This is a genomic window from Roseateles sp. DB2 (genome assembly GCF_051857535.1).
Taxonomy (GTDB): domain Bacteria; phylum Pseudomonadota; class Gammaproteobacteria; order Burkholderiales; family Burkholderiaceae_C; genus Roseateles_B.
In genome coordinates this window covers 1-223,895 of record NZ_JBPZGY010000006.1, presented here as the reverse complement: position 1 = coordinate 223,895, position 223,895 = coordinate 1, and the positions used below count along the sequence as shown (strand labels likewise).

The 223,895-nt window shown below is 68.8% G+C and carries 190 protein-coding genes and 3 riboswitches (1 of these 193 running past the window's edge); of the genes, 92 read left to right on the top strand and 98 right to left on the bottom strand.

Annotated elements, in window-relative coordinates:
• A protein-coding gene (locus tag ACS5PK_RS12340) for a S9 family peptidase (RefSeq protein ID WP_439440541.1) crosses the window boundary here: on the bottom strand, positions 1-2,699 show its 5' portion. Its footprint begins 7 nt before the window's first position; 2,699 of the gene's 2,706 nt are visible here — the first part of the coding sequence; its start codon is at positions 2,697-2,699; its stop codon lies beyond the left edge, outside the window.
• Positions 2,700-2,958: 259 nt separating this feature from the next.
• On the opposite strand from ACS5PK_RS12340, the gene ACS5PK_RS12335 reads away from it, so the two are divergent.
• Positions 2,959-3,276, top strand: coding sequence for a hypothetical protein (locus ACS5PK_RS12335; RefSeq protein ID WP_439440540.1), 318 nt, complete (start codon positions 2,959-2,961; stop codon positions 3,274-3,276).
• A gap of 536 nt (positions 3,277-3,812) precedes the next feature.
• Here ACS5PK_RS12335 and ACS5PK_RS12330 read toward each other — a convergent pair.
• Entirely contained in the window at positions 3,813-4,655 is an 843-nt protein-coding gene (locus tag ACS5PK_RS12330) for an SIR2 family NAD-dependent protein deacylase (protein WP_439440539.1), read from the bottom strand.
• A complete protein-coding gene (uvrA, locus tag ACS5PK_RS12325; protein WP_439440538.1) occupies positions 4,648-10,371 on the bottom strand; it encodes an excinuclease ABC subunit UvrA in 5,724 nt (1,907 codons plus the stop codon). The genes ACS5PK_RS12330 and uvrA overlap by 8 nt, the downstream gene beginning before the upstream one ends.
• Positions 10,372-10,781: 410 nt before the next feature.
• Here uvrA and ACS5PK_RS12320 point away from each other — a divergent pair, with 410 nt between their 5' ends.
• Both ACS5PK_RS12320 and ACS5PK_RS12315 read left to right on the top strand, forming a co-directional pair.
• Positions 10,782-11,225: a response regulator gene (locus tag ACS5PK_RS12320; RefSeq protein ID WP_439440537.1), complete on the top strand. Its 444-nt coding sequence runs from the start codon at positions 10,782-10,784 to the stop codon at positions 11,223-11,225.
• Between the two features lie 68 nt (positions 11,226-11,293).
• Positions 11,294-11,947: a hypothetical protein gene (locus tag ACS5PK_RS12315; RefSeq protein ID WP_439440536.1), complete on the top strand. Its 654-nt coding sequence runs from the start codon at positions 11,294-11,296 to the stop codon at positions 11,945-11,947.
• 3 nt (positions 11,948-11,950) lie between these two features.
• On the opposite strand, the gene ACS5PK_RS12310 is transcribed toward ACS5PK_RS12315, so the two are convergent.
• The 6 genes from ACS5PK_RS12310 to ACS5PK_RS12285 all read right to left on the bottom strand — a co-directional run bounded on the left by ACS5PK_RS12310 (position 11,951) and on the right by ACS5PK_RS12285 (position 18,047).
• A complete protein-coding gene (locus ACS5PK_RS12310) occupies positions 11,951-12,805 on the bottom strand; it encodes an alpha/beta fold hydrolase (RefSeq protein ID WP_439440535.1) in 855 nt (284 codons plus the stop codon).
• A complete protein-coding gene (locus tag ACS5PK_RS12305) occupies positions 12,802-13,899 on the bottom strand; it encodes a branched-chain amino acid ABC transporter permease (RefSeq protein WP_439440534.1) in 1,098 nt (365 codons plus the stop codon). The genes ACS5PK_RS12310 and ACS5PK_RS12305 overlap by 4 nt, the downstream gene beginning before the upstream one ends.
• The gene (locus tag ACS5PK_RS12300; protein WP_439440578.1) at positions 13,899-14,918 is read right to left on the bottom strand and encodes a branched-chain amino acid ABC transporter permease; all 1,020 of its coding nucleotides are present in this window, start codon (positions 14,916-14,918) and stop codon (positions 13,899-13,901) included. The genes ACS5PK_RS12305 and ACS5PK_RS12300 overlap by 1 nt, the downstream gene beginning before the upstream one ends.
• Before the next feature lie 22 nt (positions 14,919-14,940).
• On the bottom strand, positions 14,941-15,687 hold the full coding sequence (locus ACS5PK_RS12295; protein ID WP_439440533.1) for an ABC transporter ATP-binding protein: 747 nt from the start codon (positions 15,685-15,687) through the stop codon (positions 14,941-14,943).
• Positions 15,684-16,451 carry an ABC transporter ATP-binding protein gene (locus ACS5PK_RS12290; RefSeq protein WP_439440532.1) on the bottom strand — a complete coding sequence of 256 codons (768 nt, stop codon included), beginning with the start codon at positions 16,449-16,451 and terminating at the stop codon, positions 15,684-15,686. Before ACS5PK_RS12290 ends, ACS5PK_RS12295 begins: the two co-directional genes overlap by 4 nt.
• A 399-nt stretch (positions 16,452-16,850) precedes the next feature.
• Complete coding sequence (locus ACS5PK_RS12285) at positions 16,851-18,047, bottom strand: substrate-binding domain-containing protein (RefSeq protein WP_439440531.1); 1,197 nt, start codon at positions 18,045-18,047, stop codon at positions 16,851-16,853.
• Positions 18,048-18,368: 321 nt separating this feature from the next.
• Between ACS5PK_RS12285 and ACS5PK_RS12280 the strand changes: the two genes are divergently transcribed.
• Positions 18,369-19,514 (top strand): serine hydrolase domain-containing protein, encoded by a 1,146-nt coding sequence (locus ACS5PK_RS12280; protein WP_439440530.1) that lies wholly within the window; start codon positions 18,369-18,371, stop codon positions 19,512-19,514.
• A 50-nt stretch (positions 19,515-19,564) separates the two neighbouring features.
• Positions 19,565-20,107, top strand: coding sequence for a GNAT family N-acetyltransferase (locus tag ACS5PK_RS12275; protein WP_439440529.1), 543 nt, complete (start codon positions 19,565-19,567; stop codon positions 20,105-20,107).
• A 7-nt stretch (positions 20,108-20,114) separates the two neighbouring features.
• Here ACS5PK_RS12275 and ACS5PK_RS12270 read toward each other — a convergent pair whose 3' ends face one another.
• Entirely contained in the window at positions 20,115-21,608 is a 1,494-nt protein-coding gene (locus ACS5PK_RS12270; RefSeq protein ID WP_439440528.1) for a sigma-54 interaction domain-containing protein, read from the bottom strand.
• A gap of 860 nt (positions 21,609-22,468) precedes the next feature.
• On the opposite strand from ACS5PK_RS12270, the gene ACS5PK_RS12265 reads away from it, so the two are divergent.
• The gene (locus ACS5PK_RS12265) at positions 22,469-23,287 is read left to right on the top strand and encodes a hypothetical protein (RefSeq protein WP_439440527.1); all 819 of its coding nucleotides are present in this window, start codon (positions 22,469-22,471) and stop codon (positions 23,285-23,287) included.
• A 51-nt stretch (positions 23,288-23,338) separates the two neighbouring features.
• A complete protein-coding gene (locus ACS5PK_RS12260) occupies positions 23,339-24,880 on the top strand; it encodes a malonate--CoA ligase (RefSeq protein WP_439440526.1) in 1,542 nt (513 codons plus the stop codon).
• 21 nt (positions 24,881-24,901) lie between these two features.
• Here ACS5PK_RS12260 and ACS5PK_RS12255 read toward each other — a convergent pair whose 3' ends face one another.
• From ACS5PK_RS12255 to ACS5PK_RS12245, 3 genes are all read right to left on the bottom strand, one after another.
• Positions 24,902-25,636, bottom strand: coding sequence for a hypothetical protein (locus ACS5PK_RS12255; protein WP_439440525.1), 735 nt, complete (start codon positions 25,634-25,636; stop codon positions 24,902-24,904).
• Between the two features lie 41 nt (positions 25,637-25,677).
• A complete protein-coding gene (locus tag ACS5PK_RS12250; RefSeq protein ID WP_439440524.1) occupies positions 25,678-29,166 on the bottom strand; it encodes an EAL domain-containing protein in 3,489 nt (1,162 codons plus the stop codon).
• A gap of 142 nt (positions 29,167-29,308) precedes the next feature.
• Positions 29,309-29,953: a TetR/AcrR family transcriptional regulator gene (locus ACS5PK_RS12245; RefSeq protein ID WP_439440523.1), complete on the bottom strand. Its 645-nt coding sequence runs from the start codon at positions 29,951-29,953 to the stop codon at positions 29,309-29,311.
• A gap of 142 nt (positions 29,954-30,095) precedes the next feature.
• Between ACS5PK_RS12245 and ACS5PK_RS12240 the strand changes: the two genes are divergently transcribed.
• The 5 genes from ACS5PK_RS12240 (at position 30,096) to ACS5PK_RS12220 (ending at position 36,365) form a co-directional block, all read left to right on the top strand.
• A complete protein-coding gene (locus ACS5PK_RS12240; RefSeq protein ID WP_439440522.1) occupies positions 30,096-32,549 on the top strand; it encodes a TonB-dependent receptor in 2,454 nt (817 codons plus the stop codon).
• Positions 32,549-32,914 (top strand): c-type cytochrome, encoded by a 366-nt coding sequence (locus ACS5PK_RS12235; protein WP_439440521.1) that lies wholly within the window; start codon positions 32,549-32,551, stop codon positions 32,912-32,914. The genes ACS5PK_RS12240 and ACS5PK_RS12235 overlap by 1 nt, the downstream gene beginning before the upstream one ends.
• Positions 32,911-34,398, top strand: coding sequence for a D-arabinono-1,4-lactone oxidase (locus tag ACS5PK_RS12230; RefSeq protein ID WP_439440520.1), 1,488 nt, complete (start codon positions 32,911-32,913; stop codon positions 34,396-34,398). Before ACS5PK_RS12235 ends, ACS5PK_RS12230 begins: the two co-directional genes overlap by 4 nt.
• Positions 34,391-35,686 carry an alanine racemase gene (locus ACS5PK_RS12225; RefSeq protein WP_439440519.1) on the top strand — a complete coding sequence of 432 codons (1,296 nt, stop codon included), beginning with the start codon at positions 34,391-34,393 and terminating at the stop codon, positions 35,684-35,686. The genes ACS5PK_RS12230 and ACS5PK_RS12225 overlap by 8 nt, the downstream gene beginning before the upstream one ends.
• Before the next feature lie 166 nt (positions 35,687-35,852).
• The gene (locus ACS5PK_RS12220; RefSeq protein WP_439440518.1) at positions 35,853-36,365 is read left to right on the top strand and encodes an outer membrane beta-barrel protein; all 513 of its coding nucleotides are present in this window, start codon (positions 35,853-35,855) and stop codon (positions 36,363-36,365) included.
• A 52-nt stretch (positions 36,366-36,417) separates the two neighbouring features.
• Here ACS5PK_RS12220 and ACS5PK_RS12215 read toward each other — a convergent pair whose 3' ends face one another.
• Positions 36,418-36,852, bottom strand: coding sequence for a universal stress protein (locus ACS5PK_RS12215; RefSeq protein WP_439440517.1), 435 nt, complete (start codon positions 36,850-36,852; stop codon positions 36,418-36,420).
• 130 nt (positions 36,853-36,982) lie between these two features.
• Positions 36,983-37,486 (bottom strand): 3'-5' exonuclease, encoded by a 504-nt coding sequence (locus tag ACS5PK_RS12210; protein ID WP_439440516.1) that lies wholly within the window; start codon positions 37,484-37,486, stop codon positions 36,983-36,985.
• 173 nt (positions 37,487-37,659) lie between these two features.
• Here ACS5PK_RS12210 and ACS5PK_RS12205 point away from each other — a divergent pair, with 173 nt between their 5' ends.
• Positions 37,660-38,889 carry a patatin-like phospholipase family protein gene (locus ACS5PK_RS12205; protein WP_439440577.1) on the top strand — a complete coding sequence of 410 codons (1,230 nt, stop codon included), beginning with the start codon at positions 37,660-37,662 and terminating at the stop codon, positions 38,887-38,889.
• A 1-nt stretch (position 38,890) separates the two neighbouring features.
• On the opposite strand, the gene ACS5PK_RS12200 is transcribed toward ACS5PK_RS12205, so the two are convergent.
• On the bottom strand, positions 38,891-39,463 hold the full coding sequence (locus ACS5PK_RS12200) for a hypothetical protein (RefSeq protein WP_439440515.1): 573 nt from the start codon (positions 39,461-39,463) through the stop codon (positions 38,891-38,893).
• A 203-nt stretch (positions 39,464-39,666) separates the two neighbouring features.
• Here ACS5PK_RS12200 and ACS5PK_RS12195 point away from each other — a divergent pair, with 203 nt between their 5' ends.
• The 6 genes from ACS5PK_RS12195 (at position 39,667) to ACS5PK_RS12170 (ending at position 47,848) form a co-directional block, all read left to right on the top strand.
• Positions 39,667-40,191, top strand: coding sequence for a hypothetical protein (locus tag ACS5PK_RS12195; RefSeq protein WP_439440514.1), 525 nt, complete (start codon positions 39,667-39,669; stop codon positions 40,189-40,191).
• Positions 40,192-40,201: 10 nt separating this feature from the next.
• On the top strand, positions 40,202-41,812 hold the full coding sequence (locus tag ACS5PK_RS12190; protein WP_439440513.1) for a GMC family oxidoreductase N-terminal domain-containing protein: 1,611 nt from the start codon (positions 40,202-40,204) through the stop codon (positions 41,810-41,812).
• A gap of 94 nt (positions 41,813-41,906) precedes the next feature.
• Complete coding sequence (locus tag ACS5PK_RS12185; RefSeq protein WP_439440512.1) at positions 41,907-43,538, top strand: FAD-binding oxidoreductase; 1,632 nt, start codon at positions 41,907-41,909, stop codon at positions 43,536-43,538.
• Positions 43,535-45,127 carry a glycerol-3-phosphate dehydrogenase/oxidase gene (locus tag ACS5PK_RS12180; protein WP_439440511.1) on the top strand — a complete coding sequence of 531 codons (1,593 nt, stop codon included), beginning with the start codon at positions 43,535-43,537 and terminating at the stop codon, positions 45,125-45,127. Before ACS5PK_RS12185 ends, ACS5PK_RS12180 begins: the two co-directional genes overlap by 4 nt.
• Entirely contained in the window at positions 45,124-46,704 is a 1,581-nt protein-coding gene (locus tag ACS5PK_RS12175) for an FGGY-family carbohydrate kinase (protein WP_439440510.1), read from the top strand. The genes ACS5PK_RS12180 and ACS5PK_RS12175 overlap by 4 nt, the downstream gene beginning before the upstream one ends.
• 58 nt (positions 46,705-46,762) lie before the next feature.
• On the top strand, positions 46,763-47,848 hold the full coding sequence (locus ACS5PK_RS12170) for an AraC family transcriptional regulator ligand-binding domain-containing protein (protein WP_439440509.1): 1,086 nt from the start codon (positions 46,763-46,765) through the stop codon (positions 47,846-47,848).
• Positions 47,849-47,857: 9 nt separating this feature from the next.
• On the opposite strand, the gene ACS5PK_RS12165 is transcribed toward ACS5PK_RS12170, so the two are convergent.
• The 10 genes from ACS5PK_RS12165 to ACS5PK_RS12120 form a co-directional block, all read right to left on the bottom strand.
• A complete protein-coding gene (locus ACS5PK_RS12165) occupies positions 47,858-48,691 on the bottom strand; it encodes a DUF817 domain-containing protein (protein WP_439440508.1) in 834 nt (277 codons plus the stop codon).
• The gene (locus ACS5PK_RS12160; RefSeq protein ID WP_439440507.1) at positions 48,681-49,160 is read right to left on the bottom strand and encodes a hypothetical protein; all 480 of its coding nucleotides are present in this window, start codon (positions 49,158-49,160) and stop codon (positions 48,681-48,683) included. The genes ACS5PK_RS12165 and ACS5PK_RS12160 overlap by 11 nt, the downstream gene beginning before the upstream one ends.
• A gap of 96 nt (positions 49,161-49,256) precedes the next feature.
• On the bottom strand, positions 49,257-49,487 hold the full coding sequence (locus ACS5PK_RS12155; RefSeq protein WP_439440506.1) for a cysteine-rich CWC family protein: 231 nt from the start codon (positions 49,485-49,487) through the stop codon (positions 49,257-49,259).
• On the bottom strand, positions 49,484-49,891 hold the full coding sequence (locus ACS5PK_RS12150; protein WP_439440505.1) for a GFA family protein: 408 nt from the start codon (positions 49,889-49,891) through the stop codon (positions 49,484-49,486). The genes ACS5PK_RS12155 and ACS5PK_RS12150 overlap by 4 nt, the downstream gene beginning before the upstream one ends.
• A gap of 27 nt (positions 49,892-49,918) precedes the next feature.
• Positions 49,919-50,425: a hypothetical protein gene (locus ACS5PK_RS12145; protein ID WP_439440504.1), complete on the bottom strand. Its 507-nt coding sequence runs from the start codon at positions 50,423-50,425 to the stop codon at positions 49,919-49,921.
• Complete coding sequence (locus tag ACS5PK_RS12140) at positions 50,422-50,919, bottom strand: hypothetical protein (RefSeq protein WP_439440503.1); 498 nt, start codon at positions 50,917-50,919, stop codon at positions 50,422-50,424. The genes ACS5PK_RS12145 and ACS5PK_RS12140 overlap by 4 nt, the downstream gene beginning before the upstream one ends.
• 63 nt (positions 50,920-50,982) lie before the next feature.
• Positions 50,983-51,519 carry a DUF924 family protein gene (locus ACS5PK_RS12135; RefSeq protein ID WP_439440502.1) on the bottom strand — a complete coding sequence of 179 codons (537 nt, stop codon included), beginning with the start codon at positions 51,517-51,519 and terminating at the stop codon, positions 50,983-50,985.
• 40 nt (positions 51,520-51,559) lie between these two features.
• Positions 51,560-52,030, bottom strand: coding sequence for a hypothetical protein (locus tag ACS5PK_RS12130; RefSeq protein ID WP_439440501.1), 471 nt, complete (start codon positions 52,028-52,030; stop codon positions 51,560-51,562).
• Positions 52,031-52,053: 23 nt separating this feature from the next.
• The gene (locus ACS5PK_RS12125) at positions 52,054-52,386 is read right to left on the bottom strand and encodes a hypothetical protein (RefSeq protein WP_439440500.1); all 333 of its coding nucleotides are present in this window, start codon (positions 52,384-52,386) and stop codon (positions 52,054-52,056) included.
• A 94-nt stretch (positions 52,387-52,480) separates the two neighbouring features.
• Positions 52,481-52,840 carry a heavy metal-binding domain-containing protein gene (locus ACS5PK_RS12120; RefSeq protein WP_439440499.1) on the bottom strand — a complete coding sequence of 120 codons (360 nt, stop codon included), beginning with the start codon at positions 52,838-52,840 and terminating at the stop codon, positions 52,481-52,483.
• A gap of 644 nt (positions 52,841-53,484) precedes the next feature.
• On the opposite strand from ACS5PK_RS12120, the gene ACS5PK_RS12115 reads away from it, so the two are divergent.
• The 4 genes from ACS5PK_RS12115 to ACS5PK_RS12100 all read left to right on the top strand — a co-directional run bounded on the left by ACS5PK_RS12115 (position 53,485) and on the right by ACS5PK_RS12100 (position 56,987).
• Positions 53,485-54,447 (top strand): hypothetical protein, encoded by a 963-nt coding sequence (locus ACS5PK_RS12115; protein WP_439440498.1) that lies wholly within the window; start codon positions 53,485-53,487, stop codon positions 54,445-54,447.
• A gap of 303 nt (positions 54,448-54,750) precedes the next feature.
• The gene (locus ACS5PK_RS12110) at positions 54,751-55,545 is read left to right on the top strand and encodes an SDR family NAD(P)-dependent oxidoreductase (RefSeq protein WP_439440497.1); all 795 of its coding nucleotides are present in this window, start codon (positions 54,751-54,753) and stop codon (positions 55,543-55,545) included.
• Between the two features lie 111 nt (positions 55,546-55,656).
• Positions 55,657-56,295, top strand: a complete 639-nt coding sequence (locus ACS5PK_RS12105; RefSeq protein WP_439440496.1) for an NAD-dependent dehydratase — start codon at positions 55,657-55,659, stop codon at positions 56,293-56,295.
• Positions 56,292-56,987: a TetR family transcriptional regulator gene (locus ACS5PK_RS12100; protein WP_439440495.1), complete on the top strand. Its 696-nt coding sequence runs from the start codon at positions 56,292-56,294 to the stop codon at positions 56,985-56,987. Before ACS5PK_RS12105 ends, ACS5PK_RS12100 begins: the two co-directional genes overlap by 4 nt.
• Before the next feature lie 96 nt (positions 56,988-57,083).
• On the opposite strand, the gene ACS5PK_RS12095 is transcribed toward ACS5PK_RS12100, so the two are convergent.
• Positions 57,084-57,383: a hypothetical protein gene (locus ACS5PK_RS12095; protein ID WP_439440494.1), complete on the bottom strand. Its 300-nt coding sequence runs from the start codon at positions 57,381-57,383 to the stop codon at positions 57,084-57,086.
• Positions 57,384-57,811: 428 nt separating this feature from the next.
• On the opposite strand from ACS5PK_RS12095, the gene ACS5PK_RS12090 reads away from it, so the two are divergent.
• A complete protein-coding gene (locus ACS5PK_RS12090; RefSeq protein ID WP_439440493.1) occupies positions 57,812-58,942 on the top strand; it encodes an ABC transporter substrate-binding protein in 1,131 nt (376 codons plus the stop codon).
• Between the two features lie 97 nt (positions 58,943-59,039).
• Here ACS5PK_RS12090 and ACS5PK_RS12085 read toward each other — a convergent pair whose 3' ends face one another.
• The 4 genes from ACS5PK_RS12085 to ACS5PK_RS12070 all read right to left on the bottom strand — a co-directional run bounded on the left by ACS5PK_RS12085 (position 59,040) and on the right by ACS5PK_RS12070 (position 64,189).
• Positions 59,040-59,351: a hypothetical protein gene (locus ACS5PK_RS12085; protein WP_439440492.1), complete on the bottom strand. Its 312-nt coding sequence runs from the start codon at positions 59,349-59,351 to the stop codon at positions 59,040-59,042.
• Positions 59,352-59,387: 36 nt separating this feature from the next.
• Positions 59,388-59,849: a DUF4124 domain-containing protein gene (locus ACS5PK_RS12080; RefSeq protein ID WP_439440491.1), complete on the bottom strand. Its 462-nt coding sequence runs from the start codon at positions 59,847-59,849 to the stop codon at positions 59,388-59,390.
• A gap of 417 nt (positions 59,850-60,266) precedes the next feature.
• Positions 60,267-63,212, bottom strand: coding sequence for an adenosylcobalamin-dependent ribonucleoside-diphosphate reductase (locus ACS5PK_RS12075; RefSeq protein ID WP_439440490.1), 2,946 nt, complete (start codon positions 63,210-63,212; stop codon positions 60,267-60,269).
• A gap of 359 nt (positions 63,213-63,571) precedes the next feature.
• Positions 63,572-64,189: a DUF1134 domain-containing protein gene (locus ACS5PK_RS12070; protein ID WP_439440489.1), complete on the bottom strand. Its 618-nt coding sequence runs from the start codon at positions 64,187-64,189 to the stop codon at positions 63,572-63,574.
• A gap of 245 nt (positions 64,190-64,434) precedes the next feature.
• Between ACS5PK_RS12070 and ACS5PK_RS12065 the strand changes: the two genes are divergently transcribed.
• From ACS5PK_RS12065 to ACS5PK_RS12055, 3 genes are all read left to right on the top strand, one after another.
• Entirely contained in the window at positions 64,435-64,869 is a 435-nt protein-coding gene (locus ACS5PK_RS12065; protein ID WP_439440488.1) for a hypothetical protein, read from the top strand.
• Between the two features lie 73 nt (positions 64,870-64,942).
• Entirely contained in the window at positions 64,943-65,311 is a 369-nt protein-coding gene (locus tag ACS5PK_RS12060; protein ID WP_439440487.1) for a PilZ domain-containing protein, read from the top strand.
• An 11-nt stretch (positions 65,312-65,322) separates the two neighbouring features.
• The gene (locus ACS5PK_RS12055) at positions 65,323-65,763 is read left to right on the top strand and encodes a GFA family protein (protein ID WP_439440486.1); all 441 of its coding nucleotides are present in this window, start codon (positions 65,323-65,325) and stop codon (positions 65,761-65,763) included.
• A gap of 16 nt (positions 65,764-65,779) precedes the next feature.
• Here ACS5PK_RS12055 and ACS5PK_RS12050 read toward each other — a convergent pair whose 3' ends face one another.
• A complete protein-coding gene (locus ACS5PK_RS12050; RefSeq protein WP_439440485.1) occupies positions 65,780-66,628 on the bottom strand; it encodes an alpha/beta fold hydrolase in 849 nt (282 codons plus the stop codon).
• A 166-nt stretch (positions 66,629-66,794) separates the two neighbouring features.
• Between ACS5PK_RS12050 and ACS5PK_RS12045 the strand changes: the two genes are divergently transcribed.
• Positions 66,795-69,095 carry a molybdopterin-dependent oxidoreductase gene (locus ACS5PK_RS12045; protein ID WP_439440484.1) on the top strand — a complete coding sequence of 767 codons (2,301 nt, stop codon included), beginning with the start codon at positions 66,795-66,797 and terminating at the stop codon, positions 69,093-69,095.
• A gap of 141 nt (positions 69,096-69,236) precedes the next feature.
• On the opposite strand, the gene ACS5PK_RS12040 is transcribed toward ACS5PK_RS12045, so the two are convergent.
• A complete protein-coding gene (locus tag ACS5PK_RS12040; protein ID WP_439440483.1) occupies positions 69,237-71,471 on the bottom strand; it encodes a TonB-dependent receptor in 2,235 nt (744 codons plus the stop codon).
• Between the two features lie 271 nt (positions 71,472-71,742).
• A complete protein-coding gene (locus ACS5PK_RS12035) occupies positions 71,743-72,990 on the bottom strand; it encodes an NnrS family protein (protein ID WP_439440482.1) in 1,248 nt (415 codons plus the stop codon).
• A 382-nt stretch (positions 72,991-73,372) separates the two neighbouring features.
• Between ACS5PK_RS12035 and ACS5PK_RS12030 the strand changes: the two genes are divergently transcribed.
• Together ACS5PK_RS12030 and ACS5PK_RS12025 are read left to right on the top strand one after the other, a co-directional pair.
• On the top strand, positions 73,373-73,579 hold the full coding sequence (locus tag ACS5PK_RS12030) for a cold-shock protein (protein WP_269630551.1): 207 nt from the start codon (positions 73,373-73,375) through the stop codon (positions 73,577-73,579).
• A 227-nt stretch (positions 73,580-73,806) separates the two neighbouring features.
• A complete protein-coding gene (locus ACS5PK_RS12025) occupies positions 73,807-74,025 on the top strand; it encodes a hypothetical protein (protein WP_439440481.1) in 219 nt (72 codons plus the stop codon).
• Between the two features lie 678 nt (positions 74,026-74,703).
• Here the strand turns inward: ACS5PK_RS12025 and ACS5PK_RS12020 are convergent.
• The 6 genes from ACS5PK_RS12020 to ACS5PK_RS11995 form a co-directional block, all read right to left on the bottom strand.
• Entirely contained in the window at positions 74,704-75,753 is a 1,050-nt protein-coding gene (locus ACS5PK_RS12020) for an MvdC/MvdD family ATP grasp protein (RefSeq protein WP_439440480.1), read from the bottom strand.
• 4 nt (positions 75,754-75,757) lie between these two features.
• A complete protein-coding gene (locus ACS5PK_RS12015; RefSeq protein WP_439440479.1) occupies positions 75,758-76,753 on the bottom strand; it encodes an MvdC/MvdD family ATP grasp protein in 996 nt (331 codons plus the stop codon).
• A gap of 129 nt (positions 76,754-76,882) precedes the next feature.
• On the bottom strand, positions 76,883-77,134 hold the full coding sequence (locus ACS5PK_RS12010; RefSeq protein ID WP_439440478.1) for a microviridin/marinostatin family tricyclic proteinase inhibitor: 252 nt from the start codon (positions 77,132-77,134) through the stop codon (positions 76,883-76,885).
• A 246-nt stretch (positions 77,135-77,380) separates the two neighbouring features.
• Positions 77,381-78,778 (bottom strand): efflux transporter outer membrane subunit, encoded by a 1,398-nt coding sequence (locus tag ACS5PK_RS12005; protein WP_439440477.1) that lies wholly within the window; start codon positions 78,776-78,778, stop codon positions 77,381-77,383.
• A gap of 133 nt (positions 78,779-78,911) precedes the next feature.
• The gene (locus ACS5PK_RS12000; RefSeq protein ID WP_439440476.1) at positions 78,912-82,070 is read right to left on the bottom strand and encodes an efflux RND transporter permease subunit; all 3,159 of its coding nucleotides are present in this window, start codon (positions 82,068-82,070) and stop codon (positions 78,912-78,914) included.
• Positions 82,071-82,085: 15 nt separating this feature from the next.
• Positions 82,086-83,339, bottom strand: a complete 1,254-nt coding sequence (locus ACS5PK_RS11995; RefSeq protein WP_439440576.1) for an efflux RND transporter periplasmic adaptor subunit — start codon at positions 83,337-83,339, stop codon at positions 82,086-82,088.
• A 260-nt stretch (positions 83,340-83,599) separates the two neighbouring features.
• On the opposite strand from ACS5PK_RS11995, the gene ACS5PK_RS11990 reads away from it, so the two are divergent.
• A complete protein-coding gene (locus ACS5PK_RS11990; protein ID WP_439440475.1) occupies positions 83,600-84,340 on the top strand; it encodes a TetR family transcriptional regulator in 741 nt (246 codons plus the stop codon).
• Positions 84,341-84,463: 123 nt separating this feature from the next.
• Positions 84,464-86,935 (top strand): YgiQ family radical SAM protein, encoded by a 2,472-nt coding sequence (locus tag ACS5PK_RS11985; protein WP_439440474.1) that lies wholly within the window; start codon positions 84,464-84,466, stop codon positions 86,933-86,935.
• Between the two features lie 163 nt (positions 86,936-87,098).
• Here ACS5PK_RS11985 and ACS5PK_RS11980 read toward each other — a convergent pair whose 3' ends face one another.
• Positions 87,099-87,512, bottom strand: coding sequence for a hypothetical protein (locus ACS5PK_RS11980; RefSeq protein ID WP_439440473.1), 414 nt, complete (start codon positions 87,510-87,512; stop codon positions 87,099-87,101).
• Positions 87,505-87,909 carry a phage holin family protein gene (locus tag ACS5PK_RS11975; protein ID WP_439440472.1) on the bottom strand — a complete coding sequence of 135 codons (405 nt, stop codon included), beginning with the start codon at positions 87,907-87,909 and terminating at the stop codon, positions 87,505-87,507. Before ACS5PK_RS11975 ends, ACS5PK_RS11980 begins: the two co-directional genes overlap by 8 nt.
• 406 nt (positions 87,910-88,315) lie before the next feature.
• Here ACS5PK_RS11975 and ACS5PK_RS11970 point away from each other — a divergent pair, with 406 nt between their 5' ends.
• Positions 88,316-90,565 (top strand): putative bifunctional diguanylate cyclase/phosphodiesterase, encoded by a 2,250-nt coding sequence (locus ACS5PK_RS11970; protein WP_439440471.1) that lies wholly within the window; start codon positions 88,316-88,318, stop codon positions 90,563-90,565.
• Between the two features lie 63 nt (positions 90,566-90,628).
• Here the strand turns inward: ACS5PK_RS11970 and ACS5PK_RS11965 are convergent, their stop codons facing one another.
• The 3 genes from ACS5PK_RS11965 to ACS5PK_RS11955 form a co-directional block, all read right to left on the bottom strand.
• Positions 90,629-90,919: a DUF883 family protein gene (locus ACS5PK_RS11965; protein WP_439440470.1), complete on the bottom strand. Its 291-nt coding sequence runs from the start codon at positions 90,917-90,919 to the stop codon at positions 90,629-90,631.
• Positions 90,920-91,041: 122 nt separating this feature from the next.
• The gene (locus ACS5PK_RS11960) at positions 91,042-91,764 is read right to left on the bottom strand and encodes a response regulator (RefSeq protein WP_439440469.1); all 723 of its coding nucleotides are present in this window, start codon (positions 91,762-91,764) and stop codon (positions 91,042-91,044) included.
• Positions 91,761-93,278 (bottom strand): ATP-binding protein, encoded by a 1,518-nt coding sequence (locus ACS5PK_RS11955; RefSeq protein WP_439440468.1) that lies wholly within the window; start codon positions 93,276-93,278, stop codon positions 91,761-91,763. Before ACS5PK_RS11955 ends, ACS5PK_RS11960 begins: the two co-directional genes overlap by 4 nt.
• Positions 93,279-93,396: 118 nt before the next feature.
• Here ACS5PK_RS11955 and ACS5PK_RS11950 point away from each other — a divergent pair, with 118 nt between their 5' ends.
• Together ACS5PK_RS11950 and ACS5PK_RS11945 are read left to right on the top strand one after the other, a co-directional pair.
• A complete protein-coding gene (locus ACS5PK_RS11950; protein WP_439440467.1) occupies positions 93,397-93,888 on the top strand; it encodes a hypothetical protein in 492 nt (163 codons plus the stop codon).
• A gap of 50 nt (positions 93,889-93,938) precedes the next feature.
• Entirely contained in the window at positions 93,939-95,237 is a 1,299-nt protein-coding gene (locus tag ACS5PK_RS11945) for a cytochrome-c peroxidase (protein ID WP_439440466.1), read from the top strand.
• 82 nt (positions 95,238-95,319) lie between these two features.
• Here the strand turns inward: ACS5PK_RS11945 and ACS5PK_RS11940 are convergent, their stop codons facing one another.
• The 4 genes from ACS5PK_RS11940 to ACS5PK_RS11925 form a co-directional block, all read right to left on the bottom strand.
• Positions 95,320-96,594 (bottom strand): GNAT family N-acetyltransferase, encoded by a 1,275-nt coding sequence (locus tag ACS5PK_RS11940; protein WP_439440465.1) that lies wholly within the window; start codon positions 96,592-96,594, stop codon positions 95,320-95,322.
• 373 nt (positions 96,595-96,967) lie between these two features.
• On the bottom strand, positions 96,968-98,083 hold the full coding sequence (ald, locus tag ACS5PK_RS11935; RefSeq protein WP_439440464.1) for an alanine dehydrogenase: 1,116 nt from the start codon (positions 98,081-98,083) through the stop codon (positions 96,968-96,970).
• Positions 98,084-98,265: 182 nt separating this feature from the next.
• A complete protein-coding gene (locus tag ACS5PK_RS11930; protein WP_439440463.1) occupies positions 98,266-98,511 on the bottom strand; it encodes a hypothetical protein in 246 nt (81 codons plus the stop codon).
• 9 nt (positions 98,512-98,520) lie between these two features.
• Positions 98,521-100,032, bottom strand: coding sequence for a hypothetical protein (locus ACS5PK_RS11925; protein WP_439440462.1), 1,512 nt, complete (start codon positions 100,030-100,032; stop codon positions 98,521-98,523).
• 153 nt (positions 100,033-100,185) lie between these two features.
• Between ACS5PK_RS11925 and ACS5PK_RS11920 the strand changes: the two genes are divergently transcribed.
• Together ACS5PK_RS11920 and ACS5PK_RS11915 are read left to right on the top strand one after the other, a co-directional pair.
• Complete coding sequence (locus ACS5PK_RS11920) at positions 100,186-100,635, top strand: VOC family protein (protein ID WP_439440461.1); 450 nt, start codon at positions 100,186-100,188, stop codon at positions 100,633-100,635.
• Positions 100,636-100,900: 265 nt separating this feature from the next.
• Positions 100,901-101,425 (top strand): hypothetical protein, encoded by a 525-nt coding sequence (locus tag ACS5PK_RS11915; RefSeq protein WP_439440460.1) that lies wholly within the window; start codon positions 100,901-100,903, stop codon positions 101,423-101,425.
• Between the two features lie 37 nt (positions 101,426-101,462).
• On the opposite strand, the gene ACS5PK_RS11910 is transcribed toward ACS5PK_RS11915, so the two are convergent.
• The 11 genes from ACS5PK_RS11910 to ACS5PK_RS11860 form a co-directional block, all read right to left on the bottom strand.
• Positions 101,463-102,230, bottom strand: coding sequence for a substrate-binding periplasmic protein (locus tag ACS5PK_RS11910; RefSeq protein ID WP_439440459.1), 768 nt, complete (start codon positions 102,228-102,230; stop codon positions 101,463-101,465).
• Between the two features lie 263 nt (positions 102,231-102,493).
• Complete coding sequence (locus tag ACS5PK_RS11905; RefSeq protein WP_439440458.1) at positions 102,494-103,405, bottom strand: hydroxymethylglutaryl-CoA lyase; 912 nt, start codon at positions 103,403-103,405, stop codon at positions 102,494-102,496.
• Between the two features lie 20 nt (positions 103,406-103,425).
• On the bottom strand, positions 103,426-105,426 hold the full coding sequence (locus tag ACS5PK_RS11900) for an acetyl-CoA carboxylase biotin carboxylase subunit (protein ID WP_439440457.1): 2,001 nt from the start codon (positions 105,424-105,426) through the stop codon (positions 103,426-103,428).
• 297 nt (positions 105,427-105,723) lie between these two features.
• Positions 105,724-106,824 (bottom strand): biotin synthase BioB, encoded by a 1,101-nt coding sequence (gene bioB, locus ACS5PK_RS11895; protein WP_439440456.1) that lies wholly within the window; start codon positions 106,822-106,824, stop codon positions 105,724-105,726.
• Positions 106,825-106,826: 2 nt separating this feature from the next.
• Positions 106,827-107,666: a dethiobiotin synthase gene (gene bioD / locus ACS5PK_RS11890; protein WP_439440455.1), complete on the bottom strand. Its 840-nt coding sequence runs from the start codon at positions 107,664-107,666 to the stop codon at positions 106,827-106,829.
• Positions 107,663-108,892, bottom strand: a complete 1,230-nt coding sequence (locus ACS5PK_RS11885) for an aminotransferase class I/II-fold pyridoxal phosphate-dependent enzyme (protein WP_439440454.1) — start codon at positions 108,890-108,892, stop codon at positions 107,663-107,665. Before ACS5PK_RS11885 ends, bioD begins: the two co-directional genes overlap by 4 nt.
• On the bottom strand, positions 108,882-110,291 hold the full coding sequence (locus tag ACS5PK_RS11880) for an aminotransferase class III-fold pyridoxal phosphate-dependent enzyme (protein ID WP_439440453.1): 1,410 nt from the start codon (positions 110,289-110,291) through the stop codon (positions 108,882-108,884). The genes ACS5PK_RS11885 and ACS5PK_RS11880 overlap by 11 nt, the downstream gene beginning before the upstream one ends.
• A gap of 115 nt (positions 110,292-110,406) precedes the next feature.
• Positions 110,407-111,198, bottom strand: coding sequence for an enoyl-CoA hydratase/isomerase family protein (locus ACS5PK_RS11875; RefSeq protein WP_439440452.1), 792 nt, complete (start codon positions 111,196-111,198; stop codon positions 110,407-110,409).
• Between the two features lie 12 nt (positions 111,199-111,210).
• The gene (vapC, locus tag ACS5PK_RS11870; RefSeq protein WP_439440451.1) at positions 111,211-111,612 is read right to left on the bottom strand and encodes a type II toxin-antitoxin system VapC family toxin; all 402 of its coding nucleotides are present in this window, start codon (positions 111,610-111,612) and stop codon (positions 111,211-111,213) included.
• Positions 111,599-111,853 (bottom strand): type II toxin-antitoxin system VapB family antitoxin, encoded by a 255-nt coding sequence (locus ACS5PK_RS11865; protein ID WP_439440450.1) that lies wholly within the window; start codon positions 111,851-111,853, stop codon positions 111,599-111,601. Before ACS5PK_RS11865 ends, vapC begins: the two co-directional genes overlap by 14 nt.
• A gap of 39 nt (positions 111,854-111,892) precedes the next feature.
• Positions 111,893-113,500 (bottom strand): carboxyl transferase domain-containing protein, encoded by a 1,608-nt coding sequence (locus ACS5PK_RS11860; RefSeq protein ID WP_439440449.1) that lies wholly within the window; start codon positions 113,498-113,500, stop codon positions 111,893-111,895.
• 173 nt (positions 113,501-113,673) lie between these two features.
• Here ACS5PK_RS11860 and ACS5PK_RS11855 point away from each other — a divergent pair, with 173 nt between their 5' ends.
• The gene (locus ACS5PK_RS11855) at positions 113,674-114,429 is read left to right on the top strand and encodes a TetR/AcrR family transcriptional regulator (RefSeq protein ID WP_439440448.1); all 756 of its coding nucleotides are present in this window, start codon (positions 113,674-113,676) and stop codon (positions 114,427-114,429) included.
• A 69-nt stretch (positions 114,430-114,498) separates the two neighbouring features.
• Here the strand turns inward: ACS5PK_RS11855 and ACS5PK_RS11850 are convergent, their stop codons facing one another.
• Positions 114,499-115,092, bottom strand: a complete 594-nt coding sequence (locus ACS5PK_RS11850; RefSeq protein WP_439440447.1) for a chalcone isomerase family protein — start codon at positions 115,090-115,092, stop codon at positions 114,499-114,501.
• Positions 115,093-115,345: 253 nt separating this feature from the next.
• Between ACS5PK_RS11850 and ACS5PK_RS11845 the strand changes: the two genes are divergently transcribed.
• Positions 115,346-116,350, top strand: coding sequence for a SphA family protein (locus tag ACS5PK_RS11845; protein WP_439440446.1), 1,005 nt, complete (start codon positions 115,346-115,348; stop codon positions 116,348-116,350).
• A 322-nt stretch (positions 116,351-116,672) separates the two neighbouring features.
• The gene (locus tag ACS5PK_RS11840) at positions 116,673-119,318 is read left to right on the top strand and encodes a TonB-dependent receptor plug domain-containing protein (protein ID WP_439440445.1); all 2,646 of its coding nucleotides are present in this window, start codon (positions 116,673-116,675) and stop codon (positions 119,316-119,318) included.
• A gap of 100 nt (positions 119,319-119,418) precedes the next feature.
• Here the strand turns inward: ACS5PK_RS11840 and ACS5PK_RS11835 are convergent, their stop codons facing one another.
• The gene (locus ACS5PK_RS11835) at positions 119,419-119,616 is read right to left on the bottom strand and encodes a heavy-metal-associated domain-containing protein (RefSeq protein WP_439440444.1); all 198 of its coding nucleotides are present in this window, start codon (positions 119,614-119,616) and stop codon (positions 119,419-119,421) included.
• Between the two features lie 146 nt (positions 119,617-119,762).
• Between ACS5PK_RS11835 and ACS5PK_RS11830 the strand changes: the two genes are divergently transcribed.
• Together ACS5PK_RS11830 and cueR are read left to right on the top strand one after the other, a co-directional pair.
• Positions 119,763-122,183 carry a heavy metal translocating P-type ATPase gene (locus ACS5PK_RS11830; protein WP_439440443.1) on the top strand — a complete coding sequence of 807 codons (2,421 nt, stop codon included), beginning with the start codon at positions 119,763-119,765 and terminating at the stop codon, positions 122,181-122,183.
• Complete coding sequence (gene cueR / locus ACS5PK_RS11825; protein WP_439440442.1) at positions 122,180-122,581, top strand: Cu(I)-responsive transcriptional regulator; 402 nt, start codon at positions 122,180-122,182, stop codon at positions 122,579-122,581. Before ACS5PK_RS11830 ends, cueR begins: the two co-directional genes overlap by 4 nt.
• Positions 122,582-122,626: 45 nt before the next feature.
• On the opposite strand, the gene ACS5PK_RS11820 is transcribed toward cueR, so the two are convergent.
• The 4 genes from ACS5PK_RS11820 to ACS5PK_RS11805 all read right to left on the bottom strand — a co-directional run bounded on the left by ACS5PK_RS11820 (position 122,627) and on the right by ACS5PK_RS11805 (position 127,443).
• A complete protein-coding gene (locus ACS5PK_RS11820) occupies positions 122,627-123,640 on the bottom strand; it encodes a hypothetical protein (RefSeq protein ID WP_439440441.1) in 1,014 nt (337 codons plus the stop codon).
• 27 nt (positions 123,641-123,667) lie between these two features.
• On the bottom strand, positions 123,668-125,635 hold the full coding sequence (locus ACS5PK_RS11815; RefSeq protein ID WP_439440440.1) for a GspE/PulE family protein: 1,968 nt from the start codon (positions 125,633-125,635) through the stop codon (positions 123,668-123,670).
• Positions 125,636-125,783: 148 nt separating this feature from the next.
• A complete protein-coding gene (locus ACS5PK_RS11810; protein ID WP_439440439.1) occupies positions 125,784-126,650 on the bottom strand; it encodes a pirin family protein in 867 nt (288 codons plus the stop codon).
• Positions 126,651-126,810: 160 nt separating this feature from the next.
• On the bottom strand, positions 126,811-127,443 hold the full coding sequence (locus tag ACS5PK_RS11805) for an FMN-dependent NADH-azoreductase (RefSeq protein WP_439440438.1): 633 nt from the start codon (positions 127,441-127,443) through the stop codon (positions 126,811-126,813).
• Between the two features lie 121 nt (positions 127,444-127,564).
• Here ACS5PK_RS11805 and ACS5PK_RS11800 point away from each other — a divergent pair, with 121 nt between their 5' ends.
• Positions 127,565-128,491 (top strand): LysR substrate-binding domain-containing protein, encoded by a 927-nt coding sequence (locus ACS5PK_RS11800; protein WP_439440437.1) that lies wholly within the window; start codon positions 127,565-127,567, stop codon positions 128,489-128,491.
• Positions 128,492-128,509: 18 nt separating this feature from the next.
• Here the strand turns inward: ACS5PK_RS11800 and ACS5PK_RS11795 are convergent, their stop codons facing one another.
• Complete coding sequence (locus ACS5PK_RS11795; protein WP_439440436.1) at positions 128,510-129,235, bottom strand: energy transducer TonB; 726 nt, start codon at positions 129,233-129,235, stop codon at positions 128,510-128,512.
• A gap of 210 nt (positions 129,236-129,445) precedes the next feature.
• Positions 129,446-129,575, top strand: a riboswitch (TPP riboswitch).
• A 155-nt stretch (positions 129,576-129,730) separates the two neighbouring features.
• Here ACS5PK_RS11795 and thiC point away from each other — a divergent pair.
• From thiC to ACS5PK_RS11770, 5 genes are read left to right on the top strand one after another with little or no spacing between them, the layout of a single operon-like run.
• Positions 129,731-131,620, top strand: coding sequence for a phosphomethylpyrimidine synthase ThiC (gene thiC / locus ACS5PK_RS11790; RefSeq protein ID WP_439440435.1), 1,890 nt, complete (start codon positions 129,731-129,733; stop codon positions 131,618-131,620).
• Positions 131,621-131,638: 18 nt separating this feature from the next.
• The gene (locus ACS5PK_RS11785) at positions 131,639-132,727 is read left to right on the top strand and encodes an FAD-dependent oxidoreductase (protein WP_439440434.1); all 1,089 of its coding nucleotides are present in this window, start codon (positions 131,639-131,641) and stop codon (positions 132,725-132,727) included.
• Positions 132,724-132,969 (top strand): sulfur carrier protein ThiS, encoded by a 246-nt coding sequence (gene thiS / locus ACS5PK_RS11780; protein WP_439440433.1) that lies wholly within the window; start codon positions 132,724-132,726, stop codon positions 132,967-132,969. The genes ACS5PK_RS11785 and thiS overlap by 4 nt, the downstream gene beginning before the upstream one ends.
• Before the next feature lie 10 nt (positions 132,970-132,979).
• Positions 132,980-133,774: a thiazole synthase gene (locus ACS5PK_RS11775; RefSeq protein WP_439440432.1), complete on the top strand. Its 795-nt coding sequence runs from the start codon at positions 132,980-132,982 to the stop codon at positions 133,772-133,774.
• A gap of 5 nt (positions 133,775-133,779) precedes the next feature.
• Positions 133,780-135,474 carry a bifunctional hydroxymethylpyrimidine kinase/phosphomethylpyrimidine kinase gene (locus ACS5PK_RS11770; protein ID WP_439440431.1) on the top strand — a complete coding sequence of 565 codons (1,695 nt, stop codon included), beginning with the start codon at positions 133,780-133,782 and terminating at the stop codon, positions 135,472-135,474.
• On the opposite strand, the gene ACS5PK_RS11765 is transcribed toward ACS5PK_RS11770, so the two are convergent.
• The gene (locus tag ACS5PK_RS11765) at positions 135,464-136,621 is read right to left on the bottom strand and encodes a DSD1 family PLP-dependent enzyme (RefSeq protein ID WP_439440430.1); all 1,158 of its coding nucleotides are present in this window, start codon (positions 136,619-136,621) and stop codon (positions 135,464-135,466) included. The two genes, ACS5PK_RS11770 and ACS5PK_RS11765, sit on opposite strands and share 11 nt — an antisense overlap.
• A 644-nt stretch (positions 136,622-137,265) precedes the next feature.
• On the opposite strand from ACS5PK_RS11765, the gene ACS5PK_RS11760 reads away from it, so the two are divergent.
• Positions 137,266-138,147 (top strand): EamA family transporter, encoded by an 882-nt coding sequence (locus ACS5PK_RS11760; RefSeq protein WP_439440429.1) that lies wholly within the window; start codon positions 137,266-137,268, stop codon positions 138,145-138,147.
• Positions 138,148-138,172: 25 nt separating this feature from the next.
• Here the strand turns inward: ACS5PK_RS11760 and ACS5PK_RS11755 are convergent, their stop codons facing one another.
• On the bottom strand, positions 138,173-138,514 hold the full coding sequence (locus ACS5PK_RS11755; protein ID WP_439440428.1) for a CAP domain-containing protein: 342 nt from the start codon (positions 138,512-138,514) through the stop codon (positions 138,173-138,175).
• Positions 138,514-138,966 (bottom strand): hypothetical protein, encoded by a 453-nt coding sequence (locus ACS5PK_RS11750; protein ID WP_439440427.1) that lies wholly within the window; start codon positions 138,964-138,966, stop codon positions 138,514-138,516. Before ACS5PK_RS11750 ends, ACS5PK_RS11755 begins: the two co-directional genes overlap by 1 nt.
• 293 nt (positions 138,967-139,259) lie before the next feature.
• Here ACS5PK_RS11750 and ACS5PK_RS11745 point away from each other — a divergent pair, with 293 nt between their 5' ends.
• The 3 genes from ACS5PK_RS11745 (at position 139,260) to ACS5PK_RS11735 (ending at position 143,738) form a co-directional block, all read left to right on the top strand.
• Positions 139,260-139,967: a DUF6445 family protein gene (locus ACS5PK_RS11745; RefSeq protein ID WP_439440426.1), complete on the top strand. Its 708-nt coding sequence runs from the start codon at positions 139,260-139,262 to the stop codon at positions 139,965-139,967.
• A gap of 103 nt (positions 139,968-140,070) precedes the next feature.
• Complete coding sequence (locus ACS5PK_RS11740) at positions 140,071-140,454, top strand: response regulator (RefSeq protein WP_439440425.1); 384 nt, start codon at positions 140,071-140,073, stop codon at positions 140,452-140,454.
• Between the two features lie 149 nt (positions 140,455-140,603).
• Positions 140,604-143,738 (top strand): prolyl oligopeptidase family serine peptidase, encoded by a 3,135-nt coding sequence (locus ACS5PK_RS11735; protein WP_439440424.1) that lies wholly within the window; start codon positions 140,604-140,606, stop codon positions 143,736-143,738.
• Positions 143,739-143,814: 76 nt separating this feature from the next.
• Here ACS5PK_RS11735 and ACS5PK_RS11730 read toward each other — a convergent pair whose 3' ends face one another.
• Positions 143,815-144,783, bottom strand: a complete 969-nt coding sequence (locus ACS5PK_RS11730) for a hypothetical protein (protein WP_439440423.1) — start codon at positions 144,781-144,783, stop codon at positions 143,815-143,817.
• A 111-nt stretch (positions 144,784-144,894) separates the two neighbouring features.
• Between ACS5PK_RS11730 and ACS5PK_RS11725 the strand changes: the two genes are divergently transcribed.
• A complete protein-coding gene (locus tag ACS5PK_RS11725; RefSeq protein ID WP_439440422.1) occupies positions 144,895-145,557 on the top strand; it encodes an alpha/beta hydrolase in 663 nt (220 codons plus the stop codon).
• Positions 145,558-145,573: 16 nt separating this feature from the next.
• Here the strand turns inward: ACS5PK_RS11725 and ACS5PK_RS11720 are convergent, their stop codons facing one another.
• Together ACS5PK_RS11720 and ACS5PK_RS11715 are read right to left on the bottom strand one after the other, a co-directional pair.
• Positions 145,574-146,833, bottom strand: coding sequence for a sensor histidine kinase (locus ACS5PK_RS11720; RefSeq protein WP_439440421.1), 1,260 nt, complete (start codon positions 146,831-146,833; stop codon positions 145,574-145,576).
• The gene (locus ACS5PK_RS11715) at positions 146,823-148,157 is read right to left on the bottom strand and encodes a sigma-54-dependent transcriptional regulator (RefSeq protein ID WP_439440420.1); all 1,335 of its coding nucleotides are present in this window, start codon (positions 148,155-148,157) and stop codon (positions 146,823-146,825) included. The genes ACS5PK_RS11720 and ACS5PK_RS11715 overlap by 11 nt, the downstream gene beginning before the upstream one ends.
• 159 nt (positions 148,158-148,316) lie before the next feature.
• Here ACS5PK_RS11715 and ACS5PK_RS11710 point away from each other — a divergent pair, with 159 nt between their 5' ends.
• From ACS5PK_RS11710 to ACS5PK_RS11700, 3 genes are read left to right on the top strand one after another with little or no spacing between them, the layout of a single operon-like run.
• On the top strand, positions 148,317-149,636 hold the full coding sequence (locus tag ACS5PK_RS11710) for an efflux RND transporter periplasmic adaptor subunit (RefSeq protein ID WP_439440419.1): 1,320 nt from the start codon (positions 148,317-148,319) through the stop codon (positions 149,634-149,636).
• A gap of 15 nt (positions 149,637-149,651) precedes the next feature.
• Positions 149,652-150,329, top strand: a complete 678-nt coding sequence (locus ACS5PK_RS11705) for an ABC transporter ATP-binding protein (protein WP_439440418.1) — start codon at positions 149,652-149,654, stop codon at positions 150,327-150,329.
• 10 nt (positions 150,330-150,339) lie between these two features.
• Positions 150,340-152,757, top strand: coding sequence for an FtsX-like permease family protein (locus tag ACS5PK_RS11700; RefSeq protein ID WP_439440417.1), 2,418 nt, complete (start codon positions 150,340-150,342; stop codon positions 152,755-152,757).
• Positions 152,758-152,761: 4 nt separating this feature from the next.
• On the opposite strand, the gene ACS5PK_RS11695 is transcribed toward ACS5PK_RS11700, so the two are convergent.
• Positions 152,762-153,154 carry a MerR family transcriptional regulator gene (locus tag ACS5PK_RS11695; protein WP_439440575.1) on the bottom strand — a complete coding sequence of 131 codons (393 nt, stop codon included), beginning with the start codon at positions 153,152-153,154 and terminating at the stop codon, positions 152,762-152,764.
• Between the two features lie 134 nt (positions 153,155-153,288).
• On the opposite strand from ACS5PK_RS11695, the gene ACS5PK_RS11690 reads away from it, so the two are divergent.
• Positions 153,289-154,362, top strand: coding sequence for an MBL fold metallo-hydrolase (locus tag ACS5PK_RS11690; protein WP_439440416.1), 1,074 nt, complete (start codon positions 153,289-153,291; stop codon positions 154,360-154,362).
• Positions 154,363-154,683: 321 nt separating this feature from the next.
• On the opposite strand, the gene ACS5PK_RS11685 is transcribed toward ACS5PK_RS11690, so the two are convergent.
• The 7 genes from ACS5PK_RS11685 to ACS5PK_RS11655 all read right to left on the bottom strand — a co-directional run bounded on the left by ACS5PK_RS11685 (position 154,684) and on the right by ACS5PK_RS11655 (position 162,794).
• Positions 154,684-155,631 carry a M48 family metallopeptidase gene (locus tag ACS5PK_RS11685; RefSeq protein ID WP_439440415.1) on the bottom strand — a complete coding sequence of 316 codons (948 nt, stop codon included), beginning with the start codon at positions 155,629-155,631 and terminating at the stop codon, positions 154,684-154,686.
• Positions 155,632-155,727: 96 nt separating this feature from the next.
• The gene (locus tag ACS5PK_RS11680; RefSeq protein ID WP_439440414.1) at positions 155,728-156,495 is read right to left on the bottom strand and encodes a lysophospholipid acyltransferase family protein; all 768 of its coding nucleotides are present in this window, start codon (positions 156,493-156,495) and stop codon (positions 155,728-155,730) included.
• The gene (gene gmhB, locus ACS5PK_RS11675; RefSeq protein ID WP_439440413.1) at positions 156,492-157,142 is read right to left on the bottom strand and encodes a D-glycero-beta-D-manno-heptose 1,7-bisphosphate 7-phosphatase; all 651 of its coding nucleotides are present in this window, start codon (positions 157,140-157,142) and stop codon (positions 156,492-156,494) included. The genes ACS5PK_RS11680 and gmhB overlap by 4 nt, the downstream gene beginning before the upstream one ends.
• Before the next feature lie 10 nt (positions 157,143-157,152).
• On the bottom strand, positions 157,153-159,297 hold the full coding sequence (glyS, locus tag ACS5PK_RS11670) for a glycine--tRNA ligase subunit beta (RefSeq protein ID WP_439440412.1): 2,145 nt from the start codon (positions 159,295-159,297) through the stop codon (positions 157,153-157,155).
• A gap of 5 nt (positions 159,298-159,302) precedes the next feature.
• The gene (gene glyQ / locus ACS5PK_RS11665) at positions 159,303-160,259 is read right to left on the bottom strand and encodes a glycine--tRNA ligase subunit alpha (RefSeq protein WP_439440411.1); all 957 of its coding nucleotides are present in this window, start codon (positions 160,257-160,259) and stop codon (positions 159,303-159,305) included.
• 106 nt (positions 160,260-160,365) lie between these two features.
• Positions 160,366-161,886 (bottom strand): apolipoprotein N-acyltransferase, encoded by a 1,521-nt coding sequence (gene lnt, locus ACS5PK_RS11660; protein WP_439440410.1) that lies wholly within the window; start codon positions 161,884-161,886, stop codon positions 160,366-160,368.
• On the bottom strand, positions 161,883-162,794 hold the full coding sequence (locus tag ACS5PK_RS11655; protein WP_439440409.1) for an HlyC/CorC family transporter: 912 nt from the start codon (positions 162,792-162,794) through the stop codon (positions 161,883-161,885). The genes lnt and ACS5PK_RS11655 overlap by 4 nt, the downstream gene beginning before the upstream one ends.
• 138 nt (positions 162,795-162,932) lie before the next feature.
• Here ACS5PK_RS11655 and ACS5PK_RS11650 point away from each other — a divergent pair, with 138 nt between their 5' ends.
• The 8 genes from ACS5PK_RS11650 to ACS5PK_RS11615 all read left to right on the top strand — a co-directional run bounded on the left by ACS5PK_RS11650 (position 162,933) and on the right by ACS5PK_RS11615 (position 172,470).
• Positions 162,933-164,003: a CobW family GTP-binding protein gene (locus ACS5PK_RS11650; protein WP_439440408.1), complete on the top strand. Its 1,071-nt coding sequence runs from the start codon at positions 162,933-162,935 to the stop codon at positions 164,001-164,003.
• Positions 164,004-164,246: 243 nt separating this feature from the next.
• Positions 164,247-164,939, top strand: a complete 693-nt coding sequence (dksA, locus tag ACS5PK_RS11645; RefSeq protein ID WP_439440407.1) for an RNA polymerase-binding protein DksA — start codon at positions 164,247-164,249, stop codon at positions 164,937-164,939.
• A 52-nt stretch (positions 164,940-164,991) separates the two neighbouring features.
• Entirely contained in the window at positions 164,992-166,755 is a 1,764-nt protein-coding gene (locus ACS5PK_RS11640) for a hypothetical protein (protein WP_439440406.1), read from the top strand.
• A gap of 264 nt (positions 166,756-167,019) precedes the next feature.
• Entirely contained in the window at positions 167,020-167,592 is a 573-nt protein-coding gene (gene hslV / locus ACS5PK_RS11635; RefSeq protein ID WP_439440405.1) for an ATP-dependent protease subunit HslV, read from the top strand.
• Positions 167,593-167,628: 36 nt separating this feature from the next.
• Positions 167,629-168,978 (top strand): ATP-dependent protease ATPase subunit HslU, encoded by a 1,350-nt coding sequence (gene hslU, locus ACS5PK_RS11630; RefSeq protein ID WP_439440404.1) that lies wholly within the window; start codon positions 167,629-167,631, stop codon positions 168,976-168,978.
• Between the two features lie 80 nt (positions 168,979-169,058).
• Entirely contained in the window at positions 169,059-169,850 is a 792-nt protein-coding gene (locus ACS5PK_RS11625) for a potassium channel family protein (protein ID WP_439440403.1), read from the top strand.
• Between the two features lie 128 nt (positions 169,851-169,978).
• On the top strand, positions 169,979-170,854 hold the full coding sequence (locus tag ACS5PK_RS11620) for an ABC transporter ATP-binding protein (protein WP_439440402.1): 876 nt from the start codon (positions 169,979-169,981) through the stop codon (positions 170,852-170,854).
• Complete coding sequence (locus ACS5PK_RS11615; protein WP_439440401.1) at positions 170,851-172,470, top strand: hypothetical protein; 1,620 nt, start codon at positions 170,851-170,853, stop codon at positions 172,468-172,470. Before ACS5PK_RS11620 ends, ACS5PK_RS11615 begins: the two co-directional genes overlap by 4 nt.
• 34 nt (positions 172,471-172,504) lie before the next feature.
• Here ACS5PK_RS11615 and ACS5PK_RS11610 read toward each other — a convergent pair whose 3' ends face one another.
• Entirely contained in the window at positions 172,505-173,281 is a 777-nt protein-coding gene (locus ACS5PK_RS11610; RefSeq protein WP_439440400.1) for a type III pantothenate kinase, read from the bottom strand.
• A gap of 177 nt (positions 173,282-173,458) precedes the next feature.
• On the opposite strand from ACS5PK_RS11610, the gene ACS5PK_RS11605 reads away from it, so the two are divergent.
• The 5 genes from ACS5PK_RS11605 (at position 173,459) to ACS5PK_RS11585 (ending at position 182,969) form a co-directional block, all read left to right on the top strand.
• Positions 173,459-175,006: a methyl-accepting chemotaxis protein gene (locus tag ACS5PK_RS11605; protein ID WP_439440399.1), complete on the top strand. Its 1,548-nt coding sequence runs from the start codon at positions 173,459-173,461 to the stop codon at positions 175,004-175,006.
• A gap of 159 nt (positions 175,007-175,165) precedes the next feature.
• Positions 175,166-176,638, top strand: a complete 1,473-nt coding sequence (locus tag ACS5PK_RS11600; RefSeq protein WP_439440398.1) for an EAL domain-containing protein — start codon at positions 175,166-175,168, stop codon at positions 176,636-176,638.
• Between the two features lie 160 nt (positions 176,639-176,798).
• Positions 176,799-180,089, top strand: coding sequence for a fused isobutyryl-CoA mutase/GTPase IcmF (icmF, locus tag ACS5PK_RS11595; RefSeq protein ID WP_439440397.1), 3,291 nt, complete (start codon positions 176,799-176,801; stop codon positions 180,087-180,089).
• Between the two features lie 232 nt (positions 180,090-180,321).
• Positions 180,322-181,176: a hypothetical protein gene (locus tag ACS5PK_RS11590; protein ID WP_439440396.1), complete on the top strand. Its 855-nt coding sequence runs from the start codon at positions 180,322-180,324 to the stop codon at positions 181,174-181,176.
• Between the two features lie 257 nt (positions 181,177-181,433).
• The gene (locus ACS5PK_RS11585) at positions 181,434-182,969 is read left to right on the top strand and encodes a methyl-accepting chemotaxis protein (protein WP_439440395.1); all 1,536 of its coding nucleotides are present in this window, start codon (positions 181,434-181,436) and stop codon (positions 182,967-182,969) included.
• A 59-nt stretch (positions 182,970-183,028) separates the two neighbouring features.
• Here ACS5PK_RS11585 and ACS5PK_RS11580 read toward each other — a convergent pair whose 3' ends face one another.
• The 8 genes from ACS5PK_RS11580 to ACS5PK_RS11545 form a co-directional block, all read right to left on the bottom strand.
• The gene (locus ACS5PK_RS11580; protein ID WP_439440394.1) at positions 183,029-184,549 is read right to left on the bottom strand and encodes a methyl-accepting chemotaxis protein; all 1,521 of its coding nucleotides are present in this window, start codon (positions 184,547-184,549) and stop codon (positions 183,029-183,031) included.
• Between the two features lie 222 nt (positions 184,550-184,771).
• Positions 184,772-186,895: an ATP-binding protein gene (locus ACS5PK_RS11575; protein ID WP_439440393.1), complete on the bottom strand. Its 2,124-nt coding sequence runs from the start codon at positions 186,893-186,895 to the stop codon at positions 184,772-184,774.
• Entirely contained in the window at positions 186,892-187,455 is a 564-nt protein-coding gene (locus ACS5PK_RS11570; RefSeq protein ID WP_439440392.1) for a response regulator, read from the bottom strand. Before ACS5PK_RS11570 ends, ACS5PK_RS11575 begins: the two co-directional genes overlap by 4 nt.
• Before the next feature lie 11 nt (positions 187,456-187,466).
• Complete coding sequence (locus tag ACS5PK_RS11565; RefSeq protein WP_439440391.1) at positions 187,467-188,867, bottom strand: HD domain-containing phosphohydrolase; 1,401 nt, start codon at positions 188,865-188,867, stop codon at positions 187,467-187,469.
• 19 nt (positions 188,868-188,886) lie between these two features.
• The gene (locus tag ACS5PK_RS11560; RefSeq protein ID WP_439440390.1) at positions 188,887-189,828 is read right to left on the bottom strand and encodes an ATP-binding protein; all 942 of its coding nucleotides are present in this window, start codon (positions 189,826-189,828) and stop codon (positions 188,887-188,889) included.
• On the bottom strand, positions 189,825-190,682 hold the full coding sequence (locus ACS5PK_RS11555; protein WP_439440389.1) for an HDOD domain-containing protein: 858 nt from the start codon (positions 190,680-190,682) through the stop codon (positions 189,825-189,827). Before ACS5PK_RS11555 ends, ACS5PK_RS11560 begins: the two co-directional genes overlap by 4 nt.
• A 2-nt stretch (positions 190,683-190,684) precedes the next feature.
• Complete coding sequence (locus ACS5PK_RS11550) at positions 190,685-190,870, bottom strand: hypothetical protein (RefSeq protein ID WP_439440388.1); 186 nt, start codon at positions 190,868-190,870, stop codon at positions 190,685-190,687.
• The gene (locus ACS5PK_RS11545) at positions 190,867-194,373 is read right to left on the bottom strand and encodes an EAL domain-containing protein (protein ID WP_439440387.1); all 3,507 of its coding nucleotides are present in this window, start codon (positions 194,371-194,373) and stop codon (positions 190,867-190,869) included. Before ACS5PK_RS11545 ends, ACS5PK_RS11550 begins: the two co-directional genes overlap by 4 nt.
• A gap of 412 nt (positions 194,374-194,785) precedes the next feature.
• Between ACS5PK_RS11545 and ACS5PK_RS11540 the strand changes: the two genes are divergently transcribed.
• The 3 genes from ACS5PK_RS11540 to ACS5PK_RS11530 are packed head-to-tail and all read left to right on the top strand — an operon-like array spanning position 194,786 to position 196,191.
• Positions 194,786-195,178, top strand: a complete 393-nt coding sequence (locus ACS5PK_RS11540) for a rhodanese-like domain-containing protein (RefSeq protein WP_439440386.1) — start codon at positions 194,786-194,788, stop codon at positions 195,176-195,178.
• Positions 195,179-195,201: 23 nt separating this feature from the next.
• Positions 195,202-195,585 (top strand): rhodanese-like domain-containing protein, encoded by a 384-nt coding sequence (locus ACS5PK_RS11535; protein WP_439440385.1) that lies wholly within the window; start codon positions 195,202-195,204, stop codon positions 195,583-195,585.
• Between the two features lie 9 nt (positions 195,586-195,594).
• Complete coding sequence (locus ACS5PK_RS11530) at positions 195,595-196,191, top strand: YdeI/OmpD-associated family protein (RefSeq protein ID WP_439440384.1); 597 nt, start codon at positions 195,595-195,597, stop codon at positions 196,189-196,191.
• 10 nt (positions 196,192-196,201) lie between these two features.
• Here the strand turns inward: ACS5PK_RS11530 and ACS5PK_RS11525 are convergent, their stop codons facing one another.
• The gene (locus tag ACS5PK_RS11525) at positions 196,202-197,296 is read right to left on the bottom strand and encodes a calcium:proton antiporter (RefSeq protein ID WP_439440383.1); all 1,095 of its coding nucleotides are present in this window, start codon (positions 197,294-197,296) and stop codon (positions 196,202-196,204) included.
• 154 nt (positions 197,297-197,450) lie between these two features.
• On the opposite strand from ACS5PK_RS11525, the gene ACS5PK_RS11520 reads away from it, so the two are divergent.
• Positions 197,451-199,361, top strand: a complete 1,911-nt coding sequence (locus tag ACS5PK_RS11520; protein WP_439440382.1) for a M61 family metallopeptidase — start codon at positions 197,451-197,453, stop codon at positions 199,359-199,361.
• A 70-nt stretch (positions 199,362-199,431) separates the two neighbouring features.
• The gene (locus ACS5PK_RS11515; protein ID WP_439440381.1) at positions 199,432-199,959 is read left to right on the top strand and encodes a CreA family protein; all 528 of its coding nucleotides are present in this window, start codon (positions 199,432-199,434) and stop codon (positions 199,957-199,959) included.
• A gap of 9 nt (positions 199,960-199,968) precedes the next feature.
• On the opposite strand, the gene ACS5PK_RS11510 is transcribed toward ACS5PK_RS11515, so the two are convergent.
• The gene (locus ACS5PK_RS11510; RefSeq protein ID WP_439440380.1) at positions 199,969-201,087 is read right to left on the bottom strand and encodes a lactonase family protein; all 1,119 of its coding nucleotides are present in this window, start codon (positions 201,085-201,087) and stop codon (positions 199,969-199,971) included.
• A 207-nt stretch (positions 201,088-201,294) separates the two neighbouring features.
• Here ACS5PK_RS11510 and ACS5PK_RS11505 point away from each other — a divergent pair, with 207 nt between their 5' ends.
• Together ACS5PK_RS11505 and ACS5PK_RS11500 are read left to right on the top strand one after the other, a co-directional pair.
• Positions 201,295-201,984, top strand: a complete 690-nt coding sequence (locus tag ACS5PK_RS11505; protein ID WP_439440379.1) for a PEP-CTERM sorting domain-containing protein — start codon at positions 201,295-201,297, stop codon at positions 201,982-201,984.
• 75 nt (positions 201,985-202,059) lie between these two features.
• Positions 202,060-202,659 (top strand): phage tail protein, encoded by a 600-nt coding sequence (locus ACS5PK_RS11500; RefSeq protein ID WP_439440378.1) that lies wholly within the window; start codon positions 202,060-202,062, stop codon positions 202,657-202,659.
• Here the strand turns inward: ACS5PK_RS11500 and ACS5PK_RS11495 are convergent.
• Both ACS5PK_RS11495 and ACS5PK_RS11490 read right to left on the bottom strand, forming a co-directional pair.
• Complete coding sequence (locus tag ACS5PK_RS11495; protein WP_439440377.1) at positions 202,622-203,317, bottom strand: hypothetical protein; 696 nt, start codon at positions 203,315-203,317, stop codon at positions 202,622-202,624. The genes ACS5PK_RS11500 and ACS5PK_RS11495 overlap by 38 nt on opposite strands.
• Positions 203,298-203,501: a hypothetical protein gene (locus ACS5PK_RS11490; RefSeq protein WP_439440376.1), complete on the bottom strand. Its 204-nt coding sequence runs from the start codon at positions 203,499-203,501 to the stop codon at positions 203,298-203,300. The genes ACS5PK_RS11495 and ACS5PK_RS11490 overlap by 20 nt, the downstream gene beginning before the upstream one ends.
• 172 nt (positions 203,502-203,673) lie before the next feature.
• Here ACS5PK_RS11490 and ACS5PK_RS11485 point away from each other — a divergent pair, with 172 nt between their 5' ends.
• From ACS5PK_RS11485 to ACS5PK_RS11470, 4 genes are all read left to right on the top strand, one after another.
• Positions 203,674-205,194 carry an AMP nucleosidase gene (locus ACS5PK_RS11485; RefSeq protein ID WP_439440375.1) on the top strand — a complete coding sequence of 507 codons (1,521 nt, stop codon included), beginning with the start codon at positions 203,674-203,676 and terminating at the stop codon, positions 205,192-205,194.
• Between the two features lie 93 nt (positions 205,195-205,287).
• Positions 205,288-206,502, top strand: coding sequence for a GGDEF domain-containing protein (locus ACS5PK_RS11480; protein WP_439440374.1), 1,215 nt, complete (start codon positions 205,288-205,290; stop codon positions 206,500-206,502).
• 101 nt (positions 206,503-206,603) lie between these two features.
• The gene (locus ACS5PK_RS11475) at positions 206,604-207,254 is read left to right on the top strand and encodes a GNAT family N-acetyltransferase (RefSeq protein WP_439440373.1); all 651 of its coding nucleotides are present in this window, start codon (positions 206,604-206,606) and stop codon (positions 207,252-207,254) included.
• Complete coding sequence (locus tag ACS5PK_RS11470) at positions 207,251-207,751, top strand: GNAT family N-acetyltransferase (RefSeq protein WP_439440372.1); 501 nt, start codon at positions 207,251-207,253, stop codon at positions 207,749-207,751. The genes ACS5PK_RS11475 and ACS5PK_RS11470 overlap by 4 nt, the downstream gene beginning before the upstream one ends.
• 12 nt (positions 207,752-207,763) lie before the next feature.
• Here the strand turns inward: ACS5PK_RS11470 and ACS5PK_RS11465 are convergent, their stop codons facing one another.
• Entirely contained in the window at positions 207,764-208,927 is a 1,164-nt protein-coding gene (locus ACS5PK_RS11465) for a PQQ-dependent sugar dehydrogenase (protein ID WP_439440371.1), read from the bottom strand.
• A 95-nt stretch (positions 208,928-209,022) separates the two neighbouring features.
• On the bottom strand, positions 209,023-209,928 hold the full coding sequence (locus tag ACS5PK_RS11460; protein ID WP_439440370.1) for a DUF2785 domain-containing protein: 906 nt from the start codon (positions 209,926-209,928) through the stop codon (positions 209,023-209,025).
• Between the two features lie 136 nt (positions 209,929-210,064).
• Positions 210,065-210,168, top strand: a riboswitch (glycine riboswitch).
• 1 nt (position 210,169) lies between these two features.
• Positions 210,170-210,287, top strand: a riboswitch (glycine riboswitch).
• Positions 210,288-210,374: 87 nt separating this feature from the next.
• On the opposite strand from ACS5PK_RS11460, the gene ACS5PK_RS11455 reads away from it, so the two are divergent.
• The 7 genes from ACS5PK_RS11455 to ACS5PK_RS11425 all read left to right on the top strand — a co-directional run bounded on the left by ACS5PK_RS11455 (position 210,375) and on the right by ACS5PK_RS11425 (position 217,289).
• Entirely contained in the window at positions 210,375-211,673 is a 1,299-nt protein-coding gene (locus ACS5PK_RS11455) for a D-amino acid dehydrogenase (RefSeq protein WP_439440369.1), read from the top strand.
• A gap of 143 nt (positions 211,674-211,816) precedes the next feature.
• Positions 211,817-213,916 carry an elongation factor G gene (gene fusA, locus ACS5PK_RS11450; protein WP_439440368.1) on the top strand — a complete coding sequence of 700 codons (2,100 nt, stop codon included), beginning with the start codon at positions 211,817-211,819 and terminating at the stop codon, positions 213,914-213,916.
• 94 nt (positions 213,917-214,010) lie between these two features.
• Entirely contained in the window at positions 214,011-214,544 is a 534-nt protein-coding gene (locus ACS5PK_RS11445) for a hypothetical protein (protein WP_439440367.1), read from the top strand.
• Between the two features lie 646 nt (positions 214,545-215,190).
• Positions 215,191-215,382 carry a hypothetical protein gene (locus ACS5PK_RS11440; RefSeq protein WP_439440366.1) on the top strand — a complete coding sequence of 64 codons (192 nt, stop codon included), beginning with the start codon at positions 215,191-215,193 and terminating at the stop codon, positions 215,380-215,382.
• Positions 215,383-215,430: 48 nt separating this feature from the next.
• On the top strand, positions 215,431-215,676 hold the full coding sequence (locus ACS5PK_RS11435) for a hypothetical protein (RefSeq protein WP_439440365.1): 246 nt from the start codon (positions 215,431-215,433) through the stop codon (positions 215,674-215,676).
• A 102-nt stretch (positions 215,677-215,778) separates the two neighbouring features.
• Positions 215,779-216,633, top strand: a complete 855-nt coding sequence (locus tag ACS5PK_RS11430) for an HDOD domain-containing protein (protein WP_439440364.1) — start codon at positions 215,779-215,781, stop codon at positions 216,631-216,633.
• A 38-nt stretch (positions 216,634-216,671) separates the two neighbouring features.
• Positions 216,672-217,289, top strand: a complete 618-nt coding sequence (locus tag ACS5PK_RS11425) for a methyltransferase domain-containing protein (RefSeq protein ID WP_439440363.1) — start codon at positions 216,672-216,674, stop codon at positions 217,287-217,289.
• A 64-nt stretch (positions 217,290-217,353) separates the two neighbouring features.
• Here ACS5PK_RS11425 and ACS5PK_RS11420 read toward each other — a convergent pair whose 3' ends face one another.
• Positions 217,354-217,836: an Lrp/AsnC family transcriptional regulator gene (locus tag ACS5PK_RS11420; protein ID WP_439440362.1), complete on the bottom strand. Its 483-nt coding sequence runs from the start codon at positions 217,834-217,836 to the stop codon at positions 217,354-217,356.
• 122 nt (positions 217,837-217,958) lie between these two features.
• Here ACS5PK_RS11420 and hppD point away from each other — a divergent pair, with 122 nt between their 5' ends.
• On the top strand, positions 217,959-219,083 hold the full coding sequence (hppD, locus tag ACS5PK_RS11415; RefSeq protein WP_439440361.1) for a 4-hydroxyphenylpyruvate dioxygenase: 1,125 nt from the start codon (positions 217,959-217,961) through the stop codon (positions 219,081-219,083).
• 135 nt (positions 219,084-219,218) lie between these two features.
• Here hppD and ACS5PK_RS11410 read toward each other — a convergent pair whose 3' ends face one another.
• Positions 219,219-220,124, bottom strand: a complete 906-nt coding sequence (locus tag ACS5PK_RS11410; RefSeq protein WP_439440360.1) for an esterase/lipase family protein — start codon at positions 220,122-220,124, stop codon at positions 219,219-219,221.
• 139 nt (positions 220,125-220,263) lie between these two features.
• Between ACS5PK_RS11410 and ACS5PK_RS11405 the strand changes: the two genes are divergently transcribed.
• Genes ACS5PK_RS11405 through ACS5PK_RS11395 form a run of 3 tightly spaced genes read left to right on the top strand, consistent with a single transcriptional unit; the run spans position 220,264 to position 223,694 of the window.
• Positions 220,264-220,953 (top strand): FFLEELY motif protein, encoded by a 690-nt coding sequence (locus ACS5PK_RS11405; protein WP_439440574.1) that lies wholly within the window; start codon positions 220,264-220,266, stop codon positions 220,951-220,953.
• Positions 220,954-221,012: 59 nt separating this feature from the next.
• Positions 221,013-222,734, top strand: coding sequence for a long-chain-fatty-acid--CoA ligase (locus tag ACS5PK_RS11400; RefSeq protein ID WP_439440359.1), 1,722 nt, complete (start codon positions 221,013-221,015; stop codon positions 222,732-222,734).
• 21 nt (positions 222,735-222,755) lie between these two features.
• Complete coding sequence (locus ACS5PK_RS11395) at positions 222,756-223,694, top strand: MBL fold metallo-hydrolase (protein WP_439440358.1); 939 nt, start codon at positions 222,756-222,758, stop codon at positions 223,692-223,694.
• Positions 223,695-223,895: the final 201 nt, after the last annotated feature.

Here is a 223,895-nt window from a genome sequence, read left to right as displayed (position 1 = left end):
GGGCGCCCCAGGTGCTGAAGCCAGAAGGCCTCGTACTTGCGATGCCAGCCGGCGGTCTTCACCACGCCACCCATGCCGTGCTCACCGTCCGGATCCAGGAAGAGCTCCACCAGCGACTCCTTGCCCGAGTCCAGCAAGGCCCGGTAGACGTTGACCGTGTCCTGATAGAGCACGTTCGGGTCCATCATGCCGTGCACCAGCATCAGCGGCTTGCGCAGGCCTCGGGCCATGGGCAGCAGCGAGTACTTGCGCAGCACAGGCTTGCTGCGGTCCACCTTGCCGATGGTGCGGCCGCTGTACCAGCTGTTGTAGTTCTCCCATTCCGTGGGGCCGGCCCCGGCGATGCCGGCGGCGAACACATCGGGCTGGGTGTACATCGTGTACTGCGTCTGGAAGCCGCCGAAGCTCCAGCCGTTGAGGCCGATGCGCTGGCCGTCCACGCCGAAGTGGGCCTTCATGTGGGCCACCAGGTCCAGCAGGTCCTCGGTCTGGGGCTGGCCCACCTGCTCCCAGTTGGCATCGGCAAAGCGGCGGCCGTAGTTGGAATGGCCGCGGGTGTCGATGGACACGGTCACGTAGCCGTGCCTGGCCGCCATGTACATGCCGAACATGTAGCCGGTGGGCTGGAAGCTGTCGGTCTCGATGGTGTGGCGGTCGTTCAGCGGGCCGCCGTAGACGTAGACCACAGCCGGGCGGCGGTCGCTGGCCTGCCAGCCCTTGGGCTTGAAGACATAGGCATTGAGCACGTCGCCATGGCGGTTCTTGAAGCTGAAGCGCTCGGGGCGCAGCACGTGCACGGCGTCAAAGGCCGGGTCGTTGCTCTGCGTCAGCACCTTAGGCGCCTTGGGCTCACCCAGCCCCGCCATCAGCTTGAGCTCGGGGCGCTGCGACCAATGCCCGGCGTTGGCGGCCAGCCAGCGGCCGTCGTCGGAGACCACGGCATTGCGGTGGTAGTCGGGCGACTGGCCCAGGGCCTGCATGCGACCGCTGGCCAGGTCCACGCGCCAGAGGTTCATGGCGGCGAGGTCGTCCTTGTTGCTGGCAACGAACATCTGCTTGCTGTCCGGCGTGAAGCCCAGCACGCGGTGCGCCTCGAACTCGCCCTGCACGAGGCGCTTGAGCTGCCTGCTGGCGAGCTCATAGGCATAGGGCTGGCGCCAGTCGTGGTCGGCCAGGATCAGGACCAGGGTCTTGCCGTCGGGCGTGAAGTCCGGGGCCATGACGTTGACCAGCTCGTGGTGCACGCCGCCGCGGCGCTCCAGGATCATCTCGGGCTTGGCGTTCTCGTCGGCCTTGCCCAGATAGACGCGCAGCAGCTCCTTCTCACGCTCGAAGGTTACGAAGGCGTAGTGGCTGCCATCACGGGCCCAGGCCACGGGGCTCATCTCGAACCAGACGTCGCCCCCCTTGTTCGTGAATACCGGCTTGGGCTGGGCCGTGGGCGCGGCACCTTCGGCCGCGACCTTGCGGATGTACAGCGCCAGCGGCTGTTCCATGCGCTTGTCGTCCGAGACCTCGCGATCGACCTTCTTGGCGGTGGCGAAGCGGGTGTTGTAGTCCATGATCTCGACCATGCGGCCGGGCTTGGGCGCGGGGCCCTTGCCGTCGGCAGCGCTCAGCGGCGCCTGGGCCAGAAGGGACATCCAGCGGCCGTTCTCACTCAGCCGGGTATCGCTGATGCGGTACTTGCGCTCGGCGTCGTCGTCATGGATCAGCTCGCGGTTGAGCACCTGCACGCCGGCCGTGTTGAAGCGGCTGCGCAGCACGCGGGTCTCGTCCTGGTAGATGAAACCCTGGTCATCAGGGGTGTAGGCCACCATGCGCAGCGAGCGCTGGGTGCCCAGCAGGGGCTGGACCTTGCCGTCCGTGGCTTGCCATCGGAACAGGCTGCCGCGGTACTGGAAGATCAGCTCCTCGCCACGGTTGGCCCAGACCACCTGGCTCACGCCGGGGTAGAGGTCGCCAGGCTTGAGCTTGTTCTTGGCTTCCTTCTTCTTCAGCTCGTCGCGCAGCTCCCAGAGTTCCTTTTCCTTGTCCTTTTCCTTGTCCTTCTCCGCAGACTTGCCGACAGCACTGGCTGCCGAAGCGGCGGGCACGGCAGCCTCAGCGACAGGCTTGCCGCTGCGCTTGGCGAGCAGAGCCTCGGCGGCCTTCTTCTCGGCCTCTGCCTCGGCCTTCTCGGCGGCCTTCTCGGCCTCGTCCCTGGCCTTCTTCTCGGCCAGTTCCTTCTTCAGCCGCTCCAGGGCCTGGGCCTCGAACTGGCCCAGGTCTACGTTCTCGCCGCGCAGATAGGCCTGCTGCAGTTCCTCGCGCTGCTGGCGCTCGTTCCATTCGGTCTGGCGCTGCTGAGCCTTGCGGGCGAAGCGGGCCAGGTCCTCCGGGGCCTCGAAGGCGGCCATGGCGGCCGGCGAGGTCACACGCACGGTCTTGCCAGTCTGGGTGTCGTGGATGTAGAGGTCGGTGCCCGGCTCGCCGAATGGGTTCCACAGATAGGCCAGGTAGCGGCCGCTGTGGCTGAACTGGAGCTCGCGCGCCGATTCACCGCGGTAGGGCTGGGCGCGGAACAGGCGCTCCAGGCTCAGGGAGGGAGCGGCCACGGTCGGGGTGGCGGGGGCGGCCTGCGTCTGCAGGCTGGTCGCAGCGGCACTGAGGGCCAGTGCGATGGCACAGGCGACCGAGGCGGGTTTCCAGGCTTTCAAGGGGATCTCCTCAACGCCTCCGGGTTCTGGAGGCGGCGGGATTCTAGGAAGACCCGCCGGGCTTGCGTGGCAGCAGGTGCCGCCCATGCGCTGGACGGCGGAATCGGGTCCCCCAAGCGCGGTGCGGAAGGTATCCCAAGGCCCGGGCATGCCTGGACATGCCCGGGAATGCGTGGAAATTCGGGTTTTGTTCGAAACCACGATGACAGGGGCTGCGCTACCATCAGCCTACCGATGCGCCCGGGTTCAGCCCTTGCGCATGGCAACCCGGGGGCCCATCGTGGCTGTCACGCTCCAGAAAATCATCGCTGCGTTCGGACTGCTCTGCGTGCTGTGGATGGCAGCGCACATGATGCTCGGCGCCCGCCAGCGGCAGGCCCTGGAACGCTGGCCGCGCGCCAGTTGGCGTTGGCTGCAGCGCTACCTGCTGTGGCGCTTCAACACCCGCGAGCGCCGCCGCATGGCCCGCGAGGAAGCCCTGGGCGCCATCCAGCGCGCCAAGCGGGCGGCCAATGACGACGGTCTCTGGGAAGGCAACGTCTACCGGCCCAAGAAGTTCGAGAAGCCGAAGAAGTAACCCCCCCCTACCGGCTTCGCCGGCCCCCCCAGGGGGGCGGCGCCGGCTGACCGGCGGAGCCGGATCAGCGGCACCCGCTGGGGCGCAATGCGCTGGCGCGCAATCGCGGTCGAATGCACAGTTCATCGAGGCAGGTTCAGCCCTTGGTGACGGAGCCGGATCAGCGGCACCCGCTGGGGCGCAATGCGCTGGCGCGCAATCGCGGTCGAATGCACAGTTCATCGAGGCAGGTTCAGCCCTTGGTGACGGAGCCGGATCAGTGGCACCCGCTGGGGCGCGATGCGCTGGTGCGCAATCGCGGTCGAATGCACAGTTCATCGAGGCAGGTTCAGCCCTTGGTGACGGAGCCGGATCAGCGGCACCCGCTGGGGCGCGATGCGCTGGTGCGCAATCGCGGTCGAATGCACAGTTCATCGAGGCAGGTTCAGCCCTTGGTGACGGAGCCGGATCAGTGGCACCCGCTGTCGTGCGATCGCGGTCCGATACACGCTTCAGCACAAGGTCTCCTGGCCTCGTGGCATCCACGAGCCGAAGGCTCAGGTCAGCAGGGCATCAATGGCCTGCAGGCCCGACAGCGCGCCGCAGGCCAGGCCCACATCCAGGCGGCCCGGCACCTGCCATTCCCGCGGGTTGATACGCAAGAGCCGCCCTTTCAACCGCTGCAGCACATGCTGGCTGAACATCCGCACCGAGGGCACCGCCGTGCCGGCGCCCAGCTCGATCACCAGGGGCCTGCGCGCGGCGGCCAGCCGGGGCGCCACGCGATGCGCCTGCGAGCGCTCACGGGTGTCCACCCAGGCCTCGTCGCCGAACATCAGCACATTGGGCCGCGCCAGCGCGCCGCAATGCGGGCACAGGGGCCAGGTGTTGCGCAGCTCGCAGCGGTCCTCGTCGACCTCCGGCTCGAAGGCATCGGCGGACCAGACCGCCTCCGTGCAGGGCCGGCTGCACTGCAGGTGACGCAGCGAGCCATGGCATTCCCAGACCTGCCCTTCGTCCTGGCCCGACTGCTGGAACTGCCCGTCCACATTGCTTGTGTAGACCACACCGCCCAGGTCGGTCCGCGCCATCCAGCGCTGCAGGAGGGCAAAGCCCTCGTGCGGAACCGTGCGCCGGTACAGCGCCAGGCGGTGGCCATAGAAACCCCAGGCCTGGCGCGGCGCCTCGCTGAAGCGGGTCGGGTTGGCGGCCTGATAGAAGTCGATGCCGGTGCGGGCCAGGGCCGGGTAGGCCTGCCAGAAGCCCTCGCGGCCGCGGAAGTCCGGCAAGCCGGAGTCCACGCCCATGCCGGCGCCGGCCGCGACCACGATCAGGTCCGCCTGCTCGACCAACTCCGCCGCATGCTGCAACAGGGCGGCCGGCAGCGAGGTCTCAGCCACGGCTGAGCACCGGCGCCAGCGCCCGGCCCGTATGACTGCTCGAGGCCACCACCGCTTCCGGCGTGCCCGCCACGACGACACGGCCGCCGCCTGTGCCGCCCTCGGGGCCCAGATCCAGGATCCAGTCGGCCTCGGCGATGACGTCGAGGTCGTGCTCGATCACCACCACCGAATGCCCGCCGGCCACCAGCCGGTGCAGCACGCGGATCAGCTTCTCGACATCGGCCATGTGCAGGCCCACGGTGGGCTCGTCCAGCACATAGAGCGTGTGCGGCGCCTTCTGGCCTCGCCGGGTGACATCGTCGCGTACCTTGACCAGCTCGCTCACAAGTTTGATGCGCTGCGCCTCGCCGCCCGACAGTGTGGGGCTGGGCTGACCCAGCGTGAGATAGCCCAGGCCCACGTCCTGCAGCAGCTTCAGCGGATGAGCGATGGAGGGCATGGCCGCGAAGAACTCGACGGCCTCGTCCACTTCCATGGCCAGCACGTCGCCGATGCTCTTGCCGCGCCAGCTCACGCCCAGGGTCTCCGGATTGAAGCGCTGGCCGTGGCACTGGTCGCACAGCACCTTCACGTCGGGCAGGAAGCTCATCTCTATGGTCTTCATGCCCTGGCCCTCGCAGCCGGGGCAGCGGCCCTCGCCGGTGTTGAAGCTGAAGCGGCCGGCGGCATAGCCGCGCGCCTTGGCCTCCAGCGTCTCGGCGAAGAGCTTGCGGATGGCGTCCCAGAAGCCGATGTAGGTGGCCGGGCAGGAGCGCGGGGTCTTGCCGATGGGGGTCTGGTCCACCTCCAGCACGCGGTCCACCTGCTCATGGCCGGCGACCGACTCGCAGCCTATCCAGCGCGAGGGTGACTTGCGCAGGGGCACGGCCATGGCCATGTTGGCCAGCAGCACGTCGCGCGCCAGCGTGGACTTGCCCGAGCCCGAGACGCCCGTCACCGCGACCAGACGCTGCAGCGGCAGGTCCACGGTCACGCCCTGCAGGTTGTGCAGCGTGGCCCCACGCACGCTCAGCTTGGGGCCTTCGCCCGTCCAGGGCCGGCGCTCCTGCAGCGGGTGGCGCAGGGGATGGGCGAGGAAGCGGCCCGTCAGCGAATCGGCATGCTGTGCCAGCTCGGCCGCCGTGCCCTGGGCGATGACGCGCCCGCCGCGCTTGCCGGCGCCCGGGCCGATGTCGATGATGTGGTCGGCGCGGCGGATGGTGTCCTCGTCATGCTCGACCACCACCAGGGTGTTGCCCTTGTCACCCAAGGTGGCCAGGGCGTCGAGCAGGATCTGGTTGTCCCGCGGATGCAGGCCGATGGTGGGCTCGTCCAGCACGTAGCAGACGCCCTGCAGATGGCTGCCCAGCTGCGCCGCCAGCCGGATGCGCTGGGCCTCACCGCCCGAGAGCGTGGGCGCCGCACGCTCGAGCGTGAGGTAGCCCAGGCCCACCTGCTCCAGGAACTCCAGGCGGCCACGGATCTCGCTGATCACGTCGCGGGCGATCTCGGCGTCCCGGCCGCTGAGGGCAAGACCTGACACCCATTCGCGCGCCTGGCTGACGCTCCAGCTCGCCACCGCGGCGATGCCCTCGCCCTCGAAGGTGACGGCGCGGGCCGTGGGATTCAGGCGGGCGCCATGGCAGTCGGGGCAGGCCTCGTCGGCCAGGCCCTCGACCTCCACCTCGGCGTTGAAGCTCTGCTCGCGGCCGCGCTTGTCCTTGTCCTGCTGGGAGTCGTCCAGCAGCTTGCGCTGCTCCTTGCTGAGCGCCAGGCCCGTGCCCACGCAGCTGCTGCACCAGCCGTGCTTGGAGTTGTAGCTGAACAGGCGCGGGTCCAGCTCGGGGTAGCTCTCGCCGCAGGTGGGGCAGGCGCGCTTGGTGGAGAACACCCGCACCGTGCCCAGCCCGGCGGTGGACGCGCCGCTCTTGAGCGCGCCCCCCAAGCCGTCCAGCGGGCTCAGCACGTGCAGCACGCCCTTGCCGTGGTCCAGGGCCTTGAGCAACAGCTCGCGCAACTCGCTCTCCTTGTCTGGGGAGACGACGAGGTCCCCCACCGGCAGCTCCAGCGTGTGCTCCTTGAAGCGGTCCAGCTTGGGCCAGGGCGCCGTGGGGAGGAACTCGCCGTCCACGCGCAGATGGCTGTGCCCGCGACCCTTGGCCCACTTGGCGAGGTCGGTGTAGAGGCCCTTGCGGTTCATCACCAGGGGCGCCAGCAGGCCGATGTGCTGGCCGCGGTAGTCGCGCATCAGTTGGGCGAGGATGGACTCCAGGCTCTGCGGCTTGACCGGCGTGCCGTCATGGCGGCAGTGCTGCACGCCCAGCTTCACGTAGAGCAGGCGCAGGAAGTGCCAGACCTCGGTGGTCGTGGCCACCGTGCTCTTGCGGCCGCCGCGCGAGAGCCGCTGCTCGATGGCCACCGTGGGCGGGATGCCCCACACCGCGTCCACCTCCGGCCGCCCCGCCGGCTGCACGATGGAGCGCGCATAGGCATTGAGCGATTCGAGGTAGCGGCGCTGGCCCTCGTTGAAGAGGATGTCGAAGGCCAGGGTGGACTTGCCCGAGCCCGAGACGCCAGTGATGACGTTGAACTTGCCGCGCGGGATGGCGACGTCGACCGACTTCAGGTTGTGCTCACGCGCGTTGACGATGCGGATGGACTCCTCGGCCTGCGCACGGCGGGCCCGCACCACGGTCTGCAGCGGGCGGCCCTCCTCCACCTTGGCCGCGGGGCGGTCCATGTGCAGGGCGTACTCGCGCAGGGCCGCGGCGGTGTGCGAGCTCGGGTGCTCGCGCACCTCCTCGGGCGTGCCCTGGCAGACGAGCAGGCCGCCGTCCTCGCCACCCTCGGGGCCGAGGTCGATCAGCCAGTCCGCGGCGCGGATCACGTCCAGGTTGTGCTCGATCAGGATCAGCGAATGCCCCGCGCTCAGCAGCTTGCGCATGGCGCGCATGAGCTTGGCGATGTCGTCGAAGTGCAGGCCGGTGGTGGGCTCGTCGAAGAGGAAGAGCGTGCCCTTCTTCGCGACGGCCTGGCGGCTCTTGCTCGCGCTCGTCGCCGCCTCGGCGAGGAAGCCGGCGAGCTTGAGGCGCTGCGCTTCGCCACCGGACAGCGTGGGCACGGGCTGGCCCAGGCGAACGTATTCCAGGCCCACGTCGAGGATGGGCTGCAGCTTGAGCAGCACCTCGCGGTCGTAGCGGAAAAGATGCACAGCCTCGCTGACGGTCAGCTCCAGGACCTCGGAGACCGAGAGCTCGCGCTCGTCCCGGATGATCTTCACGTCGAGGATCTCGGCGCGGAAGCGGCGGCCGTCGCAGTCAGGGCAGCGCAGGTAGACGTCCGAGAGGAACTGCATCTCCACGTGCTCGAAGCCCGAGCCGCCGCAGGTGGGGCAGCGCCCATCGCCCGCATTGAAGCTGAACATGCCCGGGCCGTAGCTGCGTTCCTGCGCCATGGGCGTGGCGGCGAAGAGCTTGCGGATCTCGTCGAAGGCGCCCACATAGCTGGCCGGATTGGAGCGAGCGGTCTTGCCGATGGGGGACTGGTCCACGAAGACAGCCCCGGCCAGCCAGTCCGCGCCCAGCAGGCGGTCGTGCGCCCCCGGGGCCTCGGTGGCCTGGCCGAAGTGGCGGGCGAGCGCCGGGTAGAGCACGTCCTGCATCAGCGTGCTCTTGCCCGAGCCCGAGACGCCGGTGACCACCACCATGCGCTGCAGCGGGAACTCCACACTGACGTTCTGGAGGTTGTGCTCGCGCGCGCCTTCGAGGATGAGGCGCGGCGTCGAGGCGTCCACCAGGCGCTTCAGGCCCATGCCCACCTGCTTGCGCGCGCCCAGGTAGGCGCCAGTGAGCGTGTCGGCCGAGCGGATGGCCTCCGGCGTACCGTCGAAGACGATGCTGCCGCCCTTCTCGCCGGGGCCGGGGCCCATGTCGATGAGGCGGTCGGCGGCCAGCATGACGGCGGGATCGTGCTCGACCACCACCAGCGTGTTGCCCGCGTCGCGCAGGCGGTGCATGGCCTGCACGATGCGGTTCATGTCCCGCGGATGCAGGCCGATGCTGGGCTCGTCCAGCACGAACAGCGTGTTCACCAGCGAGGTGCCCAGGGCCGTGGTGAGGTTGATGCGCTGCACCTCGCCACCGGAGAGCGTGCGGCTCTGGCGGTCCAGCGTGAGGTAGCCCAGGCCCACGTCGCAGAGGTACTTCAGCCGGTTGCGGATCTCCTCCAGCAGCAGCTTCAGCGCCTCGTCCAGCATGGTGGAGGGCAGCTGCAGCTCGTCCATGAAGCGGCGCAGGCGGTGCATGGGCAGCTGCATCAGGTCGTGCAGATGCAGGCCCGGCAGGGACTCCAGTTGCGCGCGGCTCCAGGCCGTGCCGCTGGGCAGGAAGCGCGCCTCGCGCGGCAGCGCCGCATCGGCCAGAGCGGCCGAGCCCACGCGCCACAGCAGGGCCTCGGTCTTGAGGCGCGCACCGCGGCAGTCCGGGCATTCGGTGTAGCTACGGTACTTGGACAAGAGCACGCGGATGTGCATCTTGTAGGCCTTGCTCTCCAGGTACTCGAAGAAGCGGTGAACCCCGTACCACTGCTGGTTCCACTTGCCCTTCCAGTTGGGCGATCCGTTGATGACCCAGTCCTTCTGGGCTGCGGTCAGGTGGCTCCAGGCGGTGTCCCGCGGGATGCCGGCCTCGCCCGCATGGCGCATGAGGTCGTCCTGGCACTCGGCCCAGGCCGGCGTCTGCAGGGGCTTGATGGCACCGGCGCGCAGCGTCTTCTTGTCGTCGGGGATGACCAGGCCCAGGTCCACGCCGATCACGCGGCCGAAGCCGCGGCAGGTCTCGCAGGCACCCATGGCCGAGTTGAAGGAGAACAGCGCCGGCTGCGGGTCCTGGTAGCGCAGGTCGCTGTCGGGGCAGTGCAGGCCGGTGGAGTAGCGCCAGACGTCGGGCGTCTGCTCATCGCTGCCGCCCGCGTAAACATTGAGGCGGCCGCTGCCGCGCTTCAGGGCCAGCTCGATGGCTTCCATGGCACGCTGGGTGTCCACGCCCTGCATGCGGAAGCGGTCGGCCACCACATCAAGAACCTTTCGAGCCCCCATGCCTGCCGCCACCGCGGCTGCGCTGCCCCCCGAGGGGGCACTCTCGGCTGGGGGCAGCCCTTCGCCGCTCGGGGCGCCCACCATGCGCTCGGCCTGGATGCGCGTGAAGCCGCTCGCCGCCAGCCACTGCTGCACCTGCTCGGCACTCGTGTTGGCGGGCAGTTCGACGGGGAAGGTCAGCACCAGGCGCGGGTCTTCGGCCAGCGTGCGCGCCTTCAGCTCGGCGAAGATGGTCTGGGCCGTGTCATGCCGCACCGGCTGGGCGGTCTGGCGGTCGTGGAGCTGCGCCGCGCGGGCGAAGAGCAGCTTGAGGTGGTCGTTGAGCTCGGTCATCGTGCCGACCGTGGAACGCGAGGTGCGCACCGGGTTGGTCTGGTCGATGGCGATGGCCGGGGGCACGCCCTCGACCTTGTCCACCGCCGGCCGGTCCATGCGGTCCAGGAACTGGCGGGCGTAGGCTGAAAACGTTTCCACATAGCGCCGCTGGCCTTCCGCGTAGAGCGTGTCAAAGACCAGGCTGGACTTGCCCGAACCGCTGGGCCCTGTCACCACCGTCAGCTCATGGGTGGCGATGTCCAGATCGAGGTTCTTGAGGTTGTGCTGGCGGGCACCGCGAATCTTGATATGACCGTCGGACATCGTGGCGGGTCTCTGACTGAAGGAGGCGGTCATTCTAGGGAGCGCGATGACACGAATCTGTCAGCAGGCGGCGATGGCCATGATGCCGCATCCGGCTCACGCCCCCGGGACATGACTTGCGATGCATCAAGACCTGGCCCCGCTTGCGCTGGTTCAAAGACGTAAATGACACCGACAGCCATTGCATCGCCGCAAATCCGGGGGCAACATCACGCCCCGAGCGAGTCCGAAATCAAGAATGCGGGTTAACCCGAGGTTCGCTCACCTGCTGGCGCGGGGATGTCCATCCCGCCCTCAGGGAGGTGCCGACGCGTTGGACGGCACACGACAGGCCTGCGCTCTTGCCGGCCTTTCGCAGGGCACAGCGCGAGGCGAGTGGATCTTGGCCAATGGCAGGCGGGCGGTTCATCATGATGACAGCGGGCAGCAACGGTATTCCCAAGGGCGCCATCGGTGCAGAAGCGGCCCGTGTGCAGGTGCTGCTCGTCGAGGACAACCCCATCAACCAGGTCGTGGCCCTGGAGTTCCTGTCCCTCATGGGCCTGCGCAGCCGCCTGGCCAGCAATGGCCTCGAAGCCGTGGATGCCTGCATGCAGGCCGCCCCGGACCTCGTGCTCATGGACATCCAGATGCCCGGCATGGACGGCCTGGAATGCGCCCGCCGCCTGCGCGAGCTGCAGGCCCGCGCCGAACTGCCGCACTTCCCAATTCTGGCCCTGACCGCCCATGCGCTGGAGAGCGACGTGAAGGCCAGCCTGGCCGCCGGCATGGATGAGCACCTCACCAAGCCCCTGGACTTCACCGCCCTGCGCGGCCGCCTGGACCATTGGCTGGGCCGCCTGCCTGCGCAATAGGCGTTTCGTCGCGATCCCACCGCCAGCCCTCCAGCGGCTCGCCATAATCGCGGCCAAGGAGTGAGGCCGTGATCGAGATTCCCAAGCCGAGCAAGCCCGCGGGCGAGGACAAGGCGCCGCGCTGGTTCCATGTGGCCGTGGCCCTGAGCATGCTGCTGAGTGCCGGTGCCGCGCTGGTGTCGGCGCTCAAGACCAGTGCCACCATGCAGGCCCTGGTCGAGCAGAACGCACGCCTGGTGAAGGCCGGGTCCACGCCCATCCTGCAGTACTACGCCGCCAACATCAACGCGAGCGACAAGTCCGAACTCCAGCTCGCCGTGGAGAACGTCGGCACCGGCCCGGCCCGCGTGGTCTGGCTGGAGATGCGCTACGACGGCAAGCCGCTCAAGAGCAGCCATGCCTTGCCTGCCGAGGTGGCGCGCACTCAGCAGCTGAGCGTACCCAAGGATGCGCACGTCTACACCCGCAGCGGCTCCATCGCCGGCGATGTGCTGACGGCCGGCCGGCGCCAGATGCTGTTCAGCTGGCGCGGGGAAGACGTGCAGGACAAGCAGGTGGAAGCCCTCTACAAGGCGGTGGATCGTGAGCGCAGCAAGCTGAGCGTTGCAGGCTGCTACTGCTCGGTCTTCGATGAGTGCTGGGAGACCAATTTCGGGCCCGATCTCCCCAAGCCCGTGCAGCGCTGCGAGCGCAAGGGCCATGTGAGCGTCAACGGCGGCTGAGCCTCAGGCACCCTCCAGGAATCGCCGCACCAGCTCCAGCTGCGCCGGCACATTGAGCGCGGGCGCATGGCCACAGCCCGGGATGGTGGCCACCGCCGCACAGGGCCCGCGCACGCGCATGGCTTCGGCCGTCTCCGGCAGCAGCAGGTCGGAGTCCTCACCGCGCAGGCACAGCACCGGCAGGCTGAGGCTGTCCCATTCGGCCCAGCGCTCGTAGTCGTCGGGCCGGGTGACGAACTGGCGCACCATGGCCGGATCGTAGTGCGGCGCCACGCGGCCGTCGGGCAGGCGGCGCATCGAGGTCTCGGTCATCAGGCGCCACTGCGCATCGCTGAGCCAGCCATAGGGCTTGTAGACCTGGCGGAAGTACTGTTCCAGCTCCGTCAGGGTGTCAAAGGCCTGCGGGTTGCCAGCATAGGCGCGGATGCGCGCGATGGCCGGCGCCGCCAGCGAGGGGCCGTTGTCGTTGAGGACCAGCCGCTCGATGCGGCCGCGCAGTGTCGTCGCCGCCGCCACCGTGCCAATGGCGCCGCCCATGGAGGTGCCCACCCAGTGCAGGCGTGCCAGCTGCAGTTGGTCCACGAGCGCGGTGGCCAGCTGCACGTAGAAGTCCAGGCAGTATTCGCGGTCGGGGTCGGGACTCCACTGGGAGAGGCCGCGGCCTATCGTGTCGGGGCAGATCACACGGTAGTCGCTGCTGAGGAAGTCCGCCAGGGCATCCATGTCCCGCCCCGTGCGGGCCAGGCCGTGCCAGGCGATCACCACCGGCGCATCGGCCGGGCCCCAGTCGGTGTAGTGGATCTCGCGGCCGGCGCAGCGCAGGTAGTGGGAGGTGAATCCCGGGAAGGTGAGGCTCATGCCTGCTCCTTGCTCAGGGCCGCCAGCGCCCGGCGCGCGGCCCGCAGCCGCAGGCCGCCGACGATGCCGGCCGGGAAGTGATAGACCGCCAGCACGAAGAGCAGGCCCAGCCACAGCAGCCAGCGGTCCGGCGAGATCAGCGCGGCCAGCACGGGCACGCCCTCCACCGCCGAGGCGCCCAGGCGCATCAGGTCCTGCAGATAGGCCTGCGCGCCCATGAAGAGCACGCTGCCCACCACCGCGCCGTAGAGGCTGCCCATGCCGCCGATCACGCAGATCAGCAGCACGTCCAGCATCAGCTCCATCGACAGCGAGGTGTCCGGCCCGTTGTAGCGCAGCCAGACGGCCAGCATGGCGCCGGCCAGGGTGGCGAAGAGCGCTGCCAGCACATTGGCCCAGACGCGGTAGACAACGGTCTGATAACCGATGGCCTCGGCGCGGAAGTCGTTCTCGCGGATGGCCTGCAGCACACGGCCAAAAGGTGAGTTGACGATGCGCAGCATCAGCAGGGTCAGCGAGATCGTGCAGGCGCACAGCAGGTAGTAGGCCGCGAAGCGCCCATCAATGCTGGCCCCCAGGAAGGGCTCCTCCAGGAACTCCGTGCCCGGCTGAAGCAGCTCGGGCACCTGGAAGCTGAGCCCGTCCTCGCCGCCAGTGAACTCGGACAGCTGCGAGGCCAGCCCCAGGAAGGCCGAGGCCACGGCCATGGTGATCATCGCAAAGAAGAGCGCCTTCACCCGCAGCGAGAACAGTCCGATCAGCAGGGACAACAGCAAGCTCAGCCCCAGGGCCGCGCCCACGCCCGTGGCAAGCGCCGGCCAGCCCGGCCCCATCTGGTTGCTGGCAATGGCCACGCCATAGGCCCCGATGCCGAAGAACATGGTGTGGGCGAAGCTCACGATGCCCGTGTAGCCCAGCAGCAGGTCATAGCTGGCCACCAGCACGATGAACACGAGGATCTTGGCCGCCACGTTCAGCGCCTTGATGCCGGGGAAGAGGAAGGGCGTCAGCAGCAGCCCGACCACGCAGGCCAGCAGCAGCGCGGCCAGCAGGCGGCTGCGCGGCAGGTCATGGGAAAGCAGGGCGCGCAGCATCAACGGACTCCCACGGGATAGAGGCCCTGGGGCCGCCACATCAGCACCGCCACCATGAGCCCGATGTTGGAGAACAGCGCCGCCTTGGGGAAGAGGAAGCCGCAGTAGTTGGCCATCAGCCCCACCGCCAGCGCCCCCACGAAGCAGCCGAGCGTCGAGCCCAGGCCGCCGATGATGATGACGATGAAGATCAGCGTGTTGACCTGCGCCCCGATCTGCGGCGTGACGCCCTGCTGGTAGAGCCCCCACATCACCCCGCCCAGCCCGGCCAGGGCCGAGCCCGCGACGAAGACCGCCACGAAGAGCCGGCGGATGCGGTAGCCCAGACTCTCCACCATCTCGCGGTCCTGCACGCCAGCGCGGATCAGCAGGCCGAGCTTGGTGCGGTTGAGCACCCACAGCAGGCCCGCGAAGACCGCCAGCCCCAGCACCACGGCCAGCAGGCGGAACTTCTCGATGGCGACGTCCCCCAGCAGCAGCGAGCCGCGCAGCGCTTCGGGCACCGGCAGCGGCACCAGCTGCGCGCCCCACAGCAGCTTGATGCACTCCTCGCCAATGATCATGCCGCCCATGGTGATCAGGATCTGCTTGAGGTGCATGCCGTAGACCGGCCGCACCAGCACACGCTCGAAGACCAGGCCTACCGCGCCGGCCACCGCCATGCCGGCCAGGCAGGCCAGGCCCACGGCCACGAGGTTGGCGGCCAGGCTGCTGCCCTCGCCCGTCCAGCCGCTCATGCCGCCCATCACCGTGGTGGCCATGAAGGCGCCCAGGGCGATGAAGACGCCGTGGCCGAAATTCAGCACGTCCATGAGGCCGAAGACCAGGGTCAGGCCCGAGGCGATGATGAAGATGATCAGGCCCATGGCCAGGCCGGCCAGGGTCAGCGTGGCCCAGCTGGAGGCGCTGCCCATCAGCGGCAGGGCCAGGGCCATGAGGCCCAGCAGCAAGGCCAGCGGCTGCCAGTCCAGGCTCAGGCGCAGGCCTGCCGCGGGGGCGCTCGCGCCGGGTGTCGACATGGGCATGCTCATGCGCCCCTCCTCATTGATGCGCCGCCAGCGACAAGCCCAGCAGCCGCTGCTGCAGGGTCTCGTCGGCGGCCAGCTCGGCCATGCGGCCGGCGTGCACCACGCGGCCGTCGTCCATCACCGCCACGCTGTCACCCAGTTGGCGGGCCATGTGGAAGTTCTGCTCCACCAGCAGCACCGTCGTGCGGCTGCGCTTGAGTTCCTTGAGAGACTCGATCAGGTTCTGCACGATGGCCGGCGCCAGGCCCTTGGAGGGCTCGTCGATCAGCAGCAGGCGGCGCGGCTCGACCAGGGCGCGGGCGATGGCCAGCATCTGCTTCTGCCCGCCCGAGAGCTTGCCGGCCGGGTAGTGCCAGAACTTCTTCAGCGCCGGGAAGAGCCCGAAGAGCCAGTCCAGCCGCGCGCCGTCCAGCTGTTCGATGCGGCGGGCCTCCCGGGCCGCCAGAAGCAGGTTCTCCGCCACGCTGAGCTGGCCGAAGATGCCCATGTTCTCGGGCACGTAGGCGATGCTGTGGCGGGCGATCTCCGGCGTTCCCAGCTGCGCGCCGGGACCTCCGATGGCCTGGCCGTCCAGCAAGACCTGACCCCCGCTGGGCTGCCACAGACCCATGATGCTGCGCAGCGTGGTGGTCTTGCCGGCGCCGTTGCGGCCCAGCAGGAGGGTCAGCTCGCCCTGGGGCACCACCAGGTCCACGCCGTGGAGGATGTGATACGCGCCAATGTGGGTCTGTACCCCGCGCAGTTCGAGCAGGGGCTTCATGCCGCGAGCTCCTCGCTGCCGCCGGCCGCCACGCCCAGGTAGGCCTCCTGCACCACCGGCAGGGCCATGACCTCTGCCGGCTTTCCGTCAGCCACCAGGGCGCCCTGGTGCAGCACGATGACGCGGTCCGCCAGCTCGCGCACCACGTCCATCTTGTGCTCCACCAGCAGGATGGTGTGCCGCCCTTCCCGCTTGAGCTCGCGGATCAGGTCCAGCACCACGGGCACCTCGTCCACGCTCATGCCTGCCGTGGGCTCGTCGAACATGTAGACCTTAGGCTGCAGCGCCATCAGCACCGCCACCTCCAGCTTGCGCTGGTCACCGTGCGGCAGGCTGGCCGCCAGCGCGCCCGCCTTGGACGCCAGCCGCACCCGTTCCAGCAGCGCCATGGACTCCTCGATCAGCGCCTTGTGCTTCACCCACACCGACAGCATCTTCAGCCCCAGGCCGTGGCGCGCCTGCACCGCCAGCCGCACGTTCTCCAGCACCGGCAGGTGCGGAAAGAGCTGCGTCAGCTGGAAGGCCCGCCCCAGGCCCTTGCGCGTGCGCAGCGGCGCCGACAGGGAGCTCAAGTCCTCCCCATCCAGCAAGACCTGACCCTCACTCGCCGGCAACTGCCCCGAGACCAGGTTGAAGTAGGTCGTCTTCCCCGCCCCGTTCGGCCCCACGATGGCCGTCAGCGAGCCCGGCGCGAACGCGCAGGAGACGTGATCGACAGCCACATGCCCACCGAACCGTATCGTCAGATTCCGAGTTTCAAGCACAACAACTCCAACATCAAAGTACACCACCCCAGCTTCCAGAGCCCGAGGCGTAGCGAGCGGACGCTGGACTAGGCGCGGGGGGGCCCAAAGACCGGAGCGACCTTGCGGGTCGTGAGGATCTTTGGGAGGACCCGCAACGACGGCCAGCGTTCGCGCAGTAGCCGAGCCGCGAGCGGACGCTGGACTAGGCGCGGGGGGCCCAAAGACCGGAGCGACCTTGCAGGTCGTGAGGATCTTTGGGAGGACCCGCAACGACGGCCAGCGTTCGCGCAGTAGCCGAGCCACGAGCGGACGCTGGACTAGGCGCGGGGGCCCAAAGACCGGAGCGACCTTGCGGGTCGTGAGGATCTTTGGGAGGACCCGCAACGACGGCCAGCGTTCGCGCAGTAGCCCAGCGTTTCAGCGCTTGTTGCGGATGGGGACTTGCATCTCCTCCGCCTTGATCTCCCGCACCAACTCCGGCACCCCCCACTCAAACGCCTTGTCCACCTTGATCCTGAAGTGGTACATGGACTGCATCGCCTGGTGGTCCTCCGGCCGGAAGGTCATGCGACCCTTGGGCGTCTCGAAGCTCATGCCTTCCATGGCCTTGATCAGCTTGTTCGTGCCGGTCTCTGCGCCTGTCTTCTTGAGGGCCTCGACGAGGGCGATGCCCGCCGTCATCCCGCCCGCGGTGAAGAAGTCCGGCGGCGACTTGAACTGCTTGTAGTGGTTGGCCACCAGCCATTCGTTGACCGGGTTCTTGGGCATGCCGAAGTAGTAGTAGCTGGCGCCCTCCATGCCCGGGAACTGCTTGTAGGCCACCATGGCCGGCAGGATGTTGCCGCCGGTGGCGATCTCGATGCCGTAGCGCTTGAGGTCCAGGTCGGCGATCTTGAAGGGATTGCCGCCACCGGCCCAGATGATGAAGATCACCTTGCGGCCGGGCTGGTCCTTGAGCTTGTCGATCAGGCGCTGGGCGCCGGCGGTGAAGTCCGTGGTGTTGGTGGGCAGGTACTCCTCGTGCACCAGCTTCGCCTTCTTGATCGCATCCTTGAAGGCCTTCACGCCGTCGCGACCGAAGGCGTAGTCCTGGGCCAGGGTAGCGATCACGGTGCCGGGCTTGTCCAGGGCCACCGCATTGGCGATGGCGTCCTGCGAGCTGTTGCGGCCGGTGCGGAAGATGTACTTGTTCCACTTCTCGCCGGTGATGGCATCGGCCACGGCCGGCTCCACCAGCAGGATCTTCTTGTACTCCTCAGCCACCGGCAGCAGGGCCAGGGCCACGCCGCTGGACGAGGGGCCCACGGCGATGTCGGCCTTGTCATCGCCATAGGCCGCGGCCAACAGGCTCTTGCCCACGTCGGGCTTGCCCTGGTCGTCCTTCTCGATGAGCACCAGCTTCCTGCCGTTGACCATCATGGTGCCGCCGGTGGCGTAGTCCAGGCCCATCATCAGGCCGGTCTGCGTCTGCTTGCCATAGGCCTCCAGCGGGCCGGTCTTGGAGTAGACATGGGCGATGCGGATCTCGTTGCCGGCGGCCTGCGCAGGCAGGGCCAGCAGGGCACAGGCGCCGACGAGGGCCAGGCCCGCCGAGCGGCGGTGGATGAAGGGCATGACAGGTCTCCTGTTGTGATGCGGGCCGGGATCTGCGCCCGGATCTGGCGATCATGGTGCAAGGGTCGTGCCTGCGGCAGCCCTGCCTGTGCCGCAGGCCGCCCAAACTGGCGTAAACCCCGAGCGAAGCCCTCCTGCCTGGCAGGCCCCTGCCCTCGTACCATCGCGCGGCCGGCCCCGGCTGAGCCCCTGGAAGGCAGGCCCGGGCCGCCAGGCCTACCCTGCGATGACCGGATCCTGGACAGGGTTGTTCAAGTTTCAAACACAGCGGCTGTCCTGTCTGCCTTGCAGACAGCTGGCGTCGGACCGGAAGGATGGGTGATGACCAAAGCACTGCAACGACGCCAGCTCCTGCGCCAGGGCCTGGCTGCCGGCCTGGGCTGCGGCCTGGCGCTGGGCAAGGCAGACGCCCGTGCGGCGGCGCGCCGCGAGACAGCCTCGGCCCGGGTGGACCGCTACGCCCGGCAGTGGCAGCAGGACCAGCAGATGCCCGGCCTGGCCCTGGCCGTGCTGCAGGACGGCGAGCCCCTCTACGCCCGCGGCCTGGGCCGGACCAGCGTCGCGCAGCAGCAGCCCGTCACAGCGGACACGCGCTTCGACATCTGCTCCCTCTCCAAGCCCCTGCTGTGCTGCGCCGCGCAGCTGATGGTCGAGGACGGGCAACTGCGCCTGGATCAGCGCCTGGCCGATCTCATCGAGGACCTGCCCGAGAGCTGGCAGGCCATCACGCTTCAGCAGCTGATGCAGCACACCGCCGGCCTGCCCAAGAACGTCGATTTCAGCGATCCCGAGGTCCAGGCCCTGTTTCCCCGCAACTATGGTGAGGCCGAGTGGCTGCCCATCGTCAAGCGCCAGCCCCTGCTGAGTCCGCCAGGTCAGCGCTGCCACTACAGCAACACGGGCTACAACCTGCTGGCCTGCGCCATCGGCCGGCTGGCCGGCCGCCCCTATGAGCAGGTGCTGGCGCAAAGGCTGTTCGAGCCCCTGGGCATGAAAAGCGCCCGGCTGATGCCGCCGGCCCCTGGCTACGCGGGCATGGCCGCCCCCCACCAGCGCCGCCCGGGTGGCGTCGTCGACATCAGTGCAGAGCAGCCGCCGGGTGTACGCAGCTGGATGGCGGCCGGCTGCGGTGGCTTCGAGATGAGCCTGCGGGACATGATCCAGTGGGAGCGTGCCTTGCACGGCTGGGGCGCGTTCAAGCCCTACCGGCGGGTGTTCGAGAAACTCTGGGCCCAGGGCGTACCCACCGACCAGGGCCATGCCTATGGCCTTGGCTGGAACTTCCAGCGCGCCCCGGCCGGCCGGCTGCAGGTCTGGCACGAGGGCCAGAGCGAAGGCTTCTCGGCCCGCTTCGAGCGGGTCCCCGAGCAGGGCCGGGCCCTCATCGTCATGGGCAATCTGGGCGACTTCAAGCCCGACGAACTGGCCCGCGCCCTCCGGGACATGGCGTGGAAGCCCGGCGCATGAGCCGGCCCATGCCCTTTGGCCTCGCCGCCTGGCTTCACTAGAGTCGCCCCATGAGCATCCTCGACACCCCACGACTTCGCCTGGAACCCATGGTCCCCGCCCACCGTCTGGGCCTGAACCGTCTCAACAGCGACCCCGTGGTGCAGCGCTACCTCAACGGCCGACCTGAAACCCAGGAAGAGACGGATGCCGTCATCGAGCGCGTGCAGGCCCGCTGGGCCGAGCACGGTTTCTCGTGGTGGAGCTTCATCGAGCTGGAGAGCGGCGAGCTCATCGGTGCCGGTTGCATCCAGCACCTGGGCCGCATCGTGGGCGAGCCCCTGGAGATAGGCTGGCGGCTGCGCCAGGACCGCTGGGGCCGGGGCCTGGCCAGCGAAGCGGCCCTGGCCATGGGTGATTTCGCCTTCCGCACCCAGCCCATCGAGCTGCTGGTATCGGTCTGCCATCCCGAAAACGAGAACTCCTGGCGGGTGATGGAGCGGCTGGGCATGCGGGACGTGGGCCTGAGCCGCGCCTACGACATGGAGGTGCGTCGCTACGAGATCAGCCGCGCCGAGTGGGAAGCGCGCGCCGCAACGCGACCCACGCGCTGATCGCCGCTCACTCCTGCGCGAGCAGGGGCAGCTTGTCGTAGAGCGAGGCTCGGGACATGCGCAGCAAACGGGCCGCGGCCAGCTTGTTACCGCCCGTCGCGCGCAGAGCCGCGCGCAGGGCCGCGCGCTCCAGCTCGGTGATCTGCTCGGACAAGGGCCGCAGCAGGCGCGGATCGTCCAGGCTGGACTCGGCTGGCAGCAGTGCCGGGCGCTCGCCCCCCGGGGAGTCGACGCCGCGGCCGGCGCCACTGGCCGCGTGCTTCAGGTAGGGCGCCAGCTGCGCGGCCCTCAGCAGCATCTCGTCTCCCATCAGGCAGGCCTGCTCCAACACATTGCGTAGTTCCCGGATATTGCCGGGCCAGTCCTGCCGCATCAGCAGCTCCAGTGCGTCGGGCGCCAGGCTGCGCGAGGCCATGCCGGCGCGCCGGACGATGTCCTCCAGCAGGGCCTCGGCCAGGGCCTCGATGTCATCGAGCCGCTCGCGCAGGGGCGGTACGCGCAGGGGCAGCACATTGAGGCGGTAGAAGAGGTCGGCGCGGAACTCGCCGCGGGCCACCATGGCGGGCAGATCACGGCTGGTGGCAGCGATCACGCGCACATCGACACGGATCACGGTATTGCTGCCCAGGGGCTCCAGCTCCTGCTCCTGCAGCACACGCAGCAGCTTGCTCTGCAGCGGCAGGGGCATGTCGCCGATCTCGTCCAGGAACAGGGTGCCGCCGTCGGCCAGCTTGAACTTGCCCTCGCGGCCCTTGCGGTCCGCCCCCGTGTAGGCACCCGGCGCAACGCCGAAGAACTCGGCCTCCAGCAGGGTCTCGGGCACGGCAGCGATGTTGAGGCTCACCAGCGGCTTGGCAGCGCGCGGCGAGGCCGTGTGGATGGCGTGAGCCAGCAGCTCCTTGCCGGTGCCAGTCTCCCCCAGCAGCAGCACGGTGGCGCCGGACAAGGCCGCGCGACGCGCCTGACGCTTGATCTCCAGCGCGGGCGCGCTGCTGCCCACGAAGCTGGCGATGCTGTACTTCGGCCGGCGGTTCTTCACCTGCTCGGCGGCCAGTTGGCGGCGGGTGTCGTCCAGCTCCTGCTGCAGACGGCTGAACTTGGCGATCAGCGGCTGCATGGTGGTCTCGGGATGGTCCAGCAGGACCATGCCTACCGCGCCGATCACCTCGCCGGCCTCGTTCCGCAGTGGCAGACGGCTGACCAGGAAGGTACCGGCCTTGTTGGTCAGCAGATCCACCAGCATGGGCTGGCCCTGGTCCACCACCTGGGCCATGAGGGTGTTGGGCACCACCTCCTCGACGCGGCGGCCCACGAACTCGGTCTCGTCGCCAAAGCCCAGCGCGGGCAGGAAGCGCTTGTAGCCGTCGGAGATCCAGACGATGCGGTGCTGGCGGTCCACCACCATCATGCCCTCCACCGCCTGGGCAAAGACCTCGAACATGGACTGCGCAGCCAGGCGCAGCACGCCGTCGGCGTCTTGGGGCAGGAGAGGCAGGTTCATCGGGCGCGGTACTGCTGCAGCGGGAACAGCGGGGGACTGTAGCGCGGGCAGGCGCTGCGCTGGCCGACGCACACCCAGGGCAAACCATTACGCCCCCGCAGCGGGTTGCCCGGAGGAAGCCTGTTACGCTTTCGCCCCACAAAAATCACAGCAGGGAGGGTGCCCATGAGCGCCATGACTGGACCGCGCCCCCGCAGCGCCCACATGTGCATGCGACAACGCCGGCAGCCGTTCGAGCTGTCGTACCCGGCATGGGCAGCGCCCTTGGCCTGCCCCCGCAGGGCCTGAGGCCTTCACTGCTTCGCCCCGGCACCGCCTGTCATGCTCATGCGGCAGGTCTCCCGACGCTGCTGCTTCCCTTGCCTCACACGCCGCTCTTGATGAAACCCGTCCCCCTGCGCCCCTGCCCCACGCCCGCCCTCGGCTGGCTGCTTGCCGCGTCCCTGGCCGTGAGCGGCTGCGGCGGCGGCGGCCCCTCGGCTGTGCCAAACGCCCCCCCGACGCCCTCGCCCTCGCCGGTGCCCGCACCTGCACCTGCACCTGCACCTGCACCTGCACCTGCACCTGCACCTGCACCTGCACCTGCACCTGCACCTGCACCTGCACCTGCACCTGCACCTGCACCTGCACCTGCCCCCGCACCCGCACCCGCACCCGCACCCGCACCCGCACCCGCACCCGCACCTGCACCTGCACCCGCACCTGCACCTGCACCTGCACCTGCACCCGCACCCGCACCTGCACCCGCACCCGCACCTGCACCCGCACCTGCACCCGCACCTGCACCCGCACCTGCACCTGCACCCGCACCTGCACCCGCACCTGCACCTGCACCTGCACCGGCCCCTGTCTCTGAGCCCTTGGATCGGACCGCGACGCAGTGGCTCATCGCCTCGACGCGCTCCAGCGTGGATAGCACGGCCACCACCACCTTGACCGCACGCGGCGATAGCGGTGGGGAGTTCACCATTTCCTGCAACAGCAAGGGCGAGCGCAGCTACACCCTCCGGACGCCCTTCGTCACGAGCAATGGCAGTGTGGACCTCCGTGTCGGCTCCAGCTACAGCCGTTCCGACGTCTGGGTGGAGACCCGCGACAGCTCGAGCACCCTGCTGACGCCGCCCTTCATCGACAGCCGCCTGCTCAAGGCGCTCTACACGAACTGGGACCTCATGGCCGAGTTCCGCCCCTTTGCTGCGCTCGGCTTTGGTGCCGATGGCTTCGCAGCCGCCGTCGACAGGACGCGAGCCGCCTGCAACTGGTCGACCTATGACTTCCCGCCCGACAACGGCTGGGGCAGGCCCTACCCTGACCTGGCCCCGGCGGGCGCCAAGGAGGCCAGCTACGACCCCTATGCACGCGAGCAGATAAGCGTGAAGGCCTGGAAGGCGACCAATGCCTACGGGCGGCAGCAGCTCCTGGTTCGCCTCAACGAGAACCCGTCGATCTGCAAGCTGTCCAGGAGTTTTGACGGATCCCGCTTCTACGTGGAGCAGGGAGGCCGGCGCAGTTCGGCGGTGCCGGGCTTCCGGATGAGCTACAGCTGCGGGCACAAGCCGGTCACCCTGGCCTTGCAGGGTGACTTCGATGCCTCGCTCCCGCTGACGCTGAACGTCGCCCATTTCAGCTGGCATACGACGGCCTACCTGGACTACATGTCCAGCGTCTCCCTGCCCTGAATCGGCCGTCTCCTTGAAGGACGGACGGCGCACGCCGCACAATGTCGGCCCATGAACGCCGCCGCCAACGCCAATCTCTTCGCCGCCCTGCGCGCTTCCTTTGCGCCTGACCTCGACGCCTGCGCCATCGAATGCGCCGACGGCGAAGCACTACGCTACAGCTGGCGGGACCTGGAGCGCGGCACGGCCATGATGGCCAATCTGCTGGACTCCCTGGACCTGCCGCCGGCCAGCCGCATCGCCGTGCAGACCGAGAAAAGCGTCGAGTCCCTGATGCTCTACCTGGCCGTGCTGCGCGCCGGCCACGTCTACCTGCCGCTGAACACGGCCTACCAGGCGGCGGAACTCGAGTACTTCATCGGCAATGCCGAGCCGGCCGTGGTGGTCTGTGCCGGGCAGCATTTCGGCTGGGTGTCCAAGCTGGCCTTTCTGGCCGGCACGCAGCGGGTCTTCACCCTCAACGAGGACCGCACCGGCACCCTGCTGGACCGCGCCTCCCAGATGAGCGACGAGCACACGCCCGCCGTGAAGAAGCCCGAGGACCTGGCCGCCATTCTCTACACCAGCGGCACCACCGGCCGCAGCAAGGGCGCCATGCTGAGCCATGGCAACCTGCTCTCCAACGCGCGCGTGCTGCAGCAGGCCTGGGGCTGGCGCCCGGGCGACGTGCTGATCCACGCCCTGCCCATCTTCCATGTGCACGGCCTCTTCGTGGCCTCGCACGGCGCCCTGCTCAACGGCAGCAAGATGATCTGGTTCAGCCGTTTCGAGCCGCGCGCCGTGGTCCAGCGTCTGGCGGACGCCACCGTCTTCATGGGCGTTCCCACGCTCTATGTGCGCATGCTGGCCGAAGCCTCGCTCACCCACGAGTCCTGCGCCCGCATGCGGCTCTTCATCAGCGGCTCGGCGCCCCTGCTCATCGAGACCTTCCGCGACTGGCAGGCCCGCACAGGCCACACCATCCTGGAGCGCTACGGCATGAGCGAGACCATCATGCTCACCTCCAATCCCTACGAGGGCGGCGAGCGCATCGGCGGCACCGTGGGCCCGGCCCTGCCCGGCGTGGGCCTGCGCATCATCAACGATGCCGGCCGCCCTTGCGCCCCGGACCAGATCGGCCACATCCAGGTGCGCGGCCCCAATGTCTTCGCCGGCTACTGGCGCATGCCCGAAAAGACAGCCGAGGAGTTCACCGCCGATGGCTGGTTCAAGACCGGCGACGTAGGCCAGCAGGACGAAGCCGGCTATGTGCGCATCGTGGGTCGCAGCAAGGACCTCATCATCACTGGTGGCTACAACGTCTACCCGGCTGAGGTGGAGGGCTTCCTCAACGAGCTGCCGGGGGTGCTGGAGTCGGCCGTGGTGGGCGTGCCGCACCCGGACTTCGGCGAGGGCGTGATCGCCGCTGTGGTGCCGCGCCCAGGCATGACACCCGAGCCGCAGGCCCTGATCGCGGCGCTGAAGGCCCGCATCGCCAACTTCAAGGTGCCCAAGGCGGTGTTCGTCCAGACCGAACTGCCGCGCAACACCATGGGCAAGGTGCAGAAGAACCTGCTGCGCGCGCAGCACCAGGGCCTGTTCGGCAAGACCTGACCCCGCTGCGCCTGCCGGCGCTCAGTGCTTCTTGAAGAGATTGCCCAGGGCCTCGCCGGCCTGGCGGGCGGTCTCGCCAGTGGACTGCAGGGCACGGTCGAAGAAGAAGGAGGCCTTGAGCCGTTGCTGCAGGGCCTTGGCCACCTGGGCGCCCAGCTCGCCGCCAGTCAGCCCGCCCTCGGCCCGGCCGAGATCTCGCAGGTCCATCTCCGGCAGCTTGAGGCTCACCGTCCTGCCCTGCATGAAGGCCGCGCTGGCCTGGGCCTGCGGCCGCAGCAGCTGGAAGCGCTCCACGATGAACTTCTTCGGCGCCGAGCCCTGCCCTGACGGCGCCTGCTCCGTGCGCTGCAGTTGCCGCGCCAGATGGGTCTGCAGTGCCTCGATATTGGTCTGGGTGGCGCCCTTCTCGTAAATCACGTCCGGAGCCTCGATCTCCACCGCCTGGATCACGACCACTGGCTGCGTGAGTGTGCCGATGTCCAGCTGTACCCGCACCCGCTGGACCTGCAGCAGATGGGGCGTCTTGAAGCCTGGCGGATTGCCAATGACCAGGCCCCGCAGCTCACCCGCCCCGGTGCGGGGGTCGATGTGAACGCCCTGCAGCTGGATGGGCGCCCCGATGAGGGCGCTGCCCTGCTCCACGATGGCGCGCTGGACCAGACGGTCCAGGTTGCCGTGCAGCCACCACAGCCCCGCCGCGACCGCCAGGGCCAACAGCACCAGCAGGGCGAATACACCCTTCCACCATGTCCTCAAGCTCTCACCTCGCACTTTGCACCCGGCTTTATCACCGGCGCTCATGCTACCGGGTCATCAGCCTGCGTGCGGGAAGGCAGGGCCTGCAGTGCCACCCAGGGCGCCTCGCGCTGCCAGTTCAGCCACCAGCCCCGCAGCGCCTCCGGGGTCATGGGCCGCCCAATGCCATAGCCCTGCATCAGCCGGCAGCCCTGCTGCAGCAGGATGCGGCCATGCTCCAGGGTCTCCACGCCCTCGGCCACCACGTCCATGCGGAAGGCCCGCGCCAAGCGGATCACGCCCTCGACGATGCCCATGTCGTCGGCATTGCCCAGCATGCCGCGCACAAAGCTCTGGTCGATCTTGAGTGTCTGCACCGGCAGTTTGCGCAGATAGGTGAGCGAGGAGTAGCCGGTGCCGAAGTCATCCAGCGCGAAGCGCACGCCCAACTCGCCGCAGCGCCTCAGGATGGCGACGGCCGCATCCATGTCTTCGATCTGCGCGGTCTCCAGCACCTCCAGCTCGAACTGCCGAGGCTGCTGGCCCGGGTGGCGACACAGGGCCTGGGCCAGCTTGTCCAGGAAGTCCGGCTGCTGCAGATAAGAGGCGCTGATGTTGACGCTGACCCGCAGGTCCAGGCCCTGCTCGCGCCAGCGCTGCGCCTGGCTCAGGGCTTCCTCGATCACCCAGTCCCCCACGGCAAGTTCCAGGCTCGTGGACTGCAGTTGCGGCAGGAACTCGCCCGGGGGCACGAGCCCGCGTCCGGGGCAGTTCCAGCGGATCAGGGCCTCGACGCCCAGCAGACGGCCATCCACCAGGTCCACCTTGGGCTGGTAATGGAGCACGAACTCACGTGCCTCCAGAGCCTGCTGCAGGCGCTGCAGGAACTCGCGATGCGACTGCGCACGCCGGTCGCTGACCGGGTCAAAAAGCTGGTAGCGGTTCTTGCCGGCCTCCTTGGCCAGGTACATGGCCTGGTCGGCGTGGCGCATGAGGGTGTCGGCATCGGCGTTGTCGTGCGGGAAGAGGCTCACGCCTATGCTCACCGTCACCCGCAGCTCCAGTCCCTCGATGCGCAGGGGCTGCTGGACCGCCTGCAGCAGGCGATCCAGGACCAGGGCGCAGTTGCGCTCGCTGCTGATGTCGGTGAGCAACACCACGAACTCGTCGCCGCCCAGGCGGGCCAGGGTGTCCTCGGCACGCAGCACCTCGGCCATGCGCTGCGTCACCTCGATCAGCAGGCGGTCGCCCACGGCGTGGCCATGGGCGTCGTTGACGACCTTGAAGCCGTCCAGGTCCAGGAAACAGACGGCCAGGCTGCTCTCGGTGCGCGCCGCGCGCGCCAGTGCCTGGTGCAGGCGGTCCACCAGCAGGCGGCGGTTGGGCACGCCCGTGAGCGGGTCGAAGTGGGCGATGCGGTGCAGCTCGGCCTCGTGGCTCTTGATCTGGCTGATGTCGGAGAACACACCGATGTAGTGCTGCACCACGCCCTTGGCATCGCGCACGCAGGAGATGGTCAGCAGCTCGGCGTAGATCTCGCCATTGCGGCGGCGGTTCCAGATCTCGCCGCGCCAGACATCGTGGGCGGCGAGACTGCGCCACATCTCGCGGTAGAAGTCCGGACCTTGGCGGCCGGAGGACAGAATCGCAGGGCTCTTTCCCAGCACGTCATCCGCGTCGTAGCCTGTGATGTGGCAGAAGGCGGCATTGACCTTGGTGATGCGCATCCGGGGGTCCACCACCATGATGCCTTCCAGGCTGCTGTCGAAGACCATGGCGGCCTCGCGCAGCGCCAGCTCCAGCTGCTTGCGCTCGGTGATGTCGGTGTGCGTGCCGGACATCATCAGCGGCCGGCCCTCGGCGTCCCGGCTGACCACGCGGCCCGAGGTCCGGATCCAGCGCCATTCGCCGTCCTTGGTACGGAGGCGCATCTCGACCTCATGCGCCGGCGCCTCGCCGCTGAGGTGCTGCTCGATGGAGGCCAGCGCCAGCGGAAAGTCGTCCGGGTGCACATGCCGGGGCCACTGGTCCGTGCTGACCTGCATCTCGCCCGGCTCGTAGCCCAGCATGGTCTCCCAGCGCGGACTGACCTGGAATTCATTGGCCTGCACATTCCAGTCCCAGTAGCCCAGGTCCGAGCCCTCCAGCACGCGGCTGAGTTGCGCCTCCCGCAGGGCCAGGGCCAGCTCGGCATGCTTGCGCTCGCCAATGTCCTGCACGGTGCCCACGAGACGCGTCACGGCGCCAGCTGCGTCATGCACCGCGCGCCCGCGGACCGTGATCCACGTCCGGCTGCCATCGTCACGCAGAACCTCGGCATCGACCTCGTAAGGCGTGCCGTCAGCGAGGGTCTGCCGGACTGCTCCATCGATGGCGGCCCAGCCCCCCACCGTGAAGTAGCGGCACACCTCCGGCACGACGGCGGGCCCCAGGGCCGGGTCGCGTCCGCAGATGCGATAGATCTCCTGGGACCACTGGTGTTCGTCTCGCCCCAGATCCCAGGACCAGTTGCCCACGTGAGCCAGTGCCTGGGCCTCCTGCATGGCTGCAGCCGCCTCGCTCAGCGCCAGCTCGCGACGTGCCTCGCGGCTCACATCGCGCGAGATGCCGAACAGACCGCGTATGGCCCCGCCTTCATCGCGCCAGGGGCCCTTGGTCACATGGAAAACCAAGGCCTGCCCCGACTGGTTGAGCAGAGACTCCTCGTGGCTGCTGGTAACCCCTTCGGCCATGACGAGTTCGTCCCGGGCGCGGATGAGGCGTGCGGACTCGGCCGGGAAGATGTCCGCATCCCTGCGGCCCAGGATCGCGTCGCGGGGAAGGCCGACAAAGCCCGCTGCCGCCTGGTTGACCATCAGGTAGCGTCCGTCGGCATCCTTCACGAAGACGGCGTCGGTGGTGCCGTCCACCACCGCGGCCAGCAGCTGGCGATTGGCCGCCATGGCCTGCAGGCTGGCCCGCAAGCGCCCGGCCAGAAAGCTCACCGCCAGGCTGTTTCCCAGCAGAAACATCAGCTGCAGCCCGTCCAGCACCTGCAGCTGCGCCCAGCCACCACGCAGCTTCCAAAGGGCCAGCAGGGCCGCCAGCAGGGACATCAGGGTCCCGAAGAGACCTGGCCCCAGACCGCCCAGCATGGCACTGAGCATCACGGGCAGCATGAAGATGCCCACCAGCAGGCGCCCCTCCAGCACCGACCCCAGGGCCAGGTAGAGCCCCATGGCCGACACGCTGAGCACCAAGGCCAGCAGATACCAGGATGCCGCCGACTTTGGGCCGGCCCGGAGCATCCAGGAGGTCTCCCGTTCCTGCGCCCCTATCATCGGCACCGTGCGCAGGGCCAGGTACAGCAGGGTCGCCGTCACGAAGACAAAGAAGAATCCCTTGGCTGTGGCGGCCGAGAGACGCTGCGGCTCCTCGACCAGCAGCTCCAGCGCCCGGTCCGAGAAGAAGATCCATAGCAGGGCAAAGGCAAGGTAGGCCAGGCAGACCAGCCCTGCATAGCGCGCCTGCACCGGCGACGCCCGGAGCGCACGCCTGAACCATCCCGTCATTGCCTGCAGCCTCCCACCGGTCGGGTCATGACTTGAGGGGGCATGGTCTCATGAAGTGGCGACATCCTCCCAATAGCTAGGGCCACGGACTGGGCAAGACAGCACGGCGTCAGCCTCCAGCGGGCCCCCTGGGCGCAGGGGCTCAGCCGCGCAGACGGCAGAGCTGGGCGGCCACCATCTCTGCCATGGTGCTGGCGACGGCCTCGGCGTCCAGGCTGGGGTCGTCGAACAGCAGCTCCTGGGCAGCATAGAGGGCATCGATGGCCAGGCGGATGGTGAGCTTGGCCCGGGCGGTGTCGGCTCCGGGATGGGCGCTCATGAAGGGCAGCAGCAGCAGGTCCGTCACCTGGTCATGCGAAAGATTGCGCACGGACTGCAGGGAGGGCACGGCCCGCAGCGCCCGCGTCACCCACACGCCGGCCGGCATGCGCTCGGTGAGGGCCAAGGTCTTGAGGAAGAGCTCGGCCACGCTGGCCGCGAAATCCGGCTCCGGCAGCTGGAAGGTGGCCGGCACGGCCCAGGGCATCAGCAGCTCGTTCTGCACCTGCATCAGCCGCGTGCCCAGCTCGTGGAGGATGGCGTACTTGTTCGGAAAGTACTGGTATAGGGCCGGCGGCGAGATGCCGGCCCGCTGGCAGACCAGATTGGTCGACAGCCGCTCGATGCCCACCTCGCCCAGCAGCTCCGCACAGGCCGCCAGGATGCGCTCGTAGGTCTCCACCGCCCGGGCCTGGGTAGGGGCTTTCTTCACTTCGAGGTCGGGGGCGGCGGGACGGGTGGCGGGCATGGGAGGGAGTCTATGCGAGCGCTGCTCCAGATCGAAGCAGCCTGGATCGGGTACCCCGGGGATTGTCCGTATCGCGCCCGTTGCCACTACAAATATAGTCATCATTACATTTAAGAGCCACCCCGGCCACCAGGAGACTGCCATGCCCACGACCCACCGGCGCTTGCAGCAGCGCCAGCCCCTGCTTCCCCATGCCCTGTGCCTGGCCATCTGGGCTCTGGCCGCCAGTCCGACGCGGGCACAGAACGCGGAGGGCGGCGAAGGGGCGGAGAAGGCGAAGCTGGAGGCCGTGGTGGTCTCCGGCCAGGGCCGGGTGCAGCAGCTGCAGAGCGTGCCCATCCCCATCCAGGTGCTGGGCGCCGAGCAGTTGAAGAAGAGTGGTGCGGCCAAGCTGGGCGATCTCGCCGCCACGGTGCCAGGTCTTGCCATGGACACGACCCAGGCCACCCAGCCCAGCCTCAGCCTGCGCGGCATCGGCACGCTGGACTTCGGCATCGGCACGGATTCGCCGGTGGGGGTGTATGTGGACGGCGTCTATGCCGGCAAGACCGGCGGCGCACTGCTCAACTTCAACGACGTGAAGCGCATCGAGGTGCTCAAGGGGCCGCAGGGCACGCTCTTCGGCCGCAATAGCGCGGGCGGGGCCATCAGCATCGTGAGCAACGAGCCCGAGTTCGAGCGCAAGGGCAGCGCCCTGCTGCGTCTGGGGGAGCGCGGCCAGCGCGACGTGCAACTGCTGGTGAACGAGCCGCTGAACGCCGACCTCGCCCTGCGCGCCACCCTGGTCAGCCAGCGCAGCGACGGCTTCACGCAGGACGCCGGCACGGGCCAGCGCTTCGGCGGCGACCACAGCTGGGGCCTGCGCGCCAGCCTGCTGTGGCAGGGTGAATCGGCCCGCGCGCTGCTGAGCGTGGAGCAGGAGACGCTGAAGCAGAACGCCCGCCCCGCCATCGGTCTGGTGGCGCTGCAGTCCGGCCTGCCGCCCTTCCCTGCCGATCCGGCCAGCTACGCCAATCCGCTCACCACGCCCTGGCGCAATGACGTCGCCGACCAGGGCGAATCGCGCGACTACCAAGGCGCCACCCTGCGCCTGAGCTGGCCCCTGGGCGGCTGGCTGGCGGGCGCGGAACTGCAGTCCCTCACCGCCTGGCGCCACTTCAACAGCCGCAACCGCCAGGACAACGACGGCACGGCCAACCCCGCGCTCTTCCTGGCCACCACCAACCGCGAGGGCAATACGAGCTGGCAGCAGGAGTTCCGCCTCAGCAGCAAGAACGCCCTGCTGGACTGGATGGCCGGCCTGAGCTTCTACCAGGAGACGGCCCGACAGAGCGCAGACGTGGACAGCACCACCACCGCCCTGGACACGCTCTCCGGCAACGTCCTGGGCCTGCCGCTCTTCAGCACCGTCAACGGCCTGATCGACGCCGTGGGCATCCCCGGCCTGGACCTGCGCGGCCAGGCCTGGCACGAGCAGATGGACAATCGGGGCGCCTTCCGGGCCATGGCGGTCTATGGGGACCTGATCTGGACGCTGAGCCCCGCCACCCGGCTCACCACGGGCCTGCGCCTGACGCAGGACCGCAAGACCTTCCGTTGGTCCAACCCCCTGCGCAGCGCGCCCGGGCTGGATGCGCAGCTCTCGGCGCTGGACGGCGCCGGCTTCTTCCCCGGCCTCGTGGCGGCGGGCGCGATCAGCGAGGAACAGGCTGCGCAGCTGCAGGGCGCCATGGCCGGCAACGTGCTGATCGCCACCAGCGGCGCCACCACGACCCCGGTGGAGCGCCGCCAACGCTGGCATGACGCCAGCCCGCGCCTGGTGCTGGATCACCGGCTGAGCCAGCACCTGATGATCTACGGCTCCTGGAGCAAGGGCTACCAGGCCGGCGGCTTCAACAGCCTGCAGGTCAACTCGGTCTACGAGCCCGAGCATGTGCGCAACCTCGAGCTGGGCGCCAAGGGCCAGTGGGCCGCTGCCGGCCTGAGCTACGCGGCCTCGCTATTCCAGTACCGCTTCGACAACCTCCAGACCCTGCAGCTGGTGCCCAATGCCGGCGGCGGCATTCCCGCCTACCAGGTCACCCTCAGCGACCAGCAGGCCCGCGGCGCCGACCTGGACCTGCGCTGGCAGCCCAGCCGCAGCTGGCAGCTCTTCGCCAATGTGCAATGGCTGGACCAGACCTACCGCCACGGCCAAAGCAGCTTGGGCCATGCCCTGGACGGCCAGCCCGCGGGCGCGCCCCGGCTCCAGGCCAGCGTCGGCGGCGAGCACGGCTGGAGCGCGGCCGGTGGCCTGGCCAGCCTGCGCCTTCAATGGAGCCACCAGAGCGCCACGCGCTGCAGCGAGGAGTCCTACGTCCAGGGCCTGTGCCTGCAGGGCCAGGGCTGGCGCGTGGGCGGCAGCCGGCAGCGCCTGGACGGCCGCCTGGCCTGGGAGTCCGCCGACGGCCGCTGGGGCCTGGCCCTGGTCGGCCGCAATCTGCTGGACCGGCGCGAGATCCAGCGCGTCTGGTATGAGGCCGCGCCCCTGGGCGCCGCCTACGCCACCCTGAGCAAGCCGCGCAGCCTGGCTCTGGAAGCGCGAGTGAGCTATTGATGGGCAAGACCTGGCCCCAAGCCCTGGCGTTGCTGGCGGCAGCACTGCTGGCCGGATGTGGGCAGGCGCCCCAGGCGCCCGGCCCGGCCGATGTCGAGCGCGCCGAACGTGCCCGCCCCGCCGACGCCCGCCTGGCCCAGCGCTATGAGCAGTCCTGCGTGCTGTGCCATGCGCGCCCCGACAGCGGCGCCCCGCTGAGCCACCATGCGCCCAGCTGGGGCACGCGCCTGGCGCGCGGCCTGCCCGCGCTGGTACAAAGCGTCCAGACAGGCAAGGGCGGCATGCCCGCCGGCGGCCTGTGCGCCGACTGCAGCCCGCAGGACTTCGAATCCCTGACCCGTTTCATGAGTGGCCCGACGCCATGACTTCAAGACGCGATTGCCTCAAGACCGCGGCCGCCCTGAGCGGCGGCCTGGCCCTGCCTGCGCTGGCGCAGACGGAGACGGCTTCTGCGCCGCCCGCCTCGGCCCGCCCCCCAGCCCCCGCGCGGCCGACCGCGCGCACGGCCGTGCCGCCAGCCAGCACGGCCGCCTCCGCCGCGCCCGCAGTTTCGCCCCTGCCGGCCCAGCCGCCGCGCGCCTGGCAGAACTGGTCCGGCCTGCAGCGCTGCGAGGCGGCCTGGCTGCTGCCCACTTCCGAGGAACAGCTGGCCGCCAGCCTGCCCGCACTGAAGGGCCCGCTGCGCTGCGTGGGCGCCGGCCACAGCTTCACCGCCCTGGTGCCCACGCCGGGCACCCTGATCTCCCTGGACCGGCTCAGCGGCATCGTCGAGGTGGACAAGACCGCGATGACGGTGCGCGTGAAGGCCGGCACCCGCCTGGGCACGCTGGCCCGCGAGCTGGACGCGCAAGGCCTGGCCCTGCACAACCAACCCGACATCGACGTGCAGACCCTGGCAGGCGCCCTCTCCACCGGCACCCACGGCACCGGCCTCACCCTGCCCGCCCTGCATGCCGAGGTCCAGGCCCTGCGCCTGCTCACGCCCCAGGGCGAGCTGCGCGAAGCCAGCCGGCTGAAGGACCCCGAGCTCTTTGACGCCGCGCGCGTCTCCCTCGGCGCCCTGGGCGTGATCACCGAGTACACCCTGCGCGTGCGGCCCCGCTACATGCTGCGCCGCAAGGTCTGGCTGGAGCGCACTGAGTCCCTGCTGGAGCGCGCCCCCGCCCTGGCCCGGGAGAGCCGCCATTTCGAGCTCTACGTGCTGCCCTTCACCGGCTACGCGGCCGGCATCACCCACATCGAGGTACCGCAGGGACCGCCCGAGCGCCCCCACAGCGCCGACGAGGACGTGCTGGCCGACCTGCAGAAGCTGCGCGACTGGCTGGGCCGCTGGCCCCAGCTGCGGCGCTGGGCCGCAGCCCGGCTGATAGACCCGGCGCAGACCGAGCATGCACTGGACTGGTCGCACAAGCTGCTGTCCACCGCGCGGCCCACCCGCTTCAACGAGACCGAGTACCACCTGCCGCGCGAGCAAGGCCTGCCGTGCCTGCGTGCCGTGGTCGCTGCGCTTGAGAAGCGCAACGAGGTCTTCTTCCCGCTGGAGTTCCGATGGGTGCGGGCCGACCACGCCTGGCTGAGCCCATTCTTCGAGCGCGACAGCTGCTCGGTGGCCGTGCACGCCAAGGCCGGCGAGGCGCATGACTACCTGCTCGGTGAGATCGGCCCCATCTTCCAACGCCACGGCGGCCGGCCGCACTGGGGCAAGCTGCACGGGCTGGGCGCACGCGAGCTTGCCGCGCTCTATCCGCGCTTCAAGGACTTCCAGCAGTTGCGCGAGCAGCTGGACCCGCGCGGTCGCCTGCTCAACAGCCATCTGCAGCAGATTTTCGGAGGGACTTCCCGTGCCTGACGCCCCCAAGGCCCGCCGCTGGAGCCGCCGCCGCTGGCTGGGCACGACCGGCCTGCTGGCCGTCGGCGGCCCCTGGCTGGCCCGGCCCTCCGACCGGGGCGGCCCGGCCGAGCCATATTTCCAGGCCCTGGGCCGGGCGCTGCAGGCCGTAGGCATGGCACAGGCACGGCTGGTGGTGGACCTGCCACGGCTGCGCGCCAACATTGCCCGCATCGGCAGCCATCAGCAGAAGACAGGCATGGCCCTGCGCGCGGTGCTGAAGTCCCTGCCTTGCCTGCCGCTGATGGATGAAGTGGCCCAGGCCTGGGGCAGCCGCAAGGTCATGGCCTTCAATGCCGCCCAGACGGCCGCGCTGCTGCAGGCCCGGCCGGATGCCCAGGTCCTGCTGGGCAAGCCCTTCCCCGTGGCCGCCGCCGCGCAGCTGCTGGAGCAGCTGCCGCGCGAGCGCATCGCTGCCATCGAATGGCTGGTCGACACCGAGGAGCGGCTGGCCCAGTACCGCCAGTTGGCGCAGGCCAAGGGTCAGGTCTTGCGCGTCAACCTGGAGATCGACGTGGGCCTGCACCGCGGCGGCTTCGAGGACGAGGCCGCGCTGGGCCGGGCGCTGTCGAGCTTCCGGTCCTCCCCCGGCCTGCAGTGGCGCGGCTTCATGGGCTACGACGCCCACGTGGCCGCCCTGCCGGACATCGCCGGCATGCGCAGCACGGCCTGGGAGACAGCCCGCCAGCGCTACGAGCGCGCCTGGGCGCTGGCCCAGCAGCTGCTGGGCCCGCAGAAGAAGCAAGACCTGACCCTCAACACCGCCGGCTCGCCCACCTTCCGTCTGCACGATGGCCAGGGCGTGCCCAACGAGGTCTCGGTGGGCTCCGCCGCCCTGCTGCCCTCGGACTTCGACAAGCCCCTGCTGTCAGACCTGCAGCCGGCCGTCTTCATCGCCACGCCGGTGCTCAAGGCCTGGCCGCGCTTCCGACTGCCCGAAGGCGCGACCTGGCTGAGCCGCGCGGCCCAGGCCTGGGACCGCAACCAGACGCGCGGCTACGCCATCCACGGCGGGCATTGGCTGGCCGACCCCGTGTCGCCACCGGGCCTGCAGGCCAGCGGGCTCTACGGCCCCAGCTCCAACCAGCAGGTGATGGTGGCCAGCAATACCGTGGCCCTGCAGCCGGACGAGCTGGTGTTCTGGCGGCCGCGCCAGAGCGAGGCCTTGCTGCTGCAGTTCGGCGAACTGCTGATCTATGACGGCAAAGACATCAGCAGCGAGTGGCCCACCATGGCGGCCTCTGCATAGCCCCCCCCCCAACGGGGTGTGGCATCAAATCCAATGACTTCGGTCATGAGGCCCGCAGACATGCCTAGAATGCGCGCTCTTTCCGGCCCGACCTGGGCCTACTGCGAAAGAAGTGCGTGAGCCATCCGGCCGCACGTACAAGCATTCAATTCACCGAGGGAATCTCATGAAGAAACTGATGGCTCTGGCCATGGCCGCCGCATTCACCGCGCCCGCCTTCGCTGGCGATTTCTACGCTGGCGGTGATGTCGGCCGTAACCGTTTCAGCCAAAACGGCGTCTCCTTCAACAAGACGGGCCTGGCCGTGTTCGGCGGCTACAAGCTGAACGACACCGTCTCCCTGGAAGCCGGCTACCGCTCGCTGCTCAAGGAAACCGCGAGCCAAGGCAGTGTCTCCGCTTCGGTGGACCTGTACGCCCTGCAGTTCTCCGGCGTGTTCAGCGCTCCCGTGAGCAACGAGTTCAGCGTCTACGGTCGCCTGGGCCTGAACAGCCTGCGCGGTGACGTCAAGATCAAGGAAGGCAACGTCACCTACAGCGACAGCAGCAACGAGACCAAGTTCCTGTGGGGCATCGGCGCCAGCTACGCCTTCACCAAGGATGTGGCCCTGCGCGTGGAATTCCAGAAGCCTGTGAAGGAAGTCCAGGTGCTGTCCGTGGGCGTGAAGTTCGCCTTCTGATTCCCGACGCCTTTGCTGGCCTGAAGGCCGGTGGCATTGCCACCGGCCTTTTTCATTTGACGATCAGCACCGGCACCGAGGAGAGCGTCAGCACCTTCTGCGCCACGCTGCCCAGGATCACGGCGTCCAGCCCGCGGCGGCCATGGGAGCCCATGACGATGAGCTCGGCCCCGCTGGCCTTGGCCTGCTCGACCACGGCCACGGCCGGCCCGTGCTCGCGCAGGATCAGGCTCTCGAAGGGCACGCCTGCGGACGCGGCCAGTTGGCGGGCCTGGGCAATGCCCTCGTTCGCCGACTGCTCCGCGGCTTCCAGGTAATAGGCCAGGGCCTCGCCCCCGCCTTCCGGAAAGGCCACGAAGGGCACCGGGTCGATGACGCTGACGGCCTGCAGCGTGGCACCGTAGCGCCGGGCCATGTCCACGGCCACGCCACAGGCCTTGAGGGCGGTAGCCGAACCGTCGGTGGGGAAGAGGATGCGCTGGAACATGGGGGCTCCTGTCTCTGGATGGCGGTACATGGGCGCCGGTCAGGGCCGGGACCTGTCACCCCGAGCTTAGCCCCGTCGCCGAATCATCCCAAGCCGGACGGCCCGGCAAGCCCGCGTCGGTTGACCCAGCTCAAGCCCGCCCAGGCAGCAGGACCGAGCGCACGCGCTGCACGCACAGCTGCAGCATGCGGGCATCGCTGCTGGCGCGGTGGCGTTCGGGTCGCAGTTCCTCGCGCAGGGTCTGCAGGCTGCGGTCCCAGCCGCCCAGCTCCCGCTCGCTGAGCAGGGTGCGCACATCCTCCAGGCGGAAGGCCGGGTTCAGCTCGGCTTCATCGAAGAGGCGGGCGATCCAGGGGTAGTCGTGGGCCCAGCCGTCGCAGTAGACGGTCTGGCCGGCCAGCCGGCGGTTCAGCTCCGCCGCCACCCAGTCCACTGGCCGGCCATGGCGCTGCAGCAGCTCGCGGCTGATGCCATGCAGGGCTTCGGCGGCGGGGTCCCAGTGCTGCCAGTCCGGCGCGGGGCGGACCAGGGAGCAGAACAGGCCGCCCCCGGCCTCCACGAAACCGATCTCGATGGGATAACTGCCCCGGCCAAAGCCGGAGGCCTCCACATCAAGCATGGTGGGCAGTTGCATGGGGTGTCCAGCAAGGGCAGTCGCTGCAGTGTAGGACGCTTGCCCCGGGGCGTGCAGCCCGTGCAAGCACCGTGTCCAGGGGGCGCTCCGTGCAAGCCAGGAGTTCCGGCGGCGCCAAGCCGGTGTCCAATCGCCTTTTCCCAGCAGCGGCTTTGCGCAAGCCCGGCAAGACCATGCACGACTTTCCCCTGACCGGACTGGTCCTCAGCGGTGGCGGCGCACGTGCGGCCTACCAGGTCGGCGTGCTGCAGACCCTGGTGCGGCTGCGGCGCGAAGCCCAGGGCGAGGGCAGCAGCCGCAGCAATCCCTTCGGCGTGATCGTGGGCACCTCGGCCGGTGCCATCAACGGCACGGCCCTGGCCTGCGGCGCCGACCAGTTCGACGGTGCGGTGGAGCGCCTGGCCCATGTCTGGCGGAACTTTCGCGCCGAGCAGGTCTACCGCAGCGACTCCCTCGGCGTGGCGGGCAGCGGCGCACGCTGGCTGACCATGATGTCCTTCGGCTGGGCCCTGGCGCGGCTGCGGCCGCAGTCCCTGCTGAACAACGACCCGCTGCAGGACCTGCTGCGCGAGCTGGTGCCCATGGACCGGCTGCCCGCCATCCTGGGGCGCCGCCACCTGCATGCCCTGGCCGTCACCGCCTCCAGCTACAGCAGCGGCGAGCACGTGACCTTCTATCAAAGCGCCCGGCCCATCGAGCCCTGGGTGCGCTCGCAGCGCCTGGCCGTGCCCACGCAGCTGAACCACCAGCACCTGCTGGCCAGCGCCGCAATCCCCTTCATCTTCCCGGCCAAGCAGCTGGGCGGCGAGACCGACCGCGCCTGGTTCGGCGACGGCTCCATGCGCCAGAGCGCCCCGCTGTCGCCCGCCATCCACCTCGGGGCCAAGCGCCTGCTGGTGATAGGCGCAGGCCGCATGCACGAGCCCCAGGGCCGCAAGACGCCGGACCAGGGCTACCCCAGCCTGGCCCAGATCGCGGGGCATGCGCTGTCCAGCATCTTCCTGGATGCGCTGGCGGTGGACATCGAGCGCATGCAGCGCATCAACCGCACCCTTTCGCTGATGCCAGCAGAGAGCCGCAAGTACAGCCCCCTGCAGCCCATCGAGGCTCTGGTGATCTCGCCCAGCCAGCGTCTGGACGACCTGGCCGCGCGGCATGTGGAAGACCTGCCCAAGCCCATCCGCCTGCTGCTGCGGGCCGTGGGCGTGCAGCAGGGCCAGGGACAGGGCGCGGCCCTGGCCAGCTACCTGCTCTTCGAGGCGCCCTACACCCAGGCCCTGATGGCCCTGGGCGAGCAGGACACCCTGGCCCAGAAGGAGCGCGTGCTGGCCTTCTTCGGCTGGGACCAGGCCCCGCAGCGCAGGGGCGAGGCGCAGCCGGCGGCGCTGCAGGCGGGCCGGTGACTCAATCCGGCAGCGAGGCGAACAGCGCCTGCGCGCTGCGCCCGACCTGGCGGGTGTCCCACCATGCATAGGCGCCGACCCCGGCGGCGCCCGCCAGCGGCACCCAGCGCGCCACGGCGCTGCCCAGGCTGCGCTCGCCCAGCTTGACGCCGATGGCCTGCAGCACGCGCTGCAGCACCGCCTGGCCCGCACGCTCGCCCGCCCGCACGGCGAGGTCGCGCACGGCCTGGGCGGCGGTATGGCGGAAGAGGCAGTAGAGCATCTGGTCCCGCCCCAGCTCGGCGCTGTGGCCGTGCAGCGCGGCCACATCAGCCACCAGCTGCGCCTGGATGCGCCAGACGGCCAGCAGCTCGGGCAGCACCGTCAGCCAGCCCAGCGGCCCCGGCGGCAGGGCCAGGCCGGCCGCGGTGGCGGCGGCCTTGCGCGCGGCGGCCTCGGTCAGGGCGCGGGCCCGGGCCTCGCGCTCGGCGAGCGGGCGTGGCGATTCGCCGGACGCAGGCTTGTGCGCCACCAGGTCCAGCAAGGCGGCGGACCAGGGACGGTCGGCATCTGGCAGGGCAGGCAGGGTGTTCATGGGCCCATTGTGGCGTCCGCTGCCGGGGCGTGGCGCCTGTCATGGCCTGTCAGGGCCTGTCATGGCTTTAGGCGGGAGACTCTATCTACGCGTGCACCCTCTTGGTGAGCCCCGCCTCTTGCGACTAGGCTGCGCCCAGCTTAGAAACATCCGGCCCAGGCCGGTGCGCCAGACCGGTGCGCCGCGGGCCCTCGCTGATCGCCATGCAACGTCGAACCCTCATGAAGCTGGGCCTGGGCAGCGGCCTCCTGCTGGCCCTGGCCGGCCTGGGCCTGCGCGGCGTCGAGCCGGGCCTGCAGGCCTCGGCCGACGGCCCGCTGCGGCAGAGCCCCCGCAGCCGCGCGCTGATGGGCGCCGTCGCCCTGGCCGTGCTGGACGGCGCCTGGCCTGCCGAGGCCGCCGAGCGCCGCCGCGCCCTGCAGGCCCACCTGGACCTGGTCGACGGCGCCATCGCCGGCTTCCCGCCCGCCATGCAGGCCGAGCTGGGCCAGCTGCTGACCGTGCTCAGCAGCGCCGCCGGCCGCCGCGGCCTGGCCGGTCTGGCCAGCGATTGGCCCGAGGCGGAGATCCCCGCCGTGCAGGCCGCGCTGCAGTCCATGCGCAACTCGCGCATCAGCCTGCGCGAACAGGCCTACCAGGCCCTGCGCGACCTGCACTGCGCCGTCTTTTTCAGTGCCCCCGCGCACTGGTCCCTGATGGGCTATCCCGGCCCGCACTCCTTCGAATGAGGCCGCGCGCATGAGCATGTTCCAAGACCCCATCCGCGAGGGCCTGGCCCAGGGCTGGCGTGTGCTGGGCGGCGGCCACGCGCCGCTGCCTGCCGAGCTGGACTGCGACGTCGCCATCGTGGGCAGCGGCGCGGGCGCGGGCATCAGCGCCGAGCTGCTGGTCAAGGCCGGGCTGAAGGTGCTGATCATCGAGGCCGGCCCCCTGCGTTCCAGCAGCGACTTCAAGCAGCGCGAGGCCGAGGCCTACACCAGCCTCTACCAGGAGGCCGCCGCGCGCAAGACCGCCGACAAGGCCTTCAACATCCTGCAGGGCCGCTGCGTGGGCGGCTCCACCACGGTCAACTGGACCAGCAGCTTCCGCACGCCGCCCGACACCCTGGCCTTCTGGGGCCGCGAGTTCGGCCTGACGGAGCTCAACGAGGCCGCCATGGCGCCCTGGTTCGCCCAGGCCGAGGCGCGGCTGAACGTGCACGACTGGGAAGGCACGCCCAACGCCAACAACAGCGCCCTGGAGCGCGGCCTGCAGGTGCTGAAGCTGGAGACCAAGCGCATCCCGCGCAATGTGAAGGGCTGCTGGAACCTGGGCTCCTGCGGCCTGGGCTGCCCCACCAATGCCAAGCAGTCCATGCTGCTGACCACCATCCCCGCCGCCCTGGCCGGTGGGGCCACGCTGCTGGTGCAGACGCGCGCCGAGCGCCTGGAATGGTCCGGTGACACCGTGCAGGCCCTCGTCTGCCGCCCCGTGACCCTCAACGACGCCCCCGCCGGCCCCGAGCTGCGCGTGCGGGCCCGCCACTACCTGGTGGCCGGCGGCGCGATCAACTCGCCCGCCCTGCTGCTGCGCTCCCACGCGCCCGACCCCCACCAGCGCCTGGGCCGCCGCACCTTCCTGCACCCGGTGGTGATCTCGGCGGCGATGTTCGACGAGCGCATCGAGGGCTGGGCCGGCGCACCGCAAAGCGTCTACACCGACCATTTCCTGCACACCGACCCCATCGACGGCCCCCTGGGCTTCAAGCTGGAGGTGCCGCCCCTGCACCCGGCCCTGATGGCCTCGACCCTGGTCGGCCTGGGCGAGGGCTATGTGCAGACCCTGAAGCAGTTCCCCCACGCCCAGGCGGTGCTGGCCCTGCTGCGCGACGGCTTCCACCCCGAGTCGCCCGGCGGCCGGGTGCAGCTGCGCGGCGACGGCAGCCCGGTGCTGGACTACCCGCTCACCGAGGCCGTGCTGGACGGCGCCCGCCGCGCCCTGCTGGCCATGGCCGAGCTGCAGTTCGCGGCCGGCGCCCGCACGGTGATGCCCCTGCACGAGCAGGGCCGCTTCGTGAAGAGCTGGGCCGAGGCGAAGGCCCAGATCCAGGCCCTGCCCCTGGGCGCGCAGCAGCTGCGCCTGGTCAGCGCCCATGTCATGGGCGGCTGCGGCATGGCGGCGGACGCCTCGCGCGGCGTGGTGCGGCCCGATGGCCGGCACTGGCAGCTGCGCAATCTCTCGGTGCACGACGGCTCCCTCTTCCCGACCAGCATCGGCGCCAACCCCCAGCTCTCCATCTACGGCCAGGCCACGCGGCTCACGGTCGGGCTGGCGCGCGAGCTGGGTGGCCGGGACCTCAGCGCGGCCTGACGCCAAATCACAAGCCCCGCGTCGCCAAAGACCAAGCCAGGCGGCGCGCCGCTCCCTAAGCTTCGCTCTCATCAGATCATGAGGGGAAGACGCGATGCGACGCTGGAACGGTTGGGGCGACGAATCCATCCACGCGACCATTGACGAGGGCGCCCGGGGCTTTCTGGAGGAGGCCCTGGGGTCGGGCGCGCCGCCGCAGGACGCGAGTTTCGCGGCGGCGCTGGCACGGCTGCCGGCCTCGCGGCTGAGCGCCGCGCAGCTGCACGGCGCCCCCGTGCCCCTGAACACCGACGCCGAGGACCGCCTGCGCGCCAGTTTCGGCCAGAGCCTGGGCGACTGGCTGCGCCTGCGCTTCGGGCAGATCGGCCCGGTCTGCGATGCCGTGGCCTATCCAGACACCGTGGAGCAGGTCCGCCCGCTGCTGGACTGGGCAGGCCAGCAAGGCCTGATCGTGATCCCCGTGGGCGGGGCCACCAGCGTGGTCGGCCACCTCTCGCCGCCAGCGGGCGATAGTCCGGTGCTGATGCTGTCCATGCAGCGCCTGCGCCGCCTGCTGAGCCTGGATGCCGCCTCGCAGCTGGCGCGCTTCGAGGCCGGCGTGCTGGGCCCGGACCTGGAGGCGCAGCTGCGCGCCGAGGGCTGGATGCTGGGCCACTATCCGCAGAGCTTCGAATACGCCTCCCTGGGCGGCTGGATCGCCACGCGCTCCTCGGGCCAGCAGTCTGCGCGTTATGGGCGCATCGAGGCGCTTTTTGCGGGCGGCCGCGTGGAGCTACCTGCGTCCACCCTGGACATCCCCACCCTGCCTGCCTCGGCGGCCGGACCTGATCTGCGCGAATGGGTGCTGGGCTCGGAAGGCCGCCTGGGCGTGATCACCGAGGCCAGCGTGCGCATCAGCCGCGTGCCCGAGCGCGAGGACTTCGTCGCCTGGTTCCTGCCCAGCTGGGAGCGCGGGCAGGCCGCCGTGCAGGCCCTGGCGCAGGCTCGCCTGGGCCTGTCGATGATGCGTCTGGCCAATGCCACCGAGACCCTCACCACGCTGAAGCTGGCCGGCCACGCTGGCGCCATCGCCTGGCTGGAGCGCTACCTCGCTCTGCGCGGCTGCGGCGAGGGCAAGGTCCTGCTGATGCTGGGCTTCACCGGCGGCGCCGCCCAGGTGCGCGCCATGCAGGCGCTGGCCAGGCCGCTGCTGCGCGCGCAGGGCGGGGTCTCCACCGGCACGCTGCTGGGGCGCAAGTGGGCGGCCAAGCGCTTCCGAGGCGTCTACCTGCGCAATGCGCTGTGGGAGGCCGGCTATGCGGTGGACACCATGGAGACCGCCTGCGACTGGCCGCGCGTCACGCCCATGATGCAGGCCATGGAGCACGCCGGCCGCAGCGCGCTGGCCGGCCATGGCGAACGCTGCCATGCCTACACGCATCTCTCGCACGTCTACCCGCAGGGCTCCAGCGTCTACAGCACCTTCGTATTCCGCATCGGACCGGACTTCGACAGCGCCTGGGCGCGCTGGCAGTCGCTCAAGGGCGCGGTCAGTGAGGCCATCGTGCGCGAGGGCGGCACCATCAGCCACCAGCACGGCGTGGGCAAGGACCATGCGCCCTACCTCGGCGCCGAGAAGGGCGCGACGGGGCTGCGCCTGATCGACGGCCTGATCCGCGAGGCAGACCCCCACGGCCTGCTGGATTCCGGCAATCTGCGGCCCGCGACGGCCCGCCGCCAGCCATGAAGCGCGCCGAGTCCTGGGCCGCGCTGCGGCGGCACGAGACCGAGCCCCTGGACCTGCTGGTCATCGGTGGCGGCATCGCCGGGGCGGGCGTGGCCCTGGAGGCCGCGCGCTGCGGAGCCCGTGTGGCCCTGGTCGAGGCGCGGGACTTCGCGGGCGGCACCTCGTCCAAGTCTTCCAAGCTGGTCCATGGCGGCCTGCGCTACCTGGCCCAGGGGCAGATCGGCCTGACCCGCGAGTCCGTGCGCGAACGCAAGGCCCTGCTGCGCGACATGCCCGGCCTGGTGACGCCGCTTCGCTTCCTGCTGCCCGTGCACCACGGGGACCGCAAGGGCCGGCGCATCCTGGGCCTGGGGCTGGCGATGTACGACTTCTTCGCCGGCCGCCGCACCCGCGCGTGGCATGCACCCGCGGCGGTGCTGGCGCAGGCGCCACACCTGGAGGACCGCGGCCTTGCCGGTGGCTGGTCCTACCTGGACGCGCAGACCGATGACGCCCGCCTCGTCCTGCGCGTGCTGGCCGAGGCCCGCCTGCACGGCGCCCTGACGCTCAACCACGTGGCCGCCGAGAGCCTCATCGAGGCAGAGGGCCGCGTGCAGGGCGCCTGCCTGCGCGATGCGGCCAGCGGCGAGACCCTGGACGTGCAAGCGCGCGTGGTCGTCAACGCGACCGGCGCCTGGGCGGACAGCCTGCGCCAAGGGCTGGGCGAGCAGCCCAAGCTGCGCCCTCTGCGCGGCAGCCACCTCCTCTTCGAGGCCTGGCGCCTGCCCGTGGCCCAGGCCCTGGCCTTCTTCCATCCCAAGGACGGCCGGCCCGTCTTCGCCCTGCCCTGGGAGGGTCGCACCCTGCTGGGCACCACGGACCTGGACCACCGCGACCCGCTGGACCGCGAGCCCGGCATCAGCGCCGCGGAGTTCGACTACCTCATGCAGGCCGCCCGCGCCGCCTTCCCCAGCCTGGACCTGGGCCTGGAGGACGTGGTGTCCACCTTCTCCGGCGTGCGCCCGGTGCTGGACTCGGGTGACCAGCGCGAGCCCTCCAAGGAGGCGCGCGAGCACCTGATCCTCTGCGAGCGCGGCCTGCTGACCGTCAGCGGCGGCAAGCTCACCACCTTCCGTTCCAGCGCCATCCAGGCCCTGCGCCGCGTGCAGGCCGAGGTGCCTGCCCTGCAGCGCCTGCGACCCGATGCGCCTCTGCTGCGCGCCCCCGGCATCGCCAGCCTGCAGGCTGCACGCGCCCTGCCCGAGGCGCTGCGCCAGCGCCTGCTGGCCCGCTACGGCGACGCCACCGCCACCCTGCTGGCCGAGGCCCGGCCGGGCGAGCTGCAGGAGCTCCCGCATGCCCAGTGCTGCATGGCCGAGCTGCGCTACGCTTGCCGCCATGAAGCGGTGCTGCACCTGGACGACCTGCTGCTGCGCCGCAGCCGCACGGGTCTGCTGCTGCGCGACGGCGGCACGACCCTGCTGCACACACTGCGCCCTCTGGTGCAGGACACGCTGGGCTGGAGCGACGAGCGCTGGGACGACGAATGCCACCGCTACCGCGAACAGGTGCTGCGCTGCTACGGCACTCCCACAGAATGGCGCCCATGACTGCTGAGACTTCCTCCCCCGCCCGCCCGGACGAACTCATCCTCAGCCTGGACTGCGGCACGCAGAGCGTGCGCGCCCTGCTCTTCGACCTGCAGGGCCGCCTGCTGGCCAAGTGCCAGCAATCGCTGGACGACTACGTGAGCCTGCATGAGGGCTGGCTGGAGCACGACGCCGAGGCCTTCTGGCAGGCAGCGGCCGGCGTCTGCCGCGGCTTGTGGCAGACGCACCCGCATCTCAAGGCCGCGGTCAAGGGCCTGGTGGTCACCACGCAGCGCGGCAGCCTGGTGCCGGTGGATGCCGGGGGTCAGGCCTTGCGCCGCTTCATCATCTGGCTGGACCAGCGCCGCGCCAGCCGCGCCCGGCCCGTGGCCCCGTGGTGGCGCCTGGCCTTCAAGGCCGCGCGGGTGGACAGCACCATCGACTATTTCAGCCGCGAGGCCGAGATCAACTGGATCGCCGAGCACGAGCCCGATGTCGCGCGCCGCACGCACAAGCTGCTGCTGCTCTCGGGCTGGTTCAACTACAAGCTCACCGGCCGCTTCGCCGATTCCGTGGCCTGCCAGGTGGGCTACCTGCCCTTCGACTTCAAGCGCCAGGCCTGGGCGCCGGGCTGGGACTGGAAATGGCAGGCCCTGGCCACCACCCCGGAGCAGATGCCCGAGCTGCTGCCCGTGGGCAGCACCATCGGCGGCCTGACCCGCGAGGCCGCCGCGGCCTGCGGCCTGCCCGAGGGCCTGCCGGTGATCGCCGGGGCCGCAGACAAAGCCTGCGAGATCGTCGGCGCCGGGGCCATCACGCCGGACATCGGCGCGCTGAGCTACGGCACCACGGCCACCATCGACATCACCACGCCACGTTACGTCGAGGCCCTGCCCTTCATCCCGCCCTACCCGGCCCTGCTGCCCGGCCAGTACAACACCGAGGTGCAGATCTTCCGCGGCTACTGGATGGTCAGCTGGTTCAAGGAACAGTTCGGCCACCCCGAGTGCGTGGCGGCCGGCGAGCAGGGCGTGGTGCCCGAGGTGCTCTTCGACCAGCTGGTGCGTGCCGTGCCCCCCGGCAGCGAGGGCCTGATGCTGCAGCCCTACTGGACGCCGGGCATCCGCCATCCGGGGCCGGATGCGCGGGGGGCGGTGATCGGTTTCTCCGATGTGCACACCCGCGCCCACCTCTACCGCGCCATCCTCGAAGGCCTGGCCTATGCCCTGCGCGAGGGCGCCGAGCGTATCCAGCGCCGCGGCAAGACAGCCATCACCAGCCTGCGGGTCTCGGGCGGGGGTTCGCAGTCCGACGCCGCCCTGCAGCTGACGGCCGACATCTTCAACCTGCCCACCTCGCGCCCGCACACCTACGAGACCTCGGGCCTGGGGGCCGCCATCGCGGGCGCCGTGGGCCTGGGCCTGTACCGGGACCATGCCAGCGCCGTCGCCGCCATGACCCGCCTGGGCCAGACCTTCGAGCCGGTGCCCGCCCACGCCGAGCGCTACGAGGCGCTCTACCAGCGCGTCTACAAGCGCATGTACGAGCCGCTGCGGCCGCTGTACGCGGAGCTGCAGGACATCCTCCACCCGCGCTGACGCCACCGGGAAGCCGGACCAGGCCGAGGGCTGCTGCGCTTGCGGCACACTTCGGCCCATGCTCGAACGCCCGTCCGTCACCCCGGAGCCCCACCCGCTGCAACGCCTGCCCGGCGCCGCCCATGCGCGCGTGGTGGGCGCCTATGCGCGCACGGCGGTGGAGACGGCGCAGTCCCTAGGTCTGGACCTCGCCGCCCTGGCCAGGGCCTGCAACTGGCCCGCCCTGGCCGCCCAGCCCCTGCAGCTGCCCGAGGCCCTGCCGGTGGACCGCTACATCGCCTTCCTGCACGAGGCCGCGCGCCAGCTGGGCCACCGCCGCTTCGGGCTGGAAGTGGGCCGGCGCATGCAGCTCTCCACCTTCGCCAGCTACGGCCTGGTGCTGTGCGCCTGCCCGGACGTGCGCTCAGCCCTGGTCCAGACCCAGCGCTTCGAGGGCCTGGCCCATGACCTGGGCCGCAGCGAGCTGAGCGTGGAGGGCGACACCGCCGTCTACCGCTGGCACAGCCCCTGGCTGGACCGCCCCGGCGCGGACCAGCTGCAGGAGAGCGTGATGATGGGCATCTACAGCTTCGGCCACTGGCTGGTGGGCCGGCAGCTGCCGCTGAGCCATCTGCGATTCGCCCATGTGCCGGCCGAGGCCGAGACGGCCGCGTGGTACAGCCAGCTGCTGGGCGTGCCCGTGGAGTTCGGTGCGGCCGTCACCGAGGCGCGTTTTCCCGCCAGCCTGCTGGACCTGCCCCTGGCCAATGCCGATGCCAGCATGTTCCCGGCCCTGTCCGAGGCGGCCGAGGCCCGGCTCTCGGCGCGCCTGCGCGAGACCCAGGAGCCCGCCCTGGTCCAGGCCCTGCGCCAGGACATCGCCGCCCAGCTGATGCAGGGGCGCGCGACCCTGGCCCTGCTGGCCGAGAGCCGCCAGCTGTCGGCTCGCAGCCTGCAGCGGCGCCTGGCGGAATCGGGCCACAGCTTCAGCCAGCTGTTGGACGAGGTGCGGCAGGAGCTGGCCCGGCGCTACCTGCGCCAGCCCGAGCTTTCGCTGACCGATGTGGCCTTTCTGCTGGGCTTCAGCGAGCAGAGCAGCTTCAATCACGCCTTCAAGCTGTGGTTCGGCGCCTCGCCCGCGGCCTGGCGGGCGCAGCAGCGCTGATCCATTCACTCAGTCGCGCACGCCCTGCAGCCAGCCCGGGGCCGGGTCCGCAGGCACGTGGATCCGGGCCTTGATGTGCTTGAGCTGCACCACCAGGGTGAAACTCATCAGCACCAGCAGGCTCCAGGCGCTCCACTTGCTGACGTGCACCGTCGCCCAGGCGCCCAGTTGGTTCGGGTAGCGCCACAGGCCCAGGAAGGTGCCCAGGTTCTCGGCCAGCCAGATGAAGAAACCGATCAGCACCAGGGCCAGCGGCAGCGGCATGCGCAGGTCCCGCTGCCAGGGGCGGAAAACCACGGTCGAGCGTGCATAGAGCCCCAGGGCCAGGGCGGCCAGATGCCAGCGCCAGTCGCCGATGAAGTGCTGAGTGAAGAAGTTGAGGTACAGCGCCGCTGCCACCAGCGCGGCCATCCAGTAGGGTGGATGGTGCAGGATGCGCAAGTCGAAGAGCCGCCAGGCCTGGATGATGTAGCTGCCCACCGCGGCGTACATGAAGCCGGAGAACAGCGGTACGCCAAAGAGCTTGGTAAAGGCCGGCTCGGGATAGCTCCAGGAACCGATGGCCGATGAGGTCTTGAACAGTTCCAGCGCCAGGCCCAGCAGATGGAAGGCCGCGATGGCCTTGATCTCGTCTGCGCTTTCCAGGCCCAGGCGCCAGAGGATCCACTGCAGGCCCAGGGCGATGATCAGCAGCAGGTCGTAGCGCGGCAGCCCCAGCCCCCCGCCGCGCGGCACCAGGAAGACGGCCAGGAAGAAGAGGCCGGCGAAGACGCAGGCCTGCGCCTCCTTGCGAGTGAAATGCCAGAGCTCCAGGGCTGGCACGCGCCAGCCCTCAGCGCTCATCCGTGCGGGACTCCAGGGCCTTGATCTTCACGCCCAGCAGGGAACGCACCAGCTTGAGCTCATCCTGCGCCTGGATGTGCATGTCGGGCAGATTGGGCGCGGTCATGGTGATGTTGGCGGTGTAGCGCAGCGTGGCCTCCGTCCAGGGAAAGCTGCTGCGCTGGACGGAGAAGTCGGCGAACTCGGTGTGCACCGAGGCGTCCATCAGTACGTAGGCGGCCGAGGCGTGCCGGAAGTAGTCGCAGAGCTCCGCCTTGCCCCCCTCGACCTCCCAGTGGCCCTTGCGCTCCTCGGCCCAGAGGGAGACCTCGACGTCGTCCGTGTAGGCATCGCAGGCTTTGGAATCGCCGGCATAGATCTGCATCTGATGACGCATGACCCAGGGAATCAGGCGAGACTGCGAGAACACCTGCTGGCCGTGCAAGAACCAGGCCGCAAGCAGGAACAGCGGCCAGAACAGTTTCTTCAAGGGGATCCTCCTCAGGCAATCCTTGGGCATTTTTTGTGGATGGCGAGGCCTGCCCATGCCATGACGGCCCCGCTGCGGCCCGCATGGTAGCGGGTCTCAGGCCCCGGGCGGCTCGCTCCCAGGCGTCTGCAGCGGCGCCAGCCCCTGCGCACAGCGCGGGCACAGGCAGGCCTGCATGCGCAGCGCGGGCGGCACGCGGGCCAGGGCCTCGGGGCTCACGGGCGTGGTGCGGCACCAGCAGTCGCCCTCGAAGCTGCCGGTGCGGGCCGGCGTGCATTCATTGCTGCCGCCGCACAGGGGGCAGCGGGTGTTGGGCAGGGGCTTCATAGCGGGATCCATCGCGAGGCCCGGCGGCGCAGGCGATCATCCAGGGCCTCGCCCTCGAAGCTCACCTCGGCACGCTGCAGCAGGGCCGCATCGACGCCGTCGAAGGCATTGACGCTGACCACCGCATAACGGCGGCCGTCGATCTCGCTGCTGACCCAGGGCGCGACGCCGCAGCGTGCGCAGAGGTGGAAGTCGGCCGTGCGAGTCTCGAAGGCATAGCGGATCACGTCCTCGGGGTGTTCGACCTGCAGGCTCAGCTGCGCCCCGGGATGGGCCGTCCACACCCCACCATGCTTGCGGCAGAAGCTGCAGCCGCAGGCGCGCGCGGGGATGGGCAGGGCATCGTCGGGCCACTGCAGGCGAAAGCGCAGATTCTGGCAATGGCAGCTGCCGTGGATCAGCATGGCGAGGGCACTCCTTCAGGCATGGTGTCAGCGCTTGGCCGGGGAGGACACCGGCAGCGGCGCGCGCCGCGGCGGCGACTGCCCCGGGCATGGGTCGAAGCCGACCTCGGCCTCGTACAGCGCCTCCAGCCGGTCGGCCTCGGCGGACTCGGCCTGGTCCAGGGGACGATAGTAGCGCCCGTAGCCCCAGCCATAGGCCCAGCGGAAGGGCGTGGGCCACCAGGCGCTGCCGCCGATGCGCACGCCGCGGAACATGGTCGCGGCCCGGGCCGGGTCGTCCGTGCGCTCCTGCACGCAGGCGCGCAGGGCCTCGTCGGCGCGCAGGCGTTCGGCCTCGCTGCCTCCGCGCCAGTAGGCCCGGTCATGGGCGACGCAGCAGGCGCACCAGTCCTGGCCCCTCGCCACTGAGCGGTCGGGGTAAAGGCTGCAGCCGTCGGTACTGAAGGGACGCAGGGTGTTCGGCGAGGCACAGCCGCCCAACAGGACGACGAAGCCGGCCAGCACGGCCGCGGGCCATCCGGCAGCGCGCGTCATGCGTTCCCCTTTCGCTTCCGGAGAAAGACCACGCCTCCGATCACCAGGGACACCACCAGAAAGACGGAGCCCACGAAGCGCGTCCCGAAGACCGAATCCCGGTGACGTGACAGGGCCGCCTCGCGCAGCAGCTGTTCCGGCAGCACGCTGAGGCCTGCGGTCGAGAGCGCCCATACCCGGCCGCGCGCGTCCAGGCGCAGCTCCAGCGGGCTGTCGGGCGGCAGCTGCAGCAGGGCCTGCAGCGCAGTCGGCGGCAACCGGGCCACGTCCCGGACCTCGGCCTCCACCGGCTGCCCCTCGGGGGCGCGCAAGGCCAGCAGCACCCGGGCGGGCCGCGAACGGGTTTCATCGGCAGGTCTGACCGTCAGCACCGGCGCCTCGACGAGCGTGTAGCGCCCCGGCTGCAGGCGGAGCTCGGCCAGCGGATCAGCACCGGCCAGATGCAGGGACAGGCCCCAGCCCAGCAGCCCCAGGGCGGCGGATGCTGCCGCCATGGTCTGCAGTGGAGAGAGCGCACGCGTGCGAGCAAGGGGCAAGGACCGGTCTCCGTGTGCGGGTCAGAAGCTCGAGCCCGGCTGCCGCAGAAAGGCCTGCTCCTCGGGCGTCGACACGCGCCCCAGGATGGCATTGCGATGGGGGTAGCGGCCGAAGCGGTCGATGATGGCCTTGTGGCGCAGCTCGAAGTCATGGCTGTTGCCCGGCGCCCATTGGGCGAACAGCCGATCGGCTTGCTCATGGATGCGGCGCGACTCGCTGTGCATGAAGGGCATCAGCAGAAAGCTCCGCTGTTCTTCCGGCAGCACTTGCAGCGCGCCGGACGCCAGGGCCTCCTGCGCCAGGCCAAGCGCCAGCGGGTCCTGGGCGAAGGCGCGCGGCGTGCCGCGGAAGATGTTGCGCGAGAACTGGTCCAGCACGATCACCTCGGCCAGACGGCCCTGGGGCGTGCGGCGCCAGTCCTGCAGCTCGGCCTGCGCGGCCTGCTCCAGAAGGGGCAGAAAACGCTCGCGCAGCTGCGCATCGAAGGCGGGATCGACGACCCACCACTGGCGGGGTTCGATGTCATGAAACCAGAACTGCAGGACCTGCTGGTGCATTTGATGGCTCCTCTGCTGACGGCGTCTGGGCCCCCTGCGCTCAGCGCAGCGACTCCAGCAAGGCATCCAGGACAAGAATGAACAGGATCACGCCGAGCACCGCCCCCAGGCCAGCCAGGAGCGGGCGGCCCCAGCCGCGCCGCGGGTATTGGCGCCCGTAGAGTGCCGCCACGCGCGTGACCTGCGCCTTGGCCGTCGCGTAGTACCAGCCGATGAGCAGCGGCAGCCCGACCGCATGCCCCAGCGCATCCAGCAGGCGGCTCTGCGGCAGTACCACCAGGGCCAGCGTCACGCCGAAGATGGCGACGGCCATGCCGACGGCCCACAGCTTGGCATCGAATGCCTTCGTGGTCTCGCCCATCGCCTGCCAGTTCTTCATCTGCAGGACGGCGCCGAAGACCGGGCTGAGCAGCAGACTCCACCCGACTGCGGCTCCGGGGTTCCAGAGCCGGGGCGGTGTCAGCAGCGGGGCAGCCTGCGCTGCGGCAGCGGGAGCTGCTTGTGTATCCATCCTTGTGTCCTTTGTCGGCATGTTCATTGGCCCGGTTCCTGACCCGCCCGAGGAATTGCCGGGCCGCGCAGCCACTGCCACAGCGCGCCCGCCAGCATGGACAGGGGCAGGCCGATGGGTGCCAGGAACCAGAGGGCGAAGGCCGCGCTGTAGAGGCCCGCCTCCAGCCCCGGCCGCGCCGAGCCGTGCAGGAAGGTGAAGCCGAACAGGCAGCCATAGGCAAAGGGCACGGCAAAGAGCAGGCCGGTCCCCACGGCGAGGCCGCCCATTGCGGCACGTCGATAGCGCGAGCGCCAGAGGCGCCAGCCCAGCCAGACGGAGCCCGCCAGCAGCATTGCCAGGATGATCAGGTACATCGCACGCCTCCCGGCCCTCCACGGCCCAGAACTCCAGGTTCCGGCGATGCGGCCGCAGGCAACGCCCCCTCAGGCCTGAGCGACTGGGCGGCCGTCATGGCTCGCGGCCAGCGCCCGCCGCAGCCAGACCCGGCCGCTCGGCCAGCACCGCGGTGCCGCTGGCCGTGACCATCAGCAGGCTGCCCTGTGGCCCCACCGTTTCGTAGTCCAGCTTCACACCGACGACGGCGTTGCCGCCCAGCTCCATGGCTTGGGTCTGCATCTGCCGCAGGGCATGGGTGCGCGCCTGAGCGAGGTTTCTCTCGTAGCCGCCGACACGACCGCCGAAGCGGTCCCGGAAATCGGCAACCATGTCGCGGAACATGTTCGTGCCCAGGATCACCTCGCCGGTGACGATGCCCAGATAGCGGCTGATGGCCGCCCCCTCGATCCCTGGTGTGGTGGTGGTGATCATTTCCTGCCCTCGCCTGTTGCGAGCCCCCGTGGCGGGCTCGTTCTACTGCCTTCTCTTGAGGCTGCGGGCAGCATGGTAGCGGAAGGGCCGACACCGGATGCTCAAGCCGGGCAGTGCTCCGTGCCCGCCCCCGGGTGATGAGCAGCAGGCGGCTGGGCGCGGGCACCATGGCCGTGTACCAGCATCCGCGCGGCACGACCACGGCCCCGCGGTCCTTGAGCCGGATGGGTTGAAGGTCGTCGGCCGGCACGAGGAGCATCGCCACCTCACCTTCAAGCAGACAGACGAATTCGCCACCGCCGGGATGGAGCTCCCAGCGGGATCCGCCTGCGCTGGAGCAGAACTCGGAAACGGGCCAGGTCCAGGGCGTCCAGTGCCTCGCGGGGGGCCTCGCCCAGAAGTCCGACCCATGACATGGCCTCGATGGCTCCCTGCGCTTGCAGCCGGGTATCGGTGGATTCTGGATCGATGGACATGTCCGGCGTCCCTCGGGCCTGGCGGATGGCAACGATGCAAGAGCCGTCCAGGGGCGCACAGGCCCGATACTGCCCGGGCGCACAACGCACGTCCACCCAAGCCTTGCCTGCCCCGTTGAGGGCAGGGCGTGACGGTCGCATACACGCATTCAGTCCTGGAGAAGAACCATGAACCACAGAAGACAGCTGCTGCAAGCCAGCCTTGCCACCGCCCTGCTGGGCATCCTGACCCGCCCGGCTTTCGCCGACCGCGACGATGGTGACTACAAGATCCTGCAGGCCCGCTACGGCACGGCCGATCGCAATGTGGACGTCACGCCCCGCCTGCGCGAGCTGGCCCGCGAGGACCGCCGCGTGCGCATCACCAACGATCTCTTCGGCGTTGACCCGGCACCAGGCCATCGCAAGACCCTGCGCATCATCGCGCAGGGTCCGGACGGCGGGACCCGCACCTTCGACTACGAAGAGTTCAGCCACATCGACGGCAACCAGTTCATCGGCTGGGGCCGCGGCAACTGGGGCCACGAGCGCTGGGAGGGCGGCTGGAACGCTGACCCCGAGGTGCCTCGCCGCAACGGGGACGATGGCGACTACCAGATCCTCCAGGCCCGCTACGGCACCGCCGAGCGCAATATGGACGTGACCCATCGCCTCAAGGAGCTGGCACGCAACGATGCCCGCGTGCGCATCACCAACGACCTCTTCGGCGCCGACCCCGACCCCGGCCGCCGCAAGACCCTGCGCATCTATGCCCGTGGTCGCGGTGGCGATGTGCGGACCTTCGAGTACGAGGAGTTCAGCCACATCGACGGCCATCAGTTCACCGGCTGGGGCGGCGGCAACTGGGGCGATGACAACTGGCGCGGCGGCTGGCACGGCCGCGAGGAGCGCGGCAACCTGCGCATCCTGCGAGCCACCTACGGCGCCAGCGGCCGCGACTGGGACATCACCGCCCGCCTGCGCAAGCTGGTCCGCAATGGCCAGAGCCTGGAGGTCCATGTGGACAACCAGCTCGGCGGCGGCGACCCCTACCCCGGCCAGCGCAAGATCCTCATCGTGAGCTACAGCATCGGCAACGGGCCCGCGCAGGAGGTCCGCGTGGGCGAACGCGACACTTTGCGCCTGCCCTGACCAAGCCCCGGACTCAGGCGGGCCACCACGCCGGGCCCGCCCGCCTTGCCAGCATCCACCCGCCCCTCCCCACGGAGCGCCTCGCAACAGCGCCTGCGGCGCCACCCCGGCGCCTGCCGGCTGCGAGTCCTGCCCGAACCAGCCTGCACTGGCCGGATTCCCCGCGGTCAGCCACCCGCTTCCCGTGAGCGCTTTCACGTCAGCGACCGCCCGCGACTGACAGCATCCTCTTGACAACTGACCGACGGTCATTTCAAATTCAACCATCAACTGACCGTTGGTCATTTAAGCAAGGAGCAAGTGATGAGCAAGTCGCGCGAATGGACCGGCCAGTGGGCTCTGGTGACTGGCGCCTCCAGCGGTTTCGGTGTGGACTTCGCCACCCTGCTGGCCGAGCAGGGCGTGAATCTGGTGCTGGCGGCGCGGCGCACCGAGCCCATGGAGGCCCTGGCGGCGCAACTGCGGGCCCGGCATGGTGTCGAGGTGGTGGTGGAAGGCGTGGACCTGGCCCAGCCAGGCGCCGGCAGCGCGCTGAAGCGCCGTCTGGATGGGCATGGCATTCCTGTCGACATCCTCATCAACAACGCCGGCTATGGTCTCTATGGCCCCTTGCTGGCGCAGCCCCTGGACCGCACGCTTGACATGCTGCAGCTCAACACCGCCAGCCTCACCGAGCTGACCCACGTCTTCGGTGCCGACATGGCCCGGCGCGGTCACGGCCACATCCTGCTGGTGGCCAGCATCGGCGGCTACCAGGCCACGCCCACCTACGCGGCCTATGCAGCCAGCAAGGCCTATGTGCTGCTCTTCGGCGAGGCCCTCAACGCCGAGTTGGCGCCGCGGGGCGTGAAGGTGAGCGTGCTGTCGCCAGGCATCACCGCCACCAACTTCCTGGCGGTCTCCGGCCAGCGGCCCACGCTCTACCAGCGCCTGCTGATGATGAAGTCCCGCCCGGTGGCTGCCCTGGGCTTGCGGGCGCTGAAGGCCGGCACGCCCAGCGTGGTGCCGGGCCTGGGCAACAAGCTGACCGTCTGGAGCGCCCGGCTGGTGCCGCGCCGCGTGCAGACCTGGATGGCCCATCGGCTGATGGCGAACTGAGTCGCCGCTCGCCTCACCTGGCCTGGCCGGGTGCGTGCCCCCAGGGGCGCCCGGCTACCATGGGACCTCTTGCATCGTCCCCTTACACACGCCTGCAGCAGCCCCCCAGCCATGAGCACCCTTCTCCTCCTCGGCAGCACCGGCCTGGTCGGCCGGCAACTGCTGGCCCTGGCCTTGGCGGACCCTGCGGTGAGCCAGGTGGTGGCACCCACGCGCCGGCCCCTGTCTGCGCAGGCGCGGTTGCTCAATCCCCTGGTCGACTTCGAGCGCTTGCCGGCCGATGCGCCCTGGTGGCATGCCGATGCCGTGCTCTGCGCCCTTGGCACCACGCTACGCCTGGCAGGCTCGGCCGAGGCCTTTCGCCGGGTAGACCACGACTACGTCCTGGAGGCCTGCCGACTGGCGCACCAGGCGGGCACGCGGCGCTGCGGCTTGGTGTCCTCCCTGGGAGCTGACGCTGGCAGCCGCGGGCTGTACCTGCGCGTCAAAGGCGAGACCGAGCGCGACCTCCAGGCCCTGGGCTTTGAGTCGCTGAGCTGCGTCCGCCCCTCCTTGCTGGACGGAGGTCCGAGGCCGGACCATCGCCCTGGAGAGACCCTGGCCCTGGCCCTGAGCCGAGGCCTGATGCCCCTGCTGCCACGGCGCTGGCGGCCAGTCCGGACTGAGCGCGTGGTGCAAGCCCTGTACCAAGCCGTGCGCGAGGGCCGGCCGGGGCTGCACTTGATCCCTTCGGAGGCCCTGCAGGCATGAGCAAGACCCCTGACGCAGCTCCCGCCGCTCGGCTGCAAAAGGCCCGCGCCCTGGACGGCGAAGACAAGGCCGTCCGACGTGCCGACATCCTGGCCGCCGCCCGCGCCCTCTTCATCGCTGACAGCCGGCAGTTGCCCTCGGCCGCCCAGATTGCGCAGGCGGCTGGGCTGGCCAAGGGCACGGTGTACCTCTACTTCAAGACCAAGGAAGAGATCTTCGTCGCCCTGCTGGCCGAGGACTTCGCCGGCCTGCTGCAGGAGGTGCATGCAGCCTTCCGCGAAGCCGAGCCCGCGCAGGTGCTGCCGCGCTTCGTCGAGCGCTTCGCCGCCTACCTCGACGCCCGTCCCGAGCTGCTGCGCCTGGACGCCATGGCCTACAGCGTGCTGGAGCAAAACCTCAGCGAGGCGCAGTTGCGTGGCTTCAAGCTGGAGCTGGTGCGGGGGCTGGTGGCGGCAGGCGCCGTGATCGATGGCGCCCTGGGCCTGCCCGCCGGGCGCGGTGTGGCCCTGCTGCTGCGCAGCTACGCCCTGACCCGAGGTCTGTGGCAGACCCTGGACTATCCGCCGCAGCTGCGGGCGCTGCTGAGCGAGCCCGTCTTCGCGCCGATCCGTCCGGCCTTCCCGCAGGAGCTGAAGGAGGCCCTGACGGAATACCTGCGCGGCGCACTGTCGGAGACCCGCCCGCCGCGCTGAGGGCATACGGCGTTCACCAGGCCTTGACCGGCTTGTCCGTGACTGTCGCAATGCGCGCGGCCGCAATGGAGGCGTCGACGTCATTGCAGGAGCCGCTCACGCTGACATCGTTGAAACAGCCCCCACCTGCAGGACCACGGCCCAGTGCTCCGGCATGTCCTCATGGTCGCGGTGATGCACCACGACGACCTGCACCACGACGACCTGCACGATGTCGTCGAAGCTCACCACGAGGCGCCCTGCGTTCGTCACCGCCCACCGACGGCGGTCAAAGCTCAGCAGGCTGCAGCCCTGGATCACGAGCAAGGACTCATCCGCCGTCAGAAGCTCCAGCGGCCGGGCGCCAGGCAAGGGGCGCTGGGCCCAGCCCAGGCGTTCAAGAGAAGCATCCATCATGGTCGGCAGGGTAGCGCCCCGCCTCGCCGCACTGGAGAACGTCGCAGGGGGCATCGCCTCCCGCAGGCCGGATGCTGACGCCTACGCTGCGCGCTCTCGCGTCCGACCCGCCTGGGGACGGCGGGACACGGCCACTTGCGTCGCGGCGCCGGGACGGTAACAGTCGGTGAAATCAGCGCAATCCATCGCGGTCTGCGTCGCGCTGAGGCATAGTCCGCCCCTCGCCGCAGCTCGGGGCCTCTTCGTCTGGCTAGGATGTCGGGGCCTGGGTGCGGGAGGCGGGCCGGACGCCTGATTCTGCAGACCCGGCCGCACAGAAATCCGCACAGTGACCCGCGAGTTCCCCAGGCACTTGCCCGCGCAGTTGCATGGGAAACTGCCCACGCCCCCGCTTGCCCCGCCTGCTGGCGCACCAACGGAGACCCCCCATGAGCCTCACCCGCCCCCGCCTTTTCACCCTGGCCTCGGCCTGCGCCCTGACCTGCGCCTTGACCCTCGTCCCTGCCCGCGCCGACATCGTGGTCGGCCAGACCATAGGCGTCACCGGCCAAGCTGCTGCCACGGTCAAGGAGGCGCTCAATGGCGCCCAGTTGTGGATCGATCACGTCAACGCCCAGGGCGGCATCAAGGGCGAGAAGATCCAGTTGTTGACACTGGACGACGAGTTCGACGTGCAGAAGGCGGCCGCCAACGCCCGCGTGCTCATAGAGCAGAAAAAGGCCGTGGTGCTGTTCATGAACCGCGGCACACCGCACACCGAGGCCATCTTGCCGCTGCTGCAGCAGCATGGCATCGCCCTGGTGGCGCCTTCCACGGGCGCCATGCTGCTGCACAACCCGGTGCAGCGCTACATCTTCAATGTGCGAGCGCCCTACCAGCGCGAAGCCGAGAAGGCCATCGAGCATCTGCACTCCACGGGCACCACCCGCATTGCCGTGGTACATGTGGATGACTCCTTCGGACGGGATGCCCTGGAAGGCGCCTCCAAGGGCTTTGCCAAGGCCCGGCTTCAGCCGGTGGCCGTGCTCAAGGCAGATCGCGAGAAGCCCGCCTATGCCAGCCTCGTGCCCGCACTGGTGAAGGCCGAGGCCCAGGCAGTGCTGTGGGTAGGCTCCAGCCTGGTCGTGGCGGAGGGCATCAAGGCCTTGCGCGCCGCAGGCTCCAGTGCCCAGGTGCTCACGCTGTCCAACAATGCCTCCGCCGGTTTTGTCCGGCAGTTGGGCGACGCGAGCCGGGGCGTCATCGTGAGCCAGGTGTTCCCCGGCGAACGCGCGGTCAAGTATCCGCTGGTGCAGGAAGCCCTGAAGCTGGCCAAGGCCAAGGGCTACGAGGAACTCACGCCCGCCATGCTGGAGGGCTTTGCCGCCGCCAAGGTGCTGGCCGAGGCCCTGCGCCAGGCGGCACCGCAGTTCACCCGCGAGAAAGTGCTCGCCGCACTGGAGGGCCTGCGCAAGTTCGACCTGGGCGGCCTGGAGGTCAGCTACGGCCCCGGCGACCACAGCGGCTTGGACTTTGCGGATCTGGCCATCATCGGAGCAGATGGGCGCTTCGTGCGCTGAGCGTGCCGGTTGTCTCCAGGGTCGAAACGGAGCGTCAAGCCCTGGGGGCTGCCCGGATCTGCCGGGCTCATCCGACCCGGGCACCGGGCGCGCAGGCTTAGCCCGGCCGGCGTCCCCGCTTGCCTACGGCCACAACCTTGCCGAAGGCACCGAGTGTGGTCAGCTCATGCCGATGCCGGGTGAGCGACAGCACGCCGAAGCTCTGGTAGCGCAAGTCCGGGACCGCCCGCTCCTGCGCATCGAAACCCGCGGCCACGGGATGGCCAGCCGCGATGGCCGCGCGCAAGGTCTCGCGGTGCTGGGTTTCGTCGGGATTGAGCAGCAGCGCCGCAGGCAGCATCAGGCTGGGGAGCCCCCAGTTCCAGAGCTTGCGCCAGCGCCGGGCCCCGGCTGCGCCCGGCGCACTCATGGCCGGCATCCCCAAAGGCTGGCGGGCGCTCTGAGCCTACTGCAGGCGCGACGCACAGCTCAGCCCAGCGCGGAGCCCCAGCTGCTCCAGGCCCGCGCGGTCCCCCCGCTGCGCCATGTTCTTGAGCCGCTCGACGTCGGAAGTCGAAACGTCAGCCACGCAGTCACAAAAGCTGCGGAACTTGGCTGGCTGGGTCGAGGCGATACGCCTGAGCGTGGCATCCCCCTTGGCCGCCACGTTGGTGGCGCAACTGGAGATGATGGCCTGGCGCATCTCGGACACCGTCACATTGCCGGACAGCGAGGCGCTCGAGGACAGCGTGGGCAGTGCAGAAGAGGTCCAGCGCAAGTCCAACTGGCCACCCTGGGTCGCCTCTGGGCAGGGCTGGGACTGGTAAGCCGTCTTGCCGCTGCTGTCGGTGCATTTGTAGACCTGGGCGCTGGCGGACAAGGGCAGGAAGAGGCCCAGCAGGACGGCGGCGGCGAGACGCCAGGACAAAGGGGGGAGTGGTTGGTGCAGCATAAAGGACAGCAAGGACGCCCGGTCATGCCTTGACCAGCCGCGTTTCATGAGGCCGGATTGTCACGCGGAAACCGCGGCACGTCCTGGGCAGAAGCACCCATCCGATGGGGGATGGTGGATGAGGTTGCCGACGCTGCACGGCCCGTTGGGCCGTCCATCCTCTGCGCGCGGCCCATCAGTGAGAGAGGCGCTCCTCTGATGCAGTGGACATGACCCAGCCCCTGGTGAAGGCGCTGGGCCCCGAAGCGTGAAAGCCTCGGATGGAATGGCCGCACATCACGAAGGCGCTGCGTACTTCGGTGGGCGCGGCGCCCTCCGTTCGCCAGCTGAGGATGGCCTATGGCTTGCTACGGAGTCGGCGAACAAACGTTCACCTGAGGGGACCACACATCATCATCCACACTGCCCCACATAGCCGCAGGCCGTGCAGAAATCGCAGCCGTCCTTGTGGATCATGGTGGCATTGCCGCACTCCGGGCAAGGCTTGCCGGCCATGGCCGGGATGCTGGCACCTCCAGCGCTGAGCTTGGGCGCGGGAGCCTGCAGCAGGCCCATCTCGACCAGGGGCATGCCCTGCTCGTCAAGAATGCCCAGCATGGCGTAGCGGTGGATCACCAGCCGAGCCACATAGGCCACGGTGGAGGGCCAGATCTGCTGGCGACGCTCACCACTGAGGGTAGGCACGGGCGCCATGAAGTGGCCCAGGGGCTCTCCCACGTTCAGCAGCTTGCGCAGCTTCATGCCTATCCAGGCGGGGTCCATCACGCGCATGTCCAGGGACAGCAGACGGGCCATGCCATCGAGCGCCTTCGGGTAGTTGCCCGAGAAACCCATCGCGCAGGGCCGGGTGAGGTGGCCACCGTCCGGCGTGGGCAGGGTCACCTCCTTGAGCGTGAGGGTGAACTGCTCGCCGGTGGCGGGGTTGTCCACGTCCACGGCCCAGGCCAGCGTGCCCATGGTGCTGGTGCGGGGCTCCTCTCGGCTGAACATGGCGTCCAGCACGGGCGTGGGGCCACCTTCCTGCAGGGCCCCCAGTTGCTCGCAACGCCAGCGGATCACGGCCGCAGTGGCGGCAACCACGCCGGGGAAGAGGCGGCGCTCACCGCCCGGCGGGACGGGCATTTCGAAGGCACGTTCCTCGGCCACCGTGGCCAGGGCGTCGAGCTTGAGGCGCAGCCAGGCGGCGTCGTTGGTGCGCAGATCCATGGACAGGGTCTTGGCCACGGCGGACAGCCCGCGCGGCTGCTCGGCGCCATTCACCCACACCTCGAAAGGCAGGTTCTTGCCGAAGAGCCCGGCATCCGGGCCCTCGACCGGCAGCTCGCCCACGAAGAGGGCGAAGTCGCCGTGAGGATGGCGGATCATGTAGCTCCAGGCCGGATTGCCGTTGGGCAGCTCAGGCCGGCTGGGCCAGCGCAGCGACGCCAGCACGGCATTGGGCAGGCGCTCAAGGCGCAGGCGGCGGTTGGTGCCGTCTTCCTCGGCCACCGGCTTGAGCGGCTCGGGCGTGGCCGCCGGCTCGACGCTCAGCACCGAGCCCAGCACGCTGTTGGGCCGGTAGGTAGCCAGGCCCTTGAGCCCGCTCTTCCAGGCCTGGGTGTAGAGGTCCTGGAAGTCGGCATACGGGTAGTCAGCCGGCACGTTCACCGTCTTGGAGATGGCGGTGTCCACATAGGGCGCAACCGCTGCCACCATGGCGGCGTGGTCAGCTGCCGACAGCTCCAGCGCCGTCACGAAGGCGTCCGACAGCGGCGCGTCCTTGCCGAAGAGGTGGCGGTACAGGCGCCAGGCGTGGTCCTCGACCGCGTACTCCTTGAAGCTGCCGTCATGCATGCGCTTCTTGCGGGTGTAGCTCCAGCTGAAAGCGGGCTCGATGCCATTGGAGGCATTGTCTGCAAAGGCCAGGCTGATGGTGCCGGTAGGCGCGATGGACAGCAAGTGCGAGTTGCGCAGGCCTTGCGCGCGGATCTTGTCCTTCAGCCCCTGTGGCAGGCGCGAGGCGAAGTTGCCACCCGAGAGGTACAGATCCGCGTTGAACAGCGGAAAGGCGCCCCGCTCCACGGCCAGGTCGGCGCTGGCATCGTAGGCGGCATTGCGCATGACCTCGCTGATGTGCCGCGCCATCTCGCGGGCGGCCTCGCTGTCATAGCGCAGATTGAGCATGACCAGGGCATCGCCCAGGCCAGTGAAGCCCAGGCCCACGCGGCGCTTGTTGCTGGCCTCATGAGCTTGCGCCGGCAGGGGCCAGGGAGTCACGTCCAGCACGTTGTCCAGCATGCGGGTGGCCGTCTTGCAGACCTCGGCGAAGCCTTCTTCGTCAAAGCGGGCGTTGGGGCTGAAGGCGTCCTGCACGAAGAGCGTGAGATTCACGGAGCCCAGGCAGCAGCAGCCGTACGGCGGCAAAGGCTGCTCGGCACAGGGGTTGGTGGCGTCGATGCGCTCGCAGTAGTAAAGGTTGTTGTCGTTGTTGATGCGGTCCAGGAAAAGCACGCCCGGCTCGGCGTGGTCGTAGGTGGACTGCATGACCTGGTCCCACAGCTGACGGGCGCGCAGCTTGCGATAGACCCACAGGCCGTCGCCGCGCTGGTAGGCGCCGGCCTTCTTGAGCTTCTTGCCGGGCTCGGCCTTGTGGGTGAGCTCCACCTCGGCATCAGCCTCGACAGCCTCCATGAAGGCATCCGTCACGCCGATGGAGATGTTGAAGTTGCGCAGATCGCCCTGGTCCTTGGCGTGGATGAATTCCTCGATGTCCGGGTGGTCGCAGCGCAGCACGCCCATCTGGGCGCCACGGCGGGCGCCGGCCGACTCCACGGTCTCGCAGGAGCGGTCGAAGACACGCATATAGCTCACCGGGCCAGAGGCGCTGCTCTGCGTAGAGCCCACCCACGCGCCCTTGGGGCGGATGCGGGAGAAGTCATAGCCCACGCCACCGCCGCGACGCATGGTCTCGGCGGCTTCGGTGAGCGCGGTGTAGATGCCGGGCACGCCGTCATCTGACAGCGCGATGGAGTCGCCCACCGGCTGCACAAAACAGTTGATCAGTGTGGCGCTGAGTTCGGTCCCGGCGGCGGAATTGATGCGGCCGGCCGGCACGAAACCGCGGCGCTGCGCCTCCAGGAAACGGGCTTCCCACTGGGCGCGGGCCTCGGGCGCCTCAGCCTGAGCAAGGGCGCGCGCCACACGGGCACGGAGTTCGTCCAGGGTCTGCTCGTCGCCCTTGGCGTATTTCTCCAGCAGCACCTCGGCGCTGATGTCCTGGGCCGGCAGGGACGCGGCGGCGGCCAGGGGCACGAGAGAGGTGGTGGGGAGGTCGAGGGAAGCCTGGTTGGGCGGGGGCATGGAATCTCTCCGGATTTCTGATCGGTGATCGTTCGAATATGGCAGCGAATGCTCGTCGCAGGGGCTGCCTCGGGTTTTGACCCTGATCACTGAGCATGCATCCGGCCCGGGGGCCGGGCAAGCCCTAAAAACTGCTTGTGAGTGGCCACTCGCGCGGTGCGCTTTGCCGGCCCGACGCTCATCGAAAACCCCGAGCCCCCGGGGCTTGACGGACGCCCCCGCCGGGATGAGCCACCACGGCAGCGAGACGGGCTCCGATATGCCGACACCTGCCCCTAGACATACTGCCACCGACAGACCGGCGACCCCGCTGGCAGGCTTCCCTCAGGCCTGCCAGGGACAGGCCAGCCAGACGACATTCAGAAGGGGTTGTAGGACTTCTCGCGGCGGTAGTGGATGTAGCCCACACTGGCCCCCGTGCGCAGGCCCACGCCCAGGCGGATCGGAGCCAGCGTGATGCCGTCCAGGCGTTGGTAGTTGATGCCCGCACCGCCGATGTAGTAGAGGCTGCCCTCCACACCCGGGAAGCGCTGGTAAATCGCGGCGCTGTTGGGCAGGTGGTAGCACAGGGTGAAGACCTTGGACGCGTTGGCGCCGAAATCAAAGCCGATGGACGGGCCCGCCCAGTAGACGCGGCCGCCGCCGCCGCCCTTCATGATCAGCTGCCCGTCGCCGTAGCGCAGGCCCACCGTGATCGCGGCGCCGGCCTCCTCGCCCTTGATGTAGGCATTGGGCCTGCCCTGCTCCTTGAAAGCCTTTTCAATGACCTTGGCCAGGCCTTCTGTGGTGCTGCCGAAGAAGTCGGTGGCCGCCTTCAGGATGGAATCTTCGTCATAGGTGTCCTCCTTCTTGTCAGCCGCCAGGGCCAGGCCGGGTAACAGCAGGCCGGCCCCCAGGGTCCCCAGCGTCTGCAGGGCCTCGCGGCGCTCCTGGGCTGGCAAGGTTTGCAAGGGTGCAGGGTGTCGATTTCCGCTCATGAAGGCCTCCTCGGAGAACTGGATTGCGCAACAATAGCGCAGACTTTGCTGCCGGGAAAACCATCAGCCGTGCTGCACACAAACCGTGACAAAGCACCAGACCCGGCACTCCCAGCCGGGCAAGGCGCAGACCTACACTGCCCGACACAAAAGTTCAGGAGAGAGGGCACGAGATGTCCGGAGGATTACGGCTTGCCGGGCGACCCGCCGCCCCACCATCGGTCACTGCACCGCGCGCACGCACCATGAACGCAGACATGCCCAAGCTGGCCCTGGCGCTGGAATATGCTGACATCGCAGCCGGGCTCTATATCGATGGCGGCAGCGACCACGCGGCCCGCCTGCTCGCGGGCGCCGCAGAGAAGCTGCTGGGCGATCTGGGGCGTCTGGTGATGTCCTTGCCGCCCAAGGACGAGGTTCAGCACCTGCTCACCGAGGTGGCGCTGAGCCACGAGGCCCCCGAGGAACTGCCGCACAGCCACATCAGCTCCCGCAACCGCCAGCCCTCGCTCGATCGTGTCAGCGAGTTGGGCGCCCTGCTGGACAGCGAGGCGCGCCAGGAGACCAGCGCCCTGCTCCGCGCTTGCTGGTACACCCTGGAATCCCTGGGCCTGGAGGCGGTCGCCCCCGACAGGCTCGGAGAAGCCATTGAAATGAGCACGATCTACGCCCCCGATTGAGCCCGGGACCAGATCCACAGGGCCAGGCCCCTGCTAGCATGGCTTGATTGCAGTGCCACGGTCGGAGGCCGCCATGAACAAGCCCCAGGAACGCCGCCAGTTCGCACGCGTCAGCTTCGACGCACCGGCCGAGTTGGTCACCGTGGACGCCCGCCTCAGCGTGGGCGTTCTGGATCTCTCGCTCAAGGGCGCCTTGCTCAAGCTTTCCAGTACCGATCTGGTGGTCATGGGCGAACCCTGTCTGCTGTGCGTGCGCCTGGATGGCGGCGACCAGCGCATCGTGATGGGTGCCGAGGTCGCCCACCTGGAGGGAGAGCGTGCCGGCCTCATCCTGCGCAGCATAGACATCGAAAGCGTCACCCATCTGCGCCGACTCATCGAGGTCAACCTGGGTGAAGCCCATCTGCTGGAGCGCGAACTCAAGGCCCTGCTGGCTGCCTGAGCCCGGGCCTGATGAGCATGCTGCAGGGCTCTTGCCTGTGCCAGGCGGTGCGCTATGCACTGAGCAGCCCGCCCCTCTTCCTGAACCATTGCCACTGCAGCCTGTGCCGCAAACTCAGCGGCAGTGCCTTCGGCAGCTTTTTGCATGCCGATGGCCGGGGCTTTCGCTGGCTGCAAGGCCTGGCGCTGGTGCGCAGCTATGAATCATCGCCGGGCAACTGGCGCGCCTTCTGCACCCGCTGTGGAAGCCTGATGCCGGTGCTAGAGGACGAAGGCCGCCATGCCATCATTCCGGCGGGCAGCCTGGACGACGATCCCGGGCTCACGCCGCTGGTGCACATCCACTGCGCCTCGAAGGCGCCCTGGTATCCGTTGCCCGAGGATGGCCTGCCCCGCTTCGAGGCCTTCCCGCCGCCGGGCTTCTGGCCCAAGGCCTCAGGCGGCGAGGCCTGAGCCTGCGAGCCTGGCCTCACTCCTGGATGAAACGCCGCAGCCGCTCGAAGGCCGCGCCGGGGTTGTCCCGCCACACGCCGTGGCCGCAGCCAGGGAAGCGGGCCAGTTGCATGCAGCGCGTAGGCAGGGCATCTGCAATCTCCAGCGCATCCTGCAATGGGCAGACGGGGTCTTCCTCGCCAGCGACCACGAGCACGGGGCAGCGGGCGCGAGCCAGGCCAGGCAGCAGACGCATGCCCTGCATCTCTCCACGGATGAAATGCAGCAGGATGTCCAGCTTCAGCAGCGTCCGCTGCGCGGCCATGGGGTCGGTCTGCGGCGTGGCGGTGTAGAGGTCCCGGCAGGCTTCCCAGTAGGCAGCAAAGCTCAGCGGCGTGGGCTCGGTCCAAAGGGCACGCACCTTGTCGCGCACGCCCTCGCCACCGCGTCGCACAAAGCCCTCGATCTTGCGATCCAGGCCCATGTGATGCGAGGTGCTGGACAGGATGACCTTGCCCGGATGCTCCGGATGACGCTCGATGTAGCGCTGGGCCACGAAGCCTCCGAAGCTCTGTCCCAGCACGATGGGCTTGACGATGCCCAGGGCGTCGCAGAGCCGCACGATGTCGTCGGCCCAGGTGTCCAGGGTCCATTCGCTGCTGGGACGGGGGTCGCTGCGACCGTGGCCGCGATGGTCGTAATAGACGATCTGTGCCAGATCGGCCAAGGCGCCGAAGGCCGGCTTGAAGGCACTGTGGTCGAAGCCAGGTCCGCCATGCAGCAGGATCAGGGTGGGCTTCTCACGCATCCAGGCGCCATCGGGCACCAGGCCTTCTCCCTCGATGTCCACAAACAGACGGACACCGGGTTCAATCTCGATTCTCATGCTTCTCCTACTCTTCCGGGGGCGGGAGTCTATGCAAGTTCGGTGTCATCGGACGCTGGTCACACCGCACTTACATCTGCTTTCAATCCGCCCTCCGGCCTCTCATGGTTGATCCTGAGCCTTTGCTGTCGCCTGGATGACGCCAGCACGGCCTGTGCTGACCACAATGCATCTTGATCCCATCCGGATGACTGCCCCAGAGGAAACCCCGATGAACACGCGTGACACGAACACACCGGGCGCACACTACCGCATCTGCCCCCTGTGCGAAGCCTGCTGCGGTTTACAGGTGCAGACCAGCGGCAGCCGTGTCATTGGCATTCGGGGTGCCCGGGACGACCCCTTCAGCCAAGGGTTTCTCTGTCCGAAAGGCGTCGCGCTAAAGGACCTGCATGAAGATCCTGACCGCCTGCGTCAACCCATGCTCAGGCGCGACGGGCACCACGTGCCCATTGGCTGGGACCAGGCCTTCGAGGAGATCGAGCGCCGCCTGCGGCCGCTGATCGAGGCCCACGGGCCGGACGCCGTGGCCCTGAGTTTCGGCAACCCTGCCGCGCACAAGGTGGGCCTGCTGGCCTACACGCCGCGCCTGGCTCGAGCACTGGGCACGCGCAACGTCTTCTCGGCATCCACCCTCGACCAGATGCCCAAACAGCTCTCCAGCGCCTTGATGTACGGGCACTGGCTCAGCATCCCCGTGCCGGATCTGCCACGCACGGACCTGCTGGTGGTGCTGGGCGCCAACCCCATGGTCAGCAATGGCAGCCTCTGGACCGTGCCCGACTTTCGAGGCAAGGCCCAGAGACTGCGCGAGCGCGGCGGTCGCCTGATCGTCATCGACCCGCGTCGCACGGAAACCGCCGCTGTGGCGGACGAGCATCTCTTCATACGCCCAGGCAGCGACGTGTGGCTGCTGCTGGGCCTGGCCCACACGCTTTTTGACGAGGGCCTGGTGCGCAGCAGCCCGCTGGATCCCTGGATACGGGGGCTGGAAGAAGTCCGCTCCGCGGTAGCCGGCTACCCTCCAGAATCAACAGCCCGCCACTGCGGCATCGCCGCCGCCGAACAACGTCGCCTCGCTCGTCTGTTGGCCACCACGCCGCGGGCCTCTCTCTATGCGCGCATTGGCAGCTGCACACAGCGCCATGGCACGCTCAACAGCTGGCTGGTGGACGTGATCAACATTCTCTGCGGCCAGTTGGACCAGCCCGGCGGCGCCATGTTTCCCAAGGCGGCCGCCTTTGCCGTCAACACACAAGGGCGGCCCGGCAGCGGCCGTGGCGTCAGCCTGGGCCGGCGCCGGAGCCGGGTGAGCGGCGCGCCGGAGGTCTTCGGCGAGCTGCCCATGGTCTGCCTGGCCGAGGAGATCGAGACCCCCGGTGAAGGCCAGGTGCGGGCCCTGATCACGGTGGCCAGCAACCCGGTGCTCTCTGCGCCCAACGGTCCCCGCCTCGCTCGCGCCCTGGATGGCCTGGACTTCATGCTAAGCCTGGACATCTACCTCAACGAGACCACGCGCCACGCCGACCTCATCCTGCCCGCGCCTTCGCCCCTGGAGGACTTGCACTACGACATCGCCTTCGGCCAGCTCTCCTGGCGCAACCATGCGCGCTACAGCGCACCGGTCTTCCAGCGGTCTGGCGACATGCCTGAGGAATGGGAGACCCTGACCCGAATCGCGGCCCTGGCCAGTGGCGCCGACTGGCGTCAGCCCGTGGCCGAACTGGACACGGACGCCCTGCGCCAGGAGCTGCGCCATCAGCTCAAGGACGCCGACGGCGCGCAGACCGAGGCCCTGCTCACTGCGTTGACGCCGCGGATCGGGCCGGAGCGCCTGATCGACCTGGCCCTGCGCAGCGGGCCCTATGGCGACCAGTTCGGCCTCAAGCCGGATGGCCTCACGCTGGCGCGCGTGCAGGCCGCGCCCCATGGCATCGACCTGGGCGAACTGCAGTCCCGCGTGCCCGAGCTGCTGCGCACGCCCTCCGGACGCATCGAGCTGGCCCCCGCCCCTTTCATTGAAGCCCTCGCTGCGGTGGAGGACGCGCTGCCGCCGAATGCCGGACCAGACGAATTGCTCCTGATCGGCCGGCGCGACATCCGGTCCGGCAACAGCTGGATGCACAACCTGCCCGTGCTGGCCAAAGGCCCGGACCGCAGTGCACTGATCCTTCATCCAGACGATGCCCACCAGCGCGGCTTGCGCGACGGCGATCGCGCCCTGCTGAGCAATGCAGCCGGCGCGACCCTGGAGGTACTGCTGCAGATCTCTGACGAGATGATGCCCGGCGTGGCCAGCCTGCCACACGGTTGGGGCCATGAGCTGCCGGGCACGCAGCTGAGCGTGGCGCAGCTGCGCCCCGGCGCCAACCTCAACGCCCTGCTGGACGAGCGTCTGCGCGACCCGCTGTCCGGCAACGCCGTGCTCTCGGGTCAGGCAGTGACTTTGAGCGCCCTGCCCGCCTGAGCAACAGAGAGCCCGGCCACGCCGCGGGGGAGTGCCGATCGCGAAGCCGGCGTCCTGGGGCTTGCGCCGGTGAGGACAAGAGCCGGTCCTCGCTCTCGACTCCGATCCGGGCGGCCGGACATGGTGTGCCAGGCCGGGCGCTCAGAACTTGTAGTTGACGCCCAGGCTGAAGGTCCGCGGCGCACCATAGAAGCCGGTCAGCACGCCCAGCGCCGCGATGTTGTAGCCATCGGTACGGTAGGCCTTGTTGGTGAGATTGCTGCCTTGCAGGGAGAAACTCAGACGTTCGTCGCGCTCCCAGATCAGACCCGCATTGAGCAGGGCGTAGGCGTCCTGCGCGATGGCCTCGCTGAGATCCGTCGTCGGGTAGACCTTGGTGCGGTAGCTCACGCCCACGCGAGAACGCAGCGTGCCACCGCCCAGCGCCATGCGGTTCTCCAGGTTGAAGGCGGCCTGGAACTTCGGCGCATTGGTGAACTTCTTCTGGTCCGCCACGTTGACGCCCTTGTCCAGGTACTCGTCGTAACGGGCATGCAGTGCGGAGACATTGCCGCTGAGGGTCCAACTGCTGCTGGGCCGCCAAGCGAATTCCAGCTCGACGCCGTCCACAGTGGCGCGGCCAGCGTTGGTGAAGTCACCGAAGAAGCCGGGCGTGCCATTGGCCTGCGTGTAAGAGGTGAACACCGAGAGCTGCACATTCTTGTACTTGTTGTGGAAGACGGCCGTGTTGAGCTCCAGCCGGCCGCCATCCAGCAGCATCTTGGCGCCGCCCTCGATGGAATCGAGCACCTCATCCTCGAAGGGCTTGCTGGAAATGGGTACCGCCGCCGTGTTGGCGCGGATGTTGAAGCCCCCCGACTTGAAGCCGCGCGAGGCACTGGCGTAGAGCGAAGTGGAGCTCGAGAGCTTGTAGTCCAGCGAGACCTTGGGCGAGGTGTTGCTGACCTCGCGGGTCTTGTCAAAGTCAGCCAGGGTGGCAATGGGTTTGCTGAAGGTGGCGTCGCTGAAGGCCTGGTTCAGCACGACAGCGCGCTTGCTCTCCTTCGTGTAGCGCAAGCCGGCGCTCACGCTGAAGCCCTGCGCCAGGCGCCAGCTCCAGTCGGCATAGACAGCCTTGCCGCGCGTGTGCACTTTGCCGTTGGTCGTGCCGAAAGAAAGGTTGAAGAAATTATTGGAAACCTTGCCACCAGCGTCGCCATTGAAGACATAGACGCCCATCACACCCGAGGAGCTCGCGCCGTCAAAGGCCAGTTGGGCCTCGGCGCTGTCCTGGGTGTCCTGGTAGATGGCCAGCACGTCGGCGATCTTGCTGGGCAGACCGTCGAAGTCGATGCCGGTGCTGGTGTCATTGCTGCGGTGGGCGGCAATGAACTTGGCCGACCACTGCGGATCGACATTCCAGTTCAGCGTCAAGGCGCTGCCACCGGTCTCGGTGCGGTTGCTGTTGGGCATGCCACTGGCAATGTCGTAGCGGCTGTCACCGGGCGGCGTCTTGGCGGGGTCGAACTTGTTGACGTCCAGGCGCTGGAAGCCGCGCATATTGGACTCGTCGTAGGTCTTGTCCGTGCTGAACTGCAGGTTGAAGGGCTGGCCGTTGGGATGGAAGCCCAGGCTCAGGCGGCCGGCCTTGGTCTTCTGATTGCTGACATCACTGCCGTCCGTGAGGTTCTTGCCGTAACCATCGCGGTTGAGCGTGGCCAGGGCCAGGCGAGCGCGGAACTGGCCATCGCTGCTGGCGCCGCCGACGGAGCCCTTGGCATCCATTTGGCCATAGCTGCCGAAGGCCAGGCTGGCGCTGCCCTCGGCACGGGTGCCCAAGGGGCGCGACACGTATTTCACCGCGCCGCCAATGGTGTTTTTGCCATACAGCGTGCCCTGCGGGCCTCGCAGGATCTCGATGCGCTGGGTGTCGAACACGTCCAGCAGCGCCCCTTGCGGGCGCGCCACATAGACATCATCCAGGTAGATGCCCACGCCTGGATCCACACCCCACAGGGGATCGGCCTGGCCCACGCCGCGGATGAAGGTAGTGATGGTGGAGTTGCTGCCGCGCGCAGCGTAGATGGTGAGGTTGGGCACCTGCGACTGAAGATCACCCAGGTTCTTGATGTTGAGGCTCTCCAGAGCCCCGGCGCCGAAGGCCGTGACCGCAACGGGCACGTCCTTCAGCGATTCCTCGCGACGGCGGGCCGTGACCGTCACGGCTTCCAGCTTCTGCGTATCGGCCGCGGGCTGGCCCTCTTCGGCCGCAGCGCTTGCCGGCGCGGGGTCGGCCCCGGCGGCCAGGGAGGTCATGGCGGCCAGCAGGGCCAGGGTCAGGGGCGTGCGGCGCAGGGCCGCGCCAGCAACGGCGGCGGCAATGGGGGTCAGGGTCATGCGTTGTCTCCGTGATTCTTTGAGGTGTCGACGCGGACGTCGCCCCAGCGGAGTGCAAGTGCCATGCCCATGACCGTGCCAGGCCAGGTTTCTACGTGCAAACCATGAGAGGACCTGGCGGCGTGCGCCCCTCATGCCAGCGTCAACAGCCTCCGGGGGCGCCCTTGCTCCGACGCCGGCCCCAGGCGGGCGAGGTGGCTCGCGGACAAGTGTCTGATCAATGAACAGGCGTCGCTCCGCCAATGTCCAGTGTTCAGCCAATGACTGAAGCTCAGACAGGGTTGGCGCCCTGCCGCATCCACCGCAGCAAATGCACAGCCCAGCCGGCCATGGCCGAGGCCCACAGCAAGGCCGCCAGCACCAGGAGCCCGCCGGCATCCGCGGTGAAAAACGCGACCCACAGCCGCAGCGCAAGCGCCGCCTGCAAGAGGAGGAACTGCCGCACGAGCGGCGGGTCCACGGCCAAGGATCGCCCGGCATGGGCGCTGGTGATGCGACTCACCTGGGCCATCATCAAGCTCGCCAGGCCCCCGGCAAGCACTGCATGCAGGGGCGCCACCCCCAGCCCCACTGCCCCCACGGCCCGCAAGCCACAGGACAGTGCCGAAAGCGCCGCTCCCACGGCCAGCCACAGCCCGCCACACAACAGCATGGCCATCAAGGGCAGGCGTGCCATGCTTCGCCAATGCCAGGCTTGCGTCAGCAGGAGCAGCGCCACCCCGCCGTCCAGCGCTGCGCGCAGGCCCCAGACCCAGACGGGCAAGACGACCTCAGCCAGGATCTGCCAAGCGCCGCCCCAGGCACAGCCCGCGAGCCCGATCCACAACAGGCTGCGCTCCGACGCAGGGCCGCGAACTCCGGCATGCAGCCAGACGGCCGGCTCGGCAAACATGGGCACCATGCGGTGCAAGGCCAGCAGAAAGACCGGCAGCAGGCTCCACCACAGGACGGCTTGCAGGCCCTGGCGCGCCCAGTCCTGCCGCCCCACCAGCAAGCTGACGCTGATGAATGCCATGCCGCAGCAGCCAATGAACCAAGCGCCGTGCACGCCTCGCAGATGCAGGCGATCCGGCATCTCGCTGGCGGCTAGCATCTGCCCGGCGTGCCACCACAGCCCGGCCCAGCCCAGCGACACCAGCAGGAGTCCCAGGGCGGCCAGCGGCGCCAACGCATGCAGCCCCGGCAGCACGAGGGCCCAGCCCAGGCCCGTCAGCAACAGCGCAGGACGCAAAGCCGCAGGCGCCGGTCCTTGCACACACAGCCACCGCGATCCTGCGGTGAGAAAGAAGCCCGCAATAAACAGCGGCATGGCACCCAGGCCGAACAACAAGCCATGCGACAGTCCCGGGAGGACTGCCCAAGGCAGAGGCCACCCCAGCCAGCGAGCCAGCAAGGCAAGACACCACCACAGGCCGCCCAAGGCCAGCATCAGCAAGCCAAGCTGGAAAAACGGAACATGCAGTGGTGAGCGTCGCCCCTTTGCCAGCGCGTGGCGTTCAGGCTTGGTGAAGTCCGGCATGGGCCCAGATCTTGAGGTCCGGAGCAAGGTTGGCGATTGCGCAGGGACAAGGCTCCGAACTGCTCGCATGCACATTGGCAGCTTTGGTGCTAGAATCTGCCTCTATACATTCGCTCAAGACCGTTTCTTCAAGGTCTTTGCAGTGGTCCCCGGCGTCTGAAGTTCCTCGACACCGGCCTGCCCATCAGCCTCCAGCGCCATCACTCGGGATCAGACCGATTCCGTATCCGGGCCTCCGCCCGAAGCGCCTGCCCCCAAGCGACTCGCTGGGTGGCTCCAATCACCGGCTTGATCTCTCTTGCGTGTCTGTACGTCCCCCCGTGTGTCGCCGCTCGCGCGCACGGTCCCTCCTTCTTTTCAGAAAGAAAACACCATGAGCAGCATCCAGAACGGCATCGTCAAGTGGTTCGACGACGGCAAGGGTTTCGGTTTCATCACCCCGGCCGACGGCAGCAAGGACCTCTTCGCCCACCACAGCGAAATCCGCAACGGCGGCGGTTTCCGCTCCCTGGCTGAAGGCCAGCAGGTCGAATTCGAAGTCAAGCAGGGCCCCAAGGGCCTGCAGGCTTCGAACATCAAGCCCCTGTAAAGCACTTCATCCAGGCCTGGGAAGGCCTGGGCCATCCGCAACGGTGGCCCGTTCCAATCGGTCGTGATCTCCACGGATCACGGCCCCAGGCGCCCGCTGCCGGCGGGCTGCCTTCTTCCGAGTCCGGCAGTCTGCCTGCACTCGAACCTCATCACCATTCGCGCCAAGACGGCTCTCTGGACCTCCAAGCAGGGACGGCTCCTCAAGGCGCACACCTCGAGAAAACCATGCAAAAGAACAGCATCGAGGTGGGGCGATTCCTTGTCTCACCTTTCATCAAGACTTCTGATGACGGCGGCTTCTATGCCAGCGTCTCCATCCGCTCCGGCCAGGGTTCGGCCAATCACGATCGCGTGATGCGCTTCACCCCCCGCTTCACAGGTCACCGCCAGGCCATGGACTATGCCCGCGCTCAGGGCCAAGCCTGGGTCGCAGCCCTGGGTTGACCTTCCGACCGGCGGGTTATACGGGGAGCAGCGGCGCTGAGCACCGGAACCGCATCAACGACCCTCGAGGCGAGCGCCGGCATTGCCGCAGCGCCTCTGGCAGCGGTGCTGCGCGAGCATCGTTGGTGCCTCCCAAACCCCTTCACTCCCTCGCTCCCTCGCTCGCCCCCTCGCTCGCCCCCTCGTTCGCCCCCCCTCGTTCGACCGCCCCTCGCTCTAAAGCCCGTCGCTCTAAAGCCCCCTCGCTGAAGGCCGCGGCGGCGTCAGCCTTCAGACGGGCGCCGCGCCCCAACCCCTGCCCCCTGTGTCAGGGGTAGGCACTGACGCACCCCGCGGATGCCCTGGCCGGCTCCAGAGGGTCACCCGATCAGTCTGCCGCCACCTCGTCCCGCAGCAGACCGACACTCGCCCGCATCCCGGCCATGAACACCACAGGGACAGGCCTCGGTGACGGGGCAGCGCCGAGCCTCGGCCATGGCAGCATCAGGTCTCGGTGACCGCGCAGCCGCACACCGCACGGGTAAAGGGCACACCTTGCAGGCCGCGGCAGCACTCGGTTTGAGCATTCTTCAAGAGGGCGCCTGACCCCTGCCCGTTTCAGAAAAATGTCGCATGAGGCCATTAAAGAAGCCGACCAACTCACCAGAGCTGGTCGGCTTTGCTTTTGACACGAACTGCTTAGGCGGCCTGCACCTCTTGCACCAGCTTGTCTCGGGTAAAGAAGCCTGGCGCCTGCAGCCCCGGTGTGCCGCGACGGGGGGCGTTGCCAATCAGCACGTCCGCCAAGGCATCGGCGATGGGGAGGCCCGGGTGCTGCTCCAGCCACATGAACTCCCCAGCTGGGTTGAGCTCCAGGAAAACATGGCGGCCATCCGGCGTCAGGATCAGGTCGATAGCGCCGTAGTTGAGGCCAAAGGCATCCATCAGGGCCAGCAGCCTGGCCTGCACATCCGCGGGCAGCGTGTGATGCTGCCAGTCGCGCAGCATGCGGCGCCCCTCGCGCCGCCAGTCAGTCTGCGAACGTTCGTTGACCTGCGAATCAATGGCCGCCACAAAGACCTGCTCACCCACGATGGTCACACGCAATTCCAGGGCCTTGGGCACCAGGGCCTGGAAAGTCATGGGGCCATGTCGCAAGCCGGCCAGGTGATCCAGGTCCTCAGGGCGGATGCGATTGGTGAACATCACCTTTTCCTGCCCCTGCTCGTAGATGGCGAAGGAGCTGAGCATCTTGCCCACAATGCCCTGAGGATGGGCCGCGAAGAACTCGCGCACGGCCTGGGGATCGTTGGTGGAAAGGCTGTCCGGAATCTCCAGCCCGAGGTGCGCTGCGACCTTGAGCTGCAGCTGCTTGTGATCGGCGCGGCGCACCTTCTCATAGCCGTCCAGCTGGAAGCAGTCCAGGCTGTGCAGCATTCCCAGAACCTGGGCTCGGCTTTCCTTCTGTGCAGCCTCACGGTAGGCGGCTGGGACGGTGTCGGGAATGCCGCCACCAATGCGCAGGCGGCGGTAGTAGCAGGACTGTAGTTCGGACATGTCCAGCAGCCCCAGCGGGGTCTTCAGCAGCAGGGTCTGCCGCTGGCTGTCCGCATGCAGGCTCAGTTGCACGGACGAGGGAAACAGGTCGGTCTCGAAGCACCAGGCTGTCGCACCCCGGGCCATCAGGGCCCGGGTGATGAGTGGCGTGCAGTGGTGGTCGCGGGAATGGGTAACGATCAGAACATTCATGGCGTCAGGCGGATTGCGCGGCAGAGGAAAGCGGTGAATCGGTCAGGAGGGCCTTGGCGAGCGCATCAGCGATGGGCAGCCCCAAGTCCCGCTGCAGCATGCCCCATTCGCCGCAGGCATTGACCTCCAGGAAGACCCAGTCGTCATCCGGGGTGTGGATGAAATCGGCCGCACCGTAGCGCAGGCCCAGGCTCCGCATCAGGACGCGAAAGCATCTGGCCACGGATTCAGGAAGCTGGGCCGGCTGCCAGGCCAGTCCCGACTGTGGCCGCCAGTCATCCACCCGGCCCGAGCTGGCCCGCGGGCGGATCGCAGCACAGAACAGCTGGCCATCGACGGCAATCACGCGCAGTTCCTCGGCCTTGGGGATGCGCTCCTGGAATAGCGGGGGACACAAGACCAGGCCTGGGTCGTCCTGGAGATCAGCGGCCTCGATGACGGTGGTGTAGAGATTGCCAGCGCCACCCCCCATGCCTGGGGACAGCACCGTCTGCATCTTCATCACCACGCCCCGGGCCTGACGAGCATGGAAGGCGCGGACTTCGTCGGGATCGTTGCTGCACAGCGTATCCGGCACCCGCAAGCCCGCTGCCCGAGCCAGACGCAGCTGCCGCAACTTGGCGCCAGCGCGTTCCAGCTGAGGCAGGTCGTTGACCCAGCAGGCACCCTCGAGCCGGTCCCAGAGGGCCCGCAGCACATGGCGGCACTCCTGCACGCACTGCGCCCGGAAGCGCGCGTCCACGGCGTCGTCCAGGGCGGCTGGCTGCCACTGCCGCAGCCAGACCGCCTGCACGGCTTCCAGGGCATACGTCCGGCCATGCAGGCGCAGGAAGCCGGTGTCCTCACCTCGCTCCTGGCGTAGGCCCAATTGCCAGTCCAGGGGAAAGCGGTCGGTATCCACGCGCAGGGGCAGCGCCCCTCGGCGCGCCAGGGCGTCAGCCACCCAGTCCACGGTCGAGTGATCGGCCGCGTGGGTCAGCAGAAGGACAAGAGGCTGCACGGGAATTCCAGAAAGGCAAGAAGAACCGCCCCGATCACCCGACGGCTGACGGGTCGATGGGGGCGGACAGCGAACACAGGTGCCCAGCCTGGGGCTAGGCACCCGAGGTCTTCAGGCTTGGAAAACGCCTCAGACTTCGTTACCCAGGTGGTCGTCGCCGTCAGACGGGTACTTCATGGTCACGACGACGTCGTCCTTGATCGGGCTGGTGCCGGTAGCTGCGACGGCCTCGGGCAGATGGTCATCGCCGTCCGAGGGGTACTTCATGGTGTGCTCGGGCTGGTCCAGGGTCTTGGAAGTGGCTGCAGTGCCACCACCGCTGACGGCATCCAGTTCTTGCGCTTCCAGGAAGCGGGCGAAGAAAGGCATTTTTTCGGACATAGGTATTCCTCCAGAGGTTGCTGAGATCAGCGGCTGGCACAGGACCTCCCGATCCGCAAGCGCCAGCCGCTGCGCATCATAAGAGCCAGGCACCCACTTGCTAACCGTTATTCATCAGGTCTGACACCGACTTGTGATGAAGACCGCCCAGTGCTTGTGCCCAAATGGAAAAAGGGCAGGCCAAGCGGCCTGCCCATGTCTTGGCTCTGCGCGACGTGCTGAAGGCACTGCGGATCCTGGGTGCCTTCAGCGCTGCGCGCGGCGTTCTGCTGCAGCACCCCCACCCAGGGCCTTGTAGAGCTGCACCCCCGACTGCAAGGCCGCCAGCCGTACCTGCAAGGCCGCCTGCTGAGCGGCAAAGCTGCCGCGCTGGGCGTCCAGCAGTTCCAGGCTGCTGGAGGCACCGTTGGCAAAGCGCAGCTCGACCAGGCGCAGACGCTCGGCCTCGGCCGCAGCCTGTGCTTCCTGGGCGCGCAGCTGCTCGGTCAGCGTGCTGCGGGCGGCCAGGGCATCGGCCACCTCGCGGAAGGCTTGCTGGATGGACTTCTCGTACTGCGCCACCGCGATCTCGCGGGCCGCCTGCGTCGCCTTCAGGTTGGCGCTGTTGCGGCCCGCATCGAAGATCGGCATCAGCACCTGGCTGGCAAAGCTCCAGGCCGTGTTCTTGAACAGACCCGAGAGCTCCGAGCTGGCACTGCCGATACTGGTGCTCAGGGTGATGCTGGGGAAGAAGGCCGCGCGGGCAGCGCCCACATTGGCCTCGGCCGCGACAAGCAGGGCTTCCGCCTGGCGCACATCCGGCCGCTCCAGCAGCACGCTGGACTTCACGCCGGCCGCCAGCGGCGCCAGGGCCTGGCCGGCCAGTGGCGCACCGGCCGGCAGGTCCTGGGGCAGGGCCTGCCCCAGCAGCAGGACCAGGGCGTTCTCGTCCTGGCTGCGCTGGCGCTGGGCCTGGGCATGTGCAGCGCGGGCAGCCTCCAGGGCAGAGATCGCGCCCTGCAGTTCCAGGCTGGACGCCGCGCCCTGGACAAAGCGCAGGCGGGTCAGTCGATGGCTGTCCTCGCGGCTGGCCAGGGTCTTGCGGGCGTAGTCCAGCAGCGCGTCGTCGACCTGCAGCGCGTAGTGCGCCGAGGCCACGCCTGCGACGAGGCTGAGCTGGGCGGCGCGGGCGCCGTCCTCGCTGGCCAGGTAGCGAGCCTGAGCGGCATCGCTCTGGTTGCGCAGCTTGCCCCAGAGGTCCAGCTCATAGGCCGTCACCTGCAGCCCTGCCTGGTAGCTGGCGGTGATGGTGTCGTCCTTGGCATTGGGCGTGCGGCTACTGATGAGGCCGGCGGCCACGGTGGGCCAGCGGTTGGCATCACTGACGCGGGCCAGGGCCGCGGCCTGGTCGACACTGCGCAGCGCGACCCGCAGGTCGCGGTTGTTGCGCAGGGCGATGTCGACCAGGGCCTGCAGGCGGGCGTCGACATAGAAGTCACGCCAGGCCGGCAGGGTCAGGTCTTGCCCGGCGGGTTGCCCCGCCTGCTCGGCCACCGGCAGTGCCGGCCGCTCATGCTGAGGTGCCAGGTTCGCGCAGGCCGTCAGCGCGGCCAAGGCCACGACGCTGAGGCCCAGGCGCATCCGAGAAAAATGTGTCTGATTCATATTGCTTGCTCCGTTGCTTGCGCAACTCGTCGCACCCCACCACGCCACCCAGCGGCGCTCGCTGATCCGGCTCGGCCGGGCCGTCGAGCGCACGCCCTCGAGAGGGCCGGCAAAGCCGGCAGGGGGTGGGCTGTCAATGCCCTTCGGCGGCATGGCCTATTCCGTGGGCGTGCTGGGCGTCAAACGCCTTCTGGCGCTCGCTCGGCTTGAACAGCTTGCGCACCACCAGGAAGAACACCGGCACGAAGAGCACCGCCAGCACCGTGGCCGAGATCATCCCGGACATCACGCCAGTGCCGATGGCCCGCTGGCTGGCGGAACCGGCGCCGCTGGCGAACACCAGGGGCAGCACGCCCAGGATGAAGGCCATGGAGGTCATGATGATGGGACGGAAGCGCAGATGGCAGGCCTCCAGGATCGCGTCCACCAGGCTGCGGCCCTCGGCCTGCAGGTCCTTGGCGAACTCGATGATCAGGATGGCGTTCTTGGCCGAGAGGCCGATGATGGTGATCAAGCCCACCTTGAAGAACACGTCGTTGGGCATGCCGCGCATCGTGGCCCCCAGCAGCGCGCCGAAGAGGCCCAGGGGCACCACCAGCAGCACGGCGAAGGGGATGGACCAGCTCTCGTACAGCGCGGCCAGGCACAGGAACACGGCCAGCAAGGAGAACAGCAGCAGCACGGTCGCCTGCGAGCCGGAGATCTTCTCCTCGCGCGACAGTCCCGTCCACTCATAGCCGATGCCCGGCGGCAGCTGGGCCACCATCTTCTCCAGCTCGGCCATGGCCGCCCCGGTGGACGCCCCCGGCGCGGCGTCACCGGCCAGGCGCATGGCGGGGTAGCCGTTGTAGCGCACGGCCTGCATCTGGCCCGTGATCCACTTGGTCGTCGCGAAGCTGGACAGCGGCACGCTCTGGCCCTTGCTGTTGACCACGTTCAGACGCAGCAGGTCTTCGGGCTGCATGCGGGCGCCTGCCTCGGCCTGCACCACCACGCGTTGCAGACGGCCGTTGCTGGGGAAGTCGTTCACATAGGCCGAGCCCAGCTGGGTGCCGATGACGGTGGCCAGGTTGTCGAAGCTCACGCCCAGGGCATTGGCCTTGTCACGGTCGATGTCCAGCTGCAGCTGGGGCGCGTCTTCCAGGCCGTCCGGACGCATGCCGGTGATGACCTTGCTCTGGCTGGCCATGCCCATCAGCTGGTTGCGGGCGTTCAGCAGGGCCTCATGGCCCAGGCCGCCGCGGTCCTGCAGGCGCAGGGCGAAGCCGGTGGCCGTGCCCAGCTCAGGGATGGGCGGGGGCGAGAGCGGGAAGATGAAGGCATCCCGCACGGCCATGAAGGCGCCGAAGGCACGGCCCGCCAGGGCCTGGGCGCTGTGCTGCGCACCCTTGCGCTCCTCCCAGGGCTTGAGCGGCACGAACACCAGCGCGGCGTTCTGGCCCTGGCCCGAGAAGGAGAAGCCGATCACGCCCACGGTGTTCTGCACCTCGGGCTGCTTGAGCATGAAGTCCTCGACCTGCTTGACGGCCGCCTCGGTGCGGTTGGCCGTGGCCCCCGGGGGCAGTTGCACGTTGACGATCAGGTAGCCCTGGTCTTCATTGGGCAGGAAGGAGGTGGGCATGCGCAGGTAGACCCAGCCCACGACCGCGATCACGGCGACGTAGGCGATCAGCATGCGGCCGCTGCGCTTGAGCAGCCGACTCACCCAGCTCTCGTAGCCCTTGGCCGTGGCCGAGAAGCCGCGGTTGAACCAGCCGAAGAAACCGCTCTTGGCATGGGCCTCGCCCCGCTTGACCGGGCGCAACAGCGTGGCGCACAGGGCCGGCGTCAGGCTCAGGGCCATGAAGGCCGACAGCAGCATGGACGCCACCATGGCCAGCGAGAACTGGCGGTAGATATTGCCCACCGAGCCGGCGAAGAAGGCCATGGGCACGAAGACCGAGACCAGCACCACGGTGATGCCGATGATGGCGCCGGAGATCTGGCCCATCGCCTTCTTGGTGGCTTCCAGGGGCGAGCGCCCCTCCTCGTTCATGATGCGCTCGACGTTCTCCACCACCACGATGGCGTCGTCCACCAGAATGCCGATGGCCAGCACCATGCCGAACAGCGTCAGCACGTTGATCGAGAAGCCCATCCACAACATGATGGCGAAGGTGCCCAGCAGGGCGATCGGCACCACGATGGTGGGGATGAGGGTGTAGCGCCAGTTCTGCAGGAACAGGAACATCACCAGGAACACGAGGATGATGGCCTCGACCAGGGTCTCGACGACCTGCTCGATGGAGATCTTCACGAACTTCGAGGAGTCGTAGGGGATCTCGTAGACCACGCCTTCAGGGAAGAAGCGCTGCAGCTCGACCATGCGGTCCTTGACGGCCTGCGCAGAAGCGAGCGCGTTGCCGCTGGGCGAGAGCTGGATGCCGATGCCGGTGCTGGGCTTGCCGTTCAGGCGCGAGTAGGAGCCGTAGCCCTGCCCACCCAGTTCCACGCGGGCGACGTCCTTGAGCCGCACGGTGGAGCCGTCGGCGTTGGCGCGCAGCACGATGGACTTGAACTGCTCCACCGACTCCAGCTGACCCTTGACCACCACAGTGGCGGACATGGTCTGCGTGCTCAGATTGGGCAGCTCGCCGATGGAGCCGGCCGGCACCAGCGCGTTCTGCGCGCGGATGGCGACATTGACCTCGGCCGGGCTGATGTTGAAGGACTGCAGCTTGGCCGGGTCCAGCCAGATGCGCATCGCGCGTTCGGTGCCGAAGAGCTGGGCCTGGCCGATGCCGGGCAGGCGCTGCAGTTCGGGGATGATGGCGCGTGAGGCGTAGTCCCCCAGGGCGATGGGGTCCAGGCTGCCGTTCTTGCTGGACAGGGTCACGAACAGCAGGAAGTTGTTGCGCGCCTTGTCCACGCGCACGCCCTGCTGCACCACCGAGGCGGGCAGGCGCGGCGCGGCGCGCGAGATGCGGTTCTGCACCTCGACCTGGGCCAGATCGATGTTGGTGCCGGGCTCGAAGGTCACGGTGATGGCGCCCGTGCCATTGGCCTGCGAGACGGACTCGATGTAGGCCAGGTTGGGCGAGCCGTTGAGCTCCTGCTCCAGCACGGAGATGACGCTCTCGTCCAGGGTCTGGGCCGAGGCACCGGGATAGGCGGCACTGACCACCAGGGAGGGCGGCGCCACCGTGGGGTACTGCGCCACCGGCAGCTTGGTGATGGACACCGCGCCGAACACCAGGATGAACAGTGCGATCACCCAGGCAAAGATCGGCCGGTCGATGAAGAAGCGTGACATGCCTTCTCCTTGGGATCAGTGGGCCGCGGCGGAGGCCGACGAGGCGGGGGCGGAAGGCGCTGCGGCGGGGGCGGAGGCGCCGCTGGCCGACCACGGCACCGGCGTCACCGGCGCTCCCGGCACGAACATCTTCTGGAAGCCGTCGACGATGACCTGCTCGCCCGGCTTCAAACCGTCCAGCACCACCCAGTGGCTGCCCTGGGCGCCGCCCAGCTTGACGGTGCGGGGCTCGGGCTTGTTGCCGGCGCCGACCACCAGGACGGTGTCGCCCTGGGTGCCGCGCTTGACGCCCTGCTGAGGCACCAGCATGCCGGCGGGCATCTCGCCCTGGGACAGCCGCACGCGCACGTACTGGCCGGGCAGGAGCTGGCCCTGCTCATTGGGCATCTCGGCCCGCAGCAGCACCTGGCCGGAACCGGGGTCCACGCTCAGGTCGGTGAACAGCAGCTTGCCGGCCTTCGACTCCGTGCCGTCATCCAGCACGGCGCGGACCTGGGCCGCGCTGCCGTCCTTGCCGGCGGCGCGCAGCTGGCCCGAGGCCAGGGCACGGCGCAGGCCCTGCACTTCGTTGGCGCTCTGGGTGAAGTTGACGAAGACCTTGTCGGTCTGCTGGATCAGGGCCAGTTGGGTCGCCTCGACCGCGCTGACCAGCGCGCCCTCGGTGACCAGGGCCCGGCCGATGCGGCCGGAGATCGGGGCGCGCACGCTGGCGTACTCGAGGTTCAGGCGGGCCGTCTGCACGGCGGCCTTGGCAGCCGCCACGTCGGCCTCAGCCGCCTTGGCCGCAGCGACCGAGGCCAGGTACTCCTGCTGGCTGATGGCTCGGGCCTCGACCAGGGGCTTGTTGCGCTCCGCCTGGGCCACGGCCTGGCTGACATTGGCCTGGGCCTTGGCCAACTGGGCTTGGGCGCTGTCCAGCGCGGCCTGGTAGGGGGCCGGATCGATCTGGAACAGGGCCTGGCCTTCCTTCACCAGGCTGCCCTCGGTGAACAGGCGCTTCTGCACCACACCATTGACGCGGGCACGGACCTGGGCGGTGCGCAGGGCTTCCACGCGGCCCGGGAGCTCCACCTGCAGAGTCACGGCCTGCGACTCCACCTTGACCACGCCCACCGGGGGCGGGGGCATGCCGCCCGGCCCGCCCTGGGCTCCGGCCTGGCCTCCGCCGCAGCCCACCAGGGCCGCAGCCAGGGCCACCGCCAGGGGTAGCAAGTACAGGGCACGCGCCCGGAGAGAAATTGATACATGCGAGGCCGTCACAGCGGCCATCTTGTTCTGGGACATCACGAGCAGTCCTTTCTGAGGCAATCACGGCCTCCAGTGTCGGAGGCTGCAAACACAAAACTGTCAGGAGTGCTGCCGGGGAACCAGGCACAGGCGTGGCAGCGGGCCGAAGCGCAGCATCTTGCTGCAGATCAAGCCTCCCGACCACGACGAAGAAGCCATGGTCATCTCGACAACAGTGGGGTGCAGTATACATACATTCGTGTATGTATGTTTGAAAGCGTGTGATCTACAATCCGCACACCATGGTCCGCAAAACCAAGCAAGAAGCCCTCGAAACCCGCCACCGCCTGCTGGACGCAGCGGAGCAGCTCTTCCATGAGCGCGGCGTTTCCCGCACCTCCTTGCAGGACATCGCCAGTGCGGCCGGCGTCACCCGCGGCGCCGTCTACTGGCACTTCCAGGACAAGGTCGAGCTCTTCACCGCCATGATGGACCGGGCCACCATGCCCCTGGAGGAGGGCCTGCTCCCCCAGGAAGCATCCAGCCAACCCATCAGCCTGAGCGACCTGCGCTGGGGCCTGCTCAACGTCTTCCACAGCTGCAGCCACAGCGAGCGCACCCGCCGCGTCTTCGAGATCGCCATGAAGAAGGTGGAGTTCAGCGGCGAGATGCAGGCCCTGCACGCCCGCAAGCTGGCCAACCACCGCGCCTGGCGCAGCCAGAACGAGGACTGCTTCCGCGCCGCGCAGGCCAGCGGCCAGTTGCCGGCGGGCCTGGACGTCTCGGCCGCCGCCATCGCCCTGGTGGCCCTGGTCGACGGCCTGATCCACCAGTGGATCATGGACCCCGACGCCTTCGACCTCATGGCCATGGGCGAGGCCGCCATCGAGCGCTTCATGGACAGCCTGGGCCGCAGCGGCGGCGCCCTGCTGCCCCCCGTCAGCGCCGAGGAGCGCGCCCGCCTGGGCACCCAGGCCATCTGCCGCCCCAGCCAGGACGGCCTGCTCATCGCCACGCCAGGCAGCGAAAAGCGCGGCGGCTGAGCCAGATTCACGCTGTGAATCTCCCGCGGGACATGGGGCCATGTGCCGCTTCAGGCCTTGACCCGCGACAATACCGGGTTGCCCGCGAGGGCTGCCCCCTGACAGCTCCCCCTGCACGCACCGATGTCCGCCCACGCCACGATCACCCCGCCGAAACCCGCCAAGCTCCTGAGCGGCTACAAGCCCTTCTGGGCCAAGCGCTTCGGCCCGGCCCCCTTCCTGCCCATGAGCCGGCAGGAGATGGAGCAGCTCGGCTGGGATTCCTGCGACATCATCATCGTCACCGGTGACGCCTATGTGGACCACCCCAGCTTCGGCATGGCGGTGATCGGGCGCACGCTGGAGGCGCAGGGCTTTCGCGTGGGCATCATCGCCCAGCCGGAGTGGAACTCCGCCGAGCCCTTCAAGGCCCTGGGCAAGCCCAATCTGTTCTTCGGCGTGGCGGCCGGGAACATGGATTCCATGATCAACCACTACACCGCGGACCGGAAGATCCGCAGTGACGACGCCTACACGCCCGGCGGCGAAGCCGGCAAGCGGCCGGACCGCGCCAGCCTGGTCTACACCCAGCGCTGCCGCGAGGCCTACAAGGACGTGCCGGTGGTGATCGGCGGCATCGAGGCCTCGCTGCGCCGCATCGCCCACTACGACTACTGGCAGGACAAGGTCCGCCGCTCGGTGCTGATCGACGCCAAGGCCGATCTGCTGGTCTATGGCAATGCCGAGCGTGCCATCGTCGAGATCGCCCATCGGCTGGCGCGCCGCCAGCCCATCGAGTCCATCACCGACGTCCGCGGGACGGCCTTCATGCGCCGCCCGGACGACCCTGCCCTGGCCGGCTGGTTCGAGCTGGACTCCACCAGCGTGGACACGCCCGGCAAGATCGACGAGATCCTCAACCCCTACGCCACCACCGAGGAAACGGCCGAGGCCCAGGGTGCCAGCTGCGCCAAGGCCGAGGGCGATGCCGGCGGCAAGGCGGACGCAGCCATCCCTGCCGTCCAGCCCATCCAGATCGTGCGCCGCACGCTCTCCCGCGATGACGGCCGCGCCGTCACCACCCCGCGCGACCGCACCGTGATCCGCCTGCCCGCCTACGAGCAGGTCAAGAGCGACCCGGTGCTCTACGCCCACGCCAACCGCGTGCTGCACCTGGAAACCAACCCCGGCAACGCCCGCGCCCTGGTGCAGCGCCACGGGGACCGCGACGTCTGGCTCAACCCGCCGCCGCTGCCACTGTCCACGCCCGAGATGGACCTGGTCTTCGACCTGCCCTACGCCCGCAGCCCGCACCCACGCTATGCCGACGAAAACGGCAGCCACGATCACGCCACCAAGATCCCCGCCTGGGAGATGATCCGCTTCAGCGTGAACATCATGCGCGGCTGCTTCGGCGGCTGCACCTTCTGCTCCATCACCGAGCACGAGGGCCGCATCATCCAGAGCCGCTCGGAAGACTCCGTGATCCGCGAGATCGAGGAGATGCGCGACAAGGTCAAGGGCTTCACCGGCATCGTCTCCGACCTCGGCGGCCCCACGGCCAATATGTACCGCATCGGCTGCAAGTCGCCCGAGATCGAGGCGGCCTGCCGCAAGCCCAGCTGCGTCTATCCCGGCATCTGCCAGAACCTCAACACCAACCACGACCCGCTGATCAGGATGTACCGTCGGGCCCGCGCACTGCCCGGCGTCAAGAAGATCCTGATCGGATCCGGCCTGCGCTACGACCTCGCCATCCAGAGCCCCGAGTACATCCAGGAGCTGGTCACGCACCACGTGGGCGGCTATCTGAAGATCGCGCCGGAGCACACCGAGTCCGGGCCTCTGTCCAAGATGATGAAGCCGGGCATAGGCACCTACGACCGCTTCAAGCAGCTCTTCGAGGCCGCCAGCGAGGCCGCGGGCAAGAAGCAGTTCCTGATCCCCTACTTCATCGCCGCCCACCCGGGCACCTCGGACGAGGACATGATGAACCTGGCCGTCTGGCTCAAGCGCAACGGCTTCCGCGCCGACCAGGTCCAGACCTTCTATCCCAGCCCCATGGCCACCGCCACGGCCATGTACCACTCGAGCAGAAACCCGCTGAAGAAGGTCACCCGGGACAGCGAGGCCGTGGACATCGTGCGCGGCGAGCGCCGCCGCCGCCTGCACAAGGCCTTCCTGCGCTACCACGACCCCAACAACTGGCCCCTTCTGCGCGAGGCGCTCAAGGAGATGGGCCGCGCCGATCTCATCGGCAACGGCAAGCACCACCTGATCCCGACCTTCCAGCCGGCGACGGATGGCAGCTACCAGAGCGCGCGGCGCAAGAACTCCACGCCCACGGGCGTCAAGACCTCGGTGGCCAAGCCGCTGGCCAAGTCGGCCAGCCCACAGGCCGCCTCGCCACGAGGCGCCACGGCAAGCCCTCGCAGAGGCCAGATCCTGACGCAGCACACGGGACTGCCCCCACGGGTCACCGGCACCACCAAGCCGGGCGTGAGCCGCACGACGGGCGTCAAGCCGGCCTCATCGGCGGCCGCCAGGCCTGGCACCAAGCCGGCGGCCCGGCCCACGATGCATGCCGCGCGCCCCGCGGGCAAGAAGCCGCGCTGAGACACCGCGACAGCGCCCTCGACAGCTCGCCCCTGCAAGAGAAGGATGAGCGCGCCCAGGTCCGCCAAGCGGCTCCCGCAAAGTGCCTGCAAAGTGCCCGTCAAAGTTCAAACAGACGGTTCAAACAGACGGTTCAAGCAGACAGTCCGCTGATGACTTAGGCTCAAGGCACGGGCGGCGGAGGCGCGGCAGCTGAGGCATCGTTCGCGGCATGCTGTGCCGTGCCCGCCTCGGCCGCTGGCCCTGCCTCCTTCGGCCGGCCCCCACTCCCCCAGGCCTGCCACAGCCCGTAGGCCGTGCGCCCCAGCCTCAGCCAGGGCAGCCAGCGTCGCCAGCGCCGTTGGGCGGAACGTGCCCCCAGGCCAGCCAGCAGGCCCAGGCCCATGGCACTCCAGCGCCCGGCCGGCGCCTGGGTCCATGAACGCCAGCGGCGCCAGACACCCAGGCCCAGATCACCGACCGCCAGGGCTGGCCGCAAGCGGGCCACATCGGCCGCCAGCGCCGTGCGCAGCTCCGCCTGGCGCAAGCGCAATTCCAGCTGGCGCTGCTTCAGCGCCAGCAGACGGGCTTCAAACATCTGGCCCCCCGCGCAAAAGGGCGCGATCCCTTTGCAGCTCAGCCAGGCTTTGCTCGAACAGGCCGCTGGGGGCCGACAGCCTGGCCAAGGCCCAGCGCCAGGCGGCCCAGGCGCCCAGGCCGTAGAGGGCGGCCAGACCCAGCGCCATCAGCCACTGCCAGGGCGTCGGCAGCAGCCAGACCAGGGCCAGGCTCAACAGCCCCAGGCCCACGGCCCCCAGCACCAGGCACAGCAGCAGGCCGGCCAGGCCCGAGAACAGACGGAGCTTCTCGGCCTCCCATTCCGTACCCAGCAGCGCCAGACGCAGCTGCAGACTTTCCAGGATGCGATCCAGGCTGCTTCGCAGCTGACTCTCAAGGCTGGGGGGAGGGTTCTCGGGCACGTCGTCCAAGGGCATGCTGGCAGCGGGCGGTGAGGTCCCGCAGGAATGGCAACGGTGGCATTGTGCGCCGCCCTCAGCCCACCCCGCCCACACTGTGGCGCGCAGGACTCAGCAGGTCCCGTCAGCAGCACCGGGCAAACCCTGAAGCCTCGACGCCACGAGGCCACGCCACTGGGGCGAGTCCCGAGGCTGATCCGCTTTGCAGCCCCGGTGCTTTGCGAGATAGTCCGGGCTATGTGGTCTCTCGACTCCTTGCCGAATGCGGCACAACTCCACGCGCCACGGATGCCGGAAGCGCGGCCATCGCGTGTAAGCTCAGGCCAGCCGTCGCCGCAAGCTGCCCGACCAGGCTGCCCTGCCCTTTCCGGGATGCAGGGCTGGCAGCGCAGCGACATCGTTTTCGCCGTACAGGATCCGCTACATGCCTGAGAACCACAGCCTGGCACCAGCATCCAGCGTCCCCGAGGACGACGATGACCTGCTCGAGTTTCTGGACGGTCCCGAACATCACGATGAACATGGTGCCGGCAACGACCTCCCTCCCTGGCGCATCCTGATCGTTGACGACGACGCCGACGTCCACAAGGCCACGGAGCTGGCGATGCAGGGGCTGCGGGTCGAAGGCGTCCCCCTGACCTTCCTGCATGCCGACTCAGCCGCCGCCGCCCGCGACATGCTGGCCCGCGAGCCCGACCTGGCCGTGGTGTTGCTGGACGTGGTGATGGAGTCCGAGGACGCCGGCCTGCAGCTGGTGCGTTTCATCCGCGAGGACCTCAAGCTGCGCGCCGTGCGCATCGTGCTGCGCACGGGCCAGCCAGGCTACGCCCCTGAAATCGAGACGGTCCAGTCCTACGACATCAATGACTACAAGACCAAGTCAGAGCTGACCCGCACCCGGCTCTACACGGTGCTGACGGCCGCCATCCGCTCCTACCGCCAGATCCGCGCGCTGGAGTCCAACCGCAAGGGCCTGGAGCTGATCGTCGAGGCCAGCACCGAGCTGAGCCGCCTGCACGGCATCAACCGTTTTGCCGAGGGCGTGGTCACCCAGCTTTGCGCCTTGCTGGGCATCCTCCCCGAAGGCCTGGTCTGCGCCCACATGAGCAGCGACGAGCGCCAGCCTCCCCGCGTGATCGGCGCGGCCGGCCAGTACAGCAGCCTGATCAACTCGCCTCTGAGTGCCGTGAAGGTCAGCCGCATCCGCGAGATGCTGGAACGCTGCCTGCACGAGAAGCGCAGCCTCTACGAGGACGTCACCTGCCTCTACTTCGCGCTCAGCGACGGCCGCGCCATGGCCGCCATGGTTGACGTCGGCCGGCCACTGGAGGAACTGGACCAGCAACTGCTGCGGGCCTTCTGCTCCAACATCGCCGTGGGCTTCGAGAACGTCGTGCTCTACGGCCAGCTGCTGGACCACGCCTACAACGACCAACTGCTGCACCTGCCCAACCGCACGCGCTTCATCGAGGTGCTGGAGCAGAACCTCAAGGCACCCGACGGCGTCACGCTGGCCCTGATCGACCTCGACGATTTCGCCGAGATCAACGATGCCTTCGGCCATCGCTTCGGCGATCAGGTCCTGCAGGCAGTGGTGAAGCGCATGAGCGACCAGCTCGGCTTCAACACCTCCATGGCCCGCATCTCCTCCGATGCCTTCGGCCTTCTGGGGCCCGAGACCCTGGTCAATGGCGAATGCATCGGCGCCTTGTTCCTGGAGCCCTTCGTGGTCGCGGGCGAGCGCCTGCAGCTCTCGGCCACCACGGGCCTGGTGCGGCTGACCGATTCGGAATCCATCGGCTCCGAGCTGCTCCTGGATGCGCAGATCGCGCTCAAGCGGGCCAAGGTTCAACACCGCGGCTCCTCTCAGTACTTCTCCTCGGCCATGGGCGTCGACGCACGCGAGCGCTTCAAGCTGCTCAAGGGCCTGCGTGCGAGCTTCGAGGAACGCCGCCTCTTCGTGGTCTACCAACCTCAGGTGGACTTGGTCACGGGCAAGCCCATCGCCGCCGAGGCCCTGCTGCGCTGGCGCACGGCGGAGGGTCAGTTCGTGCCCCCGGACCAGTTCATCCCGCTGGCCGAGCAGTCCGGCCTGATCATCAGCATCGGCGACTTCGTGCTGCGCACCTCCTGCCACCAGGTGCGCCGCCTGATCGACCAGGGCCATCGCGACTTCCGGATCGCGGTGAACATCTCCCTGGCCCAGTTCCGACATCCGAGCTTCATTGACACGCTGAAGGCCGCGCTGGTCGATGCCGGCATCAAGGGCAGCAGCCTGGAACTGGAGATCACCGAGTCCATGGCCATGGAGGACATTGCCACGGTGCTGCGCGTGCTGGCAGAGATCCGCGAGACCGGAGCCACGGTGGCCATCGACGACTTCGGCACCGGCTTCTCCTCCCTGAGCCAGCTGCGTCAGCTGCAGGTAGAACGCCTCAAGATCGACCGCGCCTTCGTGCGCGAGGCCCAGCACTCCAGCGCGGGCAACACCATCGCTCAGATGGTGGTGAACCTGGGCTGCGGCCTGGGCATGCGCGTGATCGCCGAAGGGATCGAGACCGAAGAGCAGCGCCAGCAGCTGCTGGCCCTGGGCTGCCATGAGGGCCAAGGCTGGCTCTTCGCCAAGCCCATGCTCTCTGACGACCTCGAACGCTGGCTCAACCAGCAGCACTGAGCATGCCCTCTGGCCCTCCCGGGCCGTGAAGGGCAGCACCTTGCGGGGCACTGCCCTTGAAGTTCAGCGGCGCGCGATCAGCATGCCCAGCAGCAGTCCCACGCCGGCCGCAACGCCTATGGCCTGCCAGGGCTTCTCGTGCACATAGGCATCCGCCGCCTTGGCCTTCTCGACCGCACTGACCTGCAGCTCCTGCAGGCCGCGACGCGCACGCTCCAGCGTTGCCTGCACCTTGGCGCGCAACTCGGCGGTGCCGGCCCCGGTCTGGTCGGCCGTGGCCCGCAGCAGGGACTCGGCTTCTGCAACCACCGCGTGCAGATCCGCCATCAGGCGGTCCTTCTGACCTTGACTCATATCGCTCATCATCGGCTCCTCATGAATCCCGTGGGACTGTGTTTGTACACCCGGTGTGCCCGCCGCGATAGCCCGATGCCTCGGCTTCGGCATGGCCTCTTGCCCTGCCTCAAGGCCAGGGCTCAGAGGTCCAGGCGATAGCCCAGGCCGTAGACAGCACTGACAGGCTCCTGAGGCGGACTCAGCTGGGCCAGCTTGCGGCGGATGTTCTTCACATGGCTGTCGATGACGCGGTCGCTGACGTCGCGGAAGTCCTCATGCAGCTGCTCCAGCAGCTGGGCCCGGCTGAAAACCCGCCCCGGCTGGCGCAGCAGCAGCCGCAGCAGCCGGAACTCCAGCGGCGTCAGCTGCAGCAGCTGCCCCTGCCAGTAAAGGCGCTGGCCTGCCTCGTCCACCGCATAGCCGCCCTCCAGTGGCTGCGGGCCCACCGCGGCCAGGCCAGGCAGGCGGCCCTGGGCTCGCCGCAGCAGGGCCTTGACACGTGCCACGGCCTCACGCGGGCTGAAGGGCTTGCACAGATAGTCGTCGGCGCCGAGCTCCAGCCCCAGCAGGCGGTCCAGCTCGTCCACCCGCGCGCTGACCATCAGTACCGGCAGGGCCGAGAACTGGCGCAGCTCGCGACACAGGCTGAGCCCGTCCAGGCCCGGCAGCATGAGGTCCAGCACCAGCAAGGCCGGTGCAGACTGGCGCAGCAGGGTCAGGGCTTGCGCGCCGTCCGCCAGGACCTGGGTCTCATAGCCCGCGGCCTGAAGATAGTCCGCCAGCAGCGCAGCAATCTTGGCCTCGTCCTCGACGATGAGGATGCGTTGCGAAGGGGCCCCCTGGCGCGAGTTCTGCAGGTTCATGCGCTGTCTCCAGCTCGTGCCACCAACGGCAGGCTCAGGCATTGCGCCAGCCCGCCCAGCTTGGACGCTTCGGCATGCAGGCTGCCGCCATGGCTCAGTGCCAGTGCACGTGCAATGCTCAGGCCCAGGCCGCTGCCTCCGCTGGCTCGGCTGCGGGACGCCTCGGCGCGGAACAGGGGATCGTAGAGCTGGCGCAGCTGCTGCGGAGGCAGGCCCGGTGCGCTGTCCTCGACCACGATCTGTATGCACTCACCGCGCCGCCGTGCCCTCATCAGCACGCGGCCCGGTGCATCGGTGTAGCGCAGGCTGTTCTCGAGCAGATTGCCCAGCAGTTGGGCAATGCGCTCGCCGTCCCAGTGCGCCATGCCCAGGGTCTCATCCAGGTCCAGCTGCAGCTGCAGGCCCTTGGCCCGCATGCGCTCGTCCACGCGCTGGCTCGCCTGGCGCAGCAGGGCGGCGACGTCCACCGCCTCGAACTGGCAGGGCAGGCGGCGCAGCTGGGAAACCGCCAGCACGTGGAAGTCCTCGATCAGGCGATGCAGGCGCTGGACCTCGTCCTGCAAGGAAGCCAGGGCGGTTTCGCTCCAGGGCCGCACACCGTCGGCCAGGGCCTCCAGCTCGCCGCGCAGGATGGCCAGGGGCGTGCGCAGCTCATGCGAGAGCTGGGCAATCCAGCGGCGGCGCTCGTCCTCCGTCTGCTGCAGGGAGGCCGCCATGGCGTTGAGGTCGCGCATCAGGGCACCGATCTCGTCGGCGCGGTCCTGCGGCACGCGCACGGCCAGCTCGCCCAGGGCCATGCGGCGAGCCGCTCCCTGGGCCAGCTGCAGAGGCCGCAGCCAGCGCCTGGCCATCAGGAAGGCCAGCACCAGGGCCACCAGCAGGCTGAGACCGGCGACCGCGGCGATGCCCAGGGTCTGGCGGCGTAGGAACTGGGCATCCAGCTCGTCATGGACCTCGTTGCGGTCGGCCAGGAAGAGGTAGGCCTGCGTCATGCCCTGCCGCTTCAGCGCCCGCCGCTGGCCGGGCTGATGCAGGGCCTCCCGGCGCCCAGCCAGCCATTGCCCTTGGGCATCAAGCAGGACCAGACGCTGTCCCAGCCGGGCGGGGTCGCGTGGAGGCCGTGGCGGACGAGGCGGGGGAGGCAGGGCCGGAAGCGGCCGTGGCCGGCGGGCCTGGGCCTGCGGCGGGGCTTCCGCGGGCGCTGAGGGCTGCGCCTCGGGCGCGCGCCGGGGGAAGTCGTCTGACCAGGCCTCGGCGTCCAACTGCGGCGCGGTGCTCTCCAGCCACTGATGCATATAGGCGCGCAGCTCGCGGGGTGCCAGGCCGTCCAGGCGATCGAGATCGGCCTCGGCAGCGCGCATCACGCGATCCAGCACCAGGCTGTCCTGCACCCGGAGGTAGTCACTGAAGCCGCGCCGCAGATTCCAGACCTGCAGGCTGGCCATGGCCCCCACCGCCAGCAGCACGGTCAGCGCCATCAGCAAGGCCAGCTGGTGCAGGAGTCGCAATCGCATGGCGGCATCTTAGGCGGGGCGGGCATTGGAATTGTGGAGGGGGCCTTCACAGTTTCTCCATGCTCGCTGCCCAATCAGGACGCAGGCTGGAGGCCTTGCACATCTTCATGGAGCAGCCATGCATTCCCTCCCCGGCCCCCGGTCCCCAAGCAAGATCCTGGCAACCCTGCTGACGCTCTGGCCCCTGCTGCAGGCCCCCGCACATGCCCAGATGCCAGCGTCCAGCCAGCCGGTGTCGGGGACGGCACATTGCGCAGCGCCGCCTCATCCGCCTCATCCGCCGGCCGCCCCCCAAGCGACGGCGGAGCAGCGCGAGCAGCATCTGCAGAAGGCGCTGGGCCTGAGCGCTGACCAGGCGCATCAGCTCGACACCCTTCTGAGCCAGGCGCGCGAGCAGCAGCAGCGTCCCGACGAGGCCCGGCTGGCCCGCCTGCTGAACGAGGAGCAACGCCAGCGCCTGCGTCAGCTCCCACCTCCGCCACCCGCCGCACCGCCCATGCCGCCGCTGCCCGCGGGCGCTGCCTGCGACCGGCCGGCACACCAGGCCCCGGCCGCTCAGCCTCCCTTGCCCGCGCCCAAGGCCTCGGCGCCTGCGCGGCCTGCGGGTTGAGCGCCTGTAGCGCACCCTCGCAGCGCTTCCCGCATCGACAGGAGTCCCCCATGCCTTCCCTGCCCCTTGCCTTACGACTCGGCACCCTGGCGCTGAGCACCGCCGTGCTTGGCGCCTGCGGTGGCGGCACCAGCACCAGTGCCGACGACCATCTCGTCAGCGCAGCCGCCGCGGAGCCTGCAGCCTCAGCCGCAGCAATCACCAGCGGCACCGATGCCCGCCTGCAGGCCACGGCCCTGCGCAGCCCGCCACCCACCCTGGCCAGCGTGGGCGAGCGGCTGTTCAAGGAGCCTCGCCTCTCCGCCAGCGGCCAGCTGTCCTGTGCGGGCTGCCATGTGGCCGCACAGGCCCATGCCGACCAGGCGGGCAGCTTCCTGCCTCTCGGAGGGCTGGCCATGGACCAGCAGGGTCTGCGCAGCAGCCCCAGCCTGCGTTATCTCAACGGCACGCCCGGCTTCAGCATTGATGAGCAGGGCCGCGCCCGCGGCGGGCTGTTCTGGGACGGCCGAGCCAATGACCGGGTCGCCCAGGCCCGCGGGCCGCTCTTTGCCACCAACGAGATGGCCAATGCCGATGTGGCCAGCTATGTGCGCCGTCTGCGCACGGTCAGCGCCTTCAGCGACCTGCTGCAGGCCAGCGGCCTGAGCACCGCCGCCAGCGATGCCCAGCTGCTGGATGCCAGCTTGCAGGCCCTGGCCCGCTACCAGCAGCAGGATGCGGGTTTCGCGCCCTTCAGCAGCAAGTTCGATGCCGTTCAGGACGGACGGGCCCGCTTCAGCGCCCAGGAGGCGCGCGGCTTCGCGGCCTTCACCGATCCCCGCAAGGGCAACTGCGCGGCCTGTCACAGCGCCAGCCCGCCGCCCAATGCCCCCGTCGGCGCCCGGGCGCTATTCACCAACCATGGCTACTTCGCCCTGGGGGTGCCGCGCAACCGCAGCGTCGCGACCCAGACCCCTGACTTCTTCGACCTGGGCCTTTGTGGACCGCAGCGCACGGACCTCAGCGCCCAGACCGCGCTGTGCGGCAAGTTCCGCGTTCCAAGCCTGCGCAATGTGGCGCTGACGGCGCCCTACTTCCACAACGCCCGCTTCCAGACGCTGGAGGAGGTGCTGGGGTTCTACGCGACCCGCGATCTGGACCCGGCGCGCTGGTACCCGGTGATCAACGGGCAGGTGCAACGCTTCGACGACCTCCCGGCCGACTATCGGGCCAATGTGCATCGCGGCGCCCCCTTCGATCGCCGGCCCGGACAGTTGCCCGCACTGAGCCCGCAGGACGTGAATGACATCGTCAGCTTCCTGAAGACCCTCAGCGACGGCTACCAAGTCTCCGCCGAGGTGCAGCGCTGAGTGAGGGCTTGGGGGCCTCGTCATGAGCCCATGCAAGCAGCCCCGCCAGCAGCCGAGGCAAGGGCCCAGAGGCCGGGATCGCTCAGGCGGTCTTGGCGGCGGCGGCGCGACGCGCGCGCCAGGCCTTCACGGCCTGGTGCCAGCTCTTGGCTCGCTCCAGCCATTCGCCGAACAGGCGCTCCGCCGAGCACAAGGCCCAGGTCCGCAGGCTGGCCTTGTACAGCAGCAGGTGGCCTCGGGCCTCGACGCGGTTGGAGGACTGGTGACTGTGCGAGGGCGAGCTGTAGCCCAGGTCGATGGCACTGAAGCGAGCTTCGCTGCTGAGGTCCTCGATGGCCAGGTAGAGGATGGAGGTGCCCACCGAGAAGCGCAGCATGGCCGGGTCGGTCAGCACATTGTGCAGGTGCAGGGTCTGGCCATACTGCGTGGCCACCAGGGCAGCCACGGGGACGCCGCCAGACTGCAGCACGTAGCTGCGCAGCAAGCCCAGGCGGGCCATGACCACGAATTTTTCGTGCGAAATCAGCACGGCCTTGACCTCGGGCGGGGCCAGACGGTCGATGGCCGCGGCCAGCGTGTCCACCGACGCCGGCTGGTCGACGCGCAGCAGCTCCAGGGGCGCATGCTCACGCAACAGCCGGATCTGGCGCTTGAGGTTGTAGCGGTGCTTGCTGCCAAACTGCGCCAGGTAGGCATTGAAGTCACCGGGCAGCGGGATCTTGTGGCATTCGCGCCAGCCATTGAGCACGCAGGCGCCGAGGTCGCGCTGGCTGCTCGTCAGGGCCTGCAGGCTTTGCTGGATGTGGCTCTGCTGCGGCAGCGCCGGCAGCGACAGCGCCACCACCCGGGGCCGCTCGGCCAGCAGGAATCGCACCATGCTCTCCAGCACGGCCGCAGACTCGTCGCCCAGCACCGCACTGCCCATCACCGTGCCCACATGCAAGGACCCCAGCTTCAGGCGCCAATGCCTGACTTGAAGGCCCATGGCCAGGTCACGGTAGCGAATGGGCGTGAGCGCCAGCAAGCGGCCATCGCCGGCATCCCGAACAGTCAGGATGTCCACCTCCGCCCGATCCTGGCTGGTGGCGCGGATGTACTGCAGGAAGTCCGGAGACTGGTAGATCGGCTCAGGGCCGGTGCTGCCGGCCAGCAAGGCCTGCCATTCGCCCAGGAAGACGGGGTCATTCTCGCGTTCGGTTTCCCACTGGACCCGATAGGGCCGCAGGAGAACAGGCCTACCGGCGGCGGGCCCGAGCTGACCCGGCTGGGGCACATCAGGCACGTCGGTGCGGCACGCCCAGGCGCCCGCTTCCGCACATGACATGTCGACCTGCTTCAGCACCTTAGCTCCACCCATTCCATCTTCTGACCGACAGCCCTGCCCACAGCGCGGACTGCGCCTCCACTTTTGTCATTTCACCGCACCGGGATTCGCCGGGGACCGGCGCCGCGGACGCTTCTCGGAAACAAAGAGAAACGTTGCGACAGTGGCGGCGATGATATTCGCGCCGGGCGCCCCTACACCGCACGCCAGCGGTTTGTCCCTCCATTCGAGGGGACCCTTCTTTGTGCAGGCCTGCACACTTGATGCTGGATTGCTCTGGGACAGCGCCCCAGAGACCCGCCAGCGCCCTCGGCACGCCAGCAAGTCTGCATCTGCCCAACAGCGTTCAGCCACGGGAAATGAAAAAAGCCGGGCGAACCCGGCTTCGGCAAGGGCAGCAAGCTGCTCAGGCGAGCAGTGCCTCTGCCGCCACATAGTCGTAGCCCAGGTCGCGGGCCACGGCCTCGTAGGTGACCTTGCCCTGGGCCACGTTCAGGCCAGCCTTGAGATGGGGGTTGTCCTTGAGGGCCTGGCGCCAGCCCTTGTCAGCAAGGGCCACGGCATGGCCGATGGTGGCGTTGTTCAGCGCGAAGGTGGAGGTGCGGGCCACGGCGCCGGGCATGTTGGCCACGCAGTAGTGCACCACGCCATCCACGAGATAGGTGGGCTCGGCATGGGTGGTGGCATGCGAGGTCTCGAAGCAACCGCCCTGGTCAATGGCAACGTCCACCACCACGGCGCCCTTCTTCATGCGGGAGACCATGTCGCGGGTCACCAGCTTGGGCGCGGCAGCGCCCGGGATCAGCACGCCACCGATCACGAGATCAGCCGCCAGCACGGACTCTTCCACGCTCTGGGCGTTGGAGTAGAGCGTGGTGATGCGGTTGCCGAAGACCAGGTCCAGCTGGCGCAGGCGGTCCACGCTCTTGTCGAGCACGGTGACGCGGGCGCCGAGGCCCACGGCCATCTGCAGCGCGTGCGTGCCGACCACGCCAGCACCGATGATGGTGACCTGCGCCGGCGCCACGCCAGGCACGCCGCCCAGCAGCACGCCCATGCCGCCCTTGCTCTTCTCCAGGTGGGCCGCGCCGGCCTGGATGGACATGCGGCCGGCAACCTCGCTCATCGGGGCCAGCAGCGGCAGGCCGCCGCCAGGGCCGGTGATGGTCTCGTAGGCGATGCAGATGGCGCCGCTCTTGACCAGGGCGGCCGTCTGCTCGGGATCCGGCGCCAGATGCAGGTAGGTGTAGAGGATCTGGCCTTCGCGCAGCATGGCGCACTCTTGCGGCTGCGGTTCCTTGACCTTGACGATCATGTCGCACTGGGCGAAGACGGTCGCAGCGTCCTGGGCGATCTGCGCGCCGGCGGCGACGTACTGCTCATCGCTCAGGCCGATGGCGGCGCCGGCCTGGGTCTGCACCAGCACGCTGTGGCCGCGGCTGGTGAGCTCGCGCACGCTGGCCGGCGTCAGGCCGACGCGGTATTCGTGGTTCTTGATTTCCTTGGGGCATCCGATCTTCATGGTTTGTCTCCTTGATGGGCCTCGTGAGCCGGGACTCAGAAGCCCTGGGTTGTACGACTGCGCCCTGCGGCACCGCAAGCGCCATTCACCGATCTCGCCCCTTATTAGCCGCGCTTATGACGCGACGCAGCATGCCCCTCGGCCGCATTCCCTGCCGGCCCGGCGGAGCCTGGCTGCAGAATTCAGGCGACGGTCCAGGACTCGATCTGCAGCAACCCGCTCTCCAGTTGGCGCGCCCGCACTTCCAGCCGCTGCCCCAGCAGCGCCTCCAGCAGCTCGTCACGAAAGGCATTGCCGCCCAGGCGGCGGACAGGCAAGACCTGCCCCCCGTCCAGGCAAAGGACCAGGCCCTGGCGCTCGCTCTTGCTGCCGGCGGCGAGCAGGCGCCGTTCCATCACGCCGGTCCATGTCTGCAGGGGCTGGCTCATCGTCGGCCCTCAGAGACTGCGGGCATGGAGGCGCCGCACATGCAGCAGCTCGCCATCCTGCTCCGTCGCCACCAGCGTGACGAGCTGGCCATTGGCACGCCGGCCCTTGAGCACATGGATGCTGCGGGCTGGCATCTTCGGGCCCTGCCGGGCCGCCTGCAGCACGTAGCTGCGCCGCCCGGCAAGGCGGAAGTCCAGCCCGCTTTCCCTGGCCATCGCACGCAGGACCTTCTCGACCGGCGCAGCCGGGGTCTGCTGGCTGTCGCGCAGCAGAGGCAGTGAGCGCCCCAGGTTCAGGCCCTCGCGTTCCAGGCGCTCGCGGCGCAGGCCGCGCACGCCGCGGTCCTGCACCTTGGCGAAGGCCGTCTTGAAGGCACGCGTCTTGGCCAGGGCATGGCCGACGAAACCCACCGCTTGCAGCGAGGGATCGCCCAAGAGGTAGAACTGGGCCAGGGTCTTGAGGTCCACCGGGTCCAGATGGGTACGCTCGCCTGCGAACTTCTGCCGCGCCTCCAGGGCCGCGCGCCCAAGAGAGGCCCCCGCCAGCACGCGCTGCAGGAAGTACTGGCAGATCAGGTCCGCCGAGCCATTGCCCTCGCTGGGCCCGTAGGCGATGGTGGTGCTGCCGAAAAAGCCCCAGGCGCCGTCGGCCAGATAGCTCAGCGCGATGCCCAGCTGGCCTCCCGCATCGTCGGGGTCATAGAGTTGCGCACCATAGCAGCACTCCGCAGCGATCACCGTGCCTGCGCTGACGCGGTCGCGCAGCAGGCTGGCCCGGTGGGCCACGGGGTAGTCGTCGCCCTTCTGGCCCAGGTACTCGGGGCTGGTGTCGCTGCCATGGCAGTTGATGAAATGCACCCGCGGCGCCAGCTCGGCCTTGCTCCAGCGCGGACCCTGGGGAGGCGCCAGCTTGAGCTGATCGGCTTGTCCGAAGAGATTGGCAAGACTCAGCCGCGTGGAGGCCTGCCACTCGGCCGCGCTCAGGCCAAAGTACTGCTGGAACTGCTCCCTGGGCAGGGGCTTGGCGCGGGCCGCGGCACGGATCAGCTGCAGCAGCAGGTCCGGCTTGCTGGCGCCGGGGATGTCAGGCAGCCGCCCCACCACCCGGCTCGGGCCCTGGAAGCGTGCGGGGTCGGTGCTGTAGGGCGCTTCGCAGGCATAGGGCAGGTCGCTGGGCACCGTCTTGTCATTGTCACCCTCGTCTCCGGTGTAAGCCGGATTGCTCAGGGGCACCAGGGGCAGCACATCATGCGCTCCCAGTAGCAGGACATAGTGCGGCGCCAGCGCGCCGGCCAGGCCGTCGATGGCAGCCTTGAGCCCCTTGGGGTCGCTCCGGGCCACGGCACTCAGCCCGTGGCGCTGCATGGCGGCGGCCTCATCCACGCTCAACACCAGGGTGTCGATGCCGCGGCGACGGTCGGCCGTCACCAGGGCCTTGAGGGCTGCGTCGATGCGCCCCAGGCCGGCCTTGCCGTATTTGCTCTTCAGCGCGGCGCCATGACGAAGAATCAGCTTGTCCATGCAATGAACTCCTGGTGCGTCGAAGCGCGCATTGTTGCGGCCCCGCCCTTGTCAGGACAAGGGCCCCTCCCTAGTTCATCCGGAGATGGGAAGACATGCGCGCCCCTGGCCCCTAAGCTGCGAACCACCTGCAGACACACGCAAGGAGACCCCATGAAGCCATCACCGCCCGGCTGGCCCCGAATCGCCAGCAGCCTGTTCTACCAGGACGCCCACGCGGCCATTGCCTGGCTGGTACAGGCTTTCGGCTTCAGTGTGGAGCTGAAGGTCGAGAGCCCTGAGGGCAGCGTGCTGCATAGCCAGCTGCGCTTTGGTGACGGCCTCATCATGGTGAGCGAAGGCCGTGGCGACCGCGCCCGACGATTCGGCCTCCCCCTGTGCAGCCCGCTGGATTGCAAGGGCGCCAACACGCAAGCGCTGATGCTGTACGTGGATGACGTCCTGGCCCATTGCGCGCATGCTCGAGCCGCCGGGGCCCGCATCGTGCTGGAGCCCGTGCTGCAAGACTATGGCCCCGAGTACTGGGCCGACCGCTGCTATGGTGCCCTGGACCTCGACGGGCACTTGTGGTGGTTCTGCGAGCGCGTCCGCAATCCGGCCTGAATGCCTGGCGCTGCCGCACCACAGCAGCGCCCAGCTTGCGGGGCCATCGCTGCCTTTCACTCCCGCGCCTCTCTCCAAAGTCCTCCCCTGCTTCTCGCCACAGGGACTTGACCAGGGCCACCGTCCGAAGGCCCAGCGGCCGGGCGGCTGGGCATCTCCGATCGGCGCAGGCGCTGTAACGAGGGCATCAAAGTCCCTGGGCATCATGAGCAGTCCACCGATTCGCCGCACAGGCGATCGCCCGCTGACCTCCTCCGTAAAGCCCATGAGACTGCAAAAGACCGACCTGGCCCGTCAACTCCTGAGCAGCCCTCGCCGCGATCTGCCCGCCGGCCATCGCATGCTGCTGATCACGGTGGACGGGCGGCGAGACCTCCACCAGCTGCGCGACCTGGCTCGCCATATGGGCCTGGACACCAGTGTGGTGGAAGACCTCTACGGCCGGGGCCTGATCGCACCGGTGGAGGCCGACCTCAAGGCCCATCAGGAGGCCCATCAGCTCGCCGAGCGCGAGCGCGCCCAGCGGGCCGCCCAGGCCAGCCAGCATGCCGCCCTGCAGCAAGCCCGGCGCCTGGCCCGGGCCAAGCTCTATGCCCTGGACCTGGTGGCCCGCATGCTGGTCGGCCAGGACGGCGAGCTGCGTGCCCTGGCCCGCCACATCGACAGCGAAGACGGCTTGCAGCTCTGGATGGAGGCCGCAGCCCAGCAGATCCGCGAGCGCTCCAGCGAGGAACGCGCAGAGCGCTTCAGGGAACGCGTGCTGGAGGAAATGGGGCTCGCACTGGCCTGAGCGGAGCGATCTGCCGCCCGCCATCGAGGGCCCTGGCTCAGCGCCCGGGGGCTCGCGGCTGGGTGGCTCGGTCCCTCAGGGCCTTGAGCTCCCCGGAGGCCCGCAGCGTCTCGAAGGCCTCTGCAAAGCGCTTGAAGACCGCCTCATTCACCTGGGGATTGAAGGCGAAGTAGCAGCCATAGCCCTTCTGCAGCACATGGGCGACCACCAGTTGACTGGCGTCCAGCCCCAGACGCGTCGCCTGATGCTGGTAGGGCAGGGACAGGCCCGCGATCATGTCCAGATGGCCGGCATAGAGCATGCGCGTCGAGGTCTCGCTGCCAGGTGTCAGGTAGACGCTACGCTCCGGCATGCCGGCCTCGCGCACCATCCTGCCCGCGGGCGACCCCTTGATCACGCCGATGCGCAGGGCACGGGCGTCCGGCGTGGTGGGGCTGAAGTCCAGACCGCTGCTGCGAAGCGTCATCACCGCCACGTCACAGTCGTCCAGCGGCCCCACCCAGCGGTAGTGCGGCTCGCGAGCCGGGGTGCGCACGACGACATAGAGAAAACTATTGGGCACCTCGCCCACCGTCTTCAGGCCGCGGGCAAAGGGCTGGATGCTTCGCTGCAGGCGCAGGCCGCTCTGATCGGCGATGCGATCAAGCACCTCGTTGGCAAGGCCGACAAATCGGCCGCCCTCAAGATAGGAAAACGGCGGGACGTCCTCAGTGACGCCAAGGAGATCACCTGCCCGCGCGGCCTGTGCCGCACACAGGACCAGAGCGACCGCGGACAGGAACTGCCGCCAAGCCATGATTGCCATCACCACCTCCGCGCCATCCTGGGCCAGGGCCAAGTCCGCATTGGGCGTCAGCGACCCGCGGACGTCAACAGCAACCTGGCTCCTGGGTCCTGCGAGCTGCGAGCTGCGCATGCCGCTTGCGAGAACACCGCAGGCTGGGGACGGACTTGACGGCTCAGTTCTTGCAGCTCAGTTCAGATGACCCAGTTCAGATGACCCAGTTCAGATGGCCCAGTTCCGGTGGTCCAGTTCTGACGCCAGGTTCCGACGCACCGGTCCAGCGCTCAGCCCTGACGCTTGGCCAGCAAGGCCCGCGCCACGCGGGACACCGGCGGGCGGCCCAGCTGTTCGGAGATGAAGGCGCCAGCGTCGACGAGCTTGTCGAGGTCGATGCCCGTCTCGATGCCCAGCCCATTGAGCAGGAAGACCACGTCCTCGGTCGCCACATTGCCTGTGGCGCCCTTGGCATAGGGGCAACCGCCAAGACCGGCCACACTGGCGTCGAAGGTGTGGATGCCCATCTCCAGGCAGGCGTAGATATTGGACAGGGCCTGGCCGTAGGTGTCGTGGAAATGGCCGCTGACCTCGTGCAGCGGGTAGTGTTTCAGCGCCCGCTCCATGGCGGCCTGGATGCGACGGGGGGTACCGACGCCAATGGTGTCCGCCACGCCCAGGTGATCGACGCCGATGTCCTTCATCAGCTTCACCACGCGCTCCACCTGGTCCGGCGCGATGTCGCCCTCGTAGGGGCAGCCCACCGCGCAGGACAGGGCGCCGCGCACCTTGAGGCCGGCGGCATGCGCTGCATCGACCACCGGTGCGAAGCGCTCGATGCTCTCGGCCACGCTGCAGTTGATGTTCTTCTGGCTGAAGGCTTCCGAGGCCGCGCCGAACACGACGATCTCATCCGGCTGCGTCGGCAGGGCCGACTCCAGGCCCTTCATGTTCGGCGTCAGCACGCTGTAGCGCACGCCGGGGCGGCGCTCGATGGCGGCCATCACCGCGGTGTTGTCGCCCATCTGCGGCACCCACTTGGGGCTGACGAAGCTGGTGACCTCGATATTCTTCAGGCCGGCGTCCTGCAGCAGGGCGACCAGACGGGCCTTGTGCTCGGTGGCGACGGGCTGCTTCTCGTTCTGCAGGCCGTCGCGGGGGCCCACATCGACCAGGATGACACGGTGCGGCAAGGTGCTCATGACGGGACTCCTGTGCAGGTTCACTCGGCGGTCTTGAGCTTCAGCAGCTCGGCGCCATCGCCCACTTGATCGCCCACAGCGAACAGCAGCTCGGCCACCACGCCATCGCGCGGGGCGGTGATGGTGTGCTCCATCTTCATCGCCTCCATCACGGCCAGGGGCTGGCCCTTGGTAACGGCATCGCCGGGCTGGGCCAGGAAGGCCACCAGCTTGCCGGGCATGGGGGCCGTCAGGCGGCCGCCCTCGCCCTGCCCTTCCCCGGCATGGGCGATCACGTCGACCTCGGTCAGCAAGGCCGAGCCGGCGTCGGCGAACACGGCCACCTGCTCGCCGCGCTTGTAGGTCTTTACGGTGACGCGTTGAAGGCCGAGGCCTTCGCCCAGCAGCAGCTCGTGCTGCTCGGTGCCGGTCGAGCGGACGGCAAAGGCGATGGACTCGCCACCCACCGTCAGGGCCATGCCGCCCTGGTGGTGGCGGGACAGCAGCACCTCGTGATGCGCCTCGCCCTCGGCCAGGTCGAAGCGGCGGGCCGATGCGCCGAACAGGCGCCAGCCGTCGCGGCGGCTCCAGGGGTCGCTGCCCACGGTCTGGGCTTCCTCGGCCAGGGTGTGGGCCACGACAGCCGCGGCGGCCACGCGCAGGGGCAGGCCCGGCTGGCCGAAGAGGACGGCCTTCTCGCGCTCGATCAGCGCGGTGTCCAGGTCGGCACCGGCAAAGGAGGCGGTCGCGGCGCAGCGGCGCAGGAAGGCGACGTTGGTCTGCAGGCCGACGATATGGGTGTCGCGCAGGCTGGCATCCAGACGGGCCAGGGCCTGCTCGCGGGTCTCGCCCCAGACGATGAGCTTGGCGACCATGGAGTCGTAGAAGGGGCTGATCTCGTCGCCCTCGTCCACGCCGGAATCGATGCGGATATCGCCTCGCTGGAATTTCACATGCGCGGGCCAGCGGGCCACGTCCAGGCGGCCGGTGGCGGGCAGGAAGCCGGCCTCGGGGTTCTCGGCGCAGATGCGGGCCTCGATGGCATGGCCGTGCATGCGCAGCTCGTGCTGCTTGAGCGGCAGAGGCTCGCCCGCGGCCACGCGCAGCTGCCACTCGACCAGGTCCTGGCCGGTGATGGCCTCGGTCACGGGATGCTCCACCTGCAGGCGGGTGTTCATCTCCATGAAATAGAACCGGCCATCCTGCTCGGCAATGAACTCGACGGTGCCCGCGCCCACATAGCCCACGGCCAGGGCCGCGGCGACGGCGGCCTCGCCCATCTCGCGGCGGCGGGCCTCGCTCATGCCGGGAGCCGGCGCCTCCTCCAGCACCTTCTGGTGGCGGCGCTGCACCGAACAGTCGCGTTCGAAGAGGTAGACGCACTGGCCATGGCTGTCACCGAAGACCTGGATCTCGATGTGACGCGGGCGCTGCACATAACGCTCGATCAGCACGGCATCGTCGCCGAAGCTGTTGATGGCCTCGCGCTTGCAGGAGGCCAGGGCCGCGTCGAACTCCTCGGCCGCGTGGACCGCGCGCATGCCCTTGCCACCGCCACCGGCGCTGGCCTTGATCAGCACGGGATACCCGATGCGATCGGCCTCCTTCTTCAGCAGGACCGGATCCTGATCCGCGCCGTGGTAGCCCGGCACCAGGGGCACGCCGGCCTGCTCCATCAGGCGCTTGGACTCGGCCTTGAGACCCATGGCCTGGATGGCCGAGGCCGGCGGGCCGATGAACACGAGGCCCGCGGCCGCGCAGGCCTGGGCGAAGTCCTCGTTCTCGGAAAGGAAGCCATAGCCCGGGTGGATGGCCTCGGCGCCGGTGGCCTTCGCCGCCTCGATGATGCGCTGCCACTGCAGATAGGAGTCCTTGGGCGCCGGACCGCCGATCAGCACGGCCTCGTCGCAGGCCTGCACATGGCGGGCACGCGCATCGGCCTCGGAATAGACCGCCACGGTCTTGACGCCCAGCCGGCGTGCGGTGGCCGCGACGCGGCAGGCGATTTCGCCGCGATTGGCGATGAGGATCTTCTTGAACATGGCAGTGACTCCGGTTTTCTTTTGATCGGCGAGCGGCCGGTAAGCCGCAGTGTGCATCTGAAGGGCTGGATGGCCTCTTGGATCCAAAGACTCAGTTCGAGTTGCAGAACAGCTTGCAAAGCGCTGACTTGAGTCCAGCGGCGCCCGAGGATCCGGCCTTGCCGGGCCTACGGGCGACCTTGCAGGCCGCGCCGCGCCCAAAGGCCCGACTCTTCGCCAGGCTGGACAGGTCCACTGGACCTGTCCGGTCCGGGCTCAGCCCCCGCGAGGGGGCCGGAGAAGCCGGTAGGGGGAGGGTCAAGCCGCGGCGCTGCAGCCGCGCAGGGTGCCAACAGGGGCCGGCTCGGTGGCATTGAGGCGGATCTTGGCTTCCTTGCCATGCCCTTCCGACAGCTCCGCCTCCGTGGCGCAGTGCATGCCCAGGCGATCCAGCAGGGCGCGGTCCTTCTCGGCCTGCGGGTTGGAGGTGGTCAGCAGCTTGTCGCCATAGAACATGCTGTTGGCGCCAGCCAGGAAGCACAGGCTCTGCAGGCTCTCCGGCATCTCCTCGCGGCCGGCCGAGAGGCGGACCATGGCGCGCGGCATGATGATGCGGGCGACCGCGATGGTGCGCACGAACTCGAAGGGGTCGAGCTGGGCCGTGCCGGACAGCGGCGTGCCCTCGACCTGCACCAGGTTGTTGATGGGCACGGACTCCGGGTACGGGTCCAGATTGGCCAGCTGCACCAGCAGGCCCGCGCGCTCGCGGCGGGTCTCGCCCAGGCCCACGATGCCGCCGGAGCAGACCTTCAGGCCCTGGGCGCGCACGCGCTCCAGCGTGTCCAGGCGGTCCTGGTAGGTGCGGGTGGTGATGATCTGGCCGTAGAACTCGGGCGAGGTGTCGAGGTTGTGGTTGTAGTAGTCCAGGCCCGCACTTTTCAGCTTCTCGGCCTGGCCGTCCGCCAGCATGCCGGCGGTGAGGCAGGTCTCCAGGCCCAGGGCCTTGACCTCGGAGATCATCTCGCCGATGGCCTCGATGTGGCGCTCCTTGGGCGAGCGCCAGGCGGCGCCCATGCAGAAGCGGGTCGCGCCATTGGCCTTGGCGGCGCGGGCGGCTTCCATCACCTCCTGCAGCGGGATCAGCTTCTCGGCCTTGAGGCCGGTGTCGAAGTGGGCCGACTGCGGGCAGTAGGCGCAGTCCTCCTCGCAGCCGCCGGTCTTGATGGACAGCAGGGTGGAGAGCTGGATGGCGTTGGGATCGAAGTGCTCGCGGTGCACCTGCTGGGCGCGGAAGATCAGGTCGTTGAAGGGCAGCTCGAAGAGCGCCGCGACCTCGTTGACCGTCCAGGGCTTGGCATTGCGGCGCTCGGCATCGGTGGTGGGCGTCAGCGACTGGATCTGGTTGGTGGTCTGGGTCATGGTCAGGGTTCCTGGACTTGCCGCACAGCCTGCAGCAGGGCCGCTGGCGTCAGCGAGAAATGCGCGGCGACGGCCGCGGGAGAAGGAGAGGGAAGGCGGGGCACCTGGCCCCAGCAGGGCGCACCCATCGATGCGAAATGGGCGGCCAGCGCGGCGACATTGTCGGCCACATGGGGCTGATGCGGGTCGGCGGTATTGGCCACCCAGCCCACCAGGCGCAGGCCACGAGCGCGGACGGCCTCGGCCGTCAGCAAGGCATGGTTGATGCAGCCCAGGCGCAGGCCCACGACCAGCAGCACGGGCAGGGCCAGGTCCACGGCGAGGTCGGCGGTGTCATAGGCGTCATTGAGGGGCACACGGAAACCGCCCACGCCCTCGACCAGGGCCAGCTCGCCCAGCTGCGCGCTGGCGCGGATGGCGGCCAGCAGCGGCTCGCGCTCCAGCGTCTTGCCTTCAAGACGGGCGGCGATGTGGGGCGCGCAGGCCTCGCGGAACTGCACAGGCCCGACCTGCGCGGGCCTCAGGCCCAGGCGCTGGGCGGCGTGCAGTTGCTGCACGTCCTCGTTGACCCAGTCGCCTTGCGCGTCCTGCACCTGGCCGGCGGCCAGGGACTTCACCGGCACCACGCGGGCACCGGCCTCGGCCAGGGCGTGCGTGAGCCCGGCGGTGACGCAGGTCTTGCCGATCTCGGTGTCGGTGCCTGTGATGAACAGGCCTCGCAGACGCGCCGGGCTGATCGCTGGCTCACCCCGGAGGCTGCTCGCCGGGCCGCTCCCAAGAGCGGCCTCGCCCCCTCGGGGGGCCGGACCTGTACCCAGGGACGGGGGGCTCACAGTCATCATGCGGCAGCACGCTCCATGTCGGCGGCGGCGGTCTCGAGCGCGGCCAGCAGGCGGTCGACGTCGGCCGCGGTGTGCGTGGCGCACAGCGTGATGCGCAGGCGCGCCTCGCCCACGGCGACGGTCGGTGGGCGGATGCCGGGCACGCGCAAGCCCTCGCGCTCCAGGCGAGCGGCCAGCTGCATCACCTCGGCATTGCCGCCCACGATCAGGGGGCGCACGGGCGTCTCGCTGGGCGCCAGTCGCCAGGGCAGGCCGCGGTGGCGCTTGAGCAGGGCCTTGATGCCCTGGGCCAACTGCTGCTGCAGCGCCTTCAGGTGCTCGCGCCGGGCCTGGCCGATCTCGCTCTCGATCAGGTCCAAGCTGGTCAGCAGGGCGTGCTCCACGGCGGGCGGCGAGGCCGTCGAGAAGATGTAGTTGCGTGCGGCCTGCAGCAGGTACTCGGTGATGGTCTCGTGGGCGACGACGAAGGCGCCGGCCAGGCCGGCGGCCTTGCCCAGGGTGCCGACGAGGATCAGGCGCTCGCTGCAGAGATCGAAATGCTCCAGCGAGCCCCGCCCCTTGCGGCCCAGCACGCCGAAGCCATGGGCATCGTCGACGATCAGCCAGGCATCGAATTCCTCGGCCAGGGCCAGCAGGGCGGGCAGCGGGGCGATGTCGCCATCCATGCTGAAGACGGCGTCGGTGACGATGAGCTTCACCTTGGCCGTGCTGGCCGCCAGCAGCGCGCGCAGGCCGGCGACGTCGGCATGGCCATAGCGCGTGGTCCTGGCCCGGGCCAGGCGGGTGCCGTCGATCAGGGAAGCGTGGTTGAGGGTCTCGGAGAAGATCTCGGTCTCGACATCGCCCAGCGCCGTCACCACGGCCAGGTTGGCCATGTAGCCGGTGCAGAAGCCCAGGGCGCGGGCCTTGGGGATGTGGGGCGAGAACCAGTCGGCCAGGGTGTCGGTCACGCGCTTGTGGGCGACGGAATGGCCGCTGACCAGGGGTGAGGCGCCGCTGCCGCCGCCGTAGAGCCGCGCGCCCTCGGCCAGGGCCTCGGCGATGCGCGGGTGCGCGGCCAGGCCCAGATAGTCATTGCTGCAGAACATCAGCAGCTCGCGGGCGATGCCGTCGGCGCCGCGCACGGTCTGGTGCGGCGCAGTGGGGCTTTCCGCCTCGCGCAGGAAGCGGGTCAGGGACTGCGCCTCGATGGCGCGCAGCTTGGATTGCAGGTGATCAATCAACATCGGAGTCAGGGAAGAGATCGGCCAGGGTGCGGCGCACCGCCCGGGCCAGCCAGGCGGCGAGCTCGGCATCCAGCACATAGGGCGGCATCAGGTAGACCGTGCGCCCGATGGGGCGGATCAGCAGCTCATGCCGGCGTGCGGCCAGATGGAAGGCTTCGGCGAAGCCCGCAGGGGCGTCCGGCACATCAAAGGCCAGGATCATGCCCTGCTGACGCAGATGGGCCACGCGGGGATGCTTCGCCAGCGGCGCGAAGGCCTCGGCCAATTGCGAAGCCTGTTCGGCGTTGCGCTCGATCTGGCCAGCATCGAAGCGGTCCAGCACGGCATTGGCCGCGGCGCAGGCGAGCGCATTGCCGGTGTACGAGTGTGAGTGCAAGAAGCCGCGGGTGACGTCCTCGGACCAGAAGGCGCGGTAGACGGCGTCGGTCGTGAGCACCAGGGACAGCGGCAGCGTACCCGCCGTGATGCCCTTGGACAGCAGGATGAAGTCCGGCCACTGGGACTGTTCGGCCCCACGCTCGCGCGTACGCGAGCTGCCCCCCACCGGAGCTTCGCCAGCTTGGGACGGCCCGACGCTGGCGAGCTCGCCGGCTGTCAGCGTGTGCTGCCAGGCGAAGAACTGCCCCGTACGCCCGCAGCCCACCGCGATCTCGTCGGCGATGAGATGCACGCCGAACTCACGGGTCATCGCCCGTACCTGGCGCAGGTAGTTCGGCGAATGCATCACCATGCCGGCCGCGCCCTGCACCAGCGGTTCCAGGATCACGGCAGCGATCTGCGTGTGGCGCTCGGCCAGCAGCGCACGCAGCGCAGCCAGGGCCTCGGCCTCGTTGCCCAGGCGGCTGTCGGGCGAGTCCACGATGTGGGCGCGCATCAGCAGGGGGTCGTAGGCATCGCGGAAGATGGCGACATCGGTCACGGCCAGCGCGCCTATGGTCTCGCCGTGGTAGCCGTTCCTGAGGCAGACGAACTCGCGCTTGTCGATCTGACCGAGGTTGCGCCAGCTGTGGAAGCTCTGCTTGAGCGCGATCTCCACGGCGCTCGCGCCGTCGCTGCCGAAGAAGACATGGCCCAACGCACCGCCGGTGCGTGCACTCAGGCGCTCGGCCAGGCGGATGGCGGGCTCATGCGTGCAGCCGGCCAGCATGACGTGCGGCAGGGTGTCCAGCTGCTGCTTGATGGCGGCGTTGATGCCGGCATCCGCGTGGCCGAAGAGATTGACCCACCAGGAGCTGTTGGCGTCGAAGTAGCGGTGGCCGTCGAAGTCGAAGAGCCACGGGCCCTCGCCCCGCGCAATGGGCAGCGGCGGCACGCGTTCGGCGCGTGCCATCTGCGTGCAGGGGTGCCACACCGCGTCAAGGCTGCGGCGTTGCAGCAAATGTGTCTGGCTAGGGTTCATGTGCATCTCTCCATCCCGCGGCATTCCATCCGCGCGCAGCCCGGAGATCCGGCTCTGCCGGGCTCTCGGGCGGGCCCCTTCGAGGGGGCGCGCGCAGCGCGTACGGGGTGGTCCATCAGCTCAGCCAGGAGGGCTTGGCCTTGTTCAGGAAACTCTGCACGCCCTCGCGGCCCTCGGCGGAAGCGCGGATGTCGGCGATGCGACGCGCGGTGTCATCTCGCAGTTCAGGCGAGATCTCCCGATGGGCCACGTCCTGCACCAGCTGCTTGCAGGCACGCACGGCGGCCGGGCCGTTGGCGCACAGCGCGTCGAGCAGGCCCTGCACCTTGGCATCCAGCGTCTCCGGCGTGGCCAGCTCGTGCACCAGGCCCAGGCGGTGGGCCTCGGCGGCGCTGAAGCGCTCGGCGGTGACGAAGTAGCGGCGCGAGGCCTGCTCGCCCAGGGCGCGCACGACGTAGGGGCCGATGGTGGCCGGCAGCAGGCCCAGCTTGGCCTCGGACAGGCAGAAGCCCGCGCCCTCGACCGCCACGACCATGTCGCAGACCGAGACCAGGCCCACGCCGCCCGCATAGACATCGCCCTGCACGCGAGCGATCACGGGCACGGGGCAGCGGTAGATGGTCCAGAGCATCTCGGCCAGGCGGCTGGCGTCGGCGTGGTTCTCGTCCCAGCTGTAGCCAGCCATGGCCTTCATCCAGTTGAGATCGGCCCCGGCGCAGAAGGCCTTGCCTTCGGCGGCGAGCACGATGGCGCGCAGGGTCAGGTCTTGCCCCAGCGTGGCGAAGGCCTGGGTCAGCTCGGCGATGACGCTCTCGTTGAAGGCGTTGCGGACGTCCGGGCGGTTGAGGGTGACGCGGGCCACACACTGCTGGGGGCCTTCGCGTTCGATCTTGAGCGTGCTTGTCATAGGGTTCTCTCGTCAGTGCTTCCAGACCTTGAGGCCGCGGTGGACCTCCAGGGCGTCGAAGTCGCGGTCCTTGTGCAGCAGGGCGTAGTCGTTCTCGATGCAGAAGGCGGCCAGGAGCACGTCGATGGGGCTGCGCACCGTGTAGCCCTGGGCGCGCAGGCTGCGGTAGTGGTCCACGGCGGCCATGGCCAGGGCCTCGCCGCCGGTGGGCTCGATGGCCAGGCTCTGCATCAGCAGCGTCGCCTGCCGCAGTTCGCGCGGATGGCGGAAGCCGCGCAGCACCTCGAACAGCACCAGGTCCGGCACGACGAGGCGCAGCTCGCCCTGCTCCAGCAACGCGGCCAGTTGGTCGACGGCCGGGTGCGCGGCACCCGAGAAGAAGTCGATCCAGACGCTGGAATCAACGACCAGCACGGCGTTGCCCCGGCGCGGATTCGTGGACGGCCAGCGGCGTGGACTCGGGCGCGACGGCCCAGTCCACGTCATCGCCACCTTCCCACTTGAGCTTGCCGCGCCACTTCAGCAGCTCACGGTAGGCCGCCTGGCGCGCCAGCAGCTTCAGCCCCGCTTCCACCGCCTCCTTCTTGGTCTTGAAGGGACCGGCCTGCAGGGCTTTCGCCATCAGCTCGTCATCGATCTCAATATTGGTGCGCATGATGTGTACGTTTTCCGGAAGGCACACACATTGTATACATCACATGCGGAAGACACCGAACTTGGCGTCCGGGATGGGGGCATTCAGCGAGGCGGAGAGGCCCAGGGCCAGCACGCGGCGCGTGTCGGCCGGGTCGATGACGCCGTCGTCCCAGAGTCGGGCGCTGGCGTAGTAGGGGTGGCCCTGGTCCTCGTACTGCTGACGTATGGGCGCCTTGAAGGCTTCCTCTTCGTCCGCGCTCCATTGGCCGCCCTTGGCCTCGATGCCGTCGCGCTTGACCGTGGCCAGCACGCTGGCAGCCTGCTCGCCGCCCATCACGGAGATGCGTGCGTTGGGCCACATCCAGAGGAAGCGCGGGCTGTAGGCGCGGCCGCACATGCCATAGTTCCCGGCCCCGAAGGAGCCGCCGATGATGACGGTGAACTTGGGCACGTTGGCGCAGGCCACGGCCGTCACCATCTTGGCGCCGGCGCGGGCAATGCCTTCGTTCTCGTACTTGCGGCCCACCATGAAGCCGGTGATGTTCTGCAGGAAGACCAGCGGGATCTTGCGCTGGCAGCACAGCTCGATGAAGTGAGCGCCCTTGTTCGCGCTCTCGGCGAAGAGGATGCCGTTGTTGGCCACGATGCCCACGGGCATGCCCTCGATGTGGGCGAAGCCGCAGACCAGGGTGTTGCCGTAGCGGGCCTTGAACTCGTCGAAGACGGAACCGTCCACGATGCGGGCGATGACCTCGCGCACATCGAAGGGCTTGCGGGTGTCCGTGGGGATCACGCCGTGCAGCTCGGCCGGGTCGAACAGCGGGGCCTGCGGGGCCTGCAGGCGCAAGGGCTGGGGCTTGCTGCGGTTGAGGCTGGCGACCACGTTGCGGGCCAGGGCCAGGGCGTGGGTGTCGTTCTCGGCCAGGTGGTCGGCCACGCCGGAGAGGCGGGTGTGGACGTCACCTCCACCCAGGTCCTCGGCGCTCACCACCTCGCCGGTGGCGGCCTTCACCAGGGGCGGGCCGCCCAGGAAGATGGTGCCCTGGTTCTTGACGATGATGGTCTCGTCGCTCATGGCCGGCACATAGGCGCCGCCGGCCGTGCAGGAGCCCATCACCACGGCAATCTGCGGGATGCCCTGGGCCGAGAGATTGGCCTGGTTGTAGAAGATGCGGCCGAAGTGGTCGCGATCCGGAAAGACCTCGTCCTGGTTGGGCAGGTTGGCACCGCCGGAATCCACCAGGTAGACGCAGGGCAGCTTGTTCTGCTCGGCGATTTCCTGGGCGCGCAGGTGCTTCTTGACGGTGACGGGGTAGTAGGTGCCGCCCTTGACGGTGGCGTCATTGCAGACGATCACGCACTCCACGCCATTGACGCGGCCGATGCCAGCGATCATGCCGCCGCCGGGCGCAGCGTTGTCATACATGTTGAGGCCGGCCAGGGGCGCGATCTCCAGGAAGGGCGTGCCAGGGTCCAGCAGCATCTCCACGCGGTCACGCGGCAGCAGCTTGCCGCGGGCCGTGTGCTTGGCACGGGCCGCCTCGCCGCCGCCTTCGGCGATCTTGGCCAAACGGGCGTTGAGGTCGGCGATCAGGCCCTGCATGGCCTCGGCATTGGCCTTGAAGTCAGCCGAGCGCGCGTTGAGCTTGCTTTGCAGCACGGACATGGTGTCTCCAGACGGTCAGGGTGAGGAGCCTGACCTGAGTCAAGCTCAATTCATCATGTGAAACCCATTGAATCGTGTTCACCGGGCTCGCGAAGCCGTGAGGATACGACAGAGGAACACCCCCAGCAAGCAAGACTTGAGTTTGACTCAGAAATTCAGAGAGAATGGCCCGCATGAGCCTTCCCGCTGACAGCGCCAACCCCCTCCCCCCTGCGGCGCCGCCGACCATGCAGCGCCGCGCGCCCGCGGGTGCCAAGGCGGAGCAGCGGGTGCGGGACCTCCTGCGCGTGGGCCGCGAGGTCTTCGCAGCCAAGGGCTACGAGCGCGCCACCACCACCGAGATCGCCAAGCGCCTGGGCATATCAGAGGCCACGGTCTTCACCTATTTCCGCGGCAAGCGCGAGCTGTGCATGCGGGTGATCGCCGACTGGTACGACGAGATCATCGAGGCCATCGAGCAGGGCCTGCCCCGCGAAGCCCCCATCCGCGAACAGCTGGAGTTCGTGGTCCACACCCACCTGCGACTCTTCCTGATCCAGGGCACGGGCCTGTGCGAGCTGGTGCTGTCGGAGGGCCGCAAGCGTGAGGCCGACATCACGGGCGGCAGCGGCCGCTCGGCCGAGTTCGGCGAGGCCTTCATCGAGCTGCAGCGCCGCTATACCGCACCGCTGATGGAGCTGCTCTCGCGCGGCCAGCAGCGCGGCCAGGTGCGGCAGGACATCCCGCTGCGCATGCTGCGCTCCCTGGTCTTCGGGCCCATGGAGCACATGCTGTGGGAGGTGATCATCGCCGGCCGCCAGATCAATGTGGACCAGAGCGCGCGCGACCTCGTCGCCCTGCTGTGGCCCGCACTGCAGGCACCGGACGAAGAACTGCTGCGCCTGCGCAGCCTGAAGGACACCCTGCAGCGCGCACTGGACCAGGCCTGATCAGGCCCCAATGAAAAGACGCCCCGGGCGGGGCGTCTGGCGGTCGAGTCGGGCGAGGCGGACGATGGCTCAGCCTTCGAGCCTGGTCAGGCCCAGCAGGCCCTCGCGGGTGGAGTCGCGCACCTTGGGGCCAATCCACACCTTCATCATCATGGGGAAGAAGGCCTCGCCGGCGATGGGATCCCCCAGACGCTTGCCGTTGAGCGTGAACTCCGTGCTCTTCTCGACGGGGTTGTAGTCGATCACCACCAGGTCCCCCTTGCTCACCCTGCTGCGCTGACCGAAAACGGCGCCCAGCTGCGAGGTGGCGATCACATTGGCCGAGAACTCCTCGGTGCTCACGTTCTGGCGGATGCGATCCAGCATGGCATTGGCCAGGTCCTTGGCGGACACGGCGCGCAGCATGTAGAACTGGATGCGCTTGGGGCCCTTGATGCCGGTGGCACCCTCCATGGTCGTCTGCTTGCTGGGCAGGTAGAAGGCCACGACGGTGGAGCGCGTCGACAGAATGCTGGACGCTGCCACACCATTGAGCACCAGGGTCTGGTTGCCCACGGCGGCCGTGGTCGGGAAATCGAAGCCTTCGAACTTGACGTCACTCGCACGGGCGACACTGGCCAGCAGAAGCAGGCCCATCGCGAGGGGTCGCAGAAATTGCAGCATCTTGTCTCCTTGGCATGCGGCAGCGCCACATCGGGAAGGTACTGCCAGGGCGCGGATCATAGAGAAGTGCGCCACCGGCCGGAGCGGCAAGATTGCTCAGGGCGGGCTGTTTCGGCACGGCACTCTAGACCGATCGCTGTGCATTTCACGCCAAGGCTGGCAGCATCCGCCCCATTCCCCCATGTGCTGAGCGACGCAGGATGCGCCCGCGTCGGCAGCGGCATTCTCGAAACTCCAGCTTTCAGGACCACCCATGAAGAAGTACACCCTGGCCCTCCTCGCTGCCCTGGCCCCGCTGGGCTCCGCCCTGGCCACCGAAAACGGCCAGCTGCGCGCACTGCTGGGCGCCCCGAGCTATGAGCTGGCCTCGCCGCAGTTCCCGGGCTGGTACGGCCAACTCTGGCTGCAGCACTACAGCGCCAAGCGCCTCAAGGGCGACGACGGCCAGGCCCTGCAGACCCAGGCCGCTACCCCGCTGGGCACCCTGCCCGTGCAGATCCAGGGCGAGATCGAAGCCGATGTCTTCGTGGCCCGCGGCACCTGGGTCACCGAGAAACTGGTGGCCGACGGCCGCCTGGGCTTCTCCGCCACCTTGCCCCTGGTGCGTCAGCGCAACGACGTCCGTCTGAGCGCCACCCTGCCCGCCGGCACCCCAGCGGGTGCCGCCGCGGCCGTGCAGGCCTTGCTGGACCAGCAAGGAGCCCAACGGTCCGGCAGCAAGAGTGGCCAGGGCGACCTGGACCTCGCCGGCTTCGTGGACTGGCAGCAGGACGACAGCCGCCTTGTGTTGGGCCTGAGCGTGGTCGCCCCCACCGGCGCCTATGACGCCGAGCAGCCCGTGAACCCCGGCGCCGGCAAGTTCTGGACGGTGCGCCCCCTGGTGCTGGCCTCCAAGGTCTGGGAAAACGGCGTGGAGCTGGGCCTGCGCGCCACCTACTCGATCAACACCCGCAACACCGCCACCGACGTGCGCTCCGGCCAGTACCTGCACGCCGACTACGCCGCCATGTACCGCGTCAATGACGCCTGGCGCGTGGGCCTGCAGGGCTATCTGGTGGAACAGACCACGAACGACAACGGCCCCGGCGTGGCCGCCCATGGCAACAAGGCCCGCGTGCGCGCGCTGGGACCCATGCTGGCCTTTGTGTCCGAAGACGGCGTGTGGTCGGCCGACGTGAAGGTGGTGAAGGAATTCGCCGTGCGCAACCGCCCGCAAGGCACCACCACCTGGGTGCGCCTGAACCTGCGGCTGGATTGAGTCCGGCGCAAGGCAGACCACCCTCATGTATCTGGTTTGTTGCTAATTTCTTACAAACCGTCTCAGACGGGCGTTTTGCGGGCGCCCGAAAGGGCATTGTCCCTGGAATACGGTGCATAAGGCGGCAAAATCGGCACGCCTGAAAAGGCCCCCTCGGGGGCAACAAATCCAGAGGCTGGCCGGTGAGCTGCGCTCACCGCCTTGTGTTGGGAGGTCTTCCTTCACCGCGTTCCTGGGGCTTCACCGCCTGGGAGCGCCGGCCACTGCCGATCTGATTTGTTTGCGCCCGAGTTTCAACAACGTCGGATCCGCAATCAATTCAATGACGCATTTTTCCTTCCCTCGCCTGAGCCTGGCCCTGATCAGCGCCGGTCTGCTGAGCACGCCCGCCCTGGCCGACACCGCCCCCCAGCAACTGGAAAAGGTGGTGATCGTTGGCTCCAACATCAAGCGCATCTCCGCTGAAGGCCCCCTCGCGGTCGAAGTCATCCGCCGTGAGCAGATCCAGGCCTCTGGCGCCGCCACCACCGTCGAACTGATGGAGCAGCTGACCGCCGCCGACAGCGTGGTCACCGGCGTATCCAGCAGCTCCTTCGCTCAGGGCGCCGCCACCGTGTCGCTGCGCGGCATGGGCGCCAAGAACGTGCTGATCCTGCTGAACGGCCGCCGCATCGCCAACTACGGCTACTCGGCCAACCTGTCCGAGAGCTCGGTCGACATCAACTCCCTGCCGCTCAACGCGATCGACCAGATCGAAATCCTGCGTGACGGCGCCTCCGCCATCTACGGCTCGGACGCCGTGGCCGGCGTGATCAACTTCAAGACCCGCCAGAACTTCCGCGGCCTGGAGTCCATGGTCAACGTGTCGCGCAACCAGGCGGGCGACGAGACCACCATCTCCGTGGGCCTGACCGGTGGCATGGGCGACATCGCTGCCGACAAGTACAACCTGCTGTGGAACCTGGACATCCAGCAGCGCGATCCCCGCCGCCCCACTGAGCACCGCTGGAGCCGCAGCCTGGACCAGCGTGAGTTCGGCGGCCTGGACAACCGCTCCACCAATCGCGGCCCGGGCTCCTACAACGTGGTCAACGGCCCGAACAAGAGCAACCGCTACGCCATGCCCGGCTGCCCGGCCGGCCAGGTCGAGCGCGACGAACGCGGCGACCAGTACTGCCGCACTGACCGCAGCAGCGGCGACAGCAGCACCCCCAACGTCGAGCGCAGGTCCATCGGCCTGATCGGCAGCTATGCCCTGGCCAGCAACCTCACCCTGTTCAGCGAGCTGAGCCTGGGCAACGCCGACATCCGCTGGGAAGACGGCTACTCCTACATCGGCACCGGCACCAACCGCTACATCCAGCCGAGTTGGGCCACCTGGCGCAAGGACCTCGGCCAGTTCACCGACCCCAAGACGGGCAAGCTGGTGAACTCGCCCCTGCAGGTGTTCCGCGCCGTCACCGAGGCAGGCAAGAGCCAGCAGACCGTGACGGCCCGCAATGCGCGCGCCCTGATCGGTGCCCGCGGTGACGTCGGCAACTGGGACTGGGAGACCGCCGCCCTCGTCAGCCGCAACAGCGTGACGACCGACGCCACCAACCGCCTGAAGTCGGCCGAACTGCTCAAGGCCCTGCAGACAGGCACCTACAACCCCTGGATCGACGCCAACCCCATCGAGAACGTGCGTCCGCTGCTGGCCAGCACCCATCGCGAAGCGATGACCCGCCTGATGGTCGCAGACCTGAAGGTGTCCAATGCCGAGCTGTTCCAGCTGGGCGGCCCGGTGGGCTTCGCCGGCGGCCTGCAGGCCATGCACGACAAGATGGAGGACACGCCGGACGCCGCCGTGGCCCGCGGCGAGATCGAGAACCTGGGCGGCACCGGCGCCAAGGGCTCGCGCAAGGTCTACTCCATCTACGGCGAGTTCAACCTGCAGCCCGTCAAGCAACTGGAGATCCAGGCCGCGCTGCGCCACGACAACTACAACGACTTCGGCGGCACGACCAACCCCAAGCTGGCCTTCGCCTTCCGTCCGACCAAGGAACTGCTGCTGCGCGGCAATGCCAACACCGCGTTCAAGGCCCCGTCGCTGCCTGAGCTGTACATGTCGCCCTCGCGCGCCTACATCACGGTGGCCGACTGGGTGCGATGCAAGCCGCTGGGCTACGGCACCTCGCAGTGCAAGTACAGCCCCGAGCTGGACATCCGCTCCAACCCGCTGCTGAAGCCGGAGCGCACCAAGGTCTTCTCGCTGGGCCTGGTCTTCCAGCCGCTGACCGATCTGTACATGTCCGCCGATGCCTACAAGCTGAAGCAGAAGGACACTATCCAGACGCTCAACGCGCAGTACCTGCTGGACAACGAGTTCACCACCCCGGGCTTCAAGGCCATGGTGGTCCGTGACCCGCGCAATCCCGCCCTGGAAGCGCAATACCCCGGCCTGAAGGACGGCCGCCTGAAAGGTCTGATCCTGCCTTACATGAACGTGGGCAAGATCGAGACCACGGGCCTGGACCTGAACGCCAAGTACAGCTTCAACGCCGGCATCGGCCGCCTCAGCATCGAGGACGAGCTGAACTACGTGTTCAACTACAAGCAGTCCGAGATCGAAGGCGAACCGCTGACCGACCGCCTGGGCGGCTACAGCTTCCCCAAGTGGCGCAACAAGGTGACCTTCGGTCTGGCCCGCAATGCCTACAAGATCCGCCTGACGGCACTCAGCCAGGCCAGCACCTTGGACTACGACTCCCCCAGCAACATCCACGAGGGTGAAGAGGTGGGCCGCCTGGGCTCCTACACCAGCTGGAACCTGAGCGTCTCCTGGCAGTTGCTCAGCAACACCAAGCTGACGGTGGGCGTCAACGATCTGTTCGAGAAGTCCCCCCGCTTCTCGCAGCACAACTCGGGCTTCCTGGACCGCACCGCCGGCCGCAGCATGAACGCCTCGCTGGAGATCAAGCACTTCTGATCGATGATCCGAAGCCTTGAATGAAAAGAGCGCAGCTTGCTGCGCTCTTTTTTTGTCTGCAGCCCGCTGCGAGGCGCGGGCAGGCAGCACGGTTGAGTCCTCAGCCGGCCGCTGGCGGATAGCCCGCCTCGCTCAGCAGCTCGGCCAGGCGGGCGTCATCCAGGCTGCTCTGGACCTGCACCGTGCGGGCCTCGCGCTGGAACTCCAGGCGGACCTCGGGATCCGCGGCCTTCAGCGCCTCGGTGATGGCGGCTACGCAATGGCCGCAGCTCATGTCGGGAAGATGGAAGCTGCTCATGATGGGTTCCTTGCTTGATCGATGACGGGCCGAGCTTAATCATTCCCATCATGGAAAGGTCAAGCCAGGCGGGTCCGCCCGTACTGACCGAACGGACATGGCTGCCTGCTTGACCTTACCATCAGGTAAAGCTTGAGACTGCAGCCATGAACACATCCCCCACCCTGAGCCTGCCCGTCACGGGCATGAGCTGCGCGTCCTGCGTCAAGCGTGTCGAACGCCTGCTGGGCCAGGTGCCCGGCGTCAGTGCGGTCACGGTCAACCTGGCCACCGAGCGGGCAGACCTCAGTGGCCAGCCCAGCCTGCCGGACCTGGCCCAGGCCCTGCGCAAGGGCGGCTTCGGGCTGCGCGAGCGGCAGTGGCAGCTGCACATCACAGGCATGAGCTGTGCCTCCTGCGTCGGCCGCATCGAAAAGGTGCTGCGCAAGCTGCCCGACGTGCTGGAGGCCAGCGTCAATCTCGCGACCGAGACCGCCAGCGTGCGGGCTCTGGCCACTGCGGACAGCGACGCCCTCGTCGCCGCGATCACGCAGGCCGGCTACGGGGCACGTCTGCTGGACGACGGCGGCCAGACCGAGGCCGAGGCTCAGCCTCAGACGCTGTGGCAGTCGCTGCAGGAGGGCCGCCTGGGCCTGATCATGGCCGTGCTGCTGAGCCTGCCCCTGGTGCTGCCCATGCTGGGCCTGCTGTGGGGAGCGCACTGGATGCTCAACGGCTGGATACAGCTGGCCCTGGCCACGCCCGTGCAGTTCGTGCTGGGTGCTCGCTTCTACCGCAAGGGCTGGGCCGCACTGAAGGCTGGCAGCGGCACCATGGACCTGCTGGTCGCCCTGGGCACCAGTGCGGCCTATGGGCTCTCGATCTACGAGCTGCTGCGCCATGGACCCATGAGCATGTCGCTGTACTTCGAGTCCGCCGCGGTAGTCATCACCCTGGTGCTGCTGGGCAAACAACTGGAGGCGCGGGCCAAGCATCGCACCACCGAGGCCATCCGTGCCCTGCGCAAGCTGCGGCCCGAGACCGCCCGCCAGCGCCGCGCCGACGGCAGCGAGCAGGAACTGCCCGTCGCCGCTCTCATGCTGGGCGACCGGGTCGTGGTGCGGCCGGGCGAGCGCATCCCCGTGGACGGCACCGTGCTGGAAGGTGCCAGCCATGTGGACGAGTCCCTGATCACCGGCGAGAGCCTACCCGTGGCTCGCGGCGTGGGCGAGCAGGTCATCGGTGGCGCCGTCAATGGCGAGGGCCTGCTGCTGCTGGAGGTGCGTGCGCTGGGTGCGGAGTCCACGCTGTCGCGCATCGTGCGCCTGGTCGAATCCGCACAGGCGGGGAAGGCCCCCATCCAACGCCTGGTCGACCAGGTCAGCGCCGTCTTCGTGCCGGTGGTGGTGGTCCTGGCCCTCCTGACGCTGTTGGCCTGGGGCCTGGGCACCGGGGACTGGGAACGCGCCCTCCTGCATGCCGTGGCTGTGCTGGTCATCGCCTGCCCCTGCGCACTGGGCCTGGCCACCCCGGCGGCCCTGATGGCCGGCACTGGCGTGGCGGCACGGCGCGGCCTGCTGATCAAGGACGCCGAAGCCCTGGAGCTGGCCCGCCAGTTGGAAGTCGTGGCCTTCGACAAGACCGGCACACTGACCGAAGGCCACCCACGCCTGCTGGCGCTACAGGCGAGCGCCGCCATTGATGAAGCCGGGCTGCTGCAGCTGGCCGCGGCCCTGCAGCAGGGTAGCGAGCACCCGTTGGCCAAGGCTGTGCTGGCGTCCTGGCAGGCACGACCGGGAAACGAGGGTCAGGTCTTGCCAAGCACATCGGACTTCCGTGCCGTCGCCGGCAGGGGCCTGGAGGCCACGCTGGCTGGCGCCCCGCACATGCTGGGCAGCAGCCGCTACATGCAGGAGCTGGGCGTGGACCTGGCACCGCTACAGGACCAGGCCCAGGCCTTGCAGACCCAGGGGCGAACCCTGTCCTGGCTGGCGCGGCGCCGGGATGCCGTCGCCCCGCCCGAACTGCTGGGCCTGCTGGCCTTTGGCGATCCTGTGAAGCCCAGCTCGCGCGATGCCATCGCCCAGCTGCGCCAGCTGGGTGTGCGTACCGTGCTGCTGAGCGGAGACAACCGGGGTGCCGCCGAAGCCGTGGGCCGCGAATTGGGCCTGGACGAGGTCCATGCCGAGGTGCTGCCCGAGCACAAGGCCCAGCACGTAACCGCGCTCAAGGCTGGCGGCAAGCGCGTGGCCATGGTGGGCGACGGCATCAATGACGCCCCCGCCCTGGCCGCAGCCGATGTGGGCCTGGCCATGGGCAGCGGCACGGACGTGGCCATGCATGCAGCCGGCATCACCCTGATGCGTTCCGACCCACGCCTGGTGGCAGAGGCCATCGAGATATCGCGCCGCACCGTGGCCAAGATCCGCCAGAACCTGTTCTGGGCCTTTGCCTACAACGTGGTGGGCATTCCGCTGGCGGCCCTGGGCCTGCTCAGCCCGGTCATCGCCGGTGCCGCCATGGCCTTGTCCAGCGTCACCGTGATCAGCAATGCGCTGCTGCTGCAGCGCTGGAGGCCTCGCGCATGAAGGGACTGCTGAACATCGGTGAGGCCGCGGCCCGCTCCGGCGTTTCGGCCAAGATGCTGCGCCACTACGAAAGCCTGGGGCTGCTGGGCGAAGTGCCGCGCACCGAGGCCGGCTACCGGCAGTACAGCGAGCGTGAGGTCCACATCCTGCGTTTCATCCGACGGGGCCGGGACCTGGGCTTCTCCATGGCCGAGATCGCCGAACTGCTCAGGCTGTGGCAGGACCGGCGCCGCGCCAGCAGCCAGGTGAAGAAGATCGCTCAGGCGCACATCGCCGACCTGGACCGACGCCTGGCGGAGATGCAGGCCATGCGCCAGACGCTGCTGCAGCTCACCCAATGCTGCCATGGGGACGAGCGGCCAGACTGCCCCATCCTGGACGGCCTGGCGGGCACCTAACCGACAGAACGAGCGTCTCCCGGCAAGACGTCGCCAGCCGCGGGCTCAGCCCGCCAGCGAAGACACCAGCGTATGCGCCAGGTCCTGCCGCCCCAGGCGCGCGGGGCGTGATCCGTCGGGACCGCCGATGTCGAAGCGGTAGTCCTCATCCACCAGCTCGATCCAGCGCCTCAGGCCGTATCGCTGCCGCAGCTGCAAGGCAAAAGCCGTCATGCCGGGTAGGTCGGCGGGGATGCCCGAGACCAGGGCATTCCAGCCCGGATCGGCGTTCTCCAAGAGGGGAAGCACCTGGTCCAGGCTGGCGTGGCAATCGCAGGGCACGCCAGCCAGGCCCAGCAGGCGGGCGCACTCGACGCGGCTGGCCTCGTGCGGATCCAGCACCAACACCCGCAGCGCCAGATCGAGTTGGCGCCGCGGCAGGCCCTCCTCGTCGCGCGGCGCGCTCTCGTCGTTGAAGGCGTCGATGCGAATCTCCACCTCAAGCGTCCCCGCTGGCTGGCCCTCGCGCCGCTGCAGCACCCAGCCGCGCGCGCGCGCCAGCAGGCGCAGCAACTGCCAGTGCAACTCCTCCTCGCCGGCCGACGGCCCCAGCCCGGCAAGGCGCAGGCAGTGCCTCGCATCGTCCAGGGCCGACACGCTGAGGTGCACATCGCGCCCGCCCGCCAGTCCATGCCCCAGCAGCAGGTCCAGCGCGTGCTGCAGGAGGCCGGCCTCGATGTCCTGGGTCAGGGCCGGCCCCTGCAGCAGCTCGGCCCGCAGGCCCGCCTTGCGCCACGCCGGCTGCCACTGCTGCAGCGTCTGTGCCGCCGCAGCGTGGAGGTCCAGCGCCTCGGCCGCAGCTGGTCGGGTGCCACGCAAGGCATGGACCAGGGCCTGCATTTCCAGGCCCAGCTGCTCCAGCTCGGCCCCGGCCTGCAGTACACGCGCCGGATCCTGTGCTTCGGCCTGCAGCCGCAGCGCGCGGCCAGCCAGCCATTCGCCAAGGCTGCTGAGCAGCACGGCCGGCACCTCCAGCGTCAGGGGACCGGCCCGAAGGGCAAGGGAGGGAGAAGGCTTCATCGGGGGCTCCGTCAGATCGCGAATCCGTCACTGGTTGCTCGCGGCCAGCACCTCGGGCAGATCGGTCAGCCCGGCCAGCACCTTCTCGATGCCGTCCTGGCGCAGAGTGCGCATGCCGGACTGAAGGGCCAGCTGGAACATCTCGGACGCCGAGGCCCGGCGCCTCACCAGGGTGCGCAGCGTGTCATCGGCCACCAGCAGTTCGTGGATGCCCAGGCGGCCTCGATAGCCCGTGCCGCCACAGGCATCGCAGCCATGGTGGCGGTACTGCATGAGGCGCCCCTCCATGCCGAAGCGCTCGCGCCAGTGGCCCAGCAGCGTCTCAGGGGACAAGCCCGGCAGCGGCGTCTGCAGATAGAGCTGTGCCAGCGAGTGGGCCGCCCTGTCGTCCAGAGGCTCCAGCACGCGGCAGTCCCTGCACAGGCGGCGCACCAGGCGCTGGGCCAGTACGGCCAGCAGGGAGTCCGAGAACATGAAGGGATCCAGCCCTATCTCCAGCAAGCGGGTCACGCTCTCGGGGGCCGAATTGGTGTGCAGGGTGGACATCACCAGGTGCCCGGTCAGCGAGGCCTCGATGGCGATGCGGGCCGTCTCCTCATCGCGCATCTCGCCGATCATGATCACGTCCGGATCGGCGCGCAGAAAGGTGCGCATGGCCGCCGCGAAGGTCCAGCCTATGCGGGCGTTGACCTGCACCTGGCGCAGTCCTTCCTGGGTGATCTCGATGGGGTCCTCGGCGGTCCAGATCTTGCGCTTGTCCTCGTTGAGTTCGCGCATCACCGAGTGCAGGGTGGTGGTCTTGCCGCAGCCCGTCGGGCCGCAGATCAGCAGCAGGCCATAGGACTTGGCCATCACCCGTCGCAGCCCCTCCAGATTGCCCAGGGAGAGGCCGATCTCGTCCAGGGGCAGCGGCTTCATGCCGCCCAGCAGGCGCAGCACCACATCCTCAAGGCCGGTGTTGGTGGGCACCGTCACCAGGCGCAGCTCCACCGGCGGGCCGCCAAAGCGGCTGAAGTCGATCTTGCCGTCCTGCGGGCGGCGGTGTTCGGAGATGTCCAGGTCCGCCATGATCTTCAGGCGGGCGACCAGGGCAAAGCGCACCCGCGTCGGCAGCTCCAGATAGCGGACAAGGTCGCCGTCGATGCGCAGGCGGATGCGCACCGGGCGCGGGGCGTCCGAGGCTTCGATGTGGATGTCCGAGGCCTCCAGCTCCACGGCATCGGCGATCAGGCGGTTGACCAGACGCACCAGGGTGTTGTCCGACTCCGCCACCACGCCGACCTCGGCATCGCCCGACACGCCTTCAGACTCCGCCAGTTGCTGAGCCAGCTCACGGATGGTCGCGGCCTGCGCAATCGGAGCGATGGCCTTGTCCGAGCCCTCGCCGGGCGTCTTGGCGATGCCCGCGAGATCCTGCTGATAGGCGCGGGCGATGGCAGGCAGCAAGGTACCCGCTCGCGCCAGCACTGGCCGCACATGCAGCTCGGACACGAAGCGCAGCACCTCCAGCAGATGCTGGTCCCAGGGATCCGCCACCGCGACCACCAGCACATCCGCCCTCACCATCAGCGGGCAGACCGACTCCCGCAGCGCAATCATGCGGGGGACCTGGGCCAGAGCGTCCGGCTCCGGCCGCACACAGCCCAGGTCGACGGTCGGCACGCCCTGCCAGGCAGCCAGCATCTGGCGCAGTTGCGCCGGGCTCAGAACGCCATCCTTGACCAGCAACTCGCCAATGGGCACATGGGGCACTGCGCCCAACTGACGCCCGAGGGCGCGCTGCAGTTGCGGACGGCTGAGCAGGCCGGCCTCGATCAGGGCCTCGCCCAGGCGCGCGGCACGAACCACATGCCCACTCTGCAGTTGCTGCCAGAGCTGGTCCAGATCGGTATGCAACTGGGCACCCACCTTGGCGCCCCCTGGCGGCGCGGGATGAACCAGGGCGTCCAGAGCGGCGGGGACGGTGTCATGCTCGTACTGCAGATTCGTGCTCATGCAACAAAGTGTGAGCGAACGGGCGCAGATCGCACAATGTGCAGATTGCTCCCGCGCCACGACTTGCGGCACAAGCCTCGCAGTTCTTGAGCAATATCAACGCCCGAGCCGCCCCCAGCCCCTCATTGAGAGCGCCGATTGTGGCGACTCAGGCCAGGCGGCCGCTCTGGAAGTCACGCACCGCCTGCATCAGCTCGGCCTGCGTGTTCATCACGAAGGGGCCGTATTGGGCGATGGGCTCGCCCAGCGGCCGGCCAGCGATCAGCAGCAAGCGGGCCCCCTCCTCGCCTGCCTGCAGGCGCACGCCATCACTGCCTGGCGTGTTGGCCAGGATGGCCATGCGCTGCTGTGGCACGGTGCAGCCGCTGTCGAAGCGCGCGGCACCACGGTAGACATAGACGAAGGCATTGTGGCTGTCCGGCAGGGCCTGCTCGAAGCGGGTCCCAGGCGGCAGGTGCACGTCCAGGTAGACCGGCTCAGTGTGCTCGCGCCGGACCGCACCCGCCACGCCGCGGTGCTCGCCGGCGATGACGCGCACCACCACGCCCTCGCCCTCCCACTGCGGAATCTCGCTGCTCGGGATGTCTCGATACCAGGGCTCGCAGAGCTTGTTCCGGCCGGGCAGGTTGAGCCAGAGCTGGAAACCCTCCATCCGCCCTTGCTCCTGCTCCGGCAGCTCGGAATGGATCACGCCGCGCCCGGCCGTCATCCACTGCACACCCCCGCTCTGCAGCAGGCCTTCATGACCGGCGGAATCACGATGCCGCATGCGGCCTTCCAGCATGTAGGTGATGGTCTCGAAGCCGCGGTGGGGGTGGTCGGGGAAGCCGGCGATGTAGTCTTCGGCCTGGTCCGAACCGAAGGCGTCCAGCATCAGGAAGGGATCCAGGCGCTGCTGCAGCGTGTGGGTCAGCACCCGGGTCAGCTTGACGCCCGCGCCATCGCTGGTGGGCTGTCCGGCGACCAGGCGTTCCACCGGGCGCGGCTGGGTCAGGGTCTGTGGCTGGGTTTGCATGAGGAATCTCCTTTCAGTACGCCTGCCGGCTTCGCGCACGGCCAGAGGCACGGGCGGGCTGCGCCGAAGGGGCAGCCCCGCGAGGACTGGTACACGTCAGGGCGCAGGATGGTGACACGGCCCCTCCCGGCGGCACGCCCGTGCAGGCCGGGACTTACCCTCAGGCAGGCTGCGCCTCGGCTTGGAACAGGGCGGCGATCTGCTCACGGGCGGCGGCCAGGCCGCGGGCCTCGGCGTCCGGGCCCATGGCCAGGCCTTCTGCATAGATGAAGTGCAGGTCCGTCATGCCCAGGAAACCCAGCACGGTCTTCAGGTAGGGGACCATGGTGTCGCTGGGCTGGTCGCGGTAGATGCCGCCGCGGGTGAGCACGATGTAGACCGTCTTGCCCGGCAGCAGGCCTTCCGGGCCGTTGGCGGTGTAGCGGAAGGTCACGCCGGCCTTGGCAACGGCATCGATCCAGTGCTTCAGCTGGGTGGGAATGCCGAAGTTGATCATGGGCACAGCCAGCACCAGCACGTCCTGAGCCTTGACTTGTTCGATCAGGGCCATGTCCTGGGCCACGCGGGCGGCCTGGGCCTCGCTGCGCTGCTCGGCCGGGGTGAACAGGGCCTGCAGGGTGGGTTCATCCAGCGCAGGCAGGGTCTGCTGGCCCAGGTCCAGCACGCTCAGATGCGCGGCCGGCTGGCGTTCACGCAGGGCCGCGACCAGCTCATTGGCCAGGCGGGTGGAGTGCGAACCCTGGCCGTTGGCTTCCAGGCGGCGGGCGCTGCTGTTGATTTGCAGGATGTTCATACCGGGCTCCTTGATCGCCGCGGCGCGGCGTGTTGATGGCATGGCTGAACTTTATTAACTACAAGCCAGCACCAGAAGCCCTTCAAATGGATAAGATTGTTCCACCAAAGGAACAATAGCCATGAGCCTGGAAGCCGATGACCTGCTGCTCTTCGCCCGCGTGATGGAGGCGGGCAGCTTCAGCCGGGCTGCCGAGCGCCTGCACCTGCCCAAGTCCACGGTCTCGCGCCGCATTGCCGCGCTGGAGAATCGCCTGGGGGAAAAGCTGCTGCAGCGCTCCACCCGGCGCCTGGCCCTCACCGACTTCGGCCAGGGCGTGCTGGAGCATGCGCGCGTGGTGGCGTCCGAGGTCGACGGCGCGCTGGCCCTGGCCCTGCACCGCCAGCAGCGGCCGCGCGGCCGGCTCAAGGTGTCCATGCCCGGGGATTTCGCCCAGCAGGCGCTGCCGGACATGCTGTCCCGCTTCGTGCGCGACAACCCAGAGGTGCAGCTAGAACTGGACCTCTCCCCGCGCCGCGTGGACCTGATCGCCGAGGGCTTCGACCTCGCCATCCGCATGGGTGCGCTGCCGGACGATTCCCAGTTGGCCGCGAGACGCCTGGCCCTCATCGGCACCGGGCTCTATGCCTCACCCGCCTACCTCGCGCTGCATGGCGAGCCGCAACTGCCCGAGGCCCTGAGCAGCATGCATGGGCTGATGATCCTGAGCCGCCACGGCGACGCCCAGCCTTGGAAGCTGCGCCGCGCCAAGGGCGCGGACTGGGAGCACTGGGAGGGACTGCCACAGCTCAAGACCCTGGTGAACGCGCCCGACATGCTGCTACGCATGGCCTGCGCCGACGTGGGCATCACCGCAGTGGGAGCGCACTTCGCGCAGCCCTTTGTGGACCGCGGCGAGCTGGTGCGCGTGCTGCCCGACTGGGAGCTGCCGCCCGTGCCCTGCTGGGCGGTCTTCCCGGAGCGACGGCTGATGCCGCTGCGCACGAGAGCCTTTCTCGACGCCATGGGGGATGTGCTCAGCCGCTGCCCCTCGGCCGCGGCGGCTTGAGCTGCGGGGCGAGCCGACTCAGTCCAGCTTGAAACCGATCTCGACCGTGGCCTCGCGCGGCTTGGGGATGGGCGCGAACTTCCACTGCTGAACAGCTGCGATGGCGCTGGAGGCCAGGCGCTTGTTGGCGGAGCCCAGGGCCTCGACCTTGGTGGTCGAGCCATCAGGCTTGACCATGAAGCGCACCATCACCGAGCCATTGCGGATGTTGTTGGCCAGTTGGCGGGGGATGTCGGGATCGACCTTCTGGATCAGGCGCAGGGCCACCTCCTCTTCCGGCTCGGGCTGGGGCGCAGGGCGGGCGGGCTCGGTGGCGGGCGGTGCGGGCGGCGTGGCCGGAGCGGCAGCGACCAGCTCAGGCTTGGGTGCGGGGCTTTCAGGCTCGCGGCTCGCGGCGAGTTGCTGCTCCTGGCTGGCGGCGGGCGCAGGCACGGAAGCGGCCGCCTGTGCCGCCTGTGCGGTGGCAGGTGCAGGCGCATTCCCGGGTTTGGGTGCCGGGGCCTTGGCGGCCTGGGCCGGCTTGGGCGCAGGGGCCGGCGCCTCGGGCTTGGCGGAATGCGTGGCGTGGAACTTGATCCATTGCAGGACCTTGTCGGCGTCCCGCTTGGCGCGGTCGGAATCGCTGATGCCTGACGCGGATCCGGCCTTGCCGGCCGGCTCGGCTGTCTGGCCCGACGCCGGAACGCAGAACAGCAACTGGCAGGCCAGCGCCAACGCGGTGGCGGAATACAGCTTGGTGGACATGCTCATTGCAACCCTAAGACCCCTGGCACGGCGTGGTGCCATCCCACGAACGGCGGCACCTCTGCGGGTGCGTCCGCTGTTCTGATTCAAAAAGCAGGCGGTCTCTTGCGCCTATGACTTTCGGTAACAAGTGTCCCCCACCGGTCTGCAAGCGGCACTGGGGGATTCCACCGAGCCGGCGTGCAGATCGCACGCTTGCTTCTATACTCGCGGCTTGCTCCGGGGAGCCCTGATGCGCCAAGGCGATGGCTTTGGCGTCGGGCTGAGACGTGGTGGAAGCCATGGACCCGCTGAACTTGATCCGGTTCGTACCGGCGTAAGAAGAGCCTGCCAGCCCGTGCATCCTGCCGGGGCTGCGGGCCCTGGAACCAGGGCCGCCATCCACCTGTGATGGCGTACCGCGGCGTCCATGGCCCCATCCCCTGAATGCCCCGCTGGCGCCCTCGCGCCCCGACCCGTCCTGCTCGGCCTCCGGACCTCAACTGGAGACCGCGCATGAACAGCATCACCGACCCCGGCCTGGACGCAGGCAGCCCGCAGGCTCAATCCCTGAGCCAGTCCCTCAGTCTGACCCGCGAACCGCTGCCGGCCTCGCGCAAGATCCACCTGCACGGCCAGATCCACCCTGAGCTGCGGGTGCCCTTGCGCGAGATCGCGCTGACCAACGGCGAGCGCATCAGCGTCTACGACCCCTCAGGGCCCTACACCGACCCCAGTGCCACCATCGACGTCAAGAAGGGCCTGCCCACGCCGCGTGCGGCCTGGGTCGAGGCCCGCGGGGACACCGAGGCCTACGAGGGCCGCGCCATCCAGCTGATCGACGACGGCCTGCGCGACCAGGCCCAGCAGCTGCGCCTGCGCGAGCTCAGCGCCGGGCTGCAGCGCCAGCCGCGCCGAGCCAGGGCGGGGGGCAACGTGAGCCAGATGCACTATGCGCGCCGCGGCCTCATCACGCCGGAGATGGAATTCGTGGCCATCCGCGAGAACCAGCGCCTCGAGTGGATGCGCGAGTACGAGGCCGACGCCGAACGCCAGCAGCGCCTGGCCGGCAATCCCTTTGGGGCCAGCATTCCCGAGGTCATCACGCCGGAGTTCGTGCGCAACGAGATAGCCCGCGGCCGCGCCATCATCCCCGCCAACATCAACCACCCGGAGCTGGAGCCGATGATCATCGGCCGCAACTTCCTGGTGAAGGTCAACGCCAATATCGGCAACTCCGCCGTCAGTTCCTCCATCGAGGAAGAGGTCGAGAAGCTGGTCTGGGCCACGCGCTGGGGTGCAGACACGGTCATGGACCTCAGCACCGGCCGCAACATCCACACGACCCGCGACTGGATCATCCGCAACAGCCCCGTGCCCATCGGCACCGTGCCCATCTACCAGGCGCTGGAGAAGGTGGGCGGCGTGGCCGAGGACCTGACGTGGGAGCTCTTCCGAGACACCCTCATCGAACAGGCCGAGCAGGGCGTGGACTACTTCACCATCCACGCCGGCGTGCGCCTGCCCTTCGTGCCCATGACGGTCAAGCGCCGCACGGGCATTGTCTCGCGCGGGGGGTCCATCCTGGCCAAGTGGTGCATCGCGCATCACCAGGAGAACTTCCTGTACACGCACTTCGAGGAGATCTGCGAAATCATGAAGGCCTACGACGTCAGCTTCTCGCTGGGCGACGGCCTTCGCCCCGGCTCGCTGGCCGATGCCAATGACGAAGCCCAGTTCGCCGAGCTGCGCACCCTGGGCGAACTGACCAAGATCGCCTGGAAGCACGAGGTGCAGACCATGATCGAGGGCCCCGGCCATGTGCCCATGCACATGATCCAGGCCAATATGACCGAGCAGCTCAAGCACTGCGACGAGGCGCCCTTCTACACCCTGGGCCCGCTGACCACCGACATCGCCCCGGGCTACGACCACATCACCAGCGGCATCGGCGCCGCCATGATCGGCTGGTTCGGCTGCGCCATGCTGTGCTACGTGACGCCCAAGGAGCACCTGGGCCTGCCCGACCGCGAGGACGTCAAGCAGGGCCTGATGGCCTACAAGATCGCCGCCCACGCGGCCGACATCGCCAAGGGCCATCCGGGGGCCCGGGCCCGCGACGACGCACTCTCCAAGGCCCGCTTCGAGTTCCGCTGGGAGGACCAGTTCAACCTGGGCCTGGACCCGGAGACGGCGCGCGAGTTCCACGACGAGACCCTGCCCAAGGACAGCGCCAAGGTCGCGCACTTCTGCTCCATGTGCGGCCCCAAGTTCTGCTCCATGAAGATCACGCAGGACGTGCGCGACTACTCGGCCAGGCTGGCGCAGCAGGAGGGCATGGAGGCCAAGAGCGCCGAGTTCAAGGCCCAGGGCGGTGAGCTCTACATCCCCATCCAGAAGGCCTGAGGCCACCGGGGAGGACGCATGAGCGCCACCATCGCCATCGCGGGCGCCGGCCTGGCCGGACGCCTCTTCGCCTGGGCCCTGTCCCGGGCCGGCCACCGTGTGCAGGTCTTCGACGCAAGACCTGGCCCCGAGCCCCAGTTCGATGGCCAGGGCGCCGCGGCCTTCACGGCCGCGGGCATGCTGAGCCCCCTGGCCGAACTGGAGAAGGCCGAGACCGCCATTGCCGCAGCAGGCTGGCGATCGCTGGCCCTGTGGCCGGCCATCGCCAGCCGCTTGAGCCTGCGCCAGCCGATGGGTCTGCAGCTGCGCGGCAGTCTGCTGCTGGCCCAGCGCAGCGACGCCGGGGCTGCCCAGCGCGTGCTGGACCGCCTGCGGCAGCCGGGCCTGGAGGCATTCCCGCAGCCCCAAGCCCTGGACCCGCAAGCCCTGGCCGCGCTGGAGCCGGCCCTGCGCCGCAGCCCTGGCCTGCTGGCCTGGCTGCTGCCGGGCGAAGGCCTGGTCCATCCGCTGGACGCCATGGCCGCCCTGCATGCCGATGCGCCGGACTGCGCCTGGCACTGGTCGCAGCCCGTGGCCCGCTGCGAGGCCGGCTGGCTGCTGCTGGACGACGGCCGCCGCATCGACGCCGACTGGGTCCTGGACTGCCGCGGCCTGGGGGCCAAACCGCAGCTGCCGGACCTGCGCGGTCTGCGCGGCGAGGTCATCGCCCTCGACGCCGCTGGCCATGGCCTGACGCGGCCGGTGCGCCTGCTGCATCCGCGCCATCGCGTCTACCTCGTGCCTCGCACGGCAGAGCAGCTGCTGATCGGCGCCAGCGAGGTCGAGAGCGAGGACCGCAGCCCGGTGAGCCTGCAAAGCGCCGTCGAGCTGATGGCCGCCGCCCACAGCGTGATGCCCCATTTGGCCGAGGCCCGCATCGCACGGCTGGACCGCAATCTGCGCCCCGCCTTTCCCGACCACCTGCCCAGACTGCAGCACGAGCCCGGCCTGCTGCGCCTCAACGGCCTGTACCGCCACGGCTGGCTGCTGGCGCCGGCCCTGGTCGAGCAGTTGCTCAAGGACAGCGGCCTGGGCGCGCTGCCACCATCGCCATGCACCCCGTCATGAGCCCACGCATCAATCACTACGCCACCACCGTGCCCAGCAGCCTGCGGGTGCACCTGGATGGCCAGGCCATGGACATCCCCGAGGGCTGCAGCCTGGCCCAGCTCCTGAGCCTGCTGGGCCAGGCCCCCGAGGCCGTGGCCACCGCCGTCAACGGCCAGCACATCCCGCGCGAGGCGCGTGCCGTGCACGCCCTGGAGGCGGGCGACCAGATCCTGCTGTTCCGCCCCATCGTGGGCGGTTGAGGACATTCCCATGGACGATCTTCTCCACATCGATGGCCGCGCCTTGCGCAGCCGCTTCTTCATCGGCTCCGCGGGCTACCCCAGCCCGCAGGTCCTGGGCGAGGCCATCCGCGCCTCGCAGAGCCAGGTGCTCACCGTCGGGCTCAAGCGCAGCCTTCAGGGCGCGGGCGACAACGGCGCGGTGGCCCTGGCCCTGCAGGCCATCCAGGCCCAGGGCGGCCACCTGCTGCCCAACACCGCCGGCTGCCGCAGCGCGCGCGAGGCAGTCACGCTGGCCCAGATGGCCCGCGAGGTCTACGGCACCACCTGGATCAAGCTGGAGGTGACCGGCGACGAGCACACCCTGCAGCCCGACCCCTTCGAGCTGCTCAACGCCGCCGAGCAGCTGGTGCGCCAGGGTTTCACCGTCTTCCCCTACTGCACCGAGGACCTGGTGCTGTGCCGCCGCCTGCTGGACGCCGGCTGCGAGGTACTCATGCCCTGGGGCGCGCCCATTGGCTCGGGCCAGGGCCTGCTGCACCGGCACGGCCTGCGCACCCTGCGCGAGCGCCTGCCGGAGGCGGTGCTCATCGTCGACGCCGGCCTGGGTGCGCCCTCGCATGCGGCTGAGGCCCTGGAGCTGGGTTTCGATGCCGTGCTCCTGAACTCGGCCGTGGCCCAGTCCCGCGACCCGGTGCGCATGGCCGCGGCCTTCCGTGATGCCGTCATCGCAGGGCGCGAGGCCTGGCGGGCCGGACTGATGGCGCCGCAGGACTTCGCCGTGGCCAGCACGCCGGTGGGCGATCACGCCTTCCTGCTGGGATGAGGACCATGCCGCGCGCCCTGCCCCACCCCTGCCTGCCTTCGCCCTGGCACGAGGACACGGACCCGGCGCTGGAACGCCTGCCGAACTGGCCCGAGGCCGCCGTGCCGCCCGTCATCTGGAGCCTGGCCGGCCACGACAGCGGTGGCGCAGCCGGCCTCAGCGCCGATGCCCGCGCCGCCGCGGCGCTGGGCGTGCACTTGTGCCCGGTGCTGGCCGCTGTCACCGCGCAGAACTCCCTGGGCGTGCAGGCGGTGCAGGCGCTGCCCGCCGCCCAGATCCGTGAACAGCTCGCCGCGTTGAGGCAAGACCTGACCCCACGGGTGATCAAAGCCGGCCTGCTGGGCAGTGTCGAGGCCATCGAGGCCCTGCTGGAGGTGCTGGCGCAGCTGCGCGCTGGCGGCGCCCGCGTGGACCTGGTCGTGGACCCGGTGCTGGGCGCCAGCGCCGGTGGCGCGGCCTTCTGCAATGAGCCCCTGCTGCAGGCCATTCGCGAGCGCCTGCTGCCCGCGGCCACGCTGCTCACCCCCAATCGCCGCGAGGCCCTGCGTCTGCTTGAGCACCTGCCCGGCGACGAGGCGCGCGCAGGCATGGACGTGCCCGCCCTGGCCGCGGCCCTGCGTCAGCACCTGGCGCCGCAGGCCGGCGTGTGCATCACCGGCGGCGACGACGCCCTGCCGGTGCCCGGGGCGCAGGATCTGGCCCTGGACTGGCTGGACCTCGCCGACCACGCCGGCCCCGCCCTGCGCGGCTGGCTGGCCCTGCCCCGCCTGCAGCAGACGCCCCTGCACCACCATGGCAGCGGCTGCACCTTCGCCAGCGCCGCGGCTGCCGCTCTGGCACGCGGCTTTCCCATGGCAGACGCCCTGGTGCTGGCCAAGATGTGCAGCTGGCATGGCCTGCGCCAGGGCTACGCCGCGGGCGCAGGCGCCGGCCCCCTGCGCCCCTCGCCCGACTTCATTCACACGCCCGAGGCGCTGCCCGTGATGGGCTTCGGCGACGAGACCCGACCTGACCCCGCCACCCTGTCACGCTGGCAGGACGTGCTGGCTGGCAGGGCCTGCCGCCCGGAATTCCAGCGGGGGCTCTACGGCATCGTTGACGACGAGGAGCGGCTGGCCGCCGTGGCAGGCGCCGGGCTTCCCCACCTGCAGCTGCGCAGCAAGACAGGCCCCGCCCAGGACAGCGACACCCTGCGCCAGCGCATCGCCAAGGCCGTGCAGTGCATGCGTGGCCACCCCGGCACGCGCTTCTGGGTCAACGACCACTGGCAGTTGGCCCTGGAGCTGGACGCTGGCGGCATACATCTGGGCCAGGAGGACTGGGCTCGCCTGGATGGCGCACAGCGCCGACGCATCCTGGATAGCGGCGTCGCGCTGGGCCTCTCCAGCCACAGCCTGTGGGAGCTGGCCCGCGCCCGCGGCCTGGCGCCCGCCTACATCGCCTGCGGCCCGGTCTGGCCGACCACCACCAAACACATGCCCTGGCTGGCGCAGGGCCTGAGCCAGTTGGCCTGGTGGGTGCGCATGGCAGGCGGGCCTGTGGTGGCCATAGGCGGTGTGCTGGATCCCGAGCAGGCAGAAGCGGTATCCCGTGCGGGCGCAGCCTCCGTGTGCCTGGTGCGAGGACTGGACCCGCAACGACTGCCGGACTACCAGGCGGCGTGGCAGGCCGGCCTCCGGGGCTGTGTCGTCAGCGGCTGAGCCCGCGGGCCTCAATGGCCCAGACGGCCTCGACACGGCCGGCGCGGTGCGCGACCAGCGCATCGTGCAGGTTCAGCGTGGGGTCGCAGTGCCCCGGCACCAGCAGAACCTGCTCGCCCAGCCGCGGCTTGGCGCCGCCGGGCTCTCGGCACTGCAGGATGCCGTGCTCGTCATTGGCCGAGACATAGTCCCAGCGGCTGCTCGCCGCACCGCCCTCCCAGACCCAGGGCATGCCCGATTCGGCGGACAGGGACTTGAGCCCCGCATCCAGTACCGCCCGGTCGCCGCAGCCCTCGCTCATCACGGTGCTGGCCAGCAGCAGGGCGTGCTCGAAGCGTAGGCTGGCATCGGCCACCTCGTTACGGCCGTAGTCCGCATCCATGAAGACATAGGAGCCCGGCTGCAGCTCGGTGTAGAGCCCCAGCCCAAGGTCGAAGGCAGCGCTGCCGGTGCCACCGCCGGTCACGGTCTCGCAGTCCACGCCTTCGTCCTGGAGGCCCTGCAGCACGCTGCGCGCACGGTCGGTGGCGCGCAGCACCGCATCCCGCCGGGCCTCCGCGCCGCGCACGTGCTGCAGGCCGCCCTGATAGGCCTGCAGCCCCTTGAAGCGCAGCTGGCCGGCGTACTGGTCCATCACCTCGATCAGCCGCAGCACGGCCGGCGCGTCGGCCACGCCGCAGCGGTCCTGCCCGATATTGATCTCCACCAGCAGATCCAGCAGGCTGCCGGCCTGCTCGCAGGCCTGGGCCAGTTGCTCGATCGACTGCTCGTGGTCCACACAGACGCTCATCCGCGCGCGGCCGGCCAGGGCGGCCAGCAGGCGCGCCTTGGCCTCGCCGACGACCTCGTTGCTGATGAGAATGTCCGGGATGCCGGCGGCCACGAAGGGGATGGCCTCGCTGACCTTCTGGCAGCAGATGCCCACGGCCCCCGCGCGCATCTGCGCCTGGGCGATGGCCACGCACTTGTGCGCCTTGGCATGCGGCCGCAGGGCCAGCCCGGCGGAGTCCGCTGCGGCCTGCATCTGCCGCACATTGCGCTCGAAGGCGTCCAGGTCCAGCAGCAGGGCCGGGGTATCCACGGCGGTCAGCAGGTCACCGGGCCGGGCGGCCGGCGGCAGCAAAGAGGGGATGGCAGACGGATTCATCGGCCCATTGTGACCCAGCCTTCTAGCGCTGCAAGCCCACGGGCGTATCCTCAACGCATCCACAAGGACAAAGCTGTCTTGAGGAACACGGCTGGAGCACTCCTAGCGCCGAGCTGTCACAGGCCTTCACCGCGCTGGATGCACTGAGAGACCCGTGTGCCCAGCCGCGAGCGCCCACGCTCACCCACGTGTACGACACAGGGTGCCCGCTTCGCCCAGGCCACAAGCGGCCTGGGCGGCCCCTGGTGCGCGCCCAGCCTGCAGACCTGCCAGCGCTCCGAGGACTGGGCGGCCCTCACACACGTGTGCTTGGACTGGAGCCGCAGCCGCCTGACGCATACCGTGCAGAACAGCATCGGCAACTTTGTGGTGCCGGACACCCGCGGGGTCAGCCAACCTGCCGAGGCCGGCTGCAGCGGTGACTGGCAGAACGACATCCACCTGACACCGGAGGGCTGCGACAAGAGGCCCGGCGCAGTTGCAAGGACACGCGGGGCAGCCGGATGTCCAGCCTTCCCCCCTGAAGCGCAGCGGGCTCGGCCGGGCCGGGCGGAAGGAGACGTCGATGGAGACGTCGAAGGCGAAGGCATACTGCAGGCCCCGCGGGCACCGGCCATCCGGCCTGCCGCGGCCTGCCGAGCCCCATGCCCACCACTGCCCTGCTACTCGTCCTTGCCGCCGCGCTGTGCCATGCCAGTTGGAACCTGATCGCCAAGCGCAACGGCGGGGGCAGTGAGTTCGTGCTGATCAGCGCCGTGCTGGTCGGGCTGGTCTGGGCGCCCGTTGCCGTGTGGCAGGGCTGGGATGCCCTGCCACACTTTGGCCGGACCGAATGGGCTGCCCTGGCCGGCAGCACCGTGCTTCACATCGTGTACTTCCGCAGCCTGCTGCACGGCTACCGGGTCTCGGACCTGACAGTGGTCTATCCGGTGGCGCGCGGCAGCGGCCCTCTCCTGAGCACCGCAGGCGCGGTGCTGCTGCTGGGCGAGTCGCTGAGCCTGGCCGGCGGCCTGGGCGCGCTGGCGGTGGTGGGCGGCGTCTTTCTCATCGCCGGGGGCCCCACCCTTCTGCGCCAGGCGCATGAGCCCGGCGCCAAGGAGCGCGTGCTGCGCGGCTTGCGCTGGGGGGCCCTCACCGGCGCCTGCATCGCCGGCTACACCGTGCTGGACGGCTATGCGGTGAAAGTCCTGCTGATTTCACCCGTTGTGCTGGACTACATGGGCAATGTGCTGCGCATCCCGGTGATGCTGCCCCTGGCCCTGCGCAAGCCGGCGGCCTTTCGCAGCGCCTGGCGCCAGCAGTGGCGGGCCGCCCTGGCCGTAGCCGTGTTGGGACCGGCCAGCTACGTGATGGTTCTGTATGCCATGCGACTCGCGCCGCTGAGCCATGTGGCGCCGGCCCGCGAGCTGTCCATGCTCTTCGCCGCCCTTGCCGGTGGCAGTCTGCTGGGCGAGGGCGATCGGGCACTGCGCCTCCTGGGCGCCGCCTTCATTGCCTTGGGCGTGATGGGGCTGGCGCTGGGCTGAGGCAAGCGCCGCGCCGGAGCGCGCCTCAGGGCGAGGCGAAGTCCTGCGTCCAGGTCAGGCGCCCCGTGCCACCGTTGGCGCGCAGGCAGGCAAGGCCCATGTCCATGAAGCGGGCATTCATGATGTTGCGGCAATGCCCCTCGCTGGACATCCAGGCCTGCACCACCGCCTCGACGGTGGGTTGCCCGGCCGCGATGTTCTCCCCCCAGGACGACCACCGATAGCCCGCGGCGCTGATGCGCTGGCCGGCATTGCTGCCGTCGGAGCCGCTGTGGCTGAAGAAGTGGTGATCCACCATGTCTTGCGTATGCCGCCGTGCCGCCTCAGTCAGCGCCGAGCTCCAGCGCAGGGCCGAGACCGGCGGCATCAATTGGCTGCCGCACACCGCCCCGCGCAGGCGCTGCTCATTGACCAGGCGCAGCGCGCTCGCCTGGAAGTCGGGGAGGCCGCAGTCGGCGCTCGCAGGCGTTGGCGTTGGCGTTGGCGTTGGCGTTGGGGCAGGAGCTGGTGCGGGTGCGGGGGCAGGGGCAGGGGCAGGGGCAGGGGCAGGGGCAGGGGCAGGGGCAGGCGCAGGCGCAGGCGCAGGCGCAGGCGCAGGCGCAGGCGCAGGCGCAGGCGCAGGCGCAGGCGCAGGCGCAGGCGCAGGGGCAGGGGCAGGGGCAGGGGCAGGCGCAGGCGCAGGCGCAGGCGCAGGGGCAGGGGCAGGGGCAGGGGCAGGGGCAGGTGCAGGTGCGGGAGCAGGCGCAGGCGCAGGTGCAGGTGCAGGTGCAGGTGCAGGTGCAGGCGCAGGTGCAGGTGCAGGTGCAGGCGTGCTGGCAAAGCCGCCACCGCAGGCCTGCAGCATCAGGGCCGCGCTCAGCAGGCATGAGGTAACAAGCGTCGGGCGGGGCATGGCGGTCATGGGCAGGGCAGTTCGTCAGGAAGGGCGGCGCATTGTGCGGGCCAGAAAGGCACCCAGCGCACCGCCGCTACAACTGCACACGCACGCTCGCAGCTTGTTGCGCGGGAGCCTCGATGGCCGCCCGCCTCCGGCCCGCAAGCGGTGAAGTCCCCAGGCAACAAGGCTGCGGCCGGATGCTAGGCTGCCGAGCTTCTCTGCCCGGTCTCCGCCCATGATTCCCATGCCCCCGCCCGGCACGGTCCTGCCGCCCATTCCACCCACCGCGCCCCGCCTGGTCAACGAAGACCTGGAGCAGGGTCGCAACTACTGGGTGTGCGACGACATGCTGCCCCATGCCCAGGAAATCCGTGAGCGCTGCCTGCGCCACCAGAACTGGCACTACGGTTTCCCGCACGCCAAGGAAAGCTGGCCGGGCATGCGCTTTCACGGCGCACTCAACCCCGGAGAGCTGGCGCAGGTCGAAAGCCATGTGCGGGAGCTGACCGGCGCCCGTCGCCTGTGGGTGGGGACTGCGCCCAATGGCGCCACCCTGGACTGCAATGTCGCGCAGCTGGTGGGCGCACAGGAGTGTGGGGCCCGCCCGCACACGGACCGCCGCGACCTCTGCACCTATGCCGCCGTGCTCTACCTGCACCCGGACCCGCCGCCGGACACCGGCACCAGTTTCTATCGCCTGCGCTATCCCAACGGCGCCATGGGCGGCAACCTGGTGGGCGCCCCGCACAGGAGCCTGGTCGATGCCCTCAATGTGCGCAGCCTGCCACCGCAGGCCTGGTACGAGGAGCACCGGGTGGACAACCGCTTCAACCGCCTGCTGGTCTACAAGGCAGCCCTGGTCCACAGCGCGACCCGCTACTTCGGCGAAACCCTGGAGGACAAGCGCCTGACAGCCGTCTTCTTCTGGATGGCAGAGCACTGAGTTCTTCACGCTCTTCTTCACACTTCGCACGCCCTCCTTGCTGGCCGGGCTTGTCAGTGGGTCGACGCTAGGCTAGCGTTCGACCACGCTCATGAAGGCCCTCATGAAAAAGATTCTGATCGTCGATGACCAGGATGAGATCCGCGATCTGCTGCGCATGACGCTGGAGCTGGCGCAGAGCTTCGCGCTGAGCGAGGCCAGCAACGCTGCCGACGCCCTGGCTCAGGTGCGCCGCGACTGCCCTGATCTTGTCTTGATGGATGTCATGCTGCCCGGTGGCATGTCCGGGCTGGAAGCCTGCCGTCAGATCAAGCAGATGCCAGAGGCCCGTCCAACGCCCAAGGTGATCATCGTCAGCGCCCGCCCCTTCGAGGACCTGCGGGCAGAGTTCGAGGCCTCCGGGGCCGATCTCTTCATCGCCAAGCCCTTCGGCCCCATCCAACTGGTGCAGGGCATCAGCAGCCTCTACAACGGCAGCAACGCCTGAATCCGGGCCGGGTGGCCAGACTGCTGCCTGATGCTGTCTGCATGCTGCCTGCATGCTGTCTGAGGGGCCGGCGCAGCAGCGCGCCATCGAAATGCCGCCCTTCCCCGTCCACGCGCTTGCCGCGCATTGCTTCCTCCAGCGCTTCCTCCATGTTCAATCGCCGTTCCCTCCTCACCCAGAGCCTGCTGCTGGCCAGCGTCTGCAGCCTCAATCCCATCGTGAGCGCCATGGCTGCCGAGGCCAGAGCGCCGGAAGCGCCGGCCGTCGCCATGAGCGCCAAGCGCCCCATCGCCCACAGCGACTATGCGCAGTGGCGCAGCATCCAGGGTGCCGTGATTTCGCGCGACGGACGCTTCGCGGCCTATGCCCTGGTCGCCCAGGAAGGCGATGGCGAGCTGGTGGTGCGGCGCCTGGCGGATGGCCAGGAGTGGCGCGTGCCACGGGGTCTGCAGCCCCAGTTCAGCGCTGACGGCCGTTTCCTGGCCTTTGCACAAGCCCCCACGCGCGCCGCACAGGATCAGGCCAAGAAAGACAGGAAGAAGGGCGACGAAGCCCCCAAGCCGGGCGCCGGCTGGATGGAGCTGTCCAGCGGACGCTTCGAGACGATAGACCGCGTCAAGCGCTTCGCCTTCGCTGAGGACGGCGGCAGCCGCCTGGCGCTGTGGCTGGAACCCGTGCCCAAGCCTGACAAGAAAGCGCCTCCCGGCGGCAGCACGGCCGATGCGGACGCGGACCAGACGGCCCCCAGCGAAAACGGTTTCTTCGGTGCCAGCCATGCCAGCGCCGAAGCCGGGAAGAAGAAAGAGACAGGCAGCCCCCTGCTGCTGGTGAACCCGGCGGACGGCCAGCGCCAGCGCCAGCGCCTGGAGGACGTTAGCAGCTTCAGCTGGAGCCGCGACGGTCGCTGGCTGGCCTACGCAGTCAGCATGGCAGCGGCCAGGGAAGGCGCCCAGCCAGCCCTGGCCGCGCCCGCCCTTCGCGACGGCGTCCATCTGCTGTCCGGCGAGGGCGGAGAGCCCCGGCTCCTGCTGGGCGGCACCGGCATCTACAAGCAGCTGCAGTTCGATGAGTCGGGGCGGCGGCTGGCCTTCGTCAGCAATCGAGACCACCTCAGCCAGCAGCCCGGCGATGCGGGCGGGCAGGGACGCAAGGCGAGCACCGAAGGCCGGACCGGCAGCAAGGACGGGGGCAAGGCTCCCGCCACGCCCTTCAAGCTCTACCTCTGGCAGGAAGCCGGCGAGGCCGGCGCCATGGAGCTGCTGGCCGCCGGCAGCCCTGGCCTGCGCGAGGGCTTCTCCCCCAGTGAGCACGCCAGCCTGCGCTTCAGCAAGGACGGCCAGCGCCTCTTCCTGGGCACGGCACCCCTGCCCAGGGAGCCCGACAGTGAGGCGCCCGAGCCCATGAAGGTCGACCTCTGGCACTGGAAAGACCCCGAGCTGCAGTCCATGCAGAAGGTCCGCGCCGAAAAGGAGAGGCTGCGCAGCTACCGCGCCGTCATCCACCTGGGCCAGCCGGCCGCCTCGCGCTTCGTGCAGTTGGCCTCGCCCGAGCTGCCCGAGGTCGTCGTCAACGACAACGCCGAGTTCGCCCTGGGATTCAACGAGCTGCCGTATCGCGCCCTGCAGTCCTGGGACGCGCTCTACCGCGATGCCTACGCCGTGAGCCTGCGGGACGGCAGCACACGCCTGCTGGCCCGCCGCCTGCGCGGCATGCCTCTGCTCTCCCCCGGCGGGCGCTATGTGACGGCCTTCCTGCCCGAACGCAAGCAGTGGATGGCCTGGCGGACCGATGATGGCCGCGAGCGGGCGCTCACCGCTGCCATCAAGGGAGAGCATTTCGAGAACGTGGAGCGCGATGTGGTCGAGCCCGCAGACGCCTACGGCCAGGTCGGCTGGATGGCCGATGACCGCGCCGTGGTGCTGAACGCCCAGCACCACCTCTGGTCCGTGGACCCCGAGAGCCTGCAGGCCCGTCGACTGACCGGCGGCCTGGGCCAGGCCCGGGTCCAGCTGCGCCTGCAGCGGGTTGACGAGGACGGCAGCGACCGCGAGGAGCGCCACCACAAGCCCCTGCCACCGGGGCCCTGGGTCTTGCTGGGCACCGACGAGCAGGACAAGTCCACCGCCTTCTACCGCCTGGACCCCACAGCCGGCACCGCGCCGCAGCGCCTGCTGCACAAGCCGCAGCTGCTGGGCGGCCTGCTCAAGGCCCGCCATGCCGACGTCTGGTTGCACACGGCCCAGGACTTCCGCACCTTCCCCGATCTCTGGCTGAGCCAGGGCACGCTGGGCATCTCACAACGCCTCTCCAACGCCAACCCGCAGCAGGCCGGGCTGCGCTGGGGAACGCAGGAGATCATCGGCTACACCTCGGCCAAGGGCCGCAAGCTGCGCGCCCTGCTGGCCAAACCCGAGGACTTCGACCCGAAGAAGAAGTACCCGCTGATGGTCTACATCTACGAGAAGATGACGGACACCCTGCACCGCTACGTGCCGCCGGCGCCGGGGCAGAACATCAACCTGAGCCGCTACGTCAGCAAGGGCTATCTGGTGCTGCGGCCGGACATCGTCTACACCGTCGGCCATCCCGGGCAGAGCGCGATGGACACGGTGATTCCGGCCATCCAGCAGCTGGTCAAGCAGGGCTATGTGGACGAGAAGCGCATTGGCATCCAGGGCCACAGCTGGGGGGCCTACCAGATCAACTACCTGCTGACCCGCACGACGATGTTCCGCGCCGCCGAGGCCGGCGCCTCCATGGCCAATATGGTCAGCGGCTATGGCGGCATCCGCTGGGGCACGGGCAAGAGCCGGGCCTTCCAGTACGAGCAGCAGCAAAGCCGCATAGGCGCCACGCCCTGGCAGCGGCCTGATCTGTACGTCGAGAACTCGCCCATCTTCCGCATCGACCGCATCACCACGCCCTACCTCACCGTGCACAACGACGAAGACGATGCGGTGCCCTACTACCAGGCCATCGAGTTCTTCACCGCGCTGCGCCGCCTGGGCAAGGAGGCCTACTGGTTCAACTACAACGGCGAGAAGCACGGCCTGCGGGACCGCGACGCGCTCAAGCACTTCACAGTGCACATGGGCGAATTCTTCGATCACTACCTGCTGGGCGAGCCGCGTCCCGCCTGGATGGACCAGCCCGTGCCCTACCTGGAGCGCGGCAAGCGCGACGTGATGCCGCTGTTCAAGCCCGTCGGCGTACGGGCCGGCGAACGCGCGCCGGTGATCGAGGATCCGTCGACACCCCCGCAGCAGCCGCTTCAAACGCGTTGAGAGGTGCTCTGAATGGTGCCTTGAGTGCTGCGTCAGGCGATGGGCTCAGCGCCGGCCCCGGCGGCGGGAGGGTGGCTCAGTGGGCGGCCTTGTCGCCCGACCGGTCTGCCTGCGCAGAGGGGCCTGGCTGCTGGCGCGCCAGCGTCTCGAAGAAGCTCTCGCTCATGGTGCCGGCACTGAGCCGGTGCACCAAGGCCATCATGAAGCGGCGCTTGGCGGCGAGGGCCAGGTCTTGCTCGGACCAGGCCTTGACGCGGCCCGCGTAGCCCGGGGTCATCAGCCAGCCAAAGACTTCGGCCTTGTCCTCCTCGGGCCCGTACTGCGCGTAGCGGCTGACCAGGCCGGTCGCTGGATGGCCCAGGTTGTGGAACACGCCGCCGTAAGCCGTGGCACCGCCCTGTCCGTATTCCAGCCGCTCTGGGTTGAGCGCCAGCCAGGCGGGATCGCGGTAGTAGAAATCACCGAAGAGCCGCTCCTCGACCAGGTGATAGAGCTCGTGGTGCACGCGCAGTTCCATGCCGGCGGCACACAGGGGATTGGCGTTGTCGGCATAGACAACAGCCGAGCGCTCGGGCGCCGGCATGGCCAGGCGCATCTGGGTATCACCCACCACGAGATCCTTGGCCAGGCCCACCTCCTGCAGGCCGACACGCTGGAAGAAGCTGGGGTGGTAGCGCTCCAGCGCCGGCAGCACCACAGCCAGCAGACGACGCAGGCGCGTCAGGTCCGCAGCCTGTGGACCAAAGTGCTGGGCCTGCGCATGCGCCCAGGGCCCGTCCCAGTTCACCCGCAGACCCAAGGCCTTCAGGCGCTGTGCGGCATGGGCCTGCAGGGTCTCCAGGTCCGCGCCTGCCGGCAGGGCCAGTTCATAGCGGAACTCCGAGGGGCATTCCATGGCCAGACTGTCCGGCCCCTGGACCGGCCGGCCGGCGCCTCCCGGCTGCCCGGGCCCCAGCGCTGCGCACGCGCCCAGGGCCAGCACCGCGCCGGCCAGGCAGGCGCGGATTCCTATGCGCACACTGGCGCTCCCCGTTCGATGAAGCATGTCTGTGATCCTGTCTCGCGGCTCCGGTCAGCGCCGCATGGTAGCGGTCCGCGCGTGGGATGATGGCAGCGCGGCGCGCCTGCCGCACGCCCACCACGCCAGACCCACGCCATGCTTGCCACCATCGAACTCCAGACCCAGGCTGCCCCCGCCGCCAGCCTCATCGTCCTGCACGGCCTGGGCGCCAGCGGCGACGACTTCGTGCCCGTCTGCCAGGCCATGGACCTGCGCAGCGTCGGCGGCCTGCGCGTGATCCTGCCGCAGGCGCCCGAGCGGCCGGTGTCCATCAATGGCGGCTACCGCATGCCGGCCTGGTACGACATCGGCCTGGACGCCAGCGGCCAGCGGGTGGAGGACGAGCGCGGCCTGCGCGAGTCCCAGCGCCAGATCGAGGCCCTGATCACGCAGGAAGTCGAGCGCGGCATCCCGGCCTCGCGCATCGTGCTGATGGGCTTCTCGCAGGGGGCGGCCATGGCGCTGATGACCGGTCTGCGCCACGCCCAGCGGCTGGGGGGGCTTGTCGCACTCTCAGGCTACCTGCCGCTGGCCGGCACGACGCAGGACGAGCGACATGCCGCCAATGCCGACGTGCCCCTGTTCCTCGCCCATGGGGACGCTGACGAGGTCGTGCTCCCCGCCCGCGGCCTGGCCAGCAAGGCCGAGCTGGAGCGCCTGGGCTATGACCTGCAGTGGCACAGCTACCCCATGGCCCATGAGGTCTGCATGGAGGAGATCGCCGACGTGGCGGGCTTCATCCGCCAGTGCCTGGCCTGAAGCGTCGCCCCTCGCTTCAGAAGCTCAGGACGAAGCAGGCTCCGCCCTCCGCGCGGCGCTGCAGCCGCACGCTGCCGCCCATGCCATGCACCAGCTGGCGCACCACCGCCAGGCCGATGCCGCGAGCCCCACTGCCGGGTTCGCGCTCTCGGGTGCTGAAGAAGGGCAGAAAGATGTCCCGCTCCAGGCCGTGCGGCACGCCAGGGCCGTTGTCCCGCACCTCGATGCTCAGCCGCCCCCCGCGGCCCAGGCGCGCCAGCACCCAGGCCTGCGGCTGCGACAGTGCCTGCGTGGCCTGCTCGGCATTGCGCAGCAGGTTGAGCAGGACCTGCTCCAGCTGGCCCGCATCGGCCTGAAGCAGAAGGCCTGGCGAGGCCAGTTCGAAATGCAGGCTGCCCCCGCGCGCCTGCCAGCGCGCTGACTGCAGCACGGCCAGGCGGTCGAACAAGGCCTGCAGGGACACGGGCTCCAGACGGGGCGCCGGCCAATCGCTGATGTGCCGGTAGTCAGCCACGAAGCGGGACAGGGCCTCGGCTCGGCGCGCGATGGCCTCCAGCGCCACGGCCAGGTCGGCAGCGGACGCCCCAGCGCACCCCACCTCCTCGGCCTGCAGCTCCTGCGCACTGCGCGCCAGCGAGGCAATGGGGGTCAGCGAGTTCATGATCTCGTGCGTCAGCACCTGCACCAGTTGGCGCCAGGCGCGCAGAGTCTCGGCCTCCAGCGCGGACTCCAGCGGCAGCAGGGCCAGCAGCCAGCCCTGGCGGCCCTCGCGGAGCCAGGGTCGCGAGGCCAGCAGGCAGCGCTCCTCGCCTCGTTCAGCGTCCACGCGCAGCCAGCTGCGCTGGCGGCTGGCAGGCTCGGCCAGCGCGCGCAGTTGGGCCAGCAGGGCCGCCGCGTCGCGCGCGCCGCCGGGCGCCAGCCAGCGCCTCGCGGCGCCGTTCAGGGCCTCGGGCTGTTCACCCTCCTGGCACAGCCACAAGGCGACGGGCGCCTGGTCCAGCAGGGCCTCGCTGAGCGCGGCGGCGCGCTCGCGATGGCGCAGCACGGCCTCCGCCCCCTCGTCGGCTCGCCCCAGGCGGTCCGACTCGCGTGCCGCACGCCACAGAGGCAAGACCTGACCCCACATCAGGGCCAGCACCACCCCCAGGCCCAGCGCAGCCAGCACCTGAGCCCGCGAGCTCTCCGCCCTGCCCCAGCCCCAGGCGACCGCCACCGCCCCCATCAGCAGGGGCAGCAGCCGCCAGGTCGTGCGGCGCAGCAGGCGTTCAAAGTCCATGCTTGTCCAGACGACGGTACAGCGCCGCGCGCGACACGCCCAGGCGCCGCGCCGCCTCGCTGATATTGCCCTGGGCCTCGCGCAGGGCTTCGTCCAGGGCCGCACGCTCGCGTTCGGCCAGGGTCATCCCCGAAGCCGGCTGGGCAGCGCCCGCCAGCGCCTGCAGCTGGAAATCCTCCGGCTCGAACTGCGACCCAGGCGCCAGGATCACGGCGCGCTCGCAGGCCTGGCGCAGATCCCGCACATTGCCGGGCCAGTCGTGCGCCTGCAGGGCCTGCAGGGCTGCCGCAGCCAGCGGCCGGGGTGCGCGGCCGTGCTCGGCGGCATAGCGGGCCAGGAAGTGGGTGGCCAGCAGGGGGATGTCCGCGCGGCGCGCCCGCAGCGGGGGCACGCGCAGCACGATGGTGTTGAGGCGATACAGCAGGTCAGGGCGAAAGCGCTGGGGGTCGAAGAGCGCCGTCTCGTCCAGGTTGGTCGCACTGACGATGCGGGCCTGCAGCGGCAGGGGTGTATCGGCGCCCAGGGGGGTGAACTCGCGCCGCTCCAGCACGGCCAGCAGGCGGGCCTGCCCGGCCATGGAGAGGTTGCCAATCTCGTCCAGCAGCAGGGTGCCCCCGGCGGCCGCGAGGAAGCGGCCCGGGCGATCCTGTCGCGCATCGGTGTAGCTGCCGCGGCGATGGCCGAAGAGTTCGCTCTCCAGCAGCGTGTCAGGCAGAGAGCCGAGGTCCACCGCCAGCAGGGGCCCGCCAACACGCTTGGAGCGGACATGCAGCTCGCGCGCGACCAGCTCCTTGCCTGCCCCCATCTCGCCCAGCACCAGCACATGGGCGTCGGTCGGGGCCACGGCGGCAATGAGGCGGCGCAGCTCCTGCATGGGCGGCGACTGCCCCAGCAGAGCACTGGCCGGCTCCTCACCCATCGCATCGGCGGCCGGCTGGCGCAGGGCCAGGGCGGCGGCCACCGCGGCCAGCAGGCGCGGGTGGTCCCAGGGCTTGGTGATGAAGTCCAGCGCGCCGGCTTTGAGCGCCTGCACCGCCAGCTCCACGCCCGCATGGGCCGTCATCACGATCACCTGAGGGGCGCCGGCTCGTTGCCGCAGCTGCTGCAGGAGGGTCAGGCCTTGCGCGCCGTCGCGGTGGCCGGGCAGGAAGTTCATGTCCAGCAGCAGCAGGTCCGGCCGCCACTGCGCCAGCACCGCCGGCAGCTCGGCCGGCCGCTGAAGGCAGCGCACCTCGCCAAAGCGGCGCTGCAGCAGCAGGCGCGCAGCCACGCCGACGTCGGGGTCGTCATCAAGCACGAGCAGGCGGGCCGGGTCCTTCAGCATGGGCGCGACCATACCAGCCCTGCCACCAGCCCGGCCAGCACCTGTCCGAATCCGGACAGCGCCTCGCGCGCCGTGTGCTGAGGCCGGACAGATCCCGGCGCCCGCCCCTGGCTGGAATGGGGACTCTGCCCCTGGCATGCGCCTTGCAATGACCGAGGCATGAGTGCCCACCAGCCCCTCCCACTGCATGCTTTGTCCGGCGCCGGCATGGACCGCGTCCTGCCGGCCAGCCGCTGGCCGCGCTGGCGCCGTGCCGCCTGGCTGCTGCTGCCCGCCGTCGCGATCCTGGCCTGGGCCCTGGCACCGGAAGGCTTGCGCGTCCCGGCCGAGACCCTGCAGCTGGCGGCCGTGCAGCAAGGTCCCTTCCGCGACGACCTCGCCTTGCGCGCTCAGCTACGGCCGCAGCACCAGCTGATGATCGATGCCACCGAGGGCGGGCGCGTGGAGGCCGTGCTCGTCAAGGACGGCCAGGCCCTGCGCGCGGGGCAGGCCCTGGTGCAGCTGTCCAATCCACAGCGGGAGCAGGAGGTGCTGGCACGCACGGCCGAGGTGGCGCAGCAACTGGCCAATCTCTCGACCCTGCGCGCCGCGCAGGCCGGCGCGCAGGCGCAGTGGCGGCGCGAGCTGGCCCAGCGGCGCCATGAGCTGGCCCTGGCTGGCGAAGAGGCCGAGCGCCTGCAGGCGCTGGCGGCGCAGGGTTTCGTCTCGCCCCTGGCCGAGCGCACCGCACGCCGCCAGGCCGAGTTGCAACGCCAGCTGCTGCTGCAGGCCGAGCAGGACAGCCAGGCCGAGCTGCAAGTGCGGGCCCAGACCGTCAGCGAGATGGAGCGCGCAGTCCAGGGGCTCTCGGCCGGGCTGACCCTGGTCCGCCAGGCCGCCGAGCGCCTGACAGTGCGCGCGCCGGCCGACGGCCAGCTCAGCGGGTTCAGCCTGCAGCCCGGCAGCGTGATACGCCCCGGCGAGCGCCTCGGCCGCATCGACGACCTGCGCAGCTGGCTGCTCAGCGCCGAGGTCGACGAGTTCTACGACGCCCGCATCCAGCCCGGCCTCGGCGCGCAGTTGCTGCAGGGAGGCAAGACCTGGCCCCTGGTGCTGCGGGAGCGCCAGGCCACCGTGCAGCAAGGCCGGTTCAAGGTGGAGTTCGCCTTTGTCGGCGATGCGCCCGAGGGCCTGCGGCCAGGCCAGAGCTTCGAGATCGGCGTGCGCCTGGGCGCCCCCGCCGCCGCTCTCTGGCTGCCCACCGGGGCCTACCTGGCCGATGGCGGCGGCGCGAGCGTCTACGTACTGGACCCCGACGGCCGCCATGCCCGCCGCCGCCCCGTGCAGCTGGGCCGGCGCGGCAGCGCGCAGGTAGAGGTGCTGGGTGGGCTGCGGGCCGGCGAGCAGGTGCTGGTAGGCCCGACCGCCGCCTACGAAGGCCATGCCGTGCTGCGCCTGTCCGGGGTGCCGGCTGTCGCCGCCTCGCAGCCCTTACATTGATCCACGGAGACCGCGATGATCCATTTGAAATCCCTCAGCAAACGCCACCGCAACGGCGACATCGAAACCACGGCGCTGGACCAGGTCGACCTGCAGATCGAAGCCGGCGAGCACCTGGCCATCACCGGCCCCTCGGGCTGCGGCAAGACCACGTTGCTGTCCCTGCTGGGCCTGCTGGACCGGCCCAGCAGCGGCGAGTACTGGTTCGAAGGGCGCGAACTTTCGCGCTGCTCGGAGCGCGAGCTGGCTGGCCTGCGCCGCGGCCAGATCGGTTTCGTCTTCCAGAGCTTCAACCTGATCGACGAGCTCAGCGTCGAGGAGAACGTAGGCCTGGCCCTGGACCACGCCGGCCTGCCGCGACGCGAGCAGCGCCAGCGCGTGGCCGCGGCCCTGGACAGGCTGGGCCTGGCGCACCGCGCCGGGCACCGGCCTTCGCAGCTCTCCGGCGGCCAGCAGCAGCGGGTGGCCATCGCCCGCGCCATCGTGCGCCGCCCCAGCCTGCTGCTGGCGGACGAGCCCACCGGCAACCTGGACAGCGCCCAGGGCCAGGAGGTCATGCGCCTGCTGCGGGAGCTCAACGAGGAGGGCACCACGCTCGTGATGGTGACGCACGCCACCACCCACGCGGCCCTGGCCCCGCGCAGCGTGCGCCTGCTGGACGGCCGCGTATTGGTCGACGCCCTGGCGGCCTGAGGAGTTGCGCATGCCCTTCCCCGACCTCCGCGTCGCGCGGCGCCAGATGGCCGCCGCCCCGCTGCATACCCTGGCCAGCCTGGGCGGCCTGGCCCTGGCCCTGGCGGCCTGCCTGCTGCTGTCCACCCTGATCGCCGAGCGCCTGCTGCCGGACCAGCAGTTGCAGGACCCCGATCGCATCGTCCTGATCGACTTCAAGGGCAATATGCCCGGCCGCCAGGAAGACTGGTTCCTGCGCACGCCTTTTGCCTTCTACGACGCCTTGCAGCAGGCCCACGCGCCGCTGACCGACCTGGGGCGCTACATCGAGGCCCGCCGCCGCCTGCGGCTCAGCGAGCGCGGCCCGCTGGACGAGGGCCGGGAGATGCTGGCGGCGGCCATGGATCCCGCCCTGGCCCGCCTTTTCGCGCTGCGCTCACTGCAAGGCGATGCGGTGGAGGCCCTGTCAAGGCCGGACCGGATTGTCGTCACGGAGTCCTTTGCCCGCCGCAGCTTCGGTCGCATCGAGGTGCTGGATCAGCCGGTGAGCCTCGGCCAGAGTACGCTCACCATCGGCGCGGTGGTGGCCACGCCCTCCCCGCGGCACCCGGTGCAGGCCGAGCTGATGGTCAGCTTCGACAGCCCTGCCGCAGGCCTGGGCCAGGAGCTCAAGACCGCCTGGTTCTTCATGAGCGGCCAGGTCTGGGGACGGCTCGCGCCGGGCGCCAGCACCGCCCAGTTGGGGGCCTTGGCGCAATCCGTGCTGGACCACAGCCCGGTGATCGCCCAGCTGCCCCCGGACTGGGTGGCCGGCGGGCGCAAGGCAGCCTTCATGCGCGCCCTGCCGCTGAGCGAGCGAGCCTTCGAGGGCCGCGTCGGCCAAACCCAAAAGCAGGTGCTGACAGCCCTGCTCGGTGCCGCGCTGCTGCTGTGCGTGCTGGCCCTGGTCAATGCCATCAACCTGGGCGGCGTGCGCATGCTGCAGCGCCAGCGCGAGATCGCCATCCGCAAGAGCCTGGGTGCCAGCCCGGCTTCGCTGCTGGGTCTGAGTCTGGCCGAGGCCGGCCTGCAATCCTTGCTGGCCGGCGGCCTGGGCCTGCTACTGGCCTGGCTGCTGGCACCCTGGATGGCCGATGTGCTGGCGCTGCCCATGCCAGACATCGCCTCCTGGCCCAGCCTGTTGCTGGCCGCCGGCCTGATGCTTCTGAGCACTCTGGTGATCGCCGCCTATCCCGTCTGGCTGGCCTGGCAGCTGCGCAGCGCCGAAGCCCTGCAGGGTCGCCTGGCCGGGGAGGGCCGCTCGGGCGCCTGGCTGCGCCGGCTGTTCGGCGGCCTGCAGTTCGGCAGCGCCCTGCTGGTCCTGTCCATGGCCCTCACCGTCTGGGGCCAGAATCGCCACGTGCTGCAGCGCGAGCTGGGCTACCAGCCGCGAGGTTTGCACGCCCTGACCCTGCCCAGCGGGACGACGCGCCTGCAGTTGGACGCCCTGCGGCATTCGCTGGCCCAACTGCCCGGCGTCCAGGGAAGCGCCTGGACAGCCTGGATCCTGGGCTCCGGGCGCGAGGTGCAGGAGGCGATGCTGGAGCACCCGCCGCACCAGGCCACGATACGCATACAGGCTGTCGATGCCGAGTTCTTCTCGCTCTACCAGGTCCGGCTGCGGGCCGGCCGCATCGAGCCCCCGTCGAGCGCCGAGCAGCGCCTGGTGATCGACACCCTGGCGACGCAGGCCTTGGGCTGGGCGGATCCGCGGGATGCCATCGGGCAGCGGCTACAGGAGCAGACGCGCGGCCTGGACCAGGCGCAGCAGCACAGCCGCATCGTGGCGGTGGTCGAGCACCTGGCGCTGGAGACCACCCGCGAGCCGCGCCTGCCGCAGGGCTTTCGCCTGCAGGCGCCGCCAGAGAGCGCCAGCGAGCGCGGGGCCGGCGTGCTCAACATCCGCAGCGCCACGCCACTGGACGAGGCCACGCTGCGGGCCGTCTGGGCCCGGCATTTCCCGCAGCAGGCCCTGCCGCTGGAGAACCTGGCCGATACCCTCATGGAACCCTACACCCAGGACCTGCGCCTGGGCAGTCTGGTGGCCTTGTGCGCCATGCTGGCCCTGGTCATAGCGGCCTTCGGCATCTACGCCCTGTCAGCCCACCTGGTGCAGCGCCATGCGCGCGAGATCGTGCTGCGCAAGCTGCATGGCGCCAGCACCTGGCAGGCCCTGCGTCGGCTGAGCCGGGAGCTGGCCCTGTTGCTGCTGGCCGGCACGCTGCTGGGCCTGCCCCTGTCCTGGACGCTGGGGCAGCGCTACCTGGGCGACTTTGCCGACCGCGCGACCCTGGGCGCATGGCCGCAGCTGCTCGCGCTGGCGGGCCTGCTGGCGGTGGTGGCGCTGGCCAGCCTGCGCCACGGCCTGCAAGCCATGGCCCTGAAGCCCATCGCCGCCTTGCGCGGCTGAAGGATCAGCGCTGCGCCAGAAGCGCCCGGCAGCGCTCCTCGTGCTGGCTGATCTCCTCCAGCGTCACCTCGATGTCCTCCAACTGCTGCTCCAGCTGGCGGCGATGCTGGGCCAGCACTTCGAGGAAGGCCTTGAGCTGCGGCGTCGTGTCGGCGCCAGCGGCGTCGTACATGTCCACCAGCTGCTTGATCTCCTGCAGCGACAGGCCCAGGCGCTTGCCGCGCAGGGTCAGCTTGAGGCGGGTGCGGTCGCGGTGGGTGTAGACACGGTTGCGGCCCTCGCGGGCGGGGCTCAGCAGGCCCATGTCCTCGTAGAAGCGGATGGCGCGGGGCGTGATGTCGAACTCGGCCGCCAGCTCGGTGATGGTGAACAGGCGGGAGCCGCCTTCGGGCGACATGTCCTCGGCAGCGCCGGCCGCGCCCTCGGTTCCCGCGAGGGCTTTTGCTGGGGAACTCAGGTCGGACGAGGGGCTCATGGCTACACTGCACTGAATGACGTTTACGTTAACGTTAGTCTAAGCCCTTGCAGTCCATGGCCAATCCGCGCGAATCCGAACTGAGCTATCCCTGGGGTGAAGCCTTGCCCGAAACGGGCGGGCTCTTGCCCCTTGAACCAGGCCTGGCCTGGGTGCGCATGGGCCTGCCATTTGCGCTGGACCACATCAACCTCTGGCTGCTGCGCGACGAAATCGAGGGCCGCCGCGGCTGGACCCTGGTGGACTGCGGCGTGGCCAATGAAGCCACCCGCGGCCTGTGGGAGCAGGTGCTGAGCCAGGGCCTGCAGGGCGAGCCGCTGCTGCGGGTGCTGGTCACGCATTTCCACCCGGACCACCTGGGCCTCGCGGCCTGGCTCACCGAGCGCTTCAGCACGCCCGAGCAGCCCTGCCGCCTCTGGATGAGCGCGGCCGACTACAACCTGGCGCGCATCGCCAGCAGCTCCACCGTGGGCATGGGTGGCGAGACGGCCGCGGCCTTTTTCGCCAGCCACGGCCTCACGGACCCGGAAGCCCAGGCCAAGATCCGCGGCCGGGCCAGCTACTACCCCAGCATGGTGCCTGCCGTGCCGGCCAGCTACCGGCGGCTGATGCCCGGCCAGGTCCTTGAGATCGGTGGTGCTCGCTGGCGCTGCATCGGCGGCTACGGCCATGCACCGGAGCACCTGAGCTTCTTCCGCGAGGACGGCCCGCCTGTTCTCATCTCAGGCGACATGCTGCTGCCGCGCATCTCCACCAACGTCAGCGTGGTGGACGTGGAGCCGGAGGCCAATCCCCTGCAGCTCTACCTGGACTCCCTGGCCGGCCTGCTGGACCTGCCAGAAGACACCCTGGTGCTGCCCTCGCATGGCCGGCCCTTTCGCGGCCTGCAGGCGCGCGTGGCACAGCTGCAGGCGCATCACCGGGAACGGCTGGATGAAGTGCTGCAGGCCTGCACAGAACGGCCCTGCCATGCGGCCGAGCTGCTGCCCCTGCTCTTCAAGCGCCCCCTGGACCTGCACCAGACGACCTTCGCGATGGGCGAGTCCATTGCCCATCTCAACGCCTTGTGGCTGCAGGGCAGGCTCAGGCGCGAGCGCGGGAACGACGGCATCTTTCGGTTCAGCTCCTGATCCCTGCACCAAAGCCAGGCGCCAAAAGAAAAACCGCCGACGCTTGCGCGTCGGCGGAGTCCTTTTTGCTTGTCGATCGTCGTGGGCAGAGCCCTGGTTCGGTGACCCGCGGCTGATATCGAACGAATCAGCCTGGAGCCCCTCAACACGACCCAGGCAGAGCGGCCGCGTTGATCGCGGATCCTGGCTTTGCCGAAGGCCGCCCTGTTCCTCTCAGGGCGGCCGGGCCGTGTCGTGATGACAGCTTGCAGACGTGAGTGTGCGGTTGGCGGTCAGCCGGCGCCTATCCTCCTTAAGGGGGAAATCCGGATCAGGCCGGCATCACTCGCTGAAGCTGGGCAGGGCAGCCCGGCGCAGCTGCAGGCGGGCAGATTCATAGTCCGGCAGCACGGCGCCCACCACGGCCCAGAAGCGCGGACTGTGGTTCATCTCGTGCAGATGGGCGAGTTCGTGCACCACCACGTAATCGATGGTGGCCGGCTCAAAATGGATCAGCCGCCAGTTCAGGCGCACCGAACCATCAATGCTGGCACTGCCCCAGCGGGTCTGAGCCGAGGACAGGCGCAGGCGACTGATACGCACGCCCATCTGGGCCGCGAAATGCGCACAGCGCTGGGTGAATAGGCTGCGGGCCTGGGCCTGAAGCCAGCTGAGCACAGCATCGCGGATCTGCTCGGGGGCGGCCTGCTGGTGCAGCCCCAGGTACAGGGTCTGCCGCGGCACGCTGGCCAGGCTGGACTGGGGATCGGTTTGGCCAGAATCCAGCCTGGCCTTGAGCGGCAGGCGCTGCGCCGACGGATCCAGCACGATGATGAGGTCCTGGCCCAGGTACGGCACGACGCAGCCGTCCGCCCAGCGGATCTGCGCAGCCGCCAGGCGTTCGCTGCGTTCCTGCTGCTCCTGCAGCTTGCGCAGGATCCAGCCCGCCTTGTGCTGCAGGGCTCGCTCGATCTCGCCCACGGGCACCCACTTGGGCGCGCTGACACGCAGGCCGGCCTCGCTGATGGTGAAGCCGATGCTGCGGCGCCGGGCCCGGCGCAATTCATAGGCCACCTGTGCCGTCCCCAGCTGGACGCTGCGGGCGGGCGTTGCCGGAGGAGCTGGCGGCAAGGCGGCAGAAGGAGAAGGCGGCATGCTGGGACGGCGCGGCGGCCGGCTCAGGATAGGCGCCCCTGGGTCCTGGGGCGCCGATGCGGACGGCGGTCCAGGCTCCCGCTCAAACAGCGAGAGCTGAACGTACTGGAAGAGGCCGGCCAGGCGGTGCAGCATGGCCGCCAAGTTTACGGGCGGAAGCCGGGCCCTGCGAGGGGGCAGATCATCAATCGCCCGCCAGGGGTGACCGCAAGTCCGCCCTCAGGGACTGCTTCAAGCCTTGGCCGGCACCGCATAGGCCTCCGGATCCAGGCGTCGCATCTCGGACTCGATCCAGTCCTCCACCTGCTTCATCAGCTCGGCCGGCTCGCGCCCCACGGAGGGAATGGGCTGGCCGATGGAGATATCGACCACCCCGGGCCGCAGCAGAAAGCTCTTGCGCGGCCAGCAGCGTGCCGAGGTGGCGGCGATGGGCACCACCGGCACGCCAGTGGCCACAGCCAGGCGGGTGCCACCGGTCTTGTACTCGCCCTTCTGGCCGCGGGCGATGCGCGTGCCCTCGGGGAACATGATCACCCAGTTGCCCAGCTCGGCCATGCGCTTGCCTTGCCTGAGAACCTTCGCCCAGGCCTCCGAGCGGCGACCGCGGTCGATGTGGATCATGTCCATGCGTGCCATGGCCCAGCCGAAGAAGGGCACGTACAGCAGCTCGCGCTTGAAGACGTAAGCCATGGGATGGCTCATCAGGGCCGGGTAGGCAAAGGTTTCCCAGGTGCTCTGGTGCTTGGACAGCAGGATCACCGCCTTGCGGCGATCGGCGCGGCTGGGCAAGTGCTCCATGCCCTGCACACGGTACCTGACCCCGCAGATCACCTTGGCGCCCCAGATGGCCAGCGCCAGCCAGCCGGCGCAGGTCCAGTAGACCTTGTCTCCCCGCACGAACAGCGACAGCAGGACTGCAAACAAGGCCCAGGGGATGACAGTGACGATCAGGAAGAGGACAAAGATCAGCGAGCGGATCGCCGACAGCAGCAGGCTCAATTCAAGTCTCCGGGAACGGTGTTGGGGGACAGCTGTTCGCCGCGGGCACCGGCCCGGGCGCGCCGTTCTTCCTGGATCAGGTGCTCGGCGAAGCTGGCCAGGTTGTCATGCAGCCGCGCGCCCGGCACCTGGGCCAGTTGGGCCTGGATCTGGCCCTCGTCGGCCAGCCCCAGGCGCTCGCCGCGCAGCAGGTGGGGGATGCAGCCGGCGGCCTGCGCGGTCTGCAGGTCCTTGAGGCTGGCGCCGACCAGGTGCACCTGGGCCAGATCCACGTTGAAGCGCTCACCGATCTGGGTCACCAGGCCTGGCAATGGCTTGCGGCAGGTGCAGCCTTCGTCGGGTGCATGGGGGCAGAAGAAAACGGCGTCCAGCCGGCCGCCCTTTTCCGCCAGCAGCTGGTTGAGGCGCTGGTGCACGGCATTGAGCGAGGCCATGTCCAGCAGGCCGCGGCCGATGCCGGGCTGGTTGGTGGCCATCACCGTGTGCCAGCCGGCGTGGTTGAGCCGCGCCACCGCTTCCAGGGCCCCGGGCAGGGGCTCCAACTCGTCGACCGACTTGACGTGGTCGTCGCGGAAGCGGTTGATCGTCCCGTCTCGCCCCAGGATGACGAGTTTCATGCTGTGGCTGTGGTCGGAACGGGCGGGCATGGGATGCTCCTCAGGAAGCCAGGCGAGACAGGTCGGCCACGCGGTTCATGGCCCCGTGCAGGCGGTTCAGCAGGGCCTGGCGGTTGGCGCGCAGGGCGGTGTCCTCGGCATTGACCATCACACCGTCGAAGAAGGCGTCGACCGGGCCCTTGAGCGCAGCCAGGGCCTTCAGCGAGCCGGCGTAGTCGTGCTGCTCGAAGAGCGTGTCCGCCTGAGGCTGGACAGCGGCCAGCGCGGCGGCCAGGGCCTGCTCGGCGGGCTCCTTCAACAAGGCGGCATCCACGGCCGTGGGCAGCTCGCCTTCGATCTTCTTGAGGATGTTGCCCACGCGCTTGTTGGCGGCAGCCAGCGAGGCGGCCTCAGGCAGCGCTGCGAAAGCGCGCACGGCTTCGAGGCGGCGCGGCACATCGCCCAGGCGGCTGGGGCTCAGGGCGAGCACGGCGTCCACTTCCTGGGCGCTGTAGCCCTGGTCGCGCAACGAGACGGCCACGCGGTCCGCGAAGAAGCCCAGCAGGGCCTCGCGCGGGTTGCTGATCAGTTCGCCGAAGGCAGGCACGGCGGTGTCGATCAGCGCAGGCAGGTCCAGGGGCAGGTTCTTCTCGACCAGGATGCGGATCACGCCCAAGGCATGGCGGCGCAGGGCGAAGGGGTCCTTGTCGCCCGTGGGCAGTTGGCCGATGCCGAAGAGGCCCACCAGGGTCTCGAGCTTGTCGGCCAGGGCCAGCACGGTGCCGGTGTGGTTGCGCGGCAGGGCGTCACCGGCGAAGCGCGGCTTGTAGTGGTCCTCGATGGCGATGGCGACACCGTCGCGCAGGCCCTCATGGCGGGCGTAGTAGGCGCCCATGATGCCCTGCAGCTCGGGGAACTCGCCGACCATATCGGTCAGCAAGTCGGCCTTGGCCAGCTGTGCGGCCTGCTGCGCCTTGCTGTCCAGCACCTCGAACTCGTCGCGGGCCTCGACGGTGTAGGGCACGGTGGCCATGCGCAGCATATTCACGATGCCGTGAGCAATGGCGCGCACGCGCTCGGCGCGGTCGCCCTGGCTGCCCAGCTTGCCGTGGTAGACCACCTTGGCAAGACCTGGCACCCGATCGGCCAGGGTCTTCTTGCGGTCCTGGTCATAGAAGAACTTGGCGTCCGAGAGGCGCGGGCGCACCACGCGCTCGTTGCCGCCGATCACCGCGCTGGCATCCGCCGGGCGGATGTTGGAGACGACGAGGAACTTGTGCGTCAGCTTGCCCGCTGCGTCCAGCAGGGGGAAGTACTTCTGGTTGGCCTTCATCGTGAGGATGAGGCATTCCTGCGGCACGGCCAGGAACTCGGGCTCGAACTGGCAGGTCAGCACATTGGGGCGCTCGACCAGGGCGGTGACCTCGTCCAGCAGGGCCTCGTCCTCGATGGGCTTGAGGCCTTCCTTGGCAGCAGCGGCATTGAGCTGGGCCTGGATCTCTGCCCGGCGCTCGGCAAAGCTGGCGATCACGGCGCCCTGCTCGCGGAGCTGGCTGGCATAGCTGTCAGCGCTCTCGATGGACAGGCGCGGCTGCGCGGCCTCGAAGCGGTGGCCCAGGGTCTCGCGGCCGGACTGCAGGCCCAGCGTGGCGACGTTCACCACGCTCGTGCCATGCAGCGCCACCAGGCCATGGGCCGGGCGCACGAAGTGGACGCTGCTCCAGCCGTCAGCCAGTTGGTAGCTCATCACCTTGGGGATGGGCAGCTTGGCCAGGGCCTCGTCCAGCGCCTTCTGCAGGCCTTCGGCCAGGGTGGCGCCGGCCACGACGGAATCGAGGAACAAGGCCTCGGCCTTGCCGTCCGGCAGGCGCTTGAGCTGGGGCACGACGCTGGCGTCGGCGCCCAGGCTGGCCAGCTTCTTCAGCAGTGCCGGCGTGGGCTGGCCGTCGGCGGCCAGGGCCACGGCAAGGGGCATGAGCTTCTGCTGCACAGCGCGGTCAGCGGCCTTGGCGGCCACCGCGGTCAGGTGCACTGCCAGGCGGCGCGGCGAGGCGAAGGGCGTCACGGCGGCATCAGGCGCAGCCAGGCCCTGGGCCTGGAGGCTCTCGGCCAGCACGCTGGCGAAGGACTCGCCCAGCTTCTTGAGCGCCTTGGGCGGCAGCTCTTCGACAAACAGTTCGACGAGGAGGTTCTGCGGGGTGCTCATAGGTATCAGGCCGCCTTCTTTGCGTTCTTTTCAGCTTGCTTGGCGAGGTTCGCCAGCACTTCCTCGCCCCAGGCCTTGGGCGCCATGGGGAAGCCCAGGCGGGCCCGGCTGTCCACATAGGCCTGCGCCACGGCGCGCGCCAGATTGCGGATACGGCCGATGTAGGCAGCCCGCTCAGTCACCGAGATGGCGCCGCGGGCGTCCAGCAGGTTGAAGGTATGGCCGGCCTTGAGCAGTTGCTCGTAGGCGGGCAGGGCCAACTGCTGCGTCATCAGGTGCTGCGACTGCTTCTCGTGCGCGGCGAAGGCCTGCAGCAGGAAGTCGACGTCGCTGTGCTCGAAGTTGTAGGTCGACTGCTCGACTTCATTCTGGTGGAACACATCGCCGTACTTGATGTCGGGGGCCCCATTCTTGCCCTCGACATAGACCAGGTCGTACACCGACTCCTTGCCCTGCAGATACATGGCCAGGCGCTCCAGGCCGTAGGTGATCTCGCCGGTGATGGGCTTGCAGTCAATGCCGCCGACCTGCTGGAAGTAGGTGAACTGCGTCACCTCCATGCCATTGAGCCAGACCTCCCAGCCCAGGCCCCAGCAGCCGAGGGTGGGGTTCTCCCAGTCGTCCTCGACGAAGCGGACGTCGTTCTTCTTCAGGTCGAAGCCCAGGGCCTCCAGGGAGCCGAGGTAGAGCTCCAGGATGTTGGCCGGCGCGGGCTTCAGGACCACCTGGAACTGGTAGTAGTGCTGCAGGCGGTTGGGGTTCTCGCCGTAGCGGCCGTCCTTGGGCCGGCGGCTGGGCTGCACATAGGCCGCATGCCAGGGCTCGGGGCCCAGGGCGCGCAGGAAGGTGGCGGTGTGGCTGGTGCCGGCGCCGACCTCCATGTCATAGGGCTGCAGCAGGGCGCAGCCTTGGGCGGACCAGTATTCCTGAAGTTTCAGAATGATTTGCTGGAAGCTCAGCATGGTGGTGTACGGCGGTAAGGCCCGGCTGCAGCCGCGACAGCGGCACGGGCGTTGAAGGAAGCGGCCCATTCTACGGGCGCCCATGGCGGGCGCCGGGCGCGATGGATCAAGCGCCCGGCGCACGCCGACGCAAGGCCAGCACGGCGGCAAGGCCCAGACCCCACACTGGCCACAGGCCCAGGGCAGCCAGCCAGCGCGCATAGGGGGTGGCGCCGGTCCGGCCTTCGACCTGAACCTCCAGAACACCCGGCACCTCGGCGGGCAGCCGGCCGATCACCCGGCCCTGGTGATCGATGGCGGCGGTAGCGCCGGTGTTGGTCGAGCGCACCAGGGGCCGCTGGAATTCGAGCGATCGCATCTGCGAGAACTGCAGGTGCTGATCCTGCACCATGCGCGGGCCGAACCAGGCGAGGTTGCTGGCGTTGGCCAGCACCGTGGCGGCCTCGGGGCCCACCAGGCTCTGGGCGAAGTCCTCACCGAACAGGTCCTCGTAGCAGATCAGGGGGCGGATGCGCTGGCCGTCCAGCACCAGGGAACGCTGATGCGTGCCCGTGGCCTGGTCGTCCAGCGGGATGCGCAGGGCCTGCACGAACCAGTGAAAGCCTGGCGGGATGAACTCGCCAAAGGGCAGCAGGTGGCGCTTACCGTAGCTGTAGGGATTGCCGTCCGGCTGTGCCGGCGCGCCGATGGCGACCAGCGAATTGACAAAGCCGCTCTTGGCGTCCCCCAGGAAGCTGCCCAGCAGCAGGGGGCGCACCTGGCCGATGGCGGCGATGCGCTGCACCACCTCGGGCTCCAGGTAGGCCAGGGGCAGGGGCACGACGGACTCCGGCGTCAGCACCAGTTGGCCGCGGGCGCTCTCGGCCTGCTTCAGCAGGGCGTCCAGGTTCTGGTCCCAGCGTTCACGGTCGAATTTCTGATCCTGCGGCACATTGGGCTGCAGCAGCGAGAGGCGGATCGTCCCGCTGCTCTGCGTGAACGCCGAGGGCAGCAGCGCAGGCACGGCGACCAGCACCAGCGTGCCCGCCAGCGGCCGCCAGGCCCCTTCCAGCGCCAGGGCCGCCAGAGCCGCAGCCAGGCCCGCCGCCAGCGCGGTGATGCCATAGACGCCGAGCCAGGGCGCCCAGGCGGCCAAGGGACCGGCGGCATGGGCATAGCCGCTGGCGATCCAGGGGAAGCCGGTCAGCCACTGCGCCCGGGCCAGCTCGGCCAGCAGCCACAAGGCCGCGAACAGGCCCACCCGAGCGCAGACTCCGGCGCGCCGCCACCGGGCAAAGGCCCACAGGGCGCCAGCGTAGTAAAGCGAGAGAAACGCCGCCAGCAGCAGCACCGCCGTCACGGCGAAGGGCGCTGCCAGATGGCCGTGCTCATGCAGGCTGATGTACAGCCACCACAGGCCACAGGCCAGCCAGCCCAGGCCGAAGCAGAAGCCGGACCACGCCGCGCGCCGCGGCGAGGCCTCCCAGACCAGGGCCGCCAGCAGGGCCAGCGCCAGCGGCTGCAGCCACCAGGCCTGCGTGGGTGCGAAGGCCGCCGTCTGGAGCGCGCCGGCCAGCAGGGCCAGCAGCAGCACGGCGCCCGGAACCAGGCCGGCCATCCAGCGGGCCAGGCGCGTCGGACCCCTCATCCAGCCAGCTCAGCCGTCGGTGCGGCGGGCAACCGGGTGACCTTGAACCAGCGCACCGAGCCGCCTCGCGTCAGCATCACGCTGAAGCTCAGGCCGCCCAGTTCGACCACCTCACCCCGGCGCGGCACGCGACCATGCTCATGGGCCAGCAGGCCGCCGATGGTGTCGAAGTCCTCGTTGGCCAGTTGCAGGCCGAAGGTCTCGTTGACGGCGGCGATCTTGGTGTCGCCAGCAACGCGCTGGCTGCCATCGGCCAGGGTGTAGATGCCGGCGTCGTCCGCCTCGTCCACATCGAACTCGTCCTCGATCTCGCCGACGATCTCTTCCAGCACGTCCTCGATGGTGATCAAGCCGGCCGTGTTGCCGAACTCGTCGATCACGATGGCCAGATGGCTGCGGTTGGCGCGGAAGTCACGCAGCAGCTCATTGAGGCCCTTGCTTTCCGGCACGAAGACGGCCGGGCGCAGCAGGGTGCGCAGATTGAGCTCGGGCGCGCGCTGTAGCTTCAGCAGGTCCTTGGCCATGAGGATGCCGATGATGTTGTCGCGCTGGCCTTCGTAGACGGGGAAGCGGGAATGGCCGGTGCCGATCACCATGGCCAGCAACTCCTCGTAGCTGGCGTCGATGGACAGCAGGTCCATGTGCGGCGCGGCCACCATCACGTCGCCGGCGCTGAGCTCGGCCATGCGCAGCACGCCTTCCAGCATCTGGCGGGACTCGGGTGCAATCAGGGCGCGCTCTTCGGCATCGGCCAGGGCTTCGAGCAGCTCGCGGGTGGAGTCAGGCCCGGGGTGGAGGAATTCCAGCAGGCGTTCGAGCAGATTTCTCTTGGCCACGGGCGATTCCGCTCCGGGCCTCGTACCCCCACTCTTGCCGTGGGGGTATCGACTAGGCTGTGGTTCAGACACAGGCACTCGTGTCGTAGTTGGGGGACGCAAAGAATAACCGATTGACTTTGACAGGGACTTGAATGACAGTCGGCCGCCCCCATTTATCGGGGCCTCTGTCTATTTTTCTCCGGGCGGCTGCCGTCGCCTGCGCCAGCCATGTCTCAAGGTACCTCCCCTGGTTTGATCCCCGCCACCATCCTCACCGGCTTCCTGGGCTCGGGCAAGACCACCCTGCTCAAGCGCGTGCTGTCGGAGGCCCATGGCCAGAAGATCGCCGTGATCGAGAACGAGTTCGGCGAGGAGAACATCGACAACGACATCCTGCTCACCGAGACCAAGGAGCAGATCATCCAGATGAGCAACGGCTGCGTCTGCTGCACCATCCGCGAAGATCTGCGCACCACGCTGTCGGACCTGGCGGCCAAGCGCCGCAAGGGTGAGGTCGAGTTCGACCGTGTGGTCATCGAGACCACCGGCCTTGCCGACCCGGGCCCCGTCGCCCAGACCTTCTTCATGGACGACGAGATCGCCGAGAGCTACCTGCTGGATTCCGTGCTGACCTTGGTGGACGCCAAGCATGCCGAGGAGCAGCTCAATACCCGCCAGGAGGCGCGCCGCCAGATTGGCTTCGCGGACCAGATCTTCCTGTCCAAGACCGACCTGTGCGAGCCCGCCGCCGTCGACGCCCTGGCCCACCGCATCAAGCACATGAATCCCCGAGCTCCGCAGCAGCGCGTGCACTTCGGCGAGGTGGAGTTGGCCCGGGTGTTCGACCTGCGCGGCTTCAACCTCAACGCCAAGCTGGAAATCGATCCCGACTTCCTCAAGGCCGACGACCACGATCATCATCACCATGCCCATGGCGAGCACTGCGACCATGACCACGAGCATGGCGAGCACTGCGACCACCCTCACCACCACGCCCATGACGACGACGTGAAGTCCTTCGTCTACCGTGCCGAACGCCCCTTCAATCCTGCCAAGCTGGAGGAGTTCCTGGGCGCCATCGTGCAGGTCTACGGCCCCAAGATGCTGCGCTACAAGGGCGTGCTCTACATGAAGGGCACCGACAAGAAAGTGATCTTCCAGGGCGTGCACCAGCTGATGGGCTCGGATTTGGGTCCGCGCTGGATGCCCGGCGAGAAGAAGCAGAGCAAGATGGTCTTCATTGGCATCGACCTGCCCAAGGAGATCCTGCTGCAGGGACTGGAAGGCTGTCTCGCCTAGTGACACACTCTCTCAGTTGGGCACCGCAGGCTGTGGCTACAATCCGCGGCGCCCAAAACCGACCCGGGAGCTGGCCTCGTGCCTGCCCTGGGAGCCGGCCCTGATCCCCATGGGGATGGCCCTGCCCCTCAAAGGCAGGACATCCGGGTCAGCAAAAGTTTGGCGAAGCTGGTCCCCAGAACTGGTCCCGTTGGCGAAAGTGCCCTTTGAAGCAGGTATAAAGAGCCTGCGAGGAGACTGAAAGTGAGCAAGACCCAGGCCCCGAAATCCACCGCTGCCCCGGCTCCGGCCGCTGCGCGGTCGGCAACCAAGGCCAGCAAATCTGCCGCCAAGGCCAGTGCCGCCCCATCCGGCGACGCCGACACTGTGGTGACGGAGGCTCCGGCCGCCGCCAGCCGCTTCGCCGATCGCTTCGCCCCCCCCAAGCCGCCTGCGCGGTCCTCGAGTAGTCCCTTGATTGAAACGCCCCGCCCTGCCGTGAAAGCCGACCCCAAGCTCGCGAACGCCTGGAAATCCAAGCCAGGCAACGAACTGACCGACGCCGAAGTCCTGGCCATGCCGGACAGCGAGTACATGAACGACAAGCAGATCGAGTTCTTCCGCGCCAAGCTGAATGAACTCAAGGAGAGTCTGCTGTCCAATGCCGGTGAAACCACCGAGCATCTGCGCGAAGACACCTCCATCGTCCCCGATCCGGCCGACCGCGCCACCATCGAGGAAGAGCATGCCCTGGAGCTGCGCACCCGTGACCGCGAGCGCAAGCTGCTGAAGAAAATCATGCAGTCCCTGCAACGCCTGGACAGCGGTGAATACGGTTACTGCGACGAGACCGGTGAGCCCATCGGCCTGGGTCGCCTGATCGCCCGTCCGACGGCCACGCTGTCGCTGGAAGCTCAGCAGCGCCGTGAGCTGAAGCAGAAGATGTTCGGCGACTGAGTCGCCACGATCCGCCTTTGCCGGCCCCCCGTCCCAGCCCAGCAGGAAACGCATGACCGACCCCAAGGACAGCGAGAGCTTCTTCCGCAAGGTCGCGCGCTTCGTCGCCAACCCGACCACCGACTGGGCCGAGATCAATTCGCGCCAGGATGACCCGCAGGCCGACGCCGCCAAGGCCGAACTTCGGGCCATGGTCGAGCGCAAGCGTCGCAACGACTTCGTTCGCAAGCGCGAGCTCGACATGCTGCGGCGCATCCGCCGAGAGGGCCTGTCGCCCGAGCAGTTGGCCGCCCTGGGCGCTTCCTCGTCCCGCATGGACGAAGTGGAGCGCATGAACAGCGACATGGGCCAGCGGGTGGACCTCCAGGTCAAGGCCAAGATCGACGAAATCGAGCAGCAGATGGTGGGCGAGAGCTTTGCCCGGGCACCATCGCCCCCCTCCTCGGGCTTCTTCGAGACCAGCACGCGGGCGGCGGCCTTCGCGCCGACCATGCCTGCGGTCCCGAACACCGAGATCCCCCGTGGAGCCGCTGCTCAGCCGCAAGCGCCGTCCTCGCCGGCTCCGAGCCGCGAACGGCCCAGCAACGTGCCTGTTCCTGCGGCCGCCGTGGTGGACACCAAGCTCCCTCCCCCCGTCGAAGGCCCGCCCAGCGAGCTGCCGGCACTGATGCCCATGACCCCGGGCCTGAGCTTCCGCATGACGGAGAGCGCCGCCATCGAGGTCAACGAGCTCGTGCACGACGCGGAGCTTGACGAGGCGGTGATCGCCTTCGCCAATGCCGACAACGACAGCTGCGAGCGCGCTCTCACCGAACTGACCCAGCCCGGCGGCAGCCGCAATCTGCATGCCGAGACCTGGCTGGTGCTGTTCGACTTCTACCGGGCCACCGGCCAGCAGGGCAAGTTCGAAGCCCTGGCGGTGGAGTACGCCCAGCAGTTCGGACTCTCCGCGCCGCAGTGGTTCTCCATGCCCAAGCTGGTGGCGGAGCAGCAACGCAAGGTGCGTCCGCCCAAGGGCAGCCCAGGTGCGGTCTGCTGGTCCGCGCCGGCCTATCTCGACGCCGACGCCGTGCAGCAGATGCGCTCGCGTTGCGAGTCCTCGCCCATGCCCTGGGTGTTGGACTGGAAGGATCTGCAGCAGCTGGACACCGAAGGCTGCGCCAAGCTGCAAGCCGTATTCAAGGATTGGTCTAGGCAAGTGCTGGACATCCGCTGGCTGGCCGGCGACCAGTTCCTGCAAGTGCTCAAGGACATGGCGCCGGTGGGTGTCCGCGACGTCGACCCGGCGCTGTGGATGTTGCGCATGGAAGCGCTGCGCCTGGTCAACCGCCCGGACCAATTCGACGAGGCGGCCATCGACTACTGCGTCACTTACGAGGTCTCGCCGCCGTCCTGGGAAAAGGCCAAGTGCCTGGTCCGTGTCAGCGGCAACAGTCTCTCCACGCAAGGCCCGACCCCCACCACGCAGCAGCAGGCCCTGGAGGCCCAGAGCACATTCCTCGAGACCAGCCTGGGCGAGCAGACCAAGCTGGGTCAGGCGGTGCAGCTGGAGCTCAGCGGCCAGCTGCATGGCGACATCAGCGAGACGCTCAAGCTCATGAGCAGCGAGCTGGGCGCCGCCTCGCTGATCGAGGTGTCCTGCCCCGCCCTGATCCGTCTGGACTTCATGGCCGCGGGCGACCTGCTGAACTGGGTGCTCAGCCGGCGCAGCGAGAACCGCAATGTGGTCTTCAAGGACACCCACCGCCTGGTGGCCCTGTTCTTCGGCGCCATGGGCATCAACGAGCACGCGCGGGTCAAGGTCAGAACTGTTTAAGACATCCCCCCTACCGGCTTCGCCGGCCCCCCAGGGGGCAACACCGACCGCCCGGCAAAGCCGGATCGGCGGTGTTCGCGCGGGGCGAGCACCGGCTGCGCCGGGTGCTCTTTGTCTGGCGGGATGCCTTGGGCAACGCGTTGTGGTTCCGTCGATTTGCGTCCAAGGTCCTGAAATGGTCCGATGAGGGCTCGCAGCAACGCGACACTGCCTCCTGCGCCGGCTGGCTTGAAAATGCTCTTCCCGCCCTCAGCTGGAACGGCTATGACTGCATCCGCCTCCCAAGACCCGGTGTTTCATGGCACCACCATCGTCAGCGTGCGCCGCAATGGCCAGGTCGCCATCGGCGGCGACGGCCAGGTGACGCTGGGCCACATCGTCGTGAAGGCCAGCGCCCGCAAGGTGCGCAAGCTCTACAAGGAACGCGTGCTGGCCGGCTTTGCCGGCGCCACGGCCGACGCCTTCACCCTCTTCGAACGCTTTGAGTCCAAGCTGGAGAAGCACCAGGGCCACCTCGTACGGGCCGCCGTCGAGCTGACGCGCGACTGGCGCACGGACCGCGTGCTGCGCCGCCTGGAAGCCATGCTGGCCGTGGCAGACGCCGAAACCTCGCTGATCATCACCGGCAACGGCGATGTGCTGGAGCCCGAGATGGGCATCGTGGCCATAGGCTCCGGCGGGGCCTACGCCCAGGCCGCCGCCCGCGCCCTGCTTCAGCACAGCGAGCTGGGCGCAACCGACATCGTCAAGCGCTCGCTCGAGATCGCCGGCGACCTCTGCATCTACACCAACCAGACCCACACCCTCGAGACGCTGGACAGCGTCTCCCGTGGCTGAGGGCACGCTGGCCACCGCATCGAAGAAGGACGCCCCATGTCCATGACCCCGCAAGAAATCGTTTCCGAACTCGACCGCCACATCGTGGGCCAGCAGGAGGCCAAGCGTGCCGTCGCCATCGCCATGCGCAACCGCTGGCGCCGCCAGCAGGTCGACGAGAAGCTGCGTGGCGAGATCACGCCCAAGAACATCCTGATGATCGGACCCACCGGCGTCGGCAAGACCGAGATCGCCCGCCGGCTGGCCCGGCTCACCGATGCGCCCTTCATCAAGGTCGAGGCCACCAAGTTCACCGAGGTGGGCTATGTGGGCAAGGACGTTGACAGCATCGTGCGCGATCTGGTCGAGATCGCCGTCAAGCAGGAGCGCGAGCTGCAGATGCGCCGACTGCGCACGCGTGCCGAGGACGCCGCCGAGGAGCGCATCCTCGACGCACTCGTGCCGCCACCCCGCTCCGGTAGCAGCAGTGAATTCGGCTTTACCGCCGCACCCGCGTCGCCCGCCCCAGACAACACCGCTCGCCAGGTCTTGCGCAAGCGCCTGCGCGAGGGCCAACTGGACGACAAGGAAGTCGAGCTGGAGCTGACCGATCCCAAGCCCACCATGGAAATCCTCGGCCCTCAGGGCATGGAGGAGATGACCGAGCAGCTCAAGGGCCTGTTCTCGCAGATGGGCGCGGTCAGGAAGCGCAGCCGCAAGCTCAAGATTGGCGAGGCCATGAAGCTGCTGCTCGACGAGGAAGCGGCCAAGCTGGTCAACGAAGAGGAGATCCGCGCCGCAGCCCTGCTCAACGCCCAGGAGAACGGCATCGTCTTCATCGACGAGATCGACAAGGTGGCCAGCCGCTCCGAAGGCAGCGGCGCCGAGGTCTCGCGCCAGGGCGTGCAGCGTGACCTGCTGCCCCTGGTCGAGGGCAGCACGGTCTCCACCAAGTACGGCATGGTCAAGACCGACCACATGCTCTTCATCGCCTCGGGCGCCTTCCATCTGGCCAAGCCCAGCGACCTCATCCCCGAGCTGCAGGGCCGCTTTCCCATCCGCGTGGAGCTGGGCTCGCTGAGCGTCGATGACTTCGAGGCCATCCTCTCCAGCACCCATGCCAGCCTGGTCAAGCAGTATCAGGCCCTGCTGGCCACCGAGGGCGTCACCCTGGAGCTGCTGCCCGATGGCATCCGCCGGCTGGCGCAGATCGCTTGCGAGGTCAACGAGCGCACCGAGAACATCGGCGCCCGCCGCCTGGCCACAGTGATGGAACGCCTGCTGGACCCCATCAGCTTCGATGCGCCGAACATGGGTGGGCAGACCGTGCGCATCGATGCTGCGGCCGTTGATGAACGCCTCGCGGCCCTGGCATCCAACGAGGACCTCTCGCGCTTCATCCTGTGAACGGCGTCCCCTGAAGGCGGCTCGGAGGCCTTGACGGCCGTCAAGCCGCGCCGCCCCGCCTGCCATTAGGCTCTAGGCCTATGCCGCATCGCATCAGCACCCGCAGTTGGGGCTTGGCCCGCCCCAGCCAGCTCAACGCAGCCGCCACGCATGCCGAGCAGCGCTGGCGATGGCCGGTGCTGGTCGTCTTGCTGTGCACCATCCCGGCCTTCTACATCGAGCTGATCGAGAGCCTACCCACGCCCCTGGCCATTGCCATCTACCTGGTGGCGGCAGCAACGGTGGGCCTCTCCCTGTGGCGCATCGGACGCCTGTGCTCGCACCCCCAGCAGTACTGGCGCAGCAATATGCTGGACCTCGTGCTGATGGCGGGCCTGCTGGCCTCGGCCTTGCTCCCGCCCAGTGCGGAGTCGGCCATGGCGCTGGCGGGACGGCTCTTTGTCTCCCTGCTGACGCTGCTGCGCATGGTCTGGGCCATCAAGAGCTGGGTCACCCGCGGAGGCCTGGGCTACCTGCTGCTGCTGGCCCTCATGGTGCTGCTGTTCTGCGGCGTGGGCTTCTGGGTGCTGGAGCCGCGCGTTCGCACCCCAGGGGACGGCATGTGGCTGGCCTTCACCACGGCCGCCACCGTGGGCTACGGCGACATCGTCCCCACCACCGCCGCCGCCAAGATCTTCTCGGTCTTCGTGGTGCTGCTGGGCTATGCAGTGCTCTCGCTGGTGACGGCCGCCATCGCTGCCATGTGGGTGGAGACCACCGAGCGCGAGGTCGAGAAGGACATCCTGCGCGACCTGCACACCCAGTTGCGTTCAGTGCACGAGGAACTGGCAGCCGTGCGCGAAGAGCTGCGACAGCTCAAGCGCCCCGACTGAGCCCGCCCTCAGGGCGACCTTTGCCGGCGCCTTGCAGCCTGTCCTTGCGCTGCGCCACTCTGTCCGAATCCCCGCGCCAGGCCGTGCTCGCCTCGCTACGCTGCGCCCCAGATCACTGAGGAGGCGCCATGCTGAGCATTCAAGACCTGGTCAAGACATTCGGAGACCACCGGGCCATCGACGGCCTCAACCTGGAACTGGGCGCCGGCCTGGTCGGCCTGGTCGGCCACAACGGCGCCGGCAAGACCACGCTGATGCAGATGCTGGCCACACTCAGCAAGCCCAGCCAGGGCCGCATCCTGCTGGACGGGCAGGACATCGTCGCCCACCCCGAGCTGATGCGCCGCCGGCTGGGCTACTTGCCCCAAGACTTCGGCGTCTATCCGCAGCTGACGGCGCGCGAGTTCCTGCAGTATTTCGCCGCGCTCAAGGGCGTGCGCGACGGCCGCCGCATCCAGCAGCTGCTGGAGCTGGTCAACCTGCATGAACAGGCCGACCGACTGGCCGCAGGCTTTTCCGGCGGCATGCGCCAGCGACTCGGCATCGCACAGGCCCTGCTCAACGACCCGGACGTGCTGGTCGTCGACGAACCCACGGCCGGCCTGGATCCCGAGGAGCGGCTGCGCTTTCGCCAGCTGCTGTCCGAGCTGGGCTTCTCGCGCCTGGTGATCGTCTCCACCCACATCGTCTCGGACATCGAGAACATGGCCACCCACCTGGCCATCCTGCGGCGAGGCCGCCTGCTGGCCTTCAGCAGCCCCGAGGCCTTGATGGCGCGGGCAGAGGGTCAGGTCTGGACAGCCCTGCTGGAGCCCGGTCATTACGAGTCCCTGCGCCAGCAGGTCCATGTGCTGCAGGCCCAGCGCCAGGGCGGTCTGATCCAGGTCCGCATGGCCCATGCCGAGCGCCCCTGCGCCGAGGCGCAGGCTGCCCTGCCAAGTCTGGAAGAGGCCCTGATGGCTCAGCGTTATGCGGACGCCCAGGGCCTGGGGATGGCAGCATGAGCGCGCCCGGCCTGCTTCAGCACGAAGGCAGCGCAGCGCGGGGCACGCCGTTCGCCCCGCTGCCTGCTCTTCTCCTGGCCCTTGCCCGCCACGAGTGGCGCCTGCGCGCCCGGCGTACCTCCTGCCTGGTGATCCTGGGCCTGGTCATCGTCGGGACCTGGATGATGATCCCGGACAACAGCGGCACCATGACCCTGATGGCGGTCCGCGAGCAACGCATGGCCTACGACAGCAGCACGCTGGCCGTGGGCGGCGGGTTGCTGGCCAACCTGCTCTTCGGCCTGATGGGCTTCTTCCTGGCACGAGGCCGCAGCCAGCAGGAGCTGCACTGCGGCGTGGCACCGCTGCTGGCCTCCTCGCCCTTGCACAGCGGTTGGCTGCTGCTGGGCCGCTGGCTGGGGTCGATGGCCTTCCTGATGAGCCTCGCGGCCCTGGCCCTGCTCACGCTGGTGGTGCTGCAGCTGCTGCGCGGCGAAGGTCCCGTGCAGGCTGGCCCCTATCTGGCGATCTGGCTGCTGGGCATGGGCCCCTCTCTGCTGCTGTGCGCCAGCATGGCCCTGCTCTGCGACGCCTGGGCCCCGCTGATGCGGCGCCGCGGCGACCTGCTCTTCTTTGCCTGCTGGGTCGGGCAGTTCCTCACCCTGCCCTTCACCCTGGGCGACGGCCCCCATCGCCTGCAGCCGTTGCTGGCACTGGACTTCACCGGCCTGTCGGCCATCGTCACCCAGCTGGAACAGATGCTGGGGACCACGCACCTCAACATCGGCGGCACCGACTTCGATCCCAGCCTGGGCGTCGGCCACCTGCCCGAGGGCCTGTGGTCCTGGCCCCTGGTGTCTTTGCGCCTGCTGTCCGCGCTGCTGGCCCTGCTGCCGCTGCTGCCGGCCTTCTGGCTGTTCCATCGCTACGACCCCGATCACGTCAAGGCCGCATCGGTGAAGGCGGGGTCGCGCTGGCGCAAGCTCATCGACACCAGCCTGCAGCCGCTGGCCCGCGGCGCCGGTCGGCTCCTGCCCCTGTGCGCCCGCGTCCCGGGCTGGCCTGGACAGGTGCTGGCCGACGCCTGCCTGGCCCTGGTGGGTCAACCGCTGACCGTGCTGGCCCTGCCTGTGCTGCTGCTGCTGGGCATGAGCGTGCCCGTCACGGACCTGGGCTCGATGGTACTTGCCACCACGGCGGTCTGGGGCCTGATGATCTGCGGGATGGGAGCCCAGGATCACCAGGCCGGCATCCTGTCCTTGAGCGCCAGCGCGCCCGGCGGCCCCGGGCGGCGCCGGCTGCGGCCCTTTGCCAGCGCCTTGCTGCTGGGCCTGCTGTTCTGCGCCCCGGCCCTGCTGCGCTGGGCCCTGATCACGCCCACCCTGGCCCTGGGACTGCTGGGCGGTCTGCTGATGCTGAGCGGCCTCAGTGCCGCCCTGGGCCACTGGACCCGCGGCAGCCGCACCTTCCTCGCCCTGTTCCTGTTCTGGCTCTACGTCGCCACGCAGGCACGCGACATCCCCTGGCTGGACCTGATGGCCTTCAATGGCCAGGCCCAGCTCATGACGGCAGCGACCAGCGCCGGCCTGGGCTTGGCCGCCCTGGGCCTGCTCATGCTGCAGCGGGCCCGGACCTGATCCGCAGGCGCGCCAGGCGCCGCCGTCCTGGCGCTCAGAGCGCCAGGCGATGCGCCTGCAGGGCCAGGATGCCGTCGAAGAGCAGGCTCTCGACCAGTTCGTGGCGAACCTCCAGCGCCGGTGCGACCTTCCATCCCGCGCCGCCCGTCATCAGCGTCAGCGGCTCGTGACCGGCGCGGTGGCCCAGATGGCGGTGCATGCGCTCGATGGCGCCGGTGATGGCATAGGTGCCGCCGCTGGTCAGCGCATCCGAGGTGTTGGTGGGGAAGGCGCGCACCTCGCCGGTCGGCACGCGCAGGCCGGCCGTTCCGCTTTCCAGGGCGCGCAGCATGATGCCGTGGCCGGGCAGGATCAGACCGCCGAGGAAGTGCCCCTCGGCGTCGACCGCATCCACCGTCACCGCCGTGCCCACCATCACCACCAGCACCGCACGCGGTGCGCCGCGTTGCATCACATGGGAGCGTGCGCCGACCAGGGCCACGAAGCGGTCCGCCCCCAACCGCCCGGGATGGTCGTAGCCATTGATGATGCCGCCGGCCTGGTGGGTGGAATGCACCCAGCGGGGCTCCACGTCCCAGGCTTCCATCTGCTCGATCTGCTCCTCGACCCGGTGACGCACGGCATCGCCGGCCACATTGCAGCCCAGCATGCTGTGAGGCGTGGGCAGGCGCCGCCATTCGTCTTCCGCGAGGCGCTCGATGTTCTCGAGGAACACGGCACCGTGGGCCAGCACCACCGCGCCCGGCTGGGGCGATGCATAAAGCGCCCACTTGAGGCGAGTGTTGCCGATGTCTATGGCCAGAAAGCTCATGGGAAGGAGGCTGCGCTGGAAACAGCGGGAGCCTACCAGCGTTCCCGGAGCCGTCGTAGCGGAAATGCCTCAGATCCCGCCAGGGAATGCTATCCGCGCAGGCCCGGCTGACTCATCATCCAAAGCCGGGGCGCAGCAGACGCCCGAGCAAGCCAACAAGATTCAGTGGAGAAGCCCATGAAGCATCTGTCGATTGCGACTCGTCTGTGGTTGCCGGTGATCGCGCTGACCGTGGTCACTGTGCTGATGACGGCCGGCGCCGCCTTGCGGACGTCCCAACTGCTGCAGGAAGCCATGAAGGCCCAGCAGGATCAGCAGCTCAAGCTGAGCCATTCCCTGCGCTGGCGAGGCATGACGGAGACCAATGCGACGCGAGTGATCCTGGGCCTGGCCGCCCCCGACGATTCGGTGAGCAAGCTGGCCAAGCCCATGATCGAGGCCACCACCCAGCAGATCAGCGGCATCCAGAAGCAGCTGGAGGCACTGGCCGACTCCGACGAAGAGAAGCGCGCCATGCAGCGCATCGCTGAACAGCGCCAGGCCTACATCACGCTGCGCAATGACATCGGCAAGCTCAAGTCCGCCGGTGACGCGGAGGGTGTGCGCAGCGGCCTGGGGCGCATTCAGCAGGCTGTGGAAAGCTACCTCGACGCACAGCAGGCTTTCGTGCAGATCCAGGCGGACAAGGCGCGGGCCATGCAGGAACGGGCCGGCGCCGAGCGCATGCGCACGGTGTGGAGCGTGGCCGCGCTGATGGGCGTGATCGTCGCGGCCCTGGGGCTGGGTACCTGGTCCCTGGTGCGCTCCATCGCCACGCCGCTCAAGGCCCTGGTCGGCGAGGCCGAGCGCATCGGCAACGGCGATCTCAGCGGCCAGTTGGACAGCAGCCGGCAGGACGAGATCGGCGAGGTCCAGCGCGCCCTGGCCCGCATGAAGGATGCGCTGAATCGCGTCGTCAGTGAAGTGCGCGAGAGCACCGAAAGCATCCAGACGGCCAGCGCCGAGATCGCCTCAGGCAATCTGGACCTGAGCCACCGCACGGAGCAGACGGCCTCCAATCTGCAGCAGGCCGCCGGGGCCACAGGGCAGCTGACGGGCACGGTCAGCCACAGCGCAGACAGCGCTGCCACGGCCAACCAGCTCGCCGGCAGCGCCGCGGAGGTGGCTCAGCGCGGCGGCGCGGTCGTGGGGCAGGTGGTCAGCACCATGGAGGAGATCAACGCCAGTTCGCGGCGCATCAGCGACATCATCGGCGTCATCGACGGCATCGCCTTCCAGACCAATATCCTGGCGCTCAACGCGGCCGTCGAGGCCGCGCGGGCGGGCGAGCAGGGCCGCGGCTTTGCGGTGGTGGCGTCCGAGGTGCGCAGCCTGGCCCAGCGCAGCGCCGAGGCAGCCAAAGAGATCAAGAGCCTGATCGGCGCCAGCGTCGAGCGGGTCGAGGCGGGCTCGCGCCTGGTGCGGGAAGCCGGCAGCACCATGGACGAGATCGTCGCCAGCGTGAACCGGGTCAGCGACATCATCGGCGAGATCTCCGCCAGCACGGTGGAACAGCGCGACGGCATCGGGGCGGTCAACCAGGCCGTCACTCAGCTGGACCAGGCCACTCAGCAGAACGCAGCCCTGGTGGAGCAGAGCGCCGCCGCCGCCGAGTCGCTGAAGGAGCAGGCCAGCCGTCTGGCGGAGCTGGTCAGCGGCTTCCGCCTGGCCGCCAGCGGGCGCTGACCCGCAGCCCCCCCCGCCGGTCTGTGGCAGATTGCCCACCGGCCGGGGCGGCATGAGCTCGCCCCGGCTCCAGGCCATGCCAGCCTTGAGGCAGGCATGCACAATGGCAGCGGCCCGGGCGCCGCTGCGCGCCCGGCGGATTCGCAGCAGGGAGCGGCGATGAGAAGCCCACAGGGCCCGGTTCTGGCATCGACACGACCACCCGGTCTGGCAGCGCGCTGGCATGGCGTCTGGCACGTCCTGTCGCGCCTGGAGTCCAACGAGGGCTTCGTGCCCCAGGCCTTCGCCAGGCGTCGCGAGCACGTCCTGCGGGTGATGGCCTGGCTGACCATCCTGGGCTCCCTGCCCTGGGCGGCCCATTTCCTCTTCATCAACAGGCCCGGCGTGGCCGGCATGCCTGGCATGGCCATCGCCGGATCTGCCCTCACCCTGCTGCTGCTGAAGCACAAGCTGCCGCGCACCGCCTCGGTGTTCTACTGCTTCTGCGCCTGGCTGGTGGTGCTGGCCCTGAGCCTGCTGGCCGACCTGCCCTCCGGCGGCGTGCCCCGCAGCACCCAGCTCTACCTGATCCCGCTCTTCGTCTGCAGCTACTTCCTGCTGCAGTACCGGCCAGGCTGGCTGCTGAGCCTGATGTCGGTGCTGATCCTGGGCGCCTTTGTCGCGCTGCAGACCTTTGAACTGCGCCTCGTGCAGACGCCCGCAGTGCCCTTGGCAACTCGCCAAGTCGGCGTGGGCCTGGTCGCGGTGCTGACGGCCCTGCTGATGTACGCCTGCATCGTCACCATGCTGCGCGATGCGCGCCAGGCCTCGGCCCTGGAGCTGGATTTCGCGCGCGGCATCGCGGCAGGCGAGATCGAGCCCTTCTTCCAAGCCCAGTGCAATGCCGAGGGCGAGCTGATCGGCGCCGAGGTGCTGATGCGCTGGCGCCATCCCAAGCGTGGCCTGGTCTCGCCGGCCGAGTTCGTGCCCATCGCCGAGGCCACCGGCCTGATCGAGCCGGCCGGGCAGCGCCTGCTGGAACAAGTCTGCCGTCTGCTCGAAACCTGGCAGGATGGCGGGCCGCTGCATGGCATCCCCATCTCCATCAATGTCAGCTCCATCCAGCTGCAGTCCGAGAGCGCCACCGAGAAGCTCATCGCCACCGTGCCAACCAGCCTGGCCCAGGCCGGCCTGCTGAAGTTCGAGCTGACCGAATCCGCCTACTCCGACAACTTCGAGCAGCTCCAGGAACGCATGCAGCGCATGCGCGAGTGCGGCATCCGCCTGGCACTGGACGACTTCGGCACCGGTTTCTCCTCGCTGAGCCGGCTGCGCGGCCTGCCGCTGGACCAGCTCAAGGTCGACCAGTCCTTCGTGCACGACCTGCCCGACGACGCCGACGCCTGCCGCATCGCCGAGACCATCGTGCACCTCGGCCTGGACATGGGCCTGGAGGTGGTGGCCGAAGGCGTGGAGAACGTGCGGCAACTGGACTGTCTTCGCGAGATGGGCTGCACTGCCTACCAGGGCCACTGGTTCTCGCGCCCGGTGTCGGCCACGCGCTTCATGGCCCTGGCCGAGAAATGGCAGCTGCGCGAGCCCGGCCAGCAGCGCTTCATGCAGACGGCACCCGCCTCGCTGCAAAGCCTTTGAGCCCCAGTCCTCCCGCCTTGCCGCCTGCTCCGGCCCAGCCTCGCCGGAACGCGAAGGATTGACGTTTACGTAAACGTCAAGTCGCACCTAGAATCAGGTCCTTGTTGCTGATAGAACCGGGCCCATGCCGTCACCCGGCCGGCCCTGCAGGAGACCCGCGATGACCGACTTGTCCGCCGAATTCAAGGCCCTCGCCGACTACCGTCCCACCCACAAGGTGCGTTTCGTGACGGCCGCCAGCCTCTTCGATGGCCACGATGCCGCGATCAACATCATGCGCCGCATCCTGCAGAGCATGGGTGCCGAGGTGATCCACCTGGGGCACAACCGCTCGGTGGACGAGGTCGTCACCGCCGCGCTGCAGGAAGACGCCCAGGGCATCGCCATCTCGTCCTACCAGGGCGGCCACGTCGAGTACTTCAAGTACATGGTGCAGCTGCTCAAGGAGCGGGGCGGCGAGCACATCCAGGTCTACGGCGGCGGCGGCGGCGTGATCGTGCCGGCCGAGATCCGTGACCTGGCCGAGCATGGCGTGCGCATCTTCAGCCCCGAGGACGGCCAACGCATGGGTCTGCAGGGCATGATCGGCGAGATGGTGATGCGCTGCGACAAGGACCTCAGCAGCTTCGCCCCCAAGAGCATCGACGCCATCCAGGGCCAGACCGAGGGCGCCTGGCGCGCCCTGGCCCAGCTGATGACGGCCCTGGAGAACGAGAAGGCCGACGCCGGCCTCGTCCAGGCCCTGCGCGAGCAGGCCGCCGGGCTCAAGACGCCCGTGCTGGGCATCACCGGCACCGGCGGCGCCGGCAAGTCCAGCCTCACCGACGAGCTCATCCGCCGCCTGCGCCTGGACCAGGACGACCGCCTGCGCGTGGCGCTCATCTCCATCGACCCGTCCCGCCGCAAGAGCGGTGGCGCCCTGCTGGGTGACCGCATTCGCATGAACGCCATCTCGCCCTGGAGCCAGGGCTCGCGCGTCTTCATGCGCTCGCTGGCCACGCGCGACTTCGGCAGCGAGATCAGCAAGGCCCTGCCCGACGTGGTGGCCGCGGCGAAGGTGGCCGGCTTCGACCTGGTCATCGTCGAGACCTCCGGCATCGGCCAGGGGGACGCCGCCATCGTCCCGCACGTGGACATCCCCATGTACGTGATGACGCCCGAATTCGGTGCGGCCAGCCAGCTCGAGAAGATCGACATGCTGGACTTCGCCGAATTCGTCGCCATCAACAAGTTCGACCGCAAGGGCGCGGCCGACGCCTGGCGCGACGTCGCCAAGCAGGTCCAGCGCAACAAGGAAGCCTGGGGCAAGAAGGCCGAGGACATGCCCGTCTTCGGCACCATGGCCAGCCGCTTCAACGACGATGGCGTGACCGCGCTCTACCAGGCCCTCAAGCCGCGCCTGGCCGAACTGGGCCTGCAGTTGAACGACGGCCGCCTGCCCCTGGTCAGCACCCGCTTCAGCACCCACCAGACGCCCATCGTGCCGCCGGCCCGCGTGCGCTACCTGGCCGAGATCAGCGACAGCGTGCGCGGCTACAAGAGGCGCGCCCGCCAGCAGTCGCTGCTCGCCCGCGAGATCCAGCAGCTGCACGGTGCCAGCCGCATGCTGCTGGAGTCCAACCCGGAGAAGCAGAACGCCCGTGGCGCCCTGGCCGAGCTGGCCACCGCCCGCGAAGCCCGCCAGGACGCCGACGCCCGACAGCTGCTGGCCCAGTGGCCCGACATGCAGAAGGCCTATGCCGGTGACGAGTACGTGGTGAAGATCCGCGACAAGGAGATCCGCACCAGCCTCGTGTCCACCAGCCTCTCCGGCACCAAGATCCGCAAGGTCGTGCTGCCGCACTACGAGGACCACGGCGAGCTGCTCAAGTGGCTGATGCTGGAGAACGTGCCCGGCTCCTTCCCCTACACCGCTGGCGTCTTCGCCTTCAAGCGCGAGGGCGAGGACCCCACCCGCATGTTCGCAGGCGAGGGCGATGCCTTCCGCACCAACCGCCGCTTCAAGCTGGTCTCCGAGGGCATGCCCGCCAAGCGCCTGTCCACCGCCTTTGACTCCGTCACGCTCTATGGCGCCGACCCGGCCCCGCGCCCCGACATCTACGGCAAGGTCGGCAACTCCGGCGTCAGCATCGCGACCCTGGACGACATGAAGGTGCTGTACGACGGCTTCGACCTCTGCAGCCCCACGACCAGCGTGTCCATGACCATCAACGGCCCGGCGCCCTCGATCCTGGCCATGTTCATGAACACGGCCGTGGACCAGCAGATCGCCAAGTTCAAGGCTGACAACAGCCGTGACCCGACCGCCGACGAGACCGCCAAGATCAAGGCCTGGGTGCTGGCCAACGTGCGCGGCACCGTGCAGGCCGACATCCTGAAGGAAGACCAGGGCCAGAACACCTGCATCTTCTCGACCGAGTTCTCGCTGAAGGTGATGGGCGACATCGCCGAGTACTTCGTGCACCACAACGTGCGCAACTTCTACTCGGTGTCCATCTCTGGCTATCACATCGCCGAGGCCGGCGCGAACCCCATCTCGCAGCTGGCGCTGACGCTCTCCAACGGCTTCACCTTCGTCGAAGCCTACCTGGCGCGCGGCATGCACATCGACGACTTCGCGCCCAATCTGAGCTTCTTCTTCAGCAACGGCATGGACCCCGAGTACACCGTGCTGGGCCGCGTGGCACGCCGCATCTGGGCCGTGGCCATGCGTGACAAGTACGGCGCCAACGAGCGCAGCCAGAAGCTCAAGTACCACATCCAGACCTCGGGCCGCTCGCTGCACGCGCAGGAGATCGCCTTCAACGACATCCGCACCACGCTGCAGGCCCTGATCGCCATCTACGACAACTGCAACTCGCTGCACACCAACGCCTACGACGAGGCCATCACCACGCCCACGGAAGAGAGCGTGCGCCGCGCCATGGCCATCCAGCTGATCATCAACCGCGAGTGGGGCCTGGCCAAGAACGAGAACCCCTCGCAGGGCGCCTTCATCATCGAGGAGCTGACCGAGCTGGTGGAAGAGGCCGTGCTGGCCGAATTCGAGAAGATCGCCGAGCGCGGCGGCGTGCTGGGCGCGATGGAGACGGGCTACCAGCGCAGCAAGATCCAGGAGGAGTCGCTGCACTACGAAATGCTCAAGCACACCGGCGAGTACCCCATCATCGGCGTGAACACCTTCCGCAACCCGCATGGCGACCCGGTGCCTGAGCACATCGAACTGGCCCGCTCGACGGACGAGGAAAAGCAGAGCCAGCTCTCTCGCCTGGCCGCCTTCCACGAGCGCAATGCCGCACAGGCGCCCGCCATGCTGCAGCGCCTGCAGCAGGCGGTCATCGACAACAGAAACGTCTTCGAGGTGCTGATGGATGCCGTGCGCGTCTGCTCCCTGGGCCAGATCACCTCGGCACTGTTCGAGGTGGGCGGCCAGTACCGTCGCAGCATGTAAGGCATGCCGGCGGTCCGCGCAAGACCTCCTTCGGGAGGTCTTTTTCATGGAGAACTGACCCACTCGCCCGTGATTTTTCATCGTTAGAATCCGCGCTGAAAAAAAATGCGAAAGATGCATAGAGGGAGGTGTCATGCGTGGAGTTCGTGCTTGGGGAGCCTGGTCGAGCGTCCTGGCCCTGGCGGCCGCGGCCGGAGGCTGTGGAGGAGGTGGTGGTGGAGACACTGCCTCCATGAGCGTGCAAAGCATCAGCCCCGGCGAGGGCGCCTCCGGCGTGTCACCGGATGGAGGAACCGTCGTGATCGCGCTGCGCATCCACGGCTTCCAGAACCCCCGTGGCGATGCCTCACTGAGCTGCGGCAACGAGGTTTACGAGTCGACGGACCTGCCCGAATGGAAGGCCAGCCAGGAGCTCCTGGAATTCCGCATCGGCTATGACGCGCTCCCCGGCAATGCCACCTGCCAGGTTCGCGGCCAGGTCTCGGCGGTCAACGCAACGGGCCCCAACACGCTGAATTGGTCGACCTCGTTCACGACCGGGCCATCCGTCCCGCTGCACTACGGCCCGCTGCTGGTAGGCTTCCTCGGCAACCGTGGTTTCGTGCTGGACTACAAGGCCGGGAAGGCCCTGCAGCGGCAGGCGCCGCTCCCCGCGAGCCCCCCCGGCCAGCGCCCGCCGCCCTCCCCGTTCTGGCTCGGCACCGCGACCACGGCCAGCGGCCGCATCCCGGTGGCGGCCTATGGCCACAGCGCCTCCGGGCCTTTTCCCGTGCTCTACCGCTTCAGCCCGAGCAGCCTGATGCTTTCCGCGCCCAGCAGCGCGGACGCCATGCCACCTGACCATGAGTTCATCGGATCCCCGGGCAGCATGTACTTCGGCAACGGCTGGCACATCAGCCAGGGGGGTGTCGGCCCGGCCCCCACGCCCACGGCCAGGCTCTGGGCCGCCGACGATGCGGGAGGCTATTTCTATGTCGAGGCCGATTCCCTGGACACCCTGCGCCACCGCACCGCGGCCGGCGTGAGCACCGTGGTCCACCAGCAGTCTGGCGAGCAGTTCACCTCGCTACGCGTCTTCAGCCACTGAGGACGGCCCAGCGTCGCTCACGGAACGCTGGGCGCTCGATGGCGCGGGCCAGGGGCGCCTCACCGTCGCCGCTTACGCTCGCCTTCCCTTGCTGCGCCCCGCCGGCCTGGCTGGATGGCAGGCCCATTCCTTGACATTCCTCAATTCCACACGGGAGACGGAACCCGTATCCTGCTGCATCCCATGAGACGGCTACACAGGCCGCGCGTTTCCCGGAGGGCGTACAGGGAGTGCACACGATGGATAGCCTCAGGAGCTTGAGGATTGGCCCGCGTCTGGGCCTGGCCTTTGGTGTGGTGCTGGTCTTGATGCTGCTGCTGGGCATCCTGGGCTGGCAGAGCAGCCACCGCATGGGGGAGCATGCCCGCGTGCTCTACGAGCAGCGGACCCTGCCCATCCAGCAGATCGGCGCCATCGACGCGCTCATGCTGCGCAACCGCGTGCTGGTGATGGAGATGCTGCGGGACCCGCAGCCCACCAAGATTGACGCCCTGGACCAGCAGTTGCGCGCCAATGTGGCCGAGGTTACCGAGACCTGGAAACGCTACTCGCAGGGCGCGCTGGACCCCGAGGAGAAGGCGCTGGCCGAACGTTTCGCCGAGACCCGCGGCGCCTACGTCAAGCAGGGCCTGCTGGCGGCACGCGACCTGCTCAAGCAGGGCGACAGCGCCGGAGCCGAGCTGCTGTACACCCAGAAGATCCAGCCGCTGGGCGTGCAGGCCAAGGCCTCCATCGACCAGCTCATCGCCCTGCAGATCAAGTCCGCCCAGACCAGCTATGCGGAACTCGGACGCCTGGAGAGCCGCGTCAAGTTCTGGTCGGTGCTGCTGGCGACCGCCGCCACCTTGCTGACCCTGGTGGCGGCCTTGTCCTGCACGCGCTCTATCGTCCAGCCCTTGCATCAGGCCGTGCAGCTGGCGCGAAGGGTGGCTGACGGCGACCTGCGCGAGCACGTGCACAGCCGGGGCCGTGACGAGGCCCATGAGCTGCTGGAGGCGCTCAACACCATGTCGGCCAGCCTGTCCAACATGGTGCAGCGCGTGCGAGAGAGCAGCGACACCATCGCCACCGGCTCCACCGAGATCGCCACCGGCACGGCCGACCTCAGCCAGCGCACCGAGGAGCAGGCCAGCAATCTGCAACAGACGGCAGCCTCCATGGAGCAGCTGGCAGGCACTGTCACCAACAATGCAGAGACCGCCTCGCAGGCCGATCGCCTGGCCCGCGAGGCCTCATCGGCGGCCGGCCAGGGAGGGGCGCTCGTCGGTCAGGTGGTGAGCACCATGCAGGGCATTGCCGATTCCTCGCGCCGCATCGCCGACATCATTTCGGTGATAGACGGCATCGCCTTCCAAACCAACATCCTGGCCCTCAATGCAGCTGTCGAGGCGGCGCGGGCCGGTGAACAGGGCCGCGGCTTTGCAGTCGTGGCCGGGGAGGTCCGGGCGCTGGCCCAGCGCTCGGCCCAGGCCGCCCGGGAGATCAAGAGCCTCATCAGCCAAAGCGTCGAGCAGGTCGACCACGGCAACCGCCTGGTGGAGCAGGCCGGGCAGTCCATGAGCAACATCGTCTCCCAGGTGCAGCGGGTGAGCGAGCTGATCGGAGAGATCGCCTCGGCCAGCCAGGAACAGTCCCGCGGCATTGCCCAGGTGGGGTCGGCCGTGACACAGCTGGATCAGGTCACGCAGCAGAACGCAGCCCTGGTGGAGCAGAGCACTGCCGCCGCAGAAAGCCTGCAGCACCAGGCCACGCGCCTGGCGGAAATGGTCAGCGCCTTCCGGACCAGCCACTGAATGCCAACCGCTGAGGGCCAACTTAGGCAAGACCTGACCCCGCTGCCGCGCGCCTTGCCTCAGAGCTGAAATCGCTGCACGTGCTCGACCAGGCGGAACGACTGCCGCGACAGGCTTTCGGCAGCCGCGGCGCTCTGCTCCACCAGGGCCGCGTTCTGCTGGGTCATGCCATCCAACTGGGCCACCGCGCCATTGATCTGACGGATGCCTTGCGACTGCTCGCTGTTGGCGTGGCTCAGGCTGTCGATCAGGTCTCGCAGACGCTGCATCTGAGCCACCAGCTCGCCCATGGTCTGGCCGGCCTCACCGACCAGGGCATTGCCGCTCTCCACCCGCGCCATGCTGTCCTGGATCAAGAGCGCGATCTCCTTGGCCGCGGCGGCGCTGCGCTGCGCCAGGGCACGCACCTCGCCAGCGACGACGGCAAAGCCGCGGCCCTGTTCGCCGGCCCGTGCCGCCTCGACAGCCGCATTGAGGGCCAGGATGTTGGTCTGGAAGGCGATGCTGTCGATGACGCCGATGATCTCGCCGATGCGCACGCTGGCCTCGTGGATGCCCTGCATGGTCTGCACCACGCGCTGCACCGTGCCGCCGCCGCGTTCGGCCACCTGATGCACCCCGCGCGCCATGCTGGCGGCTTGCCCGGCGGTCTCGGCGTTGTCACGCATGGTGCTGCTGAGCTGCTCCAGCGCCGAGGCCGTGCGCTCGAGGTTGGAGGCCTGGCTCTCTGTCCGGTGGCTGAGGTCGCTGTTGCCGCTGGCGATCTCGCCGATGCCCTGGGCCATGTCATTGACGCTGGCCCGCACATGACTGACCAGGGAAGACAGGTTCTGGTTCATCTGACTCAGCGCCTGCAGCAGTTGCACCGTCTCCCGGGGGCCTTCGAGCTGGATGCGAGAGGAGAGGATGCCCTGGGCCACCGCCTCGGCCACGCTGACCGCCTTGCGTATGGGCTCGCAGATGCGCTGCCCCATCAGACGCCCAAAGAGCAGCAGCGCCACCATGGCCAGCGCCGTCAGCAAGGCCTGGCCGCCTATCAGGCCTTGCCCGGTGGCATCGAACTCGGCCACCGAGGTCTCGGCGAAGCGGTTGGCCGCCTGCACCGTCACATCCACGCCGGCCCGGTGCTCCAGGTAGTGCGCGTGGGCGCGCGCCAGTGCGGCCTTGCGCTGATCGGCATCCACGTCCGGCGGCAAGGCCAGCAGCTGCCGGGCACTGCCGAAGAATCGCTCGGCGGCCTGGTGCTGCGCGCCCATCAGCTGCACCTCCAGTCCGTGCGGTGGATGTGCCTTCCAATGGGCGATGCGGGCGTCGTACTCCTGACGCAGCCGGCCCAGCTCGGCCATCGCCTGCTCGCGGCTCAGCAGGCCTTCCTGTGCCTGCGAAAGCACCAGGCGCAACTCGATGAGATACAGGGGCGGAGGAAGGATGTCGGCGGCGACGTCCTTGGCATCGAAGGTCTGGCGAGCGATGGCCTCGCTGTGCCGCACGCCCCAGAGCGAGGCGCCCAGCAGGATGCCCATGGTCAGCAGGGCCGACACGCTCAGCGCGGTCAGCATGCGCGTGATGGTGTTCAGCATGAGAAGCCCCCTTCCTTGGGTCCAAGGACTCGGCGTGGCTCCCTGCCAGTTGCCATGCGGGCGGGCGCTGCGGCACCGCCTCGTGGCATCCATCGATATCTGTCGGTTTCAGTCTGTCGTCTGCCTGTCGTCTGCCTGTCGTCTGCCTGTCGTCTGCCTATTGGCTGCCTGCAGGCCCCCGCCGTCAAGCCCCGGATCGTCCCTGGCGGTAACGGGCATGACTCAGGGGCTGGCCGTCAGGACACCCCCCTCGCCGGCGTCGCCCGGACCCGCCACCGGGATCCACACGCTGAAGCAGCTGCCCTCGCCCGGGCGAGAGTCCACCTCGATACGGCCGCCATGCTTCTTCACGATGGAGAAGGACAGCGAGAGGCCCAGCCCGGTGCCCCGGCCCACGGGCTTGGTCGTGAAAAAGGGCTCGAAGATGCGCCGCTGGGTGGCCTCGCTCATGCCGGAGCCGGTGTCCTGCACGCTGACGCACACCCAGTCGCCCTCCTGGCGCGTGGACAGCGTGATGACACCACGCCCCGTGATGGCATGGGCGGCATTCACGATCAGGTTCATGAACACCTGGTTCAGCTGGGCGGCGCGGCAGCGCACCGTGGGCAGCGGCTGGTAGCGTTTGACGATTTCCGCCTTGTACTTGACCTCGTTCATCACCACATTGAGCGTGGAGTCCAGCCCGGCGTTCAGGTCCGCGTCCTGCCAGTCGGATTGATCCACGCGAGAGAAGTCCTTGAGATCCTGGACGATCTTCTTCACACGCGTCAGGCCCTCGTCGCTCTCATCCAGGAGCTGAGGCAGATCCTCCTTGAGGAACTCCATGTCCAGCTCGGCACGCTGTCCTTCGATCGCCTGACGCAAGCCCTGCGGCAGCTGGCTGCGGTCGACCTGCTCGTAGTTGTCGAGGAGCTTGAACATGCTCTCGACATAGCGGCGCAGCGTCCCGAGGTTGGAACCGACAAAGCCAATGGGATTGTTGATCTCGTGCGCGACGCCCGCGGCCAACTGGCCGATGGACGCCATCTTCTCGGACTGCAGCAGCTGGTTCTGCGCCTCTTCCAGCCGGGCGTTGGTTTCCTTCATGCGCTCGAAGTTCTGCTGCAGCTCGGCCTGCACGCGGCGGACCTCGGTGCGGTCCTGCAGCAGCCACCAGGTGCCGGACTCGGGGTTCTGCCGGTCCGCCACATAGGCAATCATCTGGACCCAGATGCGGTTGCCGCGCAGCGTGCACATTTCCATCTCGTGCAGCAGAGACTCCCCGCGCGACAGCACAGGATAGGCCACAGCGCCGAGTGCGGCGTAGGACGCCTTGTCCGTGAAGAGCTCGACGCTCTCATGTGCCAGGGGGCTCTCTTCGCCGAACTCGAACATCTCGGCGAACTTCTTGTTGGCACGCGTGATGCGCTGCCGCGAAGTGGTGATGATGCCTACCGACGCGTTCTCCAGAAAGGCCTCGAGCTCATGGTGCATGCCCAGCAGCTCGGCCGTCCGTTCCGCCACCAGATCTTCCAGTTCCTGGCGATGGCGGCGGACTTCTTCCTCGGCCTGGCGGCGGGCCGTGACATCCTGCAGGGTCTCGATGGCGCCAATCACCCGGCCCTGCGCATCCGTCAGCGGGGCGGCGGTCAGGTACAGCCAACGCCCGCGTTCGCCCATCTGCGGAAAGAACCGCTCCGTCTCGTAGGCGCCCGGGATCAGGGGCGAAGGCTGGCAACGCTCGCCCTCGGCGGTCTGCGCCGACTCGGACACGGTCCCGTCAATGATGAGATCGGCCAGCAGGGGGCGCGGCCATTTGTAGAAGGCCTGCCAAGGCTCCCTGTCTCCCATCAGGAGGTCCACCATCTCTATGCCGGTGAGCTTGGTGCACGCGGCATTCCATTGCGTGACCCGATGCTCGGCGTTCAAGACAAAGGTGGCCACGGGACTGTTCTCGATGATCTGATGCAAGACCCGGCCCACGTCCAGCAGGCTGCTCTGCACGTGACGCGCGTCGCTCAGGTCCTGGCAGGTCATGACCGCCAGTGCGCGCTCGTCCAGCCGGACCTGGCGGGCGTTGAGCTCCAGGTAGCGGACGGCACCGCTCGCCGTGACGGCTTCCGCCTCCGCGGCCGGAAGCTCCCCAACCTCGCTGAGGCAGCGCTGGCCATAGGCGAACAGCGCCGCCCGGGCCGGCTCCGTGGCCCAGGCATCAAAGCGCATGGCCTGCAGTGCCGCAAGATCAAAGCCCAGCAGGCGCTGCATGCTGGCATTGGCGTACAGAACATTCGCACCTGCATGCACCAGTGTGGGCGTGCTCACCGCCTCCAGCGCCGCGACGAACAGTGGCGGCAGCGGCTCACTCACAGCTGGACCTCACCGGGATCCTCCAGCAGGAAGGATCCGTCCGGTCCCCAGTTCACCTTGGTCAGGCCGGGCTCCAGCCGTTCCAGACGGCGCAATTCGACTTCCTGGGCGCTGAGCTTCCCCTGCTGGACACGGACCAGATCCGCCAGGCGCCGGTTCTCGATGTCGAGCTCGCGGATGCGCAGGATCTGGCTGAGCCCGCACAGCAGCTCATGGTCGTTCCAGGGCTTGGCGATGAAGCGCATGATGCCGGCCTCGTTGATCGCGGCCATCAGGCCGTTCAGGTCGGCGTAGCCGGAAAGGACGACCCGCGCGCAATCCGGCTGCAGCTCGCGCAGGGCCTTGAGGAACTCCACCCCCGTCATCTGCGGCATCCGGTAGTCCGAGATCACCAGGGCGAAGGACACCTCCCGCGCCCGCCGCAAGGCCTCGGCCGGATCGGTGAAGGCTTCCAGTGCGTAGGGCCGCAGCTGTGCATCCTGGAGCCCCAGGCGCAGCAGCCGCTGCAAGGCCCGCAGGATGTGGGGTTCATCATCCACAAGGAGAATCTTTTCAACCATGATGCCCCTTCCTAGATGGCTTGCTGCGCTCTGTGCCCGGCGGACGCATCGCCCACAGGCGTTGCCGGCGAGGGCAGGTCCAGGCGCACATGGAGCTGCAGCTTGACGCCCTCGCGCCGCGCGTATTCCCGCACCTGCTTGACCACTCTTGCATCGAAGACATAGCCGCGGGCCAGGAGCAAGGCCCCCTGCGGGCTGGTCAGGTCCCGGGAGAGCACCATGCCCTCGACGAGATCCTGGGCCAGGATCAGGCGGTCCTGGGGCCCTTGCTCAGCCAGGCTCTGCAGCGCAACGCCCAATGCTTCGACGACAGCCTTGGCATAACGGACATCGGCCCCGCCCTTCACCATCGACAAGGCCTCGTCCGCGCTGTAGCGGCGCTCGGCCAGACGCCCGCTCTGCAGCCCGTGGTAGTCCACCGCGGCGGCCAGGACCTGCGCCGGCAAAGGCAGCTGATCGCCCGAGAGCCCATCAGGGAAGCCCTTGCCATCCAGGCGCTCATGCTGGGCACGCACCAGGCGCGCCGCCCGATGCAACTGGGCCAGCGGCATCAGTGCGGCCTCCGCATTGAGTGGATGGCGCCGGAAGAGCTGCAGCTCCTCGCCACGCATCAGCGACATGGGCTTTCGCAGCAGCGCGTCCGGAAAGCCCAGCTTGCCCACCTCATGCAGCAGGCCGGCGATGTGCAGGTCCTGCTCGGCCAAGGGGGCCAGCCCGAGCTGGTGAGCCGTCGCCTTGGCCAGGGCCGCGACCTGCCGCGAGTAGCCAGCCATGCTGCCGTCGCGCAGTTCCATCAGGCCAGCGAACACATGGATGGACAGCAGGAAGTTGCTCTGCAGCTCGGCATAGGCCTGCTCCAGCATGCCGTTGATCTGCTCGATCTCCTGGGTGCGGGCCTTGACGCGCGCTTCCAGGCTGGCGTTCAGGGCCTGCAGCTCCAGGTTCTGTGCCTGCGTCAGGGCCTGCAGACGCTGGTTCTCCTGCTCCAGGCGGCGGCGGCGCAGGCCGTCCTCGACGACCATGAGCATGTTCTGGTCGTCCCAGGGCTTGGCGATATAGCGGTGGATCTCGCCTCGGTTGATCGCGGCGATGGTGGAGCTGACGTCCGCATAACCCGTCAGCAGGATACGGATCACCTCGGGCCAGCGCAGCCGGACCTGCTCAAGGAATTGCGCGCCGTCCATCTCGGGCATGCGCATGTCGGAGACCACCAGGTCGACCGGCTCGCGGGCCAGCGCATCCAGGCCCGCCTGCCCGCCCTCGGCCAGCAGGACCTTGTAGCCCTTGGGCCTGAGCAGGCGCCTCAGCGAGCTGAGGATGGCCGGCTCGTCATCGACACACAGGACGACGACCGACGCCGCTGGGGCGGCGTTCGCAAGCGTCTCGGGGCGCTCGGCGGGAAGTTCGCTCATCGATGACATGGCAGACCCATCATCTGGCCTGTGCCTGCACCGGGCCTTCCTCGTCCGGCACATCAGGCTGTTCGATGGGCAGTATCACGCGAAAGCGCGTGCCGGCCCCCAGTTGGCTGTCAACAAGGATCTGACCATGGTGCTTTTTCACGATGCCGTAGGACAGCGACAGCCCCAGCCCCGTGCCCTGGCCAATGGGCTTGGTCGTGAAGAAGGGATCGAAGATCTTGTGGAGGTTCTCGGGGGAGATGCCTGAGCCGTTGTCGGCGATCTCCACCCAGACCTGCGTCTCGTCACTGCCGCTGGTGATGGTGATGCAGCCCCTCTCGCCGCTGATGGCATGCGAGGCATTGACCAGCAGGTTCATGAAGACCTGGTTCAGTTCCGAGGGCAGGCACAGGATCTCGGGGATCTCGCCGTAGTTCTTGACGACCCTGGCCTTGTACTTGATCTCGTTGTTGACGATGTTGAGCGTTGATTCCAGGCCCTGATGCAGGTCCGCCAGCGCCCATTCCTGGTGGTTGTCCACACGGGAAAAGTCCTTGAGGTCCTGCACGATCTTGCGCACGCGGCTGATGCCCTCCTTGGACTCGGCCATGAGGGTCGGGATGTCTTCCTTGAGATAGTCCAGCTCGACCTTGGTCCGCAAGGCAGCCAGCGCGGCACCGACCTCAGTGCCGGCCAGCAGGGGCTCGGCCGCCTCATAGGCCGCAAGCATCTCGAACAGGTCCGCCAGGTAGCGCTCCAGGGTGCCGAAGTTCGAGAAGATGTAGCCAATCGGGTTGTTGATCTCATGGGCGACGCCCGCGGCCAGTTGCCCGATGGAGGCCAGCTTCTCCGCCTGCACCAGCTTCTCCTGCGCCTCACTGAGCCGCTCATTGAGCTGCTTCAGCGCCTGCTTGCTGTGCAGCAGGGCCTGCGCCTCCGGCGCTCCGACCTGGATTGGGTCTTGACCGTTCATGATGTCCCCTCGCCTGGAAAGAAGGCCTGGCACAAGGCAGCGTGCTCCGACTCCACGCCGGCAAAGAGGTTGAACCACTGCGGCTCCGCCATGTCCAGGCGCCGCCAGCTGTGCAGAGCCAGAGGTGGGACGGACTCGTCGACCGCGCCTTCCAGGCCCAAGCCATGCGCCACGCAGTCAGCCACATGCACCAGGTCCGCCAAGGGCGCGCTGCCGTCCTCCGGTGGCTGGTGATGCAGGGCCACGCTGTCGACGAGCGCGGGGGCCAGCAGCCACTGCTCGGCCAGCATGCCCCCGATGACCACATGATCCAGGCCCAGGAAGGACTGCTCGGCATCGAAAAGGCAGGCACCGGTGTCCGCGCGCCAGCGCAGCATCTTTGCGTAGTCGTCCGGGGCCACGCAGGCCAGGACCACACGGCCCAGGTCATGCAGCAGGCCACCGCCAAAGGCCAGCCCCCCATCCTCCCCTCGCGCCCGCGCCAGGGCCTCGGCACACAGAGCACAGGCCAGGGAATGTCGCCAATAGGCGCCCAGATCAAAGCAGGGGCACCGGCCCAGGTCAAAGCCTCGCGCCAGGCCCGCCGCCAGAGCCAGGTTCCGTACCGAGCGCCAGCCGATGATGGACACGGCGTCCGGTATCAGCGTCACGCGCCGGGCCAGACCATAGAACGGCGAATTCGCCAGGCGCAGGACCTTGGCGACGATGCCCTGGTCCAGCGAGATCGTCTTGGTGAGCTGCTCGATGCTCAGGCCTTCGTCGGCCAGCGAGCTCAGCAGCGTCATGGCCACCGCATTGGGCGTGGGCAGGTCCCGGATCCGCCGGACCATCTCGGCTGCATCGGCTGCAGTCATGGTTATGCGCCCTCCTCCGGCCGGCTCCTGAAGCGCTGCAGAAGGAAGTACAGGGGGCTGACCCTCTCGTCCTTCAAGGCATGGCGGAACAGGTGGTCCAGCCGGCGCTGGTTCTCGGGCCTGGCGTCTTCGGCGTCTTCGGCGCCCTTGGGCCTGGCCAGATCGCCCGTGTCAGGGTGACGGCTCATATGCACTCCCTTTCGTCCACAACCGGCATCAGCACCAGCAGGCGGCCACGCTGCATTGCCTGGACACCCCCGGGAGCCCACAGCGAGCGGCACACGGCCCTGTAGCCATGCCCGTCGATGTGGACCATCGCGCTGGCATCGTCGGGCCCGCTCCACAGGGTCTGCAAGCCCTCGGGCAGCACCTCATCCAGGAAGCGACCGACGGGCGCCGGCTGCCGCCTGAACAGATGTTCCGAAGCTTCATTGGCATAGCTGATCATGCCGCTCTGGTCCGCCCCGATGATGGGCAGTGGCACGCTCTCCAGCAGCTCGCGCATCACCTGCAGGCTGGTCTCCTCCCGGCTGATGCGCTCGTGCTGCGACTGCAGGAGCTGCTGGAGTCGACGGTTCACCTGCGCCAGCTCCTGGTTCGCCTCCGTCACGGCCGAGTCCAGGCGCTTGTTCTCGTCCGCCAGCTCCTTGCTCCGGAAAGCCTCCTGCACATGCGCCCTCAGTCGCTCATCATCCCAGGGCTTGGTGAGGAACTTGTAGATGGCGCCCTCGTTGATCGCATCCGTGATGGACTGCAGTTCCGTGTAGCCGGAGAGCACCATGCGCACGGTGTCCGGGTACAGCTCCTTGGCGCGCCGCAGGAACTCGACCCCCGTCATGCCGGGCATGCGCTGGTCAGAGATGATCACATCGACCTCATGCTCGGCCAGGCACTGCAGCCCTTCGCTGCCGCTGTTGGCCGTGAGGATCTGGTAGCCGTCGCGGCGCAGCAGGCGCCGCAAGGCCGCGACGATGTTCTCCTCATCGTCCACCAGCAGCAGCGTGCGCCTGCGCTCCGTGGCGAACAGGTGCCTGGGCAGTTGCTGCTCAGAGCGCAGCATGGCTTCGAAGGCATCGGCCTCCACGCCCTTGCTGAAGAAGAAGCCCTGCATCTGGTCGCACTTGTTGGCCATCAGCATGGCCAGCTGGCCCTCGGTCTCCACCCCTTCGGCAAGCACCGTCAGCTGAAGGTTGTGCGCCATGTTGATGACGGCCCGAGTCATGGAAACATCGTGCTCCGCGGCTTCAACGTCATGGACGATGCTGCGATCGATCTTGACGATATCCACGGGCAGGCGGCGCAGGTAGCCTAGGTTCGAGTAGCCGGTGCCGAAGTCGTCCAGCGAAATCTCCACGCCCAGCGCCTTGATGGCGTGCAATGCACGCAGGATGTGCTGGCTCTCCTCGATGAAGAGGCTCTCGGTGATCTCTATGCCGAGCCAACGCGGGTCCATGCCCGTCTCGCGCAGGATGTTCTGCACCCGCCACGCGATGTCCGGCAGCTGCAACTGGCGCGCCGACAGATTGACAGCCAGGCGGATCGGCCGCAAGCCCGCCTTCTGCCACGTCACGGCCTGCAGACACGCTTGGCGAAGCACCCACTCGCCCAGCTCGACGATCAGCCCGCAGGCCTCCGCCACGGCGATGAACTCCACCGGCGCCACGTCGCCCCGTGCCGGATCCGTCCATCGCGCCAGCACCTCGGCGCCCACGATGCGCCCCTGCCTCAGCTCCAGCTGAGGCTGGAAGTGCAGGTGCAGCCCGTTCTGCTCCAGGGCCCGGCGCAGGGCCGTCTCCGTCTCCAGGCGCCGGAAGGAGCGCGCATGTGCGGCGGGGTCATAGCGGCAGACCAGGCCGTCGCTGTCGCGCGCCTGCCCCAGCGCCGCCTGGGCCTGGTGCAGCAGGCGGGGGGCCTCATCGCTGTCCAGCGGCGCCTGGCTGAACCCCAGCGAGCAGCTCAGGGAGAACTCGACATCCCCCAGTTGCACGGGCTCGTTGAGCACCTGCAGCAGGGCCCGGCAATCTTCCAGCAAAGCCTGCGGATCGACACCCGCGGGAACAGGCCGCAAGCAGGCGTACTCGCCCTGGCCCAAGTGCGCCAGCACGATCGCTGTCTTGCCGGCTGCGTCCTCCAGGCGGCGCGCCACCAGCTGCAGCAGCCGGTCACCACCGTCGTAGCCCAGTGAGTCCATCACCAGGCCCAGCTGCTGCACCTGCATCACCATCAGGACCAGACCGGCCTCGCCGACCCGCAGCTGGCCCAGGCGCTGCTGCAGGCGCTCCAGCAAGGCCTTGCGATTGAAGAGACCGGTGACGGGGCAGCTCTTGTCCAGCCACTCAATGCGCTGCTCGGCGTCCCGGCGCTCGGTGACGTCCTGGAGGATGGTCAGCGCACGCCGCGGCCAGCCCTTGTCGTCCAGGTCAATGACCGCCCTGTGCAGCACGGTCCGCAAGCTGCCGTCCGAGCGCAGGATCCGGTGCTCGAACTCGCACGGCTGCTGAGGCGCAACGTGCTGACTGTTGCGCTGCACGTTGTCCCGCTCACCGCGCGGCACCCGCAGGTACAGCCAGTCCGGGTCGACAGGGTCCGTGCGTTCCGGTTCGCCGAACAGATGGAACATGCCGCTGGTCCAGCGGACCTGATCGCTCATCAGGTCCGTCTCAGCGCAGCCTATCTTCGCGAGCTCCTCGGCATGCCCCAGCAGCCTGGCGCGGCGGTGCATCTCATGGGTGCGCGCCAGGTAGTCGAGCACGATCAGCCTGCCGAGCTGGACCAGGCCGACCAGAAAGAGCGCCAGGAGCAGGATCTGCCCTGTCTGTGCGCTGCGCAGGGCGCTGCGCTGGCGATCCAGCTCCCGGTCCAGCTGGTAGGTAGCGACTTCCATCCAGGCGACCAGGGCCGACTGCGCCTGCCCGATGCTCTCGCCCGAGGGCTGCACCTGAAGCTGCGCCAGGCGCTCTTCGAGTCCTCGCAAGGGTGGGGCCAGCGTCAGCGCCAACTCGGCGTTTGCCTGGAACACCTTGCCCATCATCTGGTGGAGCTTCCGGGCGCTGCCATTGTCCGCCCAGGCGCCGTGGATCGAGGCCTCCTGCAGCCGACCGGCAATCTCGGTCCCCTGGACGAAGCAGGCGGCCATCAGGTAGTAGGTGTCCGTCCGGGAATCCAGGACGAGCTCGTACTCATCGATCACCTGCTCCATCAACTGCTGCAACTGCGCTCTCAGCTGCGCGCTCACTTGCCTCGTCGGTTCCGCGGACGCCGGCTGGGCCGCTGCCGCCTGCAGGCGGCGCACCAGCAAGCCGGCCACATCGGTGGCCTGGCGCAGCTCGGTAGAAGCGCCCTCCGCTGCGAACCGGGTCCGCAGTGCGTCCAGGCGATCCTGGAGCCGCCTGGCGTCCGATGCCTGCCACGGCGCCTCCGCGCCTGGCCTGCCGGCCATCAGATGCCCCAGGGCTTCGTGGCTCTGCTGGATGACGCTGGCATGAGCCACGCCCAGGCGCTCCCGGTCTATCGTCCGGATCAGCGACTGACTCAGCTTCAGCTGCTGCCACACAGGAACGCCGATGGCGGCCATGCACAGCAAGGCCGCCAGCAGCAGCTTCTGCTTGAGTCCCAGGCCACGGATGAGCCCCCGGGCTCTAACAGCCGGTATCGAGCCCCATCCGGACGTGAATGCGTTGGTCGTATCCATCTACAGCTCAGCCGAACGCCGCGCCTGTACAAGGGCATGCTGACAAGGCGGCCATCTCGCTTGGGCAGTGGATCTTTGCGCCCCATCTGCCCTGCACACTCGGCCCGAGGGCCTCCCTCGGCAGGCCCTGCTTCCCGGCACGCTAGCACCGGGAGCAGCTTCCCGCCGGCAGGCCGCCCCATCGGGATCGGACACTGCCATCACAGTTGACGCCCGCGAGCCGCGCACTGTCAAGCCGCCTTGCCAATTGTTATGTGCAGTCTGCTGCATGCGCCCCTCCCGAGGTCCGCGGCGAGGGATACGCCCGCACCCACCCTGCAGCCGCGTGGGGACGACTGGCGAATCAGCGAACTTCGGCGTAAAAAGAGGGCCTGGGCAGATCCCCCATGCCCGCCGCCTCCGGGAGGTTCCCATGCTCTGGACATCCACGCTGCTGCCGCCAGAGGTCCAGGCGGGCCTGTCAGCCTCCGAATGGCCGGCCATGCCCGAGCCCCCGGCCCTGCTGCCCTCGCCATCGCCCCTGGACGCCGAGGCCGTGCTGCTGATCGACGTCCGCTCCTACGCAGAGTTCATGGCCGGTCATGTGGCCGGGGCCCGCAGTCTGCCCTTGCCGCGCCTGGCAGATGACATCGTCCACCTGGCGCCCGACCCCGACCAACCGATTGCCCTGTACTGCGCCAGCGGCCACCGCGCCGAGCAGGCATTGGGCCTCCTGCAGCGCCTGGGCTACCAGGCGGCCTGCAACGCCGGCACGCCCGTGCTGCTGGCGCGTCGGCTGGGGCGGGCGCTGGAGTCCGGTCTCTGATCCCCCGACAGGAGGTCAACGTGATGCTGTGGGTTTCTCAACTGCACTGGCCCGAACCCATGATGGATACCGGCGCCGAAACGCCCCCCGAGCCCTCGCCCGCGAGGACCGAGCCGCCCATGGATTGGCCCGCTGATGCCCTGCGCATCGACGTACGCTCCTATGCCGAGTTCATGGCTGGCCATCTGCCCGGCGCGCACAGCATGCCCCTGCCACGCCTGGCCGCGGTGATGGCCTTGCAGCACTGGCCTATGGAAACGCCCTTGCTGGTCTACTGCGCCACCGGCGCCCGCGCCGAACTGGCCGTGGCCGAACTCCGTCACCTGGGCTGGACACGGGCTTACTATGGCGGCGGCGCGCTGGAATTGTCCGGGCGCCTGCACGAGCCGCTGCTGCGCGGCATGTAGTCCCAGGCCATGCAGGATCCGCGCGTCAACGCCTACATCGAGAAGTCAGCGCCCTTCGCCCAGCCCCTGCTGCGCTTCTGGCGCGAATTGGTCCATGCCCAGTGCCCCGGCGTTGAAGAGAGCATCAAATGGGGCTTCCCGCATTTCATGTGGGGCGGCCGCATCCTCACCAGCATGGCAGCCTTCAAGGCACATGCCAGCATCGGCTTCTGGCAAGGCGAGGCAGTCACCGGCACCCGCGAGCGCCGGGAAGGCATGGGCGAGCTGGGCAAGCTCACCCAGCGCTCGGACCTGCCGCCCGAGGCCGAGCTCACGGCCATGCTGAAGAAGGCGCAGGGACTGATCGATCAGGGCGTCAAGCCGCAGCGCCAGGTCCGCCAGGCCCCCAAGCCGGTCCCGGACCTGCCACCAGCCTTTGCCCAGGCTCTCAACGCGCAGCCGGCCGCCCAGGCCTTCTTCGAGAGCCTGCCACCGGGCCATCGCCGCGAGTACATCGACTGGATCGCCGAGGCCAAGCGGGAGGACACGCGCCAGAAGCGCATCGCCCAGGCTGTCGAGTGGCTGGGCGAGGGCAAGCGCCGGAACTGGAAGTACGAGAACTGCTGAAGGCCCCCGCTCAGGGCACCACGGCCAGGAACAGGAAGACCGCAAACAGCACCAGGTGCACGGCGCCCTGCAGCACCGTGGCGCGGCCGCTGCCCAGCGTCAGTGCCCCGACCAGCAGGCTCAACACCAGCAGCACGATGCCCGTGGGCGGCAGGCCCAGCACCAGCGGGTTCGGCAGGAACAACGAGAGTACCGCCACCGCCGGAATCGTCAGCCCGATGCTGGCCAGGCCGGACCCCAGGGCCAGGTTGAGGCTGGTCTGCAGGCGGTTACGCGCGGCGGCGTGCACCGCGGCCAGGGTCTCGGGCAGCAGCACCAGCAGGGCCACCATCACACCCACCAGCGAAGGCGGAGCCCCCAGGCTCTGCACCAGGGACTCCATGGGTGGCGCCAGGCGCTTTGCCAGGCCCACCACGCCCACAAGACAGACCATCAGCAGGCCCAAGGCCATCCAGGCCACGACCGTGCTGGGTAGCTGGGCGTGATCGGCGCTGTCGCCGTCCTCGTTCGACACGGGCAGGAAGTAGTCGCGATGCCGCCAGGCCTGCACAAAGACGAAGGCGCCATACAGCACCAGGGACACCACGCCGGCAAACATCAGCTGCGGCCGGGCGAAGGTCGGCCCCGGGGAACTCGTGGTGAAGCTGGGCAGCACCAGGGTCAACGTGGCCAGAGAGGCCAGCACCGCCAGCGCGGGGCTGGTACCGTCCACGCGGAAGGCCAGCACGCGGTGCTTGAGCCCGCCTACCAGGATGCACAGGCCCAGCACGCCATTGCAGACGATCATGATGGCCGAGAACACCGTGTCCCGCGCCAGCGAGCTGGCGCCCTCGCCCCCGGCCAGCATGAGCGACACGATCAGGGCCACCTCGATCACCGTGACGGCCACCGCGAGCACGAGGGAGCCGAAGGGCTCCCCCACGCGATGCGCCACCACCTCGGCATGGTGCACGGCCGCCAGCACTGCCGCGCCCAGACACAGCCCGACAAGCGACAGCACCCAGCCCTGTGCGCCTGGCCAGGCCAGGGCCAGCAAGGCGGCAAGCGGCGCCATCAGGGACCACAGGGGCAGGGCTGCAGGCAGGCGGGAGATCAGGATGCGCATGGCAAGACCCTAGCACAGGCTCGGTGCAGGCCCATGCCCAAAGTCACTGCGGGACTTCCTGCTGCCGAAAGTCCGCAGACATCGCTATGGTGCGCTCTCCAACATGGGAGAGACAGCCATGCGTTCTGGAGCGAGATGGGGGAGCCGCGGCGGCATGCGCGCCGTGCTGCTGGCCGGACTGGCCAGCGCGGCGCTGGGCTTGGCGCCCGCGGGCGCGCAGGTGCCCAGGGCCCAGGACCGCCCCTACCCCGGCCTGATGCAGGTCAGCGTGGACGCCACCGACCTGGACCACCGCGTCTTCCTGGTGCGCCAGCGCCTGCCGGTGCAGCCCGGCCGGCTGACGCTGCTGCACCCGCGCTACCTGCCCGGCGCCCATGGCCCTTACGGCGAGCCGGACCGCGTCGCCGGGCTGCAGATCCGGACGGAGGGTCAGCTCTTGCCTTGGGTGCGCGACACCATCGACCCCAGCGCCTTCCATGTCGAGATTCCCAAGGGCACCGGATACATCGACATCCAGCACCAGTTCCTCAGCGCCCTGAGCCGCGACAGCGGACGGGTGGTGATGACGCGCGAGATGCTCAACCTGCAGTGGATCAGCATGGTGCTGTACCCGGCCGGCCATCAGGTCGATCGCATCCAGGTGCAGGCCGACGTGCGCCTGCCCAGCGGCTGGCAGCAGGCCAGCGCCCTGCGTGTGCAGGACGGCAAGGCGGGCGATGCCGAGACCCTGCGCTTCGCCCCCGTCAGCCTCGAGACGCTGATGGACTCGCCGCTCTTCGCAGGCCGGCACCTGCGTCGCATCGAGCTGGACCCGCCTGGCCAGGCGCGGCCCGTGGTGCTGAACATCGTCGCCGACACGCCCGAGGAGCTGCAGGCCAGCGAGGCGCAGATCGAGGCCCATCGCCGTCTGGTGCAGCAGGCGGACAGGCTCTTTGCCTCGCGGCACTTCGAGCACTACGACTTCCTGCTGGCCATCTCCGAGCGCCTGGGCGGCATCGGTCTGGAACATCACCAAAGCAGCGAGAACGGCGTTCGGCCGGGCTATTTCAAGGACTGGGCCCGGCGACCGGGCGCCCGCAGCCTGCTGCCCCATGAGTACGTCCATTCATGGAACGGCAAGTTCCGCCGCCCGGCCGACCTCTGGACGCCCGACTACAACGTGCCCATGCAGGACAGCCTGCTGTGGCTCTACGAAGGCCAGACCGACTACTGGGGCCGTGTGCTGGCCGTACGCTCCGGCCTGGTCAGCCCTGAGCAGATGCGCGACACCCTGGCCGAGACCGTGGCCATGCTCAGCCACCGCGCAGGCCGCGTCTGGCGCAATCTGCAGGACACCACCAACGAGGGCGCCATGGCCCGCTCGCGCAGCGAGTCGGACTGGAGCAACTGGCAGCGAGGCGCGGACTATTACGCCGAGTCCGTGCTCATCTGGCTGGATGCCGACACCCTGATCCGCGAGAAAAGCGGCGGCCAGCGCAGCCTGGACGATTTCGCCCGCCATTTCTTCGGCATGCAGGACGGCCGCATACGCCCGCTGGGCTATCGCTTCGGGGACATCGTGGCAGCGCTCAACGAGGTCCTGACCCATGACTGGACCCGCTTTCTGCGCGAGCGCCTGGACAGCCACGGTCCTGGCGCGCCACTGGACGGCCTGGCGCGCGCCGGCTGGCGCCTGGACTGGGCCGAACAGCCCAGCGAGTTCCAGCGCCACCAGGCCGAGGACGGCGAGTGGCGTACCGACGACTTCAGCTATTCCCTGGGCCTGGTGCTCAAGCGCGACGGCAAGGTCGAGCGCGTGCTGTGGGACAGCCCGGCCTTTCGCGAGGGCATGAGCCGGGCGCTGACGCTGGTCGCTGTCAATGGCGTGGCCTACAAGGGTGAACGCCTGGCCGCCGCCATCACGGCCAACAAGAGCGGGCAGGTCCCGCTGGACCTGCTGGTGCGGGAGGGTGAGCAGTACCGCCACCTGCGCATCGACTATCGCCAGGGCCTGCGCTACCCGCGCCTGGTCCGCAGCACCGGCAGCACCGAGCGTCTGGACGCGGCCATCCTGCAGGCCCGGTGACCTTTGCCTGCGGGGCTGGCGGGGCGCCAATAATGCGGGACCCTCATGATTCCCGGAGAAGGAGCCCTTCATGCCTGCGCCGTTCGCCCTGCCCCGAGTTCTGGCACGCCCTCGGGCGCGCCCCCTGCTGGTGAGCGCCGGCCTGGCCCTGGGCCTGCTCTGCACCAGTGCCAGCATGGCCCGGCCGGACGCCATCGGCGAGGTCGACACCGTGTTCAAGCTGATTGGCCCGGACCACAAGATCGTGGTTGACGCCCATGACGACCCGCGCGTCGAAGGCGTGACCTGCTACGTCTCCCGCGCCAAGACCGGCGGCATCAAGGGCGCGCTGGGCCTGGCCGAGGACAAGAGCGAGGCCTCCATTGCCTGCCGCCAGACCGGGCCCATCCGCTTCGCCAAGCCCCTGCCGCAGCAGGAAGAGGTGTTCCATGAGCGCATTTCCCTGGTCTTCAAGCGCCTGCGCATCGTGCGCATGGTCGACACCAAGCGCAACACCCTGGTCTACCTGACCTACTCGGACCGCCTCATCGAGGGCTCGCCCCAGAACAGCGTGACCGCGGTGCCGGTGGACCGGGGCACGCCCATCCCCGTCAAGTGAGCCGCCCGCTCAGGTCCAACAACCCAGGTGCACGCTGACGGGGCGCGGCACGGGCACATGCAGTCCGGTCGGACTCAAGCCCATGCCGGGCTCGATCCGCAGCACGGCCAGTTGGTCGCTGTGTTCATTGCAGACGTAGAGGAAGCGCCCCGCCGGGTCCAGCGTGGCGCTGCGCGGGTAGGAACCGCGGGTCCAGACGTGATCGAGCACGCGGGGCATGCCGGCAGGATCGAGGGCGATGAGGCTCACCGCATCGAACAGGCGGTTGAGTGCGTAGAGATGGCAGCCATCGGGCGCCAGCAGCAGGTCGGAGGCATAGCTGGTGCCGGCGAATCCGGCGGGTAGCACGCTGATCTCATCCAGCAGGCGCAGCCGGCCGGTGTCCGGGTCGAAATGCAGGGTGGCCAGGGTCGAGGACTCCTCGCACAGCACATGCAGGCGGTCCGCCCGGCCCGGCGCGAAGAGGAAATGCCGCGGCCCCGAGCCTGGCGTCAGGGCCAGGCCCTCCAGCGGCTGCAACTGGAGATGCTCCTTGCGCCGCCAGACCTGCAGGCGATCCAGGCCCAGATCGGTGGCCAGCACGTGGCGGCCATCGGGGCTGGCCCGCACCATGTGCAGGTGCGAGGCTTCGTGGCCGCTGCAGGCCAGGCTGCCGGGCGGCGCATTCAGCGGCTGTCGCGGGCCGGGCTGCCAGCGCCCCTGGGGATCGCTGGGCCAGACGCTGCACGGCCCTGCGGGCAGGCCGACCTCGTCCAGGCCCCACAGGCTCAGGGCGGCGCCCTCGTAGTGCGCCAGCAGCAGGGTTCGATCCAGCAACGTCAGATGCACGGGGCTGTCCGCACCGCTGCCTTGCTGGTGCAGGCACAGGGTGCGTTCCACGCCAGGGCGGTACACGGCCAGCGCACCTTGGGCGCGGCCGGCGAAATCGCGCAGCTCGTGGACGGCATAGAGCAGGCCGCTCGCAGCATCCGCCAGCAGCCAACTGGCCCTGGGCAGTGCCGGGGTGGCCGGCTCAGGCTGCAGGGCGCCGGAGGCCTCGTGCTGGCGAAAGCGCCAGAGCATGGCGTTCTCGGCATCGGCACTGCCCACATGGGCCAGCACCGTCCGTGGAAGGCGGGATGAAGACATGGGGGACGCTCTCGCATCAGGCCGGCCGCAGCAGCGGCACAGCCCCTCAACTGGTACGGGATTGGACTGATCCATTGTGAACCGAACCCGCAACCCAGTGCCCCTAGAACTTGGGGGACCGATCGCCCAGTTCCGCTCGACAGGCGTACAAGCCCGGCTGATGCAGTCCCGTGACGTGCGAGGCCTGCTCAAGCAAGGAGTGATCCCATGAAACACAAGGCATTGCGCAGCTGGGCCATCCTGCCCGCGTTGCTGCTGGGCCTGGCCGGTGCCGCAAACGCAGCGCTGGTCGGCAGCACCAGCCTGGTCAGCTTCAACGCCGCCAGCGCGGGTCTGGGCAGCCAGACCCTGGTCGATTTTGAAGCCGCGCCGCCTGGCGGCTTCAGCGTCAGCGGCAGCACCGCCGTGGGACTGGCGCCCAGCGTGCGCAACCAGGCCGGCCTGTGGAACCCCTCGGGCACGCATTTCCTGGGTGTGGACGATGCCGGCAACCTGGACCAGTTCAGCTCCGGCGACACCATGACCTTCACCTTCAGCAGCGCCCTGCGCGCCTTCGGCCTCTACGTGGTGGCGGGCGGTGACGTGATCGAGGGCGACCTGACCCTGTCGATCGGCAGCACAGTGCTCAGCAACGGTCCGCAAAGCGGCGCGATGACGGACGGCTTTGGCAGCTACGCCTACTTCATGGGCTTCGTGGCCGGCGACGCGGGCGACGCCTTCAACAGCATCACGCTGAAGAGCAAGGGCGACTTCTTCTTCGTCTTCGACGTGGACGACCTGCGCTTCACGCCCGCCGGCAAGGCCAGCGACGTGCCCGAACCCCAGGCCCTGTCCCTGGCCCTGCTGGCCGCTTGCGCCGCGGGCGTTGCCAGCCGCCGCAAGGCCGCCCGGCGCTAAAGCCAGCGTCCCGGCAAGACCTGACCCCATTCAAGCCTTTCCAGGCTTTCACACCAAATCCAAGGAGCAAGACACATGAACACCCTCCGCATCCGCAGCGCCCTGCTGGGCCTCGTCGCCACCCTGGGCCTGGCCCAGCAAGCCCAGGCCCAGGCCGAGCCCTTCATCGGCCAGGTCATGTGCGCCGGCTTCAACTTCGCGCCGCGCGGCTGGGCAGCGATGAATGGCCAGCTGCTGCCCATCGCCACCAACACGGCGCTGTTCTCCCTGCTGGGCACGACCTACGGTGGCGATGGCCGCGTTACCTTCGGCCTGCCCGACATGCGCGGCCGCGTGATGATCCACACCGGCATGGGCCCGGGCCTGACCTACCGCAACCTGGGCGAGCAGGGCGGCACCGAGAACCAGACCCTCAGCGCCGCGCAGATGCCCCCGCACAGCCACACCGTGGCCCCTGCCGCCAGCAGCGATGACGCCAACAGCATCTCCCCCACCGGCAAGGCCCCTGCCACCAAGGCCCGCACCACGCTGTACGCCAATGCCACCCCGGGCAACACCATGGCCCCCACGCAAAGCAGCGTGGCCGGCGGCGGCCAGCCTTTCAACAACATGCAGCCCTTCGTCACGATGAACTGTTTCATCGCCACCGAAGGCATCTTCCCCTCGCGCCCCTGAGCGAGCGGGCCCGGCAGCACAAAGGCCAGCCCGCGGGCTGGCCTTCTTCATGGCGCAGTCGCCCCTGCTCAGGGGCCCAGCACCCAGACCACCGCCGAGCGCGCCGGCACGCTGAACTGACCGGTGCTGCCCTCGTAGCGGGCCTCGGCCGCGATGCGCGCGTCCGCCGCCCCGCCGCCCCGCCGGCCAGGTGCACCGGGTGCAGGCGGTAGCCCTTGCCCTGCAGCGCCGGGATGCTGAGGCTGCGCGCCTGCTTGTCGGTATTGAAGATGTAGACCAGCTCCTGGAAGCCTGCGCCCGCCAGGCCGCGGCCGTCCAGCTGACCCACGATCAGCGCCTCCTGCTGGCCGACGCTCAGGGCGGCATCGGCCACGCGGATGTTCCGGTCGCGGCCGTCCTCGTCGCCCTCTCGCGGCGGCAGGCCGTGGATGATGAACTCCACCGACTTGCGCGAGGCATCGCCCTGCGGATTGAGCACGGGGAGTTCGAACACGCCCTCGCTCCTGCCGGCGCTGTAGCCCGGCATCTGGGCCAGGGGCACGGGCGCGCCCCAGTTGCCCAGGTTCAGGCCAGCCAGGCGCGACACGTCAAGGCCGCTGCCGTCCCACAGGTGCAGGCCCCAGGCCGCGTAGTTGGCGTCATAGCGCTTGTGGTTCACGCGGACGAGCGCCACTGGTGACGCCATCGAGCCGCTTGTAGTGCACCGCGAGTGTGGTGGGGCTGTCCGTGCTGCCGCCCACCAGGGCCAGGGTGAGTGGCAGCAGGCCGGCCCGCAGCCAGCCACGGCCGCGTGACCGCTCGATCGCATTCATGGTGTCTCGCTCAGTTGCTGGCGCGGTCATGGCCGCGACCTTCTGGTATGGCATTGAAACAAAACGACATCAAACAGAGCAGAGCAACCCTTGGAAACACGACGCAACCATCAGATCAATCGCAGGCATCACGGCGAAAAGCAGCGCTGCCACCTCGTCGCAAGGCCATGGCTTCCGGGCCACAATGCCTTCAGGAGCCCTCATGAAGATTGCCAACACCGCCCCCTTTGTCGCCCCCCAGCGCTTCCAGCAGGCCGAGGCGGCCTGGCAGCAGGCACAGCTGATCTATGCGCAAGGCGTGAGCCACCTGCGCGATGCCCTGCAACGCTTCCTCCGTGGCGAGGATGTGGGGCGCGTGCGCGCCTGCTATCCCTTCGTGCGACTGCGCAGCGAGCGGCTCACCCGTGGGGACTCGCGGCTGGCCTACGGCTTCGTGGCCGGCCCCGGCCTCTACGAGACCACACTCACCCGGCCCGAGCTTTTCAGCCGCTACTACCGCGAGCAGTTCGAGCTGCTGCTGAAGAACCACGGCGCCGAACTGGAGATCGGCAGCAGCACCGCGCCCATCCCCCTGCACTTCGCGCTCAGCGAGCACGAGCACCTGGAGGGCGATCTGCCGCCGGACCGCCGGCTGCTGCTGCGCGAGTGCTTCGACCTGCCCGATCTGGCGGCCATGGATGACGGCATCGCCAACGGCACGCATGAGCCAGCACCGGGCGAGCCCGAACCGCTCGCCCTGTTCACCGCGCCGCGCGTGGACTACTCCCTGCACCGCCTGCGCCACTACACCGGCTGCTCGCCCGAGCACTTCCAGAACTTCGTGCTCTTCACGAATTACCAGTTCTACATCGATGAGTTCATCCGCCTGGGCCGCGAGCTGATGCAGTCGCCCCCCGATCCGGCCGCGCCGCACGAGCTGGACGACTGCATCGGCTTCGTCGAGCCCGGCAATGTATGGACAGCCCGCGCCGGCTGTGAGGCGGACTTCGCCGGCATGGCGCCCGGCCTGACGCCGCCGCGCCTGCCACAGATGCCGGCCTACCACCTGCTGCGGCGCGATGCCAGCGGCATCACCATGGTCAACATCGGCGTCGGGCCCGCCAATGCCAAGACCATGAGCGACCACATCGCCGTGCTGCGCCCGCATTGCTGGCTGATGCTGGGCCACTGCGCCGGCCTGCGCAACAGCCAGCAGCTGGGCGACTACGTCCTGGCCCACGGCTATGTGCGCGAGGACCACGTTCTGGACGAGGAGCTGCCGCTGTGGGTCCCCATCCCGCCCCTGGCCGAAGTGCAGGTGGCGCTGGAGAAAGCCGTGGCCGAGGTCACACAGCTCTCGGGCTTCGAGCTCAAGCGCATCCTGCGCACCGGAACGGTGGCCTCGACCGACAACCGCAACTGGGAGCTGCTACCCAGCGCGCACCAGGGCGGACCGGAGCGACGCTTCAGCCAGAGCCGGGCCATTGCGCTGGACATGGAAAGCGCCACCATCGCCGCCAACGGCTTCCGCTTCCGTGTGCCCTACGGCACCTTGCTGTGCGTCTCGGACAAGCCCCTGCACGGCGAGATCAAGCTGCCCGGCATGGCCAACCAGTTCTACCGCGAGCGGGTGGACCAGCACCTGCGCATCGGCCTGCGAGCCATCGAGCTGCTGCGCGCCAGCCCGGCCGGCAAGCTGCACAGCCGCAAGCTGCGCAGCTTTGCCGAAGTGGCCTTCCAATGATTTGCGACACGGCGGCGCGCACCACGGCGTGACATTTGCGCACGGGCAGCCCCACAATGGGGGACGCAACGCCCCCAGGCAAGACACGACGCCATGCTCCTGGACACCCCCACGCTGCTGAGCCTGCTCCTGCTGGAGCTGCTGAGCCTCATGGTGATGCTGCCTCTGCTGATGGGCGCGCCCGTCAGCCGCGCGGCCCGCTTCGCGCAAGGCTATATCGCACTGCAGTGCATAGGCTGGATGGCGCTGTGGCTGCGCCAGGCTTCCGGAGCGCCGGTCAGCGACGGTCTGGGCGGTTTCGTCGCCATGCTGGCGCTCAGCGCCAGTCTCAGCGCCCTGTGGCTGGCCCTGCGCGACTGGCTGGGCCGGCGTCCCGGGCGCCGGGCCATGATGGGTGCGCCCCTGGTGCTGGCCCTGGCCTCCCTGCAAGACGGCAGCGGCGCCGACCACTTCGCAGTCGCCTGGTCCGGCCTCGGCCTGGCCCTGCAGATGCTGGCCCTGGCCCTGGCCTGCTCCTGGCCTCGCGAGGCCGAACAAAAGGGCATGGAAAGCAGGCATGCCACGCCGGTCGAGCACAAGGATCGGGCATGGCGCACCTTGCTCGGGCTGGGCTTCGGAGCCATGGCCGCAGTCACCCTGCTGCGCGCCGGCCTGCATTTCCTCGAACGCGATGCCGGCTGGGAGGCGGGGCTCACGCAGGCCATCATCCTCGGTGCGCACGTCATGCTGCTGGTCAGCGTGCTGGCCATCCTGGTCGCCTGGCGCGGCGAGACAGAGCTCCACCTGCAGCGCCAGGCCCAGACGGACGCCCTGACCGGCCTGGCCAATCGCCGCGCCTTCGGCAGCCGCTCCGATGAGCTGATCTCCCTGGCCCGACGCCATGGAGAACCGCTGTGCCTGGTCATGCTGGACCTGGACCTGTTCAAGAAGGTCAACGACGACCACGGCCATGAAGGCGGGGACCGGGCGCTGGCCCTCTTTGCCAGCTGCGTGCAGCAGGTGCTGCGCGTGGGCGATCTGGCCGGCCGCGTGGGTGGCGAGGAGTTCTGCGTGCTGCTGGCCCGTAGCGACGAACTCGGACCGCGCGCCATGGACGCGCGCCTGCGAGCCGTGCTGCTGGCCCGCGCACAGAAGGAGCTGGGCTTCCCCCTGGACTTCAGCGCAGGCTGGGCTCTGCTGCGCCCGGGGGATCGCAGTGTCGAGGACATGATGCGTCGCGCGGATGCAGCCCTCTACGAGGCCAAGCGCAGCGGTCGCGGCCGACTGTGCGACGAACCCGGCTGGACCCCTGCCGATCAGGCGGGCTGATCCCGTCATCGGACTGCAGTCAAGCGCTGGCACGCTGCTTGCTTGAATTGAGGCAAACCCGTTCACCCGACGGGCTGACCCGAACTCAGGAGCGCAGCACCATGCAAGCCTTTGACGCCCCCTTTGCCTACACCCTGACCCAGCCGGCAACGCCTCTTCATGCCCCCTCGATCCCGCCGCAGACCGCCGGAGCAGGGCGTCTGCGTGTCGTCGGGCAGGGCCGCCGACGCGGCACGGTGCAGGTGCGGGCGCTGGGCTCCCGGGACCTGCAATGGCTGCCGGCGCTGGCCGACTTGCTCATCGATAGCGTGCACCACGGCGCGTCGCTGGGATTCCTGGCACCGCTGTCCCGCTATCAGGCCATGGACTACTGGCACAGCGTCTACGCGCGCCTGGGCAGCCACCACCACCTCTGGATCGCCTGCGAAGGCGACGGCCACGGCCCGCTGCAGGGCGCAGTGCAACTGACCCTGCCCCAACCGTCCAATGCGCACCATCGCGGGGAGGTCCAGCGTCTCATGGTGCACAGCCAGGAGCGCGGTCGGGGCATTGCCAGCCAGTTGATGGCCACGCTGGAGTGCACGGCAGTGCGTCAAGGCCGCCGTCTGCTGGTGCTGGAAGCGCCGGCAGACTCCCAGGCGGAGGCCGTCTACACCCACCTGGGCTGGCAGCGTGCGGGCACCATCCCGGAGCACAGCGTCTGCGCCGAAGGCCGTCTGCATTCGGCAGCCCTGCTCTACAAGACCCTGTGAAGCTGCTCGTCCCGGAGCTCAGGGCGCCAGGCCTGCCGCGCTGGCATGTGGCGCCGCTGGATGCCTGCAGCGCCGAGGCCGGCACCCTGATGCGGGAGCTGAACGAGGTGCTGGCCGCCATCAGTGGCGACAGCGGCGCTGCCCGCTACGATCCCTCGCGGAGCCAGGACCCGGGCTGCGCCTTCGTGGTGGCAAGGGACGCCCTGGGGCGCGCCCAGGGATGTGCCGCGCTGCGCCCCCTGCCGGAAGGACCGCCCGGGACGGCCGAAATCAAGCGCATGTATGCCCGCCCGGGTCACCAAGGCGTGGGCTCAGCCCTCTTGGCGGCCCTGCTGAAAGAGGCCCGCCGCCAGGGCTATCTGCGCGTCTGGCTGGAGACCCGTCGCATCAACACCCGCGCCCTCGCCTTCTACCAGCGACAGGGTTTTGCCGAGATTCCCGGCTATGGCGGCTATGCAGGCCGGCAGGACGCCGTGTGCCTGGGCCTGACTCTGTGAGCCAGGCCAGGCTCAGCGGTACACGCGCAGCAGCTTGCCGCTGTCGGTGAGCAGCAGCAGTGCGCCGTCCGGCGCCTGGCGCACATCGCGGAAGCGCTCGCCCAGTTGGCCGTACAGAGCGACGCGGTCCAGCACGGTGTTGCCGGCCAACCTGAGGCGCCACAGAGCCTGTCCCGCGAGGCTGCCGGAGAACAGCTGCCCCTGCCACTCCGGAAACATGGCGCCGGTATAGAACAGCAGCCCTGCCGGCGCCGTCGAGGTCGGCACCCAGTAGGTCAACGGTTCGATATAGGCCGGCGCATGGGTGCCTCCGCCGATGCGGCAGGCGTCCCCAACGGGATCGCCGTAATTGCAGCCATAGCTGCGCATGGGCCAGCCGTAGTTGCCGCCGGGTCGGATGCGGTTGATCTCGTCACCGCCCTGGGGGCCGTGCTCGCTGATCCACAGCTCCCCGGTCTGGGGATGCAGGGCCGCCCCCTGCGGATTGCGATGTCCCAGCGAGTAGAGCCCCGCCGCCGCACCGGCCCCGAAGCTCGGGTTGTCCGCCGGGAGGCTGCCGTCGCGCTGGATGCGCACCACCTTGCCCAGGGTCTTGCCCAGGTCCTGCGCCGGACTGCCCTGCTGACGCTCACCCAGCGTCACGAACAAGGTCTTGTCCCTGGCAAAGACCAGGCGCGAGCCATAGTGACCCGAGCCGCTGACCTTGGGCGCCTGACGGAAGATCACCTGCCCCTCCACCAGTGCCGTGCCCTGCAGCCGCGCCTTGAAGACGGCCGTCCCGCTGCGCCCGGCCTCACTGCCGGTTCCCGGCTCGCTGAAGCTCAGGTAGACGAAGCCGTTCTGGCTGAAGTCAGGGTCCAGCACCACGTCCAGCAGACCGCCCTGGCCCGAGGCGTTGACGGCCGGTGTGCCGCTGATGGACTCCTTCTGGCGAGCATCGGCACTGAGCCGTAGCAGGCCACCGCCGCGCTGTGTGATCAGCAGCCGCCCGTCAGGCAGCACCGCCAGGGACCAGGGGCTGCCCAGATCGGTGCGAAGCGCGGCCAACTGGGGCGCGGGGGTGGGCGCCGGGACTGGCGCGGGAGTGGGGGTCGGGGTGGCACCCGAATCGCCGCCACCGCATGCCGCCAGCGTGCTCGCCATCAGGGCTCCCCAGCTTCGGTGCCAAGCCGCCATGCGCCACCTCCTGTCTTGGATGCAGGCAGTCTAGAAGCATGCCCGCGTCCGCGTTGTAAGAAGCTGTGGCGGGAGGCCGATGCCCGCACCGACGATCAGTCCAGCCCCGCCAAGGCCTGACGCACCGCAGGCAGGACGCGCTCTCTCAGGCCCGCATCGCCCTGCTCCTGCAGGGCCACGTACAGCGGCCACAGGAACTGACGCGCGTTGTGCACCTGCCGCAGGCGGCGCTCATCCCAGACAGTGCCTCGTGTCGGCTGCAGCACCGTCTGCAGCCAGGCCTGCACCTGCTCGGCAGTCCAGGCACTTCGCAACAGGGCAAAGCGTGCGGCCCGCGCCAGGCGCTCGCCCTCGCCATGCCGATAGGCAAGCTGCCCATGCGCCAGCACCTGCGAGCCTAGTGACGCCAGCGCAAGGGCCGCGCCTTCCGGGTCCAGGGCTGGGTTCAGGGCCATCTGCATCAGCAGGTCGGCACCATGGGCCACGCCATGGCGCCACCCTTCGCGATCATCGTGCGCGCGGTAGTCCCGCCATTGCTGCAGCCAACCTGCCCCCGCGGCCAACAGCGCCTCACGCTCGGACGGCCGCAGGAAGGGCTGGATGCGGTCAACCCGGGCCACCTCCGACAAGGCCAGCACAGCAAAGGGAGCATGGAAGCCTTGCGCGTCGGGCGGTGCCTGCAGGACTGCCAGCCAGCGATCGCGCAGCAGGCGCAAGGCCTCCGGGGCCAGGCGGCCGGCGCGCATCCAGGCGGACAGCAGCTCAAAGCCCAGCTCGTCCCGCAGAGCGGGATCGGGCGAGGCCAGGCAGTCAGCCAGTGCGACGGCCACCTGCTGGAATTGAGCCGGGGGGATCGCTGCGTCCTGCGTCCAGGCACGCAGCTGCGCCACTTGCTGGGGCTGGCCGTCCCAGCGCGGCGGGCATTCGGCGGCTGCGCGGCCCGCGAGCGCCAGCATCAGGGCCGCGCAGGCCCAGGTTTTACCTCGTCCAACAAGTCCCATGAGAGCCTCCTTGGCTTACATCTTGGGGGCCGCCCGGCGCTCGCGCCACCGGGCTTGCCCGCCGTGCACAAAGGCATGCCCCGAGGAGAGCAGGCGCGGCCCGCTTGCGGCCCCAGGCCCGGGACACGTAAACTCCGCCCCGGATTCAGGAGAGTGCAGTCCCCATGCCCAGCGCATGCCGGCCTGCCGCCGAAGGCGCAAGCTCCCATACTCGCTCAGGCCCCGTACTGGATCCGCCATCAAGCCGAATGCTGGAGAGTGAGGCCGGGCCCCATGCCTGGTCTCCGCCGAAGGAGCAAGGCCGTGTCCCGAGACGGATGCGGCTGAATCTCTCAGGTACCGAGGACAGCGGGAGCGGCGCGCACAGGCGCACGCTCTCTTTGGCATCTCCCCGCCCGAGTCACGCACGCCTGCGCGTTCAACCCTCAGATCATCGAGAGTTCCGCATGCATGTCATCGTCCTGGGCGCCGGCGTCACCGGCATCAGCACCGCCTGGTACCTCCGCCGGGCCGGCCACGAAGTCACCGTCATCGACCGCCAGCCCGCCGCGGGCCTGGAAACCAGCTACGCCAATGGCGGGCAGATCTCCGTCTCCCATGCCGAGCCCTGGGCCAATCCGGGCGCACCGCTCAAGGTGCTCAAGTGGCTCATGAAAGAAGACGCCCCGCTGCTCTTCCGCCTGCGGGCCGACTGGGCGCAGTGGCGATGGGGCCTGCAGTTCCTGCGTGAATGCACGCCTGGCCGCACGGCACACAACATCCGCAACATCGTCAAACTGGGTCTCTACAGCCGCGACCAGCTGCAGGAGCTACGCGCCCAGTTGGGCCTCGAGTACGACCAGCGCACCCAGGGCATCCTGCACTTCTACACCAGCGAAGCCGAGTATGAGGCCGCGCAGGAGCCGGCCCGCATCATGCGGGAGCAGGGCTGCGAACTGGACATGAAGACGCCTGACGAATGCGTGGCCATCGAGCCCGCATTGGCGCAGTGCCGCCAACAGATCGTCGGCGGTTCGATGACGCCCAGCGATGAATCCGGTGACGCCCATCGCTTCACCCAGGCTCTGGCGGCGCGCTGCGCTCAGGCCGGCGTGCGCTTTGTCTACGACACTCGCATCCTGGGCATGGAGGGCAGCCGTGAGTCGGGCATCAGCCGCGTGATCTGTGCCGATGCCAACGGCGTGGTGCAGCGCCTCGCCGCCGACCGCTTCGTGCTGTGCATGGGCAGTTTCAGCCGCGGCCTGGCGCGCGAGCTGGGCATCCATCTGAACATCTATCCAGCCAAGGGCTATTCGGTGACGCTGCCGGTGATCTCGCCCGAGCACAGCTACCAGGTCTCGCTGACGGACGACGAATACAAGCTTGTTTTCTCGCGCCTGGGCGACCGCCTGCGCATCGCCGGCACGGCCGAACTCAACGGCTACAGCACCGAGCTGAACCTGACCCGCTGCGAGGCCATCGTGCGCCGCACGCGCGAACTCTTTCCCGCGATGACCGACGGCCGCGGTGCCCAGTTCTGGACCGGCCTGCGCCCGGCAACGCCCTCCAACCTGCCCTACATCGGCGCCAGCCACGTGCCCAACGTCTACCTGAACACCGGGCACGGCACCCTGGGCTGGACGCATGCCTGCGGCTCGGCCGCTGCCATCGCAGACATCGTCAGTGGCCGGCGCCCAGCCCTGGACTACGCCTTCACCGCCGCCACCCAGGAGCGGATGGAAGACGGCGACTGGCGCTACGCCTGAGGCTGGACTGCCCCGCGAGCGCTCCTTGGCGTAGGCCCTCTTGCGCAGCCCCTCTTGCGCTGGGCCTCTTGTGCGGGGCCATGCCTTGCCCTAGGCTCGGGCCACGGCATTTGTGCATCGGTCCCGACCTCAAGGAGCACGCCATGGCCTCCAGCCCTTCTCCTGCCGGAGGCGCTGCCTCCGGCTTGTCCGGCAGCGCGCAGGATTCCCGCCTGCAGAGCCTGCGCACCCTGGCCCTGGTCGGCCCCGCAGGCGGCGGCAAGACCACCTTGTGCGAGGCCCTGCTGCTACAGGCAGGCGCCATCAAGCTGGCCGGCGCTGTCGAGAAGGGCAACACCGTCAGCGACCACGAAGCCCTGGAGCGCCGCATGCAGCACTCGCTGCAGACCAGCGCCGTGCACCTGGACTGGCAGGGCCTGCGCCTGCACGTGCTGGATACACCAGGCGCGCCGGACTTCATCGGCCAGGCCCTGCCAGCCCTGGAGGCGGTGGAAAGCGCGGTGCTGGTGATCAATGCCCAGTCTGGCCTGGAGCTGATGGCCACGCGGCTGATGGAGGTCGCGGCCCAGCGCGAGCGCACGCGGCTCATCGTCATCAACAAGATCGACACGCCCGACGTGGACCTGCCAGGTCTGCTGGCCCTGCTGCAGGAGCGACTGGGCAAGGAATGCCTGCCGCTGAACCTGCCGGCCGGCGGAGGCACACGCGTTTCGGACTGTTTTTTCCAGCGCGAGGGCGACAGCGACTTCGGCTCCGTGGCCGATGCGCACCGCGCCCTGGTGGAGCAGGTGGTGGAGGTCGACAGCGACTTCGTCGAACGCTACCTCAACGAGGGCGACGTACCGGCCAGCGAGCTGCATGCGCCGCTCGAGCAGGCCCTTCGAGAGGGGCATCTCGTCCCCGTGTGCTTCACCGCCGCGAAGTCCGGCGTAGGCGTACCCGAGCTGCTGGATGCCATCGTCCGCCTGCTGCCGCATCCGGGCGAGGCCAATCCGCCGCAGTTCCTGGAAGGCGAAGGCGCCGAGGCCAGACCGCTGAAGCCCCTGCCCGATGCGGACCGCCACGTGCTGGCCCATGTCTTCAAGATTCAGGCCGACCCCTACCTCGGCAAGCTGGCCCTGCTGCGCGTCCATCAGGGCACACTCAAGCGCAATGCTCAGCTCTATGTGGGCCATGCGCGCAAGCCGGTGAGGGTCAGCCATCTCTTCATGCTGAGAGGCAAGGAGCATGTGGAAGTCGAGCAGGCGCTGCCGGGCGACATCTGCGCCCTGGCCAAGCTCGAGGACCTGCACTATGACGCCGTCCTGCATGACGCGCCGGAAGACGAGCACCTGCACCTGGCCCCGCTGCAGTTCCCGGAACCCGTGCATGGTCTGGCCATCAGCCCGGCCCGCCACGGGGACGAGCAGCGCCTGTGGGATCAGCTGCGGCGCCTGGTCGACGAGGACCCCTGCCTGCGCCTCGAGCACGCGGCCCAGACCAACGAGACCCTGGTCTACGGCCTCGGCGAGCTGCACCTGCGTGTGCTGCTGGAGCGCCTGCGCGAGACCTACAAGGGCGAGGTGCTGACGCAGCCGCCTCGGGTGGCCTACCGCGAGACCATCTCCGCGCCTTCTGAAGGCCACCATAGACACAAGAAGCAGAGCGGCGGCGCCGGCCAGTTCGGCGAGGTCTGGCTGCGCATCGAGCCCCTGGAGCGCGGCGCCGGCTTCGAGTTCCGCGACGAGGTCAAGGGCGGCACCATTCCTGGCGTCTTCATGCCCGCCGTCGAGAAGGGCGTGCGCCAGGCCCTGGCCCAAGGCGTGATCGCCGGCTTCCCGCTGGTGGACCTGCGGGTCGTGGTGTTCGACGGCAAGCACCACTCGGTGGACTCCAAGGAAATCGCCTTCGTGACAGCAGGGCGCAAGGCCCTGATGGCCGCAGTGAAGGAGGCCCGCCCCCAGGTGCTGGAGCCCATCGTGCAAGTGGAGATTCTGGCCCCCGCGGCCGCCATGGGCGACATCACCGGCGATCTGGCCTCGCGGCGTGGACAGGTGCTGGGCACGGACAACCCGGTGCCGGGCAGCATCAGCATCCAGGGCCTGGCCCCGCTGGCCGAGCTCAGCAGCTACCAGACACGGCTCAATGCCCTGACCAGCGGCCAGGGCCGCTACACGCTCAGTCTGTCCCACTACGAGCTCGTGCCACCCAGCACCCAGTCGCAGCTCATGGCCGCCCACAAGCCCCGCGACGAGGACGACTGAAGCGGATGAGTCAGGACGCGAGTGAACAAGGCTTTATCATTGCGGCATGTGTTCCGCTGCCCGGGACGTCGCTCAGGTCCGACTGGACAACGCGATGCTCCTGTTTGAAGAATTCGTCGCTTCCACCATCAAGCACCCCGATGCCGCCGCCTTGCGCGGCCTGGAGCGGCGTTTCGCGGAGCGCTTGCAGATCCAGCCCAGCTATTGGAGCCAGATCAAGAGCCGCTCCCGCCAGATTGGCGAACGCCTGGCGCGGCAGTTCGAACAGCTGTGCCACAAGCCGACGGGCTGGATGGACCTGGAACATGGCCAGACACCGGCTCCTGCAGGAGACACCGAGCCTGCGCTGCCCAGAGATGACGACGAGCGCTTCATCATCGGCCTGGTCCTGACTTACTACCGCCGACATCCGCAGCGCGCACGCACGCGCCTGCTGGACCTGCTGGGTGAAGTGCTGACGCCGGAGAGTCCTGCGCCCGCGGCGCAGCAGGCTGCCTCGCAGGCGCAGCGCGGCAGCGTAGGCAGGCCGCCTGCCGCATCCTCCGCATCGCCTTCTCACGCCAGCGATCTGGACGAATGGCGCCGGCTGCAGCAGGGCATTGCCCCCCTCAAGCCCAAGAAGCGTTAATCAGGGACAGCGCCACAAGGGCGCCCGGCGTACGCCAACCTCTGCCCAGCCGCGCCCTGCCGTGCTGGGCTCGCCGCCTCACAAGCCCCATGCCCAGGCACATCTGGCGCGCCGCGCGCGAAGCGCACCTGCAATCCGTGTTTCGCACGTCATCCTGGATTGCTTTGCATCAGAGATAAAAAGCACTTGCGCAAGATAATCAATCGTTTATCATTTGCGCAAGTCGCGGCCGGGTTCACCGCGATGAACTCCTCACCATCTCGCGCGCCACCCCGCCCCTGCAGTGACTGGATGACGCCTCCCGGTGAGCACCTGCCACCCCTTAGCCCCTGGTCATCAGGGTCTTGCGAGCCGTGCGCCACCGCCGAACCCGGGCCGGCGCCAGCTCAGACAAGGCCCAGGGACGCCCTCTGCGTCCTGATGTGCCAGCGCCTGCTCGCGTCCTGCGGCCTGCCGTCCTGCGTGGCTTCGAACCACTGTCTGCGCAAGCGTCCTCGCCGCCGTGCCCTGACTTGATCCCGGCCTCGTGCCGAGGCGGCCCGTTGGTGGACTCGTCCATCGGCGCAGCCCTGCCTGGCAAGCGTCCGTTCAACCTTCCATAGCCTGCGCCTGCTCGATGAACCCGAGCGGCGTCAAGGAGAGTGCCATGTCTCAGTTCACCGCCCCTCGCCCGCAGCTGTCGCTGCAGGGCCGAAAACCGCGCAATCCCATGGTGGCGCCGGCCCTGCTTCGGCAGGCCGGCCGTCATCAGGCCCAACGCGCCGCCGAACGCCAGCGTGCCAAGCAAGACCTGGCCCTGGAAATCCGCCGCCTGCGCCCAGACGAGCGCAGTCCGTGAATCGCAAGCCTCGCCGCCTTCCGGCGCGAGGCCCGAGGGAGCATCACCATGCAAAAGATCATCAAGACGACAGGCTACGGCCTCGTTAGCCGCGTCAGCGACTCGCTGACTGCAGGAGCCCGGCGCCTGGCGCGCTGGCTCAGCGCACCGCCCACAGAGCTCAGCCGCGACGAAGCGGCCACGGCATCCACCACCGAGGCCCTCCCGCGCCGCCGCGCCGGAGACCCCATCGGCAGCGTCCGTTTCGACGGCGAGCGCCTGGGCGGCTGGCCAGGCGAAGGGAGGATCCGATGAGACGATTTTTCCTCACTTTGTTGCTGGCCATCGGGGGCATGGCGTTCAAGTTGGGCTCGGCATTGCCGATACTTGACGAAAGCGCCTACGCTATCGCCTGCGATGAGCACCCCGCCCGCCCTGCCGTTCACTCCGCTGACCAAGCCCTTTCTGGACTTGAACCGCTGGACTGCGTACTTCCGGGAGGCGGAGATCCCTGTCTTGGCATCGACAGCCGAACAGCTCGAGCTCTGGCGTGCTAACGAAGATGCTGTCGATGCCAACAGCATCGGCGAAGGCCTGGCCACCGATCCGCTGATGACGCTCAAGGTGCTGCGCTTCGCCTCGGCCCATCGGTCCAGCCGCCTGCTGGCAGATGCCGAGACGGTGACCGCGGCCCTGGTGCTGATGGGCATCACGCCCTTCTTCAAGTATTTCGGTGCCCAACCCACCGTCGAGGATAGGCTCGCCAGCCTGCCGGCGGCGTATGGTGGCCTGATGCGGGTGATGCGGCGCGCCGACCGCGCCGCACGTTTCGCCTTGGGCTTCGCCGCCCATCGCATGGACCCAGACGCCGCCGTCATCCACAGCGCCGCACTGCTCCATGACTTCGCCGAGATGCTGCTGTGGTGCCATGCCCCGGACCTCGCCCAGAAGGTCCAATGGCGCATGGCCGCCCAGTCCGGCACGCGCAGCGTGACGGCACAGAAAGACGTGCTGAACATCGAACTGGGCGATCTTGAGCAGAGCCTGATGCGAGCCTGGCGCCTGCCCGAACTGCTGGCCCACTGCACCGACGACAAGCGGGGCCACGACCCGCAGGTGCAGTGCGTGCGCCTGGCCGTGCGACTGGCCCGGCATACCGCCGACAGCTGGGAGAACCCTGCCGTGCCGGACGACCTCCACGAGATCGGAGAACTCCTGACGCTGGGGCCGACGCACACGCTCAAGCTGCTGCACGAGCTGGATTCCCGCTGACCCCCACGCCCGCGGGGGCAAGGCCTAAGATGCGGGCCATGGCCGGTCCCACACTTGATTTCTGGCAGCAACGGTTCCAACAGGGGCAGACCCCCTGGGACCGAGGCGCCCCCCACCCCCAGTTGCTAGCCTGGCTCGATGCCGGCGCCCTGCCTGCCGGTCAGCGCGTGCTGGTGCCGGGCTGCGGCAGCGGGCATGAACTGCAGGCACTGGCCAGACACGGCCTGATCGTCCGCGGCCTGGACTACGCCCCCGCCGCCGTCGCCCGCGCCCGCCAGGGCCTCCAGGCGGCAGGCCTGGGCGCCGAGGTCGAGCAGGCCGACGTGCTGCAATGGCAGCCACCCGTGCACGGCCGCCCTGAGGTGGTCTATGAACAAACCTGCCTGTGCGCCCTGCATCCCGACCATTGGCAGGCCTACGCCGCCCAGTTGGCCCGCTGGCTGCCCCCAGGCGGCCTGCTACTGGCCCTGTTCATGCAGGCGCGCCGGGAATCCGCGGGGCAAGGGCTGGTCGAGGGGCCGCCCTATCACTGCGACATCAACGCCATGCGCGCGCTTTTTCCCACCTCGCTATGGGACTGGCCCGCGCCGCCCTATGCGGCCACCGCGCACGCGCAGGGCTGGCAAGAGCTTGCGGTAGCCCTGCGCCGTCGCTGAATCCGATTGACGAGGTCCTGCCCGGCGGACCAGGCCAGGAGCCAATGGCCACCCCGGACTCGGTTCAGAGGGGCAAGGCCGTCGTGTTCTTGAGCCTGTCCAGCACAAAGCTGGTCTTGCAGTCCTGCACGCTGGGATGCTTGAGCAGCGTCTCTGTGATGAAGCGCGCGTAGTGCGCCATGTCCTCCACCAGCACGCGCAGCAGGTAGTCCATGTCACCCGTCAGGGCGGAGCATTCGACGACCTCGGGCCAGGTCTGCACGGCCGCCCGGAACAGGTCCATGGGGTTGCGCTTGTGCGATTCGGTGTGCTTTTCCAGCCGCACATTGATGTAGGCCGTGAGCCCCAGGCCCACGGACTCCGGATTCACCAGAGCCACGTAGGCCGAGATCACCCCAATCTCCTCAAGACGCCGCACCCGGCGCAGTACCGCCGAAGCCGAGAGGTTCACCTGCGAAGCCAAGGCATCGTAGGTGACACGGCCATCGACCTGCAGCGCCCTCAAAATGCGCCGGTCGATGGCGTCGAGCTGACTTTCCTTGTCCATATCAAGATTCTTGCAGGTTTCCTGCACACTCAGGGGATGACGCCAACAAGATCGCATGAATCCTGCGGCCTCATCCTCGTACAGTTTTGCGCTATCGCAAAACCTTCCGCCTGGAGACGTGTATGGCTTTTACTCCCTGGGACAACCCCATGGGCACCGACGGTTTCGAGTTCATTGAATTCGCAGCCCCCGATCCCGCCGCGCTGGGCCAGTTGTTTGAAACCATGGGCTTCAGGGCCGTGGCCAAGCACCGCCAGAAGAACGTCACCCTGTACCGCCAGGGCGATGTGAACTTCATCATCAATGCTGAGACCGACGCCTTCGCCCAGCGGTTTGCCCGCCTGCACGGCCCCTCGATCTGCGCTATTGCCTTCCGCGTCAAGGATGCCGCCTTTGCCTACCAGCGCGCACTGGAGTTGGGCGCTTGGGGCTTTGACAACAAGACGGGCCCGATGGAGCTCAATATCCCGGCCATCAAGGGCATTGGTGATTCGCTGATCTATCTGGTCGACCGCTGGCAAGGCAAGGACGGCGCCCAGCCCGGCGCCATCGGCAACATCAGCATCTACGACGTGGACTTCGTGCCCCTGCTGGACGCAGACGGCCAGCCCGTGTCCTCCACGCAGGAGGGTCATGGCCTGACCTACATCGACCACCTGACGCACAACGTCTTCCGTGGCCGCATGAAGGAATGGGCCGACTTCTATGAGCGCCTGTTCAACTTCCGCGAAGTCCGCTACTTCGACATCGAAGGCAAGCTGACGGGTCTGAAGTCCAAGGCCATGACCAGCCCCTGCGGCAAGATCCGGATCCCCATCAACGAGAGCAGTGACGACAAGAGCCAGATCGCCGAGTACCTGGACCTCTACCACGGCGAGGGCATTCAGCACGTGGCCCTGGGCACCAACCAGATCTACAAGACGGTCGAGGGCATGAAGTCCACGGGCGTGGTTTTCCAGGACACCATCGAAACCTACTACGACCTGGTCAACAAGCGCTTGCCCTCGCATGGCGAGAACCTCGACGAGCTCAAACGCCTGCGCATCCTGATCGACGGCGCCACCCATCAGGGCGCGCCCAACGAGTTGCTGCTGCAGATCTTCACCAAGGAAGTGATAGGCCCGATCTTCTTCGAGATCATCCAGCGCAAGGGCAATGAAGGCTTTGGCGAGGGCAACTTCCAGGCTCTGTTCGAGAGCATCGAACTCGACCAGATCCGCCGCGGCGTACTGAAGGCGGAGGCTTGAGCGAGGACTGTCCCGGTGGACAGTCTTCCCCGAGCAGCAGGCCTGCGCGCGTGCAAGCGCGCAGGCGGCATGAGGCTTGAGAAGAAACAAAGGCCCGGGCAAAGCCGGGCCTTTGTTTTGGCTGGCGACAGCGCTTCAGTCCGCCAGCAAGTGCCGCATCACGGCGTCCATCACCATCGGCTCGTACACCAGTTGCAAGTGCCCACTGGCGGGCACCGCCAAGGTCTGCGCTTCGGGCAACAAGGCCAGCACCGAAGGGCAGACCACCTGGTCGCAGCAGCTGTAGACGCAGGTGAAACGCCGCCACCACGCCGCGGATTCGCTCTCTGCCAGGGCCTGCAGCCAGGCTGACCGGGCACGCATCTGTTTTGCATTGGGCGCGCCGGACAACTGGGCCATCACCGTGCCCGCATGCGGCGTGCCCAGCGTGAACACCTGATGCAGCCGCTCTGGCGCGGCGTGCACCGCACGCCTCCAGGCGCGCAAGGCCAGGCCGCCCATGCTGTGGGCCACAACCACAGGCGGCAGGCCCGTCGCCTGCTCCAAGCGACGAATGGCGGACTCGATCTGCTCGGCGTAGTCATCGATGCTGGCAAACGGCGGCTCGAGGCTGAGCGCGACATGTGGGACGCCCTGAGCATTCAGGCGCCTCACCCAGTGATGCCACAGCCCCCTGTTGCAGCGAAAACCGTGCAGCAGCAGCACGCCCCGACGCCCCTTGTGGCGGCCATCGCAGACGTCAGGACAGCGCGACGCGCCAAAGGGCTGCTGCCAGGAGAAGACCTTCTCATATGCCCACCATTCCAGCGCTGCCGCGCGCAGGCACTGCGTCAGCGTCGCTTGTGGCTGCCCCTCGGGCCGGGGCAGTCGCCTCAGGAGGACGAAGACCGGCAGCACCAGCAGTGTCCAGCCAAACAGGCCCGTCCACCCCATCAGCAGGGCGCCCGGCAATCCCCAGTGCCGCCAGCCCCAGGCCCCCAGCAGCAGGCCCAGCAGCACCCGCACGGCCAGCACCAGCTGTTGTTGTTTCGCATTGTTCATCGTCAAGCGGCCCTGGCTACACGTCATTCGAGTCTCCGCACTAGCGAAGCGGCGCCAGTGTAGGCGGACAATCCCGCCCAGGCCTTGACCCACCTATCTGTCACCGCCCTTGGAATCCCGGATCCTCCAACACTTGCAGATGGTCGAGCAGGAGCGCCAGCGTCGCCTGGCCGAGCCCTCCCTGCACGCCTGCGTCCAGGCCGTCAAGCAGTTCCAGCAACAACGCTTTGCGCGAACCTATGCCGATCTGCTGGCCTCGCCTCGATACGCCGCGGCGGCACGCTTCTTTCTGGAAGAGCTCTACGGACCCGGGGACTTCTCCGGCCGCGACGCCCAGTTCGCGCGCGTGGTGCCGGCCCTGGTCCGACTCTTCCCAGAGCAGGTGGTGCAGACGGTATTGCATCTGGCAGAGCTGCATGCCCTCTCGGAACAGCTTGACGGAGAGATGGCCGACGTGTTGGGCGCCTCGCCGCTGTCTTCCCTGCGCTATGTGCAGGCCTGGCAGACGGTCGGCAAGCCCGAGCGTCGGCAGCAGCAGATCGATCTGACACTGGCCGTGGGCGCCTCACTGGACCACCTCACCCGAAAGCCCCTGCTCCGCCAGGCCTTGCGCATGATGCGCGGACCCGCGGCCGCAGCCGGCCTGGCCGAGCTGCAGCGCTTCCTGGAGCAAGGCTTCGACACCTTCAAGGCCATGCGTGGCGCCAGCGACTTCCTGGGGACTGTGCGCCAGCGCGAGCAGGACCTGGCAGCCGCCCTGTTTGCAGCAGCCGTCCCGCCGGGAACGGACTGTCTCCCAAGCGACGGAAGGCTAGGGCAACTCCCGTAGGCGCAGGGCAGCGCGCCACTCACCATGCATCGAGGCCACAGCAAGGAGAGTCGCCCGCCATGAGTGCCGTGCTCGAATTCCCCGGCAAGCAGCCGACGTCCAGGGACAAGCCCTGGCTGAAGTCCTATCCACGCGAAGTGCCGGCAGAGATTGCGGTCGACACCTACGGCTCCTTGGTCGAACTGCTGGAGGAAGCCTTCAGAACCTATGGCGACCGTGATGCCGCCGTATGCATGGATCAGCGGCTGAGCTACCGGCAGCTCGACGAAATGTCACGCGCGCTCGCGAGCTATCTGCAGGGCCTGGGCCTGGGCAAGGGCGCACGCGTGGCCATCATGATGCCCAATGTGCTGCAGTACATGGTGGCCATCGCCGGCATCCTGCGGGCCGGCTGCGTGGTGGTGAACGTGAATCCGCTGTACACGCCGCGCGAACTGGCTCACCAACTCAAGGACAGTGGCGCTGAAGCCATCATCGTGCTGGAGAACTTCGCGGCCACGCTGGAGGAGGTGATCAATGACTCCCCCGTGCGACATGTGGTGCTGGCCTCGCTGGGGGACTTGCTGGGCTGGTGGCGCGGCCCGCTGGTCAATTTTGCGGTGCGGCACCTGCGAAAGATGGTGAAGGAGTTCCGGCTGCCACTGGGCGAAGGCCGTTCTGTGCGCCGTTTCAATGCAGCCATCACCCAGGGCCGCGCCCGGACACTGCAGCCTGTGGCTGTGAAAGCCGATGACGTGGCCTTTCTTCAGTACACCGGCGGCACGACTGGCGTGTCCAAGGGCGCCACACTGCAGCACCGGCAGGTGTTGGCCAACATCCTGCAGAGCGAGGCCTGGTTCTCGCCCATGCTGCAGCGCGTGGGCGGCAAGCAGCTGACCGTGGTCTGTGCCTTGCCGCTCTATCACATCTTCGCCCTCACCGCCTGCTACATGCTGGGGGCGCGCCAGGGCATGCTGAATCTCCTCATCACCAATCCGAGGGACATCCCCGGCTTCATCCGCACACTGCAGCAGTACCGGGTGCACATGTTCCCGGCTGTCAACACTCTGTTCAATGCACTGGCCAATGAGCCGGCCTTCGCTCGCCTGGACTTCTCGGAGCTGGTGATCTCCAACGGCGGCGGCATGGCCGTGCAGCAGGCCACCGCAGAGAAATGGCTGCGCATCACCGGCTGCCCTGTGGTGGAAGGCTACGGCCTTTCCGAAACTTCACCCGTCGCCACGGTGAATCGGCTGGATGTGCGCGAGTTCAACGGCTCCATTGGCTTGCCTATTCCCAACACCGAGATAGCCATCCGTGATGACGAAGGCCGCGAAATGCCGCTGGGCGAGCGCGGAGAGATCTGCATTCGCGGCCCGCAGGTGATGGTCGGCTACTGGAATCGCCCGGACGAAACGTCCCAAGTCTTCTGGCCAGACGGCTTCTTCAAGAGTGGCGATATCGGCGTCATGGACGAGCAAGGCTATGTACGTATCGTCGATCGCAAGAAGGACATGATCCTTGTCTCGGGTTTCAACGTCTATCCGACCGAGATCGAACAGGTGGTGAGCCTTCACCCAGGCGTCCTTGAATGTGCGGCGGTAGGCGTGCCGGACGCCAAGTCCGGCGAGGCGGTGAAGCTCTTCGTGGTGAAGCGCGATCCAGCCCTGGCAGAAGAAGACCTGGCCCAGTATTGCCATGCCCAGATGACCGCATACAAGCGCCCCAAGTACATCGAATTCAGGGATGAGCTGCCCAAGAGCAATGTTGGAAAAATCCTCAGACGCGAGCTGCGCAGCTGATGGCCAGCGGGGCACCCTCTCATGAATCTGCCCCAGCATATCGACTTCATCGAACGGGGCTGGCTCTCGGCCAATATGGTGCTTCTGGGCGGCGACTCACGAGGCCCACTGGTTGTGGACACCGGCTATGTCAGCCATGCCGCACACACGCTCGGTCTGATCGAGCTGCATCTGCAGCAGCAGGGCCAACTCGCACCTCGCGCACTCCTGAATACTCATCTGCATTCGGATCACTGCGGCGGCAATGGCGCGCTGCAGGCACGCTATCGGGCCCAGGTCTGGATGCCTCCGGCCGAGTTCGAGGCGGCTCAAGCCTGGGACGAATCCCGGCTGAGCTTTGAGGACACGGGCCAGCGCTGCGAACGTTTTGTTCCCCATGAACGCTTGCAGCCGGGATCGCATGTCGAGCATGGGCCCTACTGCTGGGAGGTCCACGCCGCCCCGGGGCACGATCCCGCCTCCATCATCCTGTTTGAAGCTCGCAGGGGGCTGCTGATCTCTGCCGACGCGCTCTGGGAAAGAGGCTTCGGCATCGTCTTCCCCGAGCTCGCGCCCCGCCCCGCCATGGGCGCCGCCTTCGACGAGCTCGAGCAGACCCTGGACCTCATCCAGGCGCTCCAACCGGCGATCGTCATGCCTGGGCACGGCCCCTTGTTCACCGACACGGCGTCAGCGCTACGGGAGGCGCGCAGCCGCCTGGACTATTTCCGCGCGGAACCCAAGCGTCATGCCTTGCATGCAGGCAGGGCGCTGCTGATGTATCACCTGCTGGAGTGGCGTGAGCGCTCAAGGGAAGCCGTTGAAAGCTGGTTGGACAGCACGCCGGTGCAGCAACGCCTACGAGTGCTGGCGGCGATCCCTGATGCACAGGTCTGGGCCAACCTGCTGCTTGAGGGCTTGTGCAAGGCAGGGCAGCTGCGGGCAGATGAGCAAATGGTGCGGCTGGAACCGAGGGCATAGCCACGAACAGATTCCGCGCTGATACCTCTGGCCAGCCAGCAGTACCCGGAACTTCACAGAGGGCCGGCGCCCGAAATACGAAATACGAAATACGAAGTGCGGCCGGCTGCCCGCGGATATTGGATCCTTAAGATGGGATCCTCAAAAGCAAAACCCCCGGTCCTTGCGGAACCGGGGGTTTGGCGGGATATTAGCCTGACG

What these genes read in the sequence shown, in the direction of transcription:
- ACS5PK_RS12335 (WP_439440540.1), top strand. Translation starts at nt 2,959, where the DNA reads ATGGCAACCCGGGGGCCCATCGTGGCTGTCACGCTCCAGAAAATCATC.
- uvrA (WP_439440538.1), bottom strand. Translation starts at nt 10,371, where the DNA reads ATGTCCGACGGTCATATCAAGATTCGCGGTGCCCGCCAGCACAACCTC.
- ACS5PK_RS12320 (WP_439440537.1), top strand. Translation starts at nt 10,782, where the DNA reads ATGATGACAGCGGGCAGCAACGGTATTCCCAAGGGCGCCATCGGTGCA.
- ACS5PK_RS12310 (WP_439440535.1), bottom strand. Translation starts at nt 12,805, where the DNA reads ATGAGCCTCACCTTCCCGGGATTCACCTCCCACTACCTGCGCTGCGCC.
- ACS5PK_RS12305 (WP_439440534.1), bottom strand. Translation starts at nt 13,899, where the DNA reads ATGCTGCGCGCCCTGCTTTCCCATGACCTGCCGCGCAGCCGCCTGCTG.
- ACS5PK_RS12300 (WP_439440578.1), bottom strand. Translation starts at nt 14,918, where the DNA reads ATGTCGACACCCGGCGCGAGCGCCCCCGCGGCAGGCCTGCGCCTGAGC.
- ACS5PK_RS12295 (WP_439440533.1), bottom strand. Translation starts at nt 15,687, where the DNA reads ATGAAGCCCCTGCTCGAACTGCGCGGGGTACAGACCCACATTGGCGCG.
- ACS5PK_RS12285 (WP_439440531.1), bottom strand. Translation starts at nt 18,047, where the DNA reads ATGCCCTTCATCCACCGCCGCTCGGCGGGCCTGGCCCTCGTCGGCGCC.
- ACS5PK_RS12280 (WP_439440530.1), top strand. Translation starts at nt 18,369, where the DNA reads ATGACCAAAGCACTGCAACGACGCCAGCTCCTGCGCCAGGGCCTGGCT.
- ACS5PK_RS12275 (WP_439440529.1), top strand. Translation starts at nt 19,565, where the DNA reads ATGAGCATCCTCGACACCCCACGACTTCGCCTGGAACCCATGGTCCCC.
- ACS5PK_RS12270 (WP_439440528.1), bottom strand. Translation starts at nt 21,608, where the DNA reads ATGAACCTGCCTCTCCTGCCCCAAGACGCCGACGGCGTGCTGCGCCTG.
- ACS5PK_RS12260 (WP_439440526.1), top strand. Translation starts at nt 23,339, where the DNA reads ATGAACGCCGCCGCCAACGCCAATCTCTTCGCCGCCCTGCGCGCTTCC.
- ACS5PK_RS12250 (WP_439440524.1), bottom strand. Translation starts at nt 29,166, where the DNA reads ATGACGGGATGGTTCAGGCGTGCGCTCCGGGCGTCGCCGGTGCAGGCG.
- ACS5PK_RS12245 (WP_439440523.1), bottom strand. Translation starts at nt 29,953, where the DNA reads ATGCCCGCCACCCGTCCCGCCGCCCCCGACCTCGAAGTGAAGAAAGCC.
- ACS5PK_RS12240 (WP_439440522.1), top strand. Translation starts at nt 30,096, where the DNA reads ATGCCCACGACCCACCGGCGCTTGCAGCAGCGCCAGCCCCTGCTTCCC.
- ACS5PK_RS12235 (WP_439440521.1), top strand. Translation starts at nt 32,549, where the DNA reads ATGGGCAAGACCTGGCCCCAAGCCCTGGCGTTGCTGGCGGCAGCACTG.
- ACS5PK_RS12230 (WP_439440520.1), top strand. Translation starts at nt 32,911, where the DNA reads ATGACTTCAAGACGCGATTGCCTCAAGACCGCGGCCGCCCTGAGCGGC.
- ACS5PK_RS12220 (WP_439440518.1), top strand. Translation starts at nt 35,853, where the DNA reads ATGAAGAAACTGATGGCTCTGGCCATGGCCGCCGCATTCACCGCGCCC.
- ACS5PK_RS12215 (WP_439440517.1), bottom strand. Translation starts at nt 36,852, where the DNA reads ATGTTCCAGCGCATCCTCTTCCCCACCGACGGTTCGGCTACCGCCCTC.
- ACS5PK_RS12210 (WP_439440516.1), bottom strand. Translation starts at nt 37,486, where the DNA reads ATGCAACTGCCCACCATGCTTGATGTGGAGGCCTCCGGCTTTGGCCGG.
- ACS5PK_RS12205 (WP_439440577.1), top strand. Translation starts at nt 37,660, where the DNA reads ATGCACGACTTTCCCCTGACCGGACTGGTCCTCAGCGGTGGCGGCGCA.
- ACS5PK_RS12200 (WP_439440515.1), bottom strand. Translation starts at nt 39,463, where the DNA reads ATGAACACCCTGCCTGCCCTGCCAGATGCCGACCGTCCCTGGTCCGCC.
- ACS5PK_RS12195 (WP_439440514.1), top strand. Translation starts at nt 39,667, where the DNA reads ATGCAACGTCGAACCCTCATGAAGCTGGGCCTGGGCAGCGGCCTCCTG.
- ACS5PK_RS12190 (WP_439440513.1), top strand. Translation starts at nt 40,202, where the DNA reads ATGAGCATGTTCCAAGACCCCATCCGCGAGGGCCTGGCCCAGGGCTGG.
- ACS5PK_RS12185 (WP_439440512.1), top strand. Translation starts at nt 41,907, where the DNA reads ATGCGACGCTGGAACGGTTGGGGCGACGAATCCATCCACGCGACCATT.
- ACS5PK_RS12180 (WP_439440511.1), top strand. Translation starts at nt 43,535, where the DNA reads ATGAAGCGCGCCGAGTCCTGGGCCGCGCTGCGGCGGCACGAGACCGAG.
- ACS5PK_RS12175 (WP_439440510.1), top strand. Translation starts at nt 45,124, where the DNA reads ATGACTGCTGAGACTTCCTCCCCCGCCCGCCCGGACGAACTCATCCTC.
- ACS5PK_RS12170 (WP_439440509.1), top strand. Translation starts at nt 46,763, where the DNA reads ATGCTCGAACGCCCGTCCGTCACCCCGGAGCCCCACCCGCTGCAACGC.
- ACS5PK_RS12165 (WP_439440508.1), bottom strand. Translation starts at nt 48,691, where the DNA reads ATGAGCGCTGAGGGCTGGCGCGTGCCAGCCCTGGAGCTCTGGCATTTC.
- ACS5PK_RS12155 (WP_439440506.1), bottom strand. Translation starts at nt 49,487, where the DNA reads ATGAAGCCCCTGCCCAACACCCGCTGCCCCCTGTGCGGCGGCAGCAAT.
- ACS5PK_RS12150 (WP_439440505.1), bottom strand. Translation starts at nt 49,891, where the DNA reads ATGCTGATCCACGGCAGCTGCCATTGCCAGAATCTGCGCTTTCGCCTG.
- ACS5PK_RS12145 (WP_439440504.1), bottom strand. Translation starts at nt 50,425, where the DNA reads ATGACGCGCGCTGCCGGATGGCCCGCGGCCGTGCTGGCCGGCTTCGTC.
- ACS5PK_RS12140 (WP_439440503.1), bottom strand. Translation starts at nt 50,919, where the DNA reads ATGGCGGCAGCATCCGCCGCCCTGGGGCTGCTGGGCTGGGGCCTGTCC.
- ACS5PK_RS12135 (WP_439440502.1), bottom strand. Translation starts at nt 51,519, where the DNA reads ATGCACCAGCAGGTCCTGCAGTTCTGGTTTCATGACATCGAACCCCGC.
- ACS5PK_RS12130 (WP_439440501.1), bottom strand. Translation starts at nt 52,030, where the DNA reads ATGGATACACAAGCAGCTCCCGCTGCCGCAGCGCAGGCTGCCCCGCTG.
- ACS5PK_RS12125 (WP_439440500.1), bottom strand. Translation starts at nt 52,386, where the DNA reads ATGTACCTGATCATCCTGGCAATGCTGCTGGCGGGCTCCGTCTGGCTG.
- ACS5PK_RS12120 (WP_439440499.1), bottom strand. Translation starts at nt 52,840, where the DNA reads ATGATCACCACCACCACACCAGGGATCGAGGGGGCGGCCATCAGCCGC.
- ACS5PK_RS12115 (WP_439440498.1), top strand. Translation starts at nt 53,485, where the DNA reads ATGAACCACAGAAGACAGCTGCTGCAAGCCAGCCTTGCCACCGCCCTG.
- ACS5PK_RS12110 (WP_439440497.1), top strand. Translation starts at nt 54,751, where the DNA reads ATGAGCAAGTCGCGCGAATGGACCGGCCAGTGGGCTCTGGTGACTGGC.
- ACS5PK_RS12105 (WP_439440496.1), top strand. Translation starts at nt 55,657, where the DNA reads ATGAGCACCCTTCTCCTCCTCGGCAGCACCGGCCTGGTCGGCCGGCAA.
- ACS5PK_RS12100 (WP_439440495.1), top strand. Translation starts at nt 56,292, where the DNA reads ATGAGCAAGACCCCTGACGCAGCTCCCGCCGCTCGGCTGCAAAAGGCC.
- ACS5PK_RS12095 (WP_439440494.1), bottom strand. Translation starts at nt 57,383, where the DNA reads ATGATGGATGCTTCTCTTGAACGCCTGGGCTGGGCCCAGCGCCCCTTG.
- ACS5PK_RS12090 (WP_439440493.1), top strand. Translation starts at nt 57,812, where the DNA reads ATGAGCCTCACCCGCCCCCGCCTTTTCACCCTGGCCTCGGCCTGCGCC.
- ACS5PK_RS12085 (WP_439440492.1), bottom strand. Translation starts at nt 59,351, where the DNA reads ATGAGTGCGCCGGGCGCAGCCGGGGCCCGGCGCTGGCGCAAGCTCTGG.
- ACS5PK_RS12075 (WP_439440490.1), bottom strand. Translation starts at nt 63,212, where the DNA reads ATGCCCCCGCCCAACCAGGCTTCCCTCGACCTCCCCACCACCTCTCTC.
- ACS5PK_RS12070 (WP_439440489.1), bottom strand. Translation starts at nt 64,189, where the DNA reads ATGAGCGGAAATCGACACCCTGCACCCTTGCAAACCTTGCCAGCCCAG.
- ACS5PK_RS12065 (WP_439440488.1), top strand. Translation starts at nt 64,435, where the DNA reads ATGAACGCAGACATGCCCAAGCTGGCCCTGGCGCTGGAATATGCTGAC.
- ACS5PK_RS12060 (WP_439440487.1), top strand. Translation starts at nt 64,943, where the DNA reads ATGAACAAGCCCCAGGAACGCCGCCAGTTCGCACGCGTCAGCTTCGAC.
- ACS5PK_RS12055 (WP_439440486.1), top strand. Translation starts at nt 65,323, where the DNA reads ATGAGCATGCTGCAGGGCTCTTGCCTGTGCCAGGCGGTGCGCTATGCA.
- ACS5PK_RS12050 (WP_439440485.1), bottom strand. Translation starts at nt 66,628, where the DNA reads ATGAGAATCGAGATTGAACCCGGTGTCCGTCTGTTTGTGGACATCGAG.
- ACS5PK_RS12045 (WP_439440484.1), top strand. Translation starts at nt 66,795, where the DNA reads ATGCATCTTGATCCCATCCGGATGACTGCCCCAGAGGAAACCCCGATG.
- ACS5PK_RS12040 (WP_439440483.1), bottom strand. Translation starts at nt 71,471, where the DNA reads ATGACCCTGACCCCCATTGCCGCCGCCGTTGCTGGCGCGGCCCTGCGC.
- ACS5PK_RS12035 (WP_439440482.1), bottom strand. Translation starts at nt 72,990, where the DNA reads ATGCCGGACTTCACCAAGCCTGAACGCCACGCGCTGGCAAAGGGGCGA.
- ACS5PK_RS12025 (WP_439440481.1), top strand. Translation starts at nt 73,807, where the DNA reads ATGCAAAAGAACAGCATCGAGGTGGGGCGATTCCTTGTCTCACCTTTC.
- ACS5PK_RS12020 (WP_439440480.1), bottom strand. Translation starts at nt 75,753, where the DNA reads ATGAATGTTCTGATCGTTACCCATTCCCGCGACCACCACTGCACGCCA.
- ACS5PK_RS12010 (WP_439440478.1), bottom strand. Translation starts at nt 77,134, where the DNA reads ATGTCCGAAAAAATGCCTTTCTTCGCCCGCTTCCTGGAAGCGCAAGAA.
- ACS5PK_RS12005 (WP_439440477.1), bottom strand. Translation starts at nt 78,778, where the DNA reads ATGAATCAGACACATTTTTCTCGGATGCGCCTGGGCCTCAGCGTCGTG.
- ACS5PK_RS12000 (WP_439440476.1), bottom strand. Translation starts at nt 82,070, where the DNA reads ATGTCACGCTTCTTCATCGACCGGCCGATCTTTGCCTGGGTGATCGCA.
- ACS5PK_RS11995 (WP_439440576.1), bottom strand. Translation starts at nt 83,339, where the DNA reads ATGGCCGCTGTGACGGCCTCGCATGTATCAATTTCTCTCCGGGCGCGT.
- ACS5PK_RS11990 (WP_439440475.1), top strand. Translation starts at nt 83,600, where the DNA reads ATGGTCCGCAAAACCAAGCAAGAAGCCCTCGAAACCCGCCACCGCCTG.
- ACS5PK_RS11985 (WP_439440474.1), top strand. Translation starts at nt 84,464, where the DNA reads ATGTCCGCCCACGCCACGATCACCCCGCCGAAACCCGCCAAGCTCCTG.
- ACS5PK_RS11980 (WP_439440473.1), bottom strand. Translation starts at nt 87,512, where the DNA reads ATGTTTGAAGCCCGTCTGCTGGCGCTGAAGCAGCGCCAGCTGGAATTG.
- ACS5PK_RS11975 (WP_439440472.1), bottom strand. Translation starts at nt 87,909, where the DNA reads ATGCCCTTGGACGACGTGCCCGAGAACCCTCCCCCCAGCCTTGAGAGT.
- ACS5PK_RS11970 (WP_439440471.1), top strand. Translation starts at nt 88,316, where the DNA reads ATGCCTGAGAACCACAGCCTGGCACCAGCATCCAGCGTCCCCGAGGAC.
- ACS5PK_RS11965 (WP_439440470.1), bottom strand. Translation starts at nt 90,919, where the DNA reads ATGAGTCAAGGTCAGAAGGACCGCCTGATGGCGGATCTGCACGCGGTG.
- ACS5PK_RS11960 (WP_439440469.1), bottom strand. Translation starts at nt 91,764, where the DNA reads ATGAACCTGCAGAACTCGCGCCAGGGGGCCCCTTCGCAACGCATCCTC.
- ACS5PK_RS11955 (WP_439440468.1), bottom strand. Translation starts at nt 93,278, where the DNA reads ATGCGATTGCGACTCCTGCACCAGCTGGCCTTGCTGATGGCGCTGACC.
- ACS5PK_RS11950 (WP_439440467.1), top strand. Translation starts at nt 93,397, where the DNA reads ATGCATTCCCTCCCCGGCCCCCGGTCCCCAAGCAAGATCCTGGCAACC.
- ACS5PK_RS11945 (WP_439440466.1), top strand. Translation starts at nt 93,939, where the DNA reads ATGCCTTCCCTGCCCCTTGCCTTACGACTCGGCACCCTGGCGCTGAGC.
- ACS5PK_RS11940 (WP_439440465.1), bottom strand. Translation starts at nt 96,594, where the DNA reads ATGGGTGGAGCTAAGGTGCTGAAGCAGGTCGACATGTCATGTGCGGAA.
- ald (WP_439440464.1), bottom strand. Translation starts at nt 98,083, where the DNA reads ATGAAGATCGGATGCCCCAAGGAAATCAAGAACCACGAATACCGCGTC.
- ACS5PK_RS11930 (WP_439440463.1), bottom strand. Translation starts at nt 98,511, where the DNA reads ATGAGCCAGCCCCTGCAGACATGGACCGGCGTGATGGAACGGCGCCTG.
- ACS5PK_RS11925 (WP_439440462.1), bottom strand. Translation starts at nt 100,032, where the DNA reads ATGGACAAGCTGATTCTTCGTCATGGCGCCGCGCTGAAGAGCAAATAC.
- ACS5PK_RS11920 (WP_439440461.1), top strand. Translation starts at nt 100,186, where the DNA reads ATGAAGCCATCACCGCCCGGCTGGCCCCGAATCGCCAGCAGCCTGTTC.
- ACS5PK_RS11915 (WP_439440460.1), top strand. Translation starts at nt 100,901, where the DNA reads ATGAGACTGCAAAAGACCGACCTGGCCCGTCAACTCCTGAGCAGCCCT.
- ACS5PK_RS11910 (WP_439440459.1), bottom strand. Translation starts at nt 102,230, where the DNA reads ATGGCAATCATGGCTTGGCGGCAGTTCCTGTCCGCGGTCGCTCTGGTC.
- ACS5PK_RS11905 (WP_439440458.1), bottom strand. Translation starts at nt 103,405, where the DNA reads ATGAGCACCTTGCCGCACCGTGTCATCCTGGTCGATGTGGGCCCCCGC.
- ACS5PK_RS11900 (WP_439440457.1), bottom strand. Translation starts at nt 105,426, where the DNA reads ATGTTCAAGAAGATCCTCATCGCCAATCGCGGCGAAATCGCCTGCCGC.
- bioB (WP_439440456.1), bottom strand. Translation starts at nt 106,824, where the DNA reads ATGACCCAGACCACCAACCAGATCCAGTCGCTGACGCCCACCACCGAT.
- bioD (WP_439440455.1), bottom strand. Translation starts at nt 107,666, where the DNA reads ATGATGACTGTGAGCCCCCCGTCCCTGGGTACAGGTCCGGCCCCCCGA.
- ACS5PK_RS11885 (WP_439440454.1), bottom strand. Translation starts at nt 108,892, where the DNA reads ATGTTGATTGATCACCTGCAATCCAAGCTGCGCGCCATCGAGGCGCAG.
- ACS5PK_RS11880 (WP_439440453.1), bottom strand. Translation starts at nt 110,291, where the DNA reads ATGAACCCTAGCCAGACACATTTGCTGCAACGCCGCAGCCTTGACGCG.
- ACS5PK_RS11875 (WP_439440452.1), bottom strand. Translation starts at nt 111,198, where the DNA reads ATGACAAGCACGCTCAAGATCGAACGCGAAGGCCCCCAGCAGTGTGTG.
- ACS5PK_RS11865 (WP_439440450.1), bottom strand. Translation starts at nt 111,853, where the DNA reads ATGCGCACCAATATTGAGATCGATGACGAGCTGATGGCGAAAGCCCTG.
- ACS5PK_RS11860 (WP_439440449.1), bottom strand. Translation starts at nt 113,500, where the DNA reads ATGTCCGTGCTGCAAAGCAAGCTCAACGCGCGCTCGGCTGACTTCAAG.
- ACS5PK_RS11855 (WP_439440448.1), top strand. Translation starts at nt 113,674, where the DNA reads ATGAGCCTTCCCGCTGACAGCGCCAACCCCCTCCCCCCTGCGGCGCCG.
- ACS5PK_RS11850 (WP_439440447.1), bottom strand. Translation starts at nt 115,092, where the DNA reads ATGCTGCAATTTCTGCGACCCCTCGCGATGGGCCTGCTTCTGCTGGCC.
- ACS5PK_RS11845 (WP_439440446.1), top strand. Translation starts at nt 115,346, where the DNA reads ATGAAGAAGTACACCCTGGCCCTCCTCGCTGCCCTGGCCCCGCTGGGC.
- ACS5PK_RS11840 (WP_439440445.1), top strand. Translation starts at nt 116,673, where the DNA reads ATGACGCATTTTTCCTTCCCTCGCCTGAGCCTGGCCCTGATCAGCGCC.
- ACS5PK_RS11835 (WP_439440444.1), bottom strand. Translation starts at nt 119,616, where the DNA reads ATGAGCAGCTTCCATCTTCCCGACATGAGCTGCGGCCATTGCGTAGCC.
- ACS5PK_RS11830 (WP_439440443.1), top strand. Translation starts at nt 119,763, where the DNA reads ATGAACACATCCCCCACCCTGAGCCTGCCCGTCACGGGCATGAGCTGC.
- cueR (WP_439440442.1), top strand. Translation starts at nt 122,180, where the DNA reads ATGAAGGGACTGCTGAACATCGGTGAGGCCGCGGCCCGCTCCGGCGTT.
- ACS5PK_RS11820 (WP_439440441.1), bottom strand. Translation starts at nt 123,640, where the DNA reads ATGAAGCCTTCTCCCTCCCTTGCCCTTCGGGCCGGTCCCCTGACGCTG.
- ACS5PK_RS11815 (WP_439440440.1), bottom strand. Translation starts at nt 125,635, where the DNA reads ATGAGCACGAATCTGCAGTACGAGCATGACACCGTCCCCGCCGCTCTG.
- ACS5PK_RS11810 (WP_439440439.1), bottom strand. Translation starts at nt 126,650, where the DNA reads ATGCAAACCCAGCCACAGACCCTGACCCAGCCGCGCCCGGTGGAACGC.
- ACS5PK_RS11805 (WP_439440438.1), bottom strand. Translation starts at nt 127,443, where the DNA reads ATGAACATCCTGCAAATCAACAGCAGCGCCCGCCGCCTGGAAGCCAAC.
- ACS5PK_RS11800 (WP_439440437.1), top strand. Translation starts at nt 127,565, where the DNA reads ATGAGCCTGGAAGCCGATGACCTGCTGCTCTTCGCCCGCGTGATGGAG.
- ACS5PK_RS11795 (WP_439440436.1), bottom strand. Translation starts at nt 129,235, where the DNA reads ATGTCCACCAAGCTGTATTCCGCCACCGCGTTGGCGCTGGCCTGCCAG.
- thiC (WP_439440435.1), top strand. Translation starts at nt 129,731, where the DNA reads ATGAACAGCATCACCGACCCCGGCCTGGACGCAGGCAGCCCGCAGGCT.
- ACS5PK_RS11785 (WP_439440434.1), top strand. Translation starts at nt 131,639, where the DNA reads ATGAGCGCCACCATCGCCATCGCGGGCGCCGGCCTGGCCGGACGCCTC.
- thiS (WP_439440433.1), top strand. Translation starts at nt 132,724, where the DNA reads ATGAGCCCACGCATCAATCACTACGCCACCACCGTGCCCAGCAGCCTG.
- ACS5PK_RS11775 (WP_439440432.1), top strand. Translation starts at nt 132,980, where the DNA reads ATGGACGATCTTCTCCACATCGATGGCCGCGCCTTGCGCAGCCGCTTC.
- ACS5PK_RS11770 (WP_439440431.1), top strand. Translation starts at nt 133,780, where the DNA reads ATGCCGCGCGCCCTGCCCCACCCCTGCCTGCCTTCGCCCTGGCACGAG.
- ACS5PK_RS11765 (WP_439440430.1), bottom strand. Translation starts at nt 136,621, where the DNA reads ATGAATCCGTCTGCCATCCCCTCTTTGCTGCCGCCGGCCGCCCGGCCC.
- ACS5PK_RS11760 (WP_439440429.1), top strand. Translation starts at nt 137,266, where the DNA reads ATGCCCACCACTGCCCTGCTACTCGTCCTTGCCGCCGCGCTGTGCCAT.
- ACS5PK_RS11755 (WP_439440428.1), bottom strand. Translation starts at nt 138,514, where the DNA reads ATGCCGCCGGTCTCGGCCCTGCGCTGGAGCTCGGCGCTGACTGAGGCG.
- ACS5PK_RS11745 (WP_439440426.1), top strand. Translation starts at nt 139,260, where the DNA reads ATGATTCCCATGCCCCCGCCCGGCACGGTCCTGCCGCCCATTCCACCC.
- ACS5PK_RS11740 (WP_439440425.1), top strand. Translation starts at nt 140,071, where the DNA reads ATGAAAAAGATTCTGATCGTCGATGACCAGGATGAGATCCGCGATCTG.
- ACS5PK_RS11735 (WP_439440424.1), top strand. Translation starts at nt 140,604, where the DNA reads ATGTTCAATCGCCGTTCCCTCCTCACCCAGAGCCTGCTGCTGGCCAGC.
- ACS5PK_RS11730 (WP_439440423.1), bottom strand. Translation starts at nt 144,783, where the DNA reads ATGCTTCATCGAACGGGGAGCGCCAGTGTGCGCATAGGAATCCGCGCC.
- ACS5PK_RS11725 (WP_439440422.1), top strand. Translation starts at nt 144,895, where the DNA reads ATGCTTGCCACCATCGAACTCCAGACCCAGGCTGCCCCCGCCGCCAGC.
- ACS5PK_RS11720 (WP_439440421.1), bottom strand. Translation starts at nt 146,833, where the DNA reads ATGGACTTTGAACGCCTGCTGCGCCGCACGACCTGGCGGCTGCTGCCC.
- ACS5PK_RS11715 (WP_439440420.1), bottom strand. Translation starts at nt 148,157, where the DNA reads ATGCTGAAGGACCCGGCCCGCCTGCTCGTGCTTGATGACGACCCCGAC.
- ACS5PK_RS11710 (WP_439440419.1), top strand. Translation starts at nt 148,317, where the DNA reads ATGAGTGCCCACCAGCCCCTCCCACTGCATGCTTTGTCCGGCGCCGGC.
- ACS5PK_RS11705 (WP_439440418.1), top strand. Translation starts at nt 149,652, where the DNA reads ATGATCCATTTGAAATCCCTCAGCAAACGCCACCGCAACGGCGACATC.
- ACS5PK_RS11700 (WP_439440417.1), top strand. Translation starts at nt 150,340, where the DNA reads ATGCCCTTCCCCGACCTCCGCGTCGCGCGGCGCCAGATGGCCGCCGCC.
- ACS5PK_RS11695 (WP_439440575.1), bottom strand. Translation starts at nt 153,154, where the DNA reads ATGTCGCCCGAAGGCGGCTCCCGCCTGTTCACCATCACCGAGCTGGCG.
- ACS5PK_RS11690 (WP_439440416.1), top strand. Translation starts at nt 153,289, where the DNA reads ATGGCCAATCCGCGCGAATCCGAACTGAGCTATCCCTGGGGTGAAGCC.
- ACS5PK_RS11685 (WP_439440415.1), bottom strand. Translation starts at nt 155,631, where the DNA reads ATGCTGCACCGCCTGGCCGGCCTCTTCCAGTACGTTCAGCTCTCGCTG.
- gmhB (WP_439440413.1), bottom strand. Translation starts at nt 157,142, where the DNA reads ATGCCCGCCCGTTCCGACCACAGCCACAGCATGAAACTCGTCATCCTG.
- glyS (WP_439440412.1), bottom strand. Translation starts at nt 159,297, where the DNA reads ATGAGCACCCCGCAGAACCTCCTCGTCGAACTGTTTGTCGAAGAGCTG.
- glyQ (WP_439440411.1), bottom strand. Translation starts at nt 160,259, where the DNA reads ATGCTGAGCTTCCAGCAAATCATTCTGAAACTTCAGGAATACTGGTCC.
- lnt (WP_439440410.1), bottom strand. Translation starts at nt 161,886, where the DNA reads ATGAGGGGTCCGACGCGCCTGGCCCGCTGGATGGCCGGCCTGGTTCCG.
- ACS5PK_RS11650 (WP_439440408.1), top strand. Translation starts at nt 162,933, where the DNA reads ATGTCTCAAGGTACCTCCCCTGGTTTGATCCCCGCCACCATCCTCACC.
- ACS5PK_RS11640 (WP_439440406.1), top strand. Translation starts at nt 164,992, where the DNA reads ATGACCGACCCCAAGGACAGCGAGAGCTTCTTCCGCAAGGTCGCGCGC.
- hslV (WP_439440405.1), top strand. Translation starts at nt 167,020, where the DNA reads ATGACTGCATCCGCCTCCCAAGACCCGGTGTTTCATGGCACCACCATC.
- hslU (WP_439440404.1), top strand. Translation starts at nt 167,629, where the DNA reads ATGTCCATGACCCCGCAAGAAATCGTTTCCGAACTCGACCGCCACATC.
- ACS5PK_RS11625 (WP_439440403.1), top strand. Translation starts at nt 169,059, where the DNA reads ATGCCGCATCGCATCAGCACCCGCAGTTGGGGCTTGGCCCGCCCCAGC.
- ACS5PK_RS11620 (WP_439440402.1), top strand. Translation starts at nt 169,979, where the DNA reads ATGCTGAGCATTCAAGACCTGGTCAAGACATTCGGAGACCACCGGGCC.
- ACS5PK_RS11615 (WP_439440401.1), top strand. Translation starts at nt 170,851, where the DNA reads ATGAGCGCGCCCGGCCTGCTTCAGCACGAAGGCAGCGCAGCGCGGGGC.
- ACS5PK_RS11610 (WP_439440400.1), bottom strand. Translation starts at nt 173,281, where the DNA reads ATGAGCTTTCTGGCCATAGACATCGGCAACACTCGCCTCAAGTGGGCG.
- ACS5PK_RS11605 (WP_439440399.1), top strand. Translation starts at nt 173,459, where the DNA reads ATGAAGCATCTGTCGATTGCGACTCGTCTGTGGTTGCCGGTGATCGCG.
- ACS5PK_RS11600 (WP_439440398.1), top strand. Translation starts at nt 175,166, where the DNA reads ATGAGAAGCCCACAGGGCCCGGTTCTGGCATCGACACGACCACCCGGT.
- icmF (WP_439440397.1), top strand. Translation starts at nt 176,799, where the DNA reads ATGACCGACTTGTCCGCCGAATTCAAGGCCCTCGCCGACTACCGTCCC.
- ACS5PK_RS11590 (WP_439440396.1), top strand. Translation starts at nt 180,322, where the DNA reads ATGAGCGTGCAAAGCATCAGCCCCGGCGAGGGCGCCTCCGGCGTGTCA.
- ACS5PK_RS11580 (WP_439440394.1), bottom strand. Translation starts at nt 184,549, where the DNA reads ATGCTGAACACCATCACGCGCATGCTGACCGCGCTGAGCGTGTCGGCC.
- ACS5PK_RS11570 (WP_439440392.1), bottom strand. Translation starts at nt 187,455, where the DNA reads ATGGTTGAAAAGATTCTCCTTGTGGATGATGAACCCCACATCCTGCGG.
- ACS5PK_RS11565 (WP_439440391.1), bottom strand. Translation starts at nt 188,867, where the DNA reads ATGAGCGAACTTCCCGCCGAGCGCCCCGAGACGCTTGCGAACGCCGCC.
- ACS5PK_RS11560 (WP_439440390.1), bottom strand. Translation starts at nt 189,828, where the DNA reads ATGAACGGTCAAGACCCAATCCAGGTCGGAGCGCCGGAGGCGCAGGCC.
- ACS5PK_RS11555 (WP_439440389.1), bottom strand. Translation starts at nt 190,682, where the DNA reads ATGACTGCAGCCGATGCAGCCGAGATGGTCCGGCGGATCCGGGACCTG.
- ACS5PK_RS11550 (WP_439440388.1), bottom strand. Translation starts at nt 190,870, where the DNA reads ATGAGCCGTCACCCTGACACGGGCGATCTGGCCAGGCCCAAGGGCGCC.
- ACS5PK_RS11545 (WP_439440387.1), bottom strand. Translation starts at nt 194,373, where the DNA reads ATGGATACGACCAACGCATTCACGTCCGGATGGGGCTCGATACCGGCT.
- ACS5PK_RS11540 (WP_439440386.1), top strand. Translation starts at nt 194,786, where the DNA reads ATGCTCTGGACATCCACGCTGCTGCCGCCAGAGGTCCAGGCGGGCCTG.
- ACS5PK_RS11535 (WP_439440385.1), top strand. Translation starts at nt 195,202, where the DNA reads ATGCTGTGGGTTTCTCAACTGCACTGGCCCGAACCCATGATGGATACC.
- ACS5PK_RS11530 (WP_439440384.1), top strand. Translation starts at nt 195,595, where the DNA reads ATGCAGGATCCGCGCGTCAACGCCTACATCGAGAAGTCAGCGCCCTTC.
- ACS5PK_RS11525 (WP_439440383.1), bottom strand. Translation starts at nt 197,296, where the DNA reads ATGCGCATCCTGATCTCCCGCCTGCCTGCAGCCCTGCCCCTGTGGTCC.
- ACS5PK_RS11520 (WP_439440382.1), top strand. Translation starts at nt 197,451, where the DNA reads ATGCGCGCCGTGCTGCTGGCCGGACTGGCCAGCGCGGCGCTGGGCTTG.
- ACS5PK_RS11515 (WP_439440381.1), top strand. Translation starts at nt 199,432, where the DNA reads ATGCCTGCGCCGTTCGCCCTGCCCCGAGTTCTGGCACGCCCTCGGGCG.
- ACS5PK_RS11510 (WP_439440380.1), bottom strand. Translation starts at nt 201,087, where the DNA reads ATGTCTTCATCCCGCCTTCCACGGACGGTGCTGGCCCATGTGGGCAGT.
- ACS5PK_RS11505 (WP_439440379.1), top strand. Translation starts at nt 201,295, where the DNA reads ATGAAACACAAGGCATTGCGCAGCTGGGCCATCCTGCCCGCGTTGCTG.
- ACS5PK_RS11500 (WP_439440378.1), top strand. Translation starts at nt 202,060, where the DNA reads ATGAACACCCTCCGCATCCGCAGCGCCCTGCTGGGCCTCGTCGCCACC.
- ACS5PK_RS11490 (WP_439440376.1), bottom strand. Translation starts at nt 203,501, where the DNA reads ATGACCGCGCCAGCAACTGAGCGAGACACCATGAATGCGATCGAGCGG.
- ACS5PK_RS11485 (WP_439440375.1), top strand. Translation starts at nt 203,674, where the DNA reads ATGAAGATTGCCAACACCGCCCCCTTTGTCGCCCCCCAGCGCTTCCAG.
- ACS5PK_RS11480 (WP_439440374.1), top strand. Translation starts at nt 205,288, where the DNA reads ATGCTCCTGGACACCCCCACGCTGCTGAGCCTGCTCCTGCTGGAGCTG.
- ACS5PK_RS11475 (WP_439440373.1), top strand. Translation starts at nt 206,604, where the DNA reads ATGCAAGCCTTTGACGCCCCCTTTGCCTACACCCTGACCCAGCCGGCA.
- ACS5PK_RS11465 (WP_439440371.1), bottom strand. Translation starts at nt 208,927, where the DNA reads ATGGCGGCTTGGCACCGAAGCTGGGGAGCCCTGATGGCGAGCACGCTG.
- ACS5PK_RS11460 (WP_439440370.1), bottom strand. Translation starts at nt 209,928, where the DNA reads ATGGGACTTGTTGGACGAGGTAAAACCTGGGCCTGCGCGGCCCTGATG.
- ACS5PK_RS11455 (WP_439440369.1), top strand. Translation starts at nt 210,375, where the DNA reads ATGCATGTCATCGTCCTGGGCGCCGGCGTCACCGGCATCAGCACCGCC.
- fusA (WP_439440368.1), top strand. Translation starts at nt 211,817, where the DNA reads ATGGCCTCCAGCCCTTCTCCTGCCGGAGGCGCTGCCTCCGGCTTGTCC.
- ACS5PK_RS11445 (WP_439440367.1), top strand. Translation starts at nt 214,011, where the DNA reads ATGCTCCTGTTTGAAGAATTCGTCGCTTCCACCATCAAGCACCCCGAT.
- ACS5PK_RS11440 (WP_439440366.1), top strand. Translation starts at nt 215,191, where the DNA reads ATGTCTCAGTTCACCGCCCCTCGCCCGCAGCTGTCGCTGCAGGGCCGA.
- ACS5PK_RS11435 (WP_439440365.1), top strand. Translation starts at nt 215,431, where the DNA reads ATGCAAAAGATCATCAAGACGACAGGCTACGGCCTCGTTAGCCGCGTC.
- ACS5PK_RS11430 (WP_439440364.1), top strand. Translation starts at nt 215,779, where the DNA reads ATGAGCACCCCGCCCGCCCTGCCGTTCACTCCGCTGACCAAGCCCTTT.
- ACS5PK_RS11425 (WP_439440363.1), top strand. Translation starts at nt 216,672, where the DNA reads ATGGCCGGTCCCACACTTGATTTCTGGCAGCAACGGTTCCAACAGGGG.
- ACS5PK_RS11420 (WP_439440362.1), bottom strand. Translation starts at nt 217,836, where the DNA reads ATGGACAAGGAAAGTCAGCTCGACGCCATCGACCGGCGCATTTTGAGG.
- hppD (WP_439440361.1), top strand. Translation starts at nt 217,959, where the DNA reads ATGGCTTTTACTCCCTGGGACAACCCCATGGGCACCGACGGTTTCGAG.
- ACS5PK_RS11410 (WP_439440360.1), bottom strand. Translation starts at nt 220,124, where the DNA reads ATGAACAATGCGAAACAACAACAGCTGGTGCTGGCCGTGCGGGTGCTG.
- ACS5PK_RS11405 (WP_439440574.1), top strand. Translation starts at nt 220,264, where the DNA reads ATGGTCGAGCAGGAGCGCCAGCGTCGCCTGGCCGAGCCCTCCCTGCAC.
- ACS5PK_RS11400 (WP_439440359.1), top strand. Translation starts at nt 221,013, where the DNA reads ATGAGTGCCGTGCTCGAATTCCCCGGCAAGCAGCCGACGTCCAGGGAC.
- ACS5PK_RS11395 (WP_439440358.1), top strand. Translation starts at nt 222,756, where the DNA reads ATGAATCTGCCCCAGCATATCGACTTCATCGAACGGGGCTGGCTCTCG.